This is a genomic window from Kosakonia sp. Marseille-Q7440, assembly GCF_965119485.1.
This window is the reverse complement of sequence record NZ_CBCPLT010000001.1, coordinates 805,794-1,035,295: the sequence shown is the minus strand read 5'-3', so window position 1 is coordinate 1,035,295 and position 229,502 is coordinate 805,794. Positions and strand designations below refer to the sequence as shown.

Here is a 229,502-nt window from a genome sequence, read left to right as displayed (position 1 = left end):
AGCGGCACAACTGTCCGCTGTAACCAGCTGGCGATATTTTCCCAGCGCCTGCTGCCAGCGCCTGCGCTGCGCCAGGCCCCATTATTACGCAGCCGCCAGGGGCCATAATTCAGCCCGCTCTGCAGGGCAAAAAAGTAGCTGTCACTCTGCGTGCCGTGGTTGCCGCTAAAGCTGTAATTAAACAATGCCGCGGGAATGCCTTCATCCCAGGATTCCGGTGGAATGTAGTCGCGGGCGCGAAGATGCATTGATGCCTGCGGCAGGCCGATATCGAGCCGCATAGTTGAAAAGGTAAAGGCGGTTTGTGCCCCGGGGATAGTCTGGCTTATGTCAATACAGTCGCGATCCTGCTGTAAATTCATCGCAGGAAATGCAGCCATATTGACGCCGATCCGCTCTAACAGCGCTGCTGAAAAACAGGGCATTAACCCGCCCGATGCCTCGCCTGCAGCGCTGTTCGCCCTGCGCTCAAAGCGGATATCCTGCGTGGCAATAAATTCATCGTTGCGCCAGATATCGACGCGGTAACTGCCCGGGCGCTGATACCCTTTTTCCAGCAGCGACAAATCAGCGACCGAGCCGGGATCGTCAGATAAGAAAGCCGGATTGAAGTAGCGTTCAGCATAGAGATCCAGCGGACATAGCGCGGCCAGCACCGAGAGCGCGAACCGGCGCGGAGGAAATTTTATGGTCATAAAGGTTTACCACTCGCCCGTCTAACGCAGGCTAACTGTTCTGACTGGCGTAACGGCACCGTAGTCATTGACTGTCTGAAAAGTGAGATCGCCCCGCGCATCGGACGGCAGCGCCACCTGCGTACTCTTTTTTGGCGCGACCATGACGTTGTTAACCTTCCGCTGGTTGATATGCATATTCACCAGCGAAAGATAATAGGACGAGGCATTGGTGATCTTCAGGGTGTTCCCCTCGAGCGCAAAGCTCAGCGCCTCCGGTGCCTCTTGCACCGGATCGGTGAGCGTTGAGGGGCGCACAAAGAGCTTGATGCGTGACAAAATCGCCAAATGCAGCACGTTTTTGCCCGCCAGGCTCTCCTTTTCCACCGAAGGAATCGCTTTGACATTGAGCCAGAACAGCGATTCGCGGTCGCCGGGAAGCGGTGGACCGACATAAATAATTCGTAACGTATTTTCACTGTTTGGTTCACTGACAAATAATGGCGGGGTAACAGCAAATGTTTTTATTTTCTGCCCCTGCTCATCTTCAACCCATGAATTAATCAAAAACCGGGATTTGTTATCACTATTGTTCACCGCGAGCGAGGTCTGTTTCGCTTCGGCAGGATATATAACACGCGTAGCGCCTAAAGAAATTCCACCTTCAGCATTTACGGCACTGGAAATAAAAAAAATAGCCGCAATACCCATTCGTAATAAATTCTGCATGGTCAACTTTCTTGTAATAAGAATATTCAAGACAAAATAAACAGATGTCCACAAGAACTCATCCCTGAGAGTGTAGCCTCCTGTCCCCCATTTCTTATTCGTATTTCATAATAAACATCGTGTCAGCATTGGCCGAACCTGGCGTCACCTCTGCCGCGGTCGCTTTATAACGGGCGGCGAACTGCAACGTATTGTTTCCACTCGCCAGGTTTTGCGCAACGGAGTAAGTTGCGCCGTCAGGCTTCAGCGTTTCGGAATTACTGTCGAGGATCTCGATGGCAATTCCCGTCGCGCTAGTACCGCTTGCGCCCGCAGTGAGGGCTAACAGCGTCGGATCGACAGTATCGGCCTTGCCTGCAAACGCGACAGAGGCCTGCGTGGCAACGCTGCGATCGCAATCATTCACCGTCAGGGTAAACGGCACCGGAGGCGTCGTGTCACCGACATTGCTAAACAAGGTCGTGTGATATTGGCCCATGGCAACGGTCTGGCTGTTCGACTGCACGCTAATCGCGCAGGCAACCTGTACCAGTTCACCTTCAAAATGAATATTACCTCCCGGAATAACGACCGGTGCGCGGGCCTGCGCTAAGCCGGAAAACAGCATCATGCTCGCTGCAAGCGAAATAACTATGGGTCTTGTTTTCATATCATATCCTTATAATTCGTCCAGCAATTTTCATCATCCTGACAAATCTCGCTGATAACCGAAGGCATTTAATGCCCAAAAGATATTCTCTTCCATGAAAATATATACGAAATAGTCCTTATTTCGTATTTTCACCTGGTCAAGTAAAATGAAGTAAAGTTATTTAATTATCATGATTACTTGCTGCCCTCTTAAATTAGCCCTGTGGCAAATTTTAAAATAGACACAAATGCTGCATTTCCCCTAAGTGGTTTCTTAAGAAGATATAAGAAACAGCCCTGCCATATTTTATTTATGTCATCTGAAATAGGGGTGAGTACCGCATAGATGCAGGCTTAACCTTATGTTTCTTAGGGGTGATGAGTTGTTTGTTTTTTGTTAAATCAAGCCCAGGACCTTTCTCCTGCCGCTGCTTCGCAAGTGAAATCCACAAACGGTAACTGACAGCGCGGCGTGCTTCTGACAGAATAGCGCGCATCCCCTTTAGTCAATTTAACAGATGGATTTTCTCCCTGATGGCAGCAAAAATTATTGATGGTAAAACGATTGCGCAGCAGGTGCGCTCTGAGGTTGCTGAAAAAGTTCGTGCCCGCGTTGCCGCCGGTTTTCGCGCGCCGGGCCTGGCCGTCGTTCTGGTTGGCAGCAATCCGGCATCGCAAATTTATGTCGGCAGTAAACGCAAAGCGTGCGAAGAGGTGGGATTTGTCTCCCGCTCTTACGATCTGCCGGAAACCACCAGCGAAGCCGAACTGCTGGGTCTGATTGATAAGCTCAACGCCGATAGCGCAATCGATGGCATTCTGGTGCAGCTGCCGCTGCCTGCGGGCATCGACAACGTTAAAGTGCTGGAGCGTATCGCGCCCGATAAAGACGTAGACGGCTTTCACCCCTACAATATCGGACGTCTGTGTCAGCGTGCGCCGCGTCTGCGTCCCTGCACGCCGCGCGGGATCGTCACCCTGCTCGAGCGTTACAACATCGACACCTTCGGCCTGAACGCCGTGGTGATTGGCGCGTCGAACATTGTTGGCCGCCCGATGAGCATGGAGCTGCTGCTGGCCGGTTGTACGACCACCGTAACGCACCGCTTTACTAAAAATCTGCGCCAGCATGTGGAAAATGCCGATCTGCTGATTGTTGCGGTGGGCAAACCGGGCTTTATTCCCGGCGAGTGGATTAAAGAGGGCGCGATTGTCGTGGATGTCGGCATCAACCGGCTGGAAAATGGCAAAGTGGTCGGGGATGTGGTGTTTGAAGAGGCCGCTGCGCGTGCCGCTTACATTACGCCAGTTCCCGGCGGCGTAGGTCCGATGACCGTGGCAACCCTGATCCAGAACACGCTGCAGGCGTGTGAAGAATATCACGATGTAAAAGGCAATTAAGATGGCAACATTTTCCCTTGGTAAACACCCGCACGTTGAGCTGTGCGATCTGCTGAAACTGGAAGGCTGGAGCGAGAGCGGCGCGCAGGCGAAGATCGTTATCGCCGACGGTTATGTGAAGGTCGACGGCGTGGTTGAAACGCGTAAGCGTTGCAAAATTGTCGCCGGGCAAACCGTGACCTTTGACGGACAGAGCGTCACCGTCACCGCGTAACCCTCCTGTGCCCGATGGCGCTGCGCTTATCGGGCCTACAACTCCCCTGCTTGCATCCTGCGGTGATTCTGCCCGATGGCGCTTTGCTTATCGGGCCGACAATTCCCTGCTTGCCCTCTGCGGTGATTCTGCCCGATGGCGCTGCGCTTATCGGGCCTACAACTCCCCTGCTTGTATCCTGCGGTGATTCTGCCCGATGGCGCTTTGCTTATCGGGCCTACGATCTCTGCATGGTGATTCGATCCGCGTAGGCCGGATAAGGCGCAGCCGCCATCCGGCAATGCCCACCCAACGTCCATCCAATACCCCTCATCGATAACGGTCAATTACCGATCAACCTCAAAGAATCACCAATTCCTCTGGCTGAACACCAAATTTCTGTTGCGGCGTTTTAAGAGTTATCTCACGATAAGTAGAACGTTCTACTAAAACGTTCTACTAACAAAAATAACGCGCAAAACGCGCAACTTCGGGGGAAGTCAGCATGAGTCTGATATCTGGATTTGTTAAATCGCTCTCTAAATTGTCGATGATTGGTCGCGCCTTAATGCTACCCATCTCGCTGCTACCCGCTGCGGGTCTGTTACTGGCCTTCGGCGATAAATTCCACCTGCCGTTAATGATGAATGCCGGTGGCGTCATCTTTGACAACCTGCCAATGCTCTTCGCCATTGGCTCTGCGGTCGGCCTGGCCTCGGAATCGGGTATTGCTGCGCTTTCGGCGGCGGTCTCGGTATTTATCACCAATATCACCATCGGCACCATGCTCGGCATTACCCCGGAGATGGCCTCGCAGGGCGGCAAATATGCGATGGTGGTCGGCATCCCGACCTTACAGATGGGCGTCTTTGGCGGCCTTATCTGCGGTATTCTCGCTGCATGGTGCTACAACCGCTTCCATACTTTGCAGTTACCGGAGTTTCTCGGCTTCTTCTCCGGTAAGCGTTTTGTCGCTATCGCCACCGCGTTTCTCTCGTTCTTGCTCGGCCTGCTGCTGCCCTATGTCTGGCAACATATTCAGGCCGGTATCGATGCGCTGTCGGTGGTGGTCAACGGCGACAACCAGGCGGCATCGACCTTTATCTTCGGTCTGGTCGAACGCGCGCTGATCCCGCTGGGCCTGCACCACATCTGGTACCCCTCTTTCTGGTACTCGTTTGGCGATTACACCACTCAGGCAGGCCAGGTGATCCACGGCGATCAGACGATCTGGTTCAAAATGCTGGAAGAGGGTGTGAAATCCTTTAGCAGCGACAGCTACCACGACGCCGGTAAGTTTATGCAGGGCGAGTTCCCGCTGATGCTGTTTGCGCTACCGGCGGCCTGTCTGGCGATGTATCACGAAGCGCATACGCGCAACAAAAAGATCGCCTTCGGTATTCTCTTCTCCGCCGCGCTGACCTGTTTCCTGACGGGCATCACCGAGCCGGTTGAGTTCACCTTTATCTTTGTGGCACCAATCCTCTACGTCTTTAACGCCATCATGGCGGGCCTGGCCTATATGTCGATGTACCTGCTGCATGCGCACATCGCCAAATCCTTCTCCGCAGGCTTTATCGACTACCTGTCGTTCGGCATCCTGCCGTCGTTTAACGGCTATCAAACTAACTACCTGAATGCGGTGATTGTCGGTATCCCGATGGCGGTGATCTACTACTTCACCTTCCGCTTTGTGATCCGTCGTTTTGATGTCAAAACCCCGGGGCGCACGGACGTAACGGCAACGGCAGATGATAAAACCGACAACGAACTGGCGGGCGAAATCATTGGCCTGTTGGGTGGCGCGCACAATATCGCCTCTGTCGGCTCCTGCATCACCCGTCTGCGTCTGGAAGTAGCAGATAGCCAGAAAGTGGATAAAGATGGGCTGAATAATCTTGGCGCGCGCGGCGTGGTGTTTGTCGGCGACAGCGGCATCCAGGTCATTTTTGGCGCAAGGGCACAATTTATCGCCCAGAGCATGTCCACGCAGATCGGCAAAGCATAAGATAACGGCCTGGCACGCACTGGCGTGTCAGGCCCGGCTGAGCAACATTAACGACAGGGAGCAGCGTTGAAGAAAGTCAGCATTATTGATGTGGCAAAGCACGCGGGCGTCTCCGTTTCCACGGTCTCGCTGGTGCTGCGCCAGAAAGGGAAAATCTCCGACGCGACCATCGAAAAAGTGCAGGTAGCGATTGCCGCGCTCGGGTATGTGCATAACGTCGCGGCGGCGAATCTGCGCGCCAACACCTCCAATCTTATCGGTCTTATCCTGCGCGACTTCAGCGACAGCTTCTCAATCAAAGTGATGGCCAGCATCGTACAGGAGCTGGAAAAACACGGCTTTATGGTCTTTCTCGGCCAGCCGCTGAATGATGGCGAGCACCTCGAGCGCAGCCTGCTCTCCTTTAAACAGCAGGGCGTGGCTGGCGTCATTTACCTCTCGTGCGATACGCGATCGCTCACCCTGCCCGCGCAGCTGCAACAGTGTGCGCTGCCGCTGGTAGTGGTCTCGCAATCACTGCTGGAGGAGCCCTGCGATCTGGTGATGCGTGATAACCGCCAGGCCGCTGCGCTGGCGACCCGCTACCTGATTGAACGCGGTCATCGCAATATTGCCTATATCGGCGGTATTGAGGGAGATGTGATCCGCCAGCAGCGGCTGCTCGGTTTTCGCCACGCCATGGCGCAGCACGGCCTGGTACTGCGCGACGGCGCGACGCCCGCCTGCCACGGCGACACGGAAGCCGCCAGCCGCGCAACTCGTCAACTGCTGGAACAGCACAACACCATCACCGCCCTGCTCTGCCACTCACCCGATGCGATGATTGGCTCGATAAGCGGCATTCATCACACCGGGCGCACCGTCGGTAAAGATCTCTTTTTGACCCAGCAGGTGGCGCTGGTCGGCTTCGAGGATATGCTGCACATCAATCTCACCTCGCCAGCGTTTACCTACGTCTCCTCCGCCAGTGAAGAGAGCGGCCGCCAGGCCGCCGGGCTGATGATGCGCAAGCTCAAGGAGCCGCAGTTACAGACGCAGCGCATTACCCTCTCCGGGCAGCTTATCGTGCGTGAATCCGCCTGACGCGCAAATCAGGCGTGAAGAGTGCGCGTTTTAGTTATAATCCCTTTTTTCTCAGGGAGATGCTTTATGCCAACTATCGTCACTCACGCTGCTGTCCCGCTCTGTCTCGGGCTTGGGCTCGGCAGTAAAGCCATCCCTCGGGGTTTGCTGCTGGCGGGTATGGGACTTGCCATGCTGCCGGACGCCGATGTGCTGGCGTTTAAATTCGGCGTTGCCTACGGCGATGTTCTTGGCCACCGCGGTTTTACCCACTCCCTGCTCTTCGCCTTCGTCGTCCCGCTACTGGTCGCCTGGCTCGGCCATAAGCGCTTTAAGGCAAGCCTGACGCGCTGTTGGGCATTTTTAACCCTCTCCCTGCTGTCGCACAGCCTGCTGGACTCCATCACTACCGGCGGGAAAGGGGTGGGCTGGCTCTGGCCCTGGTCTGATGAACGCTTTTTCGCGCCGTGGCAGGTGATCAAAGTCGCGCCGTTCGCCCTGTCACGCTATACCACGCCCTACGGGCATCAGGTGATCCTCTCTGAGCTAATGTGGGTATGGCTGCCGGGCGTGGTGGTGATGGGTTTATTGTGGTGGCGCAGGCGGTAAGGTCGGTCTGTAGAAAGAAAAAGCCGCCATCCGGCACAGCGCGGATGGCGGCTTCGATAAGCGGACAGCGCGAACGCCTGTCCGTTATGCGGGATTACTTACGGCGCCAGGTGGTGCCCTGCGGGCCATCTTCCAGCACGATGCCCATCTCGTTCAGGCGATCGCGTGCGGCATCGGCCGCCGCCCAATCCTTCGCTTTACGCGCATCCAGACGCTGCTGAATAAGCTGCTCAATCTCTGCAACTTCGCCGTCATCCGCCTGCGCGCCGCTCTGCAAGAACAGATCCGGGTTCTGCTCCAGCAGACCCAGCACGCCCGCGAGTTTACGCATATGTGACGCCAGCGCGTTTGCTGAATGAGCATCTTCCGTTTTCAGGCGGTTCACCTCACGCGCCATATCAAACAGCACCGAGTAGGCTTCCGGCGTGTTGAAGTCATCATCCATCGCTTCAATAAAGCGCGCTTCAAAGGCTTCGCCGCCCTCAGCCGCCACCGAAGCATCGGTTCCGCGCAGCGCGGTATAGAGACGCTCCAGCGCCGAGCGGGCCTGCTTGAGGTTCTCTTCGCTGTAGTTAAGCTGGCTGCGGTAGTGGCCGGACATCAGGAAGTAGCGAATGGTTTCCGCATCGTAATACTTCAGCACGTCGCGCACGGTAAAGAAGTTACCCAGCGATTTGGACATCTTCTCGCGGTCAACCATCACCATGCCGGAGTGCATCCAGTAGTTAACGTACTCGCCATCGTGCGCGCAGGTCGACTGGGCGATTTCGTTCTCATGGTGCGGGAACATCAGATCCGATCCGCCGCCGTGAATATCAAAATGCGACCCCAGCTGCTTGCAGTTCATCGCCGAGCACTCAATGTGCCAGCCCGGACGCCCTTCGCCCCACGGCGACGGCCAGCTCGGCTCGCCTGGCTTCGACATCTTCCACAGCACAAAATCCATCGGGTTGCGTTTGATATCCGCCACTTCGACGCGCGCGCCCGCTTGCAGCTGGTCGAGATCCTGGCGCGAAAGCTGGCCGTAGTTCGGATCGCTCGGCACGGAGAACATCACATCACCATTATCCGCCACGTAGGCGTGGCCGCGCGCCAGCAGGCTCTCGGTGATCTCGATGATTTCGTGAATATGGTGCGTCGCGCGCGGTTCGTTATCCGGGCGCAGAATATTGAGCGCGTCAAAATCGGTGTGCATTTCGGCAATCATGCGATCGACCAGCGCAACGAAATCTTCGCCATTCTCATTGGCACGTTTGATGATCTTATCGTCGATATCGGTGATATTGCGCACATACTTCAGCTTATAGCCGAGGAAGCGCAGGTAGCGCGCGACGACGTCAAAAGCGACGAAGGTACGGCCATGGCCAATGTGACAGAGATCGTAAACAGTGATACCACACACGTACATGCCGACTTCCCCGGCATGGATAGGTTTGAATTCCTCTTTTTGGCGCGTCAGTGTATTAAAAATTTTTAACATCGAAGATTCCATGTAGACGTGTGTGTGCGTGAAAACCGTATATATTACCTGTAATTCAAACCCGAAGCAGCTCACTTTGCAAGGTGATCCAGCCTCGCGGTTATGCTATAACAAGCCACTATCTCTGACCCAAACGCGGGTCTACGCACCACACTATCAGAACAGGATGCAATAATGGTTACTTTCCACACTAATCACGGCGATATCGTAATCAAAACCTTTGATGACAAAGCGCCTGAAACAGTTAAAAACTTCCTGGACTACTGCCGTGAAGGTTTCTACAACAACACGATTTTCCACCGTGTGATCAACGGCTTTATGATTCAGGGCGGCGGTTTTGAACCGGGCATGAACCAGAAAGTCACGAAAGACGCGATCAAAAACGAAGCTAACAACGGTCTGAAAAACACCCGTGGCACGCTGGCAATGGCGCGTACCCAGGCTCCGCACTCCGCAACCGCACAGTTCTTCATCAACGTCGCGGACAACGACTTCCTGAACTTCAGCGGTGAAAACCTGCAGGGTTGGGGCTACTGCGTCTTCGCAGAAGTGGTTGAAGGTATGGACGTAGTCGACAAAATCAAAGCGGTCTCTACCGGTCGCAGCGGCATGCACCAGGACGTTCCGAAAGAAGATGTGATCATCGAAAGCGTGGACGTCAGCGAGTAATTCGTGGCAACACTCTTTATCGCAGATCTGCATCTGCACACTGAAGAACCGGCGATCACCGCCGGTTTTCTCCATTTTTTAGACGGCGTTGCCCGTGAGGCCGACGCGCTCTACATTCTGGGCGATCTGTTCGAAGCCTGGATTGGCGATGACGATCCCAACCCGCTGCACCAGCGCGTTGCAGACGCCATCCGCGCCCTTGTCGACAGCGGCGTCCCCTGCTATTTCATCCACGGCAACCGCGATTTTCTGCTCGGCAAACGCTTTGCTCGCGAAAGCGGCATGCAGCTTCTTCCGCAGGAAAAAGTGCTCAACCTCTATGGGCGTAAGGTGCTGATTATGCACGGCGATACCCTCTGCACCGACGATGCGGGCTACCAGGCCTTTCGCGCCAAAGTGCATCAGCCGTGGCTACAAACCCTGTTTCTCGCCCTGCCGCTGTTTATTCGCCACCGCGTGGCGGCAAAAATGCGCGCTGGCAGCCGTGCAGCCAACAGCAGCAAATCGCTGGCGATCATGGACGTCAACCAGCAGGCCGTTATCGAGGCGATGGAGAAACATCGCGTCCAGTGGCTGATCCACGGTCACACCCACCGTCCTGCCGTTCATCAGCTGACCGCCAATGATGCGCCCGCCTGGCGCGCTGTACTGGGTGCCTGGCACAGCAAAGGCTCAATGATTCGCGTCAGCGAAAGCGACGTAGAACTAGTGCAATTCCCCTTCTGACATACGAACTGGCTTACCGATAAATCAAGCAAACTTCATTGCGCAACCGTTTTCCTTGCCTTTTTTCCATGCTATTCTCTCTGCCCTCTGAAGTAGTCTGAAGCACACCCACAGGAGTTTTGAGACGCATGTCTTTAAGCAACCAACCGGCGCGCATCGCCATTGTTATGGGTTCTAAAAGCGATTGGGCCACCATGCAATTCGCCGCAGAAATCCTCGATACCCTGAATGTCCCGCACCACGTTGAAATCGTCTCTGCCCACCGTACGCCCGATAAGCTTTTCAGCTTTGCCGAACAGGCTGAGCAAAACGGCTTTCAGGTGATTATCGCCGGTGCCGGCGGCGCGGCGCATCTGCCGGGCATGATTGCTGCCAAAACGCTGGTGCCGGTGCTGGGTGTGCCGGTACAGACCGCAGCATTAAGCGGCGTCGACAGCCTCTACTCCATCGTGCAGATGCCGCGCGGTATTCCCGTCGGTACGCTGGCGATTGGTAAAGCGGGCGCGTCAAACGCGGCGCTGCTGGCAGCGCAGATCCTCGCCCAGCATGATGCAGAGCTGCATCAGCGCCTGGCAGCATGGCGCCAGGGGCAAACCGATGAGGTGCTGGATAACCCGGATCCACGGGGTGCGGTATGAAGCAGGTCTGCATATTAGGCAACGGTCAGCTTGGGCGCATGCTGCGCCAGGCGGGTGAGCCGTTAAGCATTGCCGTCTGGCCGGTCGGTCTGGACGACGCGCCGGAAGCGGTGCCGTTTCAGCAGAGCGTGATTACCGCCGAGATTGAGCGCTGGCCGGAAACCGCATTAACCCGCGAGCTGGCGCGCCACCCGGCGTTTGTGAACCGCGACGTCTTCCCGGTGATCGCCGATCGCTTCACGCAAAAGCAGCTGTTCGACAAACTTAACCTCGCCACCGCGCCGTGGCAGTTGCTGGCCGATAAAAGCGAGTGGCCAGGCGTGTTCGGGCGCCTGGGCGAACTCGCTATCGTGAAGCGCCGCGTTGGCGGTTATGACGGTCGCGGCCAGTGGCGTTTACGCGCAGCCGATATCGATCAGTTGCCGGATGAGTGCTACGGCGAGTGCATCGTTGAGCAGGGGATCAACTTCTCCGGCGAAGTGTCGCTGGTCGGCGCCCGCGCCCACGATGGCAGCACCGTTTTTTATCCGCTGACCCACAACCTGCATCAGGACGGGATCCTGCGCACCAGCGTGGTCTTTCCGCAGCCAAATGCTAAACAGCAGCAGCAGGCGGAAGCGATGCTGTCGGCGATTATGCATGAGCTGAACTATGTCGGCGTGATGGCAATGGAGTGTTTCGTTACCCCTGGCGGGCTGCTGATCAATGAGCTGGCACCGCGCGTGCACAACAGCGGTCACTGGACGCAAAACGGTGCTTCGATCAGCCAGTTTGAGCTGCATCTGCGCGCGATAGTCGATTTACCCCTGCCGCCGCCGGTGGTCAACAGCCCGTCGGTGATGATCAACCTGATCGGCAGCGATCTCAATTATGACTGGCTGAAGCTGCCGCTGGTGCATCTGCACTGGTATGACAAAGAGGTGCGCGCCGGGCGTAAAGTGGGCCATCTCAACCTGAACGACAGCGATACCGGTCGCCTCAGCGCGACACTGGAAGCGCTGGTGCCGTTACTGCCCCCCGAATACGCCAGCGGCATTGCCTGGGCGCAGTCGAAGCTGTAAGGGTAACAAGTGCCGGATGGCGGCTTGCGCCTTATCCGGCCTACATTCCGTGATGCCGATGGTTTTGTAGGCCGGATAAGCGTTAGCGCCATCCGGCAAAATTCCCCCACACTCGCCACATTCCGGCGTAAAATCGGCCCCAGTTTTTGCAGAAGGACGCCCGATGAAAGACGCCACCGATTATCTCGCCATCCTGCGGGATAACACGCCCCTTATTGATCTCCGCGCCCCGGTTGAGTTTGCCAAAGGCGCGATGCCCGCCGCCATCAACCTGCCGCTGATGAACGACAGCGAACGCGCTGCCGTTGGCACCTGCTATAAACGCGACGGCGCAGAAGCCGCGCTGAAGCTCGGCCATAAACTGGTTAACGGCTACACCCGCGAGCAGCGAATCACGGCATGGATCGCAGCCCATAAAACCGCGCCACAAGCCCTGCTCTGCTGCGCGCGCGGCGGCCAGCGCTCGCACATCGTGCAGCAGTGGCTACGCGAACGGCAGATTGACCTGCCGCTGGTCGCAGGCGGCTATAAAGCATTGCGCCAGGCGGCGATGGAAGCGACGCAGGCGCGCATTCAGCGCCCGCTACTGCTGGTCGGCGGCTGTACCGGCAGCGGCAAAACCCTGCTGGTGCGCGAGCACCGCAACGGAATCGATCTGGAGGGGCTTGCCCGCCACCGCGGTTCGTCGTTTGGCCGCACGGCCCAGGCGCAGCACGCACAGGCAACGTTTGAAAACCACCTGGCGGTAGCGCTGCTAAAAGTGTCGCCGCCGTTCTGGCTGCTGGAAGATGAAGGCCGGGCGATTGGCGCAAACCATCTGCCCGAAGCCCTGCGCGAGCGCATGGCGCAATCGCCGCTGGTGATAGTCGAAGATCCCTTTGAGCTGCGCCTTGAGCGTCTGCGCGAGGAGTATTTTGTGCAGACCCTACAGGCTTTTATTGACCGTGACGGTGAAGAGGCAGGATGGGAGACTTATGCGGAGTATCTGCGCCACGGGCTGTTTGCCATTCGCCGCCGGCTCGGTTTACAGCGCTATGAGCAATTGACTGTCCATCTGGAAGCGGCGCTGGCTGAGCAGCGAAGGCATGGCACCACAGAGGCGCATTTCGCCTGGCTCGCCCCGCTCCTGGAGGTTTATTACGATCCGATGTATCGCTACCAGCTGGAGAAACGCGCCCCAATCGTCCATTTTCGCGGCACGTTCCAAGAGGTTTCTGCCTGGCTGGCAGCGCAGTGAAAAGCGCCGGATGGCGGCGTTGCCTTATCCGGCCTACATATCGAGATACCGATGGGTTTTGTAGGCCTGATAAGCGAAGCGCCATCAGGCAGTTGCCGCAACCGTGCCCGATTGCCGGATGGCGGCGGTGCCTTATCCGGCCTAAGTACCGTGATGCCAATGGGTTTTGTAGGCCTGATAAGCGAAGCGCCATCAGGCATGTGCCGCAGCCGGCCCCATTGCCGGATGGCGGCGATGCCTTATCCGGCCTACATATCGATATACCGATGGGTTTGTAGGCCTGATAAGCGAAGCGTCATCAGGCATTTGCCGCAACCGTGCCCGATTGCCGGATGGCGGCGGTGCCTTATCCGGCCTACATATCGAGATACCGATGGGTTTTGTAGGCCTGATAAGCGAAGCGCCATCAGGCACTCTTTCTTCAGATCTTAATGCCGGTCGCGTTTATCGGCCCGTTTTGCCAGCCAGTCGCCGACGACCTGCACAATCTGCACCAGAATAATCAGCGCCACGACGGTGACGATCATCACCTGGGTCTCATACCGGTAATAGCCGAAACGGATCGCCAGGTCGCCGACCCCGCCACCGCCGACAATCCCCGCCATTGCCGAATAGCCAATCAGGCTAACCAGCGTAATGGTTAAGCCGCGCAGCAGACCAGCGCTGGCTTCCGGCAGCAGCACGGTGCAGATAATGCGCAGCGGGCTGGCACCAAAAGCTTCCGCCGCCTCAATAATCCCCTTGTCCACTTCGCGCAGCGCACTGTCCACCAGTCGCGCATAAAAGGCGATGGCCGCCACCGATAATGGCACCGACGCCGCGATAGGTCCAATCGTGTTTCCGAGCAGCCACTGCGTCAGCGGCAAAAGCAGCACCAGCAGAATGACAAACGGCACCGAGCGGATAATGTTCACCAGAATGGAACTCAACAGGTAGACGGCACGGTTTTGCCAGAACAGATGCCTGTCGGTGACGAAAATCAGAAAGCCGAGCGGCAGACCGCCGACAATTGCCAGCACCGTTGAGATGCTGAGCATCTGGAACGTTTCGCCAAACGCGAGGCTCAAATCAGCCAGTAAATCATCCACGGATCACCTCCACCTGCGCCGTCCGGCTGCGAATGTACGCCACGGCATCGCTGACTGCCTGAGGATTTTCCGCCGTCAGCTGCACCACTAAAATACCCAGCGCGCGCTCGCCGATATACTCGATTTTGCCGTGCAGAATATTGACCGCCACGCCGAACTTTACCGCCGCGTCCGAAAGCACCGGCTGCTCGGCGGAGTCGCCAATAAACAGCACCTTCAGCAGCTGGCCGGGAAGATGTTCATGCAGCCGCGCAGGCAGCGTCAGGTTCAGGGTGTGCGACACCAGTTGCTGCGTAAACGGGTGCTGCGGATGGGCAAAAATATCGAACACCTCGCCCTCTTCCACCACTTTGCCCGCCGACATCACCGCCACGCGATCGCAGATGGTTTTGATGACATTCATCTCATGGGTGATCAGCACAATGGTGATCCCCATCTGCGCGTTAATCTCTTTAAGCAGCGCCAGAATGGTGGCAGAAGTTTCCAGATCCAGCGCGGAAGTTGGCTCATCGCAGAGCAGCACATCCGGGTGGTTAGCGATAGCGCGCGCAATGCCGACACGCTGCTTCTGCCCGCCGCTAAGCTGCACCGGGTAGCGATTCGCTTTATCGCTTAAGCCCACCAGCGCAAGGATCTCCGCCACGCGTGGCGCAATTTTACTCCGCTCCCACCCCGCAGCCTTCAGGCTGAAGGCGACGTTCTGCGCCACCGTGCGGGTGTGCATCAGGTTGAAGTGCTGGAAAATCATGCCAATGCGCTGGCGCGCCTGGCGCAGCGTCACGCCCTCTAAATCAGAAATGGTGACGCCGTTAATATTGACCCGCCCTTCACTTGGGCGTTGCAGAGCATTAAGCGTGCGCAGCAGGGTACTTTTGCCCGCGCCGCTGGTCCCAACAATGCCGAAAATCTCTCCGGCGGCAATACGCAGCGAGACCGCCTCGACGGCGCGCGTCGCGCCGCTGCCACCGCGCCCGGCCGGAAAATCGACGCAAACGTTATCTAGTTCAATCATGCCAACCTCAAACGGCAAAAAACAAAAGGCAGGCCGCAGCCTGCCCGATCATCGATCCGCTGTTATTGTTTATCCGCGCTCTGCATCCAGTCGGGTTTCTGGAAAGCGGCAAAGATATTTTTCGGATCATCGATCACCGCGCGGTAAGCCGGGGATTTCACCGCCGTCACGATATCTTTCGCGAAGGGCTTGTCGGCATCTTCACTGCGCACGGCAATGATGTTTTTCAGGTTCTCGTCGAGCTTCTCCTGCTTGATCGCCGACGAGAGATCCATCCCGGCAGCAACCGCAAAGTTGCCGTTTACCAGCGAGGCGGTGACGCCATCGAGCGTGCGCGGCAGCTGAGCCGCTTCCAGCGGCTTAAACACCAGCCCTTTCGGGTTGCTGGCGATATCGCGCTCGGAGGCTTTGGTCGGATCGATAGACTCTTTGATAGTAATCAGCCCCAGCGATTGCAGGAAGCGCAGCCCGCGCGCCAGGTTGGTAGGGTCGTTTGAGAGGGTGATGATATCGCCCTTCTTCAGCTCATCGAGGCTTTTGATTTTGTGAGAGTAAAAACCCATCCCGGCGGTCGGCACGGCGATCAGCTTGCTGAGCTTGAGGCCTTTATCGGCGGTGAATTTGTCGAAATAGAGGCTGTGCTGGAAGAGATTGGCGTCGATGCTGCCGTTAGCCAGCGCCATGTTTGGCTGCACGTAATCGCTGAATTCGCGTACCACAACTTTATAGCCCTTCTCTTTCAGCGAAGGGGCAATCGCCTGTTTCACCATATCGCCATATGGACCCGGCGCGACGCCGAAAACGATGGTGTGTGGATCGCTGTTGGCCTGCGCGAAAGGCAGACCGCAAACCAGAAGTAGTGCGCCAAAAAGCGCGCGTAAACCGAGACGAGGTCCCATACATTCTCCCTGATGGTAATGATGTGCTGTGTGACGCGGCGTGCAGTGCGTCGCGTTCGGTGTGTGCCTTGTCGATAAGGCCGGGGAATAAGATGGCACAAAGCCAGCGCAGCGGTAATTGAAAAAAATTCAACTTGTCAGGGAGAGAGAGGAGAAATGCCGGATGGCGGCGATGCCTTATCCGGCCTACGTGAGTGCAGCATTCGCTATGTGTAGGCCTGATAAGCGAAGCGCCATCAGGCATTTATGGCAACCGTGCACAATGCCAGACCGCTTGCCGGATGGCGGCGATGCCTTATCCGGCCTACGTGGGTGCAGCATTCGCTATTTGTAGGCCTGATAAGCGAAGCGCCATCAGGCATTTGCGGCCTGCGTATCAGGCAGGCCGCAAAGGTGTCGATTAGAAATCGTAACGCAGACGGACCAGGTTCATATCGCCCAGGTTGTCGGTGCTGGAGGTGAATACGTGTTCGTAATCAACACGGAAACCATAATCCAGCTGCACGGTCACACCGACGCCATTATCAATACGCTGATAATTACGGCCGTTGGCGAACTCCAGGCGGTCACCCATCACGTACGGCTGAATGTATTTCACCGCGTACTGTGCGATCGGGAATTTATACCCGGCAAAGTACTCAACGCCCCACGCATCGCCCGCGAAGTAGTTATGCACATCCTTCTTCTTGGTCAGCATGAAGTTTTGATACCAGCCGCCGCCCAGGGAGAAGGTCCAGTTATCTGGGGTCCAGCTCAGCGCGGTGCCGAGGATGTTCTGATCGTAGGTTTTGCTGTCGCCGGTAGAAGGCTGACGCATATCCGCACGAGTGTAGTTCCACGCCGCGCCCCAGGTCAGATCGTCGGTCAGGTGATAATCCAGCCCCAGGGAACCGCCGCTCTTACGTTTGTAACGGTTGCCGTCGGTCGCCAGGTAATCATCGCTAAACAGGTAAGAAGCATAGATATCCGCGTCACCGACGGTTTTCTTATATTTCAGCATTTTGCGTGACCGATAAGAGCCGTCGTAATCGCCTTTGATGCCGTTACCCGGAGCCTGCGCCAGCATGTCGTAGTCCCAGATATCGGTTTTCGCGCCGACCACATCGTAATAAACGCTGTTCTGCTGACCGAAGGTTAACGTGCCCCAGGTCTGGCTTTTCAGGCCGGTGTAGAGCATACGGCGCGTGGTGTTGTGCGCGGTTTCCGCGTAGTGGTTATCCCAGTCGAACAGTTTCGGGATATCAACGCCCAGCTCGTAGTAACTGACCCAGCTGATGTCATCGAACAGGTAGTAATCCGCTGCGAAACGGAAGCGGGTACCGCCGTCAAAACCGTTACGTTTAAAGGCGTTTTTGCCATCGTTACCGGTAATATTCTGGAACTGCGGGCGAATAGAGCCGCCGACAGTAAAGTTCAGGCGGCTAAGGGGATCGCCCGCCTGCGGGTTTTGTTTCAGGACAGTAATTTCTGCTTGTGCTGTGAAAGACGCCAACGCCACTGCTGCGCCAATGGCTGTCGCCAGGACGCTTGTTTTTATTTTCATTGTTTTTCCTTGGGAATAGATACAACTAACTGTTAATTAGCGCGGGCATCATAGCTTTTATAAGATTCTGGTGGGCGAAGTTTTTTTAATGTTTTGTGCTACTAAACAACTATCGATTAATTGTTTACACGTTGAAACAGCGCGACACCGATTGAATTATCGGTGCCGCTTTTTCAGGCAGGATTAACCACTAAATTGACGAAACAGCGCTTTGCCTTTTAATAACCGGCTACCTAACCACCCGCCGCACAGGGAGAGCAGCAGTGCGCCGCAGAGCGGCAGCGTGATCCACAGCCGCCAGTCGGGCTGCCACGGGAAGTCAAACACGCGAGTTTGCAGCAGCGCCAGCGCCGTTTCCGCGCCGATGGCGGCGACCAGCCCGGAGACCAGCCCCAGCAGCGCAAACTCACACCACAAGGTGGTGCGCAGCAGCCGTTTGCCCGCCCCCAGCGTGCGGTAGACCACCAGCTCCTGGTGACGCTGACGCATACCAACCTGCACCTGCGCCAGCAGCAGTAACACGCCGCAGGCGGTAACCAGCACCACCATCACTTCCAGCGCCCGGCTCACCTGCTCCAGCACCTGGCCGACCTGTTTTAAAATCGCGCCAACATCAAGCAGGCTGATGGTCGGGAAGGCGCGGTTAAGCTGCGTTAACATGCCGTTGTTCCCCTCCAGCCGGAAGCTGGTCAGCCAGCTTTGCGGCTGCCCATCGAGCGCGCCCGGCGGGAAGATAAAGAAGAAGTTGGGCCGCAGGCTCTCCCAGTCCACCTTACGCAGGCTGGAGATCTTTGCGCTGAACGCCTGCGTATCGCCAGTAAAAGTCACCGTGTCGCCCAGCTTCAGACCAAGCCGCTCAGCCAGCCCCTCCTCCACCGACACTTCGCCCGCTTTTGGCGGCCAGCTGCCTGCGGTCAGCGGGTTGTGATCCGGCCGCTGCTGCTGCCAGGTGAGGTTAAGTTCGCGGTTCAGCGCCTCGTCGGCGTTGCCCTCCGTCGACTGGCCGTTAATCTGCGTCATCCTCGCCCGCACAATCGGGTAGAACGCCGCCGGGATCACCTGATGCTCAGCAAGGAAGGTTTTCAGCGGTGCGATCTGCTCCGGAGCGATGTTAATCAGAAAGTAGTTCGGGCTTTCGGCCGGTAACTGCTGCTGCCAGCGATCGAGCAGGTCGCCGCGCAGCACCAGCAGCATCGCCAGTAACATAAACGAGAGGGAGAAGGCCGACAGCTGGCTCAGCGTCGACCACGGCTGGCGCAGCAAGCGATTCACCGCCAGACGCAGCGGCAGCGCTTTCAGAGTCAGGCGCTTCAGCACATTGAGCAGCAGCCAGCCGACCACGCCGCAGAGCATTGCCAGCACCACCGCCCCCGCCAGCACCGCCCACAGCAGCATGCTGCCGCCCATCAGCCAGGCGAGCAGCAGCACGGTGATAATCGCGACCGCCGGAAGATAGATCTTAAGCGGCCAGACATTTGCCACCGCATCGCGGCGCAACACCCGCAGCGGCTGCGTCGCCAGCAGCAGACGATAGGGACGCAGCCCCACCAGCAGCGAGATCACCACGATTGCGCCAATGGCCCACAGCCACGGCCAGTAGCTTGCGGGCGGCAGCGCAGCGGGCAACACCGGTTTGAGAAGGAGCATCAGCACCTTTTCAAACAGCAGCCCCAGCGCGCCGCCGGTGATCACCGCCAGCCCAAGCAGCAGCGCCCACTGGCCGACAATCAGCTTTTGCAACTGTGCGCGACCGGCACCGAGGGTTTTCAGAATCGCCACCAGATCGTAGCGGCTGCGGCAGTAGTGGCTCATCGCCACTGCAACGGCGGCGACCGCCAGCAGCAGCGTCAGCAGCGCCGATAGCAGCAAGAACTGCTGCGAACGCTGTAAGGATTTGCCCAGCGCGCCGTCATCCTGCTCCAGCCCGTACCAGCGCTGATCCGCGCCAAGCTGCGGCAGCAGCCACGTCTCATACTTCTCTAACTGCGCGGGTGTACCGGCAAACTTCACCCGCCAGCTGACGCGGCTGCCCGGCAAAACGGCCCCGGTTTTTGCCACATCGGCGCTGTTCATCAGCAGGCGCGGTGCCATCTGGAAGGGGTTAAAACCGGAATCGGGCTCCTGCGTCACTTCGCCAGCGATGCGCAGCGTAGCGTCGCCGACCTCAATCGTGTCGCCCGGTTTCACATTCAGCAGCGCCATCAGGCGCGGAGCGAGCAGCGCCGTGCCCGGCTGCGGCTTCAGCCCGGCGGGCTGCGTCTCCAGCTCGCCATAGAGCGGGTAGCGATTATCCACCGCTTTCACACTCGCCAGCTGCGGCGTATCACCAGCAAACGTCATGGTGCTGAAGCTCACCTGCTCACTCACTTGCAGGCCGCTTTTACGCGCCTCCTCCAGCCAGCCAGGGGGAATTTCACGCGAGCTGCGCAGGGCGCGGTCGCCTGCCATAAAATCGCGGCTCTGCTGGCTTAAGCCCTTCTCCATGCGATCGCCGATGGTGCCGAGCGCCAGCACACAGGCCACCGCGAGGCTCAGCGCCATCCAGACAATCAGCAGCGACGGCGAGCGCCATTCGCGCCAGAACCAGCGGGCAATCATGCTTCCTCCCGCAGTTCGCCGTTGACCAGCCGCAGGCGTCTGTCACAGCGCGCCGCCAGCTGCGCGTCATGGGTCACCAGCAGTAGCGTAGTGCCGTAGTGTTGATTCATCGAGAAGAGCAGATCGGCGATTTTGTCGCCCGTCTGTCGATCGAGGTTACCGGTCGGCTCATCGGCGAAGAGCACTGCCGGGCGACCATTGAAGGCGCGGGCCAGCGCCACGCGCTGCTGCTCGCCGCCGGAGAGCTGTGCCGGGAGATGGTCGAGGCGTTTGCCCAGCCCCAACTCCTCGAGTAAAGCTTTAGCGCTACTGCGGCTTTCGCTGCTCTTCTCGCCGCGCAACAGCGCAGGCAGTTCCACGTTTTCCAGCGCGTTAAGGGTCGGGATCAGCATGAAGGATTGAAAAACAAACCCGACATTCTGCGCACGTAGTTGCGCGCGCGCCTCTTCGTCCATTTTGTGTAACGGTTTGCCGAGCAGATGCACTTCGCCGCTGCTGCCATCATCCAGCCCGGCGAGAATGGCGAGCAGCGTCGACTTCCCGGAACCGGACTCGCCAATCAGCGCGATGGTTTCAGCTGGTTTGACAACCAGCTCAACTCCGGTAAGGATTGAAAGCTCCTGCTCCCCCTGACCGACGGACTTCTTAAGATGATGAACTTCAACAATGTTTTCCGCTGGCATTTGCCCTTCCTGTTTTTGCTTTTGTTAACCTTTCGCGCCGCGGCGGCGGACACGCTACTGATTCTTGGCGACAGCCTGAGTGCGGGCTATCGGATGGCGGCAACGGCGGCCTGGCCTGCGCTGCTCAATAACAAGTGGCAGCAGCAGCCTGTGGTGGTGAACGCCAGCATCAGCGGCGACACCTCTCAGCAGGGCCTGGCGCGCCTGCCCGCGCTGTTAAAAGAGCATAAACCGCGCTGGGTGCTGGTCGAACTCGGCGGCAATGACGGCCTGCGCGGTTTTCCGCCGCAGCAAACGGAACAGACGCTGCGCCAGATTATCCAGACGGTAAAAGCGGCCGATGCAAAGCCGCTGCTGATGCAAATACGGCTGCCCGCCAACTACGGTCGTCGTTATACTGAGGCCTTTGGTGCCATTTACCCGAAGCTCGCCAGCGAGCTGGATGTTCCTCTGCTGCCCTTTTTTATGGAAGAAGTCTATCTGAAACCGCAGTGGATGCAGGATGATGGTATTCACCCCAATCGCGATGCCCAGCCGTTTATTGCCGACTGGATGGCCACGCGACTGGCTCCTTTAGTTAATCACGCCTCCTGAATATTCAGGCGCGTCCCCAGGTAAAGTTATGCAAAAAACGGTCTTAATAACAGGATGTTCCAGCGGTATTGGTCTGGAGAGCGCGCGCGAGCTAAAGCGTCAGGGGTTTCGCGTGCTGGCGGCCTGCCGCAAAGCCGATGATGTGGCGCGGATGGATCAGGAGGGATTCACCGGCGTTTTGCTCGATCTTGATGACGCAGCGAGCGTGGATCGCGCCGCAGACGAGGTGATCGCCCTGACCGGCAATCGCCTCTATGGCCTCTTCAATAACGCCGGTTACGGCGTCTACGGATCCCTTGACGCCATCAGCCGTGAACAGTTGGAGCAGCAGTTTTCCAGCAACTTTTTCGGCACTCACCAGCTCACGCTGCGCCTGCTCCCGGCCATGTTGCCGCACGGCGAAGGGCGCATTGTGATGACCTCGTCGGTGATGGGCCTGATCTCCACGCCCGGTCGCGGTGCTTATGCCGCAAGTAAATATGCGCTGGAAGCCTGGTCCGATGCGCTGCGCATGGAGCTGCGCCACACCGGCATTAAAGTGAGCCTGATTGAGCCTGGCCCCATCCGCACGCGTTTTACCGATAACGTCAACCAGACGCAGCGCGATAAACCTGTCGAAAACCCCGGCATCGCCGCACGCTTTACCCTCGGCCCGGAGGCGGTTGTCGCCAAAGTGCGCCATGCTTTTGAGAGTAAACGGCCGAAATTGCGCTACCCCGTCACGCTGGTGACCTGGGCGGTCAGCCTGCTGAAACGGCTGCTCCCCGCGCGCATGATGGATAAAATTTTGCACGGATGAGTTGAAGGCGCGTGTCGCGTCCCCATCTCATTCTTACTTGTTTAAACAGAGAAACTGCCATGTCCGTACAGAATATCGTCAATATTACCGAAGCGAACCTGCAACAGGTGCTGGAACAGTCCGTTGCGACCCCGGTGCTGTTCTATTTCTGGTCCGAGCGCAGCCAACACTGTCTGCAATTGACGCCGGTCCTGGAAACGCTGGCCGCGCAGTACAACGGGCAGTTTATTCTGGCGAAAGTGGATTGCGATGCCGAGCAGATGGTCGCTTCGCAGTTTGGCCTGCGCGCCATTCCAACGGTCTATCTCTTCCAGAACGGCCAGCCGGTCGATGGTTTCCAGGGTCCGCAGCCGGAAGAGGCGATCCGCGCCCTGCTCGACAAAGTGCTGCCGCGCGAAGAAGAACTAAAAGCGCAGCAGGCGATGGAACTGATGCAGGCAGGCAACCACACAGAAGCGCTGCCGCTGCTGAAAGAGGCGTGGCAGCTCTCTAACCAGCAGAGCGAAATCGGCTTCCTGCTGGCGGAAACGCTGATTGTGTTAAACCGCGCCGACGAAGCGGAAACGGTGCTGAAAGCCGTCCCGTTGCAGGATCAGGACACCCGCTATCAGGGGCTGATCGCGCAGATCGATCTGCTGCGCAAAGCGGCCGATACGCCGGAAATCCAGCAGCTGCAACAGCAGGTTGCTGACAACCCGGAGGACGCGGCGCTGGCAACCCAGCTGGCTTTGCAACTGCATCAGGTCGGGCGTAACGAAGAGGCGCTGGAGCTGCTGTTTAACCACCTGCGTAAAGATCTCGGTGCGGCTAACGGCGATGCGCGCAAAACGCTGCAAGAGATCCTCGCCGCGCTCGGCACCGGCGATGCGCTGGCGTCAAAATACCGTCGTCAGCTCTACTCGCTGCTTTACTGATCACCCTGCTAAATTTGGCGATCGGGCTGCTTTCGTCGCCAATTCGGGCTAAGATGGCATCAAATTAAACAGGAGGTTTTTTTTGATGCCAATCGTCATTATCGTTCTCATCGTCGTCGCGCTGGTTATTGTCTTTTCCGGTGTAAAAATTGTCCCCCAGGGCTTCCAGTGGACCGTGGAACGCTTTGGCCGCTTTACCCGCACACTGCAACCGGGTCTTAGCCTTGTCGTGCCGTTTATGGATCGCATTGGTCGTAAGATCAATATGATGGAGCAGGTGCTCGACATCCCTTCCCAGGAGATCATCTCCAAAGATAACGCCAACGTCACCATTGACGCCGTCTGCTTTATTCAGGTCATCGACGCGCCACGCGCCGCCTATGAGGTGAGCAATCTGGAGCTGGCGATCGTCAACCTGACCATGACCAACATCCGTACCGTGCTCGGCTCGATGGAGCTGGATGAGATGCTCTCGCAGCGTGACAGCATCAACACCCGCCTGCTGCACATTGTCGATGAAGCCACCAACCCGTGGGGCATTAAGGTAACGCGTATCGAGATCCGCGACGTGCGCCCGCCAGCAGAACTGGTCTCCTCGATGAACGCGCAGATGAAGGCGGAACGTACCAAACGCGCCTATATCCTTGAAGCCGAAGGGATCCGCCAGGCGGAGATCCTGAAAGCCGAAGGGGATAAACAGTCGCAGATCCTGAAAGCTGAAGGTGAACGTCAGTCAGCCTTCCTGCAGGCAGAAGCGCGTGAGCGTTCGGCGGAAGCAGAAGCCCGCGCCACGCAGATGGTTTCTGAAGCGATCGCCTCCGGCGATATCCAGGCGGTGAACTACTTTGTGGCGCAGAAATATACCGAAGCGCTGCAACAGATTGGCTCTGCCAACAACAGCAAAGTGGTGATGATGCCGCTGGATGCCAGCAGCCTGCTGGGTGCCATTGGCGGTATTGCTGAGTTGGTGAAAGATAGCGCCAACGAGCGTAAAAAATGATCGCCGAACTGCTGCTTGAACATACCTACCTCGCCTGGCTGACGCTGGGTGGGCTGCTGCTCGCCGCCGAAATGCTCGGCGGCAACGGCTATCTGTTATGGAGCGGCATTGCGGCCGTCGCCACCGGTTTGCTGGCGTGGGTCATCCCGTTTAGCTGGGAGTGGCAGGGGGTGCTGTTTGCCCTGCTGACGCTGCTGGCCGCCTGGCTGTGGTGGCTGTGGTTGTCAAAACGCGTAAAACAGCAAAACCCCGCCGACGCCTCGCTTAACCTGCGCGGGCAACAGCTGCTCGGTCGCCGTTTCACGCTCGATAATGCGCTGGTCAACAGTCGCGGACATATGCGCGTGGGCGACAGCTCATGGCCGGTCTGCGCCGATACCGATCTCGCCGCCGGTACGCGCGTCGAGGTCATCGCCATTGAAGGTATTACGCTGCGTATCACTCCCGTAAGCGATTAACTTAACCCAAGGATCCCGGCTATGGGCCCGCAAAAACAGCTCGCGCTGGGCATCCTGCTCGCGCTTGGCGCCAGCGCACCCGCGCTGGCCTCTTCCGATATTGATGATTGCACATGGGGCAGCCCCGGCTGCTACCTCTCCACGCCGCCGGTTATCGCCATCCATACCGATACCCGCGACAACCTGCTGCGCCTGCTGGGCGACAGCAAAGGACTCTATCCGCTGCGCCAGCCGATGCCGGCAGATGTTACCCGCAGCCGCAACGTGTACTTCGGCGTGCATCACGATGACGCGCCGCCTGCCGCTGCGACAGAAGCCTCAACGCTTGCCGCCACGCTGCGCAAGCAGATGAGCGCGCTGGGCATCGCGAGCGACAACACGCTGCCGCCTGCCCTGCTGCGCCTGATTGCCGACGGCAGCGAAGCGCAAACCACCTCTACAGAGGTTGATGAGGCGGGCAACGACGGTGAAACCCGCTTTGTCTCACAAAACAACGAGACGCTCTCCGCCTTCTTCGCCGCTCTGCTTGAGGATAAATCCCTGACCGCGCCACAGCGCCAGGCGCTGGCGACCGCACGTATCGCTGCTAATGAATCTTCGCAGAGTATAGAGGCGATCAGCGCCCTCTCCTTCCCGGAGAATTCAGCCGCGGCGGGTTTTCGCACCTATCTTCAGGCCGCCAATAGCTTCTATGCCGGTGATTATGCCGCCGCCGAACCGCTTTTCACTTCGCTGACAAAGAGCGCGCAGCCGTGGCTTGCCGAAACGGCGAGTTACATGCTGATGCGTAATGCGCTTAACGCCAGCAGCGAAAACGCCAACGGCGAGTATGGCGATTTTGACGTTGCGAAAATTGATAAGCCCCACGCTGAGCAGGCGCGAAGCGCGGCGGAAAGTTACCTCAAGCAGTGGCCGCAGGGGCGCTATGCCGCCTCGACTCAGGGGATGCTGCGCCGTATTGACTGGTATCTTCAGCAGTGGGACAGCCTCGCGGTGCGCTATGAAAACGCGCTCTCAGCCGCCACCAGCGGCGATGCGCTGGTGACGCTGATCAATGAGAGCGACAACAAGTTGCTGAGTAAGGATGTTAGCTGGGGAGGCGATGCGTTTGTCAGCGTGCCGAATGCCTCGCTGATGACCTTTATTGCCGCCCTGCGCTGGATGCGCGAATCGCCCTGCCGTGAAAACACGCCCTGTATCGATAACGCCTGGCTTGAGAGCCATAAAGCGGAGTTCGACAACAACCAGCGCGGCGCGTTATGGAACTACCTTCGTCTGCAACTGGCTTACAGCTCGCAGGATTACGCTGCGGTGGTCAGCGGTATCACACCGGCAAAAGCGCTGGCGGAGCATGACGTTCTCGCCTTCAGCGAACAGGTGCTGTATGGCGATGCGCTGATGGCGCAAAAAGCCTGGCCGGAGGCGCAAAGCCACTGGCTGCGCCTGCTCGATTTAAGCCGTGACGTCGAACAGCAGCAGTTGTTGCAGGCCAAACTGGCCGCCACGCTGGTGGCCAGTGAAAAAGTCGATGAGATCTTCGCAGCGAAGAGCCGGGTCACTAACCTGCGCTTTCGCTCGCTGGTGCTGAAAACCAAAGCCTCGCGCCCGCTGCTGCTTGAGCAGGCACAAAACGGGCCGAACAGCGAAGAGCGCACGATCGCCCTGCACACCTTGCTGATGCGCGATTTGACCGCCGGAAACTACGCCGACTGGTTACAGGATAAAAAGCTGATTGCCGCCATTACGCCACCGGTGAAAGACGAGGCCTTCTCGGATGTGGATCTGAACGTCTTTAACTGGCAAGGCAGCGATGAGACAAGCCGCTACACCTGTGCCGCGCTGGATAAGACCGTCACTATGCTGAGCAAAACGCCAACGGATGGGCATGCGCTGAACTGCCTCGGCGAATTCTTCCGCACTACGCAGGCGAGAGTCTCGTTGGGCGTCGAACTCGGCGGCAATGATGCCCTCGACGGTGCCACCGCCACTAAAGCGCTGCCTGGCGTGCCGCAGCGGCTGGCCGCCTATCAGCAGGTGATCAACAACCCGAAAGCGGAGCCGGAAGATAAGAGCTATGCCCTCTACCGCGCGGTAATGTGTTATGCCCCGTCGGGCTATAACGATTGCGGCGGCGAGGACGTGGAGAAATCGGTGCGCAAAGCCTGGTTCCAGCAACTGAAGAGCCGTTACCCCGGAAGCGTATGGGCCAACGAACTCCGCTACTACTGGTAATCGCGCTTGCTGCCCTGCTCGCTTCATTAAGCCCTGCGAAGGGGCAGGAGCAGGCGTTCTGGCTCTGGTCCGGCGTGCGCCCGGGCGAGGCGCTGCGCCAGGCCGACGTGGTCTATCTCCATCAGGGCGAGGTGGTGATCCACGGCGGTAAAACGGTGTTTGAGCGCAAAGGGCTACCCGTTAACCGGCTGGTCTTTCCGCGCATCTGGTTAACGGTGCGCTTTGCCACCCTCGATGTGCCGGATACGCTGCTGCTGCGCCTCAACAGCCTGCTGGCGCGCTGGCAGGCGGCGGGAAACGAGGTTATTGGCTTGCAGATCGATTTCGATGCCGCCACCTGGCGGCTCGATGAGTACGCCCGCTTTCTGCAACGGCTGCGGCACACGCTGCCCGCGCACTATGCGCTGGGAGTAACCGGGCTGCTGGACTGGGCGAAAACCGGCAGCGTTGCCACGCTGAATGCCTTGCCGGTGGATGAACTGGTGGTGCAGAGCTATCAGGGACGCCGCACGGTGGCGAATTTTACCGATTATCTGCCAGCGCTGGCCGGTCTGCGCATTCCGTTTAAACTGGGCGTCGTGCCGGGCGGGATTTGCGATGAGCAAGAGATTGCGAAGCTTGCCGCCTCGCGCTGGTATCGCGGTACGGTGACCTTTCTGCTTAACCCTTCGCGCGGTGATGACAGCAGCCAGAAAGGTTGTCCATAATCGGGCAATCGGATCCCTCGTCGCCGGGGCAGGCTTCCGCCAGCGTCAGCAACTGGGTGCGCATCACCTGCAATTCGCTGATATGGCGCTCGATCTCGGCCACTTTCTGTAACGTGCGGGCTTTTACATCCGCGCTGTGGCGGGCGGGATCGTTAAACAGATTCACCAGCTCGCCGCACTCTTCGAGGTTAAACCCTACCTGGCGCGCCTGGCGCAGCAGCGTCAGCTCATTGAGGTGCTGCTGGTTGTAGCTGCGATAGCCGTTTTCACCGCGCAGCGGCGGCGTCACCAGCCCCTTCTGCTCATAAAAACGGATCGCTTTACTGGTTAAACCGGTCTTTTTTGCCACATCGCTGATATTCATCATCTTCCCCATTATTTACACACGGCAAATAGTGCGACGCCTGTTATGAGGCTGGAGAATGATATTAATCCTTGCGGTACCGCAAAACAAATATATACATGTTGCAAATATTTCTATTTGCCGATCCGCCGCTTCGCTATACCATAGCGCGGGATTTTCAAATAATGATAAAAGTTCGACACACAGGAGTTGTTTATGAGTGATATGGCTTTTTGCCGCGGTTGCGGAAAGGAGATACATAAAGAAGCGGTTGCATGTCCGAGCTGCGGCGCGCCGCAGAGCACTGCTGGCAAGAAAAGCCGCATCTCCGCTGCGCTGTTCGCCTTCTTCCTTGGCGGCTTCGGCGCGCACAAATTCTATTTAGGTAAACCGGGACAGGGCATTCTTTATCTGCTGTTCTTCTGGACCTGTATTCCGGCAATCATCTCCTTTATCGAATTTATTATTTACCTGTGTAATTCCGACGAAGAATTCGCGCGTAAATATGGCTGAGTATTAACCGCCAAATGATGCCAGACCCCGCTCAATGCGGGGTTTTTTATTTCTGACGGCGTTTTTTGCCGTGTGAGCTATTTTGTGTGGCCCTGAACTTGACCTTCCCCTCGCGGGAAGGTTTAAGCTTGTTACGTGTTATCAAACGTCTCATCCCTGAGGAGAACGCGTATGTCTCAAACCATAGAGCTAAACCTGGATGGCCTCACCTGCGGCCATTGCGTTAAACGTGTAAAAGAGAGCCTGGAAAAGCGCCCCGACGTTGAGGCGGCCGATGTCACTATCGAGCATGCCCATGTAACGGGCAGCGCCAGCGCCGAAGCGCTCATCGCGACTGTCGAAGAGGCCGGATACGGCGCGAGCGTCAGCCACCCAAAGGCTAAACCGCTGGCAGAGTCATCACTCCCGTCGGAAGCACTGACAGCGGCCACTCCAGAGCTTCCGGCAGCACACGATCTTGATGACAGCCAGCAACTGTTGATCAACGGCATGAGCTGCGCCAGCTGTGTCTCCCGGGTACAAAAAGCCTTACAGGCGGTTCCGGGCGTCACGCAGGCACGGGTAAACCTGGCGGAGCGTACTGCGCTGGTGATGGGCAGCGCGCCCGCCGCAGAATTGGTCAGCGCCGTTGAGCAGGCGGGCTACGGCGCGGAAGCGATTGAAGATGATATCAAGCGGCGCGAGCGCCAGCAGGAGACGGCGCTCGCTACCCTGAAGCGCTTTCGCTGGCAGGCGATTGTCGCCCTGCTGGTCGGCGTGCCGATCATGCTGTGGGGGATGATCGGCGACAATATGATGGTTACCGAGGCTAACCGCTCGCTGTGGCTCGGCATTGGCATGCTCACGCTGGCAGTGATGGTGTTTGCCGGTGGGCACTTCTACACCAGCGCATGGAAAAGCCTGCGTAACGGCACCGCGACGATGGACACGCTGGTTGCCCTTGGTACTGGCGCGGCCTGGCTCTACTCGATGAGCGTCAATATCTGGCCGCAGTGGTTTCCGATGGAAGCCCGCCACCTCTATTACGAAGCCAGCGCGATGATTATCGGTCTGATTAACCTTGGCCATATGCTGGAAGCGCGCGCCCGCCAGCGCTCGTCAAAAGCGCTGGAGCGCCTGCTCGATTTAACCCCGCCAACGGCGCGGGTGGTCACCCCTGAGGGCGAAAAAAACCTCCCGCTGGCCGAAGTGCAGCCGGACATGACGCTGCGCCTGACCACCGGCGATCGCGTGCCGGTGGATGGTGAGATCCGCGACGGCGAGGGGTGGTTTGATGAAGCAATGCTGACCGGCGAGCCGGTGCCGCAGCAAAAAGGCGCGGGCGAGACGATCCACGCTGGCACCGTGGTGCAGGATGGCAGCGTCCTCTTTACCGCCAGCGCCGTGGGCAGCCACACCACGCTGTCGCGCATTATCCGCATGGTGCGCCAGGCGCAGAGCAGTAAACCGGAGATTGGCCAGCTCGCTGACCGTATTTCAGCAGTGTTCGTTCCGGTGGTCGTCGCCATCGCCCTGCTGAGCGGTGCCATCTGGTATCTGTTCGGCCCGGCACCGCAGATTGTCTATACGCTGGTGATCGCTACAACCGTGCTGATTATCGCCTGCCCCTGCGCGCTCGGGCTGGCGACGCCGATGTCGATTATCTCCGGCGTCGGGCGTGCGGCTGAGTTTGGCGTGCTGGTACGCGATGCCGATGCGCTGCAACGCGCCAGCACCCTCGATACGCTGGTGTTTGATAAAACCGGCACCCTGACGCGCGGCAAACCGGAAGTGGTGAGCATCACCGCGCTGGAGGGGGATGAAACGAGCGCCCTGCGTCTGGCGGCGGCGCTTGAGCAGGGCTCCAGCCACCCGCTGGCGCATGCGATTGTGGAAAAAGCCGCAAGTGATGCGCTGCCGGAAGTGAAGCAGTTCCGCACTCTGCGCGGGCTGGGGGTCAGCGGCGAGATTGACGGGCAGCGCGTGCTGCTCGGCAACCAGGCGCTGCTGGCGGAACAGCAGATCGATACGCGCGCGCTGGATGAGGAGATCGCCGCGCATGCCAGCCGTGGCGCGACGCCAGTGCTGCTGGCAGTAGAGGGCAAAGCGCGGGCGCTGTTCGCCATTCGCGATCCGCTGCGTGACGACAGCGTGCAGGCACTGCAACGCCTGCACCGCGCCGGTTACCGACTGGTGATGCTGACCGGCGATAACCCGACCACCGCAAATGCGATTGCCAAAGAGGCGGGCATCGATGAGGTGATTGCCGGAGTGCTGCCGGATGGCAAAGCCGAGGCGATCAAACAGCTCCAGCAGCAGGGTCGCCAGGTAGCGATGATTGGTGATGGCATCAACGATGCCCCGGCGCTGGCGCAGGCTGATGTCGGTATTGCGATGGGCGGCGGCAGCGATGTGGCGATTGAAACGGCGGCGATCACGCTGATGCGCCATAGCCTGATGGGTGTGGCCGATGCGCTGGCGATTGCCAACGCCACACTGCGCAATATGAAACAGAACCTGCTCGGGGCGTTTATCTATAACTCGCTTGGCATCCCGATTGCCGCCGGGATTCTCTGGCCGCTGACCGGCACGCTGCTCAACCCGGTGGTGGCCGGAGCGGCAATGGCGCTCTCCTCAATTACCGTAGTGAGTAACGCCAACCGCCTGCTGCGCTTTACCCCGCGCGACTAAGCCCCGCCCCGCCGCCATCTGCGGCGGGGTTTACACCCTCCCGCTTCGCGCGTTAGCATGCCTTTTTACTCTCAGGAAGCGCGTATGAGCCTGTTTCAACGATTGAAAGCTTTTCTTCTCGCGCTTCGTCAGCGCCGCTACCCCTGGCCTGCATTGGACGTTGAGTTGCCCGGTGACCGGCATCTTCACCTGGTCGGCAGCATTCATATGGGCACCCACGGCATGGCGCCGCTGCCCGCCGCGCTGCTGCAAAAGGTGCGCGAGGCCGATGCGCTGATTGTCGAGGCGGATATCGCCGGTTCCGACTCGCCGTTTGCTAACCTTCCTGACGCCGACCCGCTCGACACCCGCCTCAGCCCGGCGCTGCTCGCTTCGTTAGAGAGCACGCTGGAGAGCCTGTCGTTAAGCCGTGCGGCATTTGAGACGCGCCCGGCCTGGCACATCGCGCTGGTGTTACAGGCAACGCAGGCGCAGCGGCTCGGGCTGCGTTCCGACTACGGCATTGACTACCAGCTGCTACAAGCCGCACAGCGTTTTAACGTGGCGATCATGGAACTGGAGGGCACCACCAGCCAGCTCGATATTTTGCGCCAGCTGCCGGACGACGGTAGCGAACTGTTGCAGGACACCCTCACCCACTGGCATGAGAATGCGCGCCTGTTACAGGTGATGATGAGCTGGTGGCTGGAGAGCCCGCCGCGTGATGAAAACCTGAGTCTTCCCTCAACCTTCAGCCAGCCGCTGCACGATGTGCTGATGCATCAGCGTAACCGCGCATGGTGCGACTATCTGTTCCGCCTGCCGCCGGGGCGCTATGTGGTGGCCGCAGGCGCGCTGCATCTCTATGGCGACGGCAATCTTCCCGCACTGTTAGCGGAAAAAATGGCCCATTAGCGCAAGATGCTACTATTTTCCCCGGTGGAAGCAGGCGTATGCTTACGGCGTGAAACCGCTTGATAAGAAGGATTATTATGACGCCCGCCGTAAAGTTACTGGAAAAAAATGGCATCGCTTTTCAACTCCACAGCTACGATCACGACCCTAACGAAACCAACTTCGGCGATGAAGTGGTGCGCAAGCTGGGGCTGGATGCCGACAGGGTTTATAAAACGTTGCTGGTGGCGGTCAACGGCGATATGAAGCAGCTGGCCGTGGCGGTGACGCCGGTGGCCGGGATGCTCGATTTGAAAAAGGTCGCTAAAGCGCTGGGCGCGAAAAAAGTCGATATGGCGGATCCAATGGTGGCGCAGCGCACCACCGGCTATCTGGTGGGCGGCATCAGCCCGCTCGGGCAGAAAAAGCGCCTGCCGACGCTGATCGATGCGCCCGCACAAACCTTCGACACTATCTATATCTCTGGCGGTAAGCGCGGGCTGGATATTGAACTGGCGGCGAGCGATCTGGCGAAACTGCTGGGTGCGCAATTTGCCGATATCGCTCGCCGCGAGTGAGGCGTTACTGCCAGCTCACTTCGCCTTTCGGTTCGTAAGCATTCACATCCAGCGGTGAGTTGTTCTGGATGAACTCTTTCAGCACTTCAGCGTCGATAAAGCCGGTGTTCACATATCCGGCTTTATCATCCAGGCGCGGATAACCATCACCGCCGGTGGCGTTGAAGCTCAGCGTTGCCAGACGGTAGCTTTTCGCCTCATCCAGCGGTTCGCCTTTGATCTTCACATCGCTCAGCTGGCCGCCTTTCGCCACAAAACTGACGTTGGCAAACTGCGGGTAGGCGCCGGAATCGGGCTTCATCTGCGCCACCGCCGTCAGGTAAGCCAGCAGCTCTTTACCGCTGAGATTAACGTAAGCCACGGTGTTGCCGAACGGCTGCACTTTCAGCACATCTTTATAGGTGATATCGCCCGCTTCGATGCTGTCGCGAACACCACCGCCGCTCATCACTGCCAGATCCGCGCCGGTGCGCGCCATCTGCGCGGCGAGAAGAACCCGCGCCAGGTTGGTCTGCACAAAGCGCACTTTGCTGCGATCCCCTTCAAGACGGCCGGTGGTACTGCCAATCTTCACGCCCAATTGCGCTTTGCCTTTGTTCTGGAACGGCGTCAGCAGCGAGAGCATCTGCGCGTTTTCGGCAATTTCCGGCGTGTAGAGCACGCGTTCGCTCTTGCCGTTGTCGTAGGTCACTTTCTTCTTCAGGTTGACCGGAATGAGCTGGTAGCGCACCAGTTTCATCTCGCCGTTACGGAACTGGAAATCCGCACGACCGACGTATTTGCCCCACTCATGGGCCTGCACAATCCAGGTACCGTTTTGCTGATCCGGTGCGCACGGCGTGCCGGGCACATAATCGACCTGTTTTTTATTCTCGGAGGCCATGCAGACCGGATCCTGTGAGTGACCACCCACAATCAGCGCCAGCGCCCCTTTCGGCAGGCTGCGTGCCATTTCGACGTCGCCCGGCGCGTTGGAGCCATGCTCGCCGTTGTCGTAGTGGCCCATATGGGTGGTGGCGATAATCACATCCGGTTTTTCATTTTGATTCAGTTCATCGATCACCAGCTTCGCTTCGGCAGCCGGTTTGCGGAACTCGATATCGGTGAAGTACTCCGGGTTGCCGATTTTGGCCGTGTCGTCGGTGGTCAGGCCGATGACGGCAATTTTCAGCCCTTCACGGTTGAAGATCATCCACGGCTTAAAGAGGCGCTGATTGGTGCTCTTTTGGTAGATATTGGCCGATAGGAAGGGGAACTTCGCCCACTTCTCCTGCTGGCGCAGGACGCTCATCGGATTGTCGAACTCGTGGTTGCCGACCGCCATTGCGTCATAACCAATAAGGTTCATGCCGCGGAAATCGGGCTCGGCGTCCTGCAAATCGGACTCCGGGACGCCGGTATTGATGTCGCCACCTGACAGCAGCAGCACGCTGCCGCCCTGCGCCGCCACCTCTTTACGAATGCCGTCCACCAGCGTCTTCTGCGCCGAGAGGCCATATTCGCCATACTCGCTGCGCCAGAAGTGGCCGTGATGGTCGTTCGTGTGCAGGATGGTGATGTTATAGGTTTTATCCTGCTCGTAAGCCTGCGCCGGCAGGCTTAATGCGCCCATCGCCGCCAGCAGGCCCAGCGTAATGCTCTTTTTTAACACGCTCATGCTTCTCTTCCTGACCCCATTGGTGAAAGGAGAAAATACAGCGCTCGTCAATAATAGACAAATAAGTTCTGGTGACTTTGATAGGCAGCTTTTATTGCGCGTTATTTTCTATTTCCCGCCAGCTTCTTCACTCTTCGCAAAAACGGTGTAACCCGAATCTTGCAGGCGCGTGAGCGCAACAAGCGTAGCGATGCGCGGTTGCATTGCATGACCAGGCAGAAAGCGCATCTTCCCCTGTTTGCACAGGATGATCACCATATTCGCTCACCATCACGCTGACTTCCCTGCCTTTCTGCCCGGGGAAAGCCCTGTTTTCATGAACCGCTTATCCTTTAAATCTGCGTCAGCGCCCTTAATTATGTTATGGCAGAGCCGGTTGGACATTTTTTTCATCCAGATTGCTGTTTTCTTCATAATTCAACAATTATTAACAAACGCGACCGGCAAAATTGTCATAAACTGTAACTCAGCTATCGGTCGACGACCGTGGGATCCACGCATCAACGAAAGGAGACGGAATGCATCACGCCACACCGCTTATTACCACCATTGTCGGCGGGCTTGTGCTCGCTTTTATCCTCGGCATGATTGCCAACAAACTGCGCATTTCCCCTCTGGTGGGCTACTTATTAGCGGGCGTGTTATCGGGGCCGTTTACGCCAGGTTTTGTGGCGGACACCAAACTGGCACCTGAACTCGCAGAGCTGGGCGTGATCCTGCTGATGTTCGGCGTCGGCCTGCACTTCTCCCTGAAGGATTTGATGGCGGTAAAGGCCATCGCCATTCCCGGCGCGATCGCACAGATAGCCGTCGCGACGCTGCTGGGTATGGCGCTCTCCGCCGGGCTTGGCTGGTCGCTGATGACCGGCATTGTCTTTGGTCTCTGTCTCTCAACCGCCAGTACCGTGGTGCTGCTGCGCGCCCTTGAGGAGCGACAGTTAGTGGATAGCCAGCGCGGGCAGATTGCCATCGGCTGGCTGATCGTTGAAGACCTGGTGATGGTGTTAACGCTGGTGCTGCTGCCGGCGGTGGCGGGCATGATGGAAAAAGGCGATGTCGGCCTTGCTTCGCTGGCGGTGGATATGGGCATCACCATCGGTAAAGTGGTGGCCTTTATCGCCATTATGATGCTGGTTGGTCGCCGCCTGGTGCCGTGGATCATGGCGCGCAGCGCCGCAACCGGCTCCCGTGAACTCTTTACCCTTTCGGTGCTGGCGCTGGCGCTCGGTATCGCTTTCGGCGCGGTTGAGCTGTTTGATGTCTCCTTCGCCCTCGGTGCCTTCTTCGCCGGCATGGTGCTTAATGAGTCCGAGTTAAGCCACCGCGCGGCCCATGACACCCTGCCGCTGCGCGACGCTTTTGCCGTGCTCTTCTTCGTCTCCGTCGGCATGCTGTTCGATCCGCTGATTCTTATCGATCAGCCGCTGGCGGTGCTGGCAACACTGGCAATCATTGTCTTTGGTAAATCGGCGGCAGCTTTCCTGCTGGTGCGCATGTTTGGCCACTCGCCGCGTACCGCATTAACCATCGCCGCCAGCCTCGCGCAGATTGGTGAGTTCGCTTTTATTCTTGCAGGGCTGGGGATGGCGCTGGATTTGCTGCCGCAGGAGGGGCAAAACCTGGTGCTGGCAGGGGCGATCCTGTCGATTATGCTCAACCCAATCCTGTTTACCATTCTCGAGAAGTATCTCGATAAGACCGAGACGCTGGAAGAGCAGACGCTGGAAGAGGCGACGGAGGATGAGAAGCAGATCGCCGTTGATATCTGCAACCATGCGCTGCTGGTCGGCTTTGGCCGCGTCGGCAGCCTGCTCGGCGAGAAGCTGATTGCCCAGGGCATTCCGCTGGTGGTGATTGAAACCTCCCGCACGCGGGTGGATGAGCTGCGCGAGCGCGGTATCCGCGCGGTGCTGGGCAATGCGGCGAATGAAGAGATTATGAATCTGGCGCATCTGGATTGCGCCCGCTGGCTGCTGTTGACCATTCCGAACGGCTATGAAGCGGGTGAGATTGTCGCCACCGCGCGCGAGAAGTGCCCGAACATCGAGATTATCGCCCGCGCCCATTATGACGATGAGGTGGATTACATCAGCGAACGCGGTGCAAACCAGGTGGTGATGGGCGAGCGCGAGATTGCCAACACGATGTTGAATATTCTGGCGAATACGCCAGCGCAGGAAGTGGTCGCTCCGTAAGGGGGCGATGGCCCTTAAACGTAGGCCGGATAAGCGTGTAACGCGCCATCCGGCATTATCCCCGCGGCATCATTGCCGGATGGCGGCTGCGCCTTATCCGGCCTACCAAAACGCGCCTACCGCAACACCGATATTGCTTTTACCTCCGGTCTCACAGCGACGGTGTTGACCCCCGCTGAAATCGGCGAACCGAAGCGTGAATGACAAGGTCTGGACGCCATGGATGGCGGACAGAGGCGAACCGAGACAGGATGTCGAGTCGAGCCGGCCGCAGTCAGGCACGCGGGAGGTGAGCGCAGTGCGCAGCACCGATTTCCTCGCGGGGCCGCGGGGATTGACAAGGGGAGCGCGGCCGCTTCCCTTGTCCCGTTCACCGCATAAGAGGTCAATGAAACCCCACCACGTATGGTGAACGGAACCCTTCCACCGAGGCAACATGCCGCACCCATTGCCGGATGGCGCTGGCGCTTATCCGGCCTACGCCGTTTCAGCGGGCTCCGGTTTGGTAGGCCGGATAAGGCGAAGCCGCCATCCGGCAATCGGTACCGCGGTGAGAATGCCGGATGGCGCGTAACCGCTTATCCGGCCTACGCCGTTTCAGCAACATGGGTACAATTACGCGGCCTTTCCCTTAACGCTCCCAGTACGCCTCTTCGAGGCTATCTTCCCGCTCCGGCAGGCCGCGGGTTAAGCGCGGGGAGTGCTGGTTCAGCACCTGGTAACTGACGCGGTTCGCATATTTACACACCTGCGCCAGCGACGAGTAGGTCAGCCAGCTGAAGTTATGCTTACTGGAGTTTGGCACGTTGTTGCGGTGATAGTTGTTGGCGGTAATGTCATGCAGCAGCGCCGCCAGCGCGCCGTCGCCTGCGCCGTTGGTGTTCATGATCTTCTCCGGCCCGCCCATATAGGGGGCGATGTGGGAGTAGATGCGCAGCGGATGCTCGCAATCCTTATGGCGGATCGCACGGCTAAACTCATACTGGTTAAATTCGGCAATCGCGCCCGGCAGCAGCGGGTGCTGGGTTTTGCGCTTCGCCTCATCTTCGGTAAAGCCCGCCATATATAAGCCGACAGGCCCGGCGGTGCAGAGCACCAGATCGACCCAGTCCAGCGCTTTATCCGCCGCCATCAGCGGATCGCTCTCACCGGTCAGGGCGTGCCCCTCCTCTTCATTCATCGCCAGAATCGAGACGTTCTCTTTGAGGAAGTCGCGCCACCACGGCACGTTATCGGCGATAACGTATTTGGTACCCAGCGTCAGCACCACCGGCACATTGTGCTTTTTGGCATAGGCCACCGCCTGCATGGTCGCCTCCGGCATCGGCTCGCCGGGTTTACAGCGCACTAAATAGGAGGAGAGCACCAGCGCGGAGGCACCAGCAATCACCTCTTCGGGAATACTTTCCGGGCGCAGCTGGTTCATATGACCGGGGCTGATGGCGAAGGTGCGCTCACCGCTGTCGTTGACCAGCGTAAAGCAGCGGCCAATCGCCCCCTCAACGCCCTGCAGGTAGTTAAGATCGGTACGGCTGGAGGTGTTGCAGAGGTAACGGTAAGCGTAACCGCCGATTTGCACGTTATCGCACATCACGCCCAGCAAAACCGAGCGGTCATCGGCCAGCACCGAGTAGTTGTGCAGGGTGTTGCCAATGGTGCCACCCGCAAACTGGTGGGTAATCAGGTTATTGCTCACCAGCTCCTGATAGAGCGCTTCGGCGACATCATCGGCGATCACCAGCGAATGGCCAGCACTGAGGCCGAAACGTGCGATAAACGCATCATCCACTTTCGCTTCGATATCCACCAGCGTCTGGTCAATGCCGACCACCCAGCTGGTGCCGGTTTCGCTCTCAGGCTGGATTTGCTGCAATAAGGGGTCGCGGGCGTTGACGGGGAAATAGTGTTTGGACTTACGTTTACCGGGAAATTTCATCTTTGTGCTACGTGCAATACATTCGGGCCGTGCATGGTATCACACTCGGCCCGCGCAGCGATCAGCGATATTTGGCCGTTAAGTTGACCATCATCTCAATATGCTCCGGTGAATCATTCAGCGCAGGAATGTATTCATACTTTTCGCCCCCGGCTTCGAGGAAGAACTCGCGGTTCTGCACGGCGATCTCCTCCAGCGTCTCCAGGCAGTCGGCGGCAAAGCCCGGTGACATCACCTGAATATGCTTCACGCCCTTCTCACCGAGCATTTTCAGCGTCTCATCGGTGTAAGGCGTCAGCCACGGCTCGCGGCCAAAGCGCGACTGGAAGGTCATCATCACCTTCTCCGGCGGCAGGTCGAGAGCAGAAACCAGCTCACGGGTGGTATCGCGGCAGCGCTGCGGGTAGTCATCCCCCTGCGAAGCGTAACGCTGCGGAATGCCGTGATAGGAGAGCAGAAGCAGATCCGGTTCGCCATGCTGCGCAAACGAGGCGCGCACGCTGTTCGCTAACGCCGCGATGTAGTCTGCATTATCGGCATAGTCGCGAATAAAGGAGATACCGGGGATAAAGCGTTTTTTGCCGAGAATACGCGCCAGCTCATCCCAGACGGCGGCAACCGTCGAGCAGGAGTATTGCGGATAGAGCGTAAGCACAACGATATGTTCAACGCCCTGCGCCATCAGCGCCTCGACCGCGCTCTCCAGCGACGGTGAACCGTAGCTCATGCCGAGCGCAACGGGCACATCCGGCAAACGGGCGGCTAACGCCTTTTCCTGCCTGCGGCTGTAGACCATTAAGGGTGAGCCCTCTTCCATCCAGACGGATTTGTAGAGTTTCGCCACGCGGGGAGAACGAATAGGCAGGATCACGCCGCGTAACAGCGGCCACCACAGCAAGCGGGGCGCATCGACCACGCGTCTGTCGCTTAAGAACTGCCGCAGATACCGTTTAACGGCCTGGGGGGTGGGTGCATCGGGGGTGCCGAGATTGGCCAACAAAATGCCCGTTTTTGCCTGACTCATTCGCGCCTCTTAACCATTTAACTGGTTGATTATTGTAGCCGAAAAGCGGGTAAACGGAACCAATTGCTGTGATTGATAGTTTCCCCCGGCATATAGCCGGGGGAAATGGAAATTACCCGAGGATTTTTTCCAGTTCAGCGCGCACGTCGCTAACCGCTTTGGTGCCGTCAACTTTAACGTACTGGGTGTTACCCGCTTCCGCTTCTTTCTGATAGTAGCCGATCAGCGGGGCCGTCAGCTGATGGTATTCGACCAGGCGCTTACGCACGGTCTCTTCCTGATCGTCTTTACGGGTGGTCAGCTCGTCGCCGGTCACATCATCTTTCCCTTCCTCTTTCGGCGGGTTGTATTTGATGTGGTAAACGCGGCCAGAGGCGGCGTGAACGCGACGACCAACGATACGATCGACAATCAGCTCGTCCGGTACGGCGAATTCCAGCACGAAATCGACGTTAATGCCGGCTTCTTTCATCGCATCGGCCTGTGGAATGGTGCGTGGGAAACCGTCCAGCAGGAAGCCATTGCGGCAATCTTCCTGGGCGATACGCTCTTTCACCAGCGCAATAACCAGCTCGTCGGTGACCAGCTTGCCGGCGTCCATGATATCTTTCGCCTGTTTACCCAGCTCGCTGCCAGATTTCACTGCGGCACGCAGCATGTCACCCGTAGAGATTTGCGGAATACCGTATTTCTCCATGATGAACTGCGCCTGAGTTCCTTTACCTGCGCCCGGAGCGCCCAGCAGAATAATACGCATTGCGAAAATCCCCTCAAATGTTGGTTCAATTTTTCAAAAGCGCTAAAAGATACCATCAAGAGGAGGCAGGCTCAAGAAAGGCGCGGACGCTGAAACGGTAATGCTACCTTTTTCTTAACCGGCAAAAGCGGGAATAAAAAAGGGAGGCGCGGTGGCCTCCCTGGTGCAGCTTACGAAACCAGCAGCTGGTTCATGCGGCGAATAAACTGGTTTGGATCTTCCAGCGTACCGCGTTCGGCGAACAGCGCCTGGTCCAGCAGCAGCTCAACCCACTGGTTAAACTGCCCTTCGTCCTGGGTATCCGCCGCGCGTTTCACCAGCGCGTGATCCGGGTTCAGTTCGAAGATGTATTTCACTTCCGGCGCGCTCTGGCCGGCCGCGGCAAACAGCTTCGCCATCTGCGTGCTCATCTCATCGGCATCGGTGACCACAACTGCCGGAGTATCGGTCAGACGGTGAGTCAGACGCACCTCTTTCACGCGCTCGCCGAGCAGAGTTTTCACGCGCTCAACAAACGGCTCCAGCGCTTTTTCCGCCTCTTTGGTGGACTCATCCACTTCGTCAGCCAGCTTGTCCAGCGAAGCATCGGCTTTCGCCACAGACTGGAACGGCTTACCGTCGAACTCGGTCAGGTAGCTCATCATCCACTCATCAATGCGGTCGGAAAGCAGCAGTACTTCGATGCCTTTCTTACGCAGCAGCTCAAGGTGCGGGCTGCTCTTCGCCGCGGCGTAGCTGTCGGCGGTGATGAAGTAGATCTTCTCCTGGCCCTCTTTCATGCGTGAGACGTACTCTTCCAACGACACGGTCTGCGCGGAGGAGTCGTTGTGCGTGGAGGCGAAACGCAGCAGTTTGGCGATGGTTTCCAGGTTGCCGCTGTCTTCGCCGGTCCCCTCTTTCAGCACCAGGCCGAACTGCTGCCAGAAGGTCTGGTATTTTTCCGCGTCATCTTTCGCCAGTTTTTCCAGCATTTGCAGTACGCGTTTGGTCAGCGCAGTGCGCAGGCTGCGGGTGACGCTGCTGTCCTGCAGAATTTCACGAGAGACGTTGAGCGGCAGATCGTTGGAGTCGACCAGCCCGCGCACGAAACGCAGGTAGTTCGGCATAAACTGCTCGGCTTCGTCCATGATAAAGACGCGCTGCACGTAGAGTTTCAGACCATGCTTGTGATCGCGGTTCCACATATCCCACGGTGCCTGCGACGGGATATAGAGCAGGCTGGTGTACTCCTGCTTCCCTTCGACGCGGTTATGGCTCCAGATCAGCGGATCGCTGTAATCATGGGAGATATGTTTGTAGAACTCGTTGTACTCATCATCTTTGATTTCAGACTTATTACGCGTCCACAGCGCCTGTGCCTTGTTGATCTTCTCCCAGGTGACAACGGTTTCGCCGTCTTTCTCTTCCTGTTTTTCGATCTCAACCGGCAGCGCGATATGGTCGGAGTATTTGCTGATGATGGAGCGCACGCGCCAGTCGTTGAGGAAATCATCCTCCCCTTCGCGCAGATGCAGGGTGATCTCGGTACCGCGATCGGCTTTGGTGATATCAGCAACGGTGTATTCGCCCGCGCCTTCCGATTCCCAGAAGACGCCATTTTCGGCGCTTTCGCCCGCCGCGCGGGTGCGCACGGTCACTTTGTCGGCAACGATAAATGCCGAGTAGAAACCAACGCCGAACTGGCCAATCAGCTGACTATCTTTCGCCTGATCGGAGCCCATCGATTCGAGGAAGGCTTTGGTGCCGGATTTGGCAATCGTCCCCAGATGGTCAATCACTTCATCGCGGTTCATGCCGATACCGTTATCGGCGATGGTCAGGGTACGCTTCTCTTTGTCGAAGGAGACGCGCACGCGCAGGTCGCCGTCGCCTTCATAGAGATCGGGTTTGGAGAGCGCGCGGAAACGCAGTTTATCCGCCGCATCCGAGGCGTTGGAGATAAGCTCACGCAGGAAGATTTCTTTGTTGGAATAAAGAGAGTGGATCATCAAATGCAGAAGCTGTTTTACTTCTGACTGGAAGCCACGTGTTTCTTGTCCTTTCATTGGGAAAACCTCAACAATGCCATTTACAAGGTGGAAAAAGCGTTGAGGGAGAAGTGGGGATAACGGCGGGGAATTTCAAGCGGAGGCAAAAATTTCTGCCCCCGTCTGGTTAAAAACGAATCTTGTGACGCCCGGCGAGAGAGTGGGAAAGCGTGGTGCCATCCACCATCTCCAGCTCGCCGCCCACCGGCACGCCGTGGGCGATACGGCTGGCTTCCACGCCATATTGCCCGCACAGCTCGGCAATATAGTTGGCGGTCGCCTCCCCTTCCACCGTCGGGTTGGTGGCGAGGATCACCTCCTGAATCTTTTCGGATTCGAGGCGCTGCTCGAGCCGGTCAAGACCGATATCATCCGGCCCGATACCGTCCAGCGGCGACAGGTGGCCCATCAGCACAAAGTAGCGACCGGAAAACTGACCGGTTTGCTCAATGGCGTAAATGTCCGCCGGGCTTTCCACCACGCAGATTTGACCGTTTTCCTGACGTCGCGGGTTGGTGCAGATGTTACACACCTCCTGCTCGGTAAAGGTGCGGCAATCCGCGCAGTGACCAATCTCCGACATCGCCCGGGTAAGCGCCTGCGCGAGGCGCATGCCGCCGCTGCGATCCCGCTGCAGCAGCGTAAATGCCATGCGCTGCGCCGACTTCGGGCCAACGCCCGGCAGCGCGCGCAACGCTTCCATAAGCTGCGTTAACAGCGGACTGGTTTGCATCAGAACGGCATCTTAAAGCCTGGCGGCAGGGACATACCGGAAGAGACAGAGGCCATCTTCTCTTTCTGCGTCTCTTCAATGCGGCGTGCAGCATCGTTAAATGCAGCGGCGACCAGATCTTCCAGCATCTCTTTGTCGTCTTCGAGCAGGCTCGGATCGATCTCCACGCGACGGCAGTTATGCGCGCCGTTGATGGTCACTTTCACCAGACCCGCGCCTGATTCGCCGGTCACTTCCAGCTGCGCGATCTCTTCCTGCACTTTCTGCATCTTTTCTTGCATCTGCTGGGCCTGTTTCATCAGGTTACCCAGACCGCCTTTTCCAAACATAGGCTTCTCTCTTTAGCTGTGGTGACTGACCAGGTTGATAAGTCACATTCAGGGTTGAAAACGGGAAGTATCGCTCTTCCTGTCAAAGGGGGCGGATGCTCTCTTCATCCAGATCCGCATCGAAAAAGCGCTGCAGGGTCTGGATATTGCTATCCGCAATAATCGACTCGCGCGCCTGCGCGAGCTTCTCTTCATAGATTGCCTGACGCCACTCCAGCGGCGTACGCACCGCCGGATTATCATCTTCAATAATAGTCAGTTCAACCGTCGAACCGTGCAATTCGCTAAGCGCCTCGCCGAGCGTCTTCACCGCGCCGGGCGAGTGGAGATGGCGCTGGGCGCTGCGAAGATGCAGGCAGATGCGCGCGCCATCCTGCTCTTTCCAGGCATTTAGCGCCACCTGCTCGACCAGTTTAGGCAATTTCAGCAGACTCACCTCTTTTGCCCACGCGTCGCGCTCGATCGCCTCTTCCGCCAGCTTCTTCGCCAGTTCCGGCGTTTTCTCGTGCTCAAGCGCCTTTTTCAGCGCTTTTGGCGTGGCGATGACCTCTTTTACCGTCTCAACGACGGTGGTCGCTTTCCAGCGATAGGCCTCTTTTTTCGCCGGCTTGTTGTCGGCCGTTGCTACCGACGGGCGGGACTGTACGCGCTCGGTGACAGAGGCGAGCCTCTCCAGCGCGGCGTTACTCACCGGCCGCGCGCGGGTTGCGGCTGCCGGTTCACTCTTTTTTGCTTTGTCTGCTCCCTGCGCCTGCTGCAGCTGTCTGCGCGCCGCCAGCACCTGGCTGGTAGAAGGCGGCAGCGGAACATCCTGCTGGGGAGCGGGCTGCGCCTGCGGTGCAGGAGCCACCTGCTGCGGCGACATCACCGCCGTCGGTGCGACCGGCGCAAACGAGGCCTGCTGCACCTCTGGCGCAGGCAGCGGCGCGCGCGGGTGGAACGCCAGCGCGCGCAGTAGGGTCATCTCCACGCCCATCCGTCTGTCGGGGGCGAAGGGTAACTCTTTGCGGCCAATCAGCAGCGTCTGGTAGTAGAGCTGAATATCAGCCGGAGGCACGGTGCGCGCGAGTTCGCGCAGACGGTGCTCCACCGACGCCATATCGCTGCCGAGCGCCGCCGGGGTGAGCTGAACCATGGCGATGCGGTGCAGCAGGCTCTGCATCTCCAGCAGCAGCGCATCCCACTCGACGCCGCGCGAGGCGGCATCATGCACCAGCGCCATTGCCCGCTCGCCGTTGGCGGCAATCACCGCCTCGACCAGTGAGAGCGCCTGATCGTCATTCAGCGTGCCGAGCATGGCGCTGACTACCGCAGCGGAAAGCTGGCCGTTGCCGCTGGCGATCGCCTGATCGGTCAGGCTCAGGGCATCACGCAGGCTGCCGTCGGCGGCGCGCGCCAGCAGTTGCAGCGCGCGCGGCTCAGATTCGATCTTCTCGTCAGCGAGAATATGCTCAAGCTGGGTGCGGATCTGATCGACATCCAGCGCTTTAAGATGGAACTGCAGGCAGCGGGAAAGAATGGTGACCGGCAGTTTTTGCGGATCGGTGGTCGCCAGCAGGAATTTAACGTGCGCGGGCGGCTCTTCAAGGGTTTTCAACAATGCGTTGAAGCTGTGACGCGAGAGCATGTGCACTTCGTCAATCAGATAGACTTTGAAGCGGCCACGCGCCGGCGCGTACTGGACGTTGTCCAGCAGATCGCGGGTATCTTCCACTTTGGTACGCGAAGCGGCGTCGATCTCAATCAGATCGACAAAGCGGCCCTGCTCGATTTCGCGGCAGTTATCGCAGACACCGCACGGTGTCGCCGTAATACCGGTTTCGCAGTTAAGCCCCTTCGCCAGCAAACGGGCAATAGAGGTTTTTCCGACGCCGCGGGTGCCGGAGAACAGATACGCATGATGAATGCGTCCTGATGTTAAGCCGTTCGCCAGTGCGGTCAGCACATGCTCCTGGCCGACGACGTCAGCAAAAGTTTGCGGTCGCCATTTTCGGGCTAAGACCTGATAACTCATTGGCAGGCTCTGAAACGCTGGAAGGTGGATTCACGAGGGGTAATGCTAACACAGCATCGGCTGAGAATGCACTTCATCCCTCAGGCGTGAGGGATGAAGGTACGCGGGATCAATGCCCCGGGAACGAGACCAGGCTGTAGCTAGTAACACCCTGTTTTTTCAGGCGCTCTTCGCCGCCCAGGTCGAACAGATTGATAATGAACGCCGCGTCGGTGACTTCGCCACCCAGACGGCGGATCAGTTTCACTGTCGCTTCGATGGTACCGCCGGTTGCCAGCAGATCGTCGACCACCAGCACGGTGTCGCCAGCCTGGATCGCATCAACATGGATCTCTAACTGATCGGTGCCATACTCCAGCTCATAACTCTCGCTGATAGTTTCACGTGGCAATTTACGCGGCTTACGTACCGGCACAAAGCCAACGCCGAGGCCTAACGCCACCGGCGCGCCGAACAGGAAGCCACGCGCTTCGGTACCAACAACTTTAGTGATCCCGGCGTTTTTGTAACGCTCAACCAGCAGTTCAATGCTGAGGGCGTACGCCTTCGGGTCTTCCAGCAAACTGGTGACATCACGGAACAGGATGCCCGGCTTCGGGTAATCCTGAATGCTTTTGATGCTGTTTTTGAGAAATTCAAGCTGCTGCGCAGTCGCTGTCATGGATATTTGCCTGATAGAAACGGTATTACTCACGGGACGTATGATAACGGCTCAATTGGCCCCTGGTTAAGCTTTAACCAGTCGACCCCGTGCTCGAAAACGCTCGAATTTACTGGCAGTGAGCGAGAATTGCAACTGCCATCGCAGCGCATTAGGTTTTTTGTTGCTTTGCATCAACCACCGGTATCCGCCACAGGAAAATCAGCAGACACGCAAGGATGATCAGCAGCAAAACGCGCACCCACATCATCTTCACGAAATAGAGTGAGACCGCGAAGGTCAAAAGCGTAATAACAATCGCGCGCGGCTTTGCGCCGGGCGGCATGGCGCGATACTGCTGCCAGTGCCGCAGGTAGCTGCCAAACCAGGAGCGGTAGAGCAGCCAGTGATGAAAACGCGGCGACGATCGGGCAAAACACCAGGCGGCCAGCAGAATAAAAGGCGTGGTCGGTAAAACGGGCAGAACGACACCCAACGTGCCGAGCACTACCGCCAGCCAGCCAATGATGATTAAAATAGTGCGTTGCATAGTGCTAATCGTTGCCGGAATAAGCGGCTAATGTACCATAATCGCCGTGAAAAAGAGGGAATGAGAGATGAAAAGCGACGCGCTTTTAGAGAGACTGGCACAGCAACTTGCCCAGTTACGCCAGCAGGCCGCGCCGCTGGCGGATCACTTCACCGTCAGCGCCCGTTTTGACCGCCATCTTTTTCAGACAAAAGATACGCGCATGCGTGCTTATCTTAATGAGACCGATAAAAACCTGGCGGCGCTGCGCGAGACCGTGGCGCGCAACCATTTGCCGCAGGCGCTCTGGCTGGCGGAGCATTTAACCGCACAAATCGCCGCGCTGACGCGGGAGAGCGCCGTCTGGCCGCTGCGCCAGTGGGATCACGCCTCGCCCGGCATTACGCGCTGGCAGCGGCGGCGCTTGCAGCATCAGGAGTATGAGCGCCGCCTGCAGGCGATGAAAAACGAGCGTAACGTACGTTTAGCGTCGGTTACCACTCTCGCCGAACAGCAGAAGCTGCATAAAGAGGTGGAGGCATTAGATGTCCGGCTCGGCCGCTGTCGCAAAGCGCTGGAGAATATTGAGCGCGTGCTGGCGCGTTTAACCCGTTAACGAAGGAGAGAAGATGTCGCTGGAAAATGCCCCGGATGAGGTCAAGCTGGCGGTCGATCTGATTATGCTGCTTGAACAGCATGAGATCGCCCCCGATCTGGTGTTAAAAGCGCTGGAGATCGTCAAACGGGATTTTGAACAGAAGCAGTTACAGCCGGCAGCCCCCCTTCCCTAAGGAAGAGGGGCTAACTATCAAGGAGCTTCAGGGGTTGGATCGTCGCCCTTTATCTCGCGCTTCACTTCCGTTAACTCATCACCCTTCTCATTGCGCAGGTGCACTTCGAGCTGGTTAAAGGCGATATTGATGTCGTTTTCCCGGCACATGCGATCGATGGTGCGGTTAAGCTCATCCACCGTATAGCTGCGATCGCGCAGTTCACGCACATAGAGACGCAGCTCGTGATCCAGCGTGCTCGGCCCGAAGGTGGTAAAGAAGACCGACGGTTCCGGATCGTGCATCACTTTCGGGTGATCCATCGCCGCTTTCAGCAGCACCTTCTTCACTTTCTCCAGATCGGAGCCGTAGGCCACGCCGATACGGATCACCACGCGGGTGATGGTATCGGAGAGCGACCAGTTGATCAGCCGCTCGGTCACGAAGGCCTTGTTCGGGATAATCACCTCTTTGCGATCGAAGTCGGTGATGGTTGTCGCACGAATACGGATCTTGCTTACCGTGCCGGAGAAGGTACCGATGGTGACGGTATCGCCGATACGCACCGGGCGCTCAAAGAGGATAATCAGGCCGGAGACAAAGTTACCGAAGATCTCCTGCAAACCGAAGCCGAGACCGACCGACAACGCCGCCGCCAGCCACTGCAACTTATCCCACGAGACGCCCAGCGAGCCGAAGACCGTTAACGCTCCGACCGCGATAATGACGTAGTTCAGAATGGTGGTGACGGCATAGGAGGAGCCCTGGCGCATATTGAGCCGCGACAGGACTAACACTTCCAGCAGACCCGGCAAGTTGCGGATCAGAGCCCAGGCCACCACAAAGGCGATAATCGCAAACAGCAGGCTGCCGAGGGTGACGCTTTTGGTCACCGCCGCCCCCGCTTCGGTGCCGTTGTAGTGCCACAGCGTAATGCTGTCGAGGTAGGCAAACACGGTGATCAAGTCTGACCAAATCGCCCAGAAGACCACGCCAAACAGCGCCACCATCACCAGCATGGTGATGCGCAGTGTCTGCTGGTTAACCTGCTCAAGCGCAATGGTCGGCTCTTCCGGCGGCTCGGCGCCTTCCGCGCCCTCTTTCACCATATTCTGGCGACGTGCCAGCGCACGGCGATAGGCAATACGCCGCGCCGCCACGCTCAGACCGCGCAGCACCGTCTGGTAGAGCAGGTTCCAGATAATCACCAGATAGACGGTTTCAATCCAGCGCCCGGCAAGGCGCAGCGTGGTGTAGAAGTAGCCGGTAGCGGTCAGCACCATTAAGGCAATCGGCACAATCGCCAGCACCGTGACGGTGACCAGGCGCAGCGCGTGGGACTCTTTATCGTGCCAGCTTTCGCGGAACATCGGCCACACCAGCGCGGTGATCACCAGCAGGTTCAGCAGAATGACAAACTGCCCGAGCACGTCATCCATCAGATGCAGTGGCGACAGCTCCGCGACCACTGACCAGAAATGGAGCGGCAGCAGCGCGAGGCTGATGCGCACAATCTGCCGCCGCCAGTGGCTGGTCAGCTGCGCTGGCATGCCGAAGTGGTTAACGGCAACGCCCTCTTTTTCCAGCACTTTCCAGCACAGGCCAAAGACCAGCCAGAAGAGCGCCAGCTTTTTACTGAATGCCCACAGCAGTTCGCTAATATTGAGCTGCATGGTCAGCAGAATCAGCCCCACCGCCAGAATCAGCAGGCAGATCGGCAAGGCGCGGATCAGATCGATGAGGATCGCTTTTGGCGTATGTAACTGGCTGTCGCTGCGTAGCTGCCCGACCTGCTCCGCCAGCTTCGCCTGGTAGTTTTTCAGCCAGCGCAGACGCCAGCGGATCAGCCCGGCAATCAGCAACAGCGGCAGCCCGGCGAGAAACGCGATCGCCACCGCCGGCAATGCTTTTTCCCAGTTGACGGTTATGTGGGTGCCTTTGACCTCATCGCGCAGCGTTTGCGGGAAGGCTTTGAACCACTCCCAGTCCATCGGCTTGTTGCTGTTCACCCAGAAGATTTGCTGAGTCAGGATCTCTTGCAGGCTTTTCGACACGCTCATCAACTGCTGCTGATTGACCTGCAGGTTAATGGCCATCATCAACTGATTGCCAAGTTGCTTGTTCAGTTGATCGAGCAGTTCGCGGCGCATATCGACCACCTGCAACAGCGCGTCGTGTACTTCGTCGTTGACTTCGTTCTGGTGGCCCTCTTCCAGTTTGGCGACGAAATTCTCGTTCTGGAACAGCGCGTCACGCTTCTGGTTGATGTCGAACTGCTCCAGACGCAGATCCGCAATGCGGTTGGTCATATCCTCAAGCTCATCGGCTGAGGGCAGCGTTTGCTGTTGCTGATAGAGGATGCGCGACAGCAGCAGGCTCCCCTTCAGCACCGAAATTTGTTCTTTAATATTGCGCTCGGATTGCAGCGCGCGGTCGAGCCAGTTCTTCACTTTGATGTTCTGCTGCACCAGCGCGTTGCCGCTTTCGGTGGCTTCAATCAGCTTCTGGCTCAGCTGGTGGTTAATCTCCAGCTCCTGGCTTACCAGCGGGTTCGCCTGAATGCGCGCAGTATCATCCGGCGTCACCGCTTCCTGCGCCGTCTTCTCGGTCAGCGTCAGACGTTTGCTGTTGACCGCTTCCTGCAATAACTGAAGCTGGTGTTCGAGGCGGTTACTGTTTGCGGTGACGTAATCCCGCTGCTTCTGCAGCGTATCCTGCAAGGTGGTATTGCCTTCCAGGCTTTTGCGCAGCTGTTCAATCTGCGCATTGAGCAGGGTTTGTTGAGCCTGTAACAGCGTTTGCTGCGTCGGGCGCAACGCCCCTTCGCCGGCGAGCGTGCCGTTCAGACGGTTGCGGATCTGCTGCAACTGCTGCGAGGCGCTATACATGGCGTTCTGCACGCGCTCCGGTTGTGTCTGCAATGACACCAGTTGGCTGTTGTAGTTGGAGAGATCGTTCTGCGCGGTTTGCAGATCTTCAAGCAGTTGCGAAACGCGCGACTCCAGCTGGCGCAGCGAGAGCGTGGCAAGGGTTTTGCGCGTCTCCTCATCGCTGTCTTTATCATTAAGCGCGTTGAGAGCATCGGTAGCCTGACGCAGCTGTTCCGGTGCCTGCGCGACTTTCTGCTTCAGCAGCGCGGTCTCCTGCTTGACGCGGTCGATTTTATCCAGCGTATCAAGAGTCTCATTGAGATCCTGAATAACCAGCTTCTCCTGCGCGGAGTGATCTTTTTGTTTATTGAGTGCGTCGAGCTGATTCTGCACTTCGCTGCGCGAAGGCAGATCGCTGCCGCTCTGCGCGGGCGCCGCCAGGCTTGAGAAGCTGATAAAAATAAGAAGCAGTGCGGCGGCAAATGCTGCGAACGGGTTAGGTGTGCGATTGGTGTGCAACATAATTTGAGCGATCGTTGTCTGTTCGGGAAAGCGGCCGGAGTGGCCACGCGCGAAGAATATCACGCGTGCAGACAACTACCTAGAAGAGTGAGCGGCCTCCAGGAGAAATCCTGGCGGACTGCTTATGCCTTGAGAGTGTGCGTTTCGTCGCGCAGAGTCGGGCAGAACTGGCACATCTCCAGCAGGATGGCGACGTAGGCGCGCGCCTCTTTTTTCAGATCGAAAGATTGTGGCGCAAAGAGCCAGTTTTCCATAATTCCGGAGACATAGGCGCGCATCAGCACCGCGACACGGCGGGTTAAAAGATTGGCGGGTAATAATTTCGCCTGAATACATTCAGTGAGTGTGTTTTCAATGCGATCGTAACTCTCCAGGCATAAATCGCGCTGCGCCTCCTGCACCACCGCCATTTCGCCAACAAACTCGCATTTATGGAAGATGATCTCCATCATCAGGCGCCGCCGCTCTTCGACAACGGTGGCTTCAAGGATATAAACCAAAATTTCTCTTAATACTGAGAGTGGATCGCCAGGGAATTTTGCCCGATACTCAGTTTCAAGATCTCCAATACTGGACTCCGACAGTTCCCAAATTTCACTAAACAAATCTGACTTGTTTTTGAAATGCCAGTAAATAGCGCCGCGAGTTACTCCTGCCGCCTGCGCAATTTCAGCCAGCGAAGTTGATGAAACGCCCTGCCGGGAAAACAGCCGCATGGCGACATCAAGGATGTGTTGTCGCGTCTCAAGCGCCTGTTGTTTGGTTTTTCGTGCCATATGTCGGTGAATTTACAGGAGTCAGATTTACATACATTTGTGAATGTTTGTACCATAGCACGACCATAATATAAACGCAGCAATGGGTTTTTGGGCCTTTGATCCATTGATCAATTTGAAATCGGACACTCGAGGTTTACTTATGAACATAAACAGAGGGCTAACGCCTCTGGCGGTCGTTCTGATGCTTTCGGGCAGCTTAGCGCTTACAGGATGTGACGATAAACCTGCGCAGCAGCAGCAGGGAGCCGGCCAGGCGCCGGAAGTCGGCGTGGTAACGGTCAAAGCAGAACCTCTGCAGATCACCACCGAGCTGCCGGGTCGCACCACTGCTTATCGCATTGCTGAAGTCCGTCCGCAGGTTAGCGGCATTATTTTGAAGCGCAACTTTACCGAAGGCAGTGACGTCGAAGCGGGTGTCTCGCTCTATCAAATTGATCCAGCAACCTATCAGGCTGCCTACGACAGCGCGAAAGGCGATTTAGCCAAAGCGCAGGCGGCGGCGAATATCGCGCAGATGACCCTGAACCGTTATAAGAAACTGTTGGGCACCAAGTACATCAGCCAACAGGATTACGATACGGCGCAGGCGGACGCGCAGCAGGCAAATGCCTCGGTTATCGCCGCGAAAGCTGCGGTCGAGAACGCGCGCATCAACCTGGCTTACACCAAAGTCACCTCCCCAATTAGCGGCCGCACAGGTACCTCTACCGTTACCGAAGGTGCGCTGGTGCAGAGCGGGCAAACCACTGCGCTGACCACCGTGCAGCAGCTTGACCCGATCTATGTCGATGTCACCCAGTCCAGCAACGATTTCCTGCGCCTCAAACAGGAGATGGCTAACGGTTCGCTGAAGCAGGACAACGGTAAAGCGAAAGTGGAACTGGTGACCAACGACGGCATGAAGTATGACCAGTCCGGTACCCTTGAGTTCTCGGGCGTAACCGTCGATCAGACCACCGGTTCAATCACCCTGCGCGCCGTGTTCCCGAACCCGGACCACACGCTGCTGCCGGGAATGTTCGTGCGCGCCAAGCTGGAAGAAGGGGTTAACCCGAACGCCCTGCTGGTTCCGCAACAGGGTGTGACCCGTACGCCGCGCGGTGACGCAACGGCGATGGTGGTGGGTGAAGGCGACAAAGTTGAAATCCGCAATATCACCGCGACCCAGGCCATTGGCGACAAGTGGCTGGTTACCGATGGCCTGAAAAGCGGCGATCGCGTGATCATCGAAGGGTTACAAAAAGTCAAACCTGGCGTGCAGGTCAAGGCCCAGGAAGTGACATCTGACAAGAAAGAGCAAGCCCAGGCCAACGGCCAGTCAGAGCAACCGAAGTCTTAACTTAAACAGGAGCCGTTAAGACATGGCTAAGTTTTTTATCGATCGCCCCATATTTGCGTGGGTTATCGCGATTATCATCATGCTGGCGGGGGCGCTATCGATCCTCAAATTGCCGGTGGCGCAGTATCCAACGATTGCGCCACCTGCGGTTCAGATCACCGCTTCTTACCCGGGTGCTGATGCGAAAACGGTGCAGGACACCGTAACGCAGGTTATCGAACAGAACATGAACGGTATCGATAACCTCCTTTATATGTCCTCCACCAGTGACTCCTCTGGTACGGTCCAGATCACCATCACCTTTGATTCCGGTACTGATGCGGATATCGCGCAGGTTCAGGTGCAGAACAAACTGCAGCTGGCGATGCCGCTTCTGCCGCAGGAAGTGCAGCAACAGGGCGTGAGCGTTGAGAAATCGTCCAGTAGCTTCCTGATGGTGCTCGGTATGATCAGTACCGACGGCTCAATGAAACAGGAAGATATTGCCGACTATGTGGGCGCGACCATTAAAGATCCGGTCAGCCGTACCAAAGGCGTGGGTGACGTTCAGCTATTCGGCGCGCAGTATGCGATGCGTATCTGGATGGACCCGAACAAACTCAATAACTTCCAGCTGACGCCAGTTGACGTGATCACGGCTATCAAAGCGCAGAACGCCCAGGTCGCGGCCGGGCAGTTGGGCGGTACGCCGCCGGTGAAAGGGCAGCAGCTGAACGCCTCGATCATCGCGCAGACCCGTCTCACCTCGACCGACGAGTTTGGCAAAATCCTGCTGAAAGTGAACAGCGATGGCTCGCAGGTTCGCCTGCGCGACGTGGCGAAGATTGAGCTGGGCGGCGAAAGCTATGACGTTGTCGCACGCTACAACGGTCAACCAGCGGCGGGCTTAGGTATCAAACTGGCGACCGGTGCGAACGCGCTGGATACCGCCGAAGCGGTCCGCGCGACCATTGCCGGTCTCGAACCTTTCTTCCCGCACGGTCTGAAAGTGGTTTACCCGTACGACACCACCCCGTTCGTTAAGATCTCGATTAACGAAGTGGTTAAAACGCTGGTTGAAGCGATCGTGCTGGTCTTCCTGGTCATGTATCTGTTCCTGCAGAACTTCCGCGCGACGCTGATCCCGACCATTGCGGTGCCGGTGGTGCTGCTGGGTACCTTCGCCATTCTTAATGCCTTCGGCTACTCGATAAACACCCTCACCATGTTTGGTATGGTGCTGGCGATAGGCCTGCTGGTGGATGATGCCATCGTGGTGGTGGAGAACGTCGAGCGTGTGATGATGGAAGAGGGTCTGCCGCCTAAAGAGGCGACCCGGCGTTCGATGGATCAGATTCAGGGCGCGCTGGTCGGTATTGCGCTGGTGCTGTCGGCGGTATTTATTCCGATGGCCTTCTTCGGCGGCTCTACCGGCGCAATCTATCGTCAGTTCTCCATTACCATTGTTTCGGCGATGGTGCTGTCGGTGATTGTCGCGTTGATCCTGACGCCGGCACTCTGCGCCACCATGCTGAAACCGGTCGCCAAAGGCGATCACGGCGAGCATAAAAAAGGCTTCTTCGGCTGGTTTAACCGCATGTTCGATAAGAGCACGCATCACTACACCGACAGCGTAGGTAATATCCTGCGCAGCACCGGTCGTTATCTGCTGCTCTATATCGTTATCGTTGCGGGCATGGCGGTGCTGTTTGTTCGTCTGCCGAGTTCGTTCCTGCCTGATGAAGACCAGGGCGTGTTTCTGACCATGGCCCAGCTGCCTGCCGGCGCGACGCAAGAGCGTACGCAGAAGGTGCTGGACGAAGTGACGAAATACTATCTGGAGAATGAGAAAGCCAACGTTAACTCGGTCTTTACCGTTAACGGCTTCGGCTTCTCGGGCCGCGGGCAGAACACTGGTCTGGCGTTCGTTTCGCTGAAAAACTGGGACGAGCGTGCGGGTGAAGAGAACAAAGTTCCGGCGATTGCAGGTCGTGCCAGCGCGCACTTCTCGCAGATTAAAGATGCGATGGTCTTCGCCTTTAACCTGCCGGCAATTGTTGAACTGGGTACCGCAACCGGCTTCGACTTCCAGCTGATTGACCAGGCTAACCTCGGTCACGATAAGTTAACGCAGGCGCGTAACCAGCTGTTTGGCGAGATTGCGCAGCATCCGGATCTGCTGGTGGGCGTGCGTCCGAACGGTCTGGAAGATACGCCGCAGTTCAAGATCGATATCGATCAGGAGAAAGCGCAGGCGCTGGGCGTGTCGATTAGCGACATCAACACTACGCTGGGCGCAGCCTGGGGCGGCAGCTACGTGAACGACTTTATCGACCGCGGTCGCGTGAAGAAGGTTTACGTTATGTCGCAGGCGCAATACCGTATGCTGCCAAACGATATTGGCAACTGGTATGTGCGCGCAACGGACGGTCAGATGGTGCCCTTCTCCGCGTTCTCCACCACGCACTGGGAGTATGGCTCACCGCGTCTGGAGCGTTACAACGGTCTGCCGTCAATGGAACTGCTGGGCCAGGCTGCACCGGGCCGCAGTACCGGTGAAGCGATGGATCTGATGGAACAGCTGGCAAGTAAATTGCCAACCGGCATCGGGTTTGACTGGACCGGTATGTCCTATCAGGAACGCCTCTCCGGCAACCAGGCACCGGCGCTGTACGCCATTTCGCTGATCGTCGTCTTCCTCTGTCTGGCGGCGCTCTATGAGAGCTGGTCGATTCCGTTCTCGGTGATGCTGGTGGTTCCGCTTGGCGTTATCGGTGCCCTGCTCGCGGCGACGTTCCGCGGTCTTGGCAACGACGTTTACTTCCAGGTGGGCCTGCTGACAACCATTGGCTTGTCGGCGAAGAACGCGATACTTATCGTCGAATTCGCCAAAGATCTGATGGATAAAGAGGGCAAAGGGCTGATTGAAGCGACGCTTGAGGCGGTCCGTATGCGTCTGCGTCCGATTCTGATGACCTCGCTGGCGTTTATCCTTGGGGTACTGCCGCTGGTTATCAGTACCGGTGCGGGCTCCGGCGCGCAGAACGCCGTCGGTACCGGCGTAATGGGCGGGATGATCACCGCGACCGTGCTGGCCATCTTCTTTGTTCCGGTATTCTTTGTGGTGGTTCGCCGCCGCTTCAGCCGCCGCAACGACGATGTTGAACACAGCCACAAGGTTGAACAGCACTGATCCTCTCTGCTGATATAAGAAAAGGCCGCGCATAGCGGCCTTTTTCTTTTTTACATCGTTGTGCTTTCCGACTCATCGGATCATTAAATACGTTATTGTTTAACTGATTAATTTATGCGTTAGCATTAAGGCATATAATCACTGTGTATTTGCGAATGTGCTATATTTTCCAGTAATAATCTTAATTTCTCTTAATATTACTTTAAGTCAGAAAAATCCTGGCAGAAAAATATTCTTATAAGCGGAATAATCGGACTCATGCTAACTTAATGAATTGTAAGGCAGTCCGCTGACTTACTTAGCCTGATGAGACGATTCGCATCGCTACTTTTCTCTGTGCCGTACCGCTTTTTCCGCAGGAAAAGATATTATTTGTAATTTTTCGTGATAGCTCAATGAAATCCTATTCATAGTGGCTTATAGTTATATCAACGAACATAAATCAGCATATGTCTCTGGTCAGAGCAGAAGTTCCCATCCTGAATCAGCCTTTGGTTAGTAAAAAAATTACCACTCAGAAGGGGATGCGTTATGGACGAATACTCGCCGAAAAGGCATGATATTGCGCAGCTTAAATTTCTCTGCGAATCGTTGCACCAGGAGTGCCTCGCCAATCTGGAAGAGAGCCATCATGGATGGGTTAACGACCCCACATCAGCCATCAACCTGCAGTTAAATGAGCTGATTGAGCATATTGCAACCTTCGCGCTGAATTATAAAATTAAGCACGATAAAGATAATAAACTGATTGAATTGATCGACGAATACCTTGATGACACGTTTATGTTGTTCAGCAGTTACGGTATTAATACACACGACTTACAGAAATGGCGTAAAGCAGGCGGTAAGCTGTTTCGCAGTTTCGACAATGTAAGCAAGGCTAATCCAGTAAGTCACTCTTGTTAATTTTTCAACACTAAGGTGAAGACATGTCCGAAAAACCATTAACAAAAATTGATTATTTGATGCGTTTAAGGCGCTGCCAATCAATTGATACGCTCGAACGCGTTATTGAAAAAAATAAATACGAACTGACCGACGATGAGCTTACCGTGTTTTATTCAGCGGCCGATCATCGTCTGGCTGAACTGACCATGAATAAGCTTTATGACAAAATCCCCTCGTCGGTGTGGAAATTTGTTCGCTAATTCTTCTCAATGTTAAGAGATGTTATTTCTGCCACAGTCAATCGTTCAACCTCCGTACCAGGTACACTCTAAAAAATGAATGATGAAAAACAGAAAATGATCGCCGGTCTTCCCTACCGGGCGGGCGACGACACTCTGCGCGCCGATCGGCTGCGCGCGCGGCAACTGCTGCACCGTTACAATCACTCCAGCCCGGATGAAAAAGCAGAACGTAAAGCGATTCTTGCCGATCTGCTCGGGCAGAGTGAAGGGGCCTATATCGAGCCTACTTTCCGCTGCGACTACGGTTACAATATTTTCCTGGGCGAAAGCTTTTACGCTAATTTCGATTGCGTGATGCTGGATGTCTGCCCGATTCATATTGGCGATAACTGCATGCTGGCCCCGGGCGTTCATATCTATACGGCGACGCACCCGCTTGATGCTGTCGAGCGAAACAGCGGCGTGGAATATGGAAAGCCCGTTAACATTGGTCACAATGTGTGGATTGGCGGACGCGCGGTAATTAACCCGGGTGTTACCATCGGCGATAACGCAGTGATCGCCTCCGGCGCGGTGGTGGTGAAAGATGTACCTGCTAATGTGGTGGTCGGCGGCAATCCGGCACGCATTATCAAACATCTTGCTGAATCAACCGTGCAGTAACTGTTATCTTTTTTTGTGGCAGAACTGTTACTTTTTTCACACTGGACGGCAACTTAAAATAGCGTGTCCACCTGCAAATCAGTATCAATAAAGGCCCAAGATGAAAGAAATACAGCGGCTGCTCACCGAAACGATTGAAGAGATCAACCAGCGCGAGAAACGGGACAACCGACCGCGCTTCAGCATCAGTTTTATTCGCAACCATCCGGGTCTGTTTATCGGCATGTATCTGGCCTTCTTTGCGACCCTGGCGGTGATGCTGCTGTCCGACACCCTTATCGGCTCCGTCTGGCTGCTGGTGGTGCTTTTCATCGTTCTGAACGGTTTCTTCTTCTTTGATGTCTACCCACGCTATCACTTTGAAGATATCGACGTGCTCGACTTCCGCGTTTGCTACAACGGCGAGTGGTATAACACGCGCTTTGTGCCGCAAAGCCTGATCGACGCCATTATGCAGTCGCCGAAAGTCAGCGCTGAAGAGAAAGCCCAGCTGGAAAAGATGATAACGCGTAAAGGCGATCTGTCGTTTTACGACATTTACACCCTCACCCGCCCGGCCTCTGCGCAGCCCACCGCGTCGGTGGCTCAGCACTCTGCCGGTTAAGCACGCATGCTGCCGCGCCTGACCGCGCGGCACGCTCTTCTCTCCCCTCCTCCCCCTTTTTCAGGAATATCTCTCCTTTGCGATTTGTGGTCTGATAAAAACCGACCGCCACCCGCCTTCTCAAGGAGAAACGATGAGCCAGCTGAATCAATTTCAACAACCTGTCGGCGAAGCCCTGCCCGACTGGCAGCCCCGCCCTTTTCCGCAACGTCTCACTTTTGAAGGCAATTTCTGCCGCCTCGAACCCCTCACCGTCGATCATGCTGCCGCGCTATTTCAGGCGCACCAGCAGGCAGCGGATAACCGAAGCTGGACCTGGCTCACCCGCGAGCCGGAAAAAAACGAAGCGGAGTATCGTCACTGGGTTGAGAGCAACTGTGCGCTGCGCGATCCCATCCATTTTGCGGTGATCGATCTGCGCACCGGCAAACCGGTCGGTAGCCTGGCACTGATGCGTATAGATACTGAGAATGGGGTGATGGAGGTGGGGCACGTGCATTTTTCGCCCCTGCTGAGCCGCACGCCAGCGTCAACGGAAGCGCACTGGCTGTTAATGCGTTACGCCTTTAGCACGCTCGGCTATCGCCGCTATGAGTGGAAATGCCACAGTCTGAATGAACCGTCGCGCCAGGCGGCCCTGCGGTTAGGCTTCCAGTTTGAGGGGCGCTTTCGCCAGGCGATGGTGCGTAAGGGGCATAACCGCGATACGGACTGGTTTTCGATTATTGATGGCGAGTGGCCCGCCGTTGACCAGACGCTGCAACGCTGGCTTGCCGCCGATAACTTTACCGCCGACGGCAAGCAGCGCGCTTCGCTGGCATCGCTTCGCGCTTAACGTCTCTTCTTCTTACCCTGCACCGCCTTAAAGCGCGGGTTCGATTTGCAAATCACATAGATACGCCCCTTGCGCCGGACAATCTGGCAGTCAGGGTGGCGTTGCTTTGCGCTGCGCAATGAATTGAGTACCTGCATAGTCTACGCCTTCTTATCGTTAAAGAACCGGCCATAGCGCTGCTGGAATCGTGCCGCGCTGCCTTCACTGGAGATCACTTTCTGCTTACCGGTGTAGTAAGGGTGCGACGCGGAGGAGACCTCAATGGTGATATAGGGATATTTCACCCCATCCAGTTCAATTTCCCGATCCGTTCGGATGGTCGAACCCACTTTGAAGTATTCGTTGGCGCTGGTGTCGTGAAACACCACGGTGCGGTAATGGGGATGGATATCAGGTCGCATAATTCACTCATCTGTTTTGTTATAACATAACAAAAGTCTATCGGAGATGTTTCGCCATTTCAAGCGGCGCGCGTTATGCGTTTTTCGCAAAAGCACATGAACCTGCGCGGTCATAAATTAGAAAAGAAGGTTATTGGTTCAATTTTCTCGCCTGAGGCAAGCTAAGTTAAACCCGCTAACAGGAGATAGATCATGCGTTGTTGTTGCCGCCTAACCCCGAATCTGACACATCCCCCTTTATCGACTATTTGCGGAGAAAACAGTGAACGCAGCCACCCTACCGGTTCTCGATCTCGCCCGTTATGCCAGCAGCGCTGAACGCGATGCTTTTCTCGTCGACCTGCGCCACGCCGCGCGCGACATCGGCTTTTTCTACCTGATTAACCACGGTGTTGACGACGTTCTACAGGATACCGTGCAGCATGAAGCCAGCCGCTTTTTCGCCCTCACCGAGGGGCAAAAAGAGCAGGTAGCGATGATCCACTCGCCCCACTTTCGCGGCTACAACCGCGCTGCATCGGAGATCACCCGCGGCCAGCCGGACTGGCGTGAACAGTTCGATATCGGCGCCGAGCGCCCGGCGCTGTTACTGAGCGACAGCGATCCGCGCTGGCGGCGGTTACAGGGGCCAAACTTATGGCCAGAGGCCTTACCGACGCTGAAACCGGCCCTGCTTGAGTGGCAGCGCGCCATGACATCGATGGCGCTGCGCCTGCTGCGCGCCTTTGCCGAAGCGCTGCAACTTCCCGCCGATGCGTTTGACGAACTGTATGGCAGCAAGCCCAACGAGCACATCAAACTGATCCGCTATCCGGGCCAGCACGCCACGCAGAGCGCGCAGGGCGTCGGGGCGCATAAAGATTCCGGTTTCCTCAGCTTCCTGCTACAGGATGAGCAAAAAGGGTTACAGGTCGAGGTCGCGCCCGGTCGCTGGATCGATGCCGCACCGCTAGCTGGCAGCTTCGTGGTCAATATCGGCGAACTGCTGGAACTGGCGACTAACGGCTATCTGCGCGCCACGGTGCACCGGGTTGTTTCCCCACCGGCCGATCGCGAGCGGCTCTCCATCGCCTTTTTCCTCGGCGCGCAGCTGGAAGCCAATGTGCCGCTCTACACCCTCCCCCCTCATCTGGCAGAGGAGGCGCGCGGGCCGGAGAGCGATCCGCTCAACCCGCTTCTGCGCGATGTGGGCTGGAACTACCTGAAAGGCCGCCTGCGATCCCACCCGGACGTAGCGGAACGTTACTACCGGGATGTGCTGCGTAGCCGCACAGAACAGCTGATCGCCTGACCCTAACTACAAGGAATACACCATGAAATATGTCGCATTGACGCTGGCAGGTGCCGCGCTGTCTCTCTCGCTGGCGGGCTTCGCCGCCCAGGCCGCGCCCTTACGTGTCGCCGCCGATCCGGTGCCGCACGCCGAGATCCTTAACTACATTAAAACCCTCGATCCGAAACTCGATCTGCAAGTCGTCGAGCTGAGCAACGGCGCGAATGCCAACGAACTGCTGGCAAATGGCGACGTCGACGCCAACTACTTCCAGCACCTGCCCTACCTGAAAGATCAGGAGAAGGTACTGGGTAAGCCGTTTGCCGTGGCGGCAACGGTGCATATTGAGCCGCTGGGCATCTACTCGCGCAAATACAAAAACTTTACCTCGCTGCCGGATAACGCCACCGTTGCCGTGCCCAACAACCCCACCAACCTCAGCCGTGCGCTGTTTCTGCTGCAAAGCCAGGGGTTGATAAAACTCGACGCTAAATTTACCGATCCGGCTACCACCCAGGCGACGCCGAAAAACATCGCTGAAAATCCGAAACACCTGAAGATCCTTGAGATCGAATCCCCGCAGATCCCGCGCTCGCTGGATGATGTCGATTTGGCAGTGATCAACGGCAACTATGCGCTGGAAGCGGGGCTAACGCCGGCAAAAGATGCGCTGGGGCTGGAGAGTGCGGATCATAACCCCTACGCCAATATTCTGGTCACCACGCCACAGCTTGCCAACGATCCGCGCATCAAAGCGCTGGCTAAAGATCTCACTTCGCCGCAGGTGGCCGAGTTTATTCGCAAGCGTTATCACGGTTCGGTGATTCCGGTCGCGCCGCAGTCATGATTACCATCGAAGGGCTGAGTAAAATCTATGCCGGAACAGGCCGACCGGCATTAAAGGATCTCTCGTTGCACGTACCGAAGGGGGCGATCTACGGCATCCTTGGGCGCAGCGGTGCGGGAAAAAGCACGCTGATCCGCTGCCTTAATCTGCTGGAGCGGCCCACGGCGGGCCGCATTATCATCGACGGCTGCGACATCACCCGGCTTGATAACGCCGGGCTGCGCGCGCACCGCCTGCGTACCGGCATGATTTTCCAGCACTTCAATCTTCTTCATGCGCGCACGGTGGCGCAAAACATCGCCGTGCCGCTGGAGATTGCCGGCGTGCCGAAAGCGCAGCGCCAGTCGCGCATTGAGGAACTGCTGTGGCTGGTGGGGTTGAGCGATAAAGCGCACGCTTACCCCTCGCAGCTTTCCGGCGGGCAAAAACAGCGCGTCGGCATCGCCCGCGCGCTGGCTACCCGGCCGCAGGTGCTGTTGTGCGATGAAGCGACCAGCGCCCTCGATCCGCACACCACCGCCTCGGTGCTGTCGCTGCTGGCGGATATCAACCAGAAGCTGAATCTGACGATTGTGCTGATCACCCATGAGCTGGAGGTGGTCAAAACCCTCTGCGATCACGCGGCGCTGCTGGAGGATGGCGAGCTGATTGAGCATGGCAAAATCGCCGATCTGCTGATGACGCCGCGCTCGAAACTGCGCCAGTCGCTGTTACACGATCCGCAAAGTGAGCAAGCATTTCTTGCCCGCCACGGCTTTAACGGGAGGCCATTATGCGTGGTGGCATGAGCTGGGACGAACTCTGGCCGCTGCTGGTGAACGGCACGCTGGAGACGCTCTATATGGTCGGGCTGGCGGCACTCTTTACGGTGCTGATTGGCCTGCCGCTTGGCGTGCTGTTATTTATCTCGCGCCGCAATGGCCTGGCACCGATGCCGACGCTGAATGCCGTACTCGGTAGCATCATCAATGTCGGCCGCTCGCTGCCCTTTATTGTGCTGCTGATTGCGCTGATCCCCTTCACCCGCCTGTTGATCGGCACTACGCTGGGCAGCACGGCGGCGATTGTGCCGATCACCATCGGTGCCTTTCCCTTCTTTGCGCGCTTAACGGAAAACGCCCTTGATGAGGTGGAGTATGGCCGTATCGAAGCGATCCTCTCGATGGGTGGCAATCTGTGGCATGTGATTGGCAAAGCGCTGCTGCCCGAAGCGCTCCCCTCGCTGCTGGCGAGCATTACGCTGACGGTGGTGATGCTGATTGGTTTCTCATCGATGGCGGGAGTCATTGGCGGCGGCGGGCTGGGCGATCTCGCCATCCGCTACGGTTATCAACGCTTTAACGACCAGGTGATGGTCGGGACGGTGGTGATTCTGGTAGTGCTGGTGCAGGGCGTGCAGATGGCAGGAGAGAGGCTGGTGCGCCGCCTGGCGCACCGCCGTTAAGCTACTGTTTCGCCTCTTTCGCCAGCAGCAGCGTGGTGAGCGCAAAGGAGAGCACCAGCGCAATCGCCACGCCGGAGAGCGCAAAGATAAAGTAGGGACCAATGTAGGCCGGCAGGCTGAAGATGCTCGACAAAATATAGCCGTAGAGCCGCACGCCGAAGAAGGCGATAAACGCCGAAGCCAAGGAACTGGCGACGGTGGCGGCGATAAAGGCTTTTTTGTAGCGCGTTAAGACACCAAACAGCGCCGGTTCGGTAATGCCGAGCAGCGCTGAAATGGCCGCCGACAAGCTGACGCTCTTCTCCTGGCGATCTTTACTCAAGCGCCAGATGGCAAAGGTTGAGCCAGCAATCGCCATATTGGCCATAAACATCATCGGCATCAGCATGTCATACCCGCGATCGCTGAAGTTTTGCAGCGCAATCGGCGTCATGGCGTGGTGCATGCCGGTGAGGATCGCCACCGGGCGAATCGCCCCCACCACCAGCCCGGCGAAACTGGCCGAAATACTGAACAGCCCTTCAATAAACAGTGCCAGCCCTTTACCGAGCCAGATACCGATGGGGCCAATCACCACCAGCGCCGCCAGCGCGCCGAGGAACAGCGTCAATGTTGGCGTAAAGACGGTCTTCAGCACCTCCGGCATAATGCTGTCCACCCAGCGATGGATATAGCTGAGCGCCAGCACCGAGAAGATCACCGGGATCACGCTTGCCGAGTAGTTAAAGACGGAAACTGGGATAGCGTTAAGCAGCCAGAATGCGCTGACCGCCCCCTCCTGATGCGCAGCCAGCGCTTTTGCCGCCTCGATAAGCGAGGGGTACATCAGGCAAGCCGCGACCGCTGCCGCCAGATATTCATTGGTCTTGAATATTTTTGCCGCCGACACCGCGAGGAAAAAGGGCAGGAAGTAGAAGACGCCGCTGGCAATCAGATCGATGACGATCACCGTATCGCTTTTCGCCGAGATAACATTGAGGGCAATCAGCCCGGCCAGCAGCCCTTTGATCATCCCCGCCCCGGCAATGGCGGGCACAATCGGCCCAAAGACGCCGGAGACCGTATCCATAAACAGCGACACCAGGCTTTTGCGCCCCTTCTCTTTCGCAGCCGGTGCTGCGGGCGCGTCGCCCAGCGCGGCGAGAAGTTGCTCGTACCAGCTGTTGACCTGCGGGCCAATCACAATCTGGAACTGGTCGCTTTGCAGCTGCGCGCCCAGTACGCCGGGCACTTTTTTAATCTCCGCCTGCTCCACTTTATTGTCATCCACCAGCGAGAAGCGCAGGCGCGTCATACAGTGCCAGACGTTATGAATATTATCCCGCCCGCCCACCAGGCGAATAATATTGGTGATGGCTTCTTGCGTGCCCATAAAAACTCCTGCCGGATGTGTTGTTGTTTTAGTGATTGCTAACAAGGGTAGAGAAATGCCGGGAGCAAAACAAACCAATAAAATATGAAATCCGTCACACTTTGCTTCTATCAAGCATTCATTAATGCAACAAAGCGCAAATTGGTCTGGTTTTTAATTAAATTAAGAGGGGAAAGCTGACCAAAATATTTATTCGAAAAAAGCGTTTACCTCGCGGCGAAATTAGGGTGAAGATAGTGGCCATTCCCCGCTTATATTTCGCTGTAAAGGAGTTCCCGTGACGCCAACGCTTATCCAGAGTATCGACTGTTTTATTACCCGTCCCGACAGGCATAACCTCGTCGTCGTGCGGGTAACAACCGATAAAGGTGTCATCGGCCACGGCTGTGCGACCTTTCAGCAGCGCCCGCTGGCGGTCAAAACGGTGGTGGATGAGTACCTGAAGCCGCTGCTGATTGGTCGCGATGCCAATAACATTGAAGATCTGTGGCAGATGATGAGCGTCAACGCCTACTGGCGTAACGGCCCGATTCTCAACAACGCCATCTCCGGCGTCGATATGGCGCTGTGGGATATCAAAGGCCAGCTCGCCGGGATGCCGCTCTATCAGCTGTTGGGTGGGAAATCCCGCGATGCCATCGCCGCCTACAGCCACGCCAGCGGTGAAACCCTCGATGAACTCTTTACCTCGGTTGATAAGCTTGTTGCACAGGGGTATCGCCATGTGCGCTGCCAGCTTGGTTTTTACGGCGGTACGCCTTCGCAGCTGCAAACGCCGGAAAACCCGACGCCGGGTGCCTATTTCGACCAGCAGGAGTACATGCGCAACACCGTCGCCATGTTTAAAGCGCTGCGCGAGAAGTATGGCGACAGCCTGCATATCCTGCACGACGTGCATGAGCGCCTCTTCCCGCAGCAGGCGGTGCAGCTGGCGAAGCAGCTTGAGCCTTATCAGCCCTACTTTATTGAAGATATACTGCCGCCCGCGCAGAGCGGCTGGCTCGATCAGGTGCGCCAGCACAGCAGCGCGCCGCTGGCGATGGGCGAGCTGTTTAACAACCCGGCGGAGTGGCACGATCTGATTGTGAACCGCCGCATCGACTTTATCCGCTGCCATATCTCCCAACTTGGCGGCATCACCCCGGCGCTGAAGCTGGCGGTGCTCTGTCAGGCCTTCGGCGTGCGCCTGGCCTGGCACGGCCCGGGCGATATGACGCCCATCGCGGTGGCGGTCAATACCCATCTCAATATCCATCTGCATAACGCCGCGATTCAGGAGTATATCCCGCGCTCCGCGACCACGGATGCGGTCTTCCCCGGCGCGCCGCAGGTGAAAGCCGGTTTTGTCTATGCGCCGGAGAAACCGGGCATCGGCGTTGGGTTTAATGAAGAGGAGGCGCGCGCCTGGCCTGTCACCTACCGCCCGCACGAGTGGACACAGAGCCGCCTCACCGACGGCACCATGCACACGCCGTAATTCAGCCGCCGCCCTGGCGGAAGGTCAGGTTTTCGCGGTTATGGGGGATGACATAGGTACAGCTGTAGTTGATATCGATAATGTCGCTGATTTCGTAGACCTGGCCGCCTTCGAGAATGCCGCGGTTGCTGATATGCATCGCCGGGCTGCCCTTTTTGCAGCCGAGCAGCGCGGCCTGCTCGCGGCTGACGTTCACTGCCCGGTAGGTGGTGAGCAGGTGGGAGATTTGATACCCCTTGCTTAATACATACTGCTGCAATGAGCGCTCAATCACCTGCTGATTGAGATCGGCAAAACCCTCGACCGGCATGCGTGAAATCTCAATCTGCACCGCCTGCTCATCGACAAAGCGCAGGCGGCAAAACTGCCAGATAAAGCTCTCATCGTTCAGGCCAAAGATCTGCTGCTCATCGCGGTTCGGCCGCTTCTTATGCAGGCTTACCATGCGAAAGCGGATCTGATCGAAGCGCTTCTCGGTGATCGAGTTGTAGACCAGCGGGTTGTTGCGCGCCTGCTCATTAATCCAGATGCCGGAGCCCTGCACAATGCGCACCACGCCGATGCTGGCAAGCTTCTCCAGCGCCTGGCGGATGGTGAAGCGCGACACGCCATACTCCTGCGCCAGTTGCCGCTCCGGGGGGAGTTTGCGCGGGCCTGGCGCGCTGTTCTGGTAAATTTTGCTGAGCAGATCCTGCGTGACGAACTCTTTTTTCTTCATCCACCCCTTCCCAACGCGAACCGCCACCGGCGCATGTTATAGCCTCAGACCGGTAAAGATAACCGATGTCATGCGGGAACAACATGCCCGGTGCGGAACCGGCGTTTACGCCTGCTGCCAGCGCAAGCGGTAACGCACCCGCTCCTCCTGCAAAATAAACTCCGGCGAGACGCTCGGGCTCCAGGAGTCATCCCCGCCGACGCCCATATGGAAGGCGTCGAGGTGCAGCCAGCAGCCCGCCTCTTCGCGCAGCAGATGGTGGTGCGTCGTCTCCCGCAGTTGAGTGTCGCTGTAGCAGCCAACGGAGAAGTGGAACCGCCCCTCCAGCTGATGCGCGCCACACTGCAACAGCCGGGTGTCGCAGCGCAGGCCATTTTCGCCGGGGAAGATATAGGGCGTATGTAGCGCCGCCAGCGGCTGCGTCCAGCGCCCCTGGCAGGCCGCGAGTTTGCGGTCCGGGTAGTTTTCATGGGGGCCAAGACCGAGCCAGCTCACCTCTGCCGGGCGCTCCGCAAGCTGGCACACCAGGCCAATGCGCGCCGGTGGCGGAATATCATTTGCCACCACCACCTCAATATCGGCCTGTAAACCACCGGTCCTATCAATCCGCCACGTTTTCTCGCTGATAAAGGCGCTTTTCCCGGCACCGATCCAGCGGTGAATCGTACGCAGCGTTACCTCTTGTGCGCTCTCCTGCACCTCAAAGCTCAACAGCTCGGCGTGCAGATCGTACATGCCCGCCGCTTTCCAGCGCTCCACCCAGGCATTGGGATCGATACGCGTCACTTCACTGACGCCGATATCGTTATCGAGCGGCGCGCGGGTAAAACAATCGGTCACCGGTGTCAGCAGCGTCTCCTGCCCGTCGCGCCACCACTGCACCAGATTGCCGCTTTGGCGGCAGAAGGCCCAGCGCTGGTTGCCCTGGGTAACGGTGTAGGTTTCATCATTAACCTCGAGCATCGGGCGCTCGCCCTGTTTATCAGGCACTGCAACCCAGAGCGGTGCCGGCAAGCGCCACTGATCCCAGGCGCAGCGATGCCAGGCCGCAGACCAGGCCGTCGCCTCGCGCTGGTAAACCTCAACGTTAAGCCACACTTCGCCCGGCGCCGCGGTCAGCTCCGGCAGATCCAGCGCGATCTGCACCTTGCCCTGCGGCGCAATGACCAGCGCGGTTTCGCCCTGCGCCAGCACCTCGCCATCGCGCTCGACGCGCCAGCGCAGCACTTCATTATCGCTGGTGCGGAACAGGTATTCGCTGGTCACGTCGATGGTCAGCGGTGAAGAGCTAAGCAGAGAGAACTGGAAAAACTGCTGCGCGCGCTGCGCTTCGAACAGCGCCGGGTGCGGGGTGCGATCCGGGAAAACCAGCCCGTTCATGCAGAACTGCCTGTCATTTGGCGTATCGCCAAAATCACCGCCGTAGGCCCAGAAAGGCTGCCCGTCTGCGCCAATTTTTGTCAGCGCCTGGTCAACCCAGTCCCAGACAAAGCCGCCCTGCAAACGCGGCGCGGCGCGAAACGCCTGCCAGTATTTGGCGAAACCGCCAAAGCTGTTGCCCATCGCATGGGCATATTCACAGAGGATCAGCGGCCGGGTCTCATTGGGCATGCCGATCCACTTTTTGATCGACCATTTTGGTACGGCCGGGAAGGGCTGATCCTGGTCGACGCGGGAATACATCGGGCAGATGATATCCGTCGCCGCGCTATTCGCCCCACCCCCTTCGTACTGCACCGGGCGCGTCGGATCGGTGCTCTTCAGCCAGCGGTAGAGCGCATCGTGATTCGCGCCATGCCCGGACTCATTGCCCAGCGACCAGATGATGATCGACGGATGGTTGCGATCGCGCTGCACCATGCGCGTCACGCGCTCGCTCATCGCTGGCAGCCAGCGCGGATCATCCGCCAGGCGGCTCATCGGCACCATGCCATGCGTTTCAATATTGGCTTCATCCACCACGTAGAGACCGTAGCGATCGCAGAGGCGATACCAGAGCGGATGATTAGGGTAATGGGAGCAGCGCACGGCGTTAAAGTTGTGCTGTTTCATCAGCTCAATATCGCGCCGCATGGTCGCTTCATCCACCGCCTGGCCGTGCTCCGGGTGGTGCTCGTGGCGGTTAACGCCGCGGATCAGCAGCGGCTGGCCGTTAAGTTTCAATAAACCCTGGTGGATCTCGACGTGGCGGAAACCGACATCGCAGGCTTCGGCTTCGACACAACTGCCCTGCGCATCGTAAAGTGTCAGCGTCAGGCGATAGAGGTTCGGCGTCTCCGCGCTCCACAGCAGCGGCGACTCAACCGGCAGCGTCAGGCTCAGGCGCTCCGCCCAGTTGCCGCGCTCATCGACCACCGCGCTGCCGGGCGTCTGTTCGCCAGAGGCAATCTTTTCGCCATTGCGCCACAGCACCGCCGTCACGCGCGATTCGGCAAACTCCCCGGCCAGTTCCACCGTCACCCGCACGCTTGCGCGGGTAAACTCCGCGTTGAGCGCAGTGGTGTAGTGGTAATCAGCAATATGTAGCGCCGGTTTGTGTTGCAGCGAGACGTCGCGGAAGATGCCGCTCATGCGCCACATATCCTGATCTTCGAGATAGCTGCCATCGCACCAGCGCAGCACCATCACCGCCAGGCGGTTTTCACCCGTGCGCAGCACCGCGCTGAGATCGAACTCCGCTGGCAGGCGGCTATCCTGCGAGTAACCAACCCACTGCCCGTTGCACCAGAGATGAAAAGCTGAATTAACGCCGTCAAACACAATCCGCGTCTGCCCCTCGGCGATTGCCTCAGCGTCCACGTTAAATGTGAGCGAGTAACAACCGGTTGGGTTCTGCTGCGGAACAAACGGCGGGTTAACAGGGATCGGATAGGTCACGTTGGTATAGATGGGCGTATCGAAGCCCTGCATCTGCCAGTTGGAGGGCACCGGCATTGCCACAGCATCGGCGCAATCCTTCTCCAGCCACTGCTCCGGCACCGCTTCCGGTGAGGCGAAAAAACTAAACTGCCAGATCCCATTCAACGAGCGATGCGCTGTGGAGTCCGCTTCATCGCGCGCGGCGGTTTCATCGCGCCAGCTGCGCATCGGAGCATGCGCCGCCAGGCGATGCCACTGGGTAACAACCGGGTTTTCCCAGTCGCGGCGGGAGAGTAGTGAAGCAAGGGTGGATGGCATAACAACCTCTTTTGCGAAGCGCTCACAATTTTTAGCACAATGGCGCAAACCGGGCCGCAGGTAAAGGCGCAGAGCGGCTGAAAGCGAAGAGGATCACAAAAGCTTAGCGGCGATGGAGTAAAGCCACCTGCTCTGCCAGCTGTTGCAGGCGTCGGGCCAGCGCTTCACCGCTCTCTTTTTGCTGCGACTGCGGCGCGCTGGAGTGGCGCTCGACCAGGCTGACAGGTAGGCGCATCCGGCAAAGATCTTCGCCCTGCGCATTGCTATTCAGCAGCCACTCCACGCTGCGCGCGCCCGCCTCTTTGAAGGCCTGCCGCACGGTGGTGAGCGGCGGCGAAAACCAGGCACTGTCGTCGGTATCGTCATAACCGACCACCGAGATCTGCTCCGGGACGGCAATGCCTTTTGCCGCGCAGGCGCGCAGTACGCCAAGCGCCATCTGATCGTTTGCCACCAGCACCGCCTGCGGCAGCTGCGGCCCGACCAGCAAGCGCTGCGCCTTTTCAAAACCGGAGGCCGCGCTCCAGTCACCGTGCGCGCAGGCGAAGGGAGCCAGCTTTGCTTCCTCCAGCGCCGACAGCCAGCCGCTAAAGCGTGCGCGTGCCGAAACCGAGCTCTCCGGCCCGCCGAGCAGCGCAATGCGCTGGTGCCCCAATGCGCGCAAGTGCTCAACCCCGAGGCGCGCGCCCTGAAGCGCGTCAAACACCAGGCTGTTGACCGACGCCGTGTCGCTGACATCAAGAAACAGCACCGGCACCGGTGCGGCCTGCGCCGCCAGTTGTTGCGCCAGCGCATCGTCGAGGGGGACGTTAATCAGCACCCCTTCAACCCTTTGCGCCAGCAGCTCTTGCAACGCCGCCGCGCAGCTTTGTGCATCGTGCTGTTCGACCATTGAGATCATCACGCTGGCTCCCGCCTGCCCGGCGCGGCTCTTGACCGCCGAAGCGATTTGCGACGGCGCATGCAGTGCCAGATCGGTGGTCACTAAGCCAAGGGTTTTGCTGCGTTTGCCCGCCAGCTGCTGCGCGCCGCGGTTGGGCACATAGTGCAGCGCCGCCATCGCCGCCTGCACCTTTTCACGGGTACGCGCAGAGACATGGGCCGCATCGTTGATCACGCGGGAGACGGTCTGGTAAGAGACGCCGGCATGGCGGGCGACATCATAGAGAGTGATGGTTTTCATAAGCTTCCGGGCCACTGCGAATTTTAGGCAGTATACCCGCTTCATCGCCCGTTGCCTGCGCGCGGTGACGGGAAGCAAAAAGAAATAACGACGAGCCACAAACGGCTCGCCGTAAACATCATCCTTAATGCTTTATTGAGATGGTTGCTGTTATTATTTTAACCATCATCACACTTTTATTTGCAATTAAAATGATGGTTTCATGACAAGTGTGTTACTGCTGGCGGGGAATGGGGAATCCTTTCAGTGAAATAATAAAGCTATTCCCCTCTTTTTTAATTTTAGCGCCAGCGTCACACCAGTCCGATGCAATGCGAAAGAACTCATCTGTGCCAATATTCCAGTCCAGACGAACTTGTTTAACGAACCCTGAGCGCAGCAGCTCGCACGCTTCACGGTAACTGTGGGCGATGGAAAGCAGTTGTTGGTTCATTTTCTCTTCTTCAGAAGTTTGCGTAGTGCTTTGATTTCTTTGGTTGTAAGTGGCGTTGCGCTCTCTTCTTCCGTGTGCTGGCTGTCGACCTCTTCCTCCGATACGCTCTCCTCTTCCACTGCCTCAAACGCCAGCAGGAGAAGCTTTTGCGTCGCCGAACCTAAATTCTCATTGTTGACTTCAGCATAATGGCGAAGTTTCTCTTTTAACGCTTCATCAATTCTTACGTTTAATACAGCGCTGGTCATGATTATCCCTTCTGGTGTGAATAAACACGCTAATTAATACACGAACTTAGGTGGTCGATCCACAAATATATTTCAGAAATATAACAAGCCGAAACACCCCATAAATAATTTGCACGAGAAAGATGACATAAATATTAAATTAATATTTCAATATTATGACAATTTGAATATATGGGTGAGAAATTACTTAGAAGAGATAATTAAATGACAGCCCGGGCGGGCTGTCGGCGCGGGCATCAGCCGTACAGGCGGTTCCAGTCGTCGCGGGTGATCTCCCACAACTCGGTCTCTAACTCGCCCGCCACATAGTGGCCTGGCTGGCGGCGAACCAGCCGCATGCCGCTGCTGTGCGAGATCTTTCTCGACCGATCGTTAGCCACCGCTTTTGGCGCGCGCAGCACCTCGCGCTTCAGGCCATTGAACCAGTAATCGGTCACCGCGTGGCACGCTTCGCGCATATAGCCCTGCCCCTGCCACTCCGGTGCCAGCCAGAAACCGCGGTTGTTATCCGGCGTGTTCATCAGGCAGATAACGCCCATTAACTCGCGCTCATCCTCTTTACGGCGCAGCGTCCAGAACCAGCCTTCACCGGCGCGGCTCGCCGCCAGCGCGACATTATCGACATAGTGCTGCGCGGCGCCTTCCGGGTAGGGCCACGGCACGCTGGCAATCAGGTAACGCACGATCTCCCAGCGCGGAAAAATGCGCTGGATCTGCTCAGCATCGGCAGATACCAGCGGTAGCAGGCGTAATCTTTCGGTCTCCAGAATGGGTGTGGTCATAGGCTCTCTCCCTTCAGGCCGAAAGCGTCGGCCTGTGATAACTCAGCATCCCTTAACTTTATCTGCCTGTAAACCTGACAAAAATGGCTAGGCGACCGGTTTTACTTCTGCAACGGGAGCGGGGCGCGGTGCGAAGCGAAACCACGGCAGGCAGAGCTGGATCAGCGGGCCGATGGTCAGCGCATAAAGCACCGTGCCGACGCCGAGCGTGCCGCCCAAAAGCCAGCCAATCAGCAGCACCGACAGCTCAATCACGGTACGAATGCTGCGTACCGACCAGCCGGTGCGCGCATGCACGCCGGTCATCAGCCCATCGCGCGGCCCGGAGCCAAACCCGGCACCGATATACATCGCGGTGGCGATCGCATTGACCAGGATAGCACTGGCGAGCAGCGCGCTGCGCGGTAGCAGTTGATCCAGCGTTGGGATCATCGCCAGCGCGGCATCGGCCGCCAGCCCTATCACCACCACATTACTGATGGTGCCAAGCCCCGGGCGCTGGCGCAGCGGGATCCACAGCAGCAGCACCAGCGCGCCGGTGGCGATCATCACCGTGCCGATATCCAGCGCCAGCAGTTTCGCCACGCCCAGGTGAAAGACATTCCACGGATCGGCACCAAGATCGGCGCGCACAAACATGGCGGTAGAGAGGCCGTAAAGGGATAACCCGAAATAGAGTTGCAGTAATCGACGCAGCATAGATCTTCTCCGCTTGGACAGGCTTCCATCTTCCCCGGAAATGGACTTATGATTAATGTCCAGTTTTCAGATAGTGGACTGCTTATGTCATCCCGTCGCTTTGGTAGCCAGTCGTTGCTGCGCCTGTTAGGTCACTGGCAACAACCCTCGTCCCGCACCCCGCTCTGGCGTCAGCTTGCCGATGCGCTGCGCCTGCTGATCCTCGATGGCAGGCTGGCGCTGGATACCCGTCTGCCCGGCGAGCGGGAACTGGCAACCACGCTCTCGGTGAGCCGCACGACAATTGCCAGCGCGCTGGCGCACCTGCGCGAAGAGGGCTACCTGGAGAGCCGCCACGGCAGCGGCTCGCGGGTGATCCTGCCCGATAACCGCGCGATACCGACGCGCAGCACCGCAGGCGCAGCGCTCGATCTCTCCACCGCCGCCCTCAGCGCAGGGCCAGAAATTCACCAGGCCTACAGCCACGCCTTAACGGCGATAACGCCTTATCTTTCGCGCACCGGCTATGGTCAGCTCGGCGTGCTGGCGCTGCGCGAAGCGATTGCCGCACGCTATACCGCGCGCGGTTTACCGACCCATGCCGATGAAGTCATGGTAGTGAATGGCGCGCTGAGCGGGCTGGCGCTGGTGTTGCGTATGCTGACCGGGCCTGGCGATCGCGTGGTGGTCGATCACCCCACCTACCCGCTGGCGATTGCGGCTATTCAGGGGGCGTCATGCAGGCCGGTTGGCGTCTCGCTGCCACAGCGCGGCTGGGACACCGACGGTTTTGCCGCCACGCTGGCGCAGACCGCGCCGCGCCTTGCCTACCTGATGCCCGATTATCACAATCCGACCGGGCGCTGCATGGACAGCGCGACGCGGGAAGCCATCGCAGCTATTGCCGCCCGTACGCGCACCACGCTGGTAGTGGATGAGACGATGGTTGATCTCTGGTACGAAAACGCCCCGCCGCCGCCGCTTGCCGCGTTTGATAAGCATGACTCGGTGATCACGCTCGGCTCGGCGGGGAAAACCTTCTGGGGCGGTTTACGACTCGGGTGGGTTCGCGCCTCTGCGCGCACCATCGCCCACCTGGCGCAGACGCGCGACTCGCTGGAGCTTGGCTCACCGCTGCTGGAACAGCTGGCAACGCAGTGGCTGATGGCTAACGAAAGCGATTTTCTGCCGGCGCGCAGGGCGATGCTGCAAGCACGCCGCGACCGCTGCGGCGAACTCATGGCGGATCTCTTCCCCGCGTGGCACTTTCAGCCGCCGGAGGGCGGGTTGTCTTACTGGGTCGAGCTGCCCGACCGTCTGGCGACGGCCTTTGCCGCGCGCGCCGAAACCGAGGGCATTCATCTCGGTGCCGGCACGCGTTTCGGCCTCGATGGCGCGTTTGAGCGCAACCTGCGCATCCCCTTCGCGCTGGAGCCAGAAGTGCTTGAGGATGCGCTGCTGCGCATAAAACCGCTGTGGCACGTGCTCAATCCGGCAGCACCGTCGTTTAAGCGCAGCGTAGTGTAAGCATCAGGAAGCGGGCGGCGTCAGCGGGGCGAGCGCCTCGCTTTTCACCCAGCCGGTAGTGCTTTTACCCTCGTCACTCACATACTCGATCTGCGTCCACTCCCCCTGGGTTTTCAGCACGCCGACCACATCATCCTGCACGACAAAGGCTTTTCGCCGCGTCTTCTCTTCAGGCTGGCGATAGAAGTAGAGCCGTTCGGCGCGCACCTGCGCCATCGACTGCCAGTCGGTATCGCGGGTTTTACTCAACCCCAGACCATCATTGATCAGCGGCAGCATGGCATTGACGCAGCCGTCATGGGACTGCCCGCCGGGGACGGTGAGCGTCACACCGTCGGCTGTTGCCGCAAGGTGCCCCGGCAGCACTGCCGAAGACCAGGAGGCGATCTTCGCATCGCCCTGTGCCGACACCTCTCCCGCCAGCGCAAAGGCGCAGGTGCGCGTTACGCCAACACCGAGGGTTTCGCTGTAGTAACCGGTGACCTTGCCCTGCGGCGAGACCGCAAGCTGTAACGCTTCATAAATGCCGGAGTGTAGCGTGGCGGCCATACCGGATGTCGAAACAAGGAGGGTTAATAAAATGAAGGGATTGCGCATAGTGCTGAGCCTCAGGACGATAAGTGCAGGGATTCTACACGCTTGCGCGATGCTGCCGGTATCCCCAAAAAAGGCTATGGTTGAGAGTACCGTTCCAGGCTGGAGAAGTGAGATGAGTGAGAAAAAACGGGCGCAGTGCCACTGCGGTGCGGTGGTGTTTAACGTGATGCTGCTCGACGGCTTTAACAACGCGCGGCGCTGCAACTGCTCCTACTGCCGGATGCGCGGCGCGGTGGCTGTCACCGCGCCGCTGTCTGGCATTGATATTATTCAGGGCAGAGAGAAGCTTACCGAGTACCGCTTTAACACCGGGGTCGCCGTCCACTTCTTCTGCTCAGTGTGCGGCATCTACACCTTCCACCAGCGCCGCTCTAACCCCGATCAATATGGCGTTAACGCGGCCTGCATTGAAGGCGTATCGCCGTTCGATTTCGCCGAAATCCCGGTCTCCGAAGGGGTCAATCACCCATCAGACGGGGGCGATAACAGCGGCGTTGCCGGGTATCTGCGCTACACCCCTGCCGGGAAATGAAGCGGCTTACCTACTCCCGCAGCCACCAGCCACACTCATAAGGTCTGAGGGTGCCGGTGGCGGGCAATTGCGCGCCGTCCGCGTAGTTGCCGTAGAGCAGACGCCAGCCCGCCTCATTGGGCAAACACGCCTCATTCAGTGCCAGCGGCTCGCCGCTGAGGTTGGCAATCACCCGCAGGGTTTGCGCCTCATCGCGCCGCTGGTAGCACCAGCACGTCGGCGAATCAGGGTCGAGATCCTGATAGTCACCAAAGGTAAGCACCGGCAGGTTTTTGCGCAGCGCGATCAGCTCCCGGTAGGTGTGCAGCACCGAATCGCTATCCGCCATCTCACCGACCACGTTGATCTGCCGGTAGTTATCCGCCACATCAATCCAGCTTTCGCCGTCGGTAAAACCGGCGTTCTCGCTGTCATCCCACTGCACCGGCGTTCTGCCGTTATCGCGGGATTTGTGCGCCAGCACCGCCAGCACATCCTTTTCATCCTGATGCAGGCGCAGGATTTTGAACATATTCAGGCTTTCGACATCGCGGTATTGATCGATGCGGCTGAAGTGCGGATTGGTCATGCCAATCTCTTCACCCTGGTAGATATAGGGCGTCCCCTGCATACCGTGCAGCACCATCGCCAGCATTTTCGCCGAAACGGTGCGCAGCGCCCCATCATCCCCCAGCCGGGACACGATGCGCGGCTGATCGTGGTTACACCAGAAGAGCGCGTTCCACGCCAGTTTGTGCATTCCGCGCTGCCATTCGGCGAAGATCCGCTTCAGGGCAATGCGATCCGGCGGCGCAAGCCGCCACTTTTCCCCCTGCGGATAGTCGACTTTCAGGTGGTGAAAGTTGAAGGTCATCGACAGCTCTTTGCCATCCAGCCGCGCATAGCGCTGGCAGTGCTCAAGCCGCGTGGAGGACATTTCGCCCACCGTCATCAGCCCGCGCGGCTGAAAGACATCGCGGCTCATCTCTTCGAGAAAGTCGTGAATCGCCGGGCCGTCAGTGTAGAAACGGCGACCGTCGCCCTCATCATCATCCGGCAAGTCGGGGTGCTTGGAGACCAGGTTGATAACATCCAGCCGCAGCCCGTCCACACCCTTATCCGCCCAGAAGTGGCAGACCGCTTTCAGGGCGTTGCGCACTTCCGGGTTCTCCCAGTTGAGATCCGCCTGCTGGGCAGAGAAGGAGTGCAGATAGTACTGCTGCGTCTCCTCATGCCAGCACCAGGCGCTGCCGCCAAACTTGGAGTGCCAGTTATTGGGCAGCCGCCCCTCTTTGCCGTCGCGCCAGATATAGAAGTTGCGCCACGGGCTGTTACGGTCGCTGGCGGCGGCTTTGAACCACGCATGCTCCGTGGAGGTATGGTTAAACACCATATCCATCACCACCTTGATGCCGCGCTGATGGGCGGCGTCGACCAGCGCCTCAAAATCCGCCATGGTGCCAAACAGCGGATCGATGGCGTAGTAATCCGCCACGTCATAGCCGTTATCCACCTGCGGCGAGAGGTAAACCGGCGTCAGCCAGATGGCGCTCACCCCGAGCCACTGGAGATAATCAAGGCGACGCACAATGCCCTGAAGATCGCCGAGGCCATTGCCGGTACTGTCCTGAAAACTGCGCGGGTAGATCTGGTAAATCACGCCGTTTTGCCACCACGGAACATTACGTTTGTTCATTGCGTCGATCCCTTTTTCACACCACCAGCAGCTTGCCCGCTGCCTGCTTACGTTTATAGATAACCGTGGTCAGCACGAGCGGGATCACAATCGCCACCAGCATCGCCAGACCATAAATCGCCCAGTACTGGGTTTTCACTGAGAGGATGGCCGGTAAGCCGCCGACGCCAATACCGTTCGCCATCACGCCGGTCAGCCCGCAGATCAGCCCGGCGCAGGCACCGCCGACCATGCCGCAGAGCATCGGGAAGCGATACTTCATGTTGATGCCGTACATCGCTGGTTCCGTCACGCCCAGATAGGCCGAGATGGCGGCGGGCACGGAGATCTCCCGTTCATTAACCTTCTTGCTCACCAGAATGATGCCAACCACCGCGGAACCCTGTGCAATGTTGGAGAGGGCGATAATCGGCCAGACCGGCGTACCGCCGAGGTTCTGGATCAGTTGCAGGTCGACCGCCAGCGTTGTCTGGTGCACACCGGTGATCACCAGCGGCGCATAGAGGAAGCCAAACAGCGCGGAGCCAATCGGCGCAAACGGCCCGGTCATCAGATGGCTGACGCCCCAGGCGATGCCGTTACCGACCACACGGCCGAACGGCCCGATGATGGTATGCGCGAGGAATACGGCAATCAGCAGCGAGAGCACCGGCACCACCACCAGCGTCAGGTAATCCGGCACGATGCGTTTAAGCTTCAGCTCAATCCACGCCAGCGTCATGCCGGCCAGAATCGACGGAATAACCTGCGACTGGTAGCCCACTTTATCGATGGAGAACCAGCCAAAGTTCCACACTTCCGGCATCTGCTGCCCGAGCAGATAGGCGTTCATCAGCTGCGGAGAGACCAGCGTAATCCCAAGCACAATGCCGAGGATCGGCGTGCCGCCCATCTTCTTCACCACCGACCAGCAGATACCCACCGGAATGTAGAAGAAGATCGCCTCGCCAATCAGCCATAAGAAGTCGTAGATGCTTTTCCACACCGGCGACGCTTCGGTGAGCGGCGCGTCGTTGAACAGCGGCAGATCGCCAATCAGGTTGCGGAAACCGAGGATCAGACCGCCGCTAATCAGCGCTGGCAGCAGCGGAAAGAAGATCTCCGCAAAGTGGGAAATGAGGCTCTCATGCCACTTCATATTTTGCCGCGCCACACGCTTGGCGCTCTCTTTGTCGGTGCCGCTCACCTGCGTATGTTGCAACAGCAGTTGATACCAGTCGCCGACATCGGTGCCAATCACCACCTGAAACTGCCCGGCGTTGGTAAAGCAGCCCTTCACCATCGGCAGTTTTTCAATCTCGGCGGGTTTGGCTTTTTTCGGATCGTTAAGCACAAAACGTAAACGGGTAATACAGTGACTGACGGTAGCGACGTTCTCTTTGCCGCCAACCAATTCAATAAGTTTATCAATATCCTGGGGGTTACTTTTTATCGCCATCTTTTCTCTTCCAGCAGGTTTTGATGAGTGAGCTGTTGTTATTACAGCTTTTCGCAAAAACTCTTACTCTAAACCGAGCGATAAAGACCATAGCGGCAACCTATCCATCCGCCTAGTTGGAACGTTCCAATTTTAGCAGGCGATCACAAAATAAATGGTGAAGCGCAGCGGCACAGAGAGGTGCCTTAGGGGATTCATTAATGCTAGTATCGCCGGGTCCGATCTTCAGGAGGCCCGTGCGGGAATGAGTGATAAAAAGCTAACGTTAAACGACATCGCCAAACTGTGCGGCGTCGGAAAGTCCACGGTCTCGCTGGTAATTAACAACAGCGATAAAGTGAAGAAAGCGACCCGTGAACGCGTTGAAGCGATTATCAAAGAGCAGGGTTACACCCCGTCGAAAGCCGCCCAGGCGCTGCGCTCGCAGCGGGAAAAGATCATCGGCGTGATCGTCACGCGTCTCGATTCCGCCTCGGAAAATCAGGCCATTCGCGCCATCCTGCCGCAGATCTATCAGCATGAGTACGATGCGATTTTAATGGAGAGCCTGCTCGACCCTACCCTGCTTGCCTCCCACCTTAACGTGCTGGCGCAGCGTAATGTCGAAGGGGTGATTCTGTTCGGCTTTTCCGGCGTCGATAAAAGCCTGGTGAAAGGGTGGAAAGATAAGCTGGTGCTCATCTCCAGCGCCCTGCCGGAGGTGGCGTCGGTAGTCTACGATAACGTCGGCGCGGTCAATGTGCTGATGGAGAAGATGCGTGACGCGGGCCACCGCAGCGTCTCCTATATCGGGGTCACCACTAACGATCCGACCACCGGGAATATCCGCTATCAAACCTACCTTGAGCGTTGTGCAGCGTTTGGCATGACGCCGCACGCGGCGCTCGGCGATCTCAGCTATCAGAGCGGTTACGACCTGGCGAAAGAGCTGCTTACCGCCGAGAGCGGCGCGCTGATTTGCGCCTCTGACACCATCGCCATGGGCGCGATTAAATACATTCAGCAGCAGGGGTGGAAGATCAAAGTCGGCAGTATCGGCAGCACGCCGCTGATGACCTTCCTGCAACCCGATGTACTGAGCGTCAAAATGGGCTATCAGCAGGCGGGGCTGAAAGCCTCGCAGCTGCTGCTGGAGATGCTGCACGGAACGCGTACGCAAGAGCACATTGTTATCCCCTGCACCTTCCAGTAACGCCCAACGGAAATGACGCCTTCGTCAGACGAAAGCGTCAATCGCCCGCCTTAACGGTAGACCAGCCCGCCATCAATCAGGATCGCCTGACCGGTGACATAGTCGGAATCCGGCCCGGCGAGGTAGGCCACCAGCCCGGCCACATCTTCCGGCGTCTCCGCACGGCCCAGCGCAATGCCCTCGACATATTTCTTGTAGGTTTCACCCAGCGGCGCGCCGGTGATATCGGAGAAGCGGCGGTCAATCTCCTCCCACATACCGGTGCCGACAATCCCCGGGCAGTAAGCGTTAACGGTAATGCCGCGGCTGGCATACTCTTTTGCCGCCGTCTGGGTTAAAGCGCGAACGGCGAATTTGGTCGCCGAGTAGACGCCCAGCAGCGCGAAACCATCATGTCCGGCAATCGAGCAGGCATTAATGATCTTCCCCTTCTGCTTACGGTCGATAAACTTCTTCGCCGCCGCCTGAATGCCCCACAATGTCCCCTGCACGTTAATGCGCATAATGCGATCCACCTCTTCCGGGGTGACATCGGCCAGCGGCTGCACCTGTGCGATACCGGCGTTATTGACGATAATGTCAAAACCGCCCAGCGCCTCTTCGGCGTGATCGATCGCCGCATAGACCTGGTCGCGCTGTGAAATATCGGCAACAAAGGTCGCCACTTTACGACCCAGCGCCTGCACCTCTTTCGCCACCGCTTCAAGGTTGGCGGCGTTCATATCCACCAGCATCAGCGACGCCCCCTCTTTCGCAAGGCGAAGCGCAATCCCACGTCCAATTCCCTGGCCTGCGCCGGTTACCAGCGCCACTTTATTATCAATCGTCATGCTTTCTCTCTTATGGTTTGAGTTACAACTGCGCCGCAACAGGCTGTCGCGGCAAACTTCACTACCTATTCATTGGTGAAGCGCGCGTCCGTCGGCGGCGAGGATCGCTTCATGCATCGCTTCAGAAAGGGTCGGATGGGCAAAGATCACCTGGTGCAGGCTCTCCTCCGTTGCCTCCAGCGTATGGGCAATGCCAAATCCCTGAATCTGCTCCGTCACGTCGCTGCCCACCATATGCGCGCCCAGTAACTCGCCGCTCTGCGCATCGAACAGGGTTTTGACAAAGCCCTGCGGTTCACCAAGCGCCAGCGCTTTGCCGTTGGCCTGGTAGGGGAAGACGCCGACGCGGATCTCGCGCCCGCTGGCACGCGCGCGCGCTTCGGTTAAACCGAGGCTGGCAACCTGCGGCCGGGTGTAGGTGCAGCGGGGAATAAAATCAGCGCTGACGGGTGCCGCGACGGGCAGCCCGGCGAGCGCCTCAACGCAGCGCACACCCTCATAGCTCGCTTTGTGCGCAAGGCACGGTGCGCCCGCGACATCGCCGATGGCGTAGAGGCCGAAAACATTAGTGCGACCGCGATCGTCGACCTGAATAAAGCCGCGCGCCATCTCAACGCCCAGCGCTTCAAGGCCAAGGTTTTCGATATTGGGCTGAATACCGGCGGCGCAGAGCACGCGATCCACCTCCAGCGTCTGCTCGCCGTCGGCGGTTTTCAGCAGGCAACTGACGCGATCGCCGTTGACCGTCGCCGAGCGGATCTGCGCCCCGGTGAAGATCTGCATTCCGCGCTTCGCAAACTGCTGCTGCACCAGCAATGAGACATCGCGATCCTCCAGCGGCAGGATCTGTTCCGCCAGCTCCACCAGCGTCACGTCACAGCCGAGATCGTTATAGAGACTGGCGAACTCCGCACCGATGGCACCGGAGCCAATCACCAGCAGCGAGCGCGGCAGCGCGGCGGGGTTGAGTGCTTCGAAGTAGGTCCAGATATGGCTTTTATCCGCCTCAATGCCCGCTAGCGCGCGCGGACGCGCGCCGGTCGCCAGAATGATGTGATCGGCGCGGTAGTGCTGCTCGCCGCCATCGATACCGCGCACCGCCACCCGCCCCTTCTCCAGCAGGCGGCCTTCGCCGTTGATCACCGTGACATTGTGCTTTTTCAGCAGGAAAGCGACGCCGTCGGTAAGCCGCTGCGACACCGAGCGGCTGTACTCCACCAGACGGCGGATCTCAAAAGCGATCTCGCCGACGCTAAACCCCAGCTGATCGGCATGGCGCATGGCATGCCCGACCTCAGCGCCGTGCAGCATCGCTTTGGTCGGAATGCAGCCCCAGTTAAGGCAGATACCGCCAAGGTGTGTTTTTTCCACCAGCGCGGTGCGCAAGCCTAACTGCCCGGCGCGGATGGCGGCGACGTAGCCGCCCGGCCCGCCGCCGATAATCAGCACATCAAAGCTGTTATTCACCGCGCGCCTCCTCAACCAGCATCAGAGAAGGCGTTTCGATAGCGCGTTGCAGATGCTGCATAAAGGTCGCGCCGACCGCGCCGTCAATCACCCGGTGATCGCACGACAGCGAGAGCGTCAGCCGCTCGCGCGCCACGATCTGCCCTTCATGCACCACCGCGCGGGATTCCGCCGCCCCCACCGCCAGAATCGCGCACTGCGGCGGGTTGATAATGGCGTCGAACTGGCGGATGCCGAACATGCCGAGATTGGAGATGCAGAAGGTGCCGCCCTGAAAATCCTCCGCTTTTAGCGTGCCCGCTTTGGTGCGCGTCACCAGCTCATGGAGCTGCCGGGAGATGGCACCGACTGTTTTACGGTTCGCCTCGCGCAGAATTGGCGTATAAAGCCCACCGGGCAGCGCCACAGCGATGGCAATATCGGCGGTGTGAAAACGGCGAATGGTCTGCGACGCCTCGTCATACTGCACGTTCATCTCCGGCACGCTCATCAGCGCCTGGGCGCAGGCTTTCACCAGCAGATCGTTGAGCGTCACTTTGAGCGACGGCAGCACGCTGTTCACTTCCCGGCGCAGCGCCTGAATACGCGTCAGATCGACCTCGCTGACGAGGCGAAAATGGGGCGCGTTGCGCTTGGACTCCTGCAAGCGGCTGGCGATAGTGCGCCGCATGGCGGAGAGCGGCTGGCTCTCGTATGCCGCGCGCTCCTCAACAACTTCTGCGGGACGGGCAACGCTCTTCTCACTGCTGCCGCGCAGCGCGGCTAATGCTTCCACATCGGCCCGACTGACGCGCCCGGCGGATCCCGAGCGGCGGCAGTCATGCAGATTGATGCCCAACTGGCTTGCCAGACGGCGCGCGATGGGGGTTGCCGGGATCTGGCTATCATCCTGCGAGGTGTGGCGCGGCTTTGCTTTTACCGCCGCGCGCGGCTGCAACTCGGCGCTGCTGCCGCCTGCAGTAATGGCTGCCTGCAGATCGGCGACGGAGATACGCCCGTCGCGACCAGAGCCGCTCACCTTACTCAGGTCGATACCCTGCTTTTTCGCCAGCCGCAGGGCATGCGATGTGGCATTAACCTGCGTCTCATCAGTTTCACCGCGCAGCGCCGCCGGGATCGCATCCTGCGCGACGGGTTTTGCCGGTGCAGGGGCTGAAGGTTCAGGCGAGGTTGTTGTTGCTGGCGCAGGCGTCGACGGCGCGGTTTCTGCCGCAGGCTGCGACGCACCGCTGTTGAGGCTGGCGGCAAAAGCGTCGAGTTCGCTGTCGCTTACCTGCTCATCGGCCACCAGCGCCAGCACCGCGCCAACCGGCAGCGTATCGCCCGGCTGAGCCAGCACCCGGCGCAGTACGCCGTCCCACGGCGCTTCCAGCACGTTGGTTATCTTGCTGGTTTCAATTTCACAAATATCCTGCCCCTGGCTGAAGGCGCTACCCTCTTTAATCAGCCACTGAGCCAGCGTCCCCTCTTCCATCGAGAGCCCCCATTTGGGGATCTCCAGCGTGCGGATTGTGCTCATGGTTACGCCTCCATCAGTTGTCGAACGGCGGCCTCAATGCGATCCACATCAGGGATCCAGAGTTTTTCCAGCGCGGGCGAGAAGGGAACCGGGGTGTGCGGCGGGGTAATTAACACGATCGGCGCTTTCAGGAAGTGGAACGCCTGCGAGGCGATCAGTGCCGCCACATCATGGGCGAAGCCGAAGCGCGCGGCGGACTCATCGACAATTACCACCCGCCCGGTGGAGGCGACGGATTCGAGAATGCCCTCCTCATCCAGCGGCGAGACGGTGCGCGGATCGACCACCTCAACGGAGATGCCCTCTTTCAGCAGTTTGTCCGCCACCTGGTTGGCTTTATGCACCATCGCCGAGAGGGCAATAATGGTGACATCCTCCCCTTCGCGGGTGTAGTTGGCCTGGCCCAGCGGCACGGTATAGCTCTCGTCCGGCACCTCGCCTTTCATGTCGTAGAGCATCTTGTGTTCGCAGAAGACCACCGGATCGTCGTCGCGAATCGACTGGATCAGCAGCCCTTTGGCGTCATAGGGCGATGAGGGCACTACCACTTTCAGCCCCGGCGTGGTGGCGAAAATATTGTAGGGGGACTGGGAATGCTGGGCGGCAGCCGAAAAACCGGCACCGATCATGCCGCGCACCACCAGCGGCGCTTTCGCCTTACCACCGAACATATAGCGGAATTTCGCCGCCTGGTTGTAGAGCGCATCGTGGCTGACGCCGAAGAAATCCATAAACATCAGCTCCGCCACCGGGCGTAAGCCGGTGACCGCCGCGCCAGCAGCCATGCCGATAATCGCTGATTCAGTGATTGGCGTATCGATCACCCGTTCCGAGCCAAACTGGGTCCACAGCCCTTTGGTAACGCCGAGCACGCCGCCGAAGGCCTCCACTTTCGCCTCTTCCGGCGCGTTGCCGCCGTGGCCGCCGCGCAGATCTTCACCGATCAGCACCACGCTTTCGTCGCGCGCCATCTCTTGCGCCAGCGCGTCGCGGATCGCTTCGCGGTAAGTTTTGATTGTCATGACGGGCTCCTCAGTAAGAGACGTAAACGTCGGTCAGCAGGCTTTCCGCCACCGGGTAGCCGGCGGCGCGGGCTTTGATCACCGCATCGTCGACCTGGGCTTTCACTTCGGCGTCGATCGCCTCCAGCGCCTCGCGCGTAACCTTTTCTACCGTTTTGCTGGTGAAAATCTTCAGCGGATCGTGATCGGCGCGCAGGCGTTCGATCTCCCCTTCCCCACGGTAAAGCCCCGGATCGCCCTCAAAGTGGCCGTGCCAGCGGAACGCTTTCGCCTCAATCACGCTCGGCCCGCCGCCTTCGCGTGCGCGCTTCACGGCTTCGGCCGTCGCTTCGTAAACGGCAAAGAAATCGGTACCGTCAACGGTGACCGCAGGCAGGCCAAACCCGGCGGCACGCCCGGCGATATCGCGGCCGCCAACGGCGTAGTTATGCCCGGTCGCTTCACCGTAACCGTTGTTTTCAAAGACGAAGATGGCGGGCAGTTGCAGCACCACCGCCATGTTGATGGCTTCAAACACCAGCCCCTGGTTGGAGCCGCCGTCGCCGGTAAATGAGACGGCGACGCCGCCGTTATTGCGGGTTTTCGCGGTCAGCGCCGCGCCAATCACCAGCGGCGGTGCGCCACCGACAATGGCGTTCGCGCCGAGCATCCCTTTCGAGAGATCGGCAATGTGCATCGAGCCGCCCTTGCCGCGGCAGAGACCGGCATCTTTGCCGAAAATCTCCGCCATCATCGCGTGGATATCGCACCCTTTGGCGATGCAGTGGCCGTGCCCGCGGTGGGTGGAGCCGATGTAATCCGTCTGCTGTAAGTTCTCGCAGACACCGACGGCGATAGCCTCCTCGCCGGTATACAGGTGGATGAATCCGGGAATGTCACCGCTGGTGTTTTCAGTGTGCAGGCGCTCCTCGAATTCACGTATTTCACGCATTTTGCGATAAGCCTTTAACAGCTGTTGTGTGTTCAGCTCCATAGCTCCGTCCTCAGGTTGTATACCCGCGAGCGCCAGCACGGCGACCGGCAGGGGTTGCGGAAGTGGGGTTACTCTATAAGCGGGTCTTAAGGGGGGATAACCCCCCAATTGGGGGGGAGAGCGGGACTAAAAGAGATAAATGCGATAAGGGTCAAGTTCTGGCAGGTTACAGGCGGGTGTCAGTTACTTACACTTAGCAGCGACTTTTGTGAACAGGGGCAGGCTCGTATGAAATCGTTGACCTCAACAGACTCTCTGCTTGCGGCCAGCTATCGCGAGGAACCTTTCCGCTTCACGCGCCGGCTGCCGCTGATCCTCACCAAATTAACCCCGCCCCGCTCGCCGGGCGTATTGCTTGAGCGTGACCGCCTGCTGGCCAGGCTGGATGAGGCCGCCGACGGCGCACTGACGCTTCTCTGCGCCGCAGCCGGTTCCGGGAAAACTACCCTGCTGGCGCAGTGGTATCGCCAACGCCGCGAGCAAGGCGACGCCATCGGCTGGCTGAGCCTGGAGGAGGATGAGAACGATCCGGCGCAGTTTGCGCGTTACCTGGTCACCGCCCTGAAACCGCTTTACAGCGGCTGGGGCGAGGCGCTCGAACCCTTTTTGCAGGGCGATATGACGCCGGATCTCTCGGTGCTGCTGGCGGAGCTGACCAACCAGCTGCACCGCTGCCCGCATCCGGTGTGGTTGATCCTTGATGATTACCACGCCCTGACCCACCCCGCGCTGCACGAAGGCATAAGCTGGCTGATCAACCACGCGCCCGATTCGCTGCACCTGATTATCGGCAGCCGCTTTCGCCCGCCGCTGGCCCTGAGCCGCCTGGCGTTACAGGATGCGCTCAACGAACTGCACGACGAGGATCTGCGTTTCACCCTCGCCGAAGCGCAGGACTACCTCAGCGATGCCGCGCGTACGGCGATCCCCGGCGCGCAGGATGTTCAGCGGCTAATGCTGGCCACGGAGGGCTGGGTGGCCGGGATCAAGATCGCCGCGCTGGCACCGGACTGGCATCACGATCCGCAGCGCTTTCTGGCACGTATTCCTTCCGGCTCGCGCACGCTGGCGCGCTATCTCGATGAGGTGATCTTTACCCCGCTGCCGGAGGCGGTGGTCGATTTTTTGCTACAAACCGCGATACTCAACCGCCTCACCCCGGCGCTGTGCGATGCGCTGACCGGGCGCGATGACAGCGAAGCGATGCTCGGCTGGATCCAGCACCATAATCTGTTTATCACCGCTCTGGACGAGCACGGCGGCTGGTTTCGTTACCACCACCTGATGCGCGACGCGTTGCTGGCCCGCTTGCAGCAGAGCGAACCGGCGCGCGTGCGGCAACTGCACGAGCGCGCCAGCAACTGGTTTGCCGGGCAGCAACTCTGGGCCGAGGCGGTGCGCCACGCGCTGGCAGCGGGAAAAAGCGGCGCGCGGCATGCCGAAGCCAGCGCGCAGTCCCTCGCCGAAGAGGGGGATATCGACACGCTGGTGCGCTGGATGCACTTTTTGCCGCTGACACCCGATCCATCGCGTATCGATTTGCAGCTTAATCTCGCCTGGGCGCTGGCGCACCACTTCCGCTTTCAGGCTTCGCGCGAACTTCTCGACGGCATTGAAGCGATGACGCATGACGCCGCGCTGTCGCACAGCGTGCGGGTCAAGCTGCGGGTGGTGCGGGCGATTTGTGAAGCCTTTGCCGAGAATATTGAACTGAGCGTGGCGCTGGTGGAGCCGCTGCTGGCGGAGATCCCCTGCGGTGATCGCTGGGTGGATGGGCTGGTGTGCAACATTCTCAGCTACTGCCACCTCGTTAATGCCCGGCCGGGGCAGGCGCTGGCGGTACAGAGCCGGTTGCCGGAGCTGAAGGTGGCGAACCGCAATCTGTTTGTTGATGTCTGGCGCGCCTTTGTTATCGCCCAGGCCCATTTACGCCAGGGCAATCTGGCTGACGCAAAGCGGGTTGCTGCGCAGACGCTACAGGCCGCCGAAGCGCAAACCGGCAGTAACTCCAGTAGCGGCGCGACGCTGGCACCAATTCTGGCGGAGGTCGCCTGGGAGCGCGACGAGCGGCAGGATATCGACGCCCTGCTGGCGCTGCGCCTTGAGATGATCGAGACCTTTTGCCCGCCGGAAGGGCTGAGCCGCTGCTTTATCGTGCTCTCACGCCAGGCGGCGCTTAACGGTCAGATTGCGGAGGCGAAACGGCTTCTCACCTATGGCGGCGAACTGACGCGCCAGCGCCAGTGGCTGCGCGCGCAGGCGGCGCTGCTGGCGGAAACGGTCGCGCTGCATCTGCGTGATGAGGCGCTCTCCCCTGCGCTGGAGACGCTGGACGCGCTCCGGCAGTTGCACAGTGAACATGCTGAAACCGGGGCGATCGGCTTCTATCGGCGGGTCAGCGAAAGCCGCATCGCCCTTGCTGAAGGTCATGCTCATCAGGCTGCGGCTGCCTTTGCGACCCTTGCCGACGAGCAGCAGCAGCGCGGCGAAGCGCTCTCTGCCCTGCGCTTACGTCTGGCGCAGGCCGTTGCCCTCTGGCATGCCGGGGCGTATCAACAGGCGGGTATGGTTTTCACCTCGCCGCTGCAACAGGCGCTGGAGCGAGGTTTACTGCGCAGCCTGCTCGATCTCGGTTCGGTATTAGTAGGGCTACTCGACGATCTGCTTGCCCGCCAGGCAACGCCGGAGGCGCTCAGGCAACAGGCTTCTACCCTGCGACAGCAGGCAGTCGAACGGTTTGGTTTACCGCCGAGACGGCACGATGAGACAGAAGAGACGCGCTATCTCACCGAGCGCGAGCAGCAGACGCTTGAGCTTATCGCCAGCGGTCACTCGAACAAGGAGATTGCCCGCGTGCTGGGGATCTCGGCGGAGACGGTCAAATGGCACTTAAAGCAGATGTATGAGAAGTTGCAGGTCAGCAGCCGAATGCAGGCGGTAAACCAGGCGCGGGAGTGGAAGTTGCTGAAAGTGGAGTAGTGCGGCGCGCTGCGTAACAGCGGCTGAAATGGGTGGGGGCCCTGCCAGCTACATCCCGGCACACACGTCCTTTGCCCTGGCTGCTTCCTTCCGGACCTGACCTGGTGAACAAAGTAGCATTGCGGGAGAACCAACAGGGCCCCCATTGAGAGCGAAGGTTGATAACCAACGCGCTGGCGCATTATCCCCATCCGGCAGGGCAATTGCAACCCATAGGCTGACGGATGCTGGTTTCTTGCGCAATCGCCCCTTCACAGCGGGTAAATCGCTGTTTATTCTGCCCCCTTCTCTGCTCAGGAGCATGTGATGGATACGCAAGACTCTTTTCCCCGCCGGGTGTGGCAAATTGTCGCCGCCATTCCGGAGGGTTATGTCACCACCTATGGCGAAGTGGCGAAACTGGCCGGTTCGCCGCGCGCGGCGCGCCAGGTCGGCGGCGTGTTAAAGCGCTTACCGGAGGGCAGCACGCTGCCGTGGCACCGGGTGGTCAATCGTTATGGCGTTATTTCGCTAAGCGGGCCGGATTTGCAGCGGCAACGTCAGGCACTGCTGGCTGAAGGCGTGGTGGTGTCGGGAAGCGGGGAGATTGATTTGAACAAGTATCGCTGGCGCTACGAGTAGCCCCTCCCCCGAAGGAGAGGAGCAAAACGCACGCAGATTAGTACTGGGTCGGCGCCGGAGTGGCGTTAGACGGGGTAACCTGGGTTGGTGAGGTCGACGGTACGGTGTTCGGCGTACCACCGCTCTGCTGCAGCGGAACCGCGGTTTGCTGAACAGGAACCAGCGTCAGGTCAACTTTGGTGCCGCCCTGGTTGATAACTGGCTTAACCGAGTCGGTGATAAACACCATCTTGTTGTCGACGGTGATCGCTGCACTCAGCAGGATACGCGCGTTCGGCTGGATGTCGGCCGGGTTAAACGGCAGGACATAGCTGTACGGCGGCTGTTTGCCATCGGTGCGTACCGCTTTCTGCGCCAGCACTTTCGACGGTGCGTTTGCCTGGGTGGCATCAGAAACGGTAACGGTTAACACCGCATCCGGCGGCAGCGCCACTTTCTGACGGATCCAGACCGTACCGGTCACGCTTGGCTGAGCAATCGCCGCTTTATTCGTGGCGGACGGCGCATTGGGATTAGGTGCCGGCGTTGGGATATCGCCGCCTTTTTGGGCGCACGCCGATAACGCGACTGCGACTGCTAAACCACTTAACATGGGCACGAGTTTCATTGATCTCTCCTTATCTTCAATGCACCTGCAGGCGCAGCGCCTGCCAGATGTGTGGCTAAACCTTCGTAACCTGAACAAGTGTGGCACATATACCCGATATATTCCTGTAAACACCCATTCATTCAGATTATTGCACCCATCGGACCACTCCATTTTCCAGGTTATACTCAGGCAATATATGCTACGTCAGCCGCTATTTATTTGAGGAATTGTATGAGTCAGGCGCTATCTAATCTGCTGGCATTATTGAATCTGGAAAAAATTGAAGAGGGGCTGTTCCGTGGGCAGAGCGAAGATTTAGGTCTGCGCCAGGTCTTTGGCGGCCAGGTGGTCGGGCAGGCGCTCTATGCGGCGAAAGAGACCGTTCCGGCAGACCGCCTGGTGCACTCCTTCCACAGCTACTTTTTACGCCCTGGCGATAGCCAGAAACCAATTGTTTATGATGTGGAAGTGCTGCGCGACGGCAACAGCTTCAGCGCCCGCCGCGTGGCCGCGGTGCAGAACGGCAAGCCGATTTTCTATATGACCGCCTCCTTCCAGGCCCCCGAGACGGGCTACGAGCATCAAAAAACGATGCCCGCCGCGCCCGCGCCGGATTCGCTCAAATCGGAAACGGAGATCGCCCGCGATCTTTCGCACCTGCTGCCGCCCGGCGTGAAGGAGAAGTTCCTCAGCGACAAGCCGCTGGAGATCCGCCCGGTCGAGTTCCATAACCCGCTGAAGGGCCATGTGGCCGATCCGGTGCGTCAGGTATGGATCCGCGCCAACGGCGTGCTGGATGAAGATTTCCGCATCCACCAATATCTGCTTGGCTACGCCTCGGACTTTAACTTCCTGCCGGTGGCGTTGCAGCCGCACGGCGTTGGTTTCCTTGAGCGCGGCATGCAGGTGGCGACTATCGACCACTCAATGTGGTTCCACCGCCCGTTCAATATGAACGACTGGCTGCTCTACAGCGTGGAGAGCACCTCCGCCTCCAGCGCGCGCGGCTTTGTGCGCGGCGAATTCTATACCCAGGATGGCGTGCTGGTGGCCTCCAGCGTGCAGGAAGGGGTGATGCGTAACCGCAACTAAGCCGGTTGCGTTATCGCCAAAAGAAAAGCCTCCGCACGCGGAGGCTTTTTTATGCTCAGGAGATACTCAACTTATCAGGCGTTGTAGGCGTTTTCGCCGTGGCTGTTGACGTCCAGCCCTTCGCGCTCTTGCTCTTCCGGTACGCGCAGGCCAACCGTCATATCCGCCAGTTTGTAGCCGATAAAGGCGACCACCGCAGACCAGACGATAGTGATGCCAACGCTCTCCAGCTGCACCAGCACCTGGTGGCCCATGGTGACGCCGGAGGCGAAGCCTACGCCACCGAGGGAGGTAGAGGCGAAGATGCCCGTCAGGATACAGCCGATGATGCCGCACACGCCGTGAACGCCGAAGACATCGCACGGATCATCGACGCGCAGCATACGTTTCAGCGCCGTCACGCCCCACAGACCAGCGAGACCGCACACCAGACCAACAATCAGCGCGCCGCCGACACCGACATAACCACACGCCGGGGTGATACCAACCAGGCCAGCAATCGCACCGGAGCAGGCACCGAGCAGCGAAGGCTTACCACGCATTGCCCACTCACCAAAGACCCAGGAGAGGATCGCGGCAGCAGTGGCGACCACGGTGTTAACAAAGGCCAGCGCGGCGATTTCGTTGGCGCTGCTCGCCGAACCGGCGTTGAAGCCAAACCAGCCAACATAGAGGATCGCAGTACCGATAAAGACCATCGGCAGGTTGTGCGGTTTAAACGCCTCTTTGCCGAAGCCGACGCGTTTGCCAATCAGGTACGCACCCACCAGGCCTGCAATCGCGGCGTTAATGTGCACCACCGTACCGCCCGCAAAGTCGAGCGCGCCGTGGGTTGCCAGCAGACCGCCGCCCCATACCATGTGCGCAATCGGCACATAGGAGAGTGTCATCCACACCACCACAAAGATCAGCACCGCAGAGAAGCGAATACGCTCGGCGAGCGCGCCGACGATAAGCCCCACGGTGATGCAGGCGAAGGAGCCCTGGAAGGCGACATGGATGTATTGATAGATGCTGCCCATCACGTCGGTAAGGGCGATATTTTTCAGCATCACCCAGTTGAAGCTGCCGAAGAAGCTGTTGCCTTCACTGAAGGCGAGTGAGTAGCCATAAACCACCCAGAGAATGCAGACCAGCGCGAAGGTGACCGCCACCTGGGTCAGCATCGAGAGCACGTTTTTGCCACGGATCAGGCCGCCGTAAAAGAGCGCGATGCCCGGAATGGACATAAACAGCACCAGCGCGGTGCAAATCATCATAAAACCGTTATCGGCTTTATCCGCAACGGCCGGCGCGGCAAGCGCCAGGCCCGGCAGCAAAGCCAGCGAGGCAAGGGTAGCTTTTACTGTTTTCATTCTCATTTTTCCGATCCCTATCACTGTGTGTCAGCTATTACAGCGCCGCTTCGTCGGCTTCGCCGGTACGAATACGGATCACGCGTTCGAGTTCGGCAACGAAAATTTTGCCGTCGCCAATTTTTCCGGTGTAGGCCGCTTTGCTGATGATATCGATCACCTCATCAAGCTGGTCGTCGGCGATCGCCACGTCGATTTTTACTTTTGGCAGGAAGTTGACGCTGTATTCCGCACCGCGGTAAAGCTCGGCATGCCCCTTCTGACGGCCAAACCCTTTTACTTCCGTCACGGTCAGCCCCTGAATACCAATCGAAGAGAGCGCTTCACGCACATCTTCAAGTTTGAATGGCTTAATCACCACGGTTACCAGCTTCATAGATTCCCCTCACTCGACATTCGCAAATGGACGCAGCCAACATGAGGAAGGTATTGCAAGGGGTGTGCCAGAAATGTGAAGGCGCGCGTTTTCGCGCAATAAAGAGACAAAACCAGATGCGGTGATGGGCGGCGCAAGCGCGTAGATGAAGCACAAGCGGCGGAAAAAAGAAAAACGCACCATGACGGTGCATGGTGCGTTGCATTTTTGCACCACCAGGCGCAGTTGCGCGCAGGGTGCTTAATTTTGGTGCATCAGGCGCTGAGTGACTCTTCCCGCGTGCTCGCCGCCAGCTCTTCACCGACTAATTGCAACTGGTACATCTGGTAGTAGCGCCCTTTCGCCGCCAGCAGCTGCTGGTGGGTACCGCGCTCAACCGCCTGCCCGCGGTGCAGCACCAGAATGGTTTCTGCCTCGACAATGGTCGATAAGCGGTGGGCAATCACCACCAGCGTGGTCTTCTCGCGGATCGCCGCCAGCGCCTGCTGGATCGCCTGCTCGGTGCCGGAGTCAATATTCGCCGTCGCTTCATCAAGGATCAGGATCTGCGGGGCATCAACCAGCACGCGCGCCAGCGCCAGCAGCTGTTTCTGCCCGACGGAGAGATTATTCCCCTGCTCGCCGAGGCGGGTGTAGATCCCTTCACTCATGGTGCGCGCCAGATCGGCGAGCTGGACAATCTCAAGCGCTTTCCACACGCGCGCTTCGCTGATATCCCGCCCAAGGGTGACGTTGGCGAAGAAGCTGTCGGCCAGCACCACCGGATCCTGCTGCACCATCGCGACGCCTTTGCGCAGCGCGCTGTGTCCGAGGGTGGCAAGCGGGCGACCGTCGAGGCGGATCTCCCCCTGGGTTAACGGGTAGTAGCCCATCAGCAGGCTGGCGAGGGTACTTTTACCGCTGCCGGTATGGCCGACCAGCGCGACAAAGCTGCGCGGCTCAACATGCAGGGAGATATCCTGCAACACCAGCTGATCTTCGCGGTAGGCGAAGGAGAGGTTTTCAATATCGATCGCCCCGCTGTGCAGCGGCGTCTCGTCATCGCCGTAATTCTGGCGCGGTCGATCCATCAGTTCGAAGACGCGCTCACCGGCGACCACCGCCTGTTGCAGCATCGACTGCTGGGTCGTCAGCTCAATCAGCGGCTCGTTAAGGCGGCCAAGGTAGCTGATAAAGGCGTAAAGCACCCCAACCTCCACCGTGCCGACGGTTGAGAAACCAAATAGCATCAGCAGGCCGCAGAGCACCAGCGCGGAAAAGAGGCTCAGCAGTGGGCGCAGCAGGAAGCCATCGAGGCGCAGGGTTTGCATCCGAGCGAAGTAGTGCGAGCGGCTCGCTTCGCTCATGCGCTCGCCGAAGCGCGCCTGCTGGCGAAACTGCTGGATCACGCTCATGCCGTTGATGATTTCGTTAAAGCCATCGTTGATGTCGGCAAGGTAGGCGCGCATGCGCCGCACAATCGGCGTGCTGAAACGCTGATAGATCAGCATCACGATAATCACCGCCGGGAAGATGCCCATCGCTACCAGCGCCATGCGCCAGTCGAGGCTGAACATCGCCACCAGCATCGCACCAATCAGCGCCGCGCTGCGCAACACGGTGGCGACCACCGTTACATAGAGATCGCGGATCACTTCGGTGTCGTTGGTCACGCGCGAGATAATCTGCCCTACCGGCTGGGTGTCGAAGGCGCTGAGCGGCTGGCGCAGCGCGGCATCCATCACATCGGTACGCAGCTGTTGCACCACGCCGACCGCCGCCTGGTTAAAGAGCAGCGCCTGGGCGTAGTGCAGCCCCGCCGCCAGCAGTTGCAGGCCAACATAAGCCGCCGCCAGCCCGGCGATCAGCGCGAGCGGCAGGTAGCTCTTCGCCACCATATTATCGATAAAGTAACTGATCAGCGCCGGGCCGGAGACTTCGGCAATCGCCGCGACCCACAGCATCAGCACCGCTTTACTGAGCGGCTTGCGCCACGGTTTGCCATAGACCAGCAGACGTTTTAGCGTCGGCCACTGGCGAGAGAAGTTACGCATCCTCGGCCTCCTGCGGATGGTCGTCCAGCGCCGCTTCCAGCTGCTGATACCGGTACATGTCGCGATACCAGCCAGGCTGGCGCGCGAGCTGCTCATGTTGGCCGCGCTGGGCGATATGGCCATGTTGCATAACGATAATCTCACTGGCTTCCGTCAGCGCCGACAGGCGATGCGCGCTGATAATCACGGTGCGCCCTTCGCCCCACTGGCGCAGGTTGTGCAAAATCTGGTGTTCGGTGCGCCCATCCACCGCAGAGAGGGCGTCATCAAGAATAAGGATTTCGGCATTCAGCAGCAGCGCACGAGCGATGGAGATACGCTGTTTCTGCCCGCCGGAGAGCATCACGCCGCGCTCGCCAACTTCGGTGTCGTACCCCTGCGGCAGGCGCAAAATGTCATCATGCACGCTGGCAAGCTTCGCCACATGCTCAATCTCCTCCTGCGTCGCACCGGGTCTGCCAAGGGCGATGTTATTGCCGATGGTGTCGGAGAAGAGAAACGGCGTCTGGTTGACGACAGCAAGGCGGCTGCGCCAGCTGTCCAGTTTCAGCTGCGTCAGCGGCATATCGTGGAAGCGAATATCGCCCGCGTCGACATCAAAATGGCGCTGAATCAACGCCAGCAGCGTACTTTTCCCCGCGCCGGTCGGGCCGCAGATGCCGAGCATCTGGCCCGGCTCAAGGGTCGCGCTCACATTTGTCAGCGCCGCGCTGTCGGTTTGCGGATAGTGAAACGCTTTGATGGAGAGCGTTAAGGTGCCGCGCTCGGCGGGCACGGTTTCCGTGCCGTCGTTCACCACCGGCGCTTCTGCCAGCATATCGCGGATGCGGCTATAGGCCGCGCTGCCGCGCTCGACGATGTTAAACATCCACGCCAGCGCCAGCATTGGCCAGATCATCAGCCCAAGATACATAGCAAAACTGGTCAGCTCGCCGAGAGTCAAGGAGCCGTGCACCACCATCCAGCTGCCGCCGCCAATCGCCAGCATGTTTGCCATGCCGATGGCGATATAGATAGTTGGATCAAAGCGCGCATCAACGCGCGCCACGCGCATGTTTTTCGCACCGGTATCCGCTGCTTCGCTGCCAAAAAGCGCCGACTGACGATCTTCCAGGCCAAAGGCTTTGATCATGCGGATGCTGGTCATGCTCTCCTGGGTGCGATCGTTTAACGCAGAGAAGGCCGCCTGCGCGGCTTTAAAGCGGCTGTGCAGCTGATCGCCGTAGCGCTTGATCACCAGCGCCATAATCGGCATCGGTAATAACGACAGCAGGGTTAACTGCCAGCTGATCTGGGTCGCCATCACGATCAGCACCACGCAGCCCATCACCAGCGAATCGACCAGCGTTAACACCCCTTCCCCGGCGGCAAACACTACGCGATCCACGTCATTGGTGGCGCGCGCCATTAAATCGCCGGTGCGATGGCGCAGGTAAAATTCCGGGTGCTGGCGACTGAGCTGACGGTAAAAATCCTCACGCAGTTCGACGGCCAGTTGATAGGAGGCACCAAACAACCAGACGCGCCAGACATAGCGCAGCAGATAGGTGACGACGGCAATCGCCACCAGCGCCGCTACCCACATCCACACTTGCTGATGGGTAAACTGCTTCTGGGTGACGCCATCCACCACAATCCCCACCACTTTTGGCGGGATCAGCTGCAAGATAGCAATAATGATAAGTAAGGCGACGGCGCCGAGGTAGCGCTGCCACTCCCGACGAAAATACCAGCCTAACTGAGCAAATAATCGCACGCGGTTACATCCTGAACGTGAATTGCCGACGGTCGGTTAACCGCCGGAAGGGTTATTCAATGGGCAAAGCCGTGGTGTATTTTATCTGTTCCATGGCGAAGCTGGAGGTGACATCCGAGAGCCCCGGCACGCTGTTGACCAGCTTCTTATAGAAGTCATCGTAGCGTTTCATATCCGCCACCTGGACGCGCAGCAGGTAATCGTACTCGCCAGCCATACGCCAAAAGCCTAGCACTTCCGGGAGCTGTGTCACTTCGCTGACGAAGCGGTTATACCAGTCGCTGCTATGATGCTGGGTTTTGATCAGCACAAATGCCGTCAGCCCCAGCCCGAGCTTTTCCGCATCCAGCACCGCCACGCGGCGCAGTAAGATACCGTCATCTTCCAGTTTTTTCAGCCGTTTCCAGCATGGAGTGGTGGTCAGATTAACGGCATCAGCCAACGCCTGCAAAGAGAGCGAACAATCCTGCTGCAACAGCGCGAGCAGCTTACGGTCAATTTTATCTAACATCCCCTGCTCCGTTAGAAAATTTTTCTCTAAATAGTCTATCGCAAAGGCGAAATGGCAACCTTTTTTTCTTCACCTTTCGCTAGACTGGGCACAAAATGACAAACGGAACAGCATCATGAACAACAGCTGGGTCAAATACGCGATTAATGAAATCAATGCCGACGCGCAGCGCTCTGCGGATACCCACCTTATCCGCCTGACGCTGACGGGTTTTCCGGGTATCAATCTCTATTTAAAAGATGAAAGCACGCACCCCACCGGCAGCCTGAAGCACCGCCTTGCGCGCTCGCTGTTTCTATACGGCCTGTGCAACGGCTGGATCAAGGAAGGCACCACGATTATTGAAGCCTCCTCCGGCTCAACCGCCATCTCAGAAGCGTGGTTTGCGCGCCTGCTCGGGCTGCCCTTTATCGCGGTGATGCCTTACTGTACGGCGAAACGCAAAGTGGAGCAGATCGAGTTTTACGGCGGCCGCTGCCACTTTGTTGATAGCGCCTGCGAGATCTACGCCGAATCCGAGCGGCTGGCGAAAGAGCTGAACGGTCACTATATGGATCAGTTCACCTTCGCCGAGCGCGCAACGGACTGGCGCGGCAATAACAACATTGCCGACAGCATCTTCCGCCAGATGAAAAATGAGCCGCATCCGGTGCCGGAAGCGATTGTGATGAGCGCCGGAACGGGCGGCACCTCGGCAACCATTGGCCGCTATATTCGCTGCCAGGGTTACGACACGCGCCTGGTGGTGGTTGACCCGGAGAACTCCGTCTTCTTTGACTACTGGCAACAGCGCGACAGCACACTGCGCAGCCCGATCGGCAGCAAAATCGAAGGCATTGGCCGCCCGCGCGTCGAGCCGTCATTTATTGCCGATGTGGTCGATGAGATGCTGCGCGTGCCGGATGCCGCCAGCGTTGCCACCGCGCAGTGGCTGGAGACGCAGCTTGGCCGCAAAGTGGGTGCCTCTACCGGCACCAATATGTGGGGCGCGCTACAGCTTGCGGCGCAGATGCGCGACGAAGGGCGCAATGGCTCGATCGTTACCCTGCTGTGCGACAGCGGCGAGCGCTATCTTGAAACCTACTACAACCCGCAATGGGTGGCGGCGAACCTAGGCGATATTGAGCCTTGGAGCGCGCAAATCGCTCTGCTTACCTCACCGCAATAGCGCGAAGGTAATGGCGATAGGCAAAAAAAAGCCGGATTTAATAAAACCCGGCTTGCTGGCAATATCTTTTCATTCGGGGGAATAAGGAAGATGTGGAGTGTCCAGCCAGTGTGTCAAAAAGTGCGACACCGCCTGATTACGGCAGTGCCCAATAACCGGTAAATGCGGCAGCGCCGCACGCAGCTGTGGCATGGCGTTGCCCATGATCATGCCGTAGCCGACGCTCTCTAACATCTCTCTGTCATTCATCGCATCGCCAAACGCCATACACTCTTGCAGCGTTAATCCTAACGAGGCGCTGAGTACCCCCAGCGCGGCGCCTTTATTGCAGCCGACCGGCAGAACCTCCAGACAATCCATCGCCGCAAAACAGATATGCGCCTGCGCGCCAAGGTGCTCATCAAGCTGCTGTTGCAAGCGGCAGAGATCGTCGTGATCGCCGACAAAACTGATCTTGGCAACGTCACAGGCGGGCAGGCGTTTAAGATCGGTGATCTGATAGCTAAAGTCGCTGAAGAGATGCGCCTGTAGCGCCTCCGGCAGCGGCTTATCGGTCAGCCAGCCGGAATCATTAAACACATGCAGCGAAGCACCGGTCTTCCAGCGGCCATGCAACACGCGCTCGACCACCTGTGGGGAGAGATCCTGGCGATGGAGAAGTTCGCCCTCTAAGGAGTGGATGCGCGTGCCGTTGCCGGTGATGAGAAAGGCATCGAGGCCTATATGCTGCACAACACGCTGCATCTCCAGCGCGTGCCGACCGGTGGCGAAGGCCAGCGTAACCCCCCGCTCATGTAAGCGTCGCAGCGCCGCCAGCGTTTGATCGCCCAAACGATGATCGGGCATAAGCAGGGTGCCATCCATATCAAAAGCGGCCAGACGCGCCATGATCTACTCTCCAGTTCTGATGCCGTTAGGTTGTGTTTCAGTATTGCGTGGGATATACGGAAGTAATAGTGAATAGATAGGAATTATTGTTCCGGGTTATGAGATTACTCAACCGCCTTAATCAGTTTCAGCGTCTCTGGTCGCCCTCTGCCGGTGAGGATCAGGCGGTGAGCATTAGCGAGCTGGCTCTGCGCTGCTATTGCAGCGAACGCCATATGCGCACCCTGCTGCGCCAGATGCAGGCCGCCGGCTGGTTAACGTGGCAGGCGCAGTCCGGACGCGGTAAACGCGGCGCGCTGCATTTCTGCGTGACGCCGGAGCGGCTGCGCCGCGAGATGCTGGAGCAGGCGCTGACGGCCGGGCAGCAGCACAACGCGCTGGCGCTCGCCGAGCTTGATCCTGCGGATCTGCGCGCGCTGCTCAACCCCTATCTCGGCGGGCAGTGGCAGAACGAGACGCCGACGCTGCGCATTCCTTACTACCGCCCGCTGGAGCCTTTGCTGCCGGGTTTTCTCGCAGGCCGTGCGGAGCAGCACCTGGCGGGGCAGATCTTTAGCGGGCTGACGCGCTTTATCAGCCGCAGCGCGTTACCGCAGCGCGATCTGGCGCACCACTGGGAGAGCAGCGAGGATGGCCTGTGCTGGCGCTTTCACCTTCACGCTACCCTGCACTGGCACAATGGCGATGCGGTCACCGCCGCGCAGTTGCATGGGCAGCTTATCGCCCTGCTTGAGTTACCCGCGTTGCGGATGCTTTTTGCCAGCGTCGAGCGCATTACGCTCACCCATCCGTGGTGCATTACCTTTCAGCTGCATCGGCCCGATTACTGGCTGGCGCACCGTCTGGCGAGCTACGGCAGCCGCCTGGCGCACCCCGCTCATCCGCAGATTGGCACCGGGCCGTTTCGCCTTGTCGCCTTCAGTGACGAACTGGTGCGCCTTGAGAGCCACGACCACTACCACTTAGGGCACCCGCTGCTGAAAGCGGTCGAGTACTGGATTGCACCGCAGCTGTTTGATGAGGATTTAGGCACCAGCTGCCGCCATCCGGTGCAGATCGCCATCGGCGAGCCGGAGGAGTTGCGCCATCTGCAACCGGTCAGTAACAGCATCAGCCTCGGTTTTTGCTATCTCGCTCTGCGCCCCGCCGCGCGGCTAAGCCCGGCGCAGGCGCGCCGCCTGGTGCAGATTATTCATCACACCTCGCTTTTGCAGACGCTACCGCTGGATGAGGGGCTGATTACCCCCAGCCGGGAGTTACTGCCTGGCTGGCATATTCCCGGCTGGCCTGAAGAGAACGTCGCCTTGCCTGCAAAGCTGACGCTTATCTACCATCTGCCGGTGGAGTTGCACACCATGGCGCAGCAGCTTAAAGCGTATCTTGCTGCGCTCGGCTGCGAGCTGACGGTAATTTTTCATGACGGTAAACGCTGGGAAGGGTGCCGCGAACTTGCAGCAGCGGATCTGGTGATGGGCGACAGGCTGATTGGCGAAGCGCCGGAGTACACCCTTGAGCAATGGCTGCGCTGCGATCCGCTGTGGCCAAACCTGCTCGGCAGCGCGCAGTTCGCGCATCTGCAGGCGACGCTGGATGCGGTGCAGCGCCAGGCCGACGAGCAGGAGCGTATTGCGGCGTTGAAAGCGCTCTTTGATACGCTTATGGACGAGGCGCTGCTGACGCCGCTCTTTAATTACCACTACCGCATTAGCGCGCCGCCGGGGGTTGAGGGGATCGAGGTTAACCGACGCGGCTGGTTTGAGTTTACCGAGGCCTGGCTTCCGGCCCCGTCGCCGTGAAGAAGCTGGTCGCTGCATAGCTCACGCGCTACCATACCTTTTTTGTATAAATGTCAGGAATAATTATGAAACGTGCCGTTGTCGTCTTCAGTGGCGGACAAGACTCCACGACCTGCCTGGTGCAGGCGTTACAGCAGTATGATGAAGTCCATTGCGTGACGTTTGATTATGGGCAGCGCCATCGCGCTGAGATCGACGTCGCACGCGAACTGGCGCAAAAGCTGGGCGCACGGGCGCATAAAGTGCTGGATGTGACGCTGCTTAACGAACTGGCCGTGAGCAGCCTGACGCGCGACAGCATTCCGGTGCCGGATTATGAAGAGAGCGCGGACGGTATTCCGAACACCTTTGTTCCCGGGCGCAATATTCTCTTTCTGACGCTGGCGGCGGTATACGCTTACCAGGTGCAGGCAGAAGCGGTGATCACCGGCGTGTGTGAGACCGATTTCTCCGGCTACCCGGACTGCCGCGACGAGTTTGTGAAGGCGCTTAACCACGCGGTCAGCCTCGGCCTGGCGAAAGATATCCGCTTTGAAACGCCGCTGATGTGGATCGATAAAGCGCAGACCTGGGCGCTGGCAGATTACTGGGGCGCGCTCGATATGGTGCGCAGCGAAACATTGACCTGTTACAACGGCATTAAAGGCGATGGTTGCGGCCACTGCGCGGCGTGCCATTTACGCGCCAACGGCTTGCAGCAGTACCTTGCCGATAAAGCGGCAGTGATGAGCACAATGAAAGCAAAAACCGGATTGAAATAGGCCCGGCCAACAAACCCGCACCAATCTCGTAGACCGGATAAGCGGCAGCGCCATCCGGCATTATCACCGTTGCACCATCGCCGGATGGCGGCTTCGCCTTATCCGGCCTACAAAAGCGAGCCTACAGCAACACCGATATTGCTTTTACCTCCGGTCTCACAGCGGTGGTGTTGACCCCCGCTGAAATCGGCGAACCGAAGCGTGAATGACAAGGTCTGGACGCCATGGATGGCGGACAGAGGCGAACCGAGACAGGGAGCGAGTCCCCGAAAGGGCGAGCAAGTCGAGTCGAGCCGGCCGCAGTCAGGCACGCGGGAGGTGAGCGCAGTGCGAAGCACCGATTTCCTCGCGGGGCCGCGGGGATTGACAAGGGGAGCGCGGCCGCTTCCCTTGTCCCGTTCACCGCATAAGAGATTCATGAAACTCCCCAACGCATGGTGAACGGAACCCTTCCACCAGTGCCACATGCAAACCCCGTTGCCGGATGGCGCTACGCTTATCCGGCCTACGCCTGGCAATTCGGCACGGGTGCCGCGAAACATGCCGGATGGCGGCTCCGCTTTATCCGGCCTACGCGGTTTCAGCGATTCCAGCGCACTTAATCCCGCTCCCCAACCATTATCTCCAGCTTCTCCCGCAACTCCCCCTCCAGCGCCAGCGCTTTCTGGGTTTTCAGATCGATGCAGACAAAAGTCACCAGCGCATCGGCAACCACCTGCCCTTCCGGCTCTAATGTCACCACCTGGCTTAACACGCCGCTTTTGCCGTTAATCTGCTGGACATGACTGGTGACCGTAAGCAGATCGCCGAGCACCGCCGGGCGGCGATAGTTGATATTGATGTTAACCACCACAAAAGCGATGTTGTGGGCGGTCATCCACTGAAAACTCTCGTGATGCTCCAGCCCATCCCAGCGCGCCTCCTCAAGAAATTCGAGATAGCGGGCGTTATTTACATGCTGGTAGACATCAAGATGGAATCCACGAACCTTTATTTGGGTCTGCATAGCGCGTTAACCTTTACTGTTTATAGTTATAGAGACAGAGGTCATACTGGTATGACCTCCTTATTCTGGCAAAAATTAGCGACTACGCAAGCCGCTTACAGTTTCAGACTCACCAGATTACGCTCCACCAGCTTGCCGCCCATGCCCGGCACCTGTTTTAAATCTTCGACGCTCTTAAACGGCCCATACTCTTCGCGATAACTGACGATCGCCTGTGCCTTTTTAAGGCCAACGCCCTTAAGCGCCTTTGATAACTCTTCCGCCGTCGCGCTGTTGATGCTGACTTTAACGCCGCCCTCCTCTTCCTGTGTGGATTTTGCCGCTTCCTGGGCTTTGGTGTGAGAAGCCGGTGCAGCGGAGTGTGCCGCCGGTGGTTTTGCACCGCTTGCGGGCGCGGCAAGCGTGGCAGAACTGAATGTCGCACACACAAATGCCAGGGGCAGTAAAAGGGCTTTGACTCCATATTTCATGCTGTTATCTCCGTTGTGTTAACTCGCAGCGGAGAATAACCAGGGCGCAAAAAGTCCACAAAGGGCAAAAAACAGAAATGGAAAAGGCCGCGAAAGCGGCCTTTGTATATTGCAGAGCGTTACCTTTTTTTGGGAGAAGCTTCCCGTTACTGCTGCTGTTCTGAGGTATCGCCCAGTTTGATTTTGGCTTCTTTGCGCAGGTTGCTCATCAACGCTTCAAAGGCGATCTGCGCGTTATTCTGCGTCACGCCCTGCATCATCGCTTTCTTCTGCGCTTCCGGCATTTCGCCCGCTTTCACCTCATCCAGCGCAATGATCACCACATTACGCTGCTGATCGGTGGTGCTGCCGTAAGAAGGTTTATCTTTCGCCGGCAGTGGCAGGTTAAAGGCTGCGGTAGCAACCGGATCCTGTCCGAGGCGCGCCAGGGTTTTCGCTTCGCCGAAGCTCAGACCAGCGGCTTTCATCGCTTCGTCGCCTTTGCCCGCTTTCAGCGCTTCAACCAGTTTGTCAGCATCCAGCTTCGCCTGCTGCTCAGCTTTATCATGCTTCACGATATCAGTGACCTGCGCTTTCACTTCCGCCAGCGGCTTAATCGCTTCCGCTTTATGGTCGGTAACACGCAGCACGAACGCGCGATCGCCATCAACGGTGATGATATCGGAGTTGTTGCCAGGCGAGCCGTTCTGCCCTACCAGACCACCGTTGAAAATCGCGTCGCTGACCTGTTTGAAGTTCAGCTCTTCAGGCAGATTTTCGCGGGTAAACCACTCGGTCTGCACCGCTTTGGTACCAGAAACCTGCTCGGCACCGGCCAGAGATTCGTTATCGTTGGTCGCTGCTTCACTCACTTTACGTTGTAGCGCGAACCAGGCATCGAGCGCATTTTCATGCTTCACTTTCGCCGCCAGTTCATCGCGTACTTCGTTAAGAGGTTTGACGACGGCAGGCTGAACGTCATCCAGACGCGCCACCAGGTAGCCGACGGAGGATTTAATCGGGCCTGAGAGCTGGCCTTTCTCTTTCAGACCGGCGTTTTTCAGCTCATCCGGCGTGGTGGACTCTTCCAGCCAGCCCATGTCGCCGCCGTTACGCGCAGAGATGATGTCAGCGGATTTCGCCTTCGCCAGAGCAGCGAAGTCAGCTCCTTTTTTCAGCTCGTCGATAACCGCTTTCGCTTCATCTTCCGTTTTGGTCTGGATGACGCTGTAACGATTACGCTGCGGCTGAGTGAACTGATCCTTATGCTCGTCGTAGTAAGCCTGAATCTGTGCGTCGGTGGCGTTTTCCTGCATCGCTGCTGCATCAAGCTTGATGTAGCTTACGCGGAACTGCTCCGGCGCAATAAAACGGCTCTTGTTCTGGTCGTAATAGCTAGCGATCTCGTCATCGCTGACCGTCTGTTTTGCCGCCAGCGCGTTCACATCAATCACCGCCTGGCGCACCACGCGCTGCTGGGATACCAGCGCTGCCAGTTCGTCGGTCTCGCCTTTGAGCATAAAATCAGTGCCGGCAACGGCGTTGATTAACTGCTGGGAGATGAGCTGGTTACGCAGCGCCTGCGCATATTGATCGGCGCTCATGCCCATACGGTTAACGAGGGCGTTGAAGCGGTTATTATCGAACTTACCGTCAGACTTGAAAGCATCGGTGGCGAAGATAGCGCTTTTGACCTGCTCATCGCTGATGTCGAGGCCCAGCTTCTTCGCGTATTGATCGAGCAGAGCTTCGTCAATCATACGATTGAGCACCTGCTGACGTACGGATTTCATGTAGTTTTCATTTGCGGCCAGTTCTGAGAACTGGTCACCCAGCTTCTCCGCCATACGGTTGCGTTCGCTGGTTACCGCATTTTCAAACTGCGCGCGGCCGATCTCCTGGCCATTAACTTTTGCGGCGTAATTATTGTTACCGCCAATCAGGTAGTTACCTACGCCAGTCAAAATGAATGACACGATAATCAAACCCAGAATGATCTTGAGCACGACGTGATTCGCCGCCGCGCGTAAATTGTCCATCATGGTGTAACAACACTCCGCTGTAGGTGACTGTAGATCTCAGGCTGCGCACGAGGCCCGCTGCATGTAAGCGCGTATTTTGACAAGAAAACGGCGCAATTGTTAGCCCGCATCGCGCATAAACTCGCAGAAATTGATTTTGCGAAAATAAAAAGGGCACACCTCGCGATGTGCCCTTGTATGTTGCCACCCTCCCCGCGTGGGGAAAGTCCTTAGTTCACGGCGTCTTTCAGCGCTTTACCTGCGCGGAAGCCAGGGACTTTGGCAGCAGCAATAGTAATCTCTTTGCCGGTTTGCGGGTTGCGGCCGGTACGGGCAGCACGCTCTTTAACCCCGAAAGACCCGAAACCAACCAATGCTACCTCTTCCCCGGATTTCAAAGATTCAGTAACAGAAGCCATAAACGCATCTAACGCGCGTCCGGCGGCAGCTTTAGAAATATCAGCGCCAGCGGCAATCTTGTCTATCAGTTGAGATTTATTCACTCTTCTCTTCCTCTCTTTATATTTTATATCGCACCACATCCTTCACAGTGCGACCGCGCAGCAGTTATAACAGGCCTGTCATGCCCTTACAACATCAGTTGATGATGACATAGCCAGCCAGCAATCTAAATTAGCTATACAAAAAAAGACTGGCAAGTGCGAAATCACTCACCAGCCTTATATTTCTCTACGCACTTTGCGCGAGGTCACTATTTTGCAGTGGCAACCTGCATGCCAAACGGCGCATTCTGCAAGGCAAGCGTCAGCACTTCTTCAATACGTTTCACCGGATGGATATCCAGATCGGCAATCACGTTTTCCGGAATTTCTTCCAAATCGCGTTTATTTTCGTAAGGAATCAGTACTGTTTTAATCCCGCCGCGATGCGCTGCCAGCAGTTTCTCTTTCAGGCCGCCAATCGGCAGCACCTGGCCGCGCAGGGTGATCTCACCCGTCATCGCAACGTCGGCGCGAACCGGGTTACCGGTCAGGCAGGAGACCAGCGCGGTACACATGGCGATACCGGCGCTCGGACCATCTTTCGGCGTAGCGCCTTCCGGCACGTGCACGTGAATGTCGCGTTTTTCGTAGAAGTCGCCGTTGATACCCAGCTTCTCTGCGCGCGCGCGCACCACGGTTAATGCAGCCTGGATAGACTCCTGCATCACTTCACCCAGCGAACCGGTGTAAGTGAGCTTGCCTTTACCCGGCACACAGGCGGTTTCAATGGTCAGCAGATCGCCGCCCACTTCGGTCCACGCCAGACCGGTCACCTGGCCTACACGGTTTTCGTCATCCGCACGACCGTAGTCGTAGCGCTGAACGCCGAGGTAATCATTCAGGTTGTCGCCGTTGATCTCGATATGCTTCAGGGACGGATCCAGCAGCAGCTGTTTTACCGCTTTGCGGCACAGTTTCGAGATTTCACGCTCCAGACCACGCACGCCCGCTTCGCGAGTGTAGTAGCGAATAATGCCGACGATTGCACTGTCGTCAACCGTCAGTTCGTTCGGTTTCAGCGCGTTACGCTCAATCTGCTTGGTCAGCAGGTGGCGTTTGGCAATGTTCAGCTTCTCATCTTCGGTGTAACCGGAGAGGCGAATCACTTCCATACGGTCCAGCAGCGGTGCCGGAATGTTCATGGAGTTGGAGGTGGCGACAAACATCACGTCGCTCAGATCGTAATCCACTTCCAGGTAGTGATCGCTGAACGCCACGTTCTGCTCAGGATCGAGCACTTCCAGCAGCGCAGAAGCGGGATCGCCACGCATGTCGGAGGACATTTTGTCGATCTCATCCAGCAGGAAAAGCGGGTTTTTAACGCCAACTTTTGCCATTTTCTGGATCAGTTTACCCGGCATAGAACCGATGTAAGTGCGGCGGTGACCGCGGATCTCGGCTTCATCACGTACGCCGCCCAGCGCCATACGGATGTACTTACGGCCCGTTGCTTTTGCAATGGATTGACCGAGCGAGGTTTTACCTACCCCCGGCGGCCCGACCAGGCAGAGAATCGGCCCTTTGAGTTTGTTCATACGGCTTTGAACCGCAAGATACTCAAGGATGCGGTCTTTGACGCGCTCTAAGCCGTAGTGGTCGGTATCCAGCACTTCCTGCGCCTGGCGAAGATCTTTTTTGACCTTGCTGCGCGCATTCCACGGAACCTGCACCATCCACTCGATATAGCCGCGTACCACGGTTGCTTCCGCAGACATCGGCGACATCATTTTCAGCTTCTGCAGCTCGGACTCGGCCTTCTCTTTGGCCTCTTTTGGCATTTTTGCCGCGTCGATTTTACGCTTCAGGGCTTCGTTTTCGTCCGGCGCGTCGTCCATCTCGCCGAGCTCTTTCTGGATGGCCTTCATCTGCTCATTCAGATAGTACTCGCGCTGGGATTTCTCCATCTGCTTCTTCACGCGGTTGCGAATGCGTTTCTCAACCTGCAGCAGATCGATCTCCGACTCCATCATCGCCATCAGATACTCAAGACGTTCGTTGATGTCGGACATCTCCAGCACTGACTGTTTGTCAGCCAGCTTCAGCGGCATATGCGCAGCGATGGTGTCAGCCAGACGCGCAGGATCGTCGATGCTGTTCAGCGACGTCAGCACTTCCGGCGGAATTTTTTTGTTGAGCTTGATATAGCCTTCGAACTGGCTGATCGCGGTACGTACCAGCACTTCCTGCTCGCGCTCATCAATGGCCGGCGAGTCAAGGTACTCCGCTTTCGCAGAGAAGTGCTCGCCGTTATCGGCAAGCGAAGTAATGCGCGCGCGCTGAAGCCCCTCGACCAGCACTTTTACAGTGCCATCAGGCAGTTTCAACATCTGCAGAATAGACGCCACGGTCCCGACGGTGAAAAGATCGTTTACACCCGGCTCATCCGTTGACGCTTCTTTCTGCGCAACCAGCATGATTTTTTTATCATGATCCATGGCTGCTTCAAGACAACGGATTGATTTTTCCCGCCCCACAAATAACGGGATGACCATGTGCGGATAAACCACCACATCGCGCAACGGCAATACGGGGATTTCAATGCGTTCAGAACGCTCAGGATTCATAGAGCTCTCTCTTAGTTTAAAGTCCGCCAGGTAATCAAGGTGACGTGACTGTGCCACACGCACCATTAACATGTAATGGAGTATATGGGGATGTTTCCCACACATTCAACGCCGGGAAGTCGGAAAAATAAAAGGGGAGATAAAATCCCCCCTTTTTGATTAACTGACTGTATGAATTGACGAATTATTCGCCAGATGCCTGCTGCGCTTCCGGCTTGCCGTAAATCAGCAGCGGCTTGGTTTGCCCGTCGATAACCGACTCATCAATCACCACTTTCTCGACGTCTTCCAGAGACGGCAAATCGTACATGGTGTCGAGCAGCGCGGCTTCTACGATAGAACGCAGACCACGCGCACCGGTTTTGCGGCTCATCGCTTTCTTGGCGATAGCATTCAGCGCTTCGTCGCGGAACTCCAGATCGACGCCTTCCAGGTTAAACAGCGCCTGATACTGCTTGGTCAGGGCGTTTTTCGGCTCTTTCAGGATCTGGATCAGCGCTTCTTCGCTCAGCTCATTCAGCGTAGCGACAACCGGCAGACGACCGATGAACTCCGGGATCAGACCAAATTTGATCAAATCTTCCGGTTCAACCTGCGCCAGCAGCTCGCCCTCTTTCGCTTTTTCGGATTTTCCTTTCACCGTTGCGCCAAAACCGATGCCGGATCCGGTTTCCACACGGTGAGAGATCACCTTATCGAGGCCTGCGAAAGCACCACCGCAGATAAAGAGGATTTTGGAGGTATCAACCTGCAAAAACTCCTGCTGCGGATGCTTACGACCGCCCTGCGGCGGAACGGCAGCAACGGTACCTTCGATCAGCTTCAGCAGCGCCTGCTGTACACCTTCGCCCGATACGTCACGGGTGATGGAAGGGTTGTCTGACTTACGGGAGATCTTATCGATCTCATCAATGTAAACAATGCCGCGCTGCGCTTTCTGCACATCGTAGTCACACTTCTGCAGCAGCTTCTGAATGATGTTTTCCACATCTTCACCGACGTAGCCCGCTTCGGTAAGCGTGGTGGCGTCTGCCATGGTGAACGGAACATCAAGCAGGCGCGCCAGCGTTTCTGCCAGCAGCGTTTTACCGGAGCCGGTCGGCCCGATCAGCAGAATGTTACTTTTGCCCAGTTCAACACCGTTGCTGGTGTCGCCGTTGCGCAGGCGTTTGTAGTGGTTGTAGACCGCCACCGCCAGCACCTTCTTCGCCTGCTCCTGACCGATAACATAGTCATCGAGATGGTGGCGGATTTCATGCGGCGTCGGCAGCGCGCTGCGCTCGCGGTGCGGCGCAACTTCTTTAATCTCTTCGCGAATAATGTCGTTACACAGATCCACACATTCGTCGCAGATATACACGGACGGTCCGGCGATCAGTTTACGCACTTCATGCTGGCTTTTGCCGCAAAAAGAGCAGTACAACAGTTTGCCCGAACCATCTTTGCGTTTATCTGTCATGAGTAAAACCTCTTTTCTGTTCTTTGCGCCACACGACGACGCAAATGCCATTCCAGGCGCAAAACGTTACTCAGGCATTACGCCGCTTGCACTGGAAAGTATAGCGGCCAATGCGGACTGAGCATTAGTTACGATGGGTCAAAATTGAGTCAACCAGCCCGTAATCAACTGCTTCTTGCGCGGCAAGGAAGCGGTCACGTTCGGTATCGCGCTCAATTTGTTCTAAGGATTGACCCGTGTGATGCGCCATAAGTTCATTCATGCGCCCTTTCACTTTCAGGATCTCACGCGCGTGGATTTCGATATCCGTCGCCTGACCCTGATAGCCGCCCAGCGGCTGGTGGATCATCACGCGTGAATTCGGCAGGCAGAAGCGCTTGCCTTTTGCGCCAGCCGTCAGCAGGAATGCGCCCATTGACGCGGCCTGGCCCATACAGATGGTGCTGACGTCCGGTTTAATAAATTGCATGGTGTCGTAAATAGACATACCTGCCGTGATCACGCCGCCCGGAGAGTTAATGTAGAGATAGATATCTTTTTCCGGGTTCTCTGCTTCGAGAAACAGCATTTGCGCCACGATCAGGTTGGCCATATGGTCTTCGACCTGACCGGTCAGGAAAATTACGCGTTCCTTGAGAAGACGGGAGTAAATATCGAAAGAGCGCTCACCGCGGGAGGTCTGTTCAATAACCATTGGCACCAGGGCCATATGGGGTGCAAAGTTGTCTCGTTCGCCGCTGTATGACATTTCCGTCTCCTGGATAAAAAATTAACAAACTTGCTGTACTGATTGTACTTGAGTGAAAGAGGTCTGACTACGACCCCTCACGGACGGATTATCAGCCAGAGTCTTTCCTGCCACCCTCTTTAGTGGGGATGACCACGCATGTTTTCAAGCATAACAATCTTTTGCTGTTACGCTAACCCTGAAACACGCTTTTAGCACAGTTCTGATAAAGCCAATGCGATAAAAAAAGCCCGCCACCAGCAAGCAGGTGACGGGCTTATTACTTTTAGCTATCGCAGAAAACGATTAAGCCTGTTGGTTCATCAGCTCGCTGAAGGAGGTTGCTTTCTCCGTCACTTTCGCTTTTTCCAGAACCGCTTCAACCGCTTGTTCTTCCAGCGCGACGTTACGCATGTTGTCCATCAGCTCTTTGTTTTTGCTGTAGAACTCGATCACTTCTTTCGGATCTTCATACGCAGAAGCCATCTCTTCGATCAGGCCTTTAACGCGCTCTTCGTCAGCTTTCAGCTCGTGGGTACGAATCACTTCGCCCAGCAGGAGACCAACAACAACGCGGCGTTTAGCCTGCTCTTCGAACAACTCGCGCGGCAGTTCCAGAGCCTGTTTCTCATTGCCACCGAAACGCTGAGCAGCCTGGCGACGCAAAACGTCGATTTCGCTGTCAATCAGTGCAGCCGGTACGTCGATGTTGTTGGCGTTAACCAGACCGTCGATCGCCTGAGATTTAACACGGTTACGCACGGCGCCTTTCAGCTCGCGCTCCATGTTTTTACGAACTTCTGCGCGCAGACCGTCCATAGAACCATCTTCAACGCCGAAACGTTTGATGAACTCTTCGGTCAGTTCCGGCAGCTCACGCTCTTCAACTTTCTTCAGGTTAATGACGAATTTCGCCGCTTTACCTTTCAGATTTTCCGCGTGGTACTCTTCCGGGAAGGTCACGTCGATGGTGAACTCTTCGCCCGCTTTGTGGCCTTTGATGCCCTCTTCAAAGCCCGGGATCATACGACCCTGACCCATCGCCAGTACGAAATCGGTCGCTTTGCCGCCTTCGAACTCTTCGCCGTCAACAGAACCGGTGAAATCGACAGTTACACGGTCTTCTGCATCTGCAGCGCCATCTTTCTCTTTCCAGTCTGCCTGCTGCTTACGCAGGGTATCCAGCATGGTGTCAACGTCGGCATCGGTCACTTCAACGAGCGGTTTTTCAACTTCGATGGTGTCCAGCGCTTTCAGTTCAACTTCCGGATAGACTTCGAATTCAACAGAGTAGGTGAAGTCTTCGCCCAGTTTGTATTCGCCCGGAACATAGTTCGGTGCGCCAGCCGGGTTGATTTTTTCCTGGATGATCGCGTCGATGAAGTTGCGGCTCATCAGGTCGCCCAGCACGTCCTGGCGAACAGAGGCGCCGTAACGCTGAGCAACAACGGTCATCGGGACTTTACCCTTACGGAAACCGTCAATACGTACTTTCTTCGCTACGTTGACCAGCTCGCTCTTCACAGCGGTCTCGATGCTGTCAGCAGCGATTGTAATCGTTACACGGCGCCCAAGGCCCTGAGTGGTCTCAACTGAAACTTGCATCTTGTTACCTCAAAAAATCACAGTGCTCGGTCAACTCTACCCTGCGCAGCAAACCTCTCGCTTTGCAGAACCGGGATGCTCTCTCTAATCAGATATACATTCCCTGTCGTCAGAATCACCCCGAAGACATTCCGAAAAATAAGACGCAGCATTATAGCGGCATCGCAGATATGAGTCGAGAACGGTAATAGCGCAACGGTGCGTCATTTTTCACACTTCTGAAGCAATTTTGCTCACAAAGGGGCGCTTCTCGCTCAAATTTCAGACAAAACAAAACGGCCCGCAGGCCGTTTTCACATTAACTGCATGCAACATACTGGAAAAGTTCAGCCCGTTGCAACCCGGTTTTCTAGGCGAGAGTGCCTGCGCCGCGGCAGGCTGGCGAGGCCAACAGGGTATCCTGTAGCCCTTCCCACTCTTTCAGGGTGTAGGTATGGAGCGCGAGCGCATGAATTTTCGTCGCCAGCTCATCTGCCAGGGTACCGTAAATCATGCGGTGGCGGTTGAGGAAACGTTCACCGGTGAAGCAGTCGCTCACCAGTACCACTTTGAAATGGCTTTCCGAACCCGCAGGAACGTTGTGACGGTAACTTTCGTCGACAACGTCGAGGAAAACAGGCTCAAATGCCGCCTTCAGTTTTGATTCTATTTGATCACGCATCATCATGGTACGCCTCCGACAACGCTGAGATACCAGCTATCCCTTTAAATGTTAGCCGCTTTTACCGTCTCCGTTACAATAAGACAACAAAAATTTAGCCTTCGTCGCGCTTTTGCCGCCAACGGCATAATCTCAAGGGAAAACCCGGCCATTTGGGGCCGGGATCGCGTTTGAAGATGTTACGGGCGCTGAAAAAAAACACAACACGATGAATTTACATGCGTTGAGGACTTCCTCTTAACAACGGCAATGTTATGATGGCGACAATTTTTCCCAGAAGCTTAGAGCCTTGAGAGCCTGAACATGATTAAGAAACTCCTCTTCCCGTTGGTTGCTTTATTTATGCTGGCTGGCTGCGCAACTCCGCCGACCACCCTTGACGTCACACCGAAAATTACCCTTCCGCAACAAGATCCGAGCCTGATGGGCGTAACGGTCAGCATTAACGGTGCCGATCAGCGTCCGGATCAGGCGCTGGCGAAAGTCACCCGTGATAACCAACTGGTTACCCTGACTGCCTCGCGCGATCTGCGCTTCCTGCTGCAGGAAGTGCTGGAGAAGCAGATGACCGCGCGCGGTTATATGATTGGGCCGAACGGCGCGGTTAACCTGCAGATCATCGTTAACCAGCTCTATGCTGACGTCTCTCAGGGCAACGTGCGTTACAACATCGCCACCAAAGCGGATATCGCCATCATCGCTACCGCCGCCAATGGCAACAAGCTGACGAAAAACTACCGCGCCAGCTATAACGTGGAAGGCGCTTTCCAGGCGACCAACGAAAAGATCACCAATGCGGTTAACAGCGTGTTGACCGACACCATCGCGGATATGTCTCAGGACACCACCATCCACGATTTCATCAAGCAGAACGCCCGTTAATTTCTCTGCACTGGCCCGGTACTGCCGGGCCAGCTGAGCCGCTATGTCCAGCCACTACTTACGCATTTTCACGCAGCGCAAATCAGCGATTTTGCTGATGCTCGGCTTTGCCTCCGGTTTGCCTCTTGCCCTCACCAGCGGCACGTTACAGGCGTGGATAACCGTCGCAGGCGTTGATGTTAAAACCATCGGTTTCTTCTCGCTGGTCGGCCAGGCCTACGTCTTTAAGTTTCTCTGGTCACCGGCGATGGATCGCTATACCCCCTCCTTTTTAGGACGCCGCCGCGGATGGCTGCTGCTGACGCAGGTTGCGCTCCTGATCGCCATTGCTGCGATGGGCTTTTTACAGCCTGCCAGCGACCTGCGCTGGATGGCGGCGCTGGCGGTGGTTATCGCCTTCTGCTCGGCTTCGCAGGACATTGTTTTCGATGCCTGGAAGACGGATGTGCTCTCCGCCGAAGAGCGCGGCGCGGGTGCGGCGATAAGCGTGCTGGGTTACCGCCTGGCAATGCTGATTTCCGGCGGTCTGGCGCTATGGTTGGCGGATCGCTGGCTGGGCTGGCAAGGGATGTACTGGCTGATGGCAGCATTGATGATCCCCTGCATTATCGCCACGCTGCGCGCACCGGAGCCGGTGGGCACCATTCCTGCGCCGCGATCGCTTGAGGAAGCGGTGGTTGCGCCACTGCGCGATTTCTTCGGGCGCAACAACGCCTGGCTGATCCTGCTGCTGATTGTCCTTTATAAGCTCGGCGATGCGTTTGCCATGAGCCTGACGACGCTCTTCCTTATACGCGGTGTCGGTTTCGATCCCGGCGATGTCGGGATGGTGAATAAAAGCTTAGGGCTGGTGGCGACGATTATCGGCGCGCTGTGGGGCGGTGTATTAATGCAGCGTTTAACGCTGTTCCGCGCCCTGCTGATCTTCGGTGTGTTGCAGGCGATCTCCAATGCCGGGTACTGGCTGCTCTCCATCACCGATAAAGACATTGTGACGATGGGCGCGGCGGTCTTCTTCGAAAACCTCTGCGGCGGCATGGGTACGGCAGCATTTGTCGCCCTGCTGATGACGCTCTGTAACAGCGCCTTTTCCGCCACACAGTTCGCGCTGCTCTCAGCGCTCTCGGCGGTTGGCCGCGTCTATGTCGGGCCGCTGGCGGGCTGGTTTGTTGCCAGCTATGACTGGCCGACCTTCTATCTCTTTTCGATCTTTGCGGCGATCCCGGGGCTGGCGCTGCTGCTGCTGTGTAAACGCACGCTGGAGTACACGCAGCGTACGGAAGCCTTTATGCCGCGCACCGAGTTCACGGCCCTTTACCGACTGGCGCTGCGCACTCTTGGCGCGGGCGCGCTGCTGCTTGCGGCTGGCCTGCTGGTACTTGCCAGCAATGCGCTGGGTCTGACGCAGTGGTCTGTCGACGGCCTCCTGCTGGAGGGCGGTGCGCTGCTGGCGCTGGTGGGTATCCTCTTCGGCGGAGCGCTGGATCTGCTGGCGCTGCGCAAGACCGCCCTGCTCTAGCGGGCGCAAAACGGGCGTCTGCGGGCGGCGATATATTTTACATAGTGTAATTCGGGGTTATTTTTTAACGGATAATCCCTTTAAAATCAGCTAATAAAAATAAAAAAAGCAGAAAAATAAATTTAGCGCCGTTATTATTTCGTTCATTAAACAGGCGTATTTTTTGTTTTTTGCCCAATCGCCCTGAGTGGGCAAAAAATAAAAATCTTAATTAATTTGTGCCTTATAAAATAAGGTCTATCCTATAACGATTCAGCACGGTTATTAATTGTTGGGTTTCATATTCGTTCCAATGATGTTTAATAGTTGCTGGATAATTGTTAATTATTTGTATATTTGAACGATTGGTTATACCAATTTACCCTCAACGCAGATTGTAATGTCAGGTTTTCGTTATAATCGCTCTCTCTGGCTGTGCGAACGCCCGGTTTTACAGATTGTTGCATTCTGTGTGACATATGCGGCAGAACCCAGTAACACCTTACTGACACAAAGCCAATCATGTTTACAGTAACGTAACCTTTCCGTAAAATGCCCGCACACTTTAAGCGCCACCAGATCCCGTGGAATTGAGGTCGTTAAATGAGACTCAGGAAATACAATAAAAGTTTGGGATGGATGTCCTTAATCGCCGGCACTGTATTACTCAGTGGCTGCGATTCTGCGCTTCTTGACCCCAAAGGACAGATTGGTATGGAGCAACGTTCACTCATCCTGACGGCTTTTGGCCTGATGATGATTGTCGTGGTGCCCGCCATCTTAATGGCCGTAGGTTTTGCCTGGAAGTATCGTGCGAGCAATAAAGATGCGAAGTATAGCCCGAACTGGTCACACTCCAATAAAGTGGAAGCTGTGGTCTGGACCGTGCCGATTCTGATCATCCTGTTCCTTGCCGTGCTGACGTGGAAAACCACCCACTCGCTCGAGCCGAGCAGACCACTGGTACATGACGAACGCCCGATTACTATCGAAGTGGTTGCCATGGACTGGAAATGGTTCTTTATCTATCCGGAACAGGGCATCGCTACCGTGAATGAAATCGCCTTCCCGGCGAACACTCCGGTGGAATTCAAAGTGACTTCCAACTCCGTGATGAACTCGTTCTTTATTCCGCGTCTGGGCAGCCAGATCTACGCGATGGCCGGTATGCAGACCAAACTGCATCTGATTGCCAACGAAGCAGGTACGTATGATGGCATCTCTGCCAGCTACAGCGGCCCGGGCTTCTCAGGCATGAAGTTTAAAGCCATTGCAACGCCGGACCGCGCCGCATTTGACCAGTGGGTCGCCAAAGCGAAACAGTCTTCTACTACGGTGTCTGATATGGACACGTACGAGAAAATTGCCGCACCAAGCGAATACAACAAGGTTGAATACTTCTCCAGCGTGAAACCCGATTTGTTTAAAGATGTTATTAACAAATTTATGGGCCACGGCAAGAGCATGGACATGACCCAACCGGAAGGTGAGCACAAGTCACACGAAGGTATGGAAGGCATGGACATGAGCCACGCGGAAACCTCTCACTAAGGGGCCGAGGAAAACGATGTTCGGAAAACTTACACTGGATGCAGTGCCGTATCATGAACCAATTATCATGATTACGATCGCTGCGATTGCCGTCGGTGGTCTGGCGGTAGTCGGCCTGCTCTCTTACTTCGGTAAGTGGAAATGGCTATGGAATGAGTGGTTGACCTCGGTTGACCATAAACGTCTTGGCATCATGTATGTCCTCGTAGCGGTTGTTATGCTGCTGCGTGGCTTTGCTGACGCCGTAATGATGCGTAGTCAACAAGCGATTTCGTCAATGGGCGAAGCGGGCTTCCTGCCGCCTCACCACTACGATCAGATCTTCACCGCCCACGGCGTGATTATGATCTTCTTCGTGGCGATGCCGTTTGTTATCGGTCTGATGAACCTGGTGGTTCCGCTGCAGATCGGCGCGCGCGACGTTGCCTTCCCGTTCCTTAACAACCTGAGCTTCTGGTTCACGGTTGTGGGCGTGATTCTGGTTAACATCTCTCTGGGCGTCGGTGAGTTCGCGCAGACAGGTTGGCTGGCTTATCCGCCGCTCTCGGGAATAGAGTACAGCCCTGGTGTCGGGGTCGATTACTGGATCTGGAGTCTCCAGCTCTCTGGTATCGGTACGACGCTGACCGGTATTAACTTCTTCGTGACCATCCTGCGCATGCGTGCGCCAGGCATGACCATGTTCAAAATGCCGGTCTTCACCTGGGCCTCTCTGTGCGCGAACGTGCTGATCATCGCTTCGTTCCCAATTCTGACGGTTACCATTGCGTTGCTTACCCTGGATCGTTATCTGGGCACCCATTTCTTTACCAACGATATGGGCGGCAACATGATGATGTACATCAACCTGATTTGGGCGTGGGGTCACCCGGAAGTGTACATTCTGGTGCTGCCGGTGTTCGGGGTCTTCTCCGAAATTACCGCCACCTTCTCGCGTAAACGCCTGTTTGGCTACACCTCGCTAGTGTGGGCGACCGTGTGTATTACCATCCTGTCGTTCATCGTTTGGCTGCACCACTTCTTTACTATGGGTGCCGGCGCGAACGTAAACGCCTTCTTCGGTATTACCACGATGATTATCGCCATCCCGACCGGGGTGAAGATCTTCAACTGGCTGTTCACCATGTACCAGGGCCGTATCGTATTCCACTCCTCTATGCTGTGGACTATCGGCTTTATCGTTACCTTCTCCGTAGGTGGGATGACCGGCGTGCTGCTGGCGGTTCCGGGCGCAGACTTCGTACTGCACAACAGCCTGTTCCTGATTGCGCACTTCCATAACGTCATCATCGGCGGCGTGGTATTTGGTTGCTTCGCAGGTATGACCTACTGGTGGCCGAAAGCGTTTGGTTACACCCTGAACGAAACCTGGGGTAAACGCGCGTTCTGGTTCTGGATTATCGGCTTCTTCGTTGCGTTTATGCCGCTGTACGTACTGGGCTTCATGGGTATGACCCGTCGTCTCAGCCAGCATATCGACCCGCAGTTCCACAGCATGCTGATTGTTGCAGCTTGTGGTGCCGCGCTGATCGCACTGGGTATCCTGTGTCTGCTGATTCAGATCTACGTCTCTATTCGTGACCGCGATCAGAACCGTGACCTGACCGGTGACCCGTGGGGTGGCCGTACGCTGGAGTGGGCAACTTCCTCTCCTCCGCCGTTCTATAACTTTGCCGTTGTTCCGGAAATTCACGAACGTGATGCTTTCTGGGAGATGAAAGAGAAAGGCGAAGCGTACAAGCAACCTGCCCACTATGAAGAGATTCATATGCCGAAAAACAGCGGCGCCGGGATTGTTATTGCCGCGTTCGCAACGGTATTCGGTTTTGCCATGATCTGGCACATCTGGTGGATGGCGATTGCCAGCTTCGCAGGCATCATCATCAGCTGGATTGTGAAAAGCTTCGACGAAGACGTGGACTACTACGTACCGGTTGCAGAAATCGAGAAACTGGAAAAACAGCATTTCGATGAGATCAACAAAGCAGGGCTGACAAATGGCAACTGATACTTTGACCAACGCGCACGCCCATGCGCACGAACACGGGCACCACGATGCAGGGCCGAATAAAGTATTCGGTTTCTGGATCTACCTGATGAGCGACTGCATTCTGTTCAGCTGTCTGTTCGCGACCTATGCCGTTCTGGTGAACGGCACAGCGGGCGGCCCGACCGGCAAGGACATTTTCGAACTGCCGTTCGTTCTGGTAGAGACATTCCTGCTGCTGTTCAGCTCCATCACCTACGGCATGGCGGCGATCGCCATGCACAAAGGCAACAAGAGCCAGGTTATCTCCTGGCTTGCGCTGACCTTCCTGTTTGGTGCGGGCTTTATCGGCATGGAGATCTATGAGTTCCATCATCTGATTGCAGAAGGTATGGGTCCGGATCGTAGCGGCTTCCTGTCAGCGTTCTTTGCGCTGGTCGGTACCCACGGTCTGCACGTGACCTCTGGCCTGATCTGGATGGCGGTTCTGATGTTCCAGGTTTCCCGTCGCGGCCTGACCAGCACAAACCGTACCCGCATCATGTGCCTGAGCCTCTTCTGGCACTTCCTTGATGTGGTATGGATCTGTGTGTTCTCTGTTGTTTATCTGATGGGGGCGATGTAATGAGTCATTCAACCGATCACAGCGGCGCATCCCACGGTAGCGTAAAAACCTACATGACAGGTTTTATCCTGTCAGTCATCCTGACGGTCATTCCGTTCTGGATGGTGATGAGCGGTACCGCGTCACACGCCGCAATTCTGGGGACCGTACTGGTCACCGCAGTGGTACAGATTTTGGTTCATCTGGTCTGCTTCCTGCACATGAACACCTCTTCTGAGGAGCGCTGGAACCTGACCGCCTTTGTCTTTACCGTGATTATCATCGCTATCCTGGTAGTGGGCTCCATCTGGATTATGTGGAACCTGAACTACAACATGATGGTTCACTAAGAGCGGCGAGTATGTTCAAGCAATACCTGCAAGTAACGAAACCGGGCATTATTTTTGGCAATTTGATCTCCGTGATTGGGGGGTTCCTGCTGGCCTCTAAAGGCCAGATTGATTACCCCCTGTTCCTCTACACGCTGGTTGGCGTGTCGTTGGTGGTCGCCTCTGGTTGTGTTTTTAACAACTACATCGACCGTGACATCGATAAAAAGATGGAGCGGACGAAAAACAGGGTGCTGGTCAGAGGGCTGATCTCGCCAAAAGTCTCGCTGGTGTACGCCGCCTTGTTGGGTATTGCTGGCTTTATGCTGCTGTGGTTCGGCGCAAATCCGCTGGCCTGCTGGCTCGGGGTGATGGGGTTTGTGGTTTATGTCGGGGTTTATAGCCTTTACATGAAACGCCACTCCGTCTACGGTACGCTGATTGGCTCTCTCTCCGGCGCGGCGCCGCCGGTGATTGGCTACTGCGCCGTGACCAACGAGTTTGATAGCGGCGCGGCGATCCTGCTGGCGATTTTCAGCCTGTGGCAGATGCCCCACTCGTATGCCATCGCGATTTTCCGCTTTAAGGATTATCAGGCAGCGAACATCCCGGTTCTGCCGGTGGTGAAAGGCATCTCCGTGGCGAAAAACCACATCACGCTCTATATCGTGGCGTTTGCTGTTGCCACTCTGATGCTCTCGCTGGGCGGCTATGCAGGTTATAAATACCTGGTGGTTGCTGCCGCGGTCAGCCTCTGGTGGCTGGGCATGGCGCTGCGCGGGTATAAAGTGGCGGATGACAAAGTGTGGGCGCGCAAACTGTTCGTATTCTCGATTGTCGCCATCACTTCGCTCAGCGTGATGATGTCCGTGGACTTTATGGTGCCGGATTCACATAGCCTGCTGACTTACGTCTGGTGATCCAGACCGTCATATAAAGGGTGCCTCGGCACCCTTTTTTTATGCCCGCCATCCCATCCACGCAGGTAATATTTGTTAATTAAGCTGGTGTTTACCCCGCCCTGCCCCCGCACTACACTATGTCCGGTTTTCAACATGAGGTGGTAATGAACGATTACAAGATGACGCCAGGCGAGTTGCGCGCCACCTGGGGTTTAGGGACTGTATTCTCCCTGCGCATGCTCGGCATGTTTATGGTCCTGCCCGTTCTGACCACGTACGGTATGGCGCTGCAGGGCGCCAGCGAAGCATTAATCGGTCTGGCAATTGGTATTTACGGCCTCGCTCAGGCCATCTTTCAAATTCCCTTCGGCCTGCTCTCGGATCGCATCGGCCGCAAGCCGCTGATCGTCGGCGGGCTGGTGATTTTTGTCGCTGGCAGCGTGATTGCCGCCCTCTCCCACTCTATCTGGGGCATTATTCTCGGCCGTGCGCTGCAAGGCTCCGGGGCGATTGCCGCCGCTGTCATGGCGCTACTCTCCGACCTGACCCGCGAGCAGAACCGCACCAAAGCGATGGCCTTTATCGGCGTCAGTTTTGGCGTCACCTTCGCCATCGCTATGGTGCTTGGCCCAATCATCACCCATAAACTGGGTCTGCATGCGCTCTTCTGGATGATCGCCGGTCTTGCCACGCTCGGTATCGCGCTAACGCTGTGGGTAGTGCCAAACAGCACCCAGCACGTACGCAACCGTGAATCGGGGATGGTGAAAGGCTGTTTTAGCCTGGTAATGGCGAACCCGAAGCTGCTTAAGCTCAACTTCGGCATTATGTGCCTGCATATGCTGCTGATGTCGACCTTTGTCGCCCTACCGGGCCAGCTGGAAGCTGCCGGGTTTGCCGCAGCGCAGCACTGGAAAATCTATCTCGTCACCATGCTGGTGTCGTTTGTCTCCGTCGTGCCGTTCATTATCTATGCCGAAGTGAAGCGCAAAATGAAGCGCGTCTTCCTGCTCTGCGTCGCCCTGCTGGTGATCGCGGAAATTGTGCTGTGGGGCGCGGGCCCGCACTTCTGGGAGATTGTGATCGGCGTACAGATCTTCTTCCTCGCCTTTAACCTGATGGAAGCGCTGCTGCCGTCGCTTATCAGTAAAGAAGCGCCCGCAGGCTATAAAGGCACGGCGATGGGCATCTACTCCACCAGCCAGTTCCTTGGCGTGGCGATTGGCGGCTCGCTCGGCGGTTGGGTTGATGGCTTTTTCGACTCCCAGACGGTCTTCCTCGCCGGCGCGCTGCTGGCGGTAGTCTGGCTGCTGGTCGCCAGCACCATGCAGGAGCCGCCTTATGTCAGCAGTTTGCGTATCGCGATCCCTGAGGATGTTGCGGTGGATAATGCGTTGCAGCAACGGCTGCTGGCAATGGATGGGGTGAGCGAAGCGATGGTGGTGCCGGAAGAGCGCAGCGTCTATGTGAAGATAGACAGCAAGGTGACCAATCGTTTTGAAGTGGAACAGGTGGTTGCGGGTTAAACGTGAAGCGCCCTCCCCCGCACGGGAGAGGGCAAGCGATTAATCGCGGAAGTTCTTAAACTGGAACGGCTGGCCTAAGTTACCGCCGCGTACCAGCGCCATGGCGGCCTGCAGGTCGTCACGGGCTTTACCGGTCACGCGGATCTCTTCACCCTGAATCTGCGCCTGCACCTTCAGCTTGCTCTCTTTAATCAGCTTGATGATCTTCTTCGCCGTGGCGGCGTCAATCCCCTGCTTGAGCTTGGCTTCAACAAACCAGGTTTTACCGCTATGGACAAACTCTTCCGGCACTTCCAGCGAGGTACCTTCAATGCCGCGCTTTAACAGCTTGGCGCGCAGGATATCGAGCAGCTGGTTGACCTGGAAGTCAGACTCGCTCAGTACTTTGATGGTTTTATTGGTTTCGTTTAATTCAAACGTCGCTTCAATGTTACGAAAGTCGAAACGCGTGGCCAGTTCGCGGGTCGCATTTTCGACGCCGTTTTGCACTTCGCGCAGATCAATTTCGGAAACAATATCGAAAGATGGCATCTTTTCTCTCCCTCTGTAATTTCAGCGATGCATAATACCCGCACTGTGTATTAACACAATCTTGAATACTGGAAGCTTAGCTGACAGCGCTATACTTATCGCTGTAACACCTGGCGCAGTTGCAGGTGAGGAGGAATAATGAGAATTACCGTACTGGGATGCGGCGCCTTAGGGCAACTGTGGTTAACGGCACTGTGCAAACAGGGACATGAGGTACAGGGCTGGTTACGTATCCCGCAACCTTATTGCAGTGTGAACCTGGTTGAAGAAGACGGCACGATTTTTAATGAGTCCCTGACGGCTAACGACCCCGATTTCCTGGCCCGCAGCGATCTGCTGCTGGTCACGCTCAAAGCCTGGCAGGTCTCCGATGCGGTTAAAGGGCTGGTTTCCTCGCTCTCGCCCACCACGCCGGTGCTGCTGCTGCATAACGGCATGGGCACCGTAGAAGAGCTGAAATCCCTGCCCAATCCGCTGCTGATGGGCACCACCACCCATGCCGCGCGCCGCGATGGCAACGTGATTATTCATGTCGCCAGCGGCATCACCCATATTGGCCCGGCGCGCGCGCAGGATGGCGAGTTCAGCTATTTGGCCGACACGCTGCAAATGGCGCTGCCGGATGTCGCATGGCACAACACCATTCGCCCCGCACTCTGGCGCAAGCTGGCGGTGAACTGCGTGATCAACCCGCTAACGGCGCTGCGCAACTGCAAGAATGGCGATCTGCGCGATGCGCCGGAAGAGATAGAGAAGATCGCCCGCGAAGTGGCGGCGGTGATTGAGCGTGAAGGCCACCATATCTCCGCCGACGAGCTGATCGCCTATGTCCACCAGGTGATTGAGAGCACGGCGGAGAATATCTCATCGATGCTGCAGGATGTGCGCGCGATGCGCCATACCGAATGCGATTACATTACCGGCTATCTGCTCAGACGCGCCCGCGCGCACGGTATCGCGGTGCCTGAGAATGCCCGGCTGTTCGACCTGATTAAACGTAAGGAGAGTGAATATGAGCGCATCAGCTCTGATATGTCTCGCCCCTGGTAGTGAAGAGATGGAGGCGGTCACCACTATCGATCTGCTGGTGCGCGGCGGGATCGCAGTGACCACCGCCAGCGTGGCCAGCGACGGCGAACTCGCGATCGTCTGCTCGCGCGGCGTAAAACTGTTAGCGGACGCCCCGCTGGTTGAGGTGGCAGACGGGGATTACGACGTGATCGTGCTGCCCGGCGGTCTGAAGGGCGCGGAGTGCATGCGCGATAATCCGCTGCTGGTAGAGACCGTGCGCCAGTTTCACCTCTCCGGGCGCATCGTTGCGGCGATCTGCGCGGCGGCCGGCACTGTGCTGGTGCCTCATGAGATCTTCCCGATCGGCAATATGACCGGTTTTCCTGGATTGAAGGAGACGATCCCGGAGGAGCAGTGGCAGGATAAGCGCGTGGTGTGGGATCCGCGCGTCAATCTGTTGACCAGCCAGGGACCGGGTACGGCGATTGATTTTGGCCTGAAGATTATCGATCTGCTGGTCGGGCGCGAAAAAGCCCACAACGTGGCGTCACAGCTGGTGATGGCGGCAGGGATTTATAACTACTACGAAGCGTAAGCTTGGTACTGTTTGCCGGATGGCGCTGACGCTTATCCGGCCTACGGGTATGTGCGGTCTGAATGCCGGATGGCGCTGATGCTTATCCGGCCTACGGGTAGGTGCGGTTTGTTTGCCGGATGGCGCTGACGCTTATCCGGCCTACGGGTATGTGCGGTCTGAATGCCGGATGGCGCTGATGCTTATCCGGCCTACGGGTAGGTGCGGTTTGTTTGCCGGATGGCGCTGACGCTTATCCGGCCTACGGGTAGGTGCGGTCTGTTTGCCGGATGGCGCTGGCGCTTATCCGGCCTACGGGTAGGTGCGCTCTGTTTGCCGGATGGCGCTGGCGCTTATCCGGCCTACGGGTAGGTGCGGTTTGTTTGCCGGATGGCGCTGACGCTTATCCGGCCTACGGGTATGTGCGGTCTGTTTGAATACTATGCGGCAAACGAATCATGGCATGCTGCACCGCGTAGGCCGGATAAGGCGAAGCCGCCATCCGGCACAATCCACGGTGCTATCCATGGCACAACGCAAAACTACGGGCGATAAACCTTCACATTGGTAAAGCCCTGCTCACGCAGATAAAGCGCCTGCAGGCGGCTCATCACGCCGCGCTCACACCACAGCAGCCAGGTTTTGCTCTGATCGAGATCGCCAAACTTGGTGCTCAGCTTGTAGAACGGCAGCGACACCACATCTACGCCTTCCAGCTGCAACGGCTTGTCATCCTGCTCATCGATGGAGCGGATATCGAGGATCGCGTCATTCTCACCGAAGCCGGTTACCGTTTCGACTTCCACCACCTCTTCCGAGGTCTGCTGCGCGATTTCGCGAATATCGATATTGCTCGCTTCCGCGACCACTTTCTCAAGGATCGAGAAATCGAAGTTCGCCTCTTCCGCTTCGATCTTGCCTTTAACCGCTTTAACCGTCGGCTTTTTGGAGATCACGCCGCAATACTCCGGCATGGTGCGGGCAAAATCTTCGGTGCCAATTTTGCGCGCCAGATCGATGATGTGCTCTTTGTCGTGAGAGATAAGCGGGCGCAGGATCAGCGTATCGGAGACGTTATCAATCAAACGCAGGTTGGTCAGCGTCTGGCTGGAGACCTGGCCCAGCGCTTCGCCGGTCACCAGCGCCTGCACGCCGTAGCGCTCGGCAACCTGAGAGGCTGCGCGAACCATCATGCGTTTCAGCACCACGCCCATCTGGCCGTCGTCGACTTTTTCGAGGATCTCGCCAACCACCGGCTCAAAGTTGATCGCCACAAAGCGCACGCGATGGGAACTGCCAAAGCGGTTCCATAAATAGTGCGCCACCTGACGTACGCCGATTTCATGCGCCGCGCCGCCGAGGTTAAAGAAGCAGTAGTGTACGCGGCAGCCGCGACGCATCAGCATATAGCTGGATACGCCGGAGTCGAACCCGCCGGAAATCAGCGACAGCACATCTTCCTGGGTGCCGATCGGGAAGCCGCCAATACCTTCATAACGGCCCTTCACCAGCAGCAGGCGATCGTCTTCAATCTCCAGATGCACGGTCACATCCGGATGGGTCAATTTAACCTTTGCCGACGCAACGTGTTGATTAAGGCCGCCGCCGATGTAGCGTTCTGCTTCGATCGAGCTAAACTCATGTTGCCCGCGGCGTTTTACCCGCACGCAGAAAGTTTTGCCTTCGATTGCATCGCGATACTGCGCCAGCGCTTTCTCAAAAATGTCGTGCAGAGAGGTAAACGGAACATCTTCCACCTCCAGCACATGGTGAATGCCCGGCACGCGGGTCAGCGCATCGCGGATGGCCAGACGTTGAGTTTCGTCTTTGGCACGCACTTCAATATGGTCCCAGTGGCGCACAACAGCGAGCGCCTCATCGTAGTGCTTCAGAACGTTACGAATGTTCCCGGTGAGAATTTTAATAAAGCGCAAACGCACAGATTGGCTTTTGATGGTGATTTCCGGGAACAATTTAATGATAAACTTCATGGCGGCAATGGTTCGTTGGCAAGCCTGCAAAGGCCTGTAGAGGAAAATTTACAGCAGCCCCTACCCGCGGCTGCATCCAGGCGCGGAAGTATACCACCATCGCGAAGATCATGTGCAACGCATTACCACTGAGCGTTATTTGCTATGTGCCCCGACTTCGCTACCATAACGTAGTCGGAATAATAGAAGAGTCAGACATTCACTATGCCAAAGAAAAACGACGCACCCGCCAGTTTCGAAACCGCACTGAGCGAACTGGAACAGATTGTCACTCGTCTTGAAAGCGGTGAACTGCCGCTTGAAGAGGCCCTGAACGAATTCGAACGCGGCGTCCAGCTGGCCCGCCAGGGACAGGTTAAGCTTCAGCAGGCGGAGCAGCGCGTACAGATCCTGCTCTCCGATACCGAAGAGGCGCCGTTAACCCCTTTCGCTCCGGATGCTGAATAGATGGATTTCAAACAACAACTGCAGGCCTGCGTTGAACAGGCCAACGACGCGCTGCGCCGTTTCATCGATCCCCTGCCCTTTCAGAACACTCCGCTGGTTGAGGCGATGCAGTATGGCGCACTCTTAGGCGGTAAGCGCCTGCGCCCATTTTTGGTTTATGCCACCGGCCGCATGTTCGGCGTCAGCCAGCAAACGCTGGACGCGCCCGCCGCAGCGGTGGAGTGCATTCATGCTTACTCATTGATGCATGACGATCTGCCGGCGATGGATGACGACGATCTGCGTCGCGGTCTGCCCACCTGCCATATTAAATTTGGCGAAGCCAATGCCATTCTCGCGGGCGATGCCTTGCAGACGCTGGCCTTCTCGATCCTGACGGAAGCGCCGATGGCGGATGTCGCCGCAGAAGATCGCCTGGCGATGGTCGCCACGCTCGCAAACGCCAGTGGCGTTGCCGGGATGTGCGGCGGGCAGGCGCTGGATCTGGCAGCGGAGAATGAGCAGGTTTCTCTGGAAGGGCTGGAGCAGATCCACCGCCATAAAACCGGGGCGCTTATCTGCGCGGCGGTAAAAATGGGCGCGCTGAGCGCCGGGCAACGCGGTCGCGACGCGCTGCCGCTGCTCGAACGTTACGCGCAGTGTGTCGGCCTGGCGTTTCAGGTTCAGGATGACATCCTCGATGTGGTCGGCGATACTGCGACCCTTGGCAAACGCCAGGGTGCTGACCAGCAACTGGGTAAAAGCACCTACCCCGCACTACTGGGCCTTGAGCAAGCCCGCACGAAAGCCCGCGATCTGATTAACGATGCCCGCCAGGCGCTGAGCCTGCTGTCGGCGCAATCGCTGGATACGACGGCACTGGAAGCACTGGCGAATTACATAATCCAGCGTGATAAATAACGATATAACACGATGAGTCCGAGTCTCTGATGAGTTTTGATACAGCCAAATACCCGACGCTGGCGCTGGTTGATACCACGCAAGAGTTGCGCCTGCTGCCGAAAGAGAGTTTACCGAAACTGTGCGACGAACTGCGTCGCTACCTTCTCGACAGCGTAAGCCGCTCCAGTGGACACTTCGCCTCCGGGCTTGGCACGGTTGAACTGACCGTGGCGCTGCATTACGTCTATAACACGCCCTTCGATCAGTTAATCTGGGACGTCGGCCACCAGGCCTATCCGCACAAAATCCTCACCGGTCGCCGTGACAAAATCGGCACCATCCGGCAGAAAAACGGCCTGCACCCCTTCCCGTGGCGCGGCGAGAGTGAATATGACGTGCTGAGCGTCGGCCACTCCTCCACCTCCATCAGCGCCGGGATCGGCGTGGCCGTTGCGGCAGCGAAAGAGAATAAGCAGCGCCGTACCGTCTGCGTAATTGGCGATGGTGCCATCACCGCGGGTATGGCGTTTGAAGCGATGAACCACGCCGGGGATATTCGCCCCGATATGCTGGTGGTGCTCAACGACAACGAGATGTCGATCTCCGAGAATGTTGGCGCGCTAAATAATCATCTGGCGAAGCTGCTCTCCGGCAAGCTCTACTCCACCCTGCGCGAAGGCGGCAAAAAAGTGCTCTCCGGCGTGCCGCCGATCAAAGAGCTGCTGAAACGTACCGAAGAGCATATTAAAGGCATGGTCGTGCCGGGCACGCTGTTTGAAGAGCTGGGCTTTAACTATATCGGCCCGGTGGACGGTCACGATGTGCTGGCCCTGGTGCAGACGCTGCGCAATATGCGCGATCTGAAAGGCCCGCAGTTCCTGCATATCATGACCAAAAAAGGGCGCGGCTATGAGCCGGCCGAAAAAGATCCCATCACTTTCCACGCGGTGCCGAAGTTCGATCCGACCAGCGGCACCCTGCCGAAAAGCAGCGGCGGCATGCCGAGCTATTCGAAAATCTTCGGCGACTGGCTGTGTGAAACCGCCGCCAAAGATAACAAGTTAATGGCCGTTACCCCGGCGATGCGTGAAGGCTCCGGCATGGTTGAATTCTCGCGCAAATACCCCGGGCAATATTTTGATGTCGCCATTGCCGAGCAGCACGCGGTCACTTTTGCCGCCGGTCTGGCGATTGGCGGTTATAAACCGGTGGTGGCAATCTACTCCACCTTCCTGCAGCGCGCCTACGATCAGGTGATCCATGACGTGGCAATCCAGAAGCTGCCGGTGCTGTTTGCTATCGATCGCGCCGGGATTGTTGGCGCGGACGGCCAGACCCACCAGGGGGCGTTTGATATCTCCTATCTGCGCTGCATCCCGGAGATGGTGGTGATGACGCCGAGCGATGAGAACGAATGCCGCCAGATGCTCTTTACCGGCTACCACTACGCGGATGGCCCGAGCGCCGTACGCTACCCGCGCGGCAACGCGGTCGGCGTGACGCTGGAGCCGCTGGCGAAGCTGCCTATCGGTAAAGGCGTGGTGAAACGCAAAGGCGAGAAGGTGGCGATCCTCAACTTCGGTACTTTGCTGCCGGAAGCAGCTAAAGCCGCCGAGGCGCTGAACGCGACGCTTATTGATATGCGCTTTGCCAAGCCGCTCGATGAAGCACTGATCCTGCAGGCGGCCGCGCAGCATGAGGTGCTGGTAACGCTGGAAGAGAACGCCATTGCGGGCGGTGCCGGCAGCGGCGTTAACGAAGTGCTGATGGCGAAACGCAAGCCGGTGCCGGTGCTCAACCTCGGCCTGCCGGACTTCTTTATTCCGCAGGGTACGCAGGATGAAGCGCGCGCCGAGATTGGCCTCGACGCCGCCGGTATCGAATCGCGCATCAAAAACTGGCTCGCCTGATTCCGCCCTTTTCCGCTCCTGCTATGCTTAAGCCTAATTCGTGAACAGCAGGAGTGGAACCATGCAATACAACACATTAGGGAAAACAGACCTCAAAGTTTCCCGCCTTTGCCTCGGCTGTATGACCTTTGGCGAGCCGGACCGGGGTAAACATGCCTGGACGCTGCCGGAAGAGAGCAGCCGCCCGATTATTCAGCGCGCGCTGGAAGGCGGGATTAACTTCTTTGATACCGCCAACAGCTACTCCGACGGCAGCAGTGAAGAGATCGTTGGCCGGGCATTGCGCGATTTCGCCCGCCGCGACGAAGTCGTTGTCGCTACCAAGGTTTACCACCAGGTCGGCGATCTGGCAGAAGGCCTCTCCCGCGCGCAGATCCTGCGCTCCATCGACGACAGCCTGCAACGCCTCGGCATGGAGTATGTCGATCTGCTGCAAATCCACCGCTGGGACTACAACACGCCGATTGAAGAGACGCTGGAAGCGCTGAACGATGTGGTGAAAGCGGGCAAAGCGCGCTTTATCGGTGCCTCTTCTATGCACGCCAGCCAGTTTGCGCAGGCGCTGGAGTTACAGCAGCAGCACGGCTGGGCGCGCTTTGTCACCATGCAAAACCACTACAACCTGATCTACCGTGAAGAAGAGCGCGAGATGCTGCCGCTCTGCTACAAAGAGGGCGTGGCGATTATTCCGTGGAGCCCGCTGGCGCGCGGACGTTTGACCCGCCCGTGGGGGGAAACCACCGCCCGTCTGGTCTCCGATGAGTTTGGCAAAACGCTGTATAGCGAAACGGATGCCAACGATGCGCAGATCGCCGAACGTTTGGCGAGCGTGGCAGAGGAGTTGGGCGCGTCGCGCGCGCAGGTAGCGCTGGCGTGGCTGTTGAGTAAGCCTGGCGTTGCCGCCCCGATTATTGGCGCGTCGCGTGAGGATCAGCTGGAAGAGTTGTTAGGTGCGGTAGAGTTAACGCTGAAGCCGGAGCAGATTGCCGAGCTGGAGATGCCCTACAAACAGCACCCGGTGGTGGGATTTAAGTAGTCCGCAGAGCAGATAGGTTGCCGGATGGCGGCTCGCGCCTTATCCGGCCTACGCCCAGATGTTAATTCAGTGTCGTAGGCCTGATAAGCGCAGCGCCATCAGGCATTACGCCGCAGCCTGATAGTGCTAAATCAGCCCAATTGGCCAATGATGACCAATCACGTAGAGCAACCCGGCGGCGACAATCCCGGCGACGATATCGTCGACCATAATCCCCATGCCGCCGTGCACATTGCGATCGAACCAGCGGATCGGCCACGGTTTCCAGATATCAAAAATGCGAAACAGCACAAACCCAACGGCCACCCACTGCCAGTCGTTAGTGGGCAGCGCCATCAGGGTGATCCACATGCCGATAAACTCATCCCAGACGATACTGCCGTGATCGTGCACGCCCATATCTTTTGCCGTCTGATGGCAGAGATAAACGCCCAGCGAGATCCCCAGCATCACCAGCAGCGAATAGAGCTGCCAGGGCAGGAAAGTCATCAGCCACCAGAAGGGGATCGCCGCAATCGACCCCATGGTGCCTGGCATAAACGGGATCAAACCGCTGCCAAACCCGGTCGCCATCAGGTGCCAGGGGTTACGCATATTAAGACGGCTTTTTGCGATATCTTTATCTTTAGTGCGATGCAAAATGGTCATATCCTTTCCAGTCGAGGGTGACGGCTTTTCCCTCGCGAGTGAAGTAGAGCCCCTCCCCGTCCGCACCCATCTGCCCAATGCAGGTAAACGGTGCGCCCAGCTGACCAATCGCTACATCCAGTGCGCCGCGGTTCAGCTCAGGGACGGTAAAGCAGAGTTCATAATCCTCTCCGCCGGACAACGCCCAGCGCAGCGCCTGATCCGGCTCGACGTGCCGACGCATGGCATCAGACAGAGGGATCGCATCAAGATCGATCCGCGCGCCAAAGCCGCTCGCTTTCAGAATATGACCCAGATCGGAGATAAGACCGTCAGAGAGATCGATGGCCGAACTTGCGAGGTTACGCAGCGCCTGACCCTGCAACACACGCGCCGTCGGGCGCAGATGGCGCTTTTTCAGGTAAGCCGCATCTTCGCTGTCGCTGACAGTTAAACGGTTTTGCAAAATCGCCAGCCCGGCAGCGCTGTCGCCCGGCGTACCGGTGACATAGATCCAGTCGCCCGGCTTCGCGCCGGAGCGCTTCATCGCACGGCCTGCCGGCACATAGCCATGAATACCGATGGTCATCGACAGCGGCCCACGGGTGGTATCGCCGCCGATAAGCTGCATATCGTAGTAACTTATTTGCTCAAACAGACTGTCGCTGAAGGCCTGCAACCACGCTTCGTCGGCTTCTGGTAGCGTTAACGCCAGCGTCAGCCAGGCAGGATCGGCGCCCATCGCCGCCAGATCGCTGAGATTAGAAGCCATTGCTTTCCAGGCCAGATCGGCAGGATCGATATCAGGGAGAAAATGGTTACCCGCCACCAGCGTGTCGACGCTGATCGCCAGAGTCTGTTTTTCGGGGACATTGAGCAGCGCACAATCGTCACCGATACCGGTTTCGACGTCGCGACGTGAAGTTCGTACGCGGTCAAAATAACGGGCAATCAGGGAGAATTCACCGCATGCCATACGTTATTCCTCTGTAGAAAAAAGAAAAAGCCGGGACCGGCGCGCTGAAAGCATCGCCCGTCACCGGCTTGCGGATCACTTCTTGTGGGGACGGATCGCAGGTGCGGCTTTATCCAGCACGCCGTTCACAAACTTATGGCTGTCTTCAGCGCCAAAGGTTTTAGCCAGTTCGATAGCTTCGTTGATCGCCACTTTGTAGGGCACATCATCACGTTTTGAGAGTTCGAACAGCGCGATACGCAATACCGCTTTCTCAACCTGACCCAGCTCTTCGAGCAGACGGGAGAGGTATGGCTTCATCAGGCCATCGAGATATGCGCTATTAGTCGCCACCCCGTTCAACAGTTCACGGAAGTACACGACGTCTACATCTTTCACGTCCTGTTCCGCCAGGAACTGGTATTCAACATCAGTGATGTCGTTCTGGGACAACTGCCAGGAGTAAAGCGCCTGAACGGCACACTCACGGGCGCGGCGACGAGCAGCAGGTTTCACGTAATTCCCCTTACAAAATTCAAGCCTTGATGGCTTTCAATACATTAATCATTTCAAGCGCGGTCAGTGCGGCTTCCGCACCTTTATTACCGGCTTTGGTGCCAGCGCGTTCGATGGCCTGTTCAATACTTTCTGTGGTGAGCACGCCGAAAGCGACCGGAATGGCGCTCTCCTGCGCGACATGCGCCAGGCCGTTGCTTGCGCCGCCTGCCACATACTCAAAGTGCGCAGTGCCGCCGCGAATCACGGTGCCGAGCGCAATCACGGCATCGTATTTGCCGGTTTTCGCCAGCTCGCCAGCGGCCAGCGGCAGCTCGTAAGCGCCCGGAACCCACACGACGGTGATGTTATCGTCCTGCACCTGACCAATACGTTTCAAGGCATCGATCGCGCCTTCCAGCAGACTGTCATTGATAAAGTTGTTGAAACGCGCAATGGTGATGGCGACGCGAGCGTCCGGAGCAGCAACGTTGGCTTCAATAATGTTCATACACTTCCTTCACAGGTTCAGTTCGGACCCCGCAGGGGGGCGGATTTTAGCATACTATTTAACGCGCTGCTTCCCTTTTACAGCAGGCTTCACGCGTTGGTGAGGTGCAGGCAAACATCAGGGCCAACCTGCCGTATCTCACTGAAATTAAAGCGCGGCGCATCGGCAAGCGCCGTTAATCCCGGCAGCTTGCACAGACCGCGCGCATCGCTGCCTAACAGTTTAGGCGCAAGATAGACCACCAGCTCATCAACCAGGCCCGCGTTCAGCAGCGCGCCTGCAAGCTCTGCGCCCGCCTCAACCCAGACGCTGTTGATCTGCTGTTTGCCGAGCATCATCATCAGCATCACCAGATCGGCATGGCCGTTATGCTCCGGAACGATGATTTCGCGCACGCTCTCAGGCCACGCGCGCGCATCGGCTTTGGTGCGCGCAAACCAGGTCTCACCCGGCTGGCTGACGATTTTATGCTGCGGCGTCACGCGGTTCTGGCTGTCGATAATAATGCGCAGCGGCTGGCGCAGATCCGCTTCGGGATAGAGCGCCTGGCTATCGCTGTTTAATTCGTTCCAGCGCACGGTCAGCGACGGATCGTCCGCCAGCACCGTGGCGCTGCTGCTGAGAATGGCATGGCTCTGCGCGCGCAACTGCTGCACGTCGCGGCGCGCCTGCACAGAGGTGATCCACTGGCTTTCGCCGCTCGCCATTGCCGTGCGCCCGTCGAGCGACGCGCCGAGCTTAAGCTGCACATAGGGAAAACCGGTGCGCATACGCTTGAGAAAGCCTTTATTGAGCGCTTCGGCCTCGCTCATCATCAGGCCGTGGCTCACCGCAATCCCGGCCTGCTGTAAGCGATATAATCCGCGCCCGGCAACCTGCGGATTGGGATCCTGCATGGCAGCAACGACCCGCGCTACTCCGGCGGCAATCAGCGCATCGCAGCAGGGCGGCGTGCGCCCGTGGTGGCTACAGGGTTCCAGCGTCACATACGCCGTGCCACCGCGCGCGCGATCGCCCGCCATGCGCAGGGCATGCACTTCCGCGTGCGGCTCACCGGCGCGGTAATGAAACCCTTCACCGACAATCTCGCCATCGTTAACAATCACGCAGCCGACGCGCGGATTCGGATGGGTGGTAAAGCGGCCGCGCTGCGCCAGTTTCAGCGCGCGCGCCATGTAGATTTCATCCTGCATCATCAGTCCTGTAGACGGGCGATCTCTTCGCCAAATTCGCGGATATCCTCGAAGCTGCGGTAGACGGAAGCAAAGCGCACATAGGCCACTTTATCGAGCTTTTTCAGCTGCTCCATCACCAGATTGCCGATCATCTTACTCGGCACTTCGCGTTCGCCGGTTGCGCGAAGTTGCGATTTAATATGGTTTAACGCCATTTCTACGTCATCGGCGCTCACCGGACGCTTCTCCAGCGCTTTCAACATGCCGCTGCGCAGCTTCTCTTCATTAAAGGGTTCACGCACATCATTGCTTTTTACTACGCGCGGCATCACAAGCTCTGCCACTTCAAAGGTGGTGAAACGCTCATTGCAAACCAGACACTGCCGACGGCGGCGAACGGATGAACCTTCTCCCACCAGGCGGGAATCGATGACTTTGGTGTCCACGGCGAAACAGAATGGGCAATGCATACGGGGTCCTGACGTGAGAGTAAACTGAAATCTATTTTAACCTGAAGTGGCATGACAACAAAGGCAGACCCTTTTTGAGACAATGGATCGATGGCAAGGCCGCAGTTGCGATCTACCATTACAGCAATCCTCCCCTTCAAGGAAACAGACGCAATGACAAGACGTTACCTAAGAACACTGTTGCTGGGAAGCCTTTTTACCCTCAGCGCCTGCGCCCCGCAAAGCGAAGTCCGCCAGCTCCATCAAAGCGTCAGTACGCTCAATAAAGAGATGAGCAAGCTGAACCAGGAGACGGTCAAAATCACACAGCAAAATAGCCTTAACGCCAAATCCGGCAGCGGTGCCTACCTGCTGCCCGGTGCCAATACGCCTGCGCTGCTGAAAAGCCAGATTGGCACACTGCGTATGTCGCTGAAAGATATCGCACCAAACGCCGCCGGAACGCGCGTTGTGTTGCATATTCAGGGTCAGTCCAACGATCCGCTGCCCGCCTTTAGCGGCACCATTGAGTATGGTCAGCTTCAGGGCACTACCGAGAACTATCAGGAAGTGAATGTGCAAAATCAGCTGATTAACGCTCCGGCCAGCACGCTGGCACCGAGCGATGTCGACATTCCGTTGCAGCTTAATGGCATCACGCCTGAGCAACTCGGTTTTGTGCGCGTTCACGATATCCAGCCCGCTAACGTTCAGTAACCACCCTGCTGCGGGCGAGCCTCTCGCCCGCCCTTTCGCGGCTCCGTTTTTCAGCCACTCTGCAACCTTGATATTCATCAATTGGCATTATCAATAAATGCCAGTACAATCGCCGCCGTTTAAACGACGCAAACGTGAACGCAATCGATTACGTATATGTCAATAATGTGAAACAACACATATTTTTGTGAGCGTGGATACTTATAATAGGCGCGCAGAAATATGAAACATTTAGCAATGTAATGCGTGCTTACTTTCACTCCCGTCTGGGATCTTAATCAGTGGCGTAATGATGAAAAAAACTCTCCTCGCAGCCGGTGCCGCACTGGCGCTTACCGCTTCTTTCTCTGCCAGCGCAGCGGAAACCAGCAAACCTGAATTTGTCTCCGACTGGTGGCATCAGAGCGTGAACGTGGTGGGCAGCTATCACACCCGTTTCGGACCGGTTCCGCGTAATGATACCTATCTGGAGTATGAAGCCTTCGCCAAAAAAGATTGGTTCGACTTCTACGGCTATCTGGATGCACCGGTCTTCTTCGGCGGCAACTCCGGCGCGAAGGGGATCTGGAACCACGGCTCTCCGCTGTTTATGGAGATCGAACCGCGCTTCTCCATCGATAAGCTGACCAATACCGATCTGAGCTTCGGTCCGTTCAAAGAGTGGTATTTCGCCAACAACTACATCTACGACATGGGCCGTAACGCGTCCGGTCGCCAGAGCACCTGGTACATGGGTCTGGGCACCGATATCGACACCGGCCTGCCGATGAGCCTCTCCCTGAACGTCTATGCGAAATACCAGTGGCAGAACTATGGCGCAGAGAACGCAAACGAGTGGGACGGCTACCGTTTCAAAGTGAAATACTTTGTACCGATTACGCCACTGTGGGGCGGCCAGCTGAGCTATATCGGCTTCACCAACTTCGACTGGGGCTCCAAACTGGGCGATCGCCGTTACTACAGCAATGGCGAACAGCAGCGTACCAGCGACTCCATCGCGTCGAGCCACATCCTCGCGCTGAGCTACGATCACTGGCACTACTCCGTCGTTGCCCGTTACTGGCATAACGGCGGTCAGTTCAAAGATGATGCGATGCTTGGCACTACTACCGTCCGCTCTACCGGCTGGGGTGGCTACCTGGTGGTCGGCTACAACTTCTGATTCTGCTCTCTGAAAAAGCCGACCACGAGTCGGCTTTTTTATGAATAAACGCCGCTGAATAAAAATCCGAAAACAGACCTTTCCAGTACACCAGTACCAATCCTCCCCATCCATTGCTCATCACCATGCTTTAAAATCCGCTCCTGAGAGGAATTTACTCTAAGGAAAAGAGAACCATGTGGGCCGTAGAAATGGAGGGCATCAGTAAGAAATATTTACTGGGCCAGGTGTGGGTAGATGCCCTTAAAGACGTCACGCTCAACATTGCAGCAAACCGCTTTACCGTCCTGTCCGGGCAATCCGGCAGCGGCAAAACAACCTTACTCAACTTAATCGGCGGCATCGATCGACCCGACAGCGGGTTTCTGACGATTGCTGGCCAGCCGATGGCGGAGCTGGATGATGACCAGTGCAGCGAATTTCGCGCCCGCCACCTCGGTTTTATCTTCCAGAACTTCAACCTTATCCCGGTGCTGACCGTGCGCGAAAACATCGAAGTTCCGCTGCTGATACAGCATAAAAACCCGGCGTATCGCCAGCAGCGCATCGATGAGATGCTCGACAATGTCGGTCTGGCGCATAAGGCTGACTCGCTGCCTAACCAGCTCTCCGGTGGTCAGCGCCAGCGCGTTGCCATCGCCCGGGCGCTGATCCACCGTCCCGCGCTGATTGTCGCCGACGAACCCACCGCTAACCTCGACAGCAAAACCGGTGCCGCCATTTTGCAGCTACTGCGCCATTTACAGCGTGAATACGCGGTGACGGTGGTGTTCTCCTCCCACGATCCGCAGGTGATTGCCGCCGCGGACGATCTCTATGTGGTGCATGACGGTAGCGTCACGCGCCCGGCAACGGTGTAAGGGGGGATAATGCAAACCACAACGCTGATGAAACACGCACTGCGTAACTTACTGCGCAGCCGCCGACGTACGCTCTCGACCCTCTGCGCCATTGTCGTGGGGGCGATAGGCATTCTGCTGTTCGCGGGCTATAACCAGTCAATTGAGTACAGCCTGCAAACCACCTTTGTGCGCGATAAAGGCCATCTGCAGATCCAGCAGCGGGACTATCTTTTGCACGGCACCAGCAACCCTGCGCTTTACAGCATTCATAACTATCAACAAATCGTCGATATCCTCATCCGCGACCCGGTGCTGAAAAAGATGATTGCCGTTACTACGCCGGTTCTCTCCCTGACCGGTCTCGCAGGCCACTACGCGGTCGGTACCTCGCGTCCGGTGTTGATCTATGGCACAGAGGCAGTCGGTCAGGCGCAACTGGATAAATGGGATGAATATCAGATAGGCGCAGATCTCATCGACCGTAAACCACTGACGGGTACCCAGCCGGAGGCCGCCCTGATTGGTCGCGGGCTGGCGCGCCTGCTGCTGCTGTGTGATTTTGTCAAAGATCAGCCCTGCGCGCCGCCGCAGACGAGAGAGAACAGTGCCAGCGCGCTGCCTGACGATCTGCTGGAGCTGTCGCAAAGCGCCCGCGATACGCGCCCACCGGCCACGGGATCGCATATTGAACTGCTGGCCGCCTCCGCCGCCGGTGCGCCAAATATTGTCCGCGTCAACGTGCTGGGCACCCAGCCGCAGCAGGCACGCGAGCTGGATGACTCCGTCGTCAGCCTGCACCTGCGCCAGGCGCAGCAGCTGCTTTTCGGCCAGGAGACGCCCGGCGTAACGGCGATCCTGCTCCAGTTACACAGCAGCAAAGAGATGGAAGCCGCGCGGGCGCGTCTGCATCAGCTCTTCGCCAATAAACTCTCCGGCGAACCGCTGGCGGTGTATGACTTCACGCAGCTACAGCCGCTCTACAACCAGGTGCTGGCGATGTTCGGCAAGATCTTCTCGTTCCTGCTGGCGCTGATCCTCTGCATTGCGCTCTTCACCGTCGGCAACACCATGAATATGGCAGTGATGGAGCGCACGGTGGAGATCGGCACCCTGCGCGCGGTGGGGCTAAAGCGTGGTGATATTCAGCGTCTGTTCCTGAGCGAGGGGGCGCTGCTGGGCGCGATTGGTGCCATCTCTGGCGTCATTATCGCGCTGGGGCTGGCCTGGGTTATTAACCGCTCCGGGATGACATGGCAGCCACCGGGCGTCACCTCGCCGCTGCCGATCCGCATCAGTATCTGGGGCGAGTGGCGCATGATGGCCAGCGTCACGGGCACCCTGCTGCTGGTGACCGTGCTCTCTTCCTGGTGGCCCGCACGGCGCGCCTCGCGTGTGTCGATTGTTGAAGCGCTACGCCATATCTGATGCAACACCCTGAATAAAAAGGAGGAATTCATGTCATTACGGAAAAAGAGCCTGACCTCAGCGTGGCTGGCCATCCTGTTGGTCAGTGCCGCACCGGCATCTGCGGCGCTTAACGCCCAGCAGATCCTGAAAAAAAGCGATGAGGTACGTAACCCGGATCGCTCCTTCAGCCTGGTGACCACGCTTATCAGTTACAAAAATGGCAAACAGCATGAAACCAGCGAACTGATGCTCTACTCCCGGGTTGCGCCGGACGGCGGCCAGTTTCGCAGCCTGCTGCGCTTTATCAGCCCGCAGCGCGACGCCGGTAAACTGACGCTGAAAAGCGGTCGCGATTTATGGCTTTACGATCCCACAAGCCAGGCGAGCGTGCCGATTTCACCGCAGCAGCGGCTGATGGGGCAAGCCTCTAACGGCGATGTCGTTACCGCAAACTGGGCGGCAGATTACCAGGCAAAGCTGGTGGGGGAAGAGCGGATCCAGGATGGTGAGCGGCAGATGCGCGACTGCTACCACCTGCATCTGGAGGCGCAAAACAGAGACGCGGCCTATCCATCGATGGATTTATGGGTCGATAAGACCGACTTTAAGAGCCGCAAAGCAGAATTCTATGCCGTTAACGGCAACCTGCTGAAAACCACCTTCTATCGCCGCTATGCGCCCGTGCTGGGCGGCATCCGCTCGACCGAAGCGGTGATTATTGATGGGGTTAATGCGCACTGGGTTACCGTGCTGCGCCAGAAGGATTTCCAGTGGCGCGACGTACCGGAGTCCTGGTTACAGCGTGATTATCTCGCCCATTTCCGGGATGCGAATTCATGACACGATCGCCCCTTTCCCTTCTCTGGCTAATGCTGCTGGCCACGCTGCCAGCCGCGCCCGCGCTGTCGCAGGAGGATGAGACCCTGGCTGCCCTCGATCTGGCAGACAGCGCCGAGTTCAATCCCGATGCCTATCAGGCGCTGAATATGATGTTTGAAGCGGCCAGCAGCATCAATCATCAGCAGGAGAAAGAGCAGCGGCTGTCGCTGGATATGCGCCTGGACAAACCGCTTGGTGAGAAGTGGCGGCTGGTGCTCTCCAACCGCCTGGACAGCCGGTTTACTCACCGGCTCAGCGAAACCCGTTATACCAATACCCTGCGCGAAGCGTGGCTCAGCTACCACCTGACGCCGCAAATGATGCTGGATATGGGCCGCATCAACACCCGCTACGGCGTCGCGCTGGGCTATAACCCCACGGATTTTCTCGGCCGGGGCACGGTGCGGTCCGTCACCTCTGCCGATCCGGAAACCCTGCGCAACAACCGCATGGGCAATGGGATGGTGCGCCTGCAACACTTTTGGGACAACGCCGCCGTTAGCGTGCTCTGGGCACCGAAAATCCGCAGGGGCAGCGCCGATCGCAGCGCCAGCCTCGACTGGCAGGCCAGCAATCCGCGCGACCGCCTGCTGCTGAGCGCCAGCTACCGCTTTGCGGAGAACTTCAACCCGCAGCTGCTGCTGTTTAAAGAGCAGCAGCGTGAGCCGCAGTTCGGTCTCAACCTGTCGCGGGTGCTCTCCCGCTCAACGCTGATTTATGGCGAGTGGGCCGGCGGGCGTCAGCCCTACAGCTGGCAGGAGACGCTGCTGCCGGAGAGCCAGTGGGATATCGCCTGGCGCAACCGCGTGGCGGCGGGTCTCACCTGGACCGGCGAAAACGATCTGACGCTGCGGCTCGAAGGGCACTACAACGGCAGCGCCCAGCCGACCGTGGCCGGGCAGGATCCGCGCCGCAGCGTGCTGTTGCAGGCTTACTGGAAGGATTTTTTCGCACAGTACGATCTCAACCTGATTGCACAGCGGGATTTGCAGCGGCATAAGAATATGGGCTTTGCCGAACTGCGCCATCATCTTGGCCCACTGGATGTGGCGTTGCAGTGGCAAAAAATCTACCTGCTGAATCTGAGTGAGCGCCGCTGGCAGATCTCACTGGATTACTGGCTGTAAGCCATCGCCCAGCCGATGCAGGAGAGAATAATGGCCGGGCCAAATGGAAAGGGCTGCTGACGCGCGGCGCGAAAGAGCAGCAGCCCGCTCGCCAGCCCGATGAGTGCTGCAATCAGCATAATATCAAACAGTGCCGGTATGCCGTGCCATGCGCCGATGCCGGCAAAGAGCTTCATATCCCCTCCCCCGATGCCATCGCATCCGCGCCAGCGCGCAAATCCATAATTCAGCAACCAGAGGATAAAAAAGCCGACTGCCGCAGCCAGCATATGCTCCTGTAGCGTCGGAAGAAGTGGCTGACGTAGCCAGGCGCAGAGCAGCGCCAGCAGCATAAAGGGATAAGTCAGCACGTCCGGCAGCAGCATATGGTCGATATCGATAAAAAACATCGCCACCAGCAGACTCAGCAGCGCCAGCGTCAGCAGCGCCGTCGGGTTGATGCCATTATGGGCAATTACCGCCGCGAACAGCAGCGCCATCAACGCTTCAACAGCCGGGTAGCGAACGCTTATGCGCTTCTGACAGCAGTGGCTGCGCCCGCGCAGCCACAGCCAGCCGAGCAGCGGAACATTGTCGCGCGCATTTATCCGCGTCCGGCAGTGGGGGCAAAACGACGGCGGCCAGCTCAGGCTTATCGCTTCTCCCTGCATCTTTCGCGGTAAACGGTAGATCACCACATTGATAAAACTGCCGAAAATCGCGCCGAGCAGCGCAAAAAAGAGGCTTTCCACAGGGTTATCGCTCCGGTTTATTAAGCAGCGAGCGGCAGGCGGAGGGGAGCGGTGCGGAGAGCACCTCCGGGGTTTTGAATATCCACTGTTCGTAGCGCTCCGCCTGTTTGAAGTTCTTTATCTCAGGCGGGAAGAGTTCGCGGCGCAGCGGCGTACCGCGGCCTTTGCTGAAGACGCCCACCCAGCGCCCCTGCTTGTCATAGCTCATCCCCCATTCGCGCGAGCCGGTGAGCGGATCGGCAAACCACTGGCGCAGATGCGCGACGGGCTTTTTATCGCGGCTGTCTTGCAGCAGATCCTCAAAGCCCAGCGGAAAGCAGCCGCTGCCATTTTTCTGATAACTGTGGATCGCATTGCGGATCTGCACGCCGCGAAAAAAGAGTTCCTCCTCCTGCTGCTGGCGAAATTGCACCTCGCGCGAGCGGGTCTCTTTCAGTAAGGAGAGCGACAGCATGGTGAGCATCAGCAGCACCCACAGGTAGGTGAAACCACCCTCTTTCGAGGTCTTACTCCTGCGCATGTTCCTGCTCCGGCAGGGAGGGCGAAGTGACATCGATAATCTGATCGTTTTCATCACGCTTCACTTGCCAGTTATCGCGTCGCTGGGTGACGGGATCTAAGGGAATATCAAACAGGTATCCCTGCTCGACCAGTTCCTCCAGTTGCTCCGGCCCGCTCAGGCGATCGTGACGCCAGGCGGCAATCGCCGAGCGCAGAGCATTGCGGTTATGCTGCAACACCACAATTTTTGCGCGCTCGGTTTGATTAAAAAAGCGCGGTGCGACCAGCGTCATCAGCGTGGCGATAATCGCCATCACCACCAGTAACTCGATCAGCGTAAAACCTTTTTCACCACTGCGCATACGGCACTCCATTCAGTCCGGGCTGCATGCTGGTGGAGCTGACATCCCAGATATCCTTCCCGCCGGTGCTTTCGCCGGGTGCCTGCGTTGAGGCGCGCAGCCGCCAGGTTTCGCTGTTCGGCTTACCTTCACAGTCACAGAAGGGATCGCGCGGGATGGCGCGCAGCAGGTAGATCTTCTCCCGGTTGGCCGACTTTTTATTGATCACGCCATCCACCAACTGATTCAGCGACACCGGCCAGTTCGACATATCCGCCTCTTTTTCGATAATCCCCTCTTCGCTCAGTTGCGCATAGCGATCGAGAGCGGTGCGGATCTCGCGCAGCGCCACGCGCAGCGCCTCCTCGTTGCGCTGCTGGATCTGACGCTGGTAAATCGGGATCGCGGCGCTGGCAAGGGTGGCGAGCAGCGCCAGCGATACCAGCATCTCAATCAGCGTAAAGCCGTTGCGCTGCGCCATTACTGCTTGCCTTTCGCAAGGGTTGGTGCCGGCACTTTTTTCAGCGCCGGAAAGGTGGCCGGTGGCGTCAGCGGCGGCGGCGCAAAGTGCGAGGCTTCCGGCGTCTCCTCTGCGGCTGGCGGCAGGTAGACGCTTTCACCAGGCGCATCTTCGCTGCCCATCTCAATGGTGTTGATATGGGAGCCCGGCAGGTCAATGCTGCGCTCAATGGTCGGTGTGATCAGCAGCACCACTTCCGTCCGCTCATGGTTACTTTCATGGCTACCGAAGAATTTGCCGAGCAGCGGCAGATCCGCCAGCCCCGGCAGACCGTTCAGCCCTGCGCTGTCGCTCTCTTTGATCAGCCCCGCCAGCATCTGCGTCTCCCCGTTCTGGCTGCTGAGCACGGTGGCCGCATCGCGGTTGTTGGTGCGATAGTAAGCGACGCCATCTTTCGAGTGTTCAGCGCTGCCGATGGTGCTGAGGTTAAACTTCACATCCATCGAGATGGTGTTATCGACGCTGATATCCGGCGTGACTTCCAGTTTCAGGCCGACATCCTGATACTCCACCTGCTCTTGCGAAAAGCCCTCGGAGATACTGCTGGTCAGCACCGGGATGCGCTCGCCAATCTCCACCACCGCTTTTTTATTGTTTTTCACGCGGATGCGCGGGTTAGCCAGCACGCGACCATGGGAGCGGATCTTCTGCATATTGGCGCTCAGCCCCTGGCCGGAGCCGAGATTGACGAACATATTATTTTTATTCAGGGCGTTAATGGCGATGTTGCTGTTGCCGGACTCAATAGCGTTAAAGCCAATACCAATCTGCCCGGGGAAGTTGATACCCAGGGATTCAACATCTTTGGCGTCCACTTCCAGCACTTCGACCGCCAGCGTCACCTCCGCTTCCGGACGGTCGAGGGTCAGCAACAACTGCTCGGCTTTTTCCACGCTTTCACGCGGGCCGCGAAAGGTCACCGAGTTGGTACGCTCATCGACATGGACATCGCGCAGCTTAATCAAGTTACGCAGCGCCACATTCAGCTCTTTCGCTTTGGCGTAACCAAGAAAGACCGTTTTCACCACCGTATCGCGGTAGAGCTTCTCTTTTTGCATCGTGGCGGGATAGATCAACAGCGTGTTGCCATTGAGGATCTTTTTACGCAGCTGGTTGGAGAGCAGCAGCAGATTGAGGGCGTTCTCCGCGCTGGTATCGTGGGCGATCAGGCTGGCGGTAGCCGCATCGGAGACATCCTTATCGTAGATGATATTGATGCCGGTAATCTGGCCGATGGCGGCGAAGATCTCCTTCAGATTATGTTTGCTGAAGGTAAAGCTTACGGGCTTGCGCAGCTCGCGCTTGATCTTCTTCTCCGGCTGATTCTGCACGGCTATTTCACGCATCAGACGGTCGCGCATCTCCGCCGCCTGCGGCCAGCCGGGCGACTCTTCAAGGATCTGCTGGATTTTGGCTAACGCCTGCTCCGGGTCGGTTTGGTACTGCGCCCTCGCCTGTTGGTAGAGCTTATCCAGCACGCGCAGCCGGTCGATTTTCTGTAATCCCTGCTGCGCGACAAAGTGACCCGGCTGATAGCGCAGCACCGCTTCCCACGCGCGGCTCGCCGCAACATAGTTATTTTTCGCCGCCGCCTGGCGGGCTGTCGCGATATAGCCCTCCACCAGTTGTGTCACCAGCAGTTGCCGCTGCGTTCGCAACTCAACGTCCTGCGGGTGGTTTTTAAGCTGGCTATCGATACGCTGCAACGCATCAAGCAGCGACGCCGTCTTGACGGGCGTGGCACCTTCCGGCGCAACCGGTTTGCTGCTTACGCAGCCCGTCAGCAGCGCAAGGGCACATACCATAGTGAGAATCGGTTTTTTCATTGTGTTGTTACGGCTTGTGTAGTCAAAGAGTTAAGGCTGATGCTGTACGGCTCATGCCCCGGTAATGATTCAAAAAGCAGATTGTCCTGCGCTATCGCCTGCAGTCGCCAGTCGGGTGTGATCAGGCCGCCAGGCCGGATATACCCCGCTTTACGACAGGCATCACAGAGCAGCCAGTTACGTGCGCCATCCGTCAGGATGACGATGCGCATGCCGTTGCGGATCCACAGCCCCACCGCGCGAAAAGGAAAGGTGACGCTTTGCGCCTTTGCCACCGGCGCGGGCGCGGCCGCTTTCGTTACCGGCGCGTTATAGACCGGGAAGAGATCGGCAATCGCACTGGCATCATCCGCGACGCGTAGCGGGCGGTTCGCCTGGCGCGGTAGACGCGCCTCATCTGGCGCAGCCTGGCTCATCTCAGGCCCGTTTTCTGCACCTTCGTCGGTGAGATGCACCCAGAGAAGCAGCCCGGCGGTCAACAGCAGCAAGAGTTTGAGATATCGCGGCAGCTTCATGACGCCTCCAGACCCGATGCCAGGCTCAGCGTTAACTGCAATGTGATCAGCAGATGGCCGCTCTCCGGGCTGGCGCGGCTGATGGCGAGCCTGTCGACATGAAAGATCAGACTTTTGCTCATGGTGATGAGGGATCGCGTCAGGTTTTTCCACTCGCCCTGTAGCGGAATGGTCAGCGCCAGCGCGCGTTGACGCCCTTTGCCGTTTTTGCCGAATTGATAGCGGCTGCCGTCAACCTGCAGGTGGTTCTGCTGAAAAATGTCGAACACCGCTTTCACCTGCTGATACTCGGTATCATTCAGCGTACGCTGTAAAAGAGCCGCGCTATTGTCAGGCTGCGGCGAGAGCGCCAGCGGTTTATCTAATTGCAGCTCCAGCTGCGCATTTTCACTGAGCAGCATGCGGTTTTCCGGCGCAAGGGAACACTGCCAGTAACCGACCATCAGCAGCGGTACGAGCACTGCCAGCAGCGGCACCCTGCCCGTTTTTTCCACCAGAGAGGCCAGCGACCAGCGTAGCCAGGGTAAAGAGAGGGAGAATCGCATAATTTCACTCAGAGCCGGGGATTATTGGGATAGATGACTATCAGCGTGGCGTTGACCGCCCATTTCTGGCTGAGCTCCTTTGACGGCGTGTGGTTTTGTAGCTCAACCCGCGCCGGGATCGCCTCCAGACGGGTGCTGAAATCGAGCAGCGCCTCAAGCGACATCGCTTTTACCTGCAGCCGCACCACTTTTTTCTCCGGCTCAACGCTGACGTTCATGATCGCCACATCGGGCAGGAGTAATTTCGCCAGCGGATTCAGCATCGCCACTACCTGCATGGCGGCTCTCGCATCCGGCTGATGTTTTTTCATGCGCGCCGACAGACCACGGACAATCTCATCCCGCTTCGCCACCGTCTCCAGCAGGTGTTGATGCTGGCGCTGTAGCGCGTCGCGCCGTTGATAATCGTTCATACTCGCCAGCAGCAGCCCGCCGGTCAGCAGCAGCACAACCACCATTACCGGCAAGGCTGCGCGTGGACGATAGTGAAAACAGGGAGCGGCCCAGCCTTTAAAAGCCGATATGGAAAACATTCTCACTCCCCCACGGCATCAATATTGTTGAGAAAGTAGTGCGGAACGGCGCTGTCCAGCCCCATCAGCCGCGCGGTCTGGGCAACCTGCTGCTGCGCGCTCACGCCCGCGTCATTGTGCAGACACCACGCCTGCTGCCACTCTCCGCGCTGGCGCGAGACAAAGATCGTCGACTGCTCATCACGCAGACAGAAGAGCGCATCGGCGGGAAGTACGCCGCGCCATGCGCGAAGCTTTTGGTGCAGCGCGACATGAATACCGCCCACACGCAGTCTCCATTTATGGGCGGTGAGCAGTAAGGTCTGCCAGAGCGCTTCATCAATGGCCGCCGCCAGCGCCGTTGCGCCGAACTGCACCGAAATAAAGGCGGTTTTACACGCCAGAACGTTGCGCCAGAAAGGTTGCCTGGCGGCCTCGGTGGCGGCGAAGCTGCGTAACTCCTCCGGCGTGCTCAGCCCGGTCTGCCAGGGGACGGTAAAGTAGTGAATCCGGCTGCTGCTCAGGCAGAAACTGAGCTTTCCCCACCAGGGCATCGCCAGGTTGTGGGCGCTTAACAACTGATCGAGCGCCTCATCCAGCGCGACCTGCGCGGTTAACGCCTGCTCGCCGAGCACCCGGTTGCCCCGGCGCAGCACCAGCCGCTGCGGATGAATGTCGCACTGCAACTCAGGCGGGAGGAGTGATAACACGGTTGATCTCCGAAAAAGTGGTTTTGCCCTCCAGCACCGCGCGAATGGCAACGTTATGCAGCGGGACAAACCCCTCTGCTAAAGCGATTTCGCGCATCTGGCGCACCGAGGCCCGCATCTGGAGCGCCTCTTTCATCCTGTCGCTGAACGGCAAAACTTCCGCCAGTGCCAGCCGGCCGCGAAACCCGCTCTGGCGGCAGGCCGGGCAGCCGCGTCCTTTACGCCACACAGGCGTGAGCGTATGGAGCGCGCTCTGCTGCCACTGGTGAAGATCCTGTTCGCTCGGTTGCGCCTCCTCCAGGCACTGCGGGCAGATGCCGCGCACCAGCCGCTGCGCCAGCACACCGCGCAGCGCGGAGAGCAGGCTGTTGGCATCGACGTTCATATAGAGAAAACGCTCCAGCACGCTGAAGACATCGTTGGCGTGGACGGAGGAGAGCACCAGGTGGCCGGTGAGCGCAGCCTGCACGGCGATGCCGGCGGTTTCGCTGTCGCGGATCTCGCCGACCAGAATGGTGTCGGGATCGTGACGCAAAATCGCGCGCAGGCCGCGGGCAAAGGTCAGCCCTTTTTTGTCATTGACGGGAATTTGCAGCACATCGTTAAGCTGATACTCCACCGGATCTTCAATGGTGATGATCTTATTGTCGCCGGTGTTCAGCTCGCTCAGCGCCGCGTAAAGGGTGGTCGATTTACCACTCCCGGTCGGCCCGGTGACCAGTACCATGCCGTGCGGCTGATGGGTTAACAGGCGGATCTCACGCAACGTATGGTCATCAAAACCGAGCGTCTCGAGGCTCAGCGTGCTGCTGTGAGACTTGTCGAGCACGCGCAACACGGCATCTTCACCATGGATACCCGGCACCACCGAGACGCGAAAATCGACCGGTCGCTGGTGGATCATCGCCTTGAAGCGGCCATCCTGCGGGATGCGCCGCTCGGAAATATCCATGCTGCTCAGCACTTTAATACGCGAAATAATCTGGCTGGACGCCTGAATGCCTGGGCAGTGACGGATGGCGTGAATGACGCCATCAACGCGGTATTTGACCGCCAGGCCATCCGGCGCGGCGCTGAGGTGGATATCGCTGGCGCGGCTCTGGATCGCATCATAGAGCGTGGCGTTAACCAGCTTGATAATCGGGTTGCTTTCACTGGCGATATTGCCGGGGGTGATCTCAAGGATCACCTCATCTTCGCCCTCTTCATTTCCCTGCTGTTCAAGCTGATCGAGCGTGCGCTGCTGGCGGGTCAGCACCTCTAGTTGCTCGCGTAACCAGCCGGGCGAGGCGATAGCAAGGGTAACCGGCAGCCGCTGCGCCCACTGACGCAGCGCCAGCGAAAAGGGATCGCTCAACAGCAACCAGTGCCGCTCGCGCCAGCACACCGGCAGAACATGCATCGCCAGCGCCTCATTGAGGGGGATATGCTGAAAATCGACGGTGACCTCATCTTCGGCCTCCGGCGCAAAGAGCGCGATGCCGAGGGCGTCAGCAAGCGCGGGCAGCGCGGCAGGCTCGGCGTCAATCAGCTTTGCAAACGCCTCGCTGCGCTGGGCTTCATCAACCGCCAGCAGGTTATCAATCAGGGCGGAAACTTCCGGCTGCGACATCATCAGGACATACTCCCGGCCATCTCAAAAATGGGCATATAGAGGAGAAAGACCACCAGCCCGACAATGCCGCCGACGATCATCATCAGTAACGGCTCAAACACGCGGGTGAAGGTGTCGATGGCGCGCTCCAGCGCCTCGTCATAAAAGCTGGCGATGCGTTCGCACATCCCGGCTAACTCCCCGCTGCGCTCACCCACCTGCAACAAACGCATTGCCACCGGGGTGGTTAAATGCTGGCTCTCCAGCGACTCCGAAACGCTCTTGCCCGCCATCACATGCTCCACCACGGTGTTGAGCTGGGAGTGGTGGCTGACCGGGATCACCGACTGAGCGAGGCGTAACGCGTGGGTAACCGGTACGCCGCCATCAAGCAGCAGGCCGAGCGTGCGATAGAAACGCACCAGAATGGTGAGGAACTGCTGCTGGCGCAGCTGGGGGATTTTCATCGCGCCTCGCATCAGTAGCTGTTTGGTCCAGCTCTGTTTACACACCACGATCAGCGCGCCGATGGTGGCGATAGTGCCCATTAACAGCTCCGGTCCCGACTGCTTAACCAGCTGTCCCCACCATAAAATCAGCTCGGCGCTGCGGCTGAGGGTGTTCACCCCTTCAAACACCTGTGAAAAGCTCGGCACGATAAAGCCCAGCAGGAAACAGACAATCAGCCCGCCAACCGTCAGCACAATCAGCGGGTAGGTTAAGGTGCCGCGAATGCGCTTACGCAACTGCTCAAGGCGCTGTTCATAGAAGTGGTAGCGTTTCAGGGCGTTGGCCAACTGGCCAGTTTGTTCAGAAGAGGCGACGGTATTAACTAATAGCGGCGGAAAAATATCGGGCTGGGCGGCCATCGCCTGCGATAACTGGCTTCCGGCGTAGAGCTTCTCCAGCAGCCCCTCCAGCATCTCCAGCGCCTGTTCATCGCTTGAGCAGGCGCAGAGTGTCTCAATCGCTTCGGTTACCACCAGCCCGGCATCCAGCAGCGCCATCAGCTCCTGCGTAAAGAGCGTCAGTGAGACGCGCTTTGTCGGGTGCTGCACCTGTTGCGCCACACGCAGCACCACATAGCCTGCCTGTTGTAACTGGTGTCTGGCTGAAATGGGCGTATCGGCCTGGGTGCGGATTTTTTTGCGCTTACCCTTTTCTAAATAGGTCACTTCCCAGGTGCTCATTTTTCCCATGCCGCGAACTCCTTCTCGTTCCTTTTCAGCCCCTGATAAATACGCGCCACTTTCTGGCTATAGCGCAGGCGTGCTAAATGGGTTTTCCTGTTACGGGCGTTCCCGGCGTTATAGGCGCCAACCGCTTCCCAGTTATAACCAAACTGGCGAATTTGCCCGGCCAGCACCCAGGCACCCGTTATGACGTTTTGGCAAGGGTTAGTAATAAGCGAGCGCGCGGTGATGTGATATTTCCTGAGCTGTGCGAAATGCTGGCTGTTAATCTGCATTAAGCCGACATCCGTGGAGCCATTGCGGTTTTTGTGCACCACCGTCGGCGATAAGCCCGATTCAACCACAGCGATCGCTTTTAATAATGCTGGCTCAATACCGTAACGCGCGCCCGCACGTTGCCAGCAATGGGCTTGCGCGCTATGCCCCGCCAGCAGGGTGAGTACCAGCATTAGCCGAATCATTATCAGAAGCCGTAGACAATGGCCTTGCCATTATTATCGGTGGTAGAAATATCCACTTCGAATACGCTTTGCGATTGTCGGCTCGGGTTGTGCCACTGATAGGCTTTACCCCATGGATCATGAGGAATTTTTTGCGCCAGATAGGGGCCGTTCCAGTTATTGACGTTATCGGGCTTCTCGACCAGCACATTTAACCCCTCTGCTTCTGAAGGATAACTACCGGTATCGAGCCGATATTGCGTTAATGCATCCGCAAAGGCGTGCATCTGGCGTAACGCGGTTTTTTCTTTTGCCTGATCAACATTAGAAAATAATTTCGGGCCAACAAAGCCGGCCAGCAGCGCAATGATCATTAATACCACCAGCAGCTCGAGCAGTGTAAAACCCTGCTGCTGATTAATCTTAAGGCGTTGTTGATAATTCATGATTCAGTTGCTCACTCAAAGAATTGCCGTTCACCGTGGCTATTCTCCCCCGATGCAACAGAGACGAAAGCTGATTGCTCCCGCGGCATTAAAGAATGCTCTACCCGCGCGCGGAAATCTCTTTTCGGTAAAAGGCCGCTGATTTTTCTTACTGGTCAGATAGAAATAACATCAGGAACGCCGTATGGTGCTTTTGTACTCTTCATTCCTACAGGACGTTGGGAGGATAATTAATGCCAATTAATATATTGATTGCCGATGAGCATACGATAATACGCCGGGGGATGACCTCGATGATTAACTCTCTGAAAGCCAGTAATATCAATACAGAGAGGTTAGATATAGAGGTTGTCGGCGACACACATGAACAAACAGAACTGCTGAATATTCTCGCAAATAAACAAGTTGATCTTCTTTTCCTCGGCTACGGGCTGACAACAATAAAAACCGGAAGCCCCTTATCAGAATTAGATGGCATCGCGCTGGTAAAATGGATTTCAGGCCGTTACCCCAAAACAAAAATCATCTTCTTATCTCCGTATAACAACACCAATCTTATTCGAATCGCCCTCGAAGCCGGTGCCAAAGGGTATATCAGCCGTAATACCAGTGAACGCACATTATGGCGCGCTATGGCCACTGTCTTAATGGACGAAGTCTATATTGAGCGCGGCTTAATGGACTCCCTTTTTCGCCGCGATGCCATTACACCGCAGGAGTTATCAACGCGCGAAAGTGAAGTATTACGCCTGCTCTGCCGTGGTCTCTCATTAACCACCATCTCCAGGCGTATGAATATCAGCATTAAAACGGTGAGCGCACATAAACTGCGGGCGATGGCGAAACTGAATGTGCGAACCGACTGTCAGCTCTACTGCCTGCTGTTCCAGACGCGGATGTTTGATATCGCGATGTAACCGCAAGGCCAGCGATTTTACTCTACACCGCTACTGCGCAAGCGTGATAAAACAGGGCCACCTACGTGCTGTATGGCCCTGTTTTGTCTGCTGCGCTTATTTCACCTCGCTCCAGACTTCATGCTCGCCCGGCAGGTTACCCTTCGTCCACCAGCGCGCCTGATACTCCTTCCCGTTAAACGTCACCCTGTCGCCGCCAACATAGACAGTGTCGTTATGCCACTGCGCCGGAAGATCGCTCTGGGGATCCTCGTCCGGTGCTGGCGCGGGTGCGTTATGACCGCCGAAATCAACATCAATCACGTTGTAAAAGGTGGCCCCCGTATCAGCAACATCCCACGCCGCAAGGATCACATGGTAGCCCTCGCGCTCGGGAACCGTGCACTCATGCGGAAGATCCGGGCCGGTGCTGGGCTGAATATTTTTCCCATCGATATGACAAAAAGGCTCTGTCTCAAAGGAGGCGCGCGTCAGCGGCTTCGCGGGATCCCAGTCGCTTTTCGTCAGGTAGTAGTCCCACGATTTAGTTTTGTGCGGTGCGGTATAGGTCCAGGTGAAAGCATGTTTACCTGCGTTAATGGGGTGCTTCGCCCAACGCGTTTCATTCTGCTCATCCAGCCGCCCCATTGAGGCTAATCCCGCGCTGGCGAGATGACCATCCGCAGGCCCTTTACTGGCCGCAGGAAAACCATCAGGCCCCTCAACGCTTTGCATCTCATACAGCGGGCCGCTACCGCACTCTTTATTTTGATAGCCCATATTGGCATTACACATATACGCGCGTGACGCCGGGAGAGAGACATAGCCATGCGCCAGCGCACCGCCGGCCATACATAATGTAATAACTGCCAGGCCTATTTTTGAATAATTCATACCTACTCCGTTTATTAGCGAAATAAATCCACGGCGTTAAATTAATCACTTATTGCCCTAACAGTAATATCAACCTTCTTTTTTCTCCTCAGATGCAGCGCAATAAATCGAGGAAAATTCCCAGCGAGAATAAATAAAAAAAGCCGCAATAAAAATATTGCGGCTAAAACATCAAAAAGATTAACTCAACTAGAACTTACTCAACTACTTGCCACACTTCATTCGTGCCTGGTTCATTACCACGTGTCCACCAACGTGCTTTATATTCAAGCCCTTTCCACGAGACTTTATCACCGCCAACATAAATCTTATCGCTCTTCCATTCATCAGCAGCGGCGGGGTTATCCGGGTTTGTGACGCTACCCTCCTCCGGAACGTGCTTGATGGTCAACGTCAACGGCAGGGAGTCATGCTCACCATCGTTTACCGTCAGGTTGAAGACCAGCGTGCTCTCCTGCTCCGGCGCATTGAGCGTAAAGCTCGCTTTCTGCTGGTTAGCATTATTCAACGTCACATGGGGGCCAGAAACCTGCGTCCAGCTCCAGCTTAGCGCTGCGCCCTCCGGATCCGTTGAGGCGGAGCCATCAAGCACCACGGTGTCGGCACCGGTCACCGTTTGCGGATAGACGGCTTTCGCCACGGGAATATGATTCTCCACCTGCGGTACATCGCCACCCGCCGCCTGTTTCATCTCGTTGATATAGCTCACCTGATCCGGCAAACTCATCTGCACATTATTGGAGCCGAGCGCCCAGACGAAGACACCGCCATATCCCTGCTCTGCCTGCCAGGCAGCACGCTTCAAATTATTCTCTCTTGATTCAACATAGCGGCCTTCCGGCCCCCACTGGGAGTTAATGGTGTTGCCGAGAATAACCTTCTTCTTGTCGCCCACCGCACGCGCATAGTTAGCCATTGCGACGTCATAGCGGAAACGCGGACCGGCGTCATAAGTCATGACATTAAAGAAGTCGAATACATCGCGCCCGGCGGTGAGCAGCCATATCACTTCACCGTGATGGGTGGAGCGGGCATCCTCAATAAACGAGCAGTTTTCCATGACCGATGGGCTGGAGCAGGCTTCAGGATCGGCCCCGACGTGATAGGTAGTCAGGCTCAACACTTTACCGCTGTTCGGCCCAAGCAGCTCCTTGACGCGTTTCGCCAGGATAAGCAGGTTTACGTTCTCCTGCAGCGTCAGGCGGGCCACTTTTTCATAGTCGAAATCAATGCCATCCAGTTGCACCGTGCCGGCTTTCTGGAAGCTGGCCATATTGCAGGTTTTATCCCAGTTGGCGCTTAAACAGCCGCCCACCATCTCTTCCGGCTTCATATCCTTTTTGTAAACCGGGAAGTCGGTTTTCAGCAGTTTAACCAGCCCCTGCGCAATCTTTTCGCGGCTCGCCGGATCGCCGAGATAGCCCCACATTCTTTCATAGGTCTCCCCACCGAAAGCCACCAGCATACGTTTAGATGGCACAGCCAGCTTGGTCTGTGTCCAGGAGGTATAGGAGGGAGAGAGCCAATAAGGGTCGTACTCAGCAGGCGTAACGATGTTGTCAGAGGAGGAGATATCTCCATTCTGATTCCAGCCGCCAAAAGAGAGGAAGAAAGTATCAACATTGGACTTCTCTAACTGGGTCGCGGCATCCTGTGGAAGACCCCAGGATGTCAGATAACTCATGATGCGGTTATTTTCAGCTGCTGACACCGATTGCGTCAGCAATACCGAGCCAATCAAAGCAGCTAAAGAGAGCTTTTTCAATGTAACCTCCTGTTACAGGGTAAGTAATTATTCTGTCCTCCATATTAATCTTTGCCATTAATAATCCTATTAGCGCCCTCTTTTCCAGGTTGAGAAGCGGGAGGTATTAACAAGGAAAATTCCTGGCAATAATAGATGCGGGTTTTTATTCGCTAATTAGCCCGGCGTTTATATTATCCATTTGGCGATCTCCTGCTGGCTACAGGGTTTAAATAAGCAGCCATCCATGCCGGAGTTTTTGCACTGCTCAATGATTTCCGCCTGAGCAAGAGCGGTAAAACCCAACAGCGTCGCGCGGGAAATAGCCCGTTGCTGCTCCTGAATACGAATGGTTTTCGCAAGCTGAAAGCCATCCAGCAGTGGCATATTGCAATCCATCAGAATGTAATCAAATGGTTTATCGGCATGCCATTTTGCCAGCGCCTCTTCTCCGCTTTGTGCTTCTGTCACCTGGTGGCCGAGCAGTTCGAGCTGGTGACGCAGCAGCAGCAGGTTTGGCCGGTAGTCATCAACAATCATCACCCGCTTGCCCGCAGCGGTCGTAACCGGTATCGCGGTCAGGCTTCGCTGCGCAGGATAAGGCTCGGGAGACGCCGGTAAAGTAAGTTGCAGGGTGACGCGGGTGCCTGCGCCTGGTGTACTGGTAAGGGAGAGTTCTCCCGCCATTAATTCGCATAGCGCCCTACAGATGGCGAGGCCAAGGCCTGAACCGTTTTGTGCGCGATCCTCACAGGGGCCGAACTGCGCAAAAGGGGTAAAAAGCCGCGACTGGTGTTCTGGCGCAATGCCCGGCCCGGTATCGGTGACGGTCAGCGAAATTGCAACCTGCTGCGCATCCATTATGTGGTGGCAGAGCGTAATGCGGATCTCCCCTTCGCGAGTGAATTTAATGGCGTTACTCACCAGGTTGGAGAGGATCTGCTTGTAGCGCCCGGGGTCAATCAGCACCGGGCAGCGCTCGCCGCCTACAACTGAAAAGCGGAGAGCAAGCTGCTTCTGTCCGCTCGCTTCTTCAAAGAGCAGCACCACGGCGCGGGTGAGGCTAACTAACTCCTGAGCAGACGGCTCAAGGATCATATGACCCGACTCGATGCGCGACATATCAAGAACATCACCGACTAATGCCAGTAGATCTTTTGCCGCGTCGTGCGCCACTTCCAGCATCGGCTGGGCATGTTGCCTCTGCGCATTCTGTTTAATTTGTAACTCCAGAATGCCCAGAATCGCATTAAGCGGGGTGCGAATTTCATGGCTTACCATGGCGAGAAAGTGGTTTTTCATAAGACTTGCGGCTGCCGTCTCATCGCGCGTCAGGTTGTGCCTGCGCTTTCTGCGCTGAGCGAGCCCGTAAAACAGCAGCAGGAGAAGCACGCCCATACATACGGCGCTCAGCAAACCTGCATCATGCCAGCGCGCAGGAAGAGCGGCACGTGCAGGCAGAGAGAAGAACAACAGCCCCGGCACGCAAGTAAGCCATAAGAGGCGAGAACAAGGATCGCTGCGCATCATCTGCTCCGCTTAAATAGGTTCACCATTAAGATCAGGGAGAGCTATTTAACCGTCAGCATCACGTTAACAGTGCGCGGGTAACAGCCTCCTACATTGACGAAGCGACGCAAACAGCACGGAAATAAAATTGATGCGCATCTTTTCGCTCTCATGCGTGCTTATGACACCGTTATTCAGAAGCACGGGCAGGCGTTCCATAATGATGCAGCTTCGTCTGGCATGGCTCATGCCCAGCAGATGCCACGAGGATTTCATTCGGTGGGCAATATCTGCGATTGCCGTGAACGACGCCTGGGGAGGCAGGCTGTCGAGGTGATGGATATCATCCTTGAGGGTCTGGATAAGTACCGGGATCATCGCATCAACCACCGCCTGCTGCCCGCCTGCCAGTGCATTCAACTCGCTGAGGTTCGCCGTCGGCGGCGCGCTACAGACCAACGTTTCGTTTATCGGTAAAGGAAGAAGCCTGTCAAAACCGTTAAGACGTAGCAGAGAGGGATTTAAGGTTTCCGGCGTCGCGCTACAGGCCAGCAGCAGCGCTGGTGGTGCGAAGGTGCCGATCAGCCCGGCCGCCAGCACCCTGTCGATAAGCATCAGGCCCGGAGTGGGTTGATGGGTTAAATCAATGATTAAGGCGTTCCAGCGCTGGCGGCGCAGCGCGCGGAGGGCGGATTCACTATCCATGACGTCGATCTTATTAAGAACATCCGCCCGGCACTGCCGGGTTAATAGCCGCTGTTGCGAGGCATTAAAAGTGACGAGCAGGTTTGCTGGCTTTGTCATCTTTATGTCGGCGATCAGCTGGCCAGCCCAAGCTGTTGCAACTGTTGGTAGAGCTCATATTCGGAGGTGACGCCGAGCTTGCGCATTGCGCTCTTCTTTTGTGCGCTAACGGTCTGTTTGGTGCGGTTAAGGCGGGTGCTGATATCGCTTATCGTTAAGCCGCGCAGCAGCAGGCGCAGCACTTCGCTCTCTTTTGGCGTCAGGCTGATGCCTGTCGGGGCGGTTGGTTTGCCGGGCGCAACTGTGCCGGTAACTCCTTTGATAAAATGCACGAGCTCCGTTGAGAGACCTGCTTTGCTGAGCACGGCATGCACGCCGAGCTGCCGTAACGCGCGTTCAATACCGGGGTTGTTGATCATTGTCACCACAATAATCATCAGTGTGGGCCAGCGCCGTTTAATTAGCTGGATAAGCGCGAGGCCATCGTTATATTTATCCCCTGGCATACTGAAATCGGTAATCAGAATATCGATATCACCACTCTCGAGTTTGCTTATTACGTCATCAGTGGTGAGCGCCTCGTCAACAATATGATATTGCCCGGCAAGCGGTGAGAGTAATGCGCGCAGCCCCATTAAATAGATAGGGTGATCGTCTGCTATCAGGATCTTTTTTTCCATTACCATGCTTACGGATGTTGAGGTGGCATCGTTGTTACGAGAGTGGCGGCTACTCTAGCAAAAAACCTCCCGGTGCAGGTTGAATATTTATTAGTAATAGCGCGAGAGAAATGAATAAAATTGCAGAACCAATATAAATAACAAATAAAAATAATTAACCAATAAACACTATGTATATTTCAGGCAAAAAAAACCGCAACGTTACGCTGCGGTTTTTTATTATTGCTCGTTTGTTACGGCAGAATCGAGGGCTGATCCGCCCCCTCTTTTTCCACTTTCTGCTGCAGGAGATGCTCGCGCTTCATCCCAAGTTTCAGCGCCAGCGCTGAAGCAACATAGATGGAAGAAGCCGTACCGATTGAGACACCGATCAGCATCGTCAGCGAGAAGCCTTTCAGCATCGCGCCGCCGAAGAGATAGAGCATCAGGATCACCACCAGCGTCGTGCCGGAGGTAATCAAAGTACGATGCAGCGTCTGCGTCAGTGAGATGTTGAAGATCTCATACGGCGTACCGCGACGGATCTTACGGAAGTTCTCACGGATACGGTCCGATACCACGATACTGTCGTTGAGCGAGTAACCGATCACCGACATCAGCGAGGCCACGATGGTCAGATCAACCTCGATCTGGAACAGCGACAGCACGCCCATGGTAATGATGACGTCGTGCGCCAGCGCGATAACCACACCCGCCGCCAGACGCCATTCGAAACGGAAACCGACATAGACAAGGATGCTGATCAGCGCCACCAGCAGCGCCATGCCGCCGGTTTGTGCCAGATCCGCGCCCACGCTCGGGCCGACGAACTCAATACGCTTCACGGCGGCATTCTGGCTGGTCGCTTCATTAATCACGCTAACTACTTTGCTGCCCAGCAGCTGCCCGCCGTTATCGCTCTGCGCAGGCGGCATGCGTACCATGATGTCGCGGCTGCTGCCGAAGTTCTGCAGCAGTGGATCCTGGAAGCCCGCTTTCTCCAGCGCTTCGCGCATTACGTCCATATCCGCCGGTTTCTCCAGCGAGATCTCAATGACCGTACCGCCGGTAAAATCCAGGCCCCAGTTAAAGCCGCGAACACCCATCACAACGATGGAGAGGATCAGCAGCGCGCCGGAAATGATAAAAGCCCAGTTGTCCCAGCGCATAAAGTCCCAGACTTTACGGCCATGGTTCAATTGTTCAACAGTATAATCCTGTGCCACAACGCACTCCTCAGATAGACAGCTTGTTAATGCGTTTGCCGCCGTACAACAGGTTGACGATGGCACGGGTACCGACAATAGCGGTGAACATGGACGTCGCCACACCGATACCGGTGGTGATTGCAAAGCCTTTGATTGAGCCAGTACCGACCGCGTAAAGGATAAGCACTTTGATCAACGTGGTGATGTTGGCATCGAAAATGGACGAGAACGCGCCCTGATAACCTTCGTGAATCGCCTGCTGCACGGATCGCCCGTTGCTCAGCTCTTCTTTAATACGTTCGTTTATCAGTACGTTGGCGTCCACCGCTACCGCAAGGGTTAGCACGATCCCCGCAATCCCCGGCATGGTCAGTGTTGCACCCGGCAACAGGGACATAATGCCGACAATCAGCACCAGGTTCGCCAGCAGCGCTGAAGTCGCGATCAGGCCAAACTTCTTATAGAAGAAGAGCATGAAGATGATCGACACCGCCAGACCAGCCAGACACGCTTCCAGACCCTGAGTGATGTTCTGCGCCCCAAGGGTTGGACCGATGGTACGCTCTTCCACGATCTGAATCGGCGCAATCAACGCACCCGCGCGCAGCAGCAGTGAAAGCTGACGTGCTTCGTTGGCGTTTTCGATACCGGTAATACGGAAGCTGTTACCAAGGCGAGACTGGATATTGGCGATGTTGATCACCTCTTCCTGCTTCACCAGCACCGCGCGACCGTTGGCGTCTTTCTTACCGCTGTCTTTATACTCCACGAACAGGGTCGCCATCGGTTTATTGATGTTGTCCTTGGTGAAGTTAGACATGATGTTACCGCCCGCGCTATCCAGTGAAATATTCACCTGCGGCACGTTGTACTCATCCATACTGGAGGTTGAGTCGGTAATGTGGTCGCCGGTGAGGATCACGCGTTTGTAGAGCACAACTGGCCGCCCATCACGTGTCTCTTTCACTTCGGAATCACCCGGAATACGACCATTTGCCGCAGCGGAAGCATCGACATTGGTGTTAACCAGACGGAACTCAAGCGTTGCAGTCGCGCCAAGGATCTCTTTCGCGCGCGCCGTATCCTGAATACCCGGCAGTTCAACCACAATGCGGTCAGCGCCCTGGCGCTGCACCAGCGGCTCGGCAACGCCAAGCTGGTTGACACGGTTACGCAGGATATTGATGTTCTGCTGAACAGCATATTCACGGGCTTCGCTCAGGCGCGCATCGCTCATCACCACGCGCAGCACGTTATCGCCCTGATTAGAGAAGACGAGATCGCGATGACGGCCGGTCAGGTAGGTATTCGCCTGATCGCGCGCCGCGCTGTCGCGGAACTGAATGCTAAGACCATAGTTATCTTCCTTACGCACGGTGGAGTAAGGAATGCCTTTTTCCCGCAGATCGCTGCGCAGGCTGTCGATATTCTGTTCCTGCAATTTGCCCAGCGCCGTTTGCATATCCACTTCCATCAGGAAGTGAACCCCGCCACGCAAGTCGAGGCCGAGTTTCATCGGTTCCGCTTTCAGGAGGGAGAGCCAGCGAGGTGTAGCCGGGGCGAGGTTGAGCGCGACAACATACTTGTCGCCTAATGCGCTGAGCAGGACTTCGCGGGCGCGCAGCTGGGTGTCGGTCGATTCAAAGCGAGCAAGTACCGTGCCCTCTTCCATCGCCACAGATTTCCAGCTGATCTTTTCTTTTGTTAGTTCGTTCCGGACCTGGATCAGAGTTTGTTCGCTGGCGGCGACACCGCGCGCGCCAGAGATCTGAACAGCCGGATCCTCACCATAGAGGTTGGGAAGTGCGTAAAGCAGGCCGACGATAAGGACGACGACCAGCATGATGTACTTCCACAAAGGATAACGGTTTAACACGGCAGTTCCCTTTGGGAAAAACGAAAATTACAGCGCCTTCATGGTGCCTTTCGGCAGAACGGCAGCTACGAAGTCACGTTTGATTACCACTTCAGTGGTGTCGTTCAGTGCGATAGCAATGTAGCCGGTTTCCGCTACTTTGGTTACGCGCCCAACCAGACCACCGTTGGTCAGCACTTCATCGCCTTTCGCGATGGAGTCCATCAGCTTTTTATGCTCTTTGGTACGTTTTTGCTGCGGGCGCAGGATCATGAAGTAGAAAATCAGACCAAATACAACCAGCATCAGGATCAGAGACATCGGGCTGCCCTGTGACGGTGCGCCTGCTGCCGCTACCGCGTCAGAAATAAAAAAGCTCATTCAAATTCCCTCATTATTAAATTAATCAACGTTCAAAGGTGGAACCGGTCGACCCTGACGCTGGTAAAAATCTGCTACGAAGCTCTCTAATTTACCCTCTTCAATAGCCTTGCGTAAACCAGCCATTAAGCGCTGATAGTAGCGCAGGTTATGAATGGTATTGAGACGCGCGCCCAGTATTTCGTTGCAACGATCGAGATGATGCAAGTAGGCGAGCGAATAATTGCGACAGGTGTAGCAATCACACTCGGCATCGAGCGGGCTGGTGTCGCTCTTATATTTTGCGTTACGGATTTTCACCACGCCGTTGGTCACGAACAGATGGCCGTTACGCGCGTTACGCGTCGGCATGACGCAGTCGAACATATCAATGCCGCGACGCACGCCTTCGACCAGATCTTCCGGTTTACCTACGCCCATCAGGTAACGCGGTTTATCTGCGGGGATCTGCGGACAGACATGCTCCAGAATGCGGTGCATATCTTCTTTCGGTTCGCCCACAGCAAGACCGCCGACAGCGTAGCCATCAAAGCCTATCTCTACCAGACCTTTGACGGAGATATCGCGTAAATCTTCGTAAACACTGCCCTGAATAATGCCGAACAGCGCGTTTTTGTTGCCCAGACCGTCAAAGCGGTCGCGGCTGCGTTTCGCCCAGCGCAGAGACATCTCCATTGAGCGTTTGGCGTAATCCCAGTCCGCCGGGTATGGCGTACACTCGTCGAAGATCATCACGATATCGGAGCCGAGATCGTACTGAATCTCCATCGATTTTTCCGGATCGAGGAAGATCGGATCGCCGTTGATTGGGTTACGGAAGTGAACGCCCGCTTCGGTGATTTTGCGGATATCGCCGAGGCTGAACACCTGGAAGCCGCCGGAATCGGTGAGGATTGGCCCTTTCCACTGCATAAAGTCATGGAGATCGCCGTGCAGCTTCATGATCTCCTGCCCCGGGCGCAGCCACAGGTGGAAGGTGTTACCCAGAATGATCTGCGCGCCGGTGGCTTCGACCTCTTCCGGGGTCATCCCTTTTACGGTGCCGTAGGTGCCAACAGGCATAAACGCCGGGGTTTCAACCACGCCGCGCTCAAACACCAGCCGGCCGCGGCGGGCGCGTCCGTCGGTGGTATCCAGTTCGAATTTCATCTTTTCTCCAACACCAGATAGACAGTCTGATGATTACTCTCTGTTGCGGATTCACTCCACAACCTCGAATTGACCAATCCGCACGCAAGGCGTTATTGGCGCAGCCACTCTGGACGCGGGCACTGCCCGGGTCCAGAAGGGCAAATAAAATAGCCCTGTTAAGGGCGCTCTAAAATCGCCTGCGGATTGTACGTGATAAACATCGCGTCCCCGTAACTAAAAAAGCGATATTTTTCAGCAACTGCGGCACGGTACGCATTCATGGTGTGTTGATACCCGGCAAATGCAGAGACCAGCATGATCAGCGTCGATTCCGGCAGGTGGAAGTTGGTGACCAGCGCATCAATGACTTTGTATTGATAGCCTGGATAGATAAAGATCTGCGTGTCACCGAAGAAGGGTTCGATCATCGCCTCTTTTGCCGCCTGCGCGGCGCTCTCCAGCGATCGCACGGAGGTCGTGCCGACTGCGACTACGCGGTTGCCGCGCGCTTTTGCCGCCAGCACCGCATCAACCACCTCTTGCGGTACTTCGGCATATTCGGAGTGCATGATGTGATCTTCGATGCTGTCAACGCGCACCGGCTGGAAGGTCCCGGCACCAACGTGCAGCGTGACAAACGCCATCTTGATGCCTTTATTACGCAGGCGCTCGAGCAGCGGCTCATCAAAATGCAGGCCCGCGGTCGGCGCGGCAACGGCACCAGGCTTCTGGCTATAGACCGTTTGATAGAGTTCGCGGTCGGCGTCTTCATCCGGGCGATCGATATAGGGCGGCAGCGGCATATGGCCGATGGCATTGAGAATATCGAGCACCGGGCGCTCATCGTGAAATTCCACTTCAAACAGCGCGTCGTGGCGGGCGACCATGGTAGCCTGAATATCTTCCGCGTCGCCCAGCAGCAGCTCAGCACCGGGCTTCGGCGCTTTCGAGGCGCGAATATGTGCCAGAATACGTTTGTCGTCGAGCATGCGCTCAACCAGCACTTCAATCTTGCCGCCGCTGGCTTTACGCCCGAAAAGACGTGCCGGAATCACGCGGGTGTTGTTGAACACCAGCAGGTCGCCCGGGTTGAGCTTATTGAGCAGATCGGTGAAAGTACCGTGAGTCAGCGCGCCTGTTGGGCCATCCAGCGACAGTAAGCGACAGCTGCTGCGCTCAGGCTGTGGATAGTGGGCAATCAGGGATTCGGGTAACTCAAAGGAGAAATCGGTAACGCGCATGACACTGACTCGAGACATAAAATAAGAGGCGGGTAGTCTAGTGCCCACGCCCCTTCGCTGCAACCGTTAGCCGCTTTTGGATAAATAATAGAGATGAATTTTTTAGCGCACCTGCACCTTGCTCACCTGGCGAACAGCTCCCTTGCCGGTAACCTGCTGGCGGATTTTGTTCGCGGCAATCCGGAAAACCTCTACGCACCGGAGGTGGTGGCAGGGATCCATATGCATCGCCGTATTGATGTGCTGACCGACAACTTGCCGGAGGTGAAAGTCGCCCGCGAGTGGTTTCGCCCCGAAACGCGGCGGGTCGCGCCGATTACGCTTGATGTGATGTGGGATCACTTTCTCTCGCGCCACTGGGCAAAGGTTTCGCCCGATATTGAACTGGTGGATTTTATCGGCTATGCCCATTCGCAGGTGGCGACTATTCTGCCCGATTCGCCGCCGCGCTTTGTCAATCTGAACAATTACTTATGGTCGGAGCGCTGGATGGAGCGCTACGGCGAGATGGCGTTTATTCAGAATGTGCTCAACGGCATGGCGAGCCGCCGCCCACGGCTCGATGCGCTGCGCGACTCATGGCGGGATCTTGATGCCAATTATCACGCGCTGGAGACGCAGTTCTGGGCGTTTTACCCACGCATGATGGCGCAGGCGCGCGCGGGGACGTTGTAAACATCGTCACGTTTGGCATGGCATTGCCGGATGGCGCTAACGCTTATCCGGCCTACGGGTTGAGTGCGCTCTGCATTACCGGATGGTGGCTCGCGCCTTATCCGGCCTACGGGTTGGGTGCGGTCTGCATTGCCGGATGGCGGCTTACGCCTTATCCGGCCTACGGGTTGAGTGCGGTCTGCATTGCCGGATGGCGGCTCGCGCCTTATCCGGTCTACGGGTTGAGTGCGGTCTGCATTGCCGGATGGCGGCTTACGCCTTATCCGGCCTACGGGTTGAGTGCGGTCTGCATCGCCGGATGGCGGCTTACGCCTTATCCGGCCTACAAGGTGGTGCAACGCAGGTTTTGTAGGCCGGATAAGCGCAGCGCCATCCGGCATAACTCATCGACTCTGCGCTTCGCGCCAGATGCGGATTGCCATCCACGCCAGCACCGCGACGCCCAGCACTAATGCTCCCCACACCAGCACCGTTTTCCACATCCCCTGCTGTTCGGTGACGGAAGTCGCCGTCATGCGCGCCTCGCCACCCAGCTTGACGTTTTCTCCCACAAACGCATCAGGAATCGACGCGGGATCGAGCTGCTTACGCAGATCCGGCGGGATCAGCGTATCGGGCGTGACAGCGGCAGGCTGTGCCGCTTTATTTCCCCACGCCAGCATAAACGGCCCTTTCCCCTGGGCGTTAAACACCAGCGCCAGCCGATCGCGGCTGCCGGAAACCTCAGGAAGTGTCTCGGGCAATCGCGCGTCCAGCGTGGTGATGCGCACCGCCTGCACCGTCTCGCCCGCCAGTTCCACCGGTGCGGAGCGCTGACCATTACGTTGCCAGAGAACGGTTTTGGTCAGCGGCTGCCACGGCGAGGTGGCCGTGCGGCGAATGGCAATCTCAGCCGGCAGCACCGCATCGTCGTTAAAGCCTGCCGAGAGAGAGCGGAACGGCTGTGGCTGCGGCCATTGATATTGCGCCTCGGTCGGCGAAATCTGCCGTCCGTTGCCCGCCATCTCCATTTTTTCAAGCGGTGCAGGCTCGCGGCCAGGTATAGCCGTCGCCTCGGTGAGGGTGACCGGCAGGTTTGGTGTATCAAACACCAGCAGCAGATAGAGCTCGCCATCGGATAACGGCATTTCCGGAAGCTGTATACGATCGAGCTTCAGCTTATCGTTCCCGCTCGCCAGCGCCATCACCGGAGCATCATCCTGCAACGTATCCCAGCTGCGCATATCGTGGCTCATCAGAACGGAAACCTTGCTGCGCCAGTTCTGGCCGTTTTCCTGCCAGCCCAGTTTGATCTCGCCAAGCCGGAACGTATTGGGCAAATTGGGCGGCAGCACCAGCAAATAGCTCTTTCCAACCGGTTTTGAGGCGTCGCCTTCAATACGGATCTCGACCCCGGACGGTGCCTGGAGGCGCACAACATTCTCCTCCTGTGCCACGCCGCCTGCGGGCGACGCATCCAGCGGAAAGAGGCGCAGCGGCACCGCTTCAGGGGATTGGGTTTTGGTAGTTTGCGTTTCAAGGGCGAACGGTACTCGCTCACCGTCCTGGTTAAACACCCGCACATCGCGCAGATCCGGCCACGCGCTGTGGGCATAGACCTCCTGCGGCAGATCAACGCGATACCAGGAGGAGGGCTGCGGCGAATCGAGCATCACGCCACGGGCATAATCCTGCGGTTTTTCAGGGAGATCTGCAGCGCCCGCCGGGGCGCAAAGCAGCGTACTTAACAGTAATCCGTACAGCCTTTTCATTGTCCTTCTCCCTCGTTCTCTTCCCGCGCCGCTTTGGGCGGCAGGGGTGAAAAATAGCCCACGATCAGCACCAGCACCGCGACGCCGATAAAGGCGATGGCGCGCGACAGCCCGCCGCCGCCCGCGCTGTCGACAAGCATCAGTTTCAACAGCACAACGCCCAGTAACCCTCCCCCCACCAGCCACTGCTGGCGGGCCTGCCGACGCGTCGCGCGGATCATCACCACCAGCGCAATCAGCATCCAGAAGAGAGCAAACGTCGTCTGGATAAGCCGTGAGGCCCACAGGCTTTCAGCACTCCACGTCACCTCGCCATAACAGGAGAGCGCGCGCAGCAGGATGCCATTCAGCCACCAGAAAGCCAGCGCAGCGAGCGCCCACGGGCGGGCGCTCCGGAGATCGGGCGCGAAATGGGGATAGTGTTTCCAGGCAAATTGGGTATAGAGCCACACGCCGAGCAGCGCGAACGCCGCACCCTCTTCCAGCGGATTGAGCAGCGGTAGGTACGGCATGCCCATCACCTTGCCGTCGTTCAGGTTGGCAAACAGCAAGGCAATGGTGAGCAGCGGCACCAGCGGTGCCAGCGCCTGTGCGCCATAAAGCGCAGGCCAGACGCGGAACGGCCACAGATTACGGCGCACCGCCGCCAGCGTCAGCATGATCACCGCGCCGCCCGCCGCCATCGGCAGCCCCCAGCGCCACGGCGCGTTACCCCACGGCAGCGAGTCTACAAACCACCACAACTCGCTACCACCCGCGATCAGCAGCAGCCAGAAAAGGGAGATGTGCAGCCCTTGCGACAGGCGTGGTAACAGCGCGCTGCCCGCTTTACGCAGCAGTAATAGCGCGGAAGGCAGCGCCACGCACCAGACCAGATTTTGCCAGCCGGAGGCCAGCAGGTGCCCCTGAGCAACCAGACGCTCGCCGATTAACAGCGCCATCGCTGGCCACAGCAGCCACTGGGCAAGCCCAAGTTCCGGCCAGGCAAAACGTAAACTGCCTGCACGCCACAGCCACACGGAGAGCGCCACCGGCAGCAACAGACCAAAGCCCACCTGCATCGACTGCGGCAGTATCAGCTCTGCCGCACCCGCCAGTGCGACAATCCAGAAGAGGATGCCGCCCGCCAGCAGCAGCCAGCTTCCCTCGCGGCGAATCGTGCGCCACAGCCATGCGCCAACCAGCCAGCTTGCGCTGAGGACGGCAAAGATCATTAGTGTGGAGAGCGCATTGATACCGTTTGCGGCGGCCCACAGCGCGCTGAAGAGTGCCAGCAGTAACAGCGCCGTGCCGCTGTAGCTCATGCGCCGCTGTTGTTGCTGCACGCCGAGCCACAGCACGCCCAGCCCCTCAAGCGACCAGGCCATCGCCGTCCAGCGCGCGGACAAGGCCAGCGGAATAGCGAGCGTAGCAAACGCGCCGCCCAGCGCCAGCGCGGCGAGCACCAGCGGTTTACCGGCAGCCGGGAAGCGTTTAAGGGCGACAGCGGCCAGCGTCAGGTAGAAGAGGCCAAAGCCGAGGGCGCTGAACGCCGGGCCGTAGGTCCAGTGCTGAGTCATGGCGTACTGCATGCCAAAACCCGCCAGCGGCGGTGCAAACAGCAGCACGCCGTCAATAATGCGCTCGCCCCGGCGCTGAGCGCGCAGGGAGAGCCCGACGCTGAAGACGCCGAAAATCAGCAGGTTGGCAATCAGGAACAGCTGGCAGCTGAGGTAATCTTCCGGGCGATAGCTGGCAATGCCCCACAGGGCGGCCACGCCAAAGGTGAAGAACATGCCGAGGATGTTCAGCTCGCGCCAGTGCTGCCATACGCTGATGGCGAGAATGCCGACGGAGAGCAGAAGATAGAACGAGAAGAGCGCGATATGGCTCCCACCGCCGGTAGAGAGCAGGATCGGCGCAAGATAACCGCCGAGGCTTGCCAGCAGCGCCAGGCTCAGCGCGCGTTGCAGCACCGCAAGCCCGACGCTCGCCGCGCAGATCACAATCAGCAGCGCAAAGGCGAGCGTCATCGGCAGCATCTGCCAGAGGCGAAACGCGCCAAACACCGTGAGATAGAGTGCGCCTACCGCGCCGCCCTGCAAAATAAGGGCAAAGACCGTCTGTTTATGCCGCAATCGCCAGCCGAGAACCAGCAGCACCAGCGCGACAACCGCCACGGCGACAAGCCGCAACTCCAGCGGGAAGAGCGCATATTCAACGCTGTAACGCAGCAGGAAAGAGAGACCGATAAAGAGCAGCACCACGCCAAGTTTCGCCAGTGGGTTGCCCTGCATAAACCAGCGCACCAGCGCGGTAACCACGCCCCAGGATTCGCCATCCGATGCTTTCGCCTCTTCACGTTCGCGCACCACAGGTGCAGGCGTCGGCTCTGCCGTCGCGACTTTGCGTCCCCAGACATTGGGTGCGGGTTGCGGCTGTGCAGGGGTGATTTCGCTTGCCGCAATCGGCTGCGGCTCAGGAGGTGGCGGTGGCACCTCAGGCGCTGCGCTTACCGGCTCGTTTATCGGCTCAACGGCCGGCTCCTCGCTTGCCGCAGGCACAATTGCCCGTTGTTCGAGTACGCTGACGCGCTGGCGCAGCAGTTGCAGTTCGACCTGCGTGGCAAGGCTGCGCCGCCAGGCGACAATCGCCATTATCGGCACCACGACCAGCGCCAGAATCAGCACGATGACACCGAATATCAGAAGACCATCCATGTACTTTCGCCTTCGCTAAAGGGGAGACGTTACGCCCGCCTCCCCGCACGCAGGCTCAGGAGGCAGACCAGACAGAAGCGCTGATGGCTGAAAGCGTCAGCACGCCGTCCTGTAGGTTACCTGTACCTTCCAGAAGCCGCCACTGTTTCGCTTGCAGCAGCGGTGAATCTTCCAGCACCACGTCACACGCCTCGCCGCGGTTAATGGCAATCAGCACCCGCTGCTGGCGATAAACGCGCAGAAAAATCAGCGCATCCTGCCGGGCATAGACCACCAGACAACCGCCGTGACGCAGTGCCTGGCTGCGGGCGCGCAGCTTCGTCATTCGCTGATAGAGCGCCAGCAGATGGCTATCCTGCTGCGCTTTATCCCACGGAAAGGGCTTGCGGCAGAAGGGATCGTTCGCACCATCCAGCCCTACTTCATCGCCGTAGTAGATGCAGGGCGTGCCGGGCCAGCAGAAGAGCCACACCACCGCCAGTGGCAGGCGGGCGATATCCTTGCCGAGAATGGTTTTAAAGCGCGGCGTATCGTGGCTGTCGAGCTGGTTAAACATCCGTAGCTGCTGCTGATGCGACAGCGCAGCGCGGTAGTTATCCATCCACGCGGCGCAGGTCTGCGCATCAATACTCTGTGGGTCGAGGGAGATATCGGTATTGGCAAGAAACGCCCAAACCGGCAGGGTAAAGCCGCGGTAGTTCATCGCCGCATCTTCCGCATCCGCCTGTAACCACTGGCGCGCATCGCCAAAATGTTCGCCCACCACATAGGCCTGCGGCTGGGTCTCTTTCGCCGCCCGGGTGATGCCGCTGACGTGATGCAGGTTGTTTCGCGCCCCACCGTTCTCTCCCAGCATATGCACCACGTCGAGCCGCCAGCCGTCCATATTCCACGGTGCTTTCAGCCAGTGGCGCACAATGCTCTCCTTGCCCTGATAGATCTCTTCAATAAGCGACGAAGAGCGGTAGTCGAGTTTCGGCAGGCTGGCGTAGCCCAGCCAGTCATGGGCGTAGCCGTTCTCATCAAAGTTGTACCAGCTGCGCCAGCGCGAATCGGGGTTATGGCAGGCCCCGCCGGTGGCGCGGTTATGGCGGTCGAACCAGGCGTGGGAGTCGCCGGTGTGGTTAAAAACGCCGTCGAGGATCAACCGTATGCCGTTCTCCTGCGTGTTATGGCGCAGACGCAGCAGCGCTTCGTCGCCGCCAAACTGCGGGTCGACGTGGCGGTAATCTTCGGTGTCATATTTATGCACGCTGGGGGCAACAAATACCGGGTTGAGGTAGAGCGCGGTGACGCCGAGCTTTTTCAGGTACGGCAGCTTTTCGCTGATGCCGTCCAGATCGCCGCCGTAAAAGGTCGATCCGCCCGCTTCGCCGGTAAGCGGCTCATCCCAGTCGCAAAAGCGAATCTCGCGCCCTGCGGCGTGGTGCCAGTAACGCTGGTCCTGCTGCGCGGTGCGCGCTTCGCTACGGGCAAAGCGATCCGGAAAGATTTGGTAGAAGACCTGATCGGCGACCCACGCCGGGCCGTCATCCGGCGCGTCGATGGCAAACTGCTCAAGCCTGGCGGGCGGGAAGCGGGTAAAACCCTGCGGGGTAAACCAGATCTGGCGATCGTCCCACAGCAGCTTAAAGCTGTAGCGGCGACGCGGCTGGCCGTTGCTGATATCAATGGCGGCGCGCCAGAGGGTGACGCCATTATTGGCGGTGTTGCGCGCGCGGTGCATTGCAACCGGCGTCTCTTCGTTATCGATCTCAATTCGCAGCGTGACGCGCGACGGTAAATCCGTGCCGCGCAGCCAGAGGTTAATGATTAACTGCTGCTGGTGCGCTTTGACAAACGGCGCGACGGGCAGGTGCCATGCATTCAACATCAACGATCCCCTTTACATAATCAGGATCACTGTAGCCAACGTTCGGCCCGGCACGCCTCCTTCTTTCCCTTTTTTTACGGGGGTGAGAGACGGGGCGCAGAGATAAGACGGAAAAAAGTGAGAGAAATCGTAGGCCTGATAAGCGCAGCGCCATCAGGCACAACGCCGGGTGGCGGCTATGCCTTACCCGGCCTACAAGGGCGAAACAATAACGCCAGAGAATTTACGTCAGCGTTTAAATGCGCAGAGATCGTAGGCCTGATAAGCGTAGCGCCATCAGGCATAACGCCGGGTGGCGGCTGCGCCTTACCCGGCCTACAAGGGCGAAACAATAACGCCAGAGAATTTACGTCGGCTTTTGAATGCGCAGAGATCGTAGGCCTGATAAGCGCAGCGCCATCAGGCATAACGCCGGGTGGCGGCTGCGCCTTACCCGGCCTACGAAGGAAAACGACGTTACCGGAGATTACGCCCGGCGCTTAAACGCCCAGCCAATCAGCAGCAGCACAATCCATGCAAAGCCGACATAGAGCGAAATGCGGGTTTCCGGGTGCCAGCCAATCAGCGCGATGATAAATACCAGGAAGATCAGCCCGGCAACGGTGGTCGCCACGCCGCCCGGCACTTTAAACTTCAGCGCCTTCACTTCATCCGCCGAGAGGCGACGGCGGAAACCAATCTGCGACAGCAGGATCATAATCCACACCCACACCGTGGCGAAGGTCGCCAGTGAGGCAATCACCAGGAAGACATTCTCCGGCATGATGTAGTTGAGATAGACCGCCATCAGCAGCGCCAGCGTCATCACCAGTACCGTCACCCACGGAATGCCGCGGCGGGAGGTTTTGGCGAACATCTTCGGCGCACTGCCCTGCTCCGCCATGCCGTGCAGCATACGCCCGACGCCAAACACATCGCTGTTGATCGCCGACAGGGAAGCGGTCAGCACGACAAAGTTCAGGATGCTGGCGGCAAAGGTGATGCCCATATGCTGGAAGGTCAGCACAAACGGGCTACCGTTGGTGCCCACCTGGTTCCACGGGTAGATCGACATGATCACAAACAGTGTGCCGACATAAAACACTAGAATACGCATCGGCACCGAGTTGATGGCGCGCGGAATCGACTTCTCCGGCTCTTCCGCTTCACCGGCGGTGATGCCAATGATTTCGATGCCGCCGTAGGCGAACATCACCATTTGCAGCGCCATCACCGTGCCCAGCCAGCCGTTACTGAAGAAGCCACCGTGGCTCCAGAGATTGCTGATGCCGGTCGGTTGCCCGCCGTTGCCGATCCCCCAGATGATGATGCCGAAACCGGCGGCGATCATGATGATAATGGTGGCGACTTTAAAGAAGGAGAACCAGAACTCCAGCTCGCCGAAGACTTTTACGCTCATCAGGTTGATAGCGCAGATGAGCAGCACCACGCTCAGCACCCAGATCCAGTGTGGCACCGTCGGGAACCAGACGCCCATATAGATGCCGAAGGCGGTGACGTCGGCGATAGCGACAATCAGGATTTCAAAGCAGTAGGTCCAGCCAGTGATATAACCGGCCAGCGGGCCGAGGTTTTCCTGTGCGTAGCGTGAGAAGGAGCTGGCGGAGGGATTGTGGACGGACATCTCGCCCAGCGCACGCATAATGATATACGCCGCGACCCCGCCGATAATGTAGGCCAGCAACACGCTGGGCCCGGCCATTTTGATGGCGTCCGCGGAGCCGTAAAACAGCCCGGTGCCGATCGCTGAACCCAGCGCCATAAAGCGAATGTGGCGGGTACTTAGCCCACGCTTCAGCTTATTCGTACTTTCCATCGTTTCCACTGCCGTTATTCATCACAAAAAATAAAAAACCACGGAGTGCGCTACCCCGTGGTTCAACAAACCGTGCTTGCTGCTGTTAATGCGCGCTGGAAGTCACCTGACGTCCCGCCGCGCGATCCCAGATAGCGGCCAGAACCACCATCACCAGGCTCGGCAACAGCCAGGCCAGGCCCTGCTCCGCCAGCGGTAAACGCTGTGTCCAGAGCGGAAGGTGCTCAGCAAACGCGGAGGCTTTCACGCCGTCAAGGATACCAAAAAGCAGGCTGATAAACATGGTCGGCGCAATTACGCGGGTGGAACAATGCCAGAAAGAGCGGGTAAAGCTCAAGACCACCAGCACGATACACGGCGGATAGATCATGGTCAGCACCGGAATCGAAATCTGGATCAGGTGGCTCAGACCAAGGTTTGAGACCGCCATGGAGAAGATGCCGAGGATAAAGACCAGCGCACGATAAGAGAGCGGCAGGTACTGGGCGAAGAACTCTGCGCAGGCGCAGGTCAGGCCAACCGCCGTCACCAGGCAGGCGATGAAGATCAGCGCTGCCAGCAGGAAGCTGCCCGCACCACCAAAGGTGTGCTGGACATAGGCATGCAGTATCGCCGCGCCGTTAACGGACTGATCGACCAGCGTCGAGCTGTCGGAGCCGAGGCGGAAGAGCGCCAGGTAGAGCAGCGTCAGGCCAACACCCGCCATCAGACCCGCCCAGACGGTGTAGCGGGTCAACAGACGCGCTTCGGTCACGCCGCGCGAACGGGCGGCATTAACGATAACAATCCCGAAGACCATCGCGCCGAGAGTATCCATCGTCAGGTAGCCATTGACGAAACCGTTAGAGAACGGCGCGGTCTGGTAGGCTTCCAGCGCGTGGCTGATAGGGCCGGCCGGCCACACCAGTGCGGCGATTGCCAGAATCGTCAGGGCGATAATTTTCAGCGGAGCGAGGAAGTTGCCAACGGTATCAAGCAGTTTTCCCGGATAGAGGGAGACCAGGATCACCAGCGCAAAGTAGACCAGGCTGTAGATCAGCAGCGCCATAGAGCCGTCGCCGGTCAGCGGCGCGATGCCCACTTCAAATGAAACGGTTGCGGTACGCGGCGTAGCGAACAGCGGCCCCACGGCCAGATAGCAGACCGTTGCCAGCAGCACGCCCGCGACTTTGCCAATCGGTGTACTGAGGCTATCAATGCCACCGCCCACTTTCGCTAACGCAACTACCGTTAGCACCGGCAGGCCCACCGCAGTAATCAGGAAGCCCAGCGCCGCCGTCCAGACGAATTCACCCGCCTGCAAGCCGACCATGGGAGGAAAAATAATATTACCTGCGCCAACAAACAGCGCGAAGGTCATAAAGCCCAGCGCGATGATGTCACGCGGTTTTAAGTGATGGGTCATAATGTTTACTGCCTGTGGATGTGGTGTCGTAAAAATGTTGAATAATTAGCCTCTCCGCACCGGACAATAACGCATCATTAACGCGTTAAATCAGCGGGAAATGCTTAATGTGCTGCGTGGCGAAGAATAGTTTTTCGGTTTACCGCGCAAACACAGTCGGTCTGGCAATGCATGGGGCGCAATTTAAACGCTTATAACGTTTAAAGGCAAGTCGGGATCGCAAAACCAGATAGTTATACTAAACAGTAGAATCCAGCCAGTGAAAAACTCTATTTATCAGAAAAACACGTGGCTGATCGTGCGAACAAAAAAGCAACAACCGTACAAACTACGTTGCAGGTGCGGGATGAGGCGAGGCAGAGCGGCTCGCCGTCACGAGCCGCCGGAAAGATAAGCTGACAAGGGGGTTATGGGTGGGCGTTTTTGGCAATCAGGCGTTCCGGCAGGACAAAGCTAAAGCGCGTCCCTTTCCCCGGCGTGCTGCTGATATCAAGGCGGCTGTCGTGGTGATTAACCGCATGTTTGACAATCGCCAGCCCAAGCCCGCTGCCGCCGGTCTGGCGCGAGCGCGCTTTATCCACGCGGTAGAAACGCTCGGTGAGGCGCGGAATATGCTCGGCGGCGATCCCCGGCCCATTATCTTCGACGCTGAACTCCGCGCCGTGCGCCACCGGCTGCCAGCGCACGATAATGTGCGTCCCGGCGGGGGTATGGTTCACCGCGTTATAGACCAGGTTTGAGATGGCGCTGCGCAGCTGCTCTTCGCTACCCAGCACTTTCAACTGGTTATCAATTTCAAAGCTGAAGCTCTGTTTTTGCTGGCTAAGGGTTTGCGCTTCCCGCTCCACCACGCGCAGCATCATCGGCACATCAATCACTTCATTTGCGCCATGCGTCGGCGCGGCTTCGATTTTCGACAGGGTCAGAAGCTGGCGCACCAGCCCCTCCATGCGCGAGGTTTGCTCACGCATGGTGTGTAACGCTTTTTCACGCGGCGCGCCTTCCAGCGTCTGCTCCTGCATCATCTCGAGGTAGCCCTGCAACACCGTTAGCGGCGTGCGCAGCTCATGGCTGACGTTAGCGAAAAAGTTACGCCGCGCCCCTTCCAGCTGGTGCATCTGCGTGACGTCACGCGCCACCATCAGCAGTTGTTGCTCGCTGTAGGGCATCACGCGGATCTCTAAGTGGCGACCGTTGTTAAGCACCAGATTGAGCGGTTTGCTGAAGGTCTGGCTTTTCAGGTATTGGGTAAATTCGGGGTAGCGCAGCAGGTTGAGGATGTTCTGCCCGTTATCATCGGGCCAGCGCAGCCCCAGCAGCTGTTGCGCAAGGCCGTTACACCAGAAGATCATCCCCTCTTCCGTGGTCAATACCACCGCATCCGGCAGCGACTCGGCGCCGCTGCGAAAGCGTTTAATCAGGTTACCCAGCTCACGGCGGCGCTTTTTATTGCGCATCTGCATCTGGTGCAGGCCGTAGAGCAGCGGCTCCCAGCTGCCGGTGCCGGGCGGCGGCGTCATGCTTTTATCGACCCATAACCACCAGGAGAGACGCAGCAGATTCCAGAAGTGCCAGATCAGAAGCCCGGTCACTGCCGCCAGCAAAAACCACGGCAGATAGCCGAACATCGCGCCCAGAATAAAGGCGGGGATACAACAAAGGAGGAGCTCCAGCACCAGCCTTTTCCATGACAGCCTTTCCAGCACGCGTCACACTCCTGTCAAATTTCAGAAACGGGTCGAAAAACGATATCCCGTGCCGCGTACCGTCTGCACCATCCGGTCGTGTCCACTCCCTTCCAGCGCTTTACGCAGACGACGAATATGCACGTCTACGGTTCTGTCTTCAACATACACATTGGTGCCCCAGACGTGATTCAGCAGCTGTTCGCGGCTGTAAACACGCTCCGGGTGGGTCATAAAGAAGTGTAAGAGTTTAAATTCGGTGGGGCCCATATCGAGGGGATTTTCGCCGGTCATTACGCGATGGGAGGAGGGATCAAGGCTTAAGCCCTGCATCTCAATCACCTCTTCCACCGCCATCGGTGAAATGCGGCGCATCACGGCTTTAATGCGCGCCACCAGCTCTTTCGGCGAGAAGGGCTTGGTGATGTAATCATCGGCGCCCGTCTCAAGGCCGCGAACGCGATCTTCCTCTTCACCGCGCGCGGTGAGCATCATCACCGGAATATCGCGGGTCATCGCTTCGCGCTTCAGGTGTTTGATAAATTGAATGCCGGACCCGCCGGGTAACATCCAGTCCAGCAGCACCAGATCCGGCCAGGGTTCATTAAGCTGGTTTACTGCGCTGTCGAAATCTTCCGCTTCAACCGGTTGAAAACCATTTTGTTCGAGCACAAAGCACACCATTTCACGGATCGGTGCTTCGTCTTCCACGACCAGAATTCGTCTCGCCATCATTCGCCCTGTATTAATTAGTCTGCAGTATAAATAGCGTCGCCATTATGCGTCAGTTTTATGACAGATTTATGAATAACATGACCGCTATATGACCCAGCCCGCGCGATTGTGACAACGCAAATTTGCGCCAGGCGATGTCCCTGACCCGCTTAATGTTTATAATCGCCGTTATGCTTTTTTGCCACGGGATCACTATGCGCATTCTTCACACATCGGACTGGCATCTCGGCCAAAACTTTTACAGCAAAAGCCGCGCCGCCGAGCACAGCGCTTTTCTTGACTGGCTGTTAACCACGGCCGGGCAGCAGCAGGTCGACGCCATCGTGGTCGCCGGCGACATTTTCGATACCGGATCGCCGCCGAGCTACGCCCGCGAGCTCTATAACCGCTTTGTGGTTAATTTGCAGCGCACCGGCTGCCAGTTAATCGTGCTGGCGGGCAACCATGACTCCGTGGCGACCCTGAATGAATCAAAAGAGATCCTCGCTTATCTCAACACCACCGTGGTCGCCAGCGCGGGCGTCGCGCCGTTTCTGCTCTATCGCCGCGACGGTGAACCCGGCGCGGTCTTCTGCCCGGTGCCGTTTCTGCGTCCTCGCGACATTACCGTCAGCCAGGCGGGGATGTCCGGGCAGCAAAAACAGCAGCATCTGCTGGCGGCCATCACCGACTACTATCAGCAGCAGTATCACGCCGCCTGCGACCTGCGCGGCGATAAGCCGTTACCGATTATCGCCAGCGGCCATTTAACCACCGTCGGCGCGAGTAAAAGTGACGCGGTGCGTGATATCTATATCGGCACGCTGGATGCTTTTCCTGCACAGAACTTTCCCCCGGCGGATTACATCGCGCTCGGCCATATCCATCGTGCGCAGAAAATCGGCGGCACGGAGCATATTCGCTACTGCGGCTCGCCGATCCCCCTCAGCTTTGATGAGACCGGAAAAAGTAAAGGTGTCAATCTGGTGACATTCGCCGACGGCAAGCTGGCTGAGGTGACCACGCTTGACGTACCCGCCACTCAGCCGCTGGCGGTGATTAAGGGCGAGTTTGCCGATATCTGCCGTCAGCTTGAGCAGTGGCGCGATGCGCCCGCCACGCCGCCGGTGTGGCTCGATATTGAGATTGTCAGCAGCGATTACCTGGTCGATATGCAGCGCAAAATCCAGCAGGTGACGGAAGATCTGCCGGTCGAAGTGCTGCTGGTGCGCCGCAGCCGCGAACTGCGCGACCGCCTGCTCGCCGGTGAGCTGCGTGAAACATTGAGCGAGTTGAAAGTTGAAGAGGTCTTTGACCGCAGGCTGGCGCAGGAGGAGCTCGACGAGATGCAGAGTGCGCGCTTACATACGCTGTTCAGCGAGACCCGCCAGGCACTGGATGAGGAGAACGACGCATGAAAATCCTCAGTTTACGGCTGAAAAATATCAACTCGCTAAAGGGCGAGTGGAAAATCGACTTTACCGAAGAGCCCTTCGCCAGCAACGGGCTGTTCGCCATTACCGGGGCCACCGGGGCCGGGAAAACCACCCTGCTGGATGCCATCTGCCTCGCCCTCTACCACGAGACGCCGCGCCTCAGCACCCTGTCACAGTCGCAAAACGATCTGATGACGCGCGATACCGCCGAGTGCCTGGCGGAAGTGGAGTTTGAGGTCAAAGGCGTGGCCTATCGCGCCTTCTGGAGCCAGACGCGCGCCCGCGGGCTGGCGGACGGCAATTTACAGGCCCCGCGCGTCGAGCTGGCGCTCTGCGAAACGGGGAAGATCCTCGCCGATAAAGTCAAAGATAAGCTCGATCTCACCGCCTCCCTCACCGGGCTGGATTATGGCCGTTTCACCCGCTCCATGCTGCTCTCGCAGGGGCAGTTTGCCGCATTCCTCAACGCCAAACCGCGCGAGCGCGCCGAACTGCTGGAGGAACTAACCGGCACCGAGATCTACGGGCAGATTTCGGCGATGGTGTTTGAGAAGCATAAAAGCGCCAAAGGCGAGCTGGAACAGCTACGCGCGCAGGCCGAGGGCGTCGTGCTGCTGGACAACGAGCAGCGGGCGCAGCTTGAGCAACGTTTGCAAGTACTGACTGACGAAGAGCAGACACTGCTGAGCGCCCAGCGCAGCGCGCAGACCCAGGCGCAGTGGCTTACCCGCGAAGCGGAACTACAAGCGGCGCGCGGGCGGGCAAAAGCGACGCTGGCACAGGCGCTACAGGCGCGTAATGATGCCAGGCCGCAGCTTGCGGCTCTTGAACTGGCGCAACCGGCGCAGCAGCTTCGCCCGCTGTGGGAACGCCTTGAGGAGCAGCGTAAAACCCTGACGCGTACCCGCACGCAGAGCGAGGAAGTGAATACTCGCTTACAAGCCAGCCTGTTACAGCGCGCACAGATACTCGCCAGCGCCGCGCAGCAGCAAGCATCCCTGCTTGCGTCGCGGCAAACGCTGGAGGCGTGGTTAAACGAGCATGCCCGTTTCCAGCGCTGGCAGAGTGAGTTAACCGGCTGGCGAGCGCTCTTCAGCCAGCTGGCGGAGGAGAAAAAACAGTGGCTCGCGGCGCAGCAGCGGGTGCAGAGCCAGCAGGAGCGCCTGCGCACCCTGCCAATCTCCACCCTTGAGATGAGCCTTGAGGAGACAGCGGCAGCGATGGCGCTCTGCGCGCAAAACCGCCCGCTGCGCCAGCAGCTTACCGCCCTGCACGCCCGCTACGCGCCGCTGCGCAAGCAGTTGAGCCAGCGCCAGCAGAGCCTGCTGGATCTGAAAGCGGAGCAGGAGAAACTGACCGCCGAGCTGGCGCACAAACGCGAGCAGTATAAAGAGAAGAATCAGTTACTGAGCGAGGTGCGCACCATTTGCGAGCTGGAGAGCCGGATTAAGGATCTCGAAAGCGAGCGCGCGCGCCTCCAGCCCGGCCATCCCTGCCCGCTGTGCGGCGCAACGGAGCACCCGGCGGTCGCCCACTATCAGGCTATCGAGCCGGGGGTAAACCAGACGCGTTTTAACGCACTCGATCTCGAAGTGCGCACCATGAAAGAAGCGGGCGTGGCGCTCGGCGAGCGGTTAAAAGGCCTCGCCGAGCGTTACGAGAAAGATGAGCGCGAAGCAAAACTGCTCCTGGACGAGGAGCGCAGCTGGCTTGAGGCGTGGGCAAAAGCCTGCGCCGCGCTGAACGTCACCCTTGAGCCGCAGCGCGATCTCAACAGCTGGCAAAGCGCGCAGGATGCCTACGAGCATCAGCTTTACCTGCTCAATCAGCGCCTGACCCTGCAACAGCAGATCAATGATCTGCGCCAGCAGAGCGAGCAGTATCAGCAGGCGGTTGAGCGCCGCCGCGAAAGCCTTGCCACAACGCTTTCGGCGCTCGACCTGGCACTGCCCGCCGAAGATGACGAAGCGTCATGGCTGGCTGCCCGCTCCGATGAAGCGCAGCAGTGGCAAGAGCATCAGCAGCAACTTACCGCGCTACAGGAACAATTGGCGCAGCTTGCGCCAATCCTTGAGACCCTGCCTGAAGAGGAGATCGCCGTTGGCGAGGCGCGCGTGGCGCTGGAGGGGTGGCGAAAAGTGCACGACGCCTGCCTGGCACTGCAAAGCCAGTGGCAAACCCTGCATCAGCAACTGGCGCAGGTGGCGGAGAGCGAGCGTCAATCTGAGCAGGCGTTTAACGATGCGCTAGCGGCGAGCATTTTTGACGATCGCGACGCCTTCCTGCGCGCCCTGCTTGATGATGGCGAGCATCAACGCCTTGCGCAGCTGCGCCAGACGCTGGAGAGCGATTGCCAGCAGAAACAGGCGCTGGCGGCAAGTGCGGAGCAGGCGCTCACTGACCATCAACAGCAGCGTCCCGCCGGGCTTGCGGCGGATGCCAGCGTGGAGAGCACCGCACCGGCGCTGGAGCAGCTTGCGCGACAGCTGCGTGAGAACACAACCGGCCAGGGCGAAGTGCGCCAGCAGCTCAAACAGGATACGGATAACCGCAAACGCCAGCAGACGGTGCTACAGCAGATTGAGCACGCCAGCGCCCGCTGCGATGACTGGGGCCATCTCAATGCGCTGATTGGCTCCAAAGAGGGGGATAAGTTCCGCAAATTCGCCCAGGGGCTGACGCTGGATAACCTGGTCTGGCTGGCGAATAACCAGCTTACCCGCCTGCACGGGCGCTATTTGCTCAAGCGCAAAGTGAGCGACGCGCTGGAGCTGGAGGTGGTCGATACCTGGCAGGCAGATGCAGTGCGCGATACCCGTACGCTCTCCGGCGGCGAAAGCTTCCTCGTGAGCCTGGCGCTGGCGCTGGCGCTCTCCGATCTGGTGAGCCATAAAACGCGTATCGATTCGCTGTTCCTCGATGAGGGCTTCGGCACGCTGGATAGCGAAACGCTGGACACGGCGCTCGATGCGCTCGATGCGTTAAATGCCACCGGGAAAACTATCGGCGTGATAAGCCACGTTGAGGCGATGAAGGAGCGAATACCGGTACAAATTAAGGTGAAGAAGATAAACGGGCTTGGCTACAGCAAGCTGGATGGGAAGTATGCGGTGTCGTAGGCCGGATAAGGCGTAGCCGCCATCCGGCAATGAGCCTGGTATGTGGCTCGGGTGGAATGGTTCCGTTCACCAGGCGCTGGGGAGTTTCATTAATCTCTTATGCGGTGAACGGGACAAGGGAAGCGGCCGCGCTCCCCTTGTCAATCCCCGCGGCCCCGCGAGGAAATCGGTGCTGCGCACTGCGCTCACCTCTCACGTGCCTGACTGCGGCCGGCTCGACTCGACCTGCTCGCCCCTTCGGGGACTCGCTCCCTGTCTCGGTTCGCCTCTGTCCGCCATCCATGGCGTCCAGACCTTGTCATTCACGCTCCGGTTCGCCGATTTCAGCGGGGGTAAACACCATCGCTGCAAGATGGGGGCTGAATGAAAAATAGCTGTTGCTGGAACCGTGTAGGCCGGATAAGGCGAAGCCGCCATCCGGCAATGTTGCCGCTGATAAAATGCCGGATGGCGCGTAAACGCTTATCCGGCCTACTCCGTTTCAGCGGATCAATGGGCGCATTATTCCCCCTGCGGCCAGAGCCATGCGGCGCCGCGCACGCCGCTGGAATCCCCGTGCAATGCTTTGCGGATTGGCGTTTCACACTCGCCGCCAAAAACCCACTTCTGCATCAACCCGGGCACCGTCTGGTAAAGGCGATCGACATTACTCATCCCGCCGCCCAGCACGATCACATCGGGATCAAGGATATTCACCACATGCGCCAGCGACTTCGCCAGCCGCATCTCATAGCGGCTCAGCGCCAGCTCGGCAACCGCGTCCTGCTCGTTCACCAGGCGAATAATCTCGTTGCCCTTTAGTGCCTGGCCGCTCAGGCGCTGGTAATCCGTGCCAAACCCGGTGCCGGAGATAAAGGTCTCAATGCACCCCTGTTTGCCGCAATAGCAGGGCACTTCATTGCGATAACGCAGCTCATCCTCATCCATCCACGGCAGCGGATTGTGCCCCCACTCGCCCGCCGTACCGTTAGCGCCGATATGGGAGTTGCCGTTGAACGCAATGCCGGAGCCGCAACCAGTGCCGATAATCACCGCAAACACCGTCTGCGCACCCGCTGCCGCGCCGTCGACCGCTTCCGACACCGCCAGGCAGTTGGCATCGTTCGCAAGGCGCACTTCACGATTAAGGCGCTGGCTTAAATCTTTATCAAAGGGTTTACCGTTGAGCCACGTGGAGTTGGCGTTCTTCACCACCCCGGTATAGGGCGAGATAGAGCCCGGAATGCCCATGCCCACCGTGCCGCGCTGGCCGGTCTCTTTTTCCGTTAAGGCGACCAGCGAAGCGATAAGCTCAATGGTCTGCTGATAGTCGCGCGGCGTCGGCTGCCGATGGCGGAACAGCGTCTCACCGCTCTCATCCAGCGCAATAATTTCTGTCTTTGTACCACCCAAATCGATACCGATACGCACATCAAACTCCTCGTAGTGGACCACGCATTAGCAATGCAAGCGCGGCGACAATTCGCTATTATGCCCGCTGCATTTAACGACAAGGCCGTGGAAAAAATCATGCTGTGGTTCAAAAATTTAATGGTATACCGTCTCAGCCGCGATGTGGCGCTCCGTGCGGAAGAGATGGAAAAACAGCTCGCCCCGCTCTCGTTTACGCCATGCGGTAGTCAGGATATGGCGAAAACCGGTTGGGTTCCACCGATGGGCTCACACAGCGAAGCGCTGACCCACACCAACAACGGCCAGATTATTATCTGCGCGCGCAAAGAAGAGAAAATCCTGCCGACGCCGGTAGTGAAACAGGCGCTGGAAGCGAAAATCGCCCGCCTCGAAGCCGAGCAGGCGCGCAAACTGAAAAAAACCGAAAAAGATGCGCTGAAAGATGAAGTGCTGCACTCGCTGCTGCCGCGCGCCTTCAGCCGCTACAGCCAGACGATGATGTGGATCGACACCGTCAACGGCCTGATTATGGTCGACTGCGCCAGTGCGAAAAAAGCGGAGGATACGCTGGCGCTGCTGCGTAAAAGCCTCGGCTCTCTCCCGGTCGTACCGCTGACGATGGAAAACCCGATTGAGCTGACGCTGACCGAGTGGGTACGCTCCGGCACCGTCGCTCAAGGGTTCCAGTTGCTGGACGAAGCCGAGCTGAAAGCAATGCTGGAAGATGGCGGCGTGATCCGCGCGAAAAAGCAGGATCTGGTGAGCGACGAAATCGCCGTGCACATTGAAGCGGGCAAAGTGGTGACCAAGCTGGCCCTCGACTGGCAGCAGCGCATCCAGTTTATGATCTGTGATGATGGCTCGGTAAAACGCCTGAAGTTCAGCGATGAGCTGCGCGATCAGAATGAAGATATCGATCGGGAAGATTATGCCCAGCGGTTCGATGCCGATTTTATTCTGATGACCGGCGAGCTGGCGGCACTGATTCAAAATCTGGTGGAAGGCCTGGGCGGCGAAGCCCAGCGCTAACGCTTTTAGCGACTCACTTTCACAGGCCCGGTCAGCGCAGCGCTACCGGGCTTTTTTGTCGCCGGACGGCGCAAGCGTTACAGATAACGGCAGAGATAGGCACTCGGCTCGGCGACCTGCAGATGGAATTCGCTGTGGCCCGGGACATTGAACACTTCGCCGGCGGCGTGCCTTTTCCATTCGGTTTCGCCTGGCAACAGCACATTCAGCGCGCCGCTGACCACCGTCATCTCTTCCGGCTGCGCGGTGGAGAAGGTGTACTCCCCTTCCATCATCACGCCGACGCTGGCGCGGCCGGTGCTGCTGCTGGTAAACCCAATGGACTTCACTTTACCGGAAAAGTATTCATTACTTTGAAGCATAAACAGGCCCTTATAGAGAAATGACTGGAAAACCACTATAGAGGCCGGGCTTAAGTGATGTCACGCGAAATTGCGCCGTTCTGCGGCTACACCAGCAGTTCTGAGGCGAGGCGCGCCACCAGCACATTGGAGAGTAAAACTGGCACATCCAGCGCTTTTTGCAGCAGATCGCGATGCAGTTGGTGGAAGCCAAGGCAGTCGAGCATCAGCACATCGGCACCGCGTTCCAGCAGCGCTTTTCCGGCGTCAATCAGCTCCGTCTCGCTCGCCTGGTAGGGGTGGCAGAGTTCATACAGCGGCTCTTTTTCCAGCACCTGCCACTTCTTCTTCTGCGGTGCCATCAGTTCAGGCACCGGCACAATCACGCCGACCTGGTGACCATCAACAATCGAGGCGACCAGCGGGGGAATAATACGCTGCGGTTCAATCAGGATGGCGTTTCGCGCGTTTAAGCCGCGGATATCGGCGGTACTCATCAGCAGGATAACGTCATAGGTCCCCTGGTTATCGAGCACTTCGATCACGCTTTGCAGGTCGCGCTCCACCTTCTGGCGCGAAACCATGCCGAGGCTGTCATCGCTCAGCCGCGTCGGGATGGCGGTCTCGCCGGGGTCAACGCAGTAATCGATACGAACTTGTGCCGGGTCCATCTTCCCCAGCAGGCTGACATGGGTGATTTGATCTTCTGAAACATGCTCTGCCAGAAGCGGCAGGATCTCTTTTACCGGCACCACACCTATGGTGAGGATCGCCAACGTCGCACTCATCTTTGCTTTCCGCCTTTCAAAACTGCTTTTAGTTATGTTCTCTGCACAACAACCGACGGAGGATGGAACACCGCCGCCGTGTAAAGAGAATGTGCCACTCCTGTGTTCTAATAAATTCCAGTAACAATGAATATAAACAGTGACTGGCATTAAGCCAGTCAAAAAATGTGATGCAAGCGACTTTCTGAAAGGTTCAGGAAATCATGCTGGCGGGATCGCCGGATTAGCTTTTATCGGGATCCTCGTAACGCTTTTTCGCATCCAGCGCTTCCTGCTCCGAAGGGTGTTCGCTGATCAAAGAGTCCGGTTTCGGATGATCCGCGCGCAGTTCATACCAGGTGACAGTTGCGTCGCTGGGTCCCTTCTCAACAGCTACAACACGGGCTTCACGCGGATAGGGCGGTTTAGTCGGCATAGCTTATTCTCCTTTTGCAGTTAGAGAGATAAGTATAGTCAAACGTTTCGCTAACTGGCGCGCGCCAGGCGCAAAGCCGCCTCAATTTCTGCCACCACCGCCAGCGGCGGCTGCGCGGCATCGACCACGAAGTGCGCGGCATCGCGATAGAGCGCATCGCGGGTGGCGAGCACTTCGCTCACCTCTTCGCTGATCGGCTTGCCGGTCAGCGTCGGGCGTAGCCCCTCTTGCGGAAAGGCTTCCAGCCGCCCTGCCAGCACATCGACCGGCGCGCAGAGGTAAATCACGCGCCCGTGTTCGCGCATAAAACGGCGGTTATAGTCGCTGAGAATAATGCCGCCGCCGGTGGCGACGACCAGAGCGGGTTCGGTCACGGCTTCCAGCGCCGCCGTTTCACGGGCGCGAAAACCGGCCCACCCCTCCTGCTCTACGATTTGCGCAACGGTCTGTTGCGCCTCTTCCTGCAACCAGCTATCGGTATCGATAAACTGGAAGCCCTGTGACAGCGCCAGCGCCCGGCCAACAGTGGTTTTACCGCAGCCGCGTGCGCCGATGAGAAAGATGGGTAGCGTCATGAGCAGGTTGTTCCTCCAGGCCCCCGGTTGGGGGACAACAATAAGATGGCGATGATAGCACTAAACCAACGGCGCGCGCTGCGTAAGATTAACGTTACACACTCTCAACTTTGCGTAACAGAACGTTCTGGCGCAGCCTTTGTGCCTGTAAAGTTTCTGTGGCATCACCTGTAGCGGCAACCTTACTGGAAGTGATAAAAACTGACAAGCCCGGTTACGGCGTCTGGCGGCGCTGGCGCTCAAGCAGCCACTTATCGAGCTGCGCGGCGAACTGCTGGCGATCGCGCTGCGAGAGGGAGTCCGGGCCGCCGGTCTGGATGCCGCTGGCGCGCAACGTATCCATAAAATCGCGCATGGTCAGCCGCTCGCGGATGGTTGCTTCCGTGTAGCGCTCGCCGCGCGGGTTGAGCGCTGCCGCCCCTTTTGCGATGACTTCCGCCGCCAGCGGAATATCGGCAGTGATCACCAGATCATCCGGCGCGCAGAGGCGCACAATTTCGTTATCGGCAACGTCAAAGCCTGCCGGCACCCTGAGCGCGCGGATCACCTTAGAGGGCGGCACGCGAAGATTCTGGTTAGCGACCAGCGTTAACGGCGTCTGCGTCCGCTCCGCGGCGCGAAATAAAATCTCTTTAATCACATTCGGACAGGCGTCCGCATCAACCCATATCGCCATGGTGACTCCTTTTTGTTTCGGCGCATTGTCCCTTTAATTGCCCGCCGGGGAAAGCAGAGATCCTTTCGCCCTCGCCGGAAAAGCGCGTTAAGCTATGAATCACATGCAATAACAAGCAGAGAGGGACGTGATGGAAAAGAAAATCGGTTTTATCGGCTGCGGTAACATGGGTAAGGCGATTCTCGGCGGGTTGATCGCCAGCGGCGAGGTGAAACCGGGGCAGATTTGGGTTTACACGCCAACGCCTGATAAGGTCGCCGCCCTTCAACAGGAGTATGGCATCAACGCCGCGCAGAGCGCGCAGGAAGTCGCGCAGATCGCCGATATTGTCTTTGGTGCCGTGAAGCCGAACATCATGGTGAAAGTCCTCAGCGATATCGCCTCCAGCCTGAATAAAGAGACGCTGGTGGTCTCCATCGCGGCGGGCGTAACGCTCGATCAGCTGGCGCGCGCGCTGGGCCACGACCGCAAAATTATCCGCGTGATGCCGAACACCCCTGCGCTGGTTAACGCCGGGATGACCTCTATCACGCCCAATGCGCTGGTCACCTCTGAAGACACCGCCGATGTGCTGACTATTTTCCGCTGCTTTGGCGAAGCGGAAGTGATTGCCGAAGGGATGATCCACCCGGTAGTGGGCGTCAGCGGTTCGGCTCCGGCGTATGTGTTTATGTTTATCGAAGCGATGGCCGATGCTGCCGTGCTGGGCGGCATGCCGCGCGCGCAGGCCTATAAATTTGCGGCGCAGGCGGTGATGGGCTCGGCGAAGATGGTGCTGGAAACGGGCAAACACCCTGCCGAATTGAAAGATATGGTCTGCTCGCCGGGCGGCACCACCATCGAAGCGGTGAAAGTGCTGGAAGATAAAGGCTTTCGCGCTGCGGTGATGGACGCGATGGCCGCATGTATGGCGAAGTCGGAAAAACTGAGCGCGTAAAAAGTAGCGCCACGGCGATTAAACCGTGGCGTGAACGTTACGAGAGGAGTTCGCTGGCCGCTCGCATGGTCAGCGGCTCCTGCATTTTCAGCACCAGCTCCGCCGTGGCGGTGTTCTCACCGCAGCTCAGCACCGCTTTCAGCATCCCTTCCTGGCCGTAGAGCACGGCAAAGCGTTTATTCTCAAACGAGCCCAGCATCTTCATGCTGTCCCATTCGCGGGCATAGCCGAGGTACTCAAAGCGCGTCCCGAAGTGGGTAGTCCAGAAAAAGGGCACCCGATCGAAGGGCTGTGATTCCCCGAGCATATTCAGCGCTGCGATGCGCCCCTGCTGCTGCGCAACGCGCCAGTGCTCAATACGTCGTCGCCCTTCCGGTGCCGGATAGGTGGCGATATCGCCCACCGCCCAGATATCGGGCGCGGCGCGCAGATACTCATCCACCGTCAGGCTGCCATCCTCTGCGTGGGGCAGATCGCCCACTAGATCGGTCGACGGCTCCACGCCGGTAGCAAAGACCACCACATGCGCCGGAATGGTACGACCATCTTTCAGCGCCACGCGCTGCACGTGCTTATCGCCCTGCAACTCCGCTGGCTCGCCGGTAACAAACTTGACGCCATTCTGCTTATGCAGCTGCATAAAGTGGCGGCCAATCTCTTCGCCGAACTGCGGCACAAACGGCAACGCGTGGCGCGAAAGGACGGTGACATCGACATCCTGGTTACGCAGCGCCGCCGCCAGCTCCATGGCGATAAAGCTGTTACCAACGATCACCAGTTGCTGCTCATCCTCCACTTCACTGAGCAGCGTCTGCGCCTGGTGAATATCACGTAGCACATGCACGCCCGCCAGCTGATTGCCGCTAATCTCCGGCCAGACGGGGTGTCCACCGGTCGCCAGCAGCAGTTTGTCGAAGGTAATTTCGCGCCCGTCGGCGAGGGTTAACTGATGTGCTTCGGCATCAAGCTTTGTCACTTCTTGATCAATGTTTTCCACCCCCGGCTGGGCATAAAACGCTTTATCCAGCAGCTGCGGCACTTCGCTGATCTTCATCTTGCCTGACGGCACAAACTTGCTCAGCGCCGTGCGGTCATAGGGCGCTTCGCTCTCTTTATCAATCAGCATCAGATGGCCGTTAAACCCGGCGTCACGCAGCGTCACCGCCGCCGAGCTACCGGCCGCGCCGGTCCCGAGGATCACTATCGTTTGCGGCCCGTCGCCGCGAATGGTGTTGTGATTGGTCGGCGAGAGCGGGCGCGGATTAACAAGCACGCGGTTCTGCTCAATATGCACCGGATACTGCTTCAGGTTTTGCAGCGCCAGCGGCTCGCACCACTCGCCGTTAGTGATATCAAAGTTAGCTTTATGCCACGGGCAGACCAGCCGCCCGTCGCACACCGCGCCCTGCTCAAGCGGCGCACCGGCATGGGGGCAGCGGCTCTGGAACGCGCGCACCTGGGTTAAGGTGCGGATGAGGATAAGCGAGGTGCCATCGACATCGAATTTCACCGGCTGGTTTTCCGGCAGATCGTTCAGGTCGGTAACATATTGATAATTCATGACTCTTGCTCCCGTATTGGTGTGGCAAAACGGGCGTAACGTCTGGCGACGTACACTCGCAAAGGAAAAAAACACAACACAGCTCACAAATTAAGCCTGGCAGAGATTAAGCGGGGAGCAACACAGCGGCAGAAAGGCGTTGAGTATGCGGGCGCGATGTACGCCCGCGCGGGAAGGATTACGCCGCTTTTTTCAGGCAGGCGCTCATAAATTTACTGCGGTCATCGCCTTTCAGGGATTGTTGCGTCGCCTGGGCGTTACATTCGCGCATCCGCTGCTGCTGAGGCGTCAGGCTCTTTTGCCCCGGCTCAGTTTTGGTGTTCTTCAGGCAGTCGCTCATGTAGCTCTTACGCGCATCGCCGCCAAGGTTCTGCGCCTTAGCCTGCTGGTTGCAGAGCGTCATACGTTGTTGTTGCGGGGTCAGTGTTTTCTCGGCGGCGCTTAACGCCGTCATAAACAGCACACCGAAGATAAGAGTAACGAGGAGTGTAATTTTCATAGCGCCATCCTTCTGTCAATGAACCCTTTAAGGATGGTCCTAATTGGCGAAAAAACCACCCGGCAGCAAAGATTTACCGCCGGGCAGCACTTACTTGAGGCTCAGCGCCGCTTTCATGGTGTAGAAGAGATCGGTCTGATCCGTCAGCCCCACCACGTTCGCCGCATGCGGGCCGTACGCCGCAATGCGCACCTGCGTGCCGGTATGCTCCATCGACTCCTCTTCCGAGTTGCCGTAGGTCATCGCCATTACTGCGCCATCTTTGGTGGTCAGCGCCTGGCTCAGCCCCGGTGCTTTAGTATCTGCCGGAATGATCTGGCTGGCATGGGCGTGGTCTGCGGTGACGATCACCAGCGTATTGCCATCTTTACGCGCAAACTCCAGCGCTTTCTGTACCGCTTCGTCGAGATCGACGGTTTCGCCAATCTGGCCGCACGGGTTCGCCGCGTGATCCTGTTTATCAATCGATGCCCCTTCCACTTGCAGGAAGAAACCCTTCTCATTTTTGCTCAGCAGTTCAATCGCTTTTTCCGTCATCGCCGCCAGCGTCGGCACGCTGTCGGTGCGTTTCGGGTTTGGCGTACAGGTCACGGCAGGCTTATCCAGGTTGCCATGCAGGGAGGCTTTCGGCCCTTCCCAGCGCACCGGCATATTGCCGTCGGCGAAGAGACCGAGCAGCGGTTTATCCTGATTGGCTGTACTGATTGCCGCAAGCGACGCGGCATCACTCACCAGCTGGTAACCGCGCGCCTGCGCCTGCTCGCGCAGGGTTTTGCCCTGCCACTCACCGGCGGTGGCGGTTTCACTGAAGGTTTTTGCCCCGCCGCCGAGCGTCACGTCCGGGCGTGCATTCAGCAGCTGTTCGGTAATCGATCCTTTACCGCCCTTCTCCAGCGCGTTAAGCGCACACTTCTCGCTAGTCACCGTCGGGCCGTAGCAGCGGCGGGAGATAACATGGGAGATCAGCGCAGCAGGCGTCGCGTCCTGCAATTCAGCGGTCGAGACGTCGCCCGTCGCCAGACCGGCGGCTTTTGCCATCTCAAGGATGGTCATATGATCTTTGTCGTGGATATCGACGCCCAGCGCACCGTTATAGGTTTTTACGCCGGTGCTCCACGCCGTCGCCGAGGCGGCGGAGTCGGTGACGTAATCGGGCTTACCGCTTTTTTTGTCCAGCGAGTAGTGGGTGTATTGCCCGGTCAGCGGCAGCGCATCGATACCCTTAAAGAAACCGCCCGCCCCTTCGGCATAATTTCGCGCGGCAGTAATTTCGGAATCGCCCATGCCGTCGCCAATCAGCAGAATAATATTTTTGGCTGGCTTGTCATTCAGGGAATCACGCAGGGCGGCAGTCTGGTCGCCCGTCAAACGGCGCGCACCGCCGGGTGCGGAAATATCGCCCTGAGCCGCCCGGCTTTCAAGAACCGGCGCTACAGATGATTCTGCATAAATAGCAGGCGAGGAAAGCAGGGATAATAGTGCAAGATATAACGCGCTCTGTTTCACTTAATATTCTCCATGTACAAATACTTAAAGAAAATAAAACAGAGCGACTATAGGCAGCCCAGATGACAGTGAGATGACAAATGTTACATGCTAACGCGGGCTCAACTGCGAGGGTGCCTTAAAAGCTTTTTTACGTATTGTTGCAGCAGCTCAGAGTCTCTGGACAAGGGCTGATCGCCAGGCAGAGCCTCTGCCAGCGCGCCTTCAACGCTTAAAATGAGCGACTGTTGTTCGGCGGCTGCCATCTGGCGCAGCAGCGCGGTGACGACAATTTCCAGCGCTTCAACCTGGGCGACCAGCTCCTTCGACTCCTCTTCCTTCTCCGCAAGCTTGACCAATAACTCAGCAATGAGATTTTTCATGGCGCTATTTCCTTTTGAGATGTTGCATGAAGTTAGCACTCGATTTAGTAGTTGCAAAGGAGATGCATCTATTATTTTTGCGCCTTAATTCACACCATTAGTAAGGTCATTAGGGAAATAAGCCATGACAGGTTGCTAAATATATAAAGAAAAAGAATGCGCAGGCCGGAGATCTATTTCCGGCCTGCGTTTAGCGCGGTTGCCGCACGCGGCGAAATGCGCGTGCCAGCTGTATCAGGTTAATCAGCACCACCACCGCCGTGGCGGCGAAGACCCAGCGAAAGCCGGCCATCGCCGAGACCGAGGCGCCCATCAGCGGGCCAGCAACGTTACCGAGGTACATAAAAGATTGGTTGTAACCAAAGATGCGCCCGGTGACCTGCTCGCTGGAGTACTTCAGCAGCAGTGTCTGCACGGCGGGAAGCATCGCGCCATCGGCAAAGCCGAGCAGAAAGCGTAGGATGCCAAGCTGCAATGGCGAGGTGACAAACGACATGGCGAAGAAGAGCACAATCGCGCAGGCGAGCGTCGCCAGCAGAATGCGCGAGGTGCCGATGCGATCGCCCAGTTTGCCAAGCCTTGGCGCCGAGAGCAGCGCCGACACGCCGGGAACCGCGGCGATAAGCCCGCTGAGAAAGGCGATATTGGCGGTATCGGGCGACAGTGACTGGACAAACAGCGCGAGGATCGGGCCAATCGAGCCGTTACAGAGCTGAATCACCATGGTGGTGACAAAGAGGCTGATCACTAGCGCCGGATAGGGCAGCGTCGAGAAGACCGCCTTGCCGCTGAGGCGCTCGCCCTTCTTCACCTTCGGCCTGCCCCCCTCTTTAATCAGGAACAGCGTCACCAGGAAGCTCACCATCAGCAGCATCGCGGTGATGATAAACACCGTGCGCAGGCCTAAGTGGTCAGCGAGAAAACCGCCCATCAGCGGGCCGCCGATCACGCCGCTAATCTGCGCCGTGGAGAGAGTGCTGAGCGCCCAGCCGCTGCGCTCGCGCGGCACCTGCGAGGCGACCAGCGCCATGGCGTTAGGAATATAACCGGAGGTCAGTCCCATTACGCCGCGCAGCAGAAGCAGCTGCCAGACGTTGGTGGCGAAAGCCTGCAACAGAATGGCGATCGCCATGCCGAGCGAAGCGCGCAGCAGCATCAGTTTGCGACCTTTGCGGTCCGCCAGGCTGCCCCACATGGGCGAGACAATTGCCGAGACGAGGAAAGTGATGCTGAAGGTTAGCCCTGACCACATCGACAGCGCCTCGTGCGAGGTCACCCCCAGTTGCGCCACGTAGAGCGGCAGAAACGGCAAAATCTGGCTGATAGCAAGCCCGGTAAAAAAGCAGCCGAACCACACCGAGATAAGATTGACCTTCCAGGATTCCATAAATACGCGTAATCACTCAGGTTTTAAAAAAACGGCACATAGGGTAGCAAGAATGCGCCAGCGATAAGTTACCAGATATGCGCTTAGCCGCACTTTGGCGTTTTATCCCTTAACCACCGCCGAATAACGGCGGTGCAGGAAGGAAAACCGCAAATGCTAAGCGCGATATGCTTAGCGACAGAGACCGTAGCCGCGCATGCCGAGATGGAAATGGTCCGCGTGCGCGGCGTTATACTCCGGCCCGAGTCCGTTACCGTAATAACCGCAGCTGGCGCTGAGCATCACGCGCAGCCAGGGCTGAGTGCGCGTCTGCCGCCAGCCGCGCAGAACGGAAACCTGCTCGCCATTCGCCAGCCGGAAAGCGCTGATATCGAGCGCTTCCGCGCTGGCATGTTCGCTGCGCCGCGCATCAGCGCGGTTGTAGATATTGCGGCAGGCGTAGCTGCCGACATGGTCGATGCGCGTTAAGGCGCTGCCCATCATCGTTTCGCTTAATGGCCGCGCCTGCTGCTCGACAAACAGCGCCGAGCTGAGCGCCAGCGGGCAACTCGCCAGAAAGCTGCTGCTCAGCTTGACGGCCCCGAAATCTTTTACCCGCACTACGTTGGTTAACGGGCAGTCGCCGCCGCTGTCCGCCACCGCGACGGAGGAGATAAGCCGCTGCTGATTCGCCTGCTTCAGCAGCGCGGCGCAAGCTTCAGGCGTTAAGCGCCGCAGTTTGAACTGGGTGATGCGCCCCGGCGGATCGCTCAGCTGAAGCGGGGCAAAAGGGTTATACCAGGCGGGCAGCGCGCGGTAGCCCGCATAGACGCCGCCGATAAGAATAGCGATTACGATCAGGCTCTTCCCGCTCACCTCTCCTCCTCTTTTTTTCTCCAGACATTATGGCAGAAGGCCGCGAATCGTGCGTTTTGACGTGATATCGTATGGGTTTTCTCATCAGTGTGAGTGATTGTTGAAATGGCAAAACTGCGGGTAGGGGTCGTCTTCGGCGGCAAATCGGCGGAGCATGAAGTGTCGTTACAGTCGGCGAAGAACATTGTCGATGCGATGGATAAATCGCGCTTTGAAGTAGTGCTGCTGGGTATTGATAAATCAGGGCAGTGGCATATTAGCGATGCGCAGAACTATCTGCAAAACGCCAGCGATCCGGCGCGTATCGCGCTGAATCCGTCGGACAACAGCGTCGCGCTAGTGCCGGGCGTCGCCGAACAACAACTGATTGCGGCGGATAACCGCTCGCCGCTGCCGAATGTTGATGTCATTTTCCCGATTGTTCACGGCACGCTCGGCGAAGATGGCTCTTTGCAAGGGATGCTGCGCCTCGCCAACCTGCCGTTTGTCGGCTCCGACGTGCTTGCTTCCGCAGCCTGCATGGATAAAGACGTCACCAAGCGCCTGCTGCGCGATGCCGGTCTGTCCATCGCGCCGTTTATCACCCTTACACGCGCCAACCGCGACAGCTTCAGCTTTAGCGACATGACCGCGCAGCTCGGCCTGCCGCTGTTTGTTAAACCTGCCAACCAGGGCTCATCCGTCGGCGTCAGCAAAGTGACTAACGAAGCGCAGTATGTTGACGCGCTGCGTCTGGCCTTTGCTTTCGACAAAAAAGTGGTGGTGGAGAAAGGGATCGTCGGGCGCGAGATCGAGTGCGCGGTGCTGGGCAATGATGAGCCGCAGGCCAGCACCTGCGGTGAAATTGTGCTGAACAGCGAGTTCTACGCTTACGACACCAAATACATTGACGATCAGGGCGCGCAGGTGGTGGTGCCGGCGGCCATCGATCCGGAAACCAACGAGAAGATCCGCGCGATCGCCATTGAGGCGTATAAGACGCTGGGCTGCGAAGGGATGGCGCGGGTGGATGTGTTCCTGACGCCGGAGAACAACGTGGTGATCAATGAGATCAACACCCTGCCCGGCTTCACCAATATCAGCATGTACCCGAAACTGTGGCAGGCGAGCGGCATCAGCTATAGCGCGCTGATCGCTCGCCTGATTGAGCTGGCGCTGGAGCGCCACCAGCAAAGCAGCGCGCTGAAGATCTCCATGAACGACTAAGCGTTACTCGGTACTTTCCGTCGCCTCATCTTGCACGGGGCGGCGGATAATCAGCCCCGACAGCCAGAACCCGATAAGCCAGGTCACCAGCCCGACGGCATAGGTTTGCCACCCTTTCGCTTCAAATCCCAGCAGCCCGACCACGCCATTGAGAATAAAGATCAGGCCGATCGCAAACGCATAGTAGTGCCAGTCACGGCGAATTTTCTCAGGCAGCTTCATGACAACTCCAGCAGGTAAAGGGCGCATCATCGCACAGCGCGCGGGTTGAGAGTGTGTGCTGTGCGGTAATTCCGAAATGTTACTGAAATAATTAATACGTTACAAAAATGTGATGACTCACAAAAAACGCTTCCCTGGGATCCTTCCCGGTCCGAAATTATCACCATTCTGATGTTGACAATGCGGGACTGGTGCCAAACTAACCAGGAGTTACGGCTCTGAGCCTATCTTCCCTGAGCGTTTAAAAGTAACGAGTACCGGAGGTCTTATGGCTGATTTTACCCTATCCAAACCCTTTAATAAGGGCGCGAAAAAACGAGACACCTCCAGACCGGGTAATATTGCTTACGCCGTCTTCGTACTGCTCTGCTTCTGGGCAGGCGCGCAGTTGCTTAATCTGCTGGTGCACGCGCCTGGCGTGTTTGAACACCTGATGCAGACGCAGGACGTCTCCCGTCCCCACGTTGAAATGGGCATGGGCGTAGGCACGATTTTCGGTCTTGTGCCGTTTATCGCCGGCAGCGCGTTTCTGGGCGTGATCTTCCTCGTCCTGCGCTGGCGTAGCCACAATCTGCGCTAATTGCGCGCCATGCAAGCGGCCCGACGATCGTCAACGCGTTTCGCAAACCACGCCGTGGTTAAGTTACGCGTGATTTTCGGGCTCTCTAACTGAATCCCCGGTAGCATCTCGCGCGGCAGCGCTTTTCCGCTGCGTTTGTCCGCCAAGCGATAAATCTCCCGATAGAGCTTCGTCTCTTCAAACTCCTGGCTGTCGCCACGCTCAAGCTGGCGGCGAATATCCCGATCGCTCATCGCAAGCTGCGCGCCCAGCGTCTGCACCGCGCGTTCGGTGGTGCCCGCTTCACGGCTGCCATAGAGAATCAAATCACCATCCAGCGCCAGCTTAATGCCCGTCACTTTACTCACCGCGTTCTGGAACGCTGCGTTACGGCTGGCGTAGAAACCGGCGTTGTAATCGGCGAAGCGGTAGATCGGCGCGCTGTAGCTGGCCGGGTAGTTGAGCAGATGATAGGTGCCAAACCACAATCCGCCCCGGCGGCTGAAGACCTCCTGGCGCACAGTGCCGGACATCTCCCACGGGTAGCCGTCGGTGTGCTGCTCGGAAAACGAGACGCTCACCTGCATCGGCCCGCCGGTGTGCACCGGGTTATAAGAGCCGAACAGCGTCTGCCCCATCGGCACCATATTGATCATGTCATCGAAGATCGCGCTCAGCTCGCGCTCGGTGCGCACCTTATCGAGCCGCTCGCTGTAGCTTTTACCGTTAGGCGACGGGATTTTCAGCGCCGTGTGCACCAGCAACGCAGGGATATGCAGCTGCCCGGCGCGCTTGTCGATCTCTTTCCAGGCGATCTTATTGAGCCCCGGCACCACCGGATCGGACTGGTAGTTGGACTCCTGCTGCGCCACCGCTAATACGGAGCAGATATTCTCCAGCGTCGGCGGCAGCTTCTGGCTTTTAAAAGTGGTCGCCAGATCTTCAGCCCAGCCGTCGCGATCTTTTACGCTTGCGGGAATGGTGTTACGCACCACGCTTGCGACATCCAGCGCCTTCGCCTTTTTAGGCTCCTTCGCGGCCTCTTTATCAGAGAGCGAGCCCTGCGAACTACATCCGGCGACAATCAGCGCCGCCAGCAACCAGCTAAAACGGGGTACGTAAGACATAACCTTCCTTTGTTAATGGCCGTGAGAGGCGACAGGAACGAACTCCTGATTATCGACCTCACGCTCAAAGCTGCGCAAACGTTTATAGATAGACATCAGCTCCACCAGCGTCGTCCACGAGGTGATCAAATACTGGAACGAGCTGCGCACCTGTTCAAAGACGTTGGTGATCTGCTGCATCAACCCGAAGGTAATCGCCCCAGCCGCAAGCGTCGGGAAGAGCATAACCAGGCCAAACACGGCGTCAACCTGGAGATAGAGAATGCGCACGACGTTAAAATAGGTGTAGTGGAAATAGAGCCGAAAGTAGTTACGACGCACGGCGCTAAACAGCTCCACCACCGTATGCGGCCGCGCTCGTTCGGCATCATCTTCACCATAGACCAGCTCTTTGCGGTACGCCGCTTCGACGCGCTGATTTTTAAATTGCAGGCCGGGCAGCTTGATGCCCACCACGCCGAGCACCAGCGTACCGAACAGCGCCCAGCCGATGGCGGCAAACACCAGTCCGTAAGGAACATGCCCGATAATCGGCAGTTCCGGCACGTGGGGCGAGAGCGCAATCAGCACCGGAAGAAAAGCAAAGAGCGTCATAATCGCATTGATAAAACTGGTGCCCATATCCTCCAGCGTGCTGGCAAAGCGCATGGTATCCTCCTGCACACGCTGCGCGGCACCCTCGATATGGCGCAGCTGCTGCCAGTGCGCCATATAGTATTCGTTCATCGCCGTGCGCCAGCGGAAAACATAGTGGCTGACGAAGAAGTTATTCAGCACCGCCACCGTCACACCGATCAGCGCGATGCCCAAAAAGACGCCGCTGCCGCTGTAAAACTTCTCCAGCGGCACGGTATTGGGCGCGGTAAGCGCCTTTTGGATCAGGTCAAAAAAGGGCTGATACCAGGCGTTGATGGCGACACTCACCTCCACCTGAAACCAGGTAACAAAGATAATCAGCGCGGTGCCGAGAATCGACCACCGCTGCCAGCGATGGGGCGAGTAGATATACCAGAAAGCGGCGAAGAGGCCGACGCAGAGCGCGTAGTAGGCGTAGAAGAGCAGAAAGTTGGGGCTCCAGAAGCGCGCGGCGCTGATTGGCACCTCGCTTGATATGCCGGTCAGGTGTAACAACCAGCGCTCGCCGCCTGCCAGCCAGAAAACAATGGCGAGAAGCGTCCAGATAAACGCCGAGGCAAAAAAGGGCGTCGGCCGGGGGAAAAAGGATCGAAACATGGTGCTCTCCTGGGTCTTTCTTATTCTTTACGACATATGCTGTGTCATGCTCGCGGCCAGCGACAAAAAAGCGCCGCAGGTGCGGCGCTGGCTCGTTTAATCAGACCTCAGGTTAACCGTTTAGTGGCTTTGCCAGTCATAAACAATTGTATCGACACTTTTCACCTGCACCGGGTTGTCCGGCACGATCAGCGTGCAAGGCAGCGGCGGTGGGCAGAAAAAAATGCTCTTATTTACCTGGCGTTACGGATTAGGGCGAAACATTCCGCTTTTCGCCCCTTTGCAACGGCGCGCAAGTAGTATAAATACGCTCTATCTTTCCCCGTGATTAATGGATCCTTTCGTTGAAACGTTGTCTGCTTCTCTCCGCGATGTTGTGTGCGCTGGGCCTGACCAGCGTCCGGGCGGCGCAACAATCCCCCGACCCGGTGTTTGCTTCTGAAATCGTCGATCGTTATGCCAACCATATCTTTTATGGCAGCGGCGCGACCGGCATGGCAATGGTGGTGATTGACGGCAACCAGCGCGTCTTTCGCAGTTTCGGCGAAACCCGTCCCGGCAACAATGTGCGCCCGCAGCTCGACTCGGTGGTGCGCATCGCCTCGCTCTCAAAGCTGATGACCAGTGAGATGCTGGTGAAGCTGCTCGATCAGGGCCGCGTGCGCCTTGACGATCCGTTAAGCAAATACGCCCCGCCCGGCGCGCGCGTACCGACTTACCAGGGCGCGCCGATCACGCTCGTTAACCTGGCAACGCACACCAGCGCCCTGCCGCGTGAACAGCCCGGCGGCGCAGCGGTGCGCCCGGTTTTTGTCTGGCCAACGCGCGAGCAGCGCTGGAACTGGCTCGCCACCGCCAAACTGAAAACCGCGCCGGGCACCCAGGCGGCCTATTCCAACCTGGCCTTCGATCTGCTGGCGGATGCGCTGGCGCGCGCGGCGGGTAAACCCTATCCGCAGCTGTTTGAAGAGCAGATTACCCGCCCGCTGGGCATGAAGGACACCACCTTCACCCCGTCGCCGGATCAGTGCAAACGGCTGATGGTGGCGGAAAAAGGGGCCAGCCCGTGTAACAACACGCTGGCGGCGATTGGCAGCGGCGGCGTCTACTCCACGCCCGGCGATATGATGCGCTGGATGCAGCAGTTCCTCTCCTCCGACTTCTACCACCGCGATACGCAGGCCGACCGGATGCAGACGCTGATCTACCCGCGCGAACGCCTGACGAAAGTGGTGGGAATGGATGTACCGGGTAAAGCCGACGCCCTCGGCCTCGGCTGGGTCTATATGGCACCGAAAGAGGGCCATCCGGGGATTATTCAGAAGACCGGCGGCGGCGGCGGGTTTATCACCTATATGGCGATGGTGCCGCAGCATAACGTTGGCGTGTTCGTGGTGATCACCCGTTCACCGTTGACCAAATTCACCAATATGAGCGACGGCGTGAACGATCTGGTAAGCGAGCTGAGCAACAATAAACCGGTGGCGATCCCCGCCTCCTGATGCAGTAACAGGCAGGTGCATTGCCGCCTGCCTGTGGCTTAACGGCGATTTTGGTAAAACGGGGGGTTATATTTTCGGCTACAATGCCGCCATCTGTTCCATAAATCTTAGGCATATCATGACCGATTTAATCACCCGTCCTCGCCGCCTGCGTAAAACCCCTGCGCTGCGCGCCCTGTTTGAAGAGACAACACTGAGCAAAAACGACCTGGTGCTGCCGATCTTTGTTGAAGAAGAGCTGAATGATTACCAGGCGATCTCCGCCATGCCCGGCGTGATGCGCATTCCGGAAAAATATCTTGCCCGTGAAATTGAGCGTATTGCCAAAGCGGGTATCCGCTCGGTAATGACCTTTGGTATTTCACACCATACCGACGACACCGGCAGCGATGCCTGGCAGGAGAATGGCCTGGTAGCGCGCATGTCGCGCATCTGTAAAGAGACGGTACCGGAGATGATCGTGATGTCCGATACCTGTTTTTGTGAATACACCTCCCACGGTCACTGCGGCGTGCTGTGCGAACACGGCGTCGATAACGACGCTACCCTGCTGAACCTCGGTAAGCAGGCGGTGGTTGCCGCAGCAGCCGGGGCGGATTTTATCGCGCCATCGGCGGCGATGGATGGCCAGGTGCAGGCGATCCGCCAGGCGCTGGACGCGGCGGGCTTTAAAGATACCGCCATCATGTCCTACTCCACCAAGTTCGCCTCCTCCTTCTACGGCCCGTTCCGTGAAGCGGCCGGTACCGCGCTGAAAGGCGATCGTAAAACCTATCAGATGAACCCGCTGAACCGCCGCGAAGCGATCCGCGAATCGCTGATTGATGAAGCGCAGGGTGCAGACTGCCTGATGGTGAAACCGGCGGGGGCTTACCTCGATATTCTGCGTGATATTCGTGAGCGCACCGAACTGCCGCTGGGCGCATACCAGGTGAGCGGTGAGTACGCGATGATTAAATTCGCCGCCCAGGCGGGTGCGATCGATGAAGATAAAGTGGTGATGGAGAGCCTCGGCGCCATCAAACGCGCAGGCGCGGATCTGATCTTCAGCTATTTCGCCCTCGATCTCGCCGAACGCGGCCTGATTTGATCCGCAACTGACGCTCTACCTCGTAGGCCGGATAAGCGCAGCGCCATCCGGCATTTCATCGCACGCCCCCCTGCCGGATGGCGGCTTGCAGCCTTATCCGGCCTACATAATTCGTGGCCCGCTTTACCGTATGTTCGTCTGCCCTGCCTTTGTAGGCCGGATAAGCGCAGCGCCATCCGGCATTTCATCGCCCGTACCCCTGCCGGATGGCGGCTTGCAGCCTTATCCGGCCTACACGATTCGTGGCCCGTTTTACCGTATGTTCACCTGCCCTGCCTTTGTAGGCCGGATAAGCGTAGCGCCATCCGGCGTTTCACAGCCCGTACCCATGCCGGATGGCGGCTTGCGCCTTATCCGGCCTACAGGATCCGTGCCACGCTTTTCCGTATGTTCACCTGCCCGGCGTTTGTGCGCTGCCATGCCGGTATCCGGCCAACAATAAATGCTCATAACGTCATTGTAATGAAATGTAAGCGTCATCTTCTCCCGCTACTGTCAGCGGCAAGACGGGAGGAGAAATCGCCATGTTTAGTCTCGACAATGTACTTGAGGATCTCTGGCCGCAGGCCAGACCGGCACCCTGGCAAAAGAACCTGCTCAGGCGCCTGCTTTACGAACAGGAGTTCCAGCAATTCGCCGCCCAGCACCGCCACCTGAAAGGGCTGGATATGGTGGAACATGTCCTCGACCATCTGCAAATTCGCTGTACCATCCCCGCTCACTGCCTCGAACAAATCCCCGAACATGGCCCGCTGGTGATTATCGCCAACCACCCGACCGGTACGCTGGATGGGCTGGCGCTGATGTATGCCGTCTCGCGCGTGCGCCGCGATGTCAAAGTGGTCACTAACCGCCTGCTGAGCCACCTCGAACCCTTAAGCTCGCTCTTTATCGCAGTGGACAATATCGGCGGTCGTACCACCAAATCGGCCCTGCAACAGATGGAGAGCCAGCTGCAATCCGGCGGCGTGCTGATCTTTTTCCCGGCGGGCGAAGTGTCGCGCCTGACCCGCAAAGGGATTCGCGATAAACGCTGGCACGCCGGGTTTATCAAGCTGGCGAACAAGTTCCGCGCCCCGCTGCTGCCAGCGTGGATCGATGCCCGCAACAGCGCGCTGTTTTACGCCAGCGCCCTGCTCTCAGACACCCTGCCGCTGCTGCTGTTGATGCAGCAGATGTTTCGCCGCCGTAACAGCAGCTTGCCGATCACCCTCGGTCAGCGCATTCCCTGGGAGAACTGGCACACTACCGCCCTCGCGCCGCGCGAGCTGGCCGAGAAGTGTCGCCAGCATCTTCTGCGTCTTGGCAAGGGAGTGCCCGGCACCTTCAAAACCGAATGCGCCATCGCCCGCCCGGAAGACAGAGCCACCCTGCGCCGCGAACTGAGCCGCGCCGAGTGCCTCGGGCGCACGCCGGACGGCAAAACAATCTATCTCTGGCAGCGCAACGGCCAGGAGGATGCACCGCTGCTGCGTGAACTGGGGCGGCTGCGCGAGATCGCTTTTCGCGCGGTGGGTGAAGGGAGCGGCAAACGGCGCGATACGGACCGCTACGATGACTACTATCTGCACCTGATCCTCTGGGATGATGCCGACCTGGAAATTGTCGGCGCGTACCGCTTTATGCCCACGGCGCAGCTTATCGCCGAGCAGGGGCCGGAGGGGCTCTATAGCCATAGCCTGTTTCACTACGACGCGCGCATGGCGGAGGTGCTGCGAGAAGGTCTTGAACTGGGGCGCAGCTTTATTCAGCCGCGCTACTGGGGGCGTCGCGGGCTCGATTATCTCTGGTCGGGGATTGGCGCTTATCTGGCGCGCTACCCGCAGTACCGCTATCTCTTTGGCCCGGTCTCTATCTCCGGCGGCCTGCCGCCCGCGGCGCGCGATCTGCTGATTGCCTTCTATCGCCTCTGGTTCCCCGCCGCCTGGCCGCTGGCATCGTCGCGCCGTCCCTGCCCCGCCACGCTGCCCGAGGTGCTGGCGCAGTTTACCGGCGAGGATTACACCGAAGATCTGACGCGGCTGAAATCGCTGCTTGGCAATCTCGGCTGCGGCATTCCCCCGCTCTATAAACAGTATTCCGAGCTGGGCGAGCCAGGCGGCGTGCAGTTTATCGACTTCGGTAGCGATCCCGATTTCAATAACTGCGTCGATGGCCTGGTGCTGGTGGATTTGACGCGCCTGAAAGCGAACCGCTACGAGCGCTATATTGGTGTGCATCAGGTGCAGCAGAAAGCGGGGTAAGTTCCTCGCAGATTGCCGGATGGCGCTGGCGCTTATCCGGCCTACAAAACCACATCCGCTGAAACCGCGTAGGCCTAATAAGGCGAAGCCGCCATCAGGCAATCGGTGCCGCAGAGATAATGCCGGATGGCGCGTACGCTTATCCGGCCTACAAAACCGCAGTTCCAGCGATACCGGTTTTGCTTTTGTCTGCAATATGAAAGCGAGGGGTTGTGTCCCCGCTGAAATCGGCGAACCGAAGCGGGAATGACAAGGTCTGGACGCCATGGATGGCGGACAGAGGCGAACCGAGGCATGGAGCGAGTCCCGTAGGGGCGAGCAAGCCGAGTCGAGCCGGCCGCAGTCAGGCACGCGGGAGGTGAGCGCAGTGCGCAGCACCGATTTTCTCGCGGGGCCGCGGGGATTGACAAGGGGAGCGCGGCCGCTTCCCTTGTCCCGTTCACCGCATAAGAGGTCAATGAAACCCCACCACGTATGGTGAACGGAACCCTTCCACCGATCCCACATGAAAACCCCATTGCCGGATGGCGCTACGCTTATCCGGCCTACGGGATCGGAGCGGCTTCGTTACCGCATGGCCCCCGCCTCATCTACACTCTCTTTACGTGGTTTCCACCGACACCGTGGAGGAGAGATGGAGAAGAAGTCGCACCGCTATCCGGTGGCTGACAGCCCATTCTGGCTGCATGTTGAAACAAAGGTGCAGCGCATTGGTTCTGTGCTGCTGATCGCGGTGGTCATCGCCGGGCTACTCGGCCTCTTTTCCCAGGGGTGGCTCAGCGCGCGAAGCGCCCACAGCAGTGATGGCAAACTGACGGTGCAGTATGACCGCTACGCCCGCCTGCAAAGCGATATCGATATGCAACTCACCGCCCACGCTTCAAACGAACGCCGCACCGTTTTTATCCTCGGCGGCAACTTTATGCAGGATTTTGAGATCCGCACCCTGCAACCGCAGCCGGAAAAGATGACCAGCCAGAACGGCGAACTGATGCTGGAGTATGCCCGTCCTCATCCCGATCAACCCTTCACCGTCTGGCTCGGGCTGACGCCGCAAACCCCTGGCAGCAGCGAATTGCGACTTTCGTTAAATGACACCACCCAGCTGGCGGTGAAACAGTTTATCTGGCCCTGAGGAGACGGCGATGGATATGGTGTTACGCGCGGTAGCGATCTATCTGGTGTTGATGGTGGTGTTTAAAATCGCCGGTCGGCGAGCCCTGTTGCAGATGACCTCCTTCGATCTCATTTTGCTGCTGATCATCAGTGAAGCGACGCAGCAGGCGCTGCTCGGCAACGACTTTTCCGTCACCGGCGCGGCGCTGACCATCATCACGCTGGTGGTGGTGGATATTCTGTTTGGCAAGCTGAAGAAGTATGTCAAAGGGGCAGAAAACTTTATCGACGGCACGCCGGTGGTGCTGGTCGAGAACGGCGAAATGCTGCCGGAGAAGATGCGCGAGGCGGATATCTCCCGCGCCGATATTATGCTCTCGGCGCGCAATAACCAGGGCATTGTCGACCTCGCAGAGATTAAATTCGCTATTCTCGAGCGCAATGGTCATATCTCGATCATTCCGAAAAATTCGCCTTAAAAGTGCGCTGCTATACTTTTGCCAGGCAGAATTTTCTTTCGGATGGAAGGGAGAGATATGAAGAGCGAAACCACCACCGCGTTACAAAGCGAGCGCGTCGCGCCGCTGTTAAAGCTTGAGATTAGCGATCTGGCCGACAGGCTTGGCACGCTGTTGTGCGATAAAAAACTGCGCGTCACTACCGCCGAGTCCTGCACCGGCGGGCAGATCGCTACCGCCCTTTGCGCCTGCGAAAGCACGCCGGAGTTTTACGGTAGCGGGTTTATTACCTTTACCGATGAAGCGAAACAGACGCTGTTACAGGTGAAAAAGGCGACGCTGGCGCGCTGGACGGCGGTAAGCCAGCAGACGGCTTTTGAAATGGCGCAAGGTGCCTGCGACGCCAGTCATGAGCCGGTCAGCATTGCCGTGACCGGCTACACCGGCCCCGACGGCGGCGAAGATGGCACCCCTGCCGGCACCGTGTGGTTTGGCTGGGGCCTGCCGGATAGCGCACCGGTCACCGTCAAATGCCTCTTCGAGGGCGATACCAAAGAGGTGATTGAGCAGGCGGTGAAATATGCCCTCGCGGGCGTGATTACGCTATTAAGTGATTGATTGCAATTTGCTTCTTGTGTGCGAATGCCGGACGATAGGGTCCGGCTTTTTTATTGCGACACTTTCATGACCGAATGGGGAAAAGATGAAAATAGTTGTGCTGGATGGCGGTCTGCTTAACCCCGGCGATCTCAGCTGGGAGCCACTGCATGCGTTGGGCGAAGTCACGGTTTATGACACCACCCCGGCCGATAAAGCCGCGCAGCGCCTGCGCGACGTGGATATCGCTATTACTAATAAAGTGGCGTTTAGCGAGGATCTGCTCGCCCACTGCCCGCAGCTGAAATGTATCGCCGTGACCGCCACCGGCTACAACATTATCGATCTTGAGGCTGTCCGCGCCCGACAAATTGTCGTTACCAATGTGCCAACGTACGGCACCGCCACGGTGGCGCAATTTACCACCGCGCTGCTGCTGGCGCTCTGCAACCGCGTCGGTGAACACGACGCCGATGTGCACGCTGGCGGCTGGAGCAAGTCACAAAGCTGGTGTTACTGGCTGCAACCGATGATCGAGCTGGCGGGAAAACGCGTCGGCATTATCGGCTATGGCCGCATCGGCCAGGCGTTTGGTGCCATCGCCCAGGCGATGGGCATGACGGTGCTCGCCCACTCTGCCCGTTCGCGCCCGCTGCCGGAGAGCGCGCAGCTGCGCTATGTGGATCTCGACACCCTTTACGCCGAGGCGGATGTTATCAGCCTGCACTGCCCGCTGACGCCGCAGACCAAAGGGATGATCAACCGCGAGGCGCTGGCGAAGATGAAGCGCAGCGCGCTGCTGCTGAACGCCTCGCGCGGGGATCTGATTAACGAGGCGGATCTCGCCGCCGCCCTTAACGAAGGGCGCATTGCCGGGGCCGCGGTGGATGTGCTGAGCAGTGAACCGCCTGGCGCGGACAACCCGCTGCTGAGTGCGAAAAACTGCATTATCACGCCGCATATCGCCTGGGCTTCCGTCGATGCGCGCGGGCGCATTCTCGCCACCACGGTGGAAAACGTGCGGGCGTTTATCAACGGCGAACCACAAAATCGTGTCGATTAGTCGCATCAGGATGGCCAGATCGCACGAAAATAAGCGACGTGCGTCACACTTTTACATGATGAGCTACGCTTGATAAATCATTACAAAAATATTGCGCAAGGAGATGCCAATGACAACGCTACAGGCTCTTTTTCCACCTCGCCTGCCACAGCAAACCTCTGATGAAAATGTAGTTGTAAACTGGGCGAAAAACGCCACGCTGGCTCCCGCTCAGGCCGTTGCAACACCGGAAAACGAAGCGCAGTTGCAGCAATTGATTGCCGCTGCAAAGGGGCGAATCCGCGTGATGGGCAGCCGTATGTCGCCGGGCAGAATGCTGAAGTTAAGCGAGCCGGGCGATACGCTGATTGACCTCTCGCGTCTGTGCGGCGTGCTGGCAGTGACCGACGAGAGCGTCACCTTTGCCGCCGGAACCGTGCTGCATGAGGTGTTTGAAACCCTCACCAGCATGAACCGCATGCTGCACGCCTCACCGGGCGTGATCGATTCCCAAACCCTCGCGGGCGCAGTGTCGACCGGCACCCACGGCCAGGGCATGGGGCAGAGTTCGCTGGCTGACGAAGCGCTTAGCATTCGCCTGATTGATGCCCACGGTGAAGCGCACGATATTGAGCGGAACGATGCGGCCTTTGACGCCGCGCAGCAGGCGCTCGGCACCCTCGGCGTGATCACCGCCGTGACGCTGCGCACCCGCCCTTCCACGATCTATACCTGCTTTAAGAGCGCGGGCAACGCCGATAACCTGGCAGAAGATCTGATCGCCTGGAACGAGAAGTGGACCTTCAGCAAAGCGTGGTGGTTCCCGGATGAGAACAAGGTTCACACCTGGAACGCGCGCGAAGCAACCGCCGAGGAGCAGGCGCTGTGGCGTGATAACCACGGCGAGCTGGTCGAGATGGAGGAGACCGACGAGCAGATGAACGCCACGGTGGATAAAACCCTGGCGCAGATGCGCGATGACACCCGCATTGTCGATGAGAACGGCAAACCGTTTCGCACCGTCACGCGCTTTAAAGACTTCACGGATGTGATTGGCGATATCTACCAGGTCTTCTGTCGCGGCATCGCCACCCCGCAGATCAATATTGAGATCGGCATTCCGATGTCGCGCGTTGCGGCAGTGATTGCGCGCATGAAAGCGTGGCACAGCGAGTCGCAGCCGCATATGCACTACCCGATTATTCTGCGCTGCACCGGCGCCTCCAGCGCGTGGCTTAGCCCGGCCGGCGGTGAACCGACCTGCTTCTTTGGGTTTGTCGTCTACTACGCCGAAGATGGCTCGCTCTCGGAAGAGGGAACTGCCTTTTTACGCGCCGCAGAACAGCTGCTCGCCGAAGAGGGCGGCAGGCCGCACTGGGGCAAATATTTTGACCCGTCGCTCTACAACTGGCCTGCGCTCTACCCGCAGTTTGAAGAGTTTAAAGCCGTGCGCCGCCGCTTCGATCCTGACGGCAAGTTTATGAACCGCTTTATGGCGGAGGTGCTGTCATGAGCGCCGCATTTGCCTGGGTCACGCTGTTAACGCAGCCGGGCTACCTTCCCGGCGTGGAAGCATTGCAGCAGTCGCTGCGCGACAGCGGTTCGCCATGGCCGCTGGTGGTGATGATGACGGAGACTATCGACGCCGCCACGCGCCAGCAGTTGCAGGCGCAGGGGTGTGAAGTGCGCGAAGTGCCGATTGTCGGCCCGAACCCTGCCCTTGCCCACCGCTACGCCAACGCACGCTTCGCCGAGGTGTGGAGCAAGCTGGCGGTCTGGACGCTGACGGAGTTTCAGCGCGTCGCGTTTCTCGATGCCGATATGCTGGTGGTGCAGAACATGGATGAGGTGTTTGAGCTGCCGCTCGCCAAAGGGACGATTGCTGCCTGCCACGCCTGCCGCTGCAATCCGAACCATATTGCTACCTATCCCGATAGCTGGCAGCCGGATAACTGCTACTACAGCTGGGTTGAGGACGCGCAGATGAACGCCGCACCGCCCGCCTCGGTGGATAACTACCTGAACGGCGGTTTTCTGGTGCTGACGCCGGATCGCGACGTTTATGACGCGATGATGGCGAAGCTGGCGGCGAAAGAGGATATCGCCGAGTGGGTCTTTGCCGAGCAGGATTTCCTCAACGAGGTGTTCCAGGGCCGCTGGCTGCCGCTGCATTATGGTTATAACGCTCTGAAAACCCTGCCGAAGCAGCATCCGCAGATGTGGGATCTTTCGCGAGTGAAGAATATCCATTACATCATCGACAAGCCGTGGGACAAATATCCCGAACCGGGCGATAAGTATTACGATCTGCACAAAATGTGGTGGCAACATGCCCCAGTTGAAGCGTAATTATTGAGAAACAAACCGTAGGCCGGATAAGCGGTACGCGCCATCCGGCATTATCCCCGCCGCACCATTGCCGGATGGCGGCTTCGCCTTATCCGGCCTACAAAAACGGAACCCGCTGGAACGGCGTAGGCCGGATAAGCGGTACGCGCCATCCGGCATTATCCCCGCCGCACCATTGCCGGATGGCGGCTTCGCCTTATCCGGCCTACCAAAACAGAACCCGCTGAAACCGCGTAGGCCGGATAAGCGGTACGCGCCATCCGGCAATATCTCCGCGGCACCATTGCCGGATGGCGGCTACGCCTTATCCGGCCTACAAAAACAGAACCCGCTGAAACCGCGTAGGCCGGATAAGCGTTTACGCGCCATCCGGCATTATCCCCGCGGCACCATTGCCGGATGGCGGCTTCGCCTTATCCGGCCTACAAAAACGAGCCTACCGCAACACCGATATTGCTTTTACCTCCGGTCCCACAGCGGCGGTGTTGACCCCCGCTGAAATCGGCGAACCGGAGCGGGAATGACAAGGTCTGGACGCCATGGATGGCGGACAGAGGCGAACCGAGACAGGATGTCGAGTCGAGCCGGCCGCAGTCAGGCACGCGGGAGGTGAGCGCAGTGCGCAGCACCGATTTCCTCGCGAGGCCGCGGGGATTGATAAGGGGAGCGCGGCCGCTTCCCTTATCCCGTTCACCGCACCAGTGAGAAAAATATTCCGCCGCACGCATGGTGAACGGAACCCTTCCACCAGTGCCAAATGTCAGCCCCATCGCCGGATGGCGCGTACCGCTTATCCGGCCTACGGGAACCATTCGACCGAGCAAACCCCATTGCCGGATGGCGCGTAAACGCTTATCCGGCCTGGGCCGTTCCCCCCTAAACACAAAGAAACACCTGCGGCGTCTGCCCATCCGGATGCGTCGCAACATGCACCTGCGCGCCATACCACCTGGTGATAACCTCCGGTTGCAGCACCTGCACCGGCGTCCCCTGCTCCACTATCTTCCCCTTATGCAACAGCACAATGCGATCCGCCCACAGCGCCGCGAGGTTCAGATCGTGCAGCACCACGCAGACATGCAGCCGGGCACGCTGCGTCAGGGATTTAAGCAAACGTAGCAGCTGCTGCTGATGGTAGAGATCGAGCGCTGAGGTTGGCTCATCCAGAAACAGCCACCCCTCCGGCGCACCGTTACGCCAGAGTTGCGCCAGGCTACGCGCCAGCTGTACCCGCTGCTGCTCGCCGCCCGACAGCGTGACAAAGCGGCGTCCAATCAGCGTTTCGCAGCCGGTTAAACGCATCACTTTACGCACGATATCGCACGCATGCCTCTCGCCCCATGGCGCGCGCCCCATCACCACCACCGACTCCGCGGCCCACTCCACGCCCAGGGCGTGATGTTGCAGCATCACCGCCCGGTAGCGCGACAGCGCCTGTGAAGGCCAGGCGGCAAGGGATTTCCCCGCCAGGGAACAGACGCCGCACGACGGCGTAAGAAAGCCGGTCAGCAGGCGCAGCAGCGTCGATTTGCCCGCGCCGTTCGGGCCAATCAGCGCCACCATTTCGCCAGGCGGCAGCGTGAGGGAGATATCATCCACCAGCCGCCGCTGGCCGACCGTGAATTGCACCTGGTGGGCAATAAAACCGTTATCCATAGAGCGCACTCCGCTGGCGAAAAATAAGCCATAAAAACCACGGCGCGCCGAGCAGGCTGGTCAGTAAGCCGACCGGCATCTCGGCAGGTGCCACCAGCGTGCGGGCGGCGGTATCCGCCAGCAGCAGCAGGCTCGCCCCCGCCAGCAGCGAGCCGGGTATCTGATGTTGATGATCGGGGCCTAACATCATGCGTATCAGGTGCGGAACCACCAGCCCGACAAAACCGATGATGCCGCTGATGGCAACAGAGGCCGCTACCAACAGCGCGCTACAGAGCAGCAGCCGCCGCTGCAAGCGCCGTACATCAACGCCCAGATAGTGCGCCTCCTCCTCGCCCAGTTGCAGAAAGTTGAGCTGTTTCGCTACCCGCCAGATACCGAGCATGGCGGGCAGGATCAGGGTCGCCGTAACGATCAGCGTCGGCCACTGCGCCTGCCCGAGACTGCCCATTCCCCACTGCGAAAGCTGGCGCAGCTGCGCATCGTTGCTGATCCACGCCAGCACGCCAACACCCGCGCCGCACAGGGCGTTGATGGCAATCCCTACCAACAGCAGCCGCGCTAGCGCGCTCTCGCCCGCTTTGCTGAGTAAAAAGATCACCACCATCACCGCCAGGCTACCGATAAAGGCGGCCACCAGCGGGGCATAGAGGGCAATCAGCACCGGTACCGACAGCGGCAGCACCAGCCAACAGCCAACCACCAGCGCCGCGCCGCTGCTGATGCCAAGTAATCCCGGGTCGGCAAGCGGATTGCGAAACAGCCCCTGCATAACGCAGCCGGAGAGCGCCAGCGCCGCGCCAATAAGCAGCGCCAGCAGCACGCGCGGCAGGCGAATGGTGAACCAGATCTGCCGCAGCACCTCATCTTCGCCGTACCACAAGCTGGCAAGAGAGACGTCCATCGCCCCCTGCGTGGAGGCGAAGAGCGTGAGTGCCGCCGTCAGCAGTAAGAGTCCCCACAGGAGACGAGAAGCCGCACGGGTTATCACGGTAGTTGCTCCGCTTTTTTGCGCAACTCCAGCAGTGCCTGCGGGGTGCGCAGACCAAAGCCCAGCAGCGCGGCCTCGTCCACAACCAACAGTTGTTTGTTGCGCCCGGCGGGCGTTTGCGCGAGGCCCGGCAAGTGCCAGATGTTCTCCTCGCCGCCCAGATGCTTTACACCTTCGGCTGAGATCAACACCAGATCCGGCTGGCTGGCGATCACCCCCTCCTGCGACATTGCCCGGTAGTGGGAAAAGCCCTGCATCGCATTATTAAGCCCCGCCGCCTGGATAGCGCCATCCGCTGCCGTCTCTCTCCCCGCCACCAGCGTGCCCATGCCGCCGTGGCTAAGGATATAGAGCACTTTTTTATCCAGCGGCGAGGTGGGCAGCGCGGCAATCTCCGTCGCCAGCTTTTTGCGCAGCGCCAGGCTCTCTTCGTTTTTGCCGAGGGCGCGGGCGATCACCACCACTTTCTTATCGATCTCCGAGAGCGTATACCCACCCGGTACCGGCACCATGTAGACATCGTTATCCTGCACGCTTTTCAATACCAGCGAGGGCTGCGCCTGGCTGCCCGCCAGCACGATGGTAGGCCGCAGCGACAAAATGCCCTCCGCATTCAACTGGCGAACATAGCCGACATTCGGCAGTTGCTTTACCTCGGCAGGCCAGGTGCTGGTGCTGTCGCGCCCGACCAGCTGGCTCTGCGCGCCCAGGCCATAGACAATCTCCGTGACATCGCCGCCAAGGGCGACAACTTTTGGATCGGCGGCCACCGCCAGCAGCGGTAGCACCAGTAAGAGCATCACCACGCTTTTCATACTTCGTTCCTCCACGGCGTTAGCGCTTTGATCTGCCCGCGCCAGCAGGCCTGTTCGCGATCCCCTTCGCTGCGCTGACCATAAAGCTGCGCGATTTGCGTACCATCTTCGGCAAACAGCTCCAGGCTGGTGACATGCCCATCCGCGCTCGGCTTGCGCGTCACCCAGCTTTCGTGGATCCCCGCTTCGCGCAGGTGCAGGGTAAAGATCTTATTCATCACCCGCAGCCAGTCGCCCACCGGCGCGCACTTCTCCAGCGCACCGGTAAAAATCTGTATGCAGCCGCGGTTGCCGACAAAGATCATGATTTCATTCCCCTCCTGCTGCACCTGCTGCAACAGGGCGGGCAGCGCGTCGTTGCTGACCTGGCAGGCAAGATCGTCGCCCACCAGCCGAAACGCCTGCTGGCGTGAGATGTTGTGTTTGCGCAGCAGGTTGAAGAACTGGTGCACATCGGTCATCTCGCGCCAGTCCTGGTCAATGGCCTCTCCATCGGGCGCTTCGTCGTAAAATTTGCTCTCGGGCGCGTAAATGGAGAGCGGTACCTGACGCCGCACGCTAAAACGCTCCACGACTTCATCCCACTGGCCGCCATCGGTGTAGGGCGTGGCGTAAATTTTCAGCAGGGCATCGCCCTGGTGATCGAAAAACTGAATACTGCGCCGTTCGCCTCTTGGCCCCTGCTCCCGCAGGTAGTAGGCACAGGCCCACTGGCTCATAAAGAGGCGCAGATCGAGACCGCGCGGGTTGAGCACCACCCCGGCGCGATCGCTGATATGTTGATTGGTGAACCGCCCGGTCATCTCATGAACCGCATATTCATTGCGACAGATGCTTTTGGCTTCGCCGACGCTCTCCAGCGCCTTGAAGATATGGCGCACCGTCCCCTCCAGGCGCACCGCATCGTAGCCAACGCGCGCTTCGGCCAGCTCCGCTTCGCTTATCGCCAGCTGGAACGCGATATCTCTGGCGCTTTTTGCCGGTTCAAGCGCTCTGATTAACTGGTACTCCTGCCAGATGGCGGCATAATCCTTTGAAGATACAGGCATATTTTTCACGTCCTTTATGTGTCTTAACATCCCCGGCGCGCGCCGGGGGTAAAGAGGCTGCCGGGTCAAAAATCAATATTGACGCCAAGTTGCCAGCTGCGCCCTGGCATCACGGCCAGCGCGTTGTCATAGCTGTCCTGGAGAGTGCGCGTTTCCTGCGTACGGCTGCTGAGGTAATCCCAGTATTTGCGATTGGTAAGGTTGTAGACGCCGCCGCTGACCTTCACCTGCTTTGCCACCTGCCACCAGGCGCTCAGGTCGACAACCCCGTAACCGGGCACGCGCATATAGTTACTGCTGGCGGTGGCGATCGGCTCGCCGCTGTTTTGATAGGTTTCACGACTGGTTGCGGTGGCGCGCTTACCTTTGACAAAGGTGGCGGTCAGCGCGGTGCCGTAACGTTTGGCCGGATCGTCCCAGCCAAGGCCGACAATCGCTTTCATCGGCGCGACGCTGTCAAGATCGCGATAGGCGTCGCCCATGTAGCGCGATTTGGCTTGCCCCTCGGCGTAGCCATAAGCGAGGGTTGCGTGCAGCCCTTCAGCCTGCTCAAACCAGCTGCCGACATCGAGCGTGGCGCTGATTTCCCCCCCGTAGATAAAAGCTTTATCGCGGTTTTCCGCCTGATAGCTGGTGTAGATGTTCGACGGCACGTTGACGAAGTTGCCCGGGTTGTCGGCGCGGCGATAGCGGGTGTAAGCAATAAAGTTTTTGTAGCTGTTATAGAAGAGCGCACCGCGCAGCGTGACGCCTTCTGCCACTTCGCCTTTCAGCCCCCATTCGAGGTTATCGCTGGTTTCGGTTTTCAGCGCCGCGTTGCCGATCAGTGCGTACTGCGCGCGCCCGGCATAGTTAGAGCCAAGATTCCAGGAGCCATAGAGCTGGCTGGCATTGGGGAACTGCGCCCCGCGCCGGTATTGCAGATAGCTCAGCAAACGGGGCGTGAGCTCATACTGGAAGGTGAGCGATGGCAACCACTCGGTGTCGCTGTTTTGGTGGTACAGCGCAGAGACATCCCGGGTATTCAGCACGCTGCTGGTGGTAGTCAGGCTGCCGAGGTTCTCCGGTTTCATCGACTGGTACATTACGCGTATGCCGGGAATGAGGGCAAAGTTGTGCTCTCCGGCGGCGAAATTGATCTGATCCTGCACAAATGCGCCGAGGATCTCGCTTTTACTGTCCGCTTCAGGCTGCATGATCGCGCTGCGCGCGTCCGGCATTGGCTGCTGGTGGAACGGGCGCTGCGTTTTGCTGGCGCTGGCATTAAAACCGGCACGTAGATCGTGGCGGCCGAAGCTCTTCGCCAGCGCATGCTGAATGCCTATCGTATCGGTGTCGTAACTGGAGTAGACGGTGCCCTGAATGCCGGTGGTGCTGTCCGGCATCCACGTAGCGTCGTGCGCCTGGGTGCGCTGTAGATAGATCTTTGTCGAAGCGCTATCGACCCACGCATCGACCGGTGTCCAGTCATCCTTCAGGCTGATGGCCCAGCGCCGGGAGTAGCTGCCCTGCTGAGCGTTGCCAATAATCGCACTGCCGTCACGGTTCCAGGCGTCAAAGTGGGTATGGGTCGTTTTGTTGTAGTACTCCGCTGTATAGGTCCGTTTGTGCACTTCGGAGGCTTGCAGGATCCCGGAGAGCAGCAGCGCATCGGAGTGCCAGTTAGCGGGGTAAGCCCCGACTCTGTCGCTGTTGTTACGCGTTTGCTGGCCGTCGCGGCGGCTGTAAACCACAATGCCCCGCACGCGTTCATCGCCTGCCGCCGCCGTTACGCCGTTGTGCCAGCTGCGATCGCTGGAGTCATAATCACTCTGGTAACCGGCGTAGTAATGCTTCGCCCCTTGCAGGTAGTCATTGGCAGATTTTGGCCGGAACGAGACATTGCCGCCGATGGCGGTGTTGGCTTGTTCCGCAGGCGTTGCGCCCGGCTGGATCGCCACGTTGCCGTAGAGGTAGGGGTCGATATAGTCACGACCAATGCCGAAAGTGTTAAGCCCGGCGCGCCCGGCGTAGCTGCGCCCGGTGGCCTCTGGCTGAGGAATGCCATCAACATCAATACCCACGCGGTTACTCTCAAGGCCGCGAATGTTATAGCCGGTGTAACCGCCGCGGTCGAAGCCGCTCTTACCGTTGCCGGAACCGCCCCCTGCCCCGGTAGCACCAATCAGCGGCTCATACCGCATGATGGAGCCAAAATCATTCGCCCCGTTGCGTTGCAGGGCATCAGCAGTGATGGCGCGATCGCTCCCGGCTTTGAGACGTGGCGCAGGCGCGGTAATGACCATCTCTTCGGCGCGATCTTGTTCATCGCGTGGTGCGGTTTCAGCCGCAAAGGCCGCGGTGGGCGTAAGCGTTGTCAGGAGTGAGGTGACCAGCACGCGGTTTCTGAAACGTAGCTGGCAAAAAGGTGTAGTCGTCATAAGTGTGTGTGCCTTTGAATTATTATCATCCGGCTCACATCAACTCCCAGAAATCAGCGGAACCGTACACCAGCCGCACGGGCCAGGCATCAGCTCTCTGTTATGGGCAAGATAGTAATGATAACTATTATCACTTGCAACGATTTCATAATGCCAACATATTGCTTACACTTTGTGGACCCTTTTCCCTTCTGGTAACGAGATGATGTCCACTAAACCTGCCATCACCCTGCACTACTGCGTCCAGTGCAACTGGATGCTGCGCGCCAGCTGGATGGCGCAGGAGCTGCTCCACACCTTCAATACCGATTTAGGTTCCGTGACGCTGATCCCCGGCACCGGCGGCATTTTTGTCATCGAAGCCGATGGCAGCGTTATCTGGGATCGCAAGCAGGAGGGCGGCTTTCCCGATGCCGCAGAGCTAAAACGCCGCGTGCGCGACTGCTGCTTCCCGGAAAAACCGCTGGGTCATGTTGAAAAGCGCAGCGAGTGATCTACTGCGCGAAGGCCTGCCTCAGCGCGCGGAACGCCGCCAGCTGCTGTGGAATAAGCTGGTGGCGTTCGTCACGGGCAACGAAAATTTTTAGCATCGCGCTGCCTGCAGCGTTGAAAAAGAGGATGGTGGCGGCGTCCATCGCCATAAATTTGCGTTCAATAAACGCGATGTGGCGACAGTGATCGGCCTTGATATGGCCCGATACCTGCTCTTTACCCTGCAGGTTGAAGTAACCGTGGCTGTAAAATCCCGGCGGCAGGGCGATGCTGCACTCCAGGATCACATCTTCGGTGTGGATCAGGAGAAGTACCGTGCCCCAGGTGGTGACCTCTTGCCATACGTCGTCAAAGTGCGCACCGGCAATCATTTTGCTGCCAGGTAGCTGCCGCACCACTTCCAGCAGCGTGGTCTGGTAGTGCCGGGCAACGTGCTCAAGTATGCAATCCGGCTCGGTATGCAGAAACTCCTGTAAGCTCTTCTCTGTCATCTCTCTCTCCTTTTGACTTTCCCTTCGCCACCTCTCCCCTGCAGCGATGAATGAGAATAACTATCATTTGTCTCGAGAAAAAACTGCGAGCTAGCGCGCAATAAAAAAGGTCGCCGAAGCGACCTTTTAACTATTTTTTAACCGGTTGCGGTTTTTTGTCGCCGGACTCCGGCGCTTCGCGTGGATCGTCTTTTTCAATAGTGAGCACAAAACCTCCTTTTGCGAATGAATGTTTAGTAAATATAGCTAAGCCTTGCAGGCTAAACCAGGCGGCAGAGGATTAAAAAACAGGCATTGGCGGAGAAAAATTAAGCTGAATCGGTTCAAAAAGCCGCCTACATAGCTAAAAATGGCGTATTTTCAAATATTTATTCATGAAATAATTTATTCGTGAGCAGCGTAAAATTTCATTACAAATGCGGGTTTTAGCAGCTTATGCTGTTGCCCAATTGTGCATAGCTTGCCAACTCATTGTTAGTAACGAAGATGCATTTGCATACCCTCAGGCGCAGATCGGATTTCCTGTACCTGAGGGATTTTTTTTGTCTGGAATAGCTCAGAAAATAATTAATCAGGGAAATTAATTTTATTTATTTTGAAATTAAAATAACCCTACAAATAATTAAGCGAGCCGTTTCCGACTCGCTATCGTTTAAAATTAGATTTTAAACTTCAGGTTAAAACAGCAACGGCACCACTATTTTTTATTGCTGCTGTTGCTATTCTGTCCGCCTTTTTTACCGGCTTCGGACGCGCGCTCTGGGTCATTTTTGAAGTTCCCACCACTCTGCTGTCCGCCTTTACGCCCTGCTTCTGAGGCTTTTTCACGATCTTCAGCGAAATTACCGGAACCGCCTCTATGCTCGGCCATGTTATTTCTCCATCTGTCGTTTCAAATATAATCAATATGACATCAGCGTCATATCAATCGCCTTTCATGATTAAGCCTGGCCATAAACATAATTTATGTCAAAGCGCAGCCGTTAATTAAGTTCGCGTTTATGTAATGCATATTTTTTTACCTCTTCTATCCCACTGGTTAGTCGAGAAAAAATAGCGCAGCGGGAGGCTAAATTTATTTTACGGCTGCGTTTAGTGTACTAATCACACAGCTTGCCGCTAGCCCGCCGCGAGCGGCTCTGCCGGGGCTGGCATTTGCTTTTGTTATAATATAACATTTCAATTTATGACAAACGTAACCAGGGAGTGATACCGATGATGAAGAAAACGGCTTTTGCTTTGGCAATGGGCGCGCTGCTGATGAGCACGCAGGGCTTTGCCCATGGGCACCACCACGGCAAACCGCTGACGGAAGTGGAGCGTAAAGCGAGCGAAGGGATTATTGATGATAAAGATGTGAAGGATCGCCCGCTCTCTGACTGGGACGGCGTGTGGCAATCCGTTAACCCTTATCTGCTGAGCGGCGATCTCGATCCGGTGCTGAAGAAAAAGGCACAGCACGGCGATAAAACGGTGGAGGAGTACCGCGACTATTACAAAAAGGGTTACGCCACGGATGTCGATACGATCGGCATTGAAAACAATGTGATGGAGTTTCACACCGGCAAAACCGTCAACAGCTGCCGCTATGATTATGCTGGCTACAAGATCCTGACCTACGCTTCCGGCAAAAAGGGCGTGCGCTATCTGTTTGAGTGTAAAGACGCCAGCTCCAAAGCGCCGAAGTATGTGCAGTTCAGCGACCACACCATCGCGCCGCGCCAGTCCCAGCATTTCCACATTTTCATGGGCAGTGAATCCCAGGAAGCCTTGCTGAAAGAGATGGATAACTGGCCAACTTACTACCCCTACAATATGACTAAAGCGCAGATCGTCGACGAGATGCTGCATCACTGATTTCTCTGCGGGCGGCCATCGCTGCCGCCCGCCTCTCCCCCTTCTTTTCCCCCATTTTTCCCGCGCCGATGATTTAGGAGTAATCCTCTCCAGAGTGCCGTCTATGCTTAAGGCTTAAAAAAACGATAACGCCGTTATAAGCACACCCCTTTTTTATTCACCCGCATTGATGACTGGAGGCCTGGTATGAGCAACCAAGGCAACAACCCGGACGCGCACCGCGCCCCGGAAATGATCCCGCTGTCCTTAACTGTTAACGGCGAACGCCGACAGCTTGAGGTTGATACCCGTACCACGCTGCTGGATGCGCTGCGTGAAAGTTTACACCTCACCGGCACCAAGAAAGGGTGCGACCACGGCCAGTGCGGCGCCTGCACGGTGATCGTCAACGGGCGACGCATCAACTCCTGCCTCACCCTCGCGGTAATGCAGCAGGATGCCGACGTCACCACCATCGAGGGCCTCGGTTCGCCGGACGATCTCCATCCCATGCAGGCGGCTTTTGTCAAACATGATGGCTACCAGTGCGGTTACTGCACGCCGGGTCAGATCTGCTCCTCCGTTGCCATGCTGAAAGAGATTGAGCAGGGCATTCCCAGCCATGTGACCCTCGATCTTGTCTCCCCGCCGGAGATGACGGCAGATGAGTTCCGTGAACGCATGAGCGGCAACCTCTGCCGCTGCGGCGCCTACGCCAACATGCTGGCGGCGATTCAAGAGACCGCCGGGGAGAAATCATGAAGACCTTTACCTATGAGCGGGTCACCACGCCTGCCGAAGCGGCTGCCAGCGCGCAGCGCACAGAGGGCGCGAAATTTATCGCGGGCGGCACTAACCTGCTTGATTTGATGAAGCTGGAAATTGAGACGCCGACCCACCTGATTGATGTAAATGGCCTGGCGCTGGATAGCATTGAAGCGACCGCTGAAGGCGGCCTGCGCATCGGCGCGCTGGTGCGCAACACCGATCTCGCCGCCGATGGGCGCGTGCGCCGCGATTATGCCGTGCTCTCCCGCGCCCTGCTCGCCGGGGCTTCTGGCCAGTTGCGTAACCAGGCAACGACCGCAGGCAACCTGCTGCAACGCACGCGCTGCCCCTACTTCTATGACACCAATCAACCCTGCAACAAACGCCAGCCGGGCAGCGGCTGCGCGGCGCTGGGCGGCTACAGCCGTCAGCTTGCGGTAGTCGGTGCCAGCGAATCCTGCATTGCCACCCATCCGAGTGATATGGCCGTTGCCATGCAGCTGCTTGATGCGGTTGTCGAGACCGTCAACCCGGACGGTCGCGAACGCCAGATCCCGCTGGCAGAGTTTTATCGCGCGCCGGGCGACACGCCTCATCTGGAGACAGTATTGCAGCCCGGCGAACTGATTGTCGCCGTCACCCTGCCCCCGCCCGCGGGCGGCACGCATATCTACCGTAAAGTGCGTGACCGCGCTTCCTACGCGTTTGCGCTGGTCTCCGTGGCGGCAATTGTCCACCCGGATGGCAGCGGGCGCGTGGCTATCGGCGGTGTTGCCCATAAACCGTGGCGGCTTGCCGAAGCGGATGCGGCACTACCGCAGGGGGCGCAGGCGGTGTATGACAAACTCTTCGCCACCGCGCAGCCCACGGCTGAGAATGCATTTAAATTGACGCTGGCGAAGCGCACGCTCGCCTCGGTGTTGTCAGAAGCGAGGGCGTAAATGATGAAATTTGAGAAACCGGCAGGCGAGAACCCGATCGATCAACTGAAAGTGGTTGGTCAGCCTCATGACCGCATCGACGGCCCGCTAAAAGTGAGCGGCCGCGCCCACTACGCCTACGAATGGCATGATGTGCTGCCCAATGTCGCTTATGGCTACATCGTCAGCGCGGGCATTGCCAAAGGCAAAATCAGCGAGATTAACTGTGATGCGGCAGGCAACGCGCCGGGCGTGCTGTCGATTATTACCGCCGATAACGCCGGCCCGCTGGGCAAAGGCGAACGCAATGCCGCCACGCTGCTTGGCGGCCCGCAGATTGAGCACTATCACCAGGCCGTTGCGCTGGTGGTGGCTGAAACCTTTGAGCAGGCGCGCGCCGCTGCCGGGCTGGTGGACGTCACTTACCAGCGCGAAAGCGGTGCCTACGATCTGGCGGCGGAGAAACCGGCGGTCAACAGCGCGCCGGAGAGCGCGCCGGACAAAAATAGCGGCGATTTTGACGCTGCCTGGGCAAGCGCCGAGGTAAAACTCGACGCCATCTACACCACGCCGGATCAGAGCCATATGGCGATGGAGCCGCACGCCTCGATGGCCGTCTGGGAAGGGGATAAGGTGACGGTCTGGACTTCCAACCAGATGGTCGCCTGGTGCCGAACCGATCTGGCTACCACCCTCAAGTTGCCGGAAGAGAACGTGCGCATCATCTCGCCCTACATCGGCGGCGGCTTTGGCGGCAAACTCTTCCTGCGCAGCGATGCGCTGCTGGCCGCCCTCGCCGCTCGCGCCTTGCAGCGCCCGGTGAAAGTGATGCTGCCGCGCCCGATGATCCCCAATAACACCACCCACCGCCCGGCGACTATTCAGCACATCCGTATCGGCACCGATCGGCAGGGGAAAATCACCGCCATTGCGCATGACAGCTGGTCCGGCAACCTGCCGGGCGGGACGCCGGAGACGGCGGTGAACCAGACCGAACTGCTCTACGCGGGTGCTAATCGCCATACCGGTTTACGGCTGGCAACCCTCGATTTACCCGAGGGCAACGCCATGCGCGCGCCGGGTGAAGCTCCGGGCATGATGGCGCTGGAGATTGCCATTGATGAGATGGCAGAGCGAGCCGGGATCGATCCGGTTGAGTTTCGCATTCTCAACGACACGCAGGTTGACCCGAAGGATCCACAGCGCCACTTCTCACGCCGCCAGCTGGTGGAGTGCCTGCGCACCGGCGCGGATCGCTTTGGCTGGTCGCAGCGCAACGCCACGCCTGGCCAGACGCGGGACGGAGAGTGGCTGGTGGGCTACGGCGTCGCGGCGGGCTTTCGTAACAACCTGCTCGCCCCGTCCGGCGCGCGCGTGCACCTCGACGACGCTGGCCGGGTAACAGTAGAGACGGATATGACCGATATCGGCACCGGCAGTTACACCATCATTGCCCAGACCGCCGCCGAGATGCTCGGCGTGCCGCTCTCCCACGTTGAAGTGCGCCTTGGCGACTCCAGCTTCCCGGTCTCTGCCGGTTCCGGCGGGCAATGGGGAGCCAACACCTCTACCGCTGGCGTTTACGCTGCCTGCGTCAAGCTGCGTGAAGCCATCGCCAAAAAACTGGGCTTTGACGCCGCTTCAGCGGTGTTCGCTGATGAGACGATAAGCCTGGGCGAGCGCAGCGCACCGCTCAAAGCCGCGGGCGCGCTCAGCGCGGAAGATACCATTGAGTTTGGCGATCTGGATGAGCAGTATCAGCAATCGACCTTCGCCGGACACTTTGTTGAGGTCGCCGTCGATGCGGCAACCGGCGAAGTGCGCGTGCGCCGTATGCTGGCGGTGTGTGCCGCCGGGCGCATCCTTAACCCGAAAACCGCGCGCAGCCAGGTGATTGGCGCGATGACAATGGGGCTGGGCGGCGCATTGATGGAGGAGCTGGCGGTTGATACGCGCCAGGGTTACTTCGTCAATCACGATATGGCGACCTATGAGGTGCCGGTACATGCCGACGTGCCTGAGCAGGAGGTGATCTTCCTCGATGATACCGACCCCATCTCCTCGCCGATGAAGGCCAAAGGCGTGGGCGAACTGGGGCTGTGCGGCGTCAGCGCGGCAATCGCCAATGCGATCTACAACGCGACCGGCGTGCGGGTGCGGGATTACCCGGTTACCCTCGATAAGTTGCTCGACGCCTTGCCGGATATGGCCTGAGGAGACGTTATGCAGCAGACCATTCTGGCACCTGACACGGCAGATGAAGCGCTGCTGACGCCGCAGCAGGCGCTGCTCACCGATGACAGCGAAGAGATTTTGCGCTTCGCCGTCGATGCGCTCGGCGCAGGCATGGAGACAGCGCTGGTGACGCTGACCGGCATTCGCGGCGGCGCAGCACGTGCGGCGGGCGCGCAGATGGTGGTACGCGAAGATGGCGGCTATTGCGGCTTCGTCTCCGGCGGCTGCGTGGAGTCTGCCGCCGCCTTTGAAGCAATGGCGGCACTCGCCTGCGTTGAAGATCGCGTGGTGCGCTACGGCGAGGGTTCGCCGTGGTTCGACATTGTGCTCCCCTGCGGCGGCGGTATCACGCTGCATATTCATCGCCTGCGCAGCGCGCAACCGCTGCTGGCGGTGCTGAACCTGCTTGCGCAGCGCCAGCCCGCCGCGCTGCGCTACCATCCGGCTCGTGAGCAGCTTGAGTGCGTGACGGGTGTGACCCAAAGCGGCTGGGATGAGGAGATCTTTACTGTCGCCTACCGCCCGCGCGTACGGGTGATGGTCTTTGGCCGCTCGATTGAAGCGCAGACCACTGCCAGCCTCGCCCGCGCCTCTGGCTACGACGTGCAGCTTGTCGAGACGCTAACGGATGGCGCACAGATCGATACGCAGACGGCGGTGATCCTGCTGTCGCACGATCTGCACCAGGAACTGCCCGTGTTGCAGGCGGCGCTCCGCGCGCAGCCTTTCTACATCGGCGCGCTCGGCAGCTATCGCACCCATCAAAAACGCACGCAGAAGCTCAGTGAGATTGGCTTTGCGTCCTCTGATATTGCGCGGGTTAAAGCGCCGATTGGCATTTTCCCGAAAGCGCGCGATGCGCGTTCGCTGGCGCTCTCGGTGCTGGCGGATGTCGCCGCCGCGCAGCTTGCAGCGGACGAAAGCTGATGGCTGCTCCGGTGGTAATTATTCTTGCCGCAGGACGCGGCGAGCGCTTTCTCGCCTCCGGCGCGCAACACCATAAACTTGATACGCTGCTCGGCGAGCGCACGATATTAGAGCACGTTATCCATGCAGTAGAGCGTGCTGGTCTCGCCTGGCATCTGGTTCGCCCTGTGGGCGGCACGGGCGGGATGGGCGACTCTATCTCACTGGGCGTTAACGCCACATCGAACGCCTCCGGCTGGCTGATTCTGCCCGCCGACCTGCCGCTGATCGCCCCAGAATCGTTACTGCATGTCGCCGAAGGGTTGGGTGAAAAACCGCTGGTGGTGCCGTGGCATCAGCAGCGCCAGGGTCATCCGGTGGCCTTTTCCCGCTGCTACTTCCCTTCCCTGCGGTCATTAACTGGCGATAGCGGCGCGAAAAGCATTGTGCGGCAGGCACGAGCGCGCGGCGAGGTGCTGGATCTGCCGCTGACGGATGCGGGAATTATTCAGGATATTGACACGCTCGAGGATTTGCGGCGGGCAGAGCGTATCTACAATAACTATTTACGCGTCCAGCGTGCGTAAGTGAGTCGCCACGCCCCAGCGCAACACCTCGCATTTTTCTTCCGCCATTTCTAACACCGCGTAGCTCGCATTGGGCTGGGCATAGCGGGCGAAGTTCTCAAGGTTTCCCTCTTTCAGCAGCGCCAGCAGCCCCTGAGTGACGTGCCCATGGCAGACAACGCAGAGGGTTTTATGCGACGCGCGAGTGTGCTGAAGCTGTAAAAACGCCAGCATGCACTGCACCGCCTGCGCCAGCGATTCGCCGCCTGGCGGGCAGAACGCGGCATCGTGCGCGAATAATGCATCTGCTTCAGCAGGACATTCAGCCCGCAAATCCTGCGTGGAAAGCCCTTCGTAGCGCCCGAATGACTGCTCCATCAGCGCGGCATCAATCACCAGCGGCGCCTGAAAAAGCGCGGCGAGTTGTTCGCCCATGCTGCGCGCCCGCGCGAGCGGCGAGCTAAAGACGCACTCTGCCGAATAACCTTCATCTTTAAATGCAGCGAGTAATGCCGCCGTTTCCCGCTCGCCGCGCTCGGTGATCGGGCTGTCCTGCTGGCCCTGAATCATGCCCGCGCGGTTCCATTGCGTTTGTGCGTGGCGTACGAGAATAACTTTCATCTGTCCTGTTCCTCGCCCGGTATATTCGCGGGAAATTTATAATGGGTATGAATGGAAGAAGAGTGGCTATCATGTGGCGGGAATACAAGCGAAAAAATAACGCGAAGATGGGTAAGAGATGGTTGAGATAAAAGCGTTTAATGCGGTTTGCGCGAATGTCGCCAACGAGGATGAGGTGCTAACCCTTGGCGTAGGAGACGATGCACACGACCCGCAGCATTTTTTTATCATTGGGAGATTTGATGAAGATGATCTTGCTATTGATCAGTGCATCGGGTTTCAGAGCGACGACACCGCCTATGAACTGGCGGCGGCAATAGAAGCCGTTACGCTAAGCGTGGATACATTGACGATTCGGCTGAACGAGACTGCGGCGCAGCAGGCAGGCTGCAGGGAGTATTGCGCGAAGATTTCTGCTGTTCAAAACAGCGGGGAGTTGCAAGCCGCCTTGCTGACGTTATTTGCAGGCAGCAAAGTGAGGCTGCAACTTAAATAATGCTGTGGTGTGAATGTGCCAAACAGCCAAGGCTCAGCGTACGCGCTGATACTGATTCACCCGGTGGCCCACCGCGATGCATTTCGCCTCGACCATGCTGATGTAGTAATAGCGGGGGTTTGGCAGATGGGTCATCAGCCACGGAAGCTCCGTGGAGTATTCGACATCAGTGGTAGCGATCATCCATACCGGCTCGCCGTATAAGGTGATGACCGTAGCGTGATGAGCGTGCTCATCCCACCCGCGTCGGCTCTGCGCGGCATAGTCTCTGGCGATCTCGATGGCTTCAGCTTGAGTGATCAATACTGCGTCCTGAGCAGAAGAAGTTTTGCGTAAGCTACACGGCTTTGTGACCAGTGGCTATGACGGTTATTAGCTGAGGGAGTGGGAATAAATTATTTCGTGCCTGGTGATGCCTCTGCTGCGGCGAGAGAGAGCATTTCGCATGTGGTGCTTTTGTTTGGCCTTCGTTTTTACATTCTCTTTTCGCCTCAGCTACACTACTCCCTCAATTTTTCTTGCTGAACTCAATAATGTTAAAAAACTTACGCTTTATCATTCCTCTGCTCGCGCTGATTGGCGCTATTGCCTACTGGCTTACGCCGCACTACTCCGAAGAGGAGGAGAGCTATTACCGCGCGGTGTTCTGCACCATCGATCATGACGATCCGCAGAATTTTGCCCGTGATATGGAAAACATTGTCGAGGGTGGCAACTCTGATTACGCGTTACGTAAAAATCACTACATCTCCGCGCTGGGCGAACGGATGATCGATATCTGGACGTCGCTCAGCGCGCAGCAGCAGGCAGCGATCAAAGAAAACCAGCAGAAATGCCGCGACATAATGAGCGACAAACAGCGGTCATAATAAAATTATGAGCTTTGCAGCAGTGGCCTTCTGGTTTAACGGCAGGGATTATTTGAGAGTAAGTTATGAGCAAAAAGAGTACCGACACCAGTAAATTCTTAAGTTATGTCTTGCGCCATGAACCAGAAGCCATTGAGCTAACTCTGGATAAAGAGGGCTGGGCGGTTATAGACGACCTTATTCTGCGTGCTGGTAATAAAGGCTATGCACTCGATAAAGATCTTATTTTCAACGTTGTTGAAAGCAGCGAAAAGAAGCGCTTCACGATTTCAGAAGATGGCTTACGCATTCGCGCAGCTCAGGGGCATTCCACTCAACAGGTCAATATCACTTACGCAGAGAAAACGCCTCCAGATATTTTGTATCACGGCACTGCAACCCGCTTTATCGCTCAAATCAGAGAGCAAGGCCTACTCGCTTTATCACGCCAGTATGTACATCTTTCTTCTGATGAAGATACGGCAGTTCAGGTCGGGCAACGTTATGGAAAGCCTGTGTTATTAAAAATAAAAGCCACGGATATGTATGAGAAGGGCTTTAAATTCTACCAGGCAGATAATGGGGTTTGGTTAACGGCGCATGTGCCGTATGAGTATATTCAGGAGTAAGGGCTATTCATCGTCATCTTTATGACGGGTTGCGTCAAGGCGAGCTGATTTTAGCCTGAGTACTTCCCATTGCGACGAGATGAAAGCCAACCCGATAAAAATACCTTTTCCCATCATCAGAGAAATAGATCCTTTCTAAACCATCAACTTTTTTTGTGCCGGGAACAACACGCGCATCGCTTCGCTCAATCTTAGCGCCACAATTCTTTTCAAGCTCATCTAAAAATTTAGTCATACTATCGCTATTTATCTGCTTTTAGTTGAACGAGATATATTTAGCGTTTATTACCGCTAATGCCCAGATCGCTGCTTTCAGCAGAACGACTGATAACGCTCTTGAAGCCTGGTTATATAAATATTTACTAACCCTTCATCACCCTGGTACTCCTTGATATAACTTCGAGAAAGAAAAGACATTAAATCAACAAATTTTTGAGGAGAAATTGCTGAACTTTCATAATCCCCAAACATAAAGCTGACTTCGTTAAAATCTTCAGGAATATCCCAGTTTAGATCTAGCGCATAACCGCAACCTTCTGATGGGGAGCATCCATATCCTTCGCTAGCTCTTTTCAAAAAGGCGATATAGCTCATTTTATTCAGTGATAAAACCAAATAAACAATATCATATAAGTCTCTACCATCATTTTGATAAAAATAGTTTTTTGTTGCTTCTAACCACTTTAAGTTTTGCATGCGCGTTAATGATGACTTGTAAGAAGTAGAATAAATTTTTATTCACAGTGTACGCTCTGTGGTTGCGCCAGGATAATTTACGAAACCAGATCAGCTTGCCCATTATCACTCATTAGGGTCAATATTATCCAGTGCAACTTCCCAATCAACTGTCAGTTATTGAGGGACACTAACGAGCTCAGAGAATAAAATTCCCCGCACGGTACTGTTTTGTGAGAAATTCCTTGTAATTCATTCTTTTTTTCATGATTTTATCTTAGCTCTGTAAGTTAACACTATTCTAATTTATCAATAATACTATTAATTTTATCACTTCGTAATCAACATCAATCACTACTTATAAAAAATATCAGACTCATGAAATCGGATTGTGTATTGCAATAATAGTCTGACCGTGCCTTACTAGAATCTCTTCAAATTACTTGTAAAGAAGGTTTAACCGAGGATAAAACATCTATAACATCCTCTACCGTAGAAAACATATAATGAACAACATCATCGTGTATATGCCCACTTTGTTCATTAAACCACTTGAGATACTTAGAATTCTCGACAACGTAAATACTCGTTAGCATTAATCCTTTTTGTTCATACTGCATTTTAAGCAAGTCACCTTCATCAGTTACCCTAAAAGAATGAACCCAATCAAAAACAACTTTTAACTTATTGGAGCTATTATCGATGATAGAGGAAAAAACAAATTCCAGAGAACCAGATTTATATCGTAAATCCTCCAGTTGCGGTTTCAGTGGAAACCGCTCACTTAAATTACTTACAACCAAGCGTTCAATCATATCCGATCACTCATCATATCTAAACTTTATCCTATTTTTACCCGACTGGATCTCCAATGTCGGGCGACCATCTGTACTACGCTCGCGGACGATAACAGTTCTTCCATCCTGTAATTTACCAAACCTACCGCCAGGGATATCTTTAATCTCAGTATGAGACAAAACATAATATTCTTTGTTATCCGTATTGCTACCACCAGAACGTTCGAACAATTTTGATCGTCCTGTAGTTGCATTCCCTTTTGAAGACGTTGAAATTAAATCGTCAACAGTAATATTTTGTTTATCATTATTCCGCGCATTCTCTTCATCCTGAGATTCCCAGCCTTCCGGTGTCCCTGAGTCGTCTCAGCCTGCTCATCTGACCTGCCCCCGGTAACTGTTACGGAGTCAATTATGGCTGATCGCGATACCAGGCCACAACAGCACCACGCCACTACAACCCCTATCTGCGAGCCGCAGGCGCATTGTTACAGGGTCGGTCAGCCGAACCCGACCCGCTGCGGCAGCTCACCATTTTAGGCCGCTGGCTGGAGCACTGGGATTTAGCACCGGGCAGGCGGCGGTGGTCACCGCTGTGAAGAGGCGGCTGATTATTGAGCCACAGTTGAAGTGCGACCGCTAAAGGTTAAAATCCAGGCTTTTGAGGGCGGAGATTTACTACTCACCTATATATATAACCCCACTTTCAGGCGGGATCGAGTGATCCCATCCCATTACATTCAGGATAGCTTTTGCCTGGACTCTCATTTTTTCCCATTCCTGACTGTGACAGAGTGCATCGTCGTTCCAGTACTTAAGATTATCAACCCCACTAATTGATAAAATATAATCATCCAGCTCCTTGATCATCTGTCTCTGAATGTTCGCTAGTCTTGAGTCATCCATTTCATCCAAGGCTACTTCCCACTCAACAGCTAATTGATCGGCAGCATTCACGAACTCAGGGAATAAGTTCTTTTGTATTTCATATGGTTGAGAAAATGCTTGAGCAACCCATTTAAATTTATTCATATACCTACTCTTTAGGTCTATTTATGATCGTGGCCTTTTCACCAGCACCTGACTTATAAGAGCCAGGATCTACAACTTTGATCGTACCTTGCGTTGTAGTTGAGACCTTATTATAGCTACCACCGTGTCTTCCTCCTCGCGGATGATATTGGATCTAGCTGATCTCAGGATGCCCCTTAACTTCAATAATTGCTGCCTGTCCAGAGCCTCGCCTAGTTATGCATACAACTAACGGAGAAAAAGTGGCCAAGAAAAAGCTAAAAAGCAACTTCAGTCAAACAATAATTTCATAAAGAGTATCCGGTGGCGCTTGATACTTTTCGAAATCAGCATGTATGACCTCATATAAATCAGATAACTGAATTTTTTTTACTGTTTCAATTTGTTCACACTCATTCAACGAAACAACCATTTTTTTTGCATTTGATATCGTTATCATTTCAAAAAAAACATCTAAAAGAATATTTAAACGCTCTTTTGGATCAGAGGGAAAATTTATATCCGCTGATTCAGGATCATATTCTGAATAATCAATTAAATATGTTGCATTAATTGAATCCTTATTATCTGCAATATCGAATATAAAACATTCATCTTCGGGATAATACTCCACAGGATAGTTGATTAGCTCATCCTTTTTTATCACCCTAATATTCAAAGAATTATGCGCTATATAATCTTCTAGTGAACGACGATCCAAAGGAGTTTCATCATCTGGTTGTAAATAGCCATAAACATTATTTGACATAATTAAAGCATATTCCTATATCATGCAGGGATTATTATTTATTAAATTTATTTAAAATATTGATAAATCTTATTCACTGGCAAAAAGCTCTTTTCTCGATAGAAAAATTCCATTATTAATCTTACCTTAATCGCTTTCAGTCAAACCACATATTCCCATAGATCTTAAAGAATCCAGACAACTGTTAAATAGATTGTTATCGTCAGTGTTAATGAGATATAATATTACTTCAAGCTCATAACTGTTGTTTAAATCCCCAAGGCACTCGACCAATCTAATTTTCCAAAATATAGGTTTATTTGCCAAATCGCCTAATAGGCATTTCCAGTCTGACTCTTTGAATTTACTTAACATCTCAGTAGATTCCACGATGGCGCAATCATACCAATAATCCCCGGGCTCATTATCACTACTAAAATCTGTAATGCATAAATCAAAGTTTCTATACATGTATGTACCTCAACCGTTTCAGGCGCTCCCCCATCTGAAATCGCTCATTAAAGATTGCTAACGTACAGCGGCAAATATGGAGGTGTTGGCTGCCTCTCGTCCCCTGCTACGCTTTTTCACAATCCCTGTTATTGAAGGTCTGATGCATAATCATTACTGATGGCAGCATTGACCTGCACCCGGTAACTGTTACGGAGTTAATCATGGCTGAACTCGATACCGGGTCACAACAGGGCCACGCCACCACAACCACCGTCTGCGAGCGGCAGGCACATTACTACAGGGTCGGTCAGGCGAACCTGCTGCCGCTGCTCACCTTGATGGAATCTTTTGATAATAGTTAAGCCATCACAATAAAATAAACTATTCAGTTTTATAATTTTCAATCATTATTGTCAAAAAAGATCTACCCATCAACTTAACCAATTCAACATTACGAGTAGTTCTTTCCTCAAGCCATTCTTTAAAAACATCACAATCAACAAAGTTTTCATAAATTAACTCATTGATCGACTCCAGGCTCAAATTTCGGTTGAACCCCATAACTCCTTCATCAACAGGAGTTTTCTGGAAGATAGCCCATTGCTTGTTTTGATCTAAAATAATCAGACCACCGTAATCACCAGCGTTATTCATCTCAGTGCTCAAGGAGACTATTTTAGTGACCCAATCTTCATTCATATGTAGATCGCCGAGGAATTTATAATCGGAGCTGGTGAAAACCTTTGCAATTACATCAGAACCAAAAGAAAGCCTGACAATTAGTTCGGTCACACTGATCAAAACTTCTGAAGTGCAAATATCATT

220 protein-coding genes, 1 other RNA gene and 1 other annotated feature (2 of these 222 cut by a window edge) are annotated in these 229,502 nt (G+C 57.5%); of the genes, 94 read left to right on the top strand and 127 right to left on the bottom strand.

The genetic code is table 11. From position 1 onward, the window contains the following. The 3 genes from fimD to fimA all read right to left on the bottom strand — a co-directional run. Positions 1-695 carry the start of an outer membrane usher protein FimD gene (gene fimD / locus ACWPW2_RS04630; RefSeq protein WP_454121760.1) on the bottom strand. 1,831 nt of this gene lie to the left of the window's left edge, so 695 of the gene's 2,526 nt are visible here — the first part of the coding sequence; it begins with the start codon at positions 693-695; its stop codon lies off the left edge, out of view. Positions 696-716: 21 nt separating this feature from the next. Continuing rightward, complete coding sequence (gene fimC / locus ACWPW2_RS04625; RefSeq protein ID WP_454121759.1) at positions 717-1,403, bottom strand: type 1 fimbria chaperone FimC; 687 nt, start codon at positions 1,401-1,403, stop codon at positions 717-719. A 94-nt stretch (positions 1,404-1,497) separates the two neighbouring features. Beyond that, a complete protein-coding gene (fimA, locus tag ACWPW2_RS04620) occupies positions 1,498-2,052 on the bottom strand; it encodes a type 1 fimbrial major subunit FimA (RefSeq protein WP_454121758.1) in 555 nt (184 codons plus the stop codon). A 515-nt stretch (positions 2,053-2,567) separates the two neighbouring features. Between fimA and folD the strand changes: the two genes are divergently transcribed. From folD to ACWPW2_RS04595, 5 genes are all read left to right on the top strand, one after another. After that, a complete protein-coding gene (folD, locus tag ACWPW2_RS04615) occupies positions 2,568-3,434 on the top strand; it encodes a bifunctional methylenetetrahydrofolate dehydrogenase/methenyltetrahydrofolate cyclohydrolase FolD (RefSeq protein WP_454121757.1) in 867 nt (288 codons plus the stop codon). A gap of 1 nt (position 3,435) precedes the next feature. Then, the gene (gene ybcJ, locus ACWPW2_RS04610; protein WP_023479056.1) at positions 3,436-3,648 is read left to right on the top strand and encodes a ribosome-associated protein YbcJ; all 213 of its coding nucleotides are present in this window, start codon (positions 3,436-3,438) and stop codon (positions 3,646-3,648) included. A gap of 484 nt (positions 3,649-4,132) precedes the next feature. Further along, complete coding sequence (locus ACWPW2_RS04605) at positions 4,133-5,635, top strand: PTS transporter subunit EIIC (RefSeq protein ID WP_124969294.1); 1,503 nt, start codon at positions 4,133-4,135, stop codon at positions 5,633-5,635. Positions 5,636-5,701: 66 nt separating this feature from the next. Next, entirely contained in the window at positions 5,702-6,718 is a 1,017-nt protein-coding gene (locus ACWPW2_RS04600) for a substrate-binding domain-containing protein (RefSeq protein WP_023479039.1), read from the top strand. A gap of 66 nt (positions 6,719-6,784) precedes the next feature. After that, positions 6,785-7,306 carry a metal-dependent hydrolase gene (locus tag ACWPW2_RS04595; protein WP_139965483.1) on the top strand — a complete coding sequence of 174 codons (522 nt, stop codon included), beginning with the start codon at positions 6,785-6,787 and terminating at the stop codon, positions 7,304-7,306. Positions 7,307-7,400: 94 nt separating this feature from the next. On the opposite strand, the gene cysS is transcribed toward ACWPW2_RS04595, so the two are convergent. Further along, entirely contained in the window at positions 7,401-8,786 is a 1,386-nt protein-coding gene (cysS, locus tag ACWPW2_RS04590) for a cysteine--tRNA ligase (protein ID WP_023479052.1), read from the bottom strand. A 174-nt stretch (positions 8,787-8,960) separates the two neighbouring features. Here cysS and ppiB point away from each other — a divergent pair, with 174 nt between their 5' ends. From ppiB to mnmH, 5 genes are all read left to right on the top strand, one after another. Further along, the gene (ppiB, locus tag ACWPW2_RS04585) at positions 8,961-9,455 is read left to right on the top strand and encodes a peptidylprolyl isomerase B (RefSeq protein WP_023479044.1); all 495 of its coding nucleotides are present in this window, start codon (positions 8,961-8,963) and stop codon (positions 9,453-9,455) included. 3 nt (positions 9,456-9,458) lie between these two features. Next, on the top strand, positions 9,459-10,181 hold the full coding sequence (lpxH, locus tag ACWPW2_RS04580; protein WP_454121756.1) for a UDP-2,3-diacylglucosamine diphosphatase: 723 nt from the start codon (positions 9,459-9,461) through the stop codon (positions 10,179-10,181). A gap of 128 nt (positions 10,182-10,309) precedes the next feature. Further along, positions 10,310-10,819, top strand: coding sequence for a 5-(carboxyamino)imidazole ribonucleotide mutase (gene purE / locus ACWPW2_RS04575; protein WP_034812432.1), 510 nt, complete (start codon positions 10,310-10,312; stop codon positions 10,817-10,819). Continuing rightward, the gene (gene purK / locus ACWPW2_RS04570) at positions 10,816-11,880 is read left to right on the top strand and encodes a 5-(carboxyamino)imidazole ribonucleotide synthase (protein WP_454121755.1); all 1,065 of its coding nucleotides are present in this window, start codon (positions 10,816-10,818) and stop codon (positions 11,878-11,880) included. The genes purE and purK overlap by 4 nt, the downstream gene beginning before the upstream one ends. A gap of 163 nt (positions 11,881-12,043) precedes the next feature. After that, on the top strand, positions 12,044-13,117 hold the full coding sequence (gene mnmH / locus ACWPW2_RS04565; protein ID WP_454121754.1) for a tRNA 2-selenouridine(34) synthase MnmH: 1,074 nt from the start codon (positions 12,044-12,046) through the stop codon (positions 13,115-13,117). A gap of 428 nt (positions 13,118-13,545) precedes the next feature. Here the strand turns inward: mnmH and ACWPW2_RS04560 are convergent, their stop codons facing one another. From ACWPW2_RS04560 to ybbA, 6 genes are all read right to left on the bottom strand, one after another. Then, positions 13,546-14,205, bottom strand: coding sequence for a methionine ABC transporter permease (locus tag ACWPW2_RS04560; RefSeq protein ID WP_023479087.1), 660 nt, complete (start codon positions 14,203-14,205; stop codon positions 13,546-13,548). Beyond that, a complete protein-coding gene (gene sfbB, locus ACWPW2_RS04555; RefSeq protein ID WP_023479074.1) occupies positions 14,198-15,217 on the bottom strand; it encodes a virulence-associated ABC transporter ATP-binding protein SfbB in 1,020 nt (339 codons plus the stop codon). Before sfbB ends, ACWPW2_RS04560 begins: the two co-directional genes overlap by 8 nt. 62 nt (positions 15,218-15,279) lie before the next feature. Continuing rightward, positions 15,280-16,116 (bottom strand): MetQ/NlpA family ABC transporter substrate-binding protein, encoded by an 837-nt coding sequence (locus ACWPW2_RS04550; protein ID WP_124969315.1) that lies wholly within the window; start codon positions 16,114-16,116, stop codon positions 15,280-15,282. A 400-nt stretch (positions 16,117-16,516) separates the two neighbouring features. Further along, positions 16,517-17,659: a porin gene (locus ACWPW2_RS04545; protein ID WP_454121753.1), complete on the bottom strand. Its 1,143-nt coding sequence runs from the start codon at positions 17,657-17,659 to the stop codon at positions 16,517-16,519. A 183-nt stretch (positions 17,660-17,842) separates the two neighbouring features. Continuing rightward, positions 17,843-20,257: a putative ABC transporter permease subunit YbbP gene (gene ybbP / locus ACWPW2_RS04540; protein ID WP_454121752.1), complete on the bottom strand. Its 2,415-nt coding sequence runs from the start codon at positions 20,255-20,257 to the stop codon at positions 17,843-17,845. Beyond that, positions 20,254-20,940, bottom strand: a complete 687-nt coding sequence (gene ybbA, locus ACWPW2_RS04535) for a putative ABC transporter ATP-binding protein YbbA (protein WP_023479090.1) — start codon at positions 20,938-20,940, stop codon at positions 20,254-20,256. The genes ybbP and ybbA overlap by 4 nt, the downstream gene beginning before the upstream one ends. Here ybbA and tesA point away from each other — a divergent pair. The 7 genes from tesA to ACWPW2_RS04500 all read left to right on the top strand — a co-directional run bounded on the left by tesA (position 20,911) and on the right by ACWPW2_RS04500 (position 27,644). Next, entirely contained in the window at positions 20,911-21,534 is a 624-nt protein-coding gene (tesA, locus tag ACWPW2_RS04530; protein WP_454123583.1) for a multifunctional acyl-CoA thioesterase I/protease I/lysophospholipase L1, read from the top strand. The genes ybbA and tesA overlap by 30 nt on opposite strands. Before the next feature lie 28 nt (positions 21,535-21,562). After that, the gene (locus ACWPW2_RS04525; RefSeq protein ID WP_023479062.1) at positions 21,563-22,333 is read left to right on the top strand and encodes an SDR family oxidoreductase; all 771 of its coding nucleotides are present in this window, start codon (positions 21,563-21,565) and stop codon (positions 22,331-22,333) included. Positions 22,334-22,392: 59 nt separating this feature from the next. Further along, positions 22,393-23,247 (top strand): thioredoxin family protein, encoded by an 855-nt coding sequence (locus ACWPW2_RS04520; protein WP_124969323.1) that lies wholly within the window; start codon positions 22,393-22,395, stop codon positions 23,245-23,247. A gap of 85 nt (positions 23,248-23,332) precedes the next feature. Further along, positions 23,333-24,247 carry an SPFH domain-containing protein gene (locus tag ACWPW2_RS04515; protein WP_023479088.1) on the top strand — a complete coding sequence of 305 codons (915 nt, stop codon included), beginning with the start codon at positions 23,333-23,335 and terminating at the stop codon, positions 24,245-24,247. Continuing rightward, on the top strand, positions 24,244-24,705 hold the full coding sequence (locus ACWPW2_RS04510) for an NfeD family protein (RefSeq protein ID WP_094192980.1): 462 nt from the start codon (positions 24,244-24,246) through the stop codon (positions 24,703-24,705). The genes ACWPW2_RS04515 and ACWPW2_RS04510 overlap by 4 nt, the downstream gene beginning before the upstream one ends. Before the next feature lie 21 nt (positions 24,706-24,726). Further along, the gene (locus tag ACWPW2_RS04505; RefSeq protein WP_454121751.1) at positions 24,727-26,937 is read left to right on the top strand and encodes a hypothetical protein; all 2,211 of its coding nucleotides are present in this window, start codon (positions 24,727-24,729) and stop codon (positions 26,935-26,937) included. Then, positions 26,907-27,644 (top strand): DUF3142 domain-containing protein, encoded by a 738-nt coding sequence (locus ACWPW2_RS04500; RefSeq protein ID WP_454121750.1) that lies wholly within the window; start codon positions 26,907-26,909, stop codon positions 27,642-27,644. The genes ACWPW2_RS04505 and ACWPW2_RS04500 overlap by 31 nt, the downstream gene beginning before the upstream one ends. Here the strand turns inward: ACWPW2_RS04500 and cueR are convergent. Further along, positions 27,598-28,008 carry a Cu(I)-responsive transcriptional regulator gene (gene cueR / locus ACWPW2_RS04495; RefSeq protein ID WP_454123581.1) on the bottom strand — a complete coding sequence of 137 codons (411 nt, stop codon included), beginning with the start codon at positions 28,006-28,008 and terminating at the stop codon, positions 27,598-27,600. The genes ACWPW2_RS04500 and cueR overlap by 47 nt on opposite strands. 195 nt (positions 28,009-28,203) lie before the next feature. Here cueR and ACWPW2_RS04490 point away from each other — a divergent pair, with 195 nt between their 5' ends. The 4 genes from ACWPW2_RS04490 to ybaK all read left to right on the top strand — a co-directional run bounded on the left by ACWPW2_RS04490 (position 28,204) and on the right by ybaK (position 32,621). Beyond that, a complete protein-coding gene (locus ACWPW2_RS04490; RefSeq protein WP_023479055.1) occupies positions 28,204-28,500 on the top strand; it encodes a TM2 domain-containing protein in 297 nt (98 codons plus the stop codon). A gap of 171 nt (positions 28,501-28,671) precedes the next feature. Continuing rightward, a complete protein-coding gene (gene copA, locus ACWPW2_RS04485; RefSeq protein WP_454121749.1) occupies positions 28,672-31,170 on the top strand; it encodes a copper-exporting P-type ATPase CopA in 2,499 nt (832 codons plus the stop codon). Positions 31,171-31,254: 84 nt separating this feature from the next. Continuing rightward, the gene (locus ACWPW2_RS04480) at positions 31,255-32,064 is read left to right on the top strand and encodes a TraB/GumN family protein (RefSeq protein ID WP_454121748.1); all 810 of its coding nucleotides are present in this window, start codon (positions 31,255-31,257) and stop codon (positions 32,062-32,064) included. A gap of 77 nt (positions 32,065-32,141) precedes the next feature. Beyond that, entirely contained in the window at positions 32,142-32,621 is a 480-nt protein-coding gene (gene ybaK, locus ACWPW2_RS04475) for a Cys-tRNA(Pro)/Cys-tRNA(Cys) deacylase YbaK (protein ID WP_023479038.1), read from the top strand. A 4-nt stretch (positions 32,622-32,625) separates the two neighbouring features. Here ybaK and ushA read toward each other — a convergent pair whose 3' ends face one another. Then, positions 32,626-34,278 (bottom strand): bifunctional UDP-sugar hydrolase/5'-nucleotidase UshA, encoded by a 1,653-nt coding sequence (gene ushA / locus ACWPW2_RS04470; protein WP_023479061.1) that lies wholly within the window; start codon positions 34,276-34,278, stop codon positions 32,626-32,628. A 518-nt stretch (positions 34,279-34,796) separates the two neighbouring features. On the opposite strand from ushA, the gene ybaL reads away from it, so the two are divergent. After that, positions 34,797-36,473: a YbaL family putative K(+) efflux transporter gene (gene ybaL, locus ACWPW2_RS04465; protein ID WP_454121747.1), complete on the top strand. Its 1,677-nt coding sequence runs from the start codon at positions 34,797-34,799 to the stop codon at positions 36,471-36,473. 631 nt (positions 36,474-37,104) lie between these two features. On the opposite strand, the gene ACWPW2_RS04460 is transcribed toward ybaL, so the two are convergent. From ACWPW2_RS04460 to ACWPW2_RS04420, 9 genes are all read right to left on the bottom strand, one after another. Continuing rightward, positions 37,105-38,409 carry an inosine/guanosine kinase gene (locus tag ACWPW2_RS04460; RefSeq protein ID WP_263753078.1) on the bottom strand — a complete coding sequence of 435 codons (1,305 nt, stop codon included), beginning with the start codon at positions 38,407-38,409 and terminating at the stop codon, positions 37,105-37,107. Positions 38,410-38,470: 61 nt separating this feature from the next. After that, positions 38,471-39,433, bottom strand: a complete 963-nt coding sequence (gene hemH / locus ACWPW2_RS04455; RefSeq protein ID WP_319551571.1) for a ferrochelatase — start codon at positions 39,431-39,433, stop codon at positions 38,471-38,473. Between the two features lie 112 nt (positions 39,434-39,545). Continuing rightward, positions 39,546-40,190: an adenylate kinase gene (gene adk, locus ACWPW2_RS04450; protein WP_023478294.1), complete on the bottom strand. Its 645-nt coding sequence runs from the start codon at positions 40,188-40,190 to the stop codon at positions 39,546-39,548. Positions 40,191-40,360: 170 nt separating this feature from the next. Further along, positions 40,361-42,235 (bottom strand): molecular chaperone HtpG, encoded by a 1,875-nt coding sequence (gene htpG / locus ACWPW2_RS04445; protein WP_094419554.1) that lies wholly within the window; start codon positions 42,233-42,235, stop codon positions 40,361-40,363. Positions 42,236-42,344: 109 nt separating this feature from the next. Beyond that, positions 42,345-42,950 carry a recombination mediator RecR gene (recR, locus tag ACWPW2_RS04440; protein ID WP_277170237.1) on the bottom strand — a complete coding sequence of 202 codons (606 nt, stop codon included), beginning with the start codon at positions 42,948-42,950 and terminating at the stop codon, positions 42,345-42,347. Then, positions 42,950-43,279, bottom strand: a complete 330-nt coding sequence (locus ACWPW2_RS04435) for a YbaB/EbfC family nucleoid-associated protein (protein ID WP_023478246.1) — start codon at positions 43,277-43,279, stop codon at positions 42,950-42,952. Before ACWPW2_RS04435 ends, recR begins: the two co-directional genes overlap by 1 nt. 82 nt (positions 43,280-43,361) lie before the next feature. After that, positions 43,362-45,293, bottom strand: a complete 1,932-nt coding sequence (gene dnaX, locus ACWPW2_RS04430) for a DNA polymerase III subunit gamma/tau (protein WP_454121746.1) — start codon at positions 45,291-45,293, stop codon at positions 43,362-43,364. Further along, positions 43,965-44,029: a sequence feature (DnaX frameshifting element), on the bottom strand. It overlaps the preceding gene by 65 nt. A gap of 109 nt (positions 45,294-45,402) precedes the next feature. Continuing rightward, positions 45,403-45,954, bottom strand: coding sequence for an adenine phosphoribosyltransferase (gene apt / locus ACWPW2_RS04425; protein ID WP_023478292.1), 552 nt, complete (start codon positions 45,952-45,954; stop codon positions 45,403-45,405). Between the two features lie 151 nt (positions 45,955-46,105). Further along, positions 46,106-46,483 carry a DUF454 family protein gene (locus ACWPW2_RS04420; protein WP_124969345.1) on the bottom strand — a complete coding sequence of 126 codons (378 nt, stop codon included), beginning with the start codon at positions 46,481-46,483 and terminating at the stop codon, positions 46,106-46,108. Between the two features lie 67 nt (positions 46,484-46,550). On the opposite strand from ACWPW2_RS04420, the gene priC reads away from it, so the two are divergent. Together priC and rsmS are read left to right on the top strand one after the other, a co-directional pair. After that, positions 46,551-47,078 carry a primosomal replication protein N'' gene (gene priC / locus ACWPW2_RS04415; RefSeq protein WP_454121745.1) on the top strand — a complete coding sequence of 176 codons (528 nt, stop codon included), beginning with the start codon at positions 46,551-46,553 and terminating at the stop codon, positions 47,076-47,078. 13 nt (positions 47,079-47,091) lie between these two features. Next, complete coding sequence (rsmS, locus tag ACWPW2_RS04410) at positions 47,092-47,253, top strand: pleiotropic regulatory protein RsmS (RefSeq protein ID WP_023478300.1); 162 nt, start codon at positions 47,092-47,094, stop codon at positions 47,251-47,253. Positions 47,254-47,270: 17 nt separating this feature from the next. Here rsmS and mscK read toward each other — a convergent pair whose 3' ends face one another. Together mscK and acrR are read right to left on the bottom strand one after the other, a co-directional pair. Further along, positions 47,271-50,624, bottom strand: a complete 3,354-nt coding sequence (gene mscK / locus ACWPW2_RS04405; RefSeq protein ID WP_454121744.1) for a mechanosensitive channel MscK — start codon at positions 50,622-50,624, stop codon at positions 47,271-47,273. A gap of 122 nt (positions 50,625-50,746) precedes the next feature. After that, positions 50,747-51,400: a multidrug efflux transporter transcriptional repressor AcrR gene (acrR, locus tag ACWPW2_RS04400; protein WP_454121743.1), complete on the bottom strand. Its 654-nt coding sequence runs from the start codon at positions 51,398-51,400 to the stop codon at positions 50,747-50,749. Between the two features lie 142 nt (positions 51,401-51,542). Between acrR and acrA the strand changes: the two genes are divergently transcribed. The 7 genes from acrA to ACWPW2_RS04365 all read left to right on the top strand — a co-directional run bounded on the left by acrA (position 51,543) and on the right by ACWPW2_RS04365 (position 59,146). Beyond that, complete coding sequence (gene acrA / locus ACWPW2_RS04395) at positions 51,543-52,742, top strand: multidrug efflux RND transporter periplasmic adaptor subunit AcrA (RefSeq protein WP_454121742.1); 1,200 nt, start codon at positions 51,543-51,545, stop codon at positions 52,740-52,742. Positions 52,743-52,764: 22 nt separating this feature from the next. Further along, positions 52,765-55,914, top strand: a complete 3,150-nt coding sequence (acrB, locus tag ACWPW2_RS04390) for a multidrug efflux RND transporter permease subunit AcrB (RefSeq protein WP_454121741.1) — start codon at positions 52,765-52,767, stop codon at positions 55,912-55,914. 531 nt (positions 55,915-56,445) lie between these two features. Next, positions 56,446-56,820 carry an Hha toxicity modulator TomB gene (gene tomB / locus ACWPW2_RS04385; RefSeq protein WP_454121740.1) on the top strand — a complete coding sequence of 125 codons (375 nt, stop codon included), beginning with the start codon at positions 56,446-56,448 and terminating at the stop codon, positions 56,818-56,820. Positions 56,821-56,843: 23 nt separating this feature from the next. After that, entirely contained in the window at positions 56,844-57,062 is a 219-nt protein-coding gene (locus ACWPW2_RS04380) for an HHA domain-containing protein (RefSeq protein ID WP_023478287.1), read from the top strand. A gap of 75 nt (positions 57,063-57,137) precedes the next feature. Continuing rightward, positions 57,138-57,707 carry a maltose O-acetyltransferase gene (maa, locus tag ACWPW2_RS04375; protein ID WP_454121739.1) on the top strand — a complete coding sequence of 190 codons (570 nt, stop codon included), beginning with the start codon at positions 57,138-57,140 and terminating at the stop codon, positions 57,705-57,707. A 100-nt stretch (positions 57,708-57,807) separates the two neighbouring features. Beyond that, positions 57,808-58,311 (top strand): YlaC family protein, encoded by a 504-nt coding sequence (locus ACWPW2_RS04370; RefSeq protein ID WP_454121738.1) that lies wholly within the window; start codon positions 57,808-57,810, stop codon positions 58,309-58,311. A gap of 133 nt (positions 58,312-58,444) precedes the next feature. Next, positions 58,445-59,146 carry a GNAT family N-acetyltransferase gene (locus tag ACWPW2_RS04365; protein WP_454121737.1) on the top strand — a complete coding sequence of 234 codons (702 nt, stop codon included), beginning with the start codon at positions 58,445-58,447 and terminating at the stop codon, positions 59,144-59,146. Here ACWPW2_RS04365 and ykgO read toward each other — a convergent pair. Together ykgO and ACWPW2_RS04355 are read right to left on the bottom strand one after the other, a co-directional pair. After that, positions 59,143-59,283, bottom strand: a complete 141-nt coding sequence (gene ykgO / locus ACWPW2_RS04360; protein WP_023478279.1) for a type B 50S ribosomal protein L36 — start codon at positions 59,281-59,283, stop codon at positions 59,143-59,145. The genes ACWPW2_RS04365 and ykgO overlap by 4 nt on opposite strands. 3 nt (positions 59,284-59,286) lie before the next feature. After that, entirely contained in the window at positions 59,287-59,547 is a 261-nt protein-coding gene (locus ACWPW2_RS04355; RefSeq protein ID WP_124969359.1) for a type B 50S ribosomal protein L31, read from the bottom strand. Positions 59,548-59,809: 262 nt separating this feature from the next. On the opposite strand from ACWPW2_RS04355, the gene ACWPW2_RS04350 reads away from it, so the two are divergent. Genes ACWPW2_RS04350 through ACWPW2_RS04335 form a run of 4 tightly spaced genes read left to right on the top strand, consistent with a single transcriptional unit; the run spans position 59,810 to position 63,111 of the window. Then, positions 59,810-60,838 (top strand): isopenicillin N synthase family dioxygenase, encoded by a 1,029-nt coding sequence (locus ACWPW2_RS04350; protein ID WP_454121736.1) that lies wholly within the window; start codon positions 59,810-59,812, stop codon positions 60,836-60,838. A 22-nt stretch (positions 60,839-60,860) separates the two neighbouring features. Continuing rightward, positions 60,861-61,667 carry a MetQ/NlpA family ABC transporter substrate-binding protein gene (locus ACWPW2_RS04345; RefSeq protein ID WP_279792437.1) on the top strand — a complete coding sequence of 269 codons (807 nt, stop codon included), beginning with the start codon at positions 60,861-60,863 and terminating at the stop codon, positions 61,665-61,667. After that, positions 61,664-62,455 carry a methionine ABC transporter ATP-binding protein gene (locus tag ACWPW2_RS04340; protein ID WP_454121735.1) on the top strand — a complete coding sequence of 264 codons (792 nt, stop codon included), beginning with the start codon at positions 61,664-61,666 and terminating at the stop codon, positions 62,453-62,455. Before ACWPW2_RS04345 ends, ACWPW2_RS04340 begins: the two co-directional genes overlap by 4 nt. Further along, positions 62,452-63,111 (top strand): methionine ABC transporter permease, encoded by a 660-nt coding sequence (locus ACWPW2_RS04335; protein ID WP_396461996.1) that lies wholly within the window; start codon positions 62,452-62,454, stop codon positions 63,109-63,111. Before ACWPW2_RS04340 ends, ACWPW2_RS04335 begins: the two co-directional genes overlap by 4 nt. Before the next feature lies 1 nt (position 63,112). Here the strand turns inward: ACWPW2_RS04335 and ACWPW2_RS04330 are convergent, their stop codons facing one another. Next, positions 63,113-64,483, bottom strand: coding sequence for a PTS transporter subunit EIIC (locus ACWPW2_RS04330; protein WP_454121734.1), 1,371 nt, complete (start codon positions 64,481-64,483; stop codon positions 63,113-63,115). A 277-nt stretch (positions 64,484-64,760) separates the two neighbouring features. Between ACWPW2_RS04330 and ACWPW2_RS04325 the strand changes: the two genes are divergently transcribed. Next, on the top strand, positions 64,761-65,960 hold the full coding sequence (locus ACWPW2_RS04325; RefSeq protein ID WP_454121733.1) for an enolase C-terminal domain-like protein: 1,200 nt from the start codon (positions 64,761-64,763) through the stop codon (positions 65,958-65,960). A gap of 1 nt (position 65,961) precedes the next feature. Here the strand turns inward: ACWPW2_RS04325 and ACWPW2_RS04320 are convergent, their stop codons facing one another. From ACWPW2_RS04320 to yczE, 7 genes are all read right to left on the bottom strand, one after another. Further along, positions 65,962-66,678, bottom strand: a complete 717-nt coding sequence (locus tag ACWPW2_RS04320; protein ID WP_023478258.1) for a GntR family transcriptional regulator — start codon at positions 66,676-66,678, stop codon at positions 65,962-65,964. 105 nt (positions 66,679-66,783) lie between these two features. Beyond that, entirely contained in the window at positions 66,784-69,855 is a 3,072-nt protein-coding gene (locus ACWPW2_RS04315) for a beta-galactosidase (protein ID WP_454121732.1), read from the bottom strand. A 103-nt stretch (positions 69,856-69,958) separates the two neighbouring features. After that, on the bottom strand, positions 69,959-71,038 hold the full coding sequence (locus ACWPW2_RS04310) for a LacI family DNA-binding transcriptional regulator (protein WP_454121731.1): 1,080 nt from the start codon (positions 71,036-71,038) through the stop codon (positions 69,959-69,961). A 214-nt stretch (positions 71,039-71,252) separates the two neighbouring features. Next, on the bottom strand, positions 71,253-71,471 hold the full coding sequence (locus ACWPW2_RS04305) for a hypothetical protein (protein ID WP_023478265.1): 219 nt from the start codon (positions 71,469-71,471) through the stop codon (positions 71,253-71,255). Continuing rightward, complete coding sequence (locus ACWPW2_RS04300) at positions 71,468-71,719, bottom strand: hypothetical protein (RefSeq protein ID WP_023478273.1); 252 nt, start codon at positions 71,717-71,719, stop codon at positions 71,468-71,470. Before ACWPW2_RS04300 ends, ACWPW2_RS04305 begins: the two co-directional genes overlap by 4 nt. A gap of 236 nt (positions 71,720-71,955) precedes the next feature. Then, positions 71,956-72,501: a GNAT family N-acetyltransferase gene (locus ACWPW2_RS04295; RefSeq protein WP_454121730.1), complete on the bottom strand. Its 546-nt coding sequence runs from the start codon at positions 72,499-72,501 to the stop codon at positions 71,956-71,958. Positions 72,502-72,588: 87 nt separating this feature from the next. Beyond that, positions 72,589-73,200: a membrane protein YczE gene (gene yczE, locus ACWPW2_RS04290; RefSeq protein WP_023478301.1), complete on the bottom strand. Its 612-nt coding sequence runs from the start codon at positions 73,198-73,200 to the stop codon at positions 72,589-72,591. Positions 73,201-73,284: 84 nt separating this feature from the next. On the opposite strand from yczE, the gene yczR reads away from it, so the two are divergent. After that, on the top strand, positions 73,285-74,706 hold the full coding sequence (gene yczR, locus ACWPW2_RS04285) for a MocR-like transcription factor YczR (RefSeq protein ID WP_454121729.1): 1,422 nt from the start codon (positions 73,285-73,287) through the stop codon (positions 74,704-74,706). 3 nt (positions 74,707-74,709) lie between these two features. Here the strand turns inward: yczR and ACWPW2_RS04280 are convergent, their stop codons facing one another. Further along, the gene (locus tag ACWPW2_RS04280) at positions 74,710-75,303 is read right to left on the bottom strand and encodes a hypothetical protein (RefSeq protein WP_454121728.1); all 594 of its coding nucleotides are present in this window, start codon (positions 75,301-75,303) and stop codon (positions 74,710-74,712) included. 112 nt (positions 75,304-75,415) lie between these two features. On the opposite strand from ACWPW2_RS04280, the gene ACWPW2_RS04275 reads away from it, so the two are divergent. After that, the gene (locus ACWPW2_RS04275) at positions 75,416-75,835 is read left to right on the top strand and encodes a GFA family protein (RefSeq protein WP_454121727.1); all 420 of its coding nucleotides are present in this window, start codon (positions 75,416-75,418) and stop codon (positions 75,833-75,835) included. A 10-nt stretch (positions 75,836-75,845) separates the two neighbouring features. Here the strand turns inward: ACWPW2_RS04275 and treC are convergent, their stop codons facing one another. Both treC and treB read right to left on the bottom strand, forming a co-directional pair. Then, positions 75,846-77,510 carry an alpha,alpha-phosphotrehalase gene (gene treC, locus ACWPW2_RS04270; RefSeq protein ID WP_454121726.1) on the bottom strand — a complete coding sequence of 555 codons (1,665 nt, stop codon included), beginning with the start codon at positions 77,508-77,510 and terminating at the stop codon, positions 75,846-75,848. 16 nt (positions 77,511-77,526) lie between these two features. Beyond that, on the bottom strand, positions 77,527-78,948 hold the full coding sequence (treB, locus tag ACWPW2_RS04265; protein WP_454121725.1) for a PTS trehalose transporter subunit IIBC: 1,422 nt from the start codon (positions 78,946-78,948) through the stop codon (positions 77,527-77,529). Positions 78,949-79,192: 244 nt separating this feature from the next. On the opposite strand from treB, the gene treR reads away from it, so the two are divergent. Further along, the gene (gene treR / locus ACWPW2_RS04260; protein ID WP_454121724.1) at positions 79,193-80,140 is read left to right on the top strand and encodes a trehalose operon repressor TreR; all 948 of its coding nucleotides are present in this window, start codon (positions 79,193-79,195) and stop codon (positions 80,138-80,140) included. Positions 80,141-80,190: 50 nt separating this feature from the next. Here treR and ACWPW2_RS04255 read toward each other — a convergent pair whose 3' ends face one another. The 5 genes from ACWPW2_RS04255 to ACWPW2_RS04235 all read right to left on the bottom strand — a co-directional run bounded on the left by ACWPW2_RS04255 (position 80,191) and on the right by ACWPW2_RS04235 (position 85,951). Further along, complete coding sequence (locus ACWPW2_RS04255; protein ID WP_023478289.1) at positions 80,191-80,970, bottom strand: acetoin reductase; 780 nt, start codon at positions 80,968-80,970, stop codon at positions 80,191-80,193. 69 nt (positions 80,971-81,039) lie between these two features. Next, positions 81,040-82,437 (bottom strand): dihydrolipoyl dehydrogenase, encoded by a 1,398-nt coding sequence (gene lpdA, locus ACWPW2_RS04250; RefSeq protein WP_454121723.1) that lies wholly within the window; start codon positions 82,435-82,437, stop codon positions 81,040-81,042. Continuing rightward, positions 82,430-83,956: a 2-oxo acid dehydrogenase subunit E2 gene (locus tag ACWPW2_RS04245; protein WP_454121722.1), complete on the bottom strand. Its 1,527-nt coding sequence runs from the start codon at positions 83,954-83,956 to the stop codon at positions 82,430-82,432. Before ACWPW2_RS04245 ends, lpdA begins: the two co-directional genes overlap by 8 nt. Positions 83,957-83,958: 2 nt before the next feature. Further along, positions 83,959-84,978, bottom strand: coding sequence for an alpha-ketoacid dehydrogenase subunit beta (locus ACWPW2_RS04240; protein WP_023478297.1), 1,020 nt, complete (start codon positions 84,976-84,978; stop codon positions 83,959-83,961). 10 nt (positions 84,979-84,988) lie between these two features. Further along, positions 84,989-85,951 carry a thiamine pyrophosphate-dependent dehydrogenase E1 component subunit alpha gene (locus ACWPW2_RS04235; protein ID WP_454121721.1) on the bottom strand — a complete coding sequence of 321 codons (963 nt, stop codon included), beginning with the start codon at positions 85,949-85,951 and terminating at the stop codon, positions 84,989-84,991. A gap of 228 nt (positions 85,952-86,179) precedes the next feature. Between ACWPW2_RS04235 and ACWPW2_RS04230 the strand changes: the two genes are divergently transcribed. Beyond that, positions 86,180-88,930, top strand: coding sequence for a LuxR C-terminal-related transcriptional regulator (locus tag ACWPW2_RS04230; protein ID WP_454121720.1), 2,751 nt, complete (start codon positions 86,180-86,182; stop codon positions 88,928-88,930). A gap of 39 nt (positions 88,931-88,969) precedes the next feature. On the opposite strand, the gene ffs is transcribed toward ACWPW2_RS04230, so the two are convergent. Beyond that, positions 88,970-89,066: signal recognition particle sRNA small type (gene ffs / locus ACWPW2_RS04225), an RNA gene on the bottom strand. A 170-nt stretch (positions 89,067-89,236) separates the two neighbouring features. Here ffs and ACWPW2_RS04220 point away from each other — a divergent pair. Next, positions 89,237-89,551, top strand: coding sequence for an MGMT family protein (locus ACWPW2_RS04220; protein WP_023478280.1), 315 nt, complete (start codon positions 89,237-89,239; stop codon positions 89,549-89,551). Between the two features lie 37 nt (positions 89,552-89,588). On the opposite strand, the gene ACWPW2_RS04215 is transcribed toward ACWPW2_RS04220, so the two are convergent. Continuing rightward, a complete protein-coding gene (locus tag ACWPW2_RS04215; protein WP_023478266.1) occupies positions 89,589-90,158 on the bottom strand; it encodes a YbaY family lipoprotein in 570 nt (189 codons plus the stop codon). A gap of 213 nt (positions 90,159-90,371) precedes the next feature. Here ACWPW2_RS04215 and tesB point away from each other — a divergent pair, with 213 nt between their 5' ends. Next, positions 90,372-91,232 carry an acyl-CoA thioesterase II gene (tesB, locus tag ACWPW2_RS04210; RefSeq protein ID WP_312121343.1) on the top strand — a complete coding sequence of 287 codons (861 nt, stop codon included), beginning with the start codon at positions 90,372-90,374 and terminating at the stop codon, positions 91,230-91,232. Positions 91,233-91,306: 74 nt separating this feature from the next. Here tesB and amtB read toward each other — a convergent pair whose 3' ends face one another. From amtB to ACWPW2_RS04185, 5 genes are all read right to left on the bottom strand, one after another. Beyond that, a complete protein-coding gene (gene amtB / locus ACWPW2_RS04205; RefSeq protein WP_023478272.1) occupies positions 91,307-92,593 on the bottom strand; it encodes an ammonium transporter AmtB in 1,287 nt (428 codons plus the stop codon). 31 nt (positions 92,594-92,624) lie between these two features. After that, positions 92,625-92,963 carry a P-II family nitrogen regulator gene (gene glnK, locus ACWPW2_RS04200; RefSeq protein ID WP_023478250.1) on the bottom strand — a complete coding sequence of 113 codons (339 nt, stop codon included), beginning with the start codon at positions 92,961-92,963 and terminating at the stop codon, positions 92,625-92,627. 254 nt (positions 92,964-93,217) lie between these two features. Further along, positions 93,218-94,996: a SmdB family multidrug efflux ABC transporter permease/ATP-binding protein gene (locus tag ACWPW2_RS04195; RefSeq protein ID WP_454121719.1), complete on the bottom strand. Its 1,779-nt coding sequence runs from the start codon at positions 94,994-94,996 to the stop codon at positions 93,218-93,220. After that, complete coding sequence (locus ACWPW2_RS04190) at positions 94,989-96,752, bottom strand: SmdA family multidrug ABC transporter permease/ATP-binding protein (RefSeq protein WP_454121718.1); 1,764 nt, start codon at positions 96,750-96,752, stop codon at positions 94,989-94,991. The genes ACWPW2_RS04195 and ACWPW2_RS04190 overlap by 8 nt, the downstream gene beginning before the upstream one ends. A 52-nt stretch (positions 96,753-96,804) precedes the next feature. Next, entirely contained in the window at positions 96,805-97,263 is a 459-nt protein-coding gene (locus tag ACWPW2_RS04185) for an Lrp/AsnC family transcriptional regulator (RefSeq protein ID WP_023478271.1), read from the bottom strand. A 115-nt stretch (positions 97,264-97,378) separates the two neighbouring features. On the opposite strand from ACWPW2_RS04185, the gene ACWPW2_RS04180 reads away from it, so the two are divergent. Continuing rightward, a complete protein-coding gene (locus ACWPW2_RS04180) occupies positions 97,379-98,431 on the top strand; it encodes a PLP-dependent cysteine synthase family protein (RefSeq protein ID WP_346440681.1) in 1,053 nt (350 codons plus the stop codon). A 69-nt stretch (positions 98,432-98,500) separates the two neighbouring features. On the opposite strand, the gene cof is transcribed toward ACWPW2_RS04180, so the two are convergent. Beyond that, the gene (gene cof, locus ACWPW2_RS04175) at positions 98,501-99,319 is read right to left on the bottom strand and encodes an HMP-PP phosphatase (RefSeq protein WP_454121717.1); all 819 of its coding nucleotides are present in this window, start codon (positions 99,317-99,319) and stop codon (positions 98,501-98,503) included. 98 nt (positions 99,320-99,417) lie between these two features. On the opposite strand from cof, the gene ACWPW2_RS04170 reads away from it, so the two are divergent. Both ACWPW2_RS04170 and queC read left to right on the top strand, forming a co-directional pair. Then, the gene (locus tag ACWPW2_RS04170) at positions 99,418-101,115 is read left to right on the top strand and encodes an SgrR family transcriptional regulator (protein WP_454121716.1); all 1,698 of its coding nucleotides are present in this window, start codon (positions 99,418-99,420) and stop codon (positions 101,113-101,115) included. A 65-nt stretch (positions 101,116-101,180) separates the two neighbouring features. Beyond that, positions 101,181-101,876, top strand: a complete 696-nt coding sequence (gene queC, locus ACWPW2_RS04165; protein ID WP_023478299.1) for a 7-cyano-7-deazaguanine synthase QueC — start codon at positions 101,181-101,183, stop codon at positions 101,874-101,876. Positions 101,877-102,474: 598 nt separating this feature from the next. Here queC and ACWPW2_RS04160 read toward each other — a convergent pair. The 9 genes from ACWPW2_RS04160 to bolA form a co-directional block, all read right to left on the bottom strand. After that, positions 102,475-102,882, bottom strand: a complete 408-nt coding sequence (locus tag ACWPW2_RS04160; RefSeq protein WP_279792479.1) for a YbgC/FadM family acyl-CoA thioesterase — start codon at positions 102,880-102,882, stop codon at positions 102,475-102,477. A 95-nt stretch (positions 102,883-102,977) separates the two neighbouring features. Beyond that, on the bottom strand, positions 102,978-103,352 hold the full coding sequence (locus ACWPW2_RS04155) for a ComEA family DNA-binding protein (RefSeq protein WP_454121715.1): 375 nt from the start codon (positions 103,350-103,352) through the stop codon (positions 102,978-102,980). 146 nt (positions 103,353-103,498) lie between these two features. Next, entirely contained in the window at positions 103,499-105,373 is a 1,875-nt protein-coding gene (ppiD, locus tag ACWPW2_RS04150; protein WP_454121714.1) for a peptidylprolyl isomerase, read from the bottom strand. A gap of 209 nt (positions 105,374-105,582) precedes the next feature. Further along, positions 105,583-105,855 (bottom strand): nucleoid-associated protein HU-beta, encoded by a 273-nt coding sequence (gene hupB, locus ACWPW2_RS04145; protein WP_124969417.1) that lies wholly within the window; start codon positions 105,853-105,855, stop codon positions 105,583-105,585. A gap of 209 nt (positions 105,856-106,064) precedes the next feature. Further along, entirely contained in the window at positions 106,065-108,419 is a 2,355-nt protein-coding gene (lon, locus tag ACWPW2_RS04140; protein WP_023481941.1) for an endopeptidase La, read from the bottom strand. 184 nt (positions 108,420-108,603) lie between these two features. Further along, positions 108,604-109,878, bottom strand: a complete 1,275-nt coding sequence (gene clpX / locus ACWPW2_RS04135; protein ID WP_187801543.1) for an ATP-dependent protease ATP-binding subunit ClpX — start codon at positions 109,876-109,878, stop codon at positions 108,604-108,606. A gap of 124 nt (positions 109,879-110,002) precedes the next feature. Continuing rightward, on the bottom strand, positions 110,003-110,626 hold the full coding sequence (gene clpP, locus ACWPW2_RS04130; protein WP_007373538.1) for an ATP-dependent Clp endopeptidase proteolytic subunit ClpP: 624 nt from the start codon (positions 110,624-110,626) through the stop codon (positions 110,003-110,005). A gap of 285 nt (positions 110,627-110,911) precedes the next feature. Beyond that, entirely contained in the window at positions 110,912-112,210 is a 1,299-nt protein-coding gene (gene tig / locus ACWPW2_RS04125) for a trigger factor (protein WP_023481893.1), read from the bottom strand. Positions 112,211-112,559: 349 nt separating this feature from the next. Further along, positions 112,560-112,877, bottom strand: a complete 318-nt coding sequence (gene bolA, locus ACWPW2_RS04120; protein WP_034814127.1) for a transcriptional regulator BolA — start codon at positions 112,875-112,877, stop codon at positions 112,560-112,562. 297 nt (positions 112,878-113,174) lie between these two features. On the opposite strand from bolA, the gene ACWPW2_RS04115 reads away from it, so the two are divergent. From ACWPW2_RS04115 to ACWPW2_RS04080, 8 genes are all read left to right on the top strand, one after another. Beyond that, positions 113,175-113,753, top strand: coding sequence for a lipoprotein (locus ACWPW2_RS04115; RefSeq protein ID WP_023481890.1), 579 nt, complete (start codon positions 113,175-113,177; stop codon positions 113,751-113,753). Between the two features lie 43 nt (positions 113,754-113,796). Then, the gene (gene ampG, locus ACWPW2_RS04110) at positions 113,797-115,272 is read left to right on the top strand and encodes a muropeptide MFS transporter AmpG (protein WP_454121713.1); all 1,476 of its coding nucleotides are present in this window, start codon (positions 113,797-113,799) and stop codon (positions 115,270-115,272) included. A 582-nt stretch (positions 115,273-115,854) separates the two neighbouring features. After that, positions 115,855-116,802, top strand: a complete 948-nt coding sequence (gene cyoA, locus ACWPW2_RS04105) for a cytochrome o ubiquinol oxidase subunit II (RefSeq protein ID WP_124969423.1) — start codon at positions 115,855-115,857, stop codon at positions 116,800-116,802. A gap of 16 nt (positions 116,803-116,818) precedes the next feature. Continuing rightward, the gene (gene cyoB, locus ACWPW2_RS04100) at positions 116,819-118,810 is read left to right on the top strand and encodes a cytochrome o ubiquinol oxidase subunit I (RefSeq protein WP_023481935.1); all 1,992 of its coding nucleotides are present in this window, start codon (positions 116,819-116,821) and stop codon (positions 118,808-118,810) included. After that, positions 118,800-119,414, top strand: a complete 615-nt coding sequence (locus ACWPW2_RS04095) for a cytochrome o ubiquinol oxidase subunit III (RefSeq protein WP_023481905.1) — start codon at positions 118,800-118,802, stop codon at positions 119,412-119,414. The genes cyoB and ACWPW2_RS04095 overlap by 11 nt, the downstream gene beginning before the upstream one ends. Beyond that, a complete protein-coding gene (locus tag ACWPW2_RS04090; RefSeq protein WP_023481940.1) occupies positions 119,414-119,743 on the top strand; it encodes a cytochrome o ubiquinol oxidase subunit IV in 330 nt (109 codons plus the stop codon). The genes ACWPW2_RS04095 and ACWPW2_RS04090 overlap by 1 nt, the downstream gene beginning before the upstream one ends. 11 nt (positions 119,744-119,754) lie before the next feature. Continuing rightward, positions 119,755-120,642 carry a heme o synthase gene (gene cyoE, locus ACWPW2_RS04085; RefSeq protein WP_094419519.1) on the top strand — a complete coding sequence of 296 codons (888 nt, stop codon included), beginning with the start codon at positions 119,755-119,757 and terminating at the stop codon, positions 120,640-120,642. A 146-nt stretch (positions 120,643-120,788) separates the two neighbouring features. Beyond that, positions 120,789-122,150, top strand: coding sequence for an MFS transporter (locus ACWPW2_RS04080; protein ID WP_454121712.1), 1,362 nt, complete (start codon positions 120,789-120,791; stop codon positions 122,148-122,150). A 39-nt stretch (positions 122,151-122,189) separates the two neighbouring features. Here ACWPW2_RS04080 and ACWPW2_RS04075 read toward each other — a convergent pair whose 3' ends face one another. Further along, on the bottom strand, positions 122,190-122,681 hold the full coding sequence (locus ACWPW2_RS04075) for a YajQ family cyclic di-GMP-binding protein (protein ID WP_023481915.1): 492 nt from the start codon (positions 122,679-122,681) through the stop codon (positions 122,190-122,192). A gap of 138 nt (positions 122,682-122,819) precedes the next feature. On the opposite strand from ACWPW2_RS04075, the gene panE reads away from it, so the two are divergent. After that, complete coding sequence (gene panE / locus ACWPW2_RS04070; protein ID WP_454121711.1) at positions 122,820-123,731, top strand: 2-dehydropantoate 2-reductase; 912 nt, start codon at positions 122,820-122,822, stop codon at positions 123,729-123,731. After that, entirely contained in the window at positions 123,694-124,287 is a 594-nt protein-coding gene (gene yajL, locus ACWPW2_RS04065) for a protein deglycase YajL (protein WP_454121710.1), read from the top strand. The genes panE and yajL overlap by 38 nt, the downstream gene beginning before the upstream one ends. A gap of 521 nt (positions 124,288-124,808) precedes the next feature. On the opposite strand, the gene thiI is transcribed toward yajL, so the two are convergent. Further along, positions 124,809-126,257 (bottom strand): tRNA uracil 4-sulfurtransferase ThiI, encoded by a 1,449-nt coding sequence (gene thiI, locus ACWPW2_RS04060; protein ID WP_023481926.1) that lies wholly within the window; start codon positions 126,255-126,257, stop codon positions 124,809-124,811. Between the two features lie 204 nt (positions 126,258-126,461). Here thiI and xseB point away from each other — a divergent pair, with 204 nt between their 5' ends. The 4 genes from xseB to ACWPW2_RS04040 all read left to right on the top strand — a co-directional run bounded on the left by xseB (position 126,462) and on the right by ACWPW2_RS04040 (position 130,532). Continuing rightward, positions 126,462-126,704, top strand: coding sequence for an exodeoxyribonuclease VII small subunit (gene xseB, locus ACWPW2_RS04055; RefSeq protein ID WP_023481901.1), 243 nt, complete (start codon positions 126,462-126,464; stop codon positions 126,702-126,704). Continuing rightward, a complete protein-coding gene (gene ispA / locus ACWPW2_RS04050; RefSeq protein ID WP_454121709.1) occupies positions 126,705-127,604 on the top strand; it encodes a (2E,6E)-farnesyl diphosphate synthase in 900 nt (299 codons plus the stop codon). It begins immediately after the preceding gene. A 29-nt stretch (positions 127,605-127,633) separates the two neighbouring features. Then, a complete protein-coding gene (gene dxs / locus ACWPW2_RS04045; protein ID WP_454121708.1) occupies positions 127,634-129,496 on the top strand; it encodes a 1-deoxy-D-xylulose-5-phosphate synthase in 1,863 nt (620 codons plus the stop codon). A 61-nt stretch (positions 129,497-129,557) separates the two neighbouring features. Next, positions 129,558-130,532: an aldo/keto reductase gene (locus ACWPW2_RS04040; RefSeq protein ID WP_454121707.1), complete on the top strand. Its 975-nt coding sequence runs from the start codon at positions 129,558-129,560 to the stop codon at positions 130,530-130,532. A 126-nt stretch (positions 130,533-130,658) separates the two neighbouring features. Here the strand turns inward: ACWPW2_RS04040 and pgpA are convergent, their stop codons facing one another. From pgpA to nrdR, 6 genes are all read right to left on the bottom strand, one after another. Next, positions 130,659-131,180: a phosphatidylglycerophosphatase A gene (pgpA, locus tag ACWPW2_RS04035; RefSeq protein ID WP_454121706.1), complete on the bottom strand. Its 522-nt coding sequence runs from the start codon at positions 131,178-131,180 to the stop codon at positions 130,659-130,661. After that, complete coding sequence (thiL, locus tag ACWPW2_RS04030; protein WP_454121705.1) at positions 131,158-132,135, bottom strand: thiamine-phosphate kinase; 978 nt, start codon at positions 132,133-132,135, stop codon at positions 131,158-131,160. The genes pgpA and thiL overlap by 23 nt, the downstream gene beginning before the upstream one ends. Before the next feature lie 75 nt (positions 132,136-132,210). Then, entirely contained in the window at positions 132,211-132,630 is a 420-nt protein-coding gene (gene nusB / locus ACWPW2_RS04025) for a transcription antitermination factor NusB (RefSeq protein ID WP_023481929.1), read from the bottom strand. 19 nt (positions 132,631-132,649) lie between these two features. After that, on the bottom strand, positions 132,650-133,120 hold the full coding sequence (gene ribH / locus ACWPW2_RS04020) for a 6,7-dimethyl-8-ribityllumazine synthase (protein ID WP_042712118.1): 471 nt from the start codon (positions 133,118-133,120) through the stop codon (positions 132,650-132,652). Between the two features lie 89 nt (positions 133,121-133,209). Next, positions 133,210-134,313 (bottom strand): bifunctional diaminohydroxyphosphoribosylaminopyrimidine deaminase/5-amino-6-(5-phosphoribosylamino)uracil reductase RibD, encoded by a 1,104-nt coding sequence (ribD, locus tag ACWPW2_RS04015; protein WP_454123579.1) that lies wholly within the window; start codon positions 134,311-134,313, stop codon positions 133,210-133,212. Between the two features lie 2 nt (positions 134,314-134,315). Continuing rightward, positions 134,316-134,765 (bottom strand): transcriptional regulator NrdR, encoded by a 450-nt coding sequence (gene nrdR, locus ACWPW2_RS04010; RefSeq protein ID WP_023481939.1) that lies wholly within the window; start codon positions 134,763-134,765, stop codon positions 134,316-134,318. Positions 134,766-134,918: 153 nt separating this feature from the next. Between nrdR and ACWPW2_RS04005 the strand changes: the two genes are divergently transcribed. The 6 genes from ACWPW2_RS04005 to ACWPW2_RS03980 all read left to right on the top strand — a co-directional run bounded on the left by ACWPW2_RS04005 (position 134,919) and on the right by ACWPW2_RS03980 (position 140,878). Continuing rightward, positions 134,919-135,461 (top strand): SadB/YajI family lipoprotein, encoded by a 543-nt coding sequence (locus ACWPW2_RS04005; RefSeq protein ID WP_023481909.1) that lies wholly within the window; start codon positions 134,919-134,921, stop codon positions 135,459-135,461. 292 nt (positions 135,462-135,753) lie between these two features. Then, positions 135,754-136,623, top strand: a complete 870-nt coding sequence (locus ACWPW2_RS04000) for a nucleoside-specific channel-forming protein Tsx (RefSeq protein ID WP_023481920.1) — start codon at positions 135,754-135,756, stop codon at positions 136,621-136,623. A 176-nt stretch (positions 136,624-136,799) separates the two neighbouring features. Next, a complete protein-coding gene (locus tag ACWPW2_RS03995) occupies positions 136,800-137,483 on the top strand; it encodes an ABC transporter ATP-binding protein (RefSeq protein ID WP_023481900.1) in 684 nt (227 codons plus the stop codon). Between the two features lie 9 nt (positions 137,484-137,492). Continuing rightward, entirely contained in the window at positions 137,493-138,890 is a 1,398-nt protein-coding gene (locus ACWPW2_RS03990) for an ABC transporter permease (protein ID WP_454121704.1), read from the top strand. Positions 138,891-138,920: 30 nt separating this feature from the next. Next, complete coding sequence (locus tag ACWPW2_RS03985) at positions 138,921-139,712, top strand: outer membrane lipoprotein-sorting protein (RefSeq protein WP_023481889.1); 792 nt, start codon at positions 138,921-138,923, stop codon at positions 139,710-139,712. Further along, the gene (locus ACWPW2_RS03980; RefSeq protein WP_454121703.1) at positions 139,709-140,878 is read left to right on the top strand and encodes a hypothetical protein; all 1,170 of its coding nucleotides are present in this window, start codon (positions 139,709-139,711) and stop codon (positions 140,876-140,878) included. The genes ACWPW2_RS03985 and ACWPW2_RS03980 overlap by 4 nt, the downstream gene beginning before the upstream one ends. On the opposite strand, the gene ACWPW2_RS03975 is transcribed toward ACWPW2_RS03980, so the two are convergent. From ACWPW2_RS03975 to gspG, 13 genes are read right to left on the bottom strand one after another with little or no spacing between them, the layout of a single operon-like run. Next, complete coding sequence (locus ACWPW2_RS03975) at positions 140,866-141,609, bottom strand: prepilin peptidase (RefSeq protein ID WP_454121702.1); 744 nt, start codon at positions 141,607-141,609, stop codon at positions 140,866-140,868. The two genes, ACWPW2_RS03980 and ACWPW2_RS03975, sit on opposite strands and share 13 nt — an antisense overlap. A 4-nt stretch (positions 141,610-141,613) precedes the next feature. Next, positions 141,614-142,129 carry a hypothetical protein gene (locus ACWPW2_RS03970; RefSeq protein ID WP_454121701.1) on the bottom strand — a complete coding sequence of 172 codons (516 nt, stop codon included), beginning with the start codon at positions 142,127-142,129 and terminating at the stop codon, positions 141,614-141,616. Then, positions 142,116-142,472, bottom strand: a complete 357-nt coding sequence (locus ACWPW2_RS03965; protein WP_270222072.1) for a type II secretion system protein — start codon at positions 142,470-142,472, stop codon at positions 142,116-142,118. Before ACWPW2_RS03965 ends, ACWPW2_RS03970 begins: the two co-directional genes overlap by 14 nt. After that, a complete protein-coding gene (locus tag ACWPW2_RS03960) occupies positions 142,459-142,932 on the bottom strand; it encodes a type II secretion system protein (protein ID WP_454121700.1) in 474 nt (157 codons plus the stop codon). Before ACWPW2_RS03960 ends, ACWPW2_RS03965 begins: the two co-directional genes overlap by 14 nt. After that, positions 142,932-144,797: a secretin N-terminal domain-containing protein gene (locus ACWPW2_RS03955; protein ID WP_023481937.1), complete on the bottom strand. Its 1,866-nt coding sequence runs from the start codon at positions 144,795-144,797 to the stop codon at positions 142,932-142,934. Before ACWPW2_RS03955 ends, ACWPW2_RS03960 begins: the two co-directional genes overlap by 1 nt. Continuing rightward, positions 144,794-145,312 (bottom strand): hypothetical protein, encoded by a 519-nt coding sequence (locus ACWPW2_RS03950; protein ID WP_454121699.1) that lies wholly within the window; start codon positions 145,310-145,312, stop codon positions 144,794-144,796. Before ACWPW2_RS03950 ends, ACWPW2_RS03955 begins: the two co-directional genes overlap by 4 nt. Then, entirely contained in the window at positions 145,309-145,857 is a 549-nt protein-coding gene (locus tag ACWPW2_RS03945) for a hypothetical protein (RefSeq protein WP_454121698.1), read from the bottom strand. The genes ACWPW2_RS03950 and ACWPW2_RS03945 overlap by 4 nt, the downstream gene beginning before the upstream one ends. An 8-nt stretch (positions 145,858-145,865) precedes the next feature. Further along, positions 145,866-146,390 (bottom strand): hypothetical protein, encoded by a 525-nt coding sequence (locus tag ACWPW2_RS03940; RefSeq protein ID WP_279792522.1) that lies wholly within the window; start codon positions 146,388-146,390, stop codon positions 145,866-145,868. 2 nt (positions 146,391-146,392) lie between these two features. Next, complete coding sequence (locus ACWPW2_RS03935) at positions 146,393-147,079, bottom strand: hypothetical protein (RefSeq protein ID WP_454121697.1); 687 nt, start codon at positions 147,077-147,079, stop codon at positions 146,393-146,395. Next, on the bottom strand, positions 147,057-148,694 hold the full coding sequence (locus ACWPW2_RS03930; RefSeq protein WP_454121696.1) for a GspE/PulE family protein: 1,638 nt from the start codon (positions 148,692-148,694) through the stop codon (positions 147,057-147,059). Before ACWPW2_RS03930 ends, ACWPW2_RS03935 begins: the two co-directional genes overlap by 23 nt. Further along, complete coding sequence (locus ACWPW2_RS03925) at positions 148,694-149,872, bottom strand: type II secretion system F family protein (protein WP_454121695.1); 1,179 nt, start codon at positions 149,870-149,872, stop codon at positions 148,694-148,696. The genes ACWPW2_RS03930 and ACWPW2_RS03925 overlap by 1 nt, the downstream gene beginning before the upstream one ends. Further along, positions 149,860-150,315 carry a transglycosylase SLT domain-containing protein gene (locus tag ACWPW2_RS03920; RefSeq protein ID WP_454121694.1) on the bottom strand — a complete coding sequence of 152 codons (456 nt, stop codon included), beginning with the start codon at positions 150,313-150,315 and terminating at the stop codon, positions 149,860-149,862. The genes ACWPW2_RS03925 and ACWPW2_RS03920 overlap by 13 nt, the downstream gene beginning before the upstream one ends. A 14-nt stretch (positions 150,316-150,329) precedes the next feature. Further along, the gene (gspG, locus tag ACWPW2_RS03915; protein ID WP_023481896.1) at positions 150,330-150,752 is read right to left on the bottom strand and encodes a type II secretion system major pseudopilin GspG; all 423 of its coding nucleotides are present in this window, start codon (positions 150,750-150,752) and stop codon (positions 150,330-150,332) included. 233 nt (positions 150,753-150,985) lie between these two features. On the opposite strand from gspG, the gene ACWPW2_RS03910 reads away from it, so the two are divergent. Further along, positions 150,986-151,669: a response regulator transcription factor gene (locus ACWPW2_RS03910; protein WP_034814117.1), complete on the top strand. Its 684-nt coding sequence runs from the start codon at positions 150,986-150,988 to the stop codon at positions 151,667-151,669. 96 nt (positions 151,670-151,765) lie between these two features. Here ACWPW2_RS03910 and ACWPW2_RS03905 read toward each other — a convergent pair whose 3' ends face one another. From ACWPW2_RS03905 to queA, 10 genes are all read right to left on the bottom strand, one after another. Then, the gene (locus tag ACWPW2_RS03905) at positions 151,766-152,542 is read right to left on the bottom strand and encodes a lytic polysaccharide monooxygenase (RefSeq protein WP_312121757.1); all 777 of its coding nucleotides are present in this window, start codon (positions 152,540-152,542) and stop codon (positions 151,766-151,768) included. Positions 152,543-152,738: 196 nt separating this feature from the next. Then, positions 152,739-154,307, bottom strand: coding sequence for a PKD domain-containing protein (locus ACWPW2_RS03900; protein WP_454121693.1), 1,569 nt, complete (start codon positions 154,305-154,307; stop codon positions 152,739-152,741). Between the two features lie 168 nt (positions 154,308-154,475). Next, entirely contained in the window at positions 154,476-155,588 is a 1,113-nt protein-coding gene (locus ACWPW2_RS03895) for an ATP-binding protein (RefSeq protein WP_454121692.1), read from the bottom strand. A 291-nt stretch (positions 155,589-155,879) separates the two neighbouring features. Further along, entirely contained in the window at positions 155,880-156,599 is a 720-nt protein-coding gene (locus ACWPW2_RS03890; protein WP_454121691.1) for an Hpt domain-containing protein, read from the bottom strand. A 14-nt stretch (positions 156,600-156,613) separates the two neighbouring features. After that, positions 156,614-157,219: a response regulator gene (locus tag ACWPW2_RS03885; RefSeq protein WP_023481923.1), complete on the bottom strand. Its 606-nt coding sequence runs from the start codon at positions 157,217-157,219 to the stop codon at positions 156,614-156,616. A 233-nt stretch (positions 157,220-157,452) separates the two neighbouring features. Further along, positions 157,453-158,424, bottom strand: coding sequence for a protein translocase subunit SecF (secF, locus tag ACWPW2_RS03880; RefSeq protein ID WP_023481942.1), 972 nt, complete (start codon positions 158,422-158,424; stop codon positions 157,453-157,455). A gap of 10 nt (positions 158,425-158,434) precedes the next feature. Next, positions 158,435-160,282 carry a protein translocase subunit SecD gene (secD, locus tag ACWPW2_RS03875; RefSeq protein WP_312121747.1) on the bottom strand — a complete coding sequence of 616 codons (1,848 nt, stop codon included), beginning with the start codon at positions 160,280-160,282 and terminating at the stop codon, positions 158,435-158,437. Between the two features lie 27 nt (positions 160,283-160,309). Then, positions 160,310-160,642 carry a preprotein translocase subunit YajC gene (gene yajC, locus ACWPW2_RS03870; RefSeq protein ID WP_023481946.1) on the bottom strand — a complete coding sequence of 111 codons (333 nt, stop codon included), beginning with the start codon at positions 160,640-160,642 and terminating at the stop codon, positions 160,310-160,312. Between the two features lie 21 nt (positions 160,643-160,663). Next, the gene (gene tgt / locus ACWPW2_RS03865; RefSeq protein WP_023481912.1) at positions 160,664-161,791 is read right to left on the bottom strand and encodes a tRNA guanosine(34) transglycosylase Tgt; all 1,128 of its coding nucleotides are present in this window, start codon (positions 161,789-161,791) and stop codon (positions 160,664-160,666) included. Positions 161,792-161,949: 158 nt separating this feature from the next. Next, the gene (gene queA, locus ACWPW2_RS03860) at positions 161,950-163,014 is read right to left on the bottom strand and encodes a tRNA preQ1(34) S-adenosylmethionine ribosyltransferase-isomerase QueA (RefSeq protein ID WP_454121690.1); all 1,065 of its coding nucleotides are present in this window, start codon (positions 163,012-163,014) and stop codon (positions 161,950-161,952) included. A 93-nt stretch (positions 163,015-163,107) separates the two neighbouring features. On the opposite strand from queA, the gene acpH reads away from it, so the two are divergent. Beyond that, complete coding sequence (gene acpH, locus ACWPW2_RS03855; protein WP_454121689.1) at positions 163,108-163,689, top strand: ACP phosphodiesterase; 582 nt, start codon at positions 163,108-163,110, stop codon at positions 163,687-163,689. A 17-nt stretch (positions 163,690-163,706) separates the two neighbouring features. Then, the gene (locus tag ACWPW2_RS03850; RefSeq protein ID WP_454121688.1) at positions 163,707-164,141 is read left to right on the top strand and encodes a hypothetical protein; all 435 of its coding nucleotides are present in this window, start codon (positions 163,707-163,709) and stop codon (positions 164,139-164,141) included. Here the strand turns inward: ACWPW2_RS03850 and ACWPW2_RS03845 are convergent. From ACWPW2_RS03845 to phoB, 7 genes are all read right to left on the bottom strand, one after another. After that, positions 164,073-165,440, bottom strand: a complete 1,368-nt coding sequence (locus ACWPW2_RS03845) for a DUF3999 domain-containing protein (protein WP_454121687.1) — start codon at positions 165,438-165,440, stop codon at positions 164,073-164,075. The two genes, ACWPW2_RS03850 and ACWPW2_RS03845, sit on opposite strands and share 69 nt — an antisense overlap. After that, the gene (locus ACWPW2_RS03840; protein WP_454121686.1) at positions 165,437-168,139 is read right to left on the bottom strand and encodes a DUF2339 domain-containing protein; all 2,703 of its coding nucleotides are present in this window, start codon (positions 168,137-168,139) and stop codon (positions 165,437-165,439) included. The genes ACWPW2_RS03845 and ACWPW2_RS03840 overlap by 4 nt, the downstream gene beginning before the upstream one ends. A 55-nt stretch (positions 168,140-168,194) precedes the next feature. Continuing rightward, complete coding sequence (gene malZ / locus ACWPW2_RS03835; RefSeq protein ID WP_454121685.1) at positions 168,195-170,012, bottom strand: maltodextrin glucosidase; 1,818 nt, start codon at positions 170,010-170,012, stop codon at positions 168,195-168,197. Positions 170,013-170,478: 466 nt separating this feature from the next. Next, entirely contained in the window at positions 170,479-171,828 is a 1,350-nt protein-coding gene (proY, locus tag ACWPW2_RS03830; RefSeq protein ID WP_124969491.1) for a proline-specific permease ProY, read from the bottom strand. 85 nt (positions 171,829-171,913) lie between these two features. Then, a complete protein-coding gene (gene brnQ / locus ACWPW2_RS03825; protein WP_454121684.1) occupies positions 171,914-173,233 on the bottom strand; it encodes a branched-chain amino acid transporter carrier protein BrnQ in 1,320 nt (439 codons plus the stop codon). Between the two features lie 407 nt (positions 173,234-173,640). Beyond that, complete coding sequence (gene phoR / locus ACWPW2_RS03820) at positions 173,641-174,939, bottom strand: phosphate regulon sensor histidine kinase PhoR (protein WP_454121683.1); 1,299 nt, start codon at positions 174,937-174,939, stop codon at positions 173,641-173,643. 21 nt (positions 174,940-174,960) lie between these two features. Continuing rightward, on the bottom strand, positions 174,961-175,650 hold the full coding sequence (phoB, locus tag ACWPW2_RS03815; RefSeq protein ID WP_023481914.1) for a phosphate response regulator transcription factor PhoB: 690 nt from the start codon (positions 175,648-175,650) through the stop codon (positions 174,961-174,963). Positions 175,651-175,847: 197 nt separating this feature from the next. On the opposite strand from phoB, the gene sbcD reads away from it, so the two are divergent. Together sbcD and sbcC are read left to right on the top strand one after the other, a co-directional pair. Continuing rightward, positions 175,848-177,050, top strand: coding sequence for an exonuclease subunit SbcD (sbcD, locus tag ACWPW2_RS03810; protein WP_454121682.1), 1,203 nt, complete (start codon positions 175,848-175,850; stop codon positions 177,048-177,050). Next, the gene (gene sbcC / locus ACWPW2_RS03805; RefSeq protein ID WP_454121681.1) at positions 177,047-180,187 is read left to right on the top strand and encodes an exonuclease subunit SbcC; all 3,141 of its coding nucleotides are present in this window, start codon (positions 177,047-177,049) and stop codon (positions 180,185-180,187) included. The genes sbcD and sbcC overlap by 4 nt, the downstream gene beginning before the upstream one ends. Before the next feature lie 501 nt (positions 180,188-180,688). Here the strand turns inward: sbcC and mak are convergent. Continuing rightward, the gene (gene mak / locus ACWPW2_RS03800) at positions 180,689-181,597 is read right to left on the bottom strand and encodes a fructokinase (protein ID WP_454123576.1); all 909 of its coding nucleotides are present in this window, start codon (positions 181,595-181,597) and stop codon (positions 180,689-180,691) included. A gap of 99 nt (positions 181,598-181,696) precedes the next feature. On the opposite strand from mak, the gene rdgC reads away from it, so the two are divergent. Beyond that, positions 181,697-182,608 (top strand): recombination-associated protein RdgC, encoded by a 912-nt coding sequence (rdgC, locus tag ACWPW2_RS03795; protein WP_023478948.1) that lies wholly within the window; start codon positions 181,697-181,699, stop codon positions 182,606-182,608. A gap of 77 nt (positions 182,609-182,685) precedes the next feature. On the opposite strand, the gene ppnP is transcribed toward rdgC, so the two are convergent. The 5 genes from ppnP to ACWPW2_RS03770 all read right to left on the bottom strand — a co-directional run bounded on the left by ppnP (position 182,686) and on the right by ACWPW2_RS03770 (position 185,403). Next, positions 182,686-182,970: a pyrimidine/purine nucleoside phosphorylase gene (ppnP, locus tag ACWPW2_RS03790; RefSeq protein WP_023478933.1), complete on the bottom strand. Its 285-nt coding sequence runs from the start codon at positions 182,968-182,970 to the stop codon at positions 182,686-182,688. Positions 182,971-183,056: 86 nt separating this feature from the next. Continuing rightward, a complete protein-coding gene (locus ACWPW2_RS03785; RefSeq protein WP_124969503.1) occupies positions 183,057-183,737 on the bottom strand; it encodes an AroM family protein in 681 nt (226 codons plus the stop codon). 223 nt (positions 183,738-183,960) lie between these two features. Then, a complete protein-coding gene (gene yaiA, locus ACWPW2_RS03780; RefSeq protein WP_034812321.1) occupies positions 183,961-184,152 on the bottom strand; it encodes a protein YaiA in 192 nt (63 codons plus the stop codon). 50 nt (positions 184,153-184,202) lie between these two features. Further along, complete coding sequence (gene aroL / locus ACWPW2_RS03775; RefSeq protein ID WP_034812317.1) at positions 184,203-184,727, bottom strand: shikimate kinase AroL; 525 nt, start codon at positions 184,725-184,727, stop codon at positions 184,203-184,205. 214 nt (positions 184,728-184,941) lie between these two features. Next, positions 184,942-185,403: a YaiI/YqxD family protein gene (locus ACWPW2_RS03770; protein ID WP_023478951.1), complete on the bottom strand. Its 462-nt coding sequence runs from the start codon at positions 185,401-185,403 to the stop codon at positions 184,942-184,944. Between the two features lie 130 nt (positions 185,404-185,533). Here ACWPW2_RS03770 and proC point away from each other — a divergent pair, with 130 nt between their 5' ends. After that, complete coding sequence (gene proC / locus ACWPW2_RS03765) at positions 185,534-186,340, top strand: pyrroline-5-carboxylate reductase (RefSeq protein ID WP_042712193.1); 807 nt, start codon at positions 185,534-185,536, stop codon at positions 186,338-186,340. 37 nt (positions 186,341-186,377) lie between these two features. On the opposite strand, the gene ACWPW2_RS03760 is transcribed toward proC, so the two are convergent. From ACWPW2_RS03760 to ACWPW2_RS03735, 6 genes are all read right to left on the bottom strand, one after another. Next, positions 186,378-187,901: an FAD-dependent oxidoreductase gene (locus ACWPW2_RS03760; RefSeq protein WP_454121680.1), complete on the bottom strand. Its 1,524-nt coding sequence runs from the start codon at positions 187,899-187,901 to the stop codon at positions 186,378-186,380. Between the two features lie 178 nt (positions 187,902-188,079). After that, positions 188,080-188,400, bottom strand: coding sequence for a phosphate starvation-inducible protein PsiF (gene psiF / locus ACWPW2_RS03755; protein WP_023478946.1), 321 nt, complete (start codon positions 188,398-188,400; stop codon positions 188,080-188,082). A gap of 90 nt (positions 188,401-188,490) precedes the next feature. After that, complete coding sequence (phoA, locus tag ACWPW2_RS03750; RefSeq protein ID WP_454121679.1) at positions 188,491-189,906, bottom strand: alkaline phosphatase; 1,416 nt, start codon at positions 189,904-189,906, stop codon at positions 188,491-188,493. A gap of 101 nt (positions 189,907-190,007) precedes the next feature. Further along, positions 190,008-190,268, bottom strand: coding sequence for an anti-adapter protein IraP (gene iraP, locus ACWPW2_RS03745; protein ID WP_454121678.1), 261 nt, complete (start codon positions 190,266-190,268; stop codon positions 190,008-190,010). Positions 190,269-190,458: 190 nt separating this feature from the next. Beyond that, positions 190,459-191,655 carry a multidrug efflux MFS transporter gene (locus ACWPW2_RS03740; RefSeq protein ID WP_023478935.1) on the bottom strand — a complete coding sequence of 399 codons (1,197 nt, stop codon included), beginning with the start codon at positions 191,653-191,655 and terminating at the stop codon, positions 190,459-190,461. Between the two features lie 171 nt (positions 191,656-191,826). Next, entirely contained in the window at positions 191,827-192,510 is a 684-nt protein-coding gene (locus ACWPW2_RS03735) for an extensin-like domain-containing protein (protein ID WP_454121677.1), read from the bottom strand. 105 nt (positions 192,511-192,615) lie between these two features. Between ACWPW2_RS03735 and ddlA the strand changes: the two genes are divergently transcribed. Then, a complete protein-coding gene (ddlA, locus tag ACWPW2_RS03730) occupies positions 192,616-193,716 on the top strand; it encodes a D-alanine--D-alanine ligase (RefSeq protein WP_454121676.1) in 1,101 nt (366 codons plus the stop codon). A gap of 3 nt (positions 193,717-193,719) precedes the next feature. Here the strand turns inward: ddlA and ACWPW2_RS03725 are convergent, their stop codons facing one another. Beyond that, the gene (locus ACWPW2_RS03725; protein ID WP_454121675.1) at positions 193,720-193,938 is read right to left on the bottom strand and encodes a DUF2754 family protein; all 219 of its coding nucleotides are present in this window, start codon (positions 193,936-193,938) and stop codon (positions 193,720-193,722) included. Between the two features lie 268 nt (positions 193,939-194,206). Here ACWPW2_RS03725 and ACWPW2_RS03720 point away from each other — a divergent pair, with 268 nt between their 5' ends. Next, on the top strand, positions 194,207-194,518 hold the full coding sequence (locus ACWPW2_RS03720; protein WP_034812308.1) for a DUF2755 family protein: 312 nt from the start codon (positions 194,207-194,209) through the stop codon (positions 194,516-194,518). Here the strand turns inward: ACWPW2_RS03720 and ACWPW2_RS03715 are convergent. Together ACWPW2_RS03715 and sbmA are read right to left on the bottom strand one after the other, a co-directional pair. Then, the gene (locus ACWPW2_RS03715; RefSeq protein WP_312122779.1) at positions 194,515-195,624 is read right to left on the bottom strand and encodes a DUF1615 domain-containing protein; all 1,110 of its coding nucleotides are present in this window, start codon (positions 195,622-195,624) and stop codon (positions 194,515-194,517) included. The two genes, ACWPW2_RS03720 and ACWPW2_RS03715, sit on opposite strands and share 4 nt — an antisense overlap. Positions 195,625-195,636: 12 nt before the next feature. After that, a complete protein-coding gene (gene sbmA, locus ACWPW2_RS03710; RefSeq protein WP_312122781.1) occupies positions 195,637-196,857 on the bottom strand; it encodes a peptide antibiotic transporter SbmA in 1,221 nt (406 codons plus the stop codon). Positions 196,858-197,201: 344 nt separating this feature from the next. On the opposite strand from sbmA, the gene ampH reads away from it, so the two are divergent. The 9 genes from ampH to ACWPW2_RS03665 all read left to right on the top strand — a co-directional run bounded on the left by ampH (position 197,202) and on the right by ACWPW2_RS03665 (position 207,254). Continuing rightward, entirely contained in the window at positions 197,202-198,359 is a 1,158-nt protein-coding gene (gene ampH / locus ACWPW2_RS03705) for a D-alanyl-D-alanine-carboxypeptidase/endopeptidase AmpH (RefSeq protein ID WP_023478938.1), read from the top strand. 118 nt (positions 198,360-198,477) lie between these two features. Next, positions 198,478-199,449, top strand: a complete 972-nt coding sequence (gene hemB, locus ACWPW2_RS03700; RefSeq protein WP_034812298.1) for a porphobilinogen synthase — start codon at positions 198,478-198,480, stop codon at positions 199,447-199,449. A gap of 524 nt (positions 199,450-199,973) precedes the next feature. Continuing rightward, positions 199,974-201,692: a lysophospholipid acyltransferase family protein gene (locus ACWPW2_RS03695; protein WP_454121674.1), complete on the top strand. Its 1,719-nt coding sequence runs from the start codon at positions 199,974-199,976 to the stop codon at positions 201,690-201,692. 634 nt (positions 201,693-202,326) lie between these two features. Further along, the gene (locus ACWPW2_RS03690; protein ID WP_454121673.1) at positions 202,327-202,827 is read left to right on the top strand and encodes a hypothetical protein; all 501 of its coding nucleotides are present in this window, start codon (positions 202,327-202,329) and stop codon (positions 202,825-202,827) included. Positions 202,828-202,837: 10 nt separating this feature from the next. Then, positions 202,838-203,287 carry a DUF421 domain-containing protein gene (locus ACWPW2_RS03685; protein ID WP_023478242.1) on the top strand — a complete coding sequence of 150 codons (450 nt, stop codon included), beginning with the start codon at positions 202,838-202,840 and terminating at the stop codon, positions 203,285-203,287. A gap of 57 nt (positions 203,288-203,344) precedes the next feature. Then, a complete protein-coding gene (locus tag ACWPW2_RS03680; RefSeq protein ID WP_454121672.1) occupies positions 203,345-203,884 on the top strand; it encodes a 2-oxo-tetronate isomerase in 540 nt (179 codons plus the stop codon). Between the two features lie 85 nt (positions 203,885-203,969). Further along, positions 203,970-204,926, top strand: a complete 957-nt coding sequence (locus ACWPW2_RS03675; protein ID WP_454121671.1) for a D-2-hydroxyacid dehydrogenase — start codon at positions 203,970-203,972, stop codon at positions 204,924-204,926. Positions 204,927-205,035: 109 nt separating this feature from the next. Beyond that, positions 205,036-206,418, top strand: a complete 1,383-nt coding sequence (locus ACWPW2_RS03670; protein WP_454121670.1) for a D-arabinono-1,4-lactone oxidase — start codon at positions 205,036-205,038, stop codon at positions 206,416-206,418. Then, positions 206,415-207,254 carry a glycosyltransferase family 8 protein gene (locus tag ACWPW2_RS03665; protein ID WP_454121669.1) on the top strand — a complete coding sequence of 280 codons (840 nt, stop codon included), beginning with the start codon at positions 206,415-206,417 and terminating at the stop codon, positions 207,252-207,254. Before ACWPW2_RS03670 ends, ACWPW2_RS03665 begins: the two co-directional genes overlap by 4 nt. A gap of 876 nt (positions 207,255-208,130) precedes the next feature. Here the strand turns inward: ACWPW2_RS03665 and ACWPW2_RS03660 are convergent. The 5 genes from ACWPW2_RS03660 to ACWPW2_RS03640 all read right to left on the bottom strand — a co-directional run bounded on the left by ACWPW2_RS03660 (position 208,131) and on the right by ACWPW2_RS03640 (position 214,185). Then, the gene (locus ACWPW2_RS03660; protein WP_454121668.1) at positions 208,131-208,910 is read right to left on the bottom strand and encodes a heme ABC transporter ATP-binding protein; all 780 of its coding nucleotides are present in this window, start codon (positions 208,908-208,910) and stop codon (positions 208,131-208,133) included. Beyond that, the gene (locus tag ACWPW2_RS03655) at positions 208,903-209,898 is read right to left on the bottom strand and encodes a FecCD family ABC transporter permease (protein WP_454123574.1); all 996 of its coding nucleotides are present in this window, start codon (positions 209,896-209,898) and stop codon (positions 208,903-208,905) included. The genes ACWPW2_RS03660 and ACWPW2_RS03655 overlap by 8 nt, the downstream gene beginning before the upstream one ends. Continuing rightward, positions 209,898-210,716, bottom strand: coding sequence for a heme/hemin ABC transporter substrate-binding protein (locus ACWPW2_RS03650; RefSeq protein WP_023478986.1), 819 nt, complete (start codon positions 210,714-210,716; stop codon positions 209,898-209,900). Before ACWPW2_RS03650 ends, ACWPW2_RS03655 begins: the two co-directional genes overlap by 1 nt. Then, positions 210,713-211,765 carry a hemin-degrading factor gene (locus tag ACWPW2_RS03645; protein ID WP_454121667.1) on the bottom strand — a complete coding sequence of 351 codons (1,053 nt, stop codon included), beginning with the start codon at positions 211,763-211,765 and terminating at the stop codon, positions 210,713-210,715. Before ACWPW2_RS03645 ends, ACWPW2_RS03650 begins: the two co-directional genes overlap by 4 nt. Before the next feature lie 65 nt (positions 211,766-211,830). Then, positions 211,831-214,185 (bottom strand): TonB-dependent receptor domain-containing protein, encoded by a 2,355-nt coding sequence (locus tag ACWPW2_RS03640; RefSeq protein ID WP_454121665.1) that lies wholly within the window; start codon positions 214,183-214,185, stop codon positions 211,831-211,833. Between the two features lie 205 nt (positions 214,186-214,390). On the opposite strand from ACWPW2_RS03640, the gene ACWPW2_RS03635 reads away from it, so the two are divergent. After that, a complete protein-coding gene (locus ACWPW2_RS03635; RefSeq protein ID WP_023479005.1) occupies positions 214,391-214,678 on the top strand; it encodes a SelT/SelW/SelH family protein in 288 nt (95 codons plus the stop codon). A gap of 1 nt (position 214,679) precedes the next feature. Here ACWPW2_RS03635 and hutX read toward each other — a convergent pair whose 3' ends face one another. The 3 genes from hutX to ACWPW2_RS03620 all read right to left on the bottom strand — a co-directional run bounded on the left by hutX (position 214,680) and on the right by ACWPW2_RS03620 (position 216,039). Further along, positions 214,680-215,168, bottom strand: a complete 489-nt coding sequence (gene hutX / locus ACWPW2_RS03630; protein WP_454121664.1) for a heme utilization cystosolic carrier protein HutX — start codon at positions 215,166-215,168, stop codon at positions 214,680-214,682. Positions 215,169-215,298: 130 nt separating this feature from the next. Continuing rightward, the gene (locus ACWPW2_RS03625; RefSeq protein WP_235180437.1) at positions 215,299-215,376 is read right to left on the bottom strand and encodes a hypothetical protein; all 78 of its coding nucleotides are present in this window, start codon (positions 215,374-215,376) and stop codon (positions 215,299-215,301) included. Positions 215,377-215,865: 489 nt separating this feature from the next. Next, positions 215,866-216,039, bottom strand: coding sequence for a con-10 family general stress protein (locus ACWPW2_RS03620; protein WP_023478999.1), 174 nt, complete (start codon positions 216,037-216,039; stop codon positions 215,866-215,868). A 347-nt stretch (positions 216,040-216,386) separates the two neighbouring features. Here ACWPW2_RS03620 and zinT point away from each other — a divergent pair, with 347 nt between their 5' ends. The 6 genes from zinT (at position 216,387) to ACWPW2_RS03590 (ending at position 222,420) form a co-directional block, all read left to right on the top strand. Further along, a complete protein-coding gene (zinT, locus tag ACWPW2_RS03615; protein ID WP_454123572.1) occupies positions 216,387-217,025 on the top strand; it encodes a metal-binding protein ZinT in 639 nt (212 codons plus the stop codon). Positions 217,026-217,211: 186 nt separating this feature from the next. Then, a complete protein-coding gene (gene paoA / locus ACWPW2_RS03610; protein ID WP_454121663.1) occupies positions 217,212-217,766 on the top strand; it encodes an aldehyde dehydrogenase iron-sulfur subunit PaoA in 555 nt (184 codons plus the stop codon). After that, a complete protein-coding gene (locus ACWPW2_RS03605) occupies positions 217,763-218,713 on the top strand; it encodes an FAD binding domain-containing protein (RefSeq protein WP_023479009.1) in 951 nt (316 codons plus the stop codon). Before paoA ends, ACWPW2_RS03605 begins: the two co-directional genes overlap by 4 nt. Positions 218,714-218,716: 3 nt before the next feature. Further along, complete coding sequence (gene paoC / locus ACWPW2_RS03600) at positions 218,717-220,906, top strand: aldehyde oxidoreductase molybdenum-binding subunit PaoC (RefSeq protein ID WP_454123570.1); 2,190 nt, start codon at positions 218,717-218,719, stop codon at positions 220,904-220,906. Positions 220,907-220,915: 9 nt separating this feature from the next. Then, positions 220,916-221,854, top strand: a complete 939-nt coding sequence (locus tag ACWPW2_RS03595) for an XdhC family protein (protein WP_454121662.1) — start codon at positions 220,916-220,918, stop codon at positions 221,852-221,854. After that, positions 221,854-222,420, top strand: a complete 567-nt coding sequence (locus tag ACWPW2_RS03590) for a nucleotidyltransferase family protein (protein ID WP_454121661.1) — start codon at positions 221,854-221,856, stop codon at positions 222,418-222,420. Before ACWPW2_RS03595 ends, ACWPW2_RS03590 begins: the two co-directional genes overlap by 1 nt. On the opposite strand, the gene ACWPW2_RS03585 is transcribed toward ACWPW2_RS03590, so the two are convergent. Continuing rightward, positions 222,400-223,020, bottom strand: a complete 621-nt coding sequence (locus tag ACWPW2_RS03585) for a histidine phosphatase family protein (RefSeq protein ID WP_454121659.1) — start codon at positions 223,018-223,020, stop codon at positions 222,400-222,402. The genes ACWPW2_RS03590 and ACWPW2_RS03585 overlap by 21 nt on opposite strands. A gap of 118 nt (positions 223,021-223,138) precedes the next feature. Here ACWPW2_RS03585 and ACWPW2_RS03580 point away from each other — a divergent pair, with 118 nt between their 5' ends. Further along, entirely contained in the window at positions 223,139-223,516 is a 378-nt protein-coding gene (locus tag ACWPW2_RS03580) for a hypothetical protein (protein WP_454121658.1), read from the top strand. Positions 223,517-223,549: 33 nt separating this feature from the next. Here ACWPW2_RS03580 and ACWPW2_RS03575 read toward each other — a convergent pair whose 3' ends face one another. Next, the gene (locus ACWPW2_RS03575; RefSeq protein ID WP_454121657.1) at positions 223,550-223,819 is read right to left on the bottom strand and encodes a hypothetical protein; all 270 of its coding nucleotides are present in this window, start codon (positions 223,817-223,819) and stop codon (positions 223,550-223,552) included. A gap of 230 nt (positions 223,820-224,049) precedes the next feature. Between ACWPW2_RS03575 and ACWPW2_RS03570 the strand changes: the two genes are divergently transcribed. Further along, a complete protein-coding gene (locus tag ACWPW2_RS03570) occupies positions 224,050-224,385 on the top strand; it encodes a hypothetical protein (protein ID WP_454121656.1) in 336 nt (111 codons plus the stop codon). A 65-nt stretch (positions 224,386-224,450) separates the two neighbouring features. Then, positions 224,451-224,993, top strand: coding sequence for an RNA 2'-phosphotransferase (locus ACWPW2_RS03565; RefSeq protein ID WP_023478984.1), 543 nt, complete (start codon positions 224,451-224,453; stop codon positions 224,991-224,993). A gap of 34 nt (positions 224,994-225,027) precedes the next feature. Here ACWPW2_RS03565 and ACWPW2_RS03560 read toward each other — a convergent pair whose 3' ends face one another. The 5 genes from ACWPW2_RS03560 to ACWPW2_RS03540 form a co-directional block, all read right to left on the bottom strand. After that, complete coding sequence (locus ACWPW2_RS03560; RefSeq protein WP_454121655.1) at positions 225,028-225,228, bottom strand: hypothetical protein; 201 nt, start codon at positions 225,226-225,228, stop codon at positions 225,028-225,030. Between the two features lie 77 nt (positions 225,229-225,305). Next, positions 225,306-225,689 (bottom strand): hypothetical protein, encoded by a 384-nt coding sequence (locus ACWPW2_RS03555; protein ID WP_454121654.1) that lies wholly within the window; start codon positions 225,687-225,689, stop codon positions 225,306-225,308. 413 nt (positions 225,690-226,102) lie between these two features. Beyond that, a complete protein-coding gene (locus ACWPW2_RS03550) occupies positions 226,103-226,483 on the bottom strand; it encodes a hypothetical protein (RefSeq protein ID WP_312202248.1) in 381 nt (126 codons plus the stop codon). Between the two features lie 660 nt (positions 226,484-227,143). Beyond that, positions 227,144-227,497, bottom strand: a complete 354-nt coding sequence (locus ACWPW2_RS03545) for a hypothetical protein (protein WP_454121653.1) — start codon at positions 227,495-227,497, stop codon at positions 227,144-227,146. A 274-nt stretch (positions 227,498-227,771) separates the two neighbouring features. Continuing rightward, positions 227,772-228,245 (bottom strand): hypothetical protein, encoded by a 474-nt coding sequence (locus tag ACWPW2_RS03540; protein WP_454121652.1) that lies wholly within the window; start codon positions 228,243-228,245, stop codon positions 227,772-227,774. Positions 228,246-228,898: 653 nt separating this feature from the next. Between ACWPW2_RS03540 and ACWPW2_RS03535 the strand changes: the two genes are divergently transcribed. Further along, on the top strand, positions 228,899-229,039 hold the full coding sequence (locus ACWPW2_RS03535) for a hypothetical protein (protein WP_438441176.1): 141 nt from the start codon (positions 228,899-228,901) through the stop codon (positions 229,037-229,039). A 19-nt stretch (positions 229,040-229,058) separates the two neighbouring features. Here the strand turns inward: ACWPW2_RS03535 and ACWPW2_RS03530 are convergent, their stop codons facing one another. Next, a protein-coding gene (locus ACWPW2_RS03530; protein ID WP_454121651.1) for a hypothetical protein crosses the window boundary here: on the bottom strand, positions 229,059-229,502 show its 3' portion. It continues 114 nt past the right edge of the window; the window shows 444 of its 558 coding nt (coding positions 115-558); its start codon lies beyond the right edge, outside the window — the gene reads right to left on this strand; it ends in the stop codon at positions 229,059-229,061.

Coding starts and splice junctions, on each gene's coding strand:
- ACWPW2_RS04080 (WP_454121712.1), top strand. CDS start 120,789: ATGAACGATTACAAGATGACGCCAGGCGAGTTGCGCGCCACCTGGGGT.
- treB (WP_454121725.1), bottom strand. CDS start 78,948: ATGGCGATAAAAAGTAACCCCCAGGATATTGATAAACTTATTGAATTG.
- hemH (WP_319551571.1), bottom strand. CDS start 39,433: ATGAGTCAGGCAAAAACGGGCATTTTGTTGGCCAATCTCGGCACCCCC.
- mnmH (WP_454121754.1), top strand. CDS start 12,044: ATGAAAGACGCCACCGATTATCTCGCCATCCTGCGGGATAACACGCCC.
- ACWPW2_RS03950 (WP_454121699.1), bottom strand. CDS start 145,312: ATGAAGCTGCCGCGATATCTCAAACTCTTGCTGCTGTTGACCGCCGGG.
- ACWPW2_RS03565 (WP_023478984.1), top strand. CDS start 224,451: ATGAGCAAAAAGAGTACCGACACCAGTAAATTCTTAAGTTATGTCTTG.
- ACWPW2_RS03725 (WP_454121675.1), bottom strand. CDS start 193,938: ATGAAGCTGCCTGAGAAAATTCGCCGTGACTGGCACTACTATGCGTTT.
- apt (WP_023478292.1), bottom strand. CDS start 45,954: ATGACAGCGACTGCGCAGCAGCTTGAATTTCTCAAAAACAGCATCAAA.
- ACWPW2_RS04275 (WP_454121727.1), top strand. CDS start 75,416: ATGAGTGAGAAAAAACGGGCGCAGTGCCACTGCGGTGCGGTGGTGTTT.
- ACWPW2_RS04185 (WP_023478271.1), bottom strand. CDS start 97,263: ATGTTAGATAAAATTGACCGTAAGCTGCTCGCGCTGTTGCAGCAGGAT.
- acrA (WP_454121742.1), top strand. CDS start 51,543: ATGAACATAAACAGAGGGCTAACGCCTCTGGCGGTCGTTCTGATGCTT.
- ACWPW2_RS03740 (WP_023478935.1), bottom strand. CDS start 191,655: ATGGAATCCTGGAAGGTCAATCTTATCTCGGTGTGGTTCGGCTGCTTT.
- ybcJ (WP_023479056.1), top strand. CDS start 3,436: ATGGCAACATTTTCCCTTGGTAAACACCCGCACGTTGAGCTGTGCGAT.
- ACWPW2_RS03675 (WP_454121671.1), top strand. CDS start 203,970: ATGAAAATAGTTGTGCTGGATGGCGGTCTGCTTAACCCCGGCGATCTC.
- ACWPW2_RS03850 (WP_454121688.1), top strand. CDS start 163,707: ATGGCATTGCCGGATGGCGCTAACGCTTATCCGGCCTACGGGTTGAGT.
- tesB (WP_312121343.1), top strand. CDS start 90,372: ATGAGTCAGGCGCTATCTAATCTGCTGGCATTATTGAATCTGGAAAAA.
- ACWPW2_RS04310 (WP_454121731.1), bottom strand. CDS start 71,038: ATGAAAACCATCACTCTCTATGATGTCGCCCGCCATGCCGGCGTCTCT.
- ACWPW2_RS03580 (WP_454121658.1), top strand. CDS start 223,139: ATGGTTGAGATAAAAGCGTTTAATGCGGTTTGCGCGAATGTCGCCAAC.
- ybaL (WP_454121747.1), top strand. CDS start 34,797: ATGCATCACGCCACACCGCTTATTACCACCATTGTCGGCGGGCTTGTG.
- ACWPW2_RS04380 (WP_023478287.1), top strand. CDS start 56,844: ATGTCCGAAAAACCATTAACAAAAATTGATTATTTGATGCGTTTAAGG.
- ACWPW2_RS03720 (WP_034812308.1), top strand. CDS start 194,207: ATGGCTGATTTTACCCTATCCAAACCCTTTAATAAGGGCGCGAAAAAA.
- sfbB (WP_023479074.1), bottom strand. CDS start 15,217: ATGATTGAACTAGATAACGTTTGCGTCGATTTTCCGGCCGGGCGCGGT.
- yczE (WP_023478301.1), bottom strand. CDS start 73,200: ATGCTGCGTCGATTACTGCAACTCTATTTCGGGTTATCCCTTTACGGC.
- ACWPW2_RS04515 (WP_023479088.1), top strand. CDS start 23,333: ATGCCAATCGTCATTATCGTTCTCATCGTCGTCGCGCTGGTTATTGTC.
- folD (WP_454121757.1), top strand. CDS start 2,568: ATGGCAGCAAAAATTATTGATGGTAAAACGATTGCGCAGCAGGTGCGC.
- ACWPW2_RS04095 (WP_023481905.1), top strand. CDS start 118,800: ATGGCAACTGATACTTTGACCAACGCGCACGCCCATGCGCACGAACAC.
- ACWPW2_RS03845 (WP_454121687.1), bottom strand. CDS start 165,440: ATGAAAAGGCTGTACGGATTACTGTTAAGTACGCTGCTTTGCGCCCCG.
- ampG (WP_454121713.1), top strand. CDS start 113,797: ATGTCCAGCCACTACTTACGCATTTTCACGCAGCGCAAATCAGCGATT.
- phoB (WP_023481914.1), bottom strand. CDS start 175,650: ATGGCGAGACGAATTCTGGTCGTGGAAGACGAAGCACCGATCCGTGAA.
- ACWPW2_RS03955 (WP_023481937.1), bottom strand. CDS start 144,797: ATGAAAAAACCGATTCTCACTATGGTATGTGCCCTTGCGCTGCTGACG.
- gspG (WP_023481896.1), bottom strand. CDS start 150,752: ATGAATTATCAACAACGCCTTAAGATTAATCAGCAGCAGGGTTTTACA.
- ACWPW2_RS03990 (WP_454121704.1), top strand. CDS start 137,493: ATGCAAACCACAACGCTGATGAAACACGCACTGCGTAACTTACTGCGC.
- clpP (WP_007373538.1), bottom strand. CDS start 110,626: ATGTCATACAGCGGCGAACGAGACAACTTTGCACCCCATATGGCCCTG.
- treC (WP_454121726.1), bottom strand. CDS start 77,510: ATGAACAAACGTAATGTTCCGTGGTGGCAAAACGGCGTGATTTACCAG.
- ACWPW2_RS04605 (WP_124969294.1), top strand. CDS start 4,133: ATGAGTCTGATATCTGGATTTGTTAAATCGCTCTCTAAATTGTCGATG.
- acrB (WP_454121741.1), top strand. CDS start 52,765: ATGGCTAAGTTTTTTATCGATCGCCCCATATTTGCGTGGGTTATCGCG.
- ACWPW2_RS04480 (WP_454121748.1), top strand. CDS start 31,255: ATGAGCCTGTTTCAACGATTGAAAGCTTTTCTTCTCGCGCTTCGTCAG.
- ACWPW2_RS04490 (WP_023479055.1), top strand. CDS start 28,204: ATGAGTGATATGGCTTTTTGCCGCGGTTGCGGAAAGGAGATACATAAA.
- cueR (WP_454123581.1), bottom strand. CDS start 28,008: ATGAATATCAGCGATGTGGCAAAAAAGACCGGTTTAACCAGTAAAGCG.
- ACWPW2_RS03770 (WP_023478951.1), bottom strand. CDS start 185,403: ATGGCGATATGGGTTGATGCGGACGCCTGTCCGAATGTGATTAAAGAG.
- ACWPW2_RS04510 (WP_094192980.1), top strand. CDS start 24,244: ATGATCGCCGAACTGCTGCTTGAACATACCTACCTCGCCTGGCTGACG.
- rsmS (WP_023478300.1), top strand. CDS start 47,092: ATGTCGCTGGAAAATGCCCCGGATGAGGTCAAGCTGGCGGTCGATCTG.
- malZ (WP_454121685.1), bottom strand. CDS start 170,012: ATGTTGAATGCATGGCACCTGCCCGTCGCGCCGTTTGTCAAAGCGCAC.
- paoC (WP_454123570.1), top strand. CDS start 218,717: ATGAAATTTGAGAAACCGGCAGGCGAGAACCCGATCGATCAACTGAAA.
- purK (WP_454121755.1), top strand. CDS start 10,816: ATGAAGCAGGTCTGCATATTAGGCAACGGTCAGCTTGGGCGCATGCTG.
- ACWPW2_RS03760 (WP_454121680.1), bottom strand. CDS start 187,901: ATGAATTATCAATATGTTACCGACCTGAACGATCTGCCGGAAAACCAG.
- ACWPW2_RS03635 (WP_023479005.1), top strand. CDS start 214,391: ATGTCCACTAAACCTGCCATCACCCTGCACTACTGCGTCCAGTGCAAC.
- ACWPW2_RS03665 (WP_454121669.1), top strand. CDS start 206,415: ATGAGCGCCGCATTTGCCTGGGTCACGCTGTTAACGCAGCCGGGCTAC.
- ppiB (WP_023479044.1), top strand. CDS start 8,961: ATGGTTACTTTCCACACTAATCACGGCGATATCGTAATCAAAACCTTT.
- iraP (WP_454121678.1), bottom strand. CDS start 190,268: ATGAAAAATCTCATTGCTGAGTTATTGGTCAAGCTTGCGGAGAAGGAA.
- ACWPW2_RS03960 (WP_454121700.1), bottom strand. CDS start 142,932: ATGGCGCAGCGCAACGGCTTTACGCTGATTGAGATGCTGGTATCGCTG.
- ispA (WP_454121709.1), top strand. CDS start 126,705: ATGGATTTCAAACAACAACTGCAGGCCTGCGTTGAACAGGCCAACGAC.
- aroL (WP_034812317.1), bottom strand. CDS start 184,727: ATGACGCTACCCATCTTTCTCATCGGCGCACGCGGCTGCGGTAAAACC.
- ybbP (WP_454121752.1), bottom strand. CDS start 20,257: ATGATTGCCCGCTGGTTCTGGCGCGAATGGCGCTCGCCGTCGCTGCTG.
- tig (WP_023481893.1), bottom strand. CDS start 112,210: ATGCAAGTTTCAGTTGAGACCACTCAGGGCCTTGGGCGCCGTGTAACG.
- ACWPW2_RS03945 (WP_454121698.1), bottom strand. CDS start 145,857: ATGCGATTCTCCCTCTCTTTACCCTGGCTACGCTGGTCGCTGGCCTCT.
- ACWPW2_RS04230 (WP_454121720.1), top strand. CDS start 86,180: ATGAAATCGTTGACCTCAACAGACTCTCTGCTTGCGGCCAGCTATCGC.
- ACWPW2_RS04355 (WP_124969359.1), bottom strand. CDS start 59,547: ATGCGACCTGATATCCATCCCCATTACCGCACCGTGGTGTTTCACGAC.
- cyoB (WP_023481935.1), top strand. CDS start 116,819: ATGTTCGGAAAACTTACACTGGATGCAGTGCCGTATCATGAACCAATT.
- ACWPW2_RS03570 (WP_454121656.1), top strand. CDS start 224,050: ATGTTAAAAAACTTACGCTTTATCATTCCTCTGCTCGCGCTGATTGGC.
- ACWPW2_RS03895 (WP_454121692.1), bottom strand. CDS start 155,588: ATGAAAAACCACTTTCTCGCCATGGTAAGCCATGAAATTCGCACCCCG.
- yaiA (WP_034812321.1), bottom strand. CDS start 184,152: ATGCCGACTAAACCGCCCTATCCGCGTGAAGCCCGTGTTGTAGCTGTT.
- ACWPW2_RS04505 (WP_454121751.1), top strand. CDS start 24,727: ATGGGCCCGCAAAAACAGCTCGCGCTGGGCATCCTGCTCGCGCTTGGC.
- ACWPW2_RS03555 (WP_454121654.1), bottom strand. CDS start 225,689: ATGCAAAACTTAAAGTGGTTAGAAGCAACAAAAAACTATTTTTATCAA.
- ACWPW2_RS03970 (WP_454121701.1), bottom strand. CDS start 142,129: ATGCGCAGGAGTAAGACCTCGAAAGAGGGTGGTTTCACCTACCTGTGG.
- queC (WP_023478299.1), top strand. CDS start 101,181: ATGAAACGTGCCGTTGTCGTCTTCAGTGGCGGACAAGACTCCACGACC.
- dnaX (WP_454121746.1), bottom strand. CDS start 45,293: ATGAGTTATCAGGTCTTAGCCCGAAAATGGCGACCGCAAACTTTTGCT.
- ACWPW2_RS04220 (WP_023478280.1), top strand. CDS start 89,237: ATGGATACGCAAGACTCTTTTCCCCGCCGGGTGTGGCAAATTGTCGCC.
- ribH (WP_042712118.1), bottom strand. CDS start 133,120: ATGAACATTATTGAAGCCAACGTTGCTGCTCCGGACGCTCGCGTCGCC.
- ACWPW2_RS03560 (WP_454121655.1), bottom strand. CDS start 225,228: ATGACTAAATTTTTAGATGAGCTTGAAAAGAATTGTGGCGCTAAGATT.
- ACWPW2_RS04040 (WP_454121707.1), top strand. CDS start 129,558: ATGCAATACAACACATTAGGGAAAACAGACCTCAAAGTTTCCCGCCTT.
- ACWPW2_RS03550 (WP_312202248.1), bottom strand. CDS start 226,483: ATGATTGAACGCTTGGTTGTAAGTAATTTAAGTGAGCGGTTTCCACTG.
- hemB (WP_034812298.1), top strand. CDS start 198,478: ATGACCGATTTAATCACCCGTCCTCGCCGCCTGCGTAAAACCCCTGCG.
- queA (WP_454121690.1), bottom strand. CDS start 163,014: ATGCGCGTTACCGATTTCTCCTTTGAGTTACCCGAATCCCTGATTGCC.
- yajL (WP_454121710.1), top strand. CDS start 123,694: ATGAGCGCATCAGCTCTGATATGTCTCGCCCCTGGTAGTGAAGAGATG.
- ACWPW2_RS03965 (WP_270222072.1), bottom strand. CDS start 142,472: ATGCGCAGTGGTGAAAAAGGTTTTACGCTGATCGAGTTACTGGTGGTG.
- sbcC (WP_454121681.1), top strand. CDS start 177,047: ATGAAAATCCTCAGTTTACGGCTGAAAAATATCAACTCGCTAAAGGGC.
- ACWPW2_RS03640 (WP_454121665.1), bottom strand. CDS start 214,185: ATGACGACTACACCTTTTTGCCAGCTACGTTTCAGAAACCGCGTGCTG.
- lon (WP_023481941.1), bottom strand. CDS start 108,419: ATGAATCCTGAGCGTTCTGAACGCATTGAAATCCCCGTATTGCCGTTG.
- ACWPW2_RS04300 (WP_023478273.1), bottom strand. CDS start 71,719: ATGACCAGCGCTGTATTAAACGTAAGAATTGATGAAGCGTTAAAAGAG.
- nrdR (WP_023481939.1), bottom strand. CDS start 134,765: ATGCATTGCCCATTCTGTTTCGCCGTGGACACCAAAGTCATCGATTCC.
- purE (WP_034812432.1), top strand. CDS start 10,310: ATGTCTTTAAGCAACCAACCGGCGCGCATCGCCATTGTTATGGGTTCT.
- thiI (WP_023481926.1), bottom strand. CDS start 126,257: ATGAAGTTTATCATTAAATTGTTCCCGGAAATCACCATCAAAAGCCAA.
- ACWPW2_RS03605 (WP_023479009.1), top strand. CDS start 217,763: ATGAAGACCTTTACCTATGAGCGGGTCACCACGCCTGCCGAAGCGGCT.
- fimC (WP_454121759.1), bottom strand. CDS start 1,403: ATGCAGAATTTATTACGAATGGGTATTGCGGCTATTTTTTTTATTTCC.
- ushA (WP_023479061.1), bottom strand. CDS start 34,278: ATGAGCGTGTTAAAAAAGAGCATTACGCTGGGCCTGCTGGCGGCGATG.
- ACWPW2_RS03535 (WP_438441176.1), top strand. CDS start 228,899: ATGGCTGAACTCGATACCGGGTCACAACAGGGCCACGCCACCACAACC.
- tgt (WP_023481912.1), bottom strand. CDS start 161,791: ATGAAATTCGAACTGGATACCACCGACGGACGCGCCCGCCGCGGCCGG.
- ACWPW2_RS03715 (WP_312122779.1), bottom strand. CDS start 195,624: ATGTCTTACGTACCCCGTTTTAGCTGGTTGCTGGCGGCGCTGATTGTC.
- ACWPW2_RS04305 (WP_023478265.1), bottom strand. CDS start 71,471: ATGAACCAACAACTGCTTTCCATCGCCCACAGTTACCGTGAAGCGTGC.
- ACWPW2_RS03620 (WP_023478999.1), bottom strand. CDS start 216,039: ATGGCCGAGCATAGAGGCGGTTCCGGTAATTTCGCTGAAGATCGTGAA.
- ACWPW2_RS04345 (WP_279792437.1), top strand. CDS start 60,861: ATGAAATATGTCGCATTGACGCTGGCAGGTGCCGCGCTGTCTCTCTCG.
- ACWPW2_RS04330 (WP_454121734.1), bottom strand. CDS start 64,483: ATGGGCACGCAAGAAGCCATCACCAATATTATTCGCCTGGTGGGCGGG.
- ACWPW2_RS03840 (WP_454121686.1), bottom strand. CDS start 168,139: ATGGATGGTCTTCTGATATTCGGTGTCATCGTGCTGATTCTGGCGCTG.
- ACWPW2_RS03930 (WP_454121696.1), bottom strand. CDS start 148,694: ATGATGTCGCAGCCGGAAGTTTCCGCCCTGATTGATAACCTGCTGGCG.
- ppiD (WP_454121714.1), bottom strand. CDS start 105,373: ATGATGGACAATTTACGCGCGGCGGCGAATCACGTCGTGCTCAAGATC.
- ACWPW2_RS03995 (WP_023481900.1), top strand. CDS start 136,800: ATGTGGGCCGTAGAAATGGAGGGCATCAGTAAGAAATATTTACTGGGC.
- copA (WP_454121749.1), top strand. CDS start 28,672: ATGTCTCAAACCATAGAGCTAAACCTGGATGGCCTCACCTGCGGCCAT.
- ACWPW2_RS04090 (WP_023481940.1), top strand. CDS start 119,414: ATGAGTCATTCAACCGATCACAGCGGCGCATCCCACGGTAGCGTAAAA.
- brnQ (WP_454121684.1), bottom strand. CDS start 173,233: ATGACCCATCACTTAAAACCGCGTGACATCATCGCGCTGGGCTTTATG.
- tomB (WP_454121740.1), top strand. CDS start 56,446: ATGGACGAATACTCGCCGAAAAGGCATGATATTGCGCAGCTTAAATTT.
- treR (WP_454121724.1), top strand. CDS start 79,193: ATGAGTGATAAAAAGCTAACGTTAAACGACATCGCCAAACTGTGCGGC.
- cof (WP_454121717.1), bottom strand. CDS start 99,319: ATGGCGCGTCTGGCCGCTTTTGATATGGATGGCACCCTGCTTATGCCC.
- ACWPW2_RS04370 (WP_454121738.1), top strand. CDS start 57,808: ATGAAAGAAATACAGCGGCTGCTCACCGAAACGATTGAAGAGATCAAC.
- ACWPW2_RS04240 (WP_023478297.1), bottom strand. CDS start 84,978: ATGACAATCAAAACTTACCGCGAAGCGATCCGCGACGCGCTGGCGCAA.
- ddlA (WP_454121676.1), top strand. CDS start 192,616: ATGGCAAAACTGCGGGTAGGGGTCGTCTTCGGCGGCAAATCGGCGGAG.
- fimA (WP_454121758.1), bottom strand. CDS start 2,052: ATGAAAACAAGACCCATAGTTATTTCGCTTGCAGCGAGCATGATGCTG.
- ACWPW2_RS04520 (WP_124969323.1), top strand. CDS start 22,393: ATGTCCGTACAGAATATCGTCAATATTACCGAAGCGAACCTGCAACAG.
- ACWPW2_RS04170 (WP_454121716.1), top strand. CDS start 99,418: ATGAGATTACTCAACCGCCTTAATCAGTTTCAGCGTCTCTGGTCGCCC.
- ACWPW2_RS03680 (WP_454121672.1), top strand. CDS start 203,345: ATGAAGAGCGAAACCACCACCGCGTTACAAAGCGAGCGCGTCGCGCCG.
- thiL (WP_454121705.1), bottom strand. CDS start 132,135: ATGGCATGCGGTGAATTCTCCCTGATTGCCCGTTATTTTGACCGCGTA.
- ACWPW2_RS03885 (WP_023481923.1), bottom strand. CDS start 157,219: ATGGAAAAAAAGATCCTGATAGCAGACGATCACCCTATCTATTTAATG.
- ACWPW2_RS04525 (WP_023479062.1), top strand. CDS start 21,563: ATGCAAAAAACGGTCTTAATAACAGGATGTTCCAGCGGTATTGGTCTG.
- ybbA (WP_023479090.1), bottom strand. CDS start 20,940: ATGCCAGCGGAAAACATTGTTGAAGTTCATCATCTTAAGAAGTCCGTC.
- ACWPW2_RS04005 (WP_023481909.1), top strand. CDS start 134,919: ATGACAAGACGTTACCTAAGAACACTGTTGCTGGGAAGCCTTTTTACC.
- adk (WP_023478294.1), bottom strand. CDS start 40,190: ATGCGTATTATTCTGCTGGGCGCTCCGGGCGCAGGTAAAGGAACTCAG.
- ACWPW2_RS04000 (WP_023481920.1), top strand. CDS start 135,754: ATGAAAAAAACTCTCCTCGCAGCCGGTGCCGCACTGGCGCTTACCGCT.
- dxs (WP_454121708.1), top strand. CDS start 127,634: ATGAGTTTTGATACAGCCAAATACCCGACGCTGGCGCTGGTTGATACC.
- ACWPW2_RS04500 (WP_454121750.1), top strand. CDS start 26,907: ATGGGCCAACGAACTCCGCTACTACTGGTAATCGCGCTTGCTGCCCTG.
- ACWPW2_RS04155 (WP_454121715.1), bottom strand. CDS start 103,352: ATGAAATATGGAGTCAAAGCCCTTTTACTGCCCCTGGCATTTGTGTGT.
- ACWPW2_RS04365 (WP_454121737.1), top strand. CDS start 58,445: ATGAGCCAGCTGAATCAATTTCAACAACCTGTCGGCGAAGCCCTGCCC.
- ACWPW2_RS03540 (WP_454121652.1), bottom strand. CDS start 228,245: ATGTCAAATAATGTTTATGGCTATTTACAACCAGATGATGAAACTCCT.
- ribD (WP_454123579.1), bottom strand. CDS start 134,313: ATGCAGGATGAAATCTACATGGCGCGCGCGCTGAAACTGGCGCAGCGC.
- tesA (WP_454123583.1), top strand. CDS start 20,911: ATGAACTTCAACAATGTTTTCCGCTGGCATTTGCCCTTCCTGTTTTTG.
- ACWPW2_RS04435 (WP_023478246.1), bottom strand. CDS start 43,279: ATGTTTGGAAAAGGCGGTCTGGGTAACCTGATGAAACAGGCCCAGCAG.
- proC (WP_042712193.1), top strand. CDS start 185,534: ATGGAAAAGAAAATCGGTTTTATCGGCTGCGGTAACATGGGTAAGGCG.
- ACWPW2_RS03590 (WP_454121661.1), top strand. CDS start 221,854: ATGGCTGCTCCGGTGGTAATTATTCTTGCCGCAGGACGCGGCGAGCGC.
- ykgO (WP_023478279.1), bottom strand. CDS start 59,283: ATGCAGGTACTCAATTCATTGCGCAGCGCAAAGCAACGCCACCCTGAC.
- xseB (WP_023481901.1), top strand. CDS start 126,462: ATGCCAAAGAAAAACGACGCACCCGCCAGTTTCGAAACCGCACTGAGC.
- ACWPW2_RS03595 (WP_454121662.1), top strand. CDS start 220,916: ATGCAGCAGACCATTCTGGCACCTGACACGGCAGATGAAGCGCTGCTG.
- paoA (WP_454121663.1), top strand. CDS start 217,212: ATGAGCAACCAAGGCAACAACCCGGACGCGCACCGCGCCCCGGAAATG.
- ACWPW2_RS04595 (WP_139965483.1), top strand. CDS start 6,785: ATGCCAACTATCGTCACTCACGCTGCTGTCCCGCTCTGTCTCGGGCTT.
- sbcD (WP_454121682.1), top strand. CDS start 175,848: ATGCGCATTCTTCACACATCGGACTGGCATCTCGGCCAAAACTTTTAC.
- ACWPW2_RS04180 (WP_346440681.1), top strand. CDS start 97,379: ATGAACAACAGCTGGGTCAAATACGCGATTAATGAAATCAATGCCGAC.
- ACWPW2_RS03910 (WP_034814117.1), top strand. CDS start 150,986: ATGCCAATTAATATATTGATTGCCGATGAGCATACGATAATACGCCGG.
- zinT (WP_454123572.1), top strand. CDS start 216,387: ATGAAGAAAACGGCTTTTGCTTTGGCAATGGGCGCGCTGCTGATGAGC.
- ACWPW2_RS03940 (WP_279792522.1), bottom strand. CDS start 146,390: ATGTTTTCCATATCGGCTTTTAAAGGCTGGGCCGCTCCCTGTTTTCAC.
- ppnP (WP_023478933.1), bottom strand. CDS start 182,970: ATGCTTCAAAGTAATGAATACTTTTCCGGTAAAGTGAAGTCCATTGGG.
- recR (WP_277170237.1), bottom strand. CDS start 42,950: ATGCAAACCAGTCCGCTGTTAACGCAGCTTATGGAAGCGTTGCGCGCG.
- sbmA (WP_312122781.1), bottom strand. CDS start 196,857: ATGTTTCGATCCTTTTTCCCCCGGCCGACGCCCTTTTTTGCCTCGGCG.
- mscK (WP_454121744.1), bottom strand. CDS start 50,624: ATGTTGCACACCAATCGCACACCTAACCCGTTCGCAGCATTTGCCGCC.
- maa (WP_454121739.1), top strand. CDS start 57,138: ATGAATGATGAAAAACAGAAAATGATCGCCGGTCTTCCCTACCGGGCG.
- ACWPW2_RS03920 (WP_454121694.1), bottom strand. CDS start 150,315: ATGCTGGTACTCACCCTGCTGGCGGGGCATAGCGCGCAAGCCCATTGC.
- ACWPW2_RS03925 (WP_454121695.1), bottom strand. CDS start 149,872: ATGGGAAAAATGAGCACCTGGGAAGTGACCTATTTAGAAAAGGGTAAG.
- ACWPW2_RS04420 (WP_124969345.1), bottom strand. CDS start 46,483: ATGCAACGCACTATTTTAATCATCATTGGCTGGCTGGCGGTAGTGCTC.
- yczR (WP_454121729.1), top strand. CDS start 73,285: ATGTCATCCCGTCGCTTTGGTAGCCAGTCGTTGCTGCGCCTGTTAGGT.
- panE (WP_454121711.1), top strand. CDS start 122,820: ATGAGAATTACCGTACTGGGATGCGGCGCCTTAGGGCAACTGTGGTTA.
- ACWPW2_RS03660 (WP_454121668.1), bottom strand. CDS start 208,910: ATGGATAACGGTTTTATTGCCCACCAGGTGCAATTCACGGTCGGCCAG.
- hutX (WP_454121664.1), bottom strand. CDS start 215,168: ATGACAGAGAAGAGCTTACAGGAGTTTCTGCATACCGAGCCGGATTGC.
- ACWPW2_RS03685 (WP_023478242.1), top strand. CDS start 202,838: ATGGATATGGTGTTACGCGCGGTAGCGATCTATCTGGTGTTGATGGTG.
- ACWPW2_RS04245 (WP_454121722.1), bottom strand. CDS start 83,956: ATGAGCACAATCCGCACGCTGGAGATCCCCAAATGGGGGCTCTCGATG.
- ACWPW2_RS04460 (WP_263753078.1), bottom strand. CDS start 38,409: ATGAAATTTCCCGGTAAACGTAAGTCCAAACACTATTTCCCCGTCAAC.
- ACWPW2_RS04320 (WP_023478258.1), bottom strand. CDS start 66,678: ATGAAGAAAAAAGAGTTCGTCACGCAGGATCTGCTCAGCAAAATTTAC.
- ACWPW2_RS03650 (WP_023478986.1), bottom strand. CDS start 210,716: ATGAAAAGCGTGGTGATGCTCTTACTGGTGCTACCGCTGCTGGCGGTG.
- ACWPW2_RS03545 (WP_454121653.1), bottom strand. CDS start 227,497: ATGAATAAATTTAAATGGGTTGCTCAAGCATTTTCTCAACCATATGAA.
- pgpA (WP_454121706.1), bottom strand. CDS start 131,180: ATGACCATTTTGCATCGCACTAAAGATAAAGATATCGCAAAAAGCCGT.
- htpG (WP_094419554.1), bottom strand. CDS start 42,235: ATGAAAGGACAAGAAACACGTGGCTTCCAGTCAGAAGTAAAACAGCTT.
- cyoA (WP_124969423.1), top strand. CDS start 115,855: ATGAGACTCAGGAAATACAATAAAAGTTTGGGATGGATGTCCTTAATC.
- rdgC (WP_023478948.1), top strand. CDS start 181,697: ATGCTGTGGTTCAAAAATTTAATGGTATACCGTCTCAGCCGCGATGTG.
- ACWPW2_RS03690 (WP_454121673.1), top strand. CDS start 202,327: ATGGAGAAGAAGTCGCACCGCTATCCGGTGGCTGACAGCCCATTCTGG.
- cysS (WP_023479052.1), bottom strand. CDS start 8,786: ATGTTAAAAATTTTTAATACACTGACGCGCCAAAAAGAGGAATTCAAA.
- amtB (WP_023478272.1), bottom strand. CDS start 92,593: ATGAGAATGAAAACAGTAAAAGCTACCCTTGCCTCGCTGGCTTTGCTG.
- ACWPW2_RS03670 (WP_454121670.1), top strand. CDS start 205,036: ATGACAACGCTACAGGCTCTTTTTCCACCTCGCCTGCCACAGCAAACC.
- ACWPW2_RS03645 (WP_454121667.1), bottom strand. CDS start 211,765: ATGCCTGTATCTTCAAAGGATTATGCCGCCATCTGGCAGGAGTACCAG.
- psiF (WP_023478946.1), bottom strand. CDS start 188,400: ATGAAAATTACACTCCTCGTTACTCTTATCTTCGGTGTGCTGTTTATG.
- clpX (WP_187801543.1), bottom strand. CDS start 109,878: ATGACAGATAAACGCAAAGATGGTTCGGGCAAACTGTTGTACTGCTCT.
- ACWPW2_RS03695 (WP_454121674.1), top strand. CDS start 199,974: ATGTTTAGTCTCGACAATGTACTTGAGGATCTCTGGCCGCAGGCCAGA.
- ACWPW2_RS03890 (WP_454121691.1), bottom strand. CDS start 156,599: ATGACAAAGCCAGCAAACCTGCTCGTCACTTTTAATGCCTCGCAACAG.
- ACWPW2_RS04315 (WP_454121732.1), bottom strand. CDS start 69,855: ATGCCATCCACCCTTGCTTCACTACTCTCCCGCCGCGACTGGGAAAAC.
- ACWPW2_RS04550 (WP_124969315.1), bottom strand. CDS start 16,116: ATGGGACCTCGTCTCGGTTTACGCGCGCTTTTTGGCGCACTACTTCTG.
- ybaK (WP_023479038.1), top strand. CDS start 32,142: ATGACGCCCGCCGTAAAGTTACTGGAAAAAAATGGCATCGCTTTTCAA.
- ACWPW2_RS04335 (WP_396461996.1), top strand. CDS start 62,452: ATGAGCTGGGACGAACTCTGGCCGCTGCTGGTGAACGGCACGCTGGAG.
- ACWPW2_RS04215 (WP_023478266.1), bottom strand. CDS start 90,158: ATGAAACTCGTGCCCATGTTAAGTGGTTTAGCAGTCGCAGTCGCGTTA.
- ACWPW2_RS03905 (WP_312121757.1), bottom strand. CDS start 152,542: ATGAATTATTCAAAAATAGGCCTGGCAGTTATTACATTATGTATGGCC.
- ACWPW2_RS04075 (WP_023481915.1), bottom strand. CDS start 122,681: ATGCCATCTTTCGATATTGTTTCCGAAATTGATCTGCGCGAAGTGCAA.
- ACWPW2_RS04545 (WP_454121753.1), bottom strand. CDS start 17,659: ATGAAAATAAAAACAAGCGTCCTGGCGACAGCCATTGGCGCAGCAGTG.
- proY (WP_124969491.1), bottom strand. CDS start 171,828: ATGGAAAGTACGAATAAGCTGAAGCGTGGGCTAAGTACCCGCCACATT.
- ACWPW2_RS04340 (WP_454121735.1), top strand. CDS start 61,664: ATGATTACCATCGAAGGGCTGAGTAAAATCTATGCCGGAACAGGCCGA.
- priC (WP_454121745.1), top strand. CDS start 46,551: ATGAAAAGCGACGCGCTTTTAGAGAGACTGGCACAGCAACTTGCCCAG.
- ACWPW2_RS04160 (WP_279792479.1), bottom strand. CDS start 102,882: ATGCAGACCCAAATAAAGGTTCGTGGATTCCATCTTGATGTCTACCAG.
- acpH (WP_454121689.1), top strand. CDS start 163,108: ATGAATTTTTTAGCGCACCTGCACCTTGCTCACCTGGCGAACAGCTCC.
- ACWPW2_RS03980 (WP_454121703.1), top strand. CDS start 139,709: ATGACACGATCGCCCCTTTCCCTTCTCTGGCTAATGCTGCTGGCCACG.
- ACWPW2_RS03785 (WP_124969503.1), bottom strand. CDS start 183,737: ATGAGTGCGACGTTGGCGATCCTCACCATAGGTGTGGTGCCGGTAAAA.
- ACWPW2_RS04115 (WP_023481890.1), top strand. CDS start 113,175: ATGATTAAGAAACTCCTCTTCCCGTTGGTTGCTTTATTTATGCTGGCT.
- ACWPW2_RS03585 (WP_454121659.1), bottom strand. CDS start 223,020: ATGAAAGTTATTCTCGTACGCCACGCACAAACGCAATGGAACCGCGCG.
- acrR (WP_454121743.1), bottom strand. CDS start 51,400: ATGGCACGAAAAACCAAACAACAGGCGCTTGAGACGCGACAACACATC.
- cyoE (WP_094419519.1), top strand. CDS start 119,755: ATGTTCAAGCAATACCTGCAAGTAACGAAACCGGGCATTATTTTTGGC.
- ACWPW2_RS04255 (WP_023478289.1), bottom strand. CDS start 80,970: ATGACGATTGATAATAAAGTGGCGCTGGTAACCGGCGCAGGCCAGGGA.
- ACWPW2_RS03985 (WP_023481889.1), top strand. CDS start 138,921: ATGTCATTACGGAAAAAGAGCCTGACCTCAGCGTGGCTGGCCATCCTG.
- ACWPW2_RS04235 (WP_454121721.1), bottom strand. CDS start 85,951: ATGGAGCTGAACACACAACAGCTGTTAAAGGCTTATCGCAAAATGCGT.
- ACWPW2_RS04195 (WP_454121719.1), bottom strand. CDS start 94,996: ATGCGTAACTTCTCTCGCCAGTGGCCGACGCTAAAACGTCTGCTGGTC.
- yajC (WP_023481946.1), bottom strand. CDS start 160,642: ATGAGCTTTTTTATTTCTGACGCGGTAGCGGCAGCAGGCGCACCGTCA.
- ACWPW2_RS04295 (WP_454121730.1), bottom strand. CDS start 72,501: ATGACCACACCCATTCTGGAGACCGAAAGATTACGCCTGCTACCGCTG.
- bolA (WP_034814127.1), bottom strand. CDS start 112,877: ATGATGATGCGTGATCAAATAGAATCAAAACTGAAGGCGGCATTTGAG.
- ACWPW2_RS04280 (WP_454121728.1), bottom strand. CDS start 75,303: ATGCGCAATCCCTTCATTTTATTAACCCTCCTTGTTTCGACATCCGGT.
- glnK (WP_023478250.1), bottom strand. CDS start 92,963: ATGAAGCTGGTAACCGTGGTGATTAAGCCATTCAAACTTGAAGATGTG.